Below are 224,168 nucleotides of genomic sequence, written 5' to 3'. Positions count from 1 at the left end.
GCGAGAAGGCGGCTGCGGATCATCAGGAACTCCAGGCGAAGCAGAATGTCTTCCAACCCCTAGCCGTCTGCAATGACGGGTCCAAGACAGTCAGGGCATGAAAAAGGGGGCCGCAGCCCCCTTCGACATCAGATCATCGGCTCGCCGCGCCGGTGCGCGTCCAGCCACTCCTTGAAGAAGGCGCGGGCGATGAAAGCCAGCACGCCCGCGACGATGACGGGCCACATCAGGACATAGGTCGTCAGCCAGAAAGGGGTCATTGCGATCTCCTGTTAGCGGGGTTGGGGGATTTGCGAGCCCGAGCGGGCGGGGGCGGCCGCAGAGGCGGCGGCGGGTTCGGCTTCCTCCACATCGAAGTCGCCGGTCATGCGGGCGATGCGCGAGAAGTCGAAGCCGTCCTGATTGGACAGCGACATGGCGGTGCAGACCACGGTGCTGACGGCATAGGCGATCAGCGACCCGCTGAGCACGGCGTAGTCATGCAGGAAGCCGATGGCGAAGGGCGCCACGGCCACGGCGGCGATGAAGCCGACGATCCGCGCCGCTCTCGCGCCGAAGAAGCCGAAGGTCATCAGGCCCGCGACCACGCCGACGCCGACTACGGCGATCACGTCGAAGACATAGCCGACGGCGCCGTCCATCGGGATCCAGCCGAACCGCACCGGAAAGAAGATCGCCAGCGCCGCCAGCACCGAGACGGTGAAGGCCTTGTTGGTCACCTTCTCCCAATAGAAGCTGGCGATGACGGGGAAGACCAGCGCGCCCCAGATGGCGCCGACCAGGACCAGCAGGTCTAGGATGTTCATCCGCGCCCCGGCGAAATACAGCGCCGCGCCGGTGGCGATGACCATGGTGGCGCGCCCGACGGTCAGCATCAGGCGCGGGTCGGCCTTGCGCTTGCCCGCACGGCCGTAAATGTCGGCCATCATGATCGACGACAGGGCCGACAGATCGGAATCCGCCGTCGAGGCCAGCGAGCCGATGATCATGATGAAGAAGATGCTCAGCAGCACAGGCCCGAAATAGGTCCCGGCCAGTTGCGGGATCAGGTTGTTGAGGTCCCCCTCCATCGGATTGATCCCGGCGTAGAGCGCCACCACGCCCAGCATGCCGATGCCGATGATGGTCGCGCCGTAACCGACCGTGGCGGTGATGAAGGTCGGCCGGATCAGATCCTCGCGCACGGCGAACAGGCGCTGGGCGATGGTCTGGTTGCCGATGGCGTAGGCCAGGACGGCGGCGATATAGGGCGCGCCCTGGTTCAGGAAGGCGTCGGACGAGAAGAAGCTGGTCTGCTGCGGCGTCAGATTGGACGCGCCTTCGATGAAGACCGCCGGGCCGCCCATGGCGAAGAAGATGGCCGGGATGATCACCACCACGGCGCCCAGCATGGCGCAGACCTGGATGAAGTCGGTCAGGACCGAGGCGCGGAAGCCCGACCACAGGGTGTAGAGCAGCACCCCGCCGGCGACGACGACGATGCCCTGGCTGAAGCTGAACGGCGACAGCATGGAGATCAGGGCGCCGCCGGCGATGAAGTTGGACGTCAGGCTGATCACGCTGCCCAGAACGTTGGAGCCCGCCAGCATCAGCTGGCTGGAGCGGCCGTGCCGGGCGTACATGACCTCGGCCAGCGTATGGGCGCGCGGCGCCACGGCGCGGATGCGGCGGCCGTAGGGGTAGATGAACAGGATCATCAGCGCCCCCCACAGCCCATAATGGATCGGCCCCGATATGCCGTAGACGTAGCCCGAGGTGGCGGACGCATACATCGACGCCGCCCAGATCCAGGTCGCCGTCATCGAGGCGGCGGAGACGCCCAGACCGATCCCGTTCCCGGCGGTCATATAGGCGTCGGCGTTTTCCTTGCGTCGGCTGATCCGCAAGGAAATCAGCATGGTCAGGCCAAAGAACAGCACCAGCAGGCCGATCGTCAGCGGCCCGCCCAGTTGTTGAAGTTGTAAGTCGTCCACGCGCGCCTGCGCTCCTGTCTGTTCTACTTCCGGCGAGCCCCCGGCCCGCCCACGCGCAGCCGCAAAGACGCCGCCGCGCCCCAGGCGCAGGCAGACGGGATGTCACGGTTGCGTTCGCACCCGACGAAAACGCCAGGCGCAAGGAAAAGGCGCGTCCGGCGCGCCGCGCGGCTCGCTCCCGCAAGCCACGAGAAGACAGCTTAATACATCAACGGCAAAGCCGAGATAAAGTTTTTGTGCAGCGCAAATGGCTTGACAGAAATCGGGCCATTTCCAGCAAGGCGATAGACAATCAAACCAAGATCATCCAACCCTAACTGTCGGCACAGGAAAATGAACTAAAACCATATTCATCACGCTTTATACTTTACTCGCAACAAATGCCGGTTCAAGGCGAAGAAATCGACCGACACCGAACACTTCATTCATCGACATTGGTTTTCATTCAGCGGGTGAACGCGCCCTGCCAGACCGCTGAGCGCCGCCTTGAAGGGTCGCCTCCCACGCGGCCAAAATGCAAAACGCCTGCGTTCGAGAACGCAGGCGCTTAGTTCTGATCTAGCTGTTCCGTCTGGCGCGAAAAGGCTCAGGCGAGCCGCCGCCTCTGGATGGCGACGGCCGCGCCGCCCGCCAGGCCCAAGGCAAGAATGATCAACGCCCATTCGGACATGGTCGGGACCGCCGCCGCCGGCAAAACCAGGTGGAGAGTGCTCTCCTTCTGGATATTGTAATCAGCAAGCGTGCGCCCGTCTTCCAACTGCACTCCCGCGAAGACCAGGCGCTGCTGGAGAGGAGGGATGCCTTCCTTGTCTTGAATCTTCGCCTTCAAGGCGTCGATCAAATCGCTCGGCTCTACCTCAAGGGCAATGGTCTTGCCGGTCAGGGTCTTGACGAAGATCTGCATCGCACGAGCAGGCTGGGCGAAGCTCATGCTCAGGACGAGCGCAATCAGAAGGGGGAATACTCTTGGCAAGTCACGCCTCCGCCAACGCTGCCGGAAATGCGGCGCAAGGGAGCCCTGTTATCCCACTTGATCGCCCGGGTCACGCCGACGCCTGTACGGGCCAGCCCCTAAAGCCGGCCAGGGGGCGCAACTCGATTAAGCCATTCATGGTGCGAGCGGCGGGAATCGAACCCGCACGACCGAGGTCGAGCGATTTTAAGTCGCTTGCGTCTACCAGTTCCGCCACGCTCGCAGGGCGCGTCTCAGCGCTTGGCCTCCTGTGCCGCACGAGCGGCCCGGAAGTCCACATCTGAATCGGCGATCAGGCGCACCAGAGCCGCCCAGGCGGCGACGTTCTGGGTCATCTGGGCCGGGTCGATCTTGTCCAGCGTATCGTCGGCGGTGTGGTGCAGGTCGAAATAGCGCGTGCCGTCCTGGCGCAGGCCGAAGACCGGGACGCCCGCCTTGGCCAGCGGGCCGATGTCGACCCCGCCATACAGTTCCGGCTCGCCCGGCAGGACGCCCAGCGGCCGCAGAACGCGCTCGGCGACCTTGGCGAAGTCGGTGCCTTGCGACCCGGGCGGCAGACCCAGGGCGTAGACGCGGTCAGCGCCGAAGTCGCTTTCGCCGGCGATGACGTGCTTCTCGACGCCCGCGCCGATGTCGCGGACATAGGCCCCGCCGCCGTTGCCGTGGTCGGTCGGCTGGGCGACCTCTTCGGAGCCGTACAGGACCACGCGGATCGTGCGGGCCGGTCGGCCCTGTTCGGCGATCAGCTTGGCCGCGGCCAGGGTGATGGCGCCGCCGGCGGCGTCGTCGATGGCGCCGGTGCCCAGATCCCAGCTGTCCATGTGCGAACCCAGGACGATGATCTCGTCCGGGCGCGCGGCGCCGACGATGTCGCCGATGACGTTCTGGCTGACCGTCTCATAGGTATGGGCGGTGGATTTCAGGCGCAGGCGCACCGTCTCGCCCATCCCGACCAGGCGCGCGATCTGATCGGCGTCGGGCGCGCTGAGCGCGAAGGACGGCAGCGGCACCTTGCCGTCGACATAGCGGGTGGTGCCGGTGTGCGGCATCCGATGCTCGTCAGACCCGGCCGAGCGCATCACGAAGGCGACCGCGCCGCGCTTGGCCGCCTCGGTCGGGCCGACGCTGCGAATGCGCGAGAGGGAGCCGTACCCCGAGCCGTTCTGCATGCGCACCATCTGGCCGCCGTCGACCACGGCGATCTTGCCCGTCAGCGACCCGGCGGGCGCGGCCGCCAACGCGTCCAGGCCGTCGAAGAAGACGATGTCCGCCTCGACGCCCTCGGCGGGGGTGGCGAGGGAGTGGCCCAGCGCCGCCACGACCAGCTTCTGCGGACGGGCGCCGAGGATCTCGGCGCTTTCCTCGCCCCGCTCCCAACCGATCAGGGGGAAGGTCTCGATGCGGACGTTCTGGAAGCCGTGGGCGCGCATGTAGTCGGCGGCCCAGGCCGAGGCGTCCTGCTCGGCGCGCGAACCCGCCGGGCGCGGGCCGAAGCGGGTGGTGATCTGGGTGACGTAGTCGAGGGCGATATTGCCCTTCAGCGCCTGGTCGCGCACCTGTTCGGCGGCGCGGATGGTCCTGGCGTCCTGGGCCAGGACCGGCGTGGCGATCAGGCCGAGCGCCAAAGCGCTGGCGGCCATCAGACGAGCATTGAACGACAAGTGCGCCTCCCCAACTCTACAATGAGGCGCGGACCCTAGCGGGCGAAGGCTGCGACCGAAAGTCTCAGCTTCGCCGCCAGAGCGGAAATCACTCGCCCTTGATGAAGGGTTCGACCGGGCCTTGCAGCTTGACGGTCAGGGCCTTGCCGCGCCGATCGACGCGGTTGCCCACGGCCAGACGGACCCAGCCTTCCGAGACGCAGTATTCCTCGACGTTGGTCTTTTCCTCGCCCTTGAAGCGGATGCCCACGCCGCGCGCCAGCAGGTCGGCGTCGTGGAAGGGGCTGTCGGGATCGACCGAAAGGCGGTCAGGCAGGGCGTCGGACATGGCAGGTCTCATGAAAAGGCGAAGCGGGCTGAATAGCCGCGCGGGCGGTTCGCGACAACCATTCTCCCCCTCCCCTCAATAGCGGAGGAGCTAGGACGATTACTGCACCGACTGGCGCGCCCCGGCCGGGGCGTCGGCCGCCGCCGCATAGGGGCGCGGACCGGTTTCGGCGGGCGCAGCCGCCTTTCTCGCCGGTTGGGCGGCGGGGCGAGCCGCCGGACGGCGCGGCGTCGTCTGGGCCGCCTGGGCGGGCGCGGGCGCAGGCGCTGCAGGCTGGGCGGCTGGGGTCGGCGCCGGAGCGGTCGCAGCGGGCGCAGCCACGGCGGCGGCGCGGGCGGCGTACTGCTCGGCCTGGAAGCGCTTGGCCAGCTTCTCGGTCAGTTCACGCGCGGCGGCGGGCGGCATCTGGGCCATGATGGCGGCCAGAGTGCGGGGGCGCATGGCCGAGGCGACCGGCAGGCGCACGCTGTCGTCCAGGGTGGCGAAGACCGCCGCCGCCTCCTTGGGCCGCATGGCGGAGTAGACGGCGACCAGACGGTCCTCTTCCGCCTTTTCCTTTTCGTCGACCTGGCCGATCAGGGCGCCGATCTCGCTCTTGAGGGCTTCCAGAGCCTGCAGTTTGGCGTCCAGCTTCTGCTCGGCGGCGACCATCAGCGGCAGGGTGGTGGCGAAGTCGGCGTCGCGCGCGTCCAGCGCGTCGCGGCGTTTGGACAGGGACTGGATGATGCGCAGCTCGGCCGGAGAAATCCCCGCCTGCTGGGCCAGTTGTTCGGGCGTCAGGGCGCAGACGGCCGGGGCGGGTTTGGGCTCAGGCTTGGCCCCCTCGCCTTCCTTGACGACGGCTTCTTGAGCCCAGGCGGTCGCGCCCTGAAACAGATCCGGCGCCACGCCCGCAGCGCGCACGGCCACGACGCCGCCGATGGCGACGGCGATCAGGGGCAGAAGGCGGGGCAGCTTGCTCATCGGTCAAACTCAGGAAAAAAGCGGCGTAACACCATCGCCCCTCAAGTCGTCCGAGGCCGCGCCTCGGACATAGGGGCCAACATCAAGCAGCGAACAGGTCGTCGTCCAGACTACGGCGGGCGCGGTTTAGGCTCTGTTGCGCAGCATGGTTAGCGGCCAGGGCCTGCATCACCGGCGAGGCGCGCTCAGGCGCGGGCGCAGGCTTCGGCGACGGCGCTTTCATGACGGCGCGGGCCCCCTCGATGCGCTCCATCAGGGCGGCCATGCGGCGGGCGCGGGTCTCGTCATCTAGTAGAGGCGAGACCGCAGAGGCGCGGGCCGGTTCGGCCTCGGCGGTCGCCTCGATCTCGGTCAGAGCCCTGGCGGCGGCGCGGCGTTCGTCCTCGCGCGTTTCGATGCGGCTGTCGACCGGGCGTGCCGGGGCGCGGGCGATCAGCACCTCCAGCTCCTGCTTCACCGCGCGGGCCTTGATGATGCGGTCGTGCAGCAGGTCCGTCTCCTGACCCGAGGCGCGCAGGGTGGCCAGGGCCTGTTCGGCGCGTCCGGCGGCGCTGTTCAGCTCGGTCACGGCGGCGGCGAAGGCCAGCTGACCCTCGCGCAGGCTCTTCAGCTTGCGCTCCAGCTTGATGCCGTAGCCGATGGCCGCGACCAGCAGCAGCATGAGGATGGAGTCGAGGATGATGCCGGTCATGTCAGCGGGTCCCTCTGGCGATACGGGCGGCGGCGTCGGTGCTGATGGGGCCTTCGACGCGGACGGCGATGTGCTGGCCCTTGCGGCCCATCTTGCCTGTCGTCAGCGGGATGGATCCCGCCCGCACCGAGACTTCGGACTCAGGCGTGGCGTTCAGCATCAAGGTGTCGCCGACCTTCAGGTCCAGCACCTTGGACAGGGGCATCTGCTGCTCGTCCAGCACGCAGCGCACCTCGGTTTCGGTGGTCCAGAGTTCGGTGGCTAGGTGGCCTTCCCAGATGTTGTCGCGGCCGAACTTCTCGCCCATGAACTGCTGCAGCAGCATCTTGCGGATGGGCTCCAGCGTCGAATAGGGCAGCAGCAGTTCGACCCGGCCGCCGCGATCTTCCATGTCGATGCGCAGCTTGACCAGAATGGCGGCGTTGGCGGGGCGCGCGATGGCGGCGAAGCGAGGGTTGGTCTCCAGCCGGTCCAGATTGAAGTGAACGGGGGTCAGGGGCTCGAACGCCTGCCGCGCATCGTTCAGGATGACCTCGACCATGCGCTGCACCAGCACCCGTTCGATGGTGGTGTAGGGCCGCCCCTCGATCCGCAGGGCCGCCGTGCCGCGGCGCCCGCCCAGCAGGACGTCGACGATGGAGTAGATCAGGTTGGAATCGACCGTCAGCAGGCCGTAGTTGTCCAGTTCCTCCGCCCGGAACACCGCCAGGATGGCCGGCAGCGGGATGGAGTTCAGATAGTCGCCGAAGCGGATGGAGCTGATGGTGTCGAGGCTGACCTCGACGTTGTCGGAGGTGAAGTTGCGAAGGCTGGTCGTCATCAGCCGCACCAGGCGGTCGAAGACGATTTCGAGCATCGGCAGGCGCTCGTAGGAGACCAGGGCCGAGTTGATGATGGCGCGGATGCCGCTGCGCTCATCATCGTCGCCGCCGCCCATGTCGAAGCCCAGCAGGCTGTCGATCTCATCCTGGTTCAGCACGCGCTCGGACAGACCCGCGCCCAGATCGGCGCCCAGGTCGGCGTCGCCGCCGAAGGGATCCAGTTCGTTGTCGGGAGCCAGGGTGTCGCTCATTACTGCACGAGCATTTCTTCGATCAGCACGGCGTCGACCTTGCCGGGCGCCGCGATCAGGTTGACGCGGCGCAGGATCTCGGCGCGCAGCTGATACGACCCGGCCGACCCGGCCAGATCCTCGGGGCGCAGTTCGCGCAGGAAGCCCTGGAACATGTCCTGCATCCGCGGCGCCTCGGCCTGGAGGTGCGAGGCCACCGAGGCGTCCTTCATCTCGAGCGTCAGCCGCAGCTTCAGATAGGTCGGACGCCCGTCCACCGACTGAATGTTCACGATCATGTCCGGCAGGGTGTAGAAGGTCACGCCGTCAGGACCGGCCGCGATCTTGCCTGCGCCGGCGGGCGCCTCGCCCTCCTTGCCGCCGCCGTGACCGCCGCCGTCCTTTTTCTTGTCTTCCTTGGCTGGAGCCGCGTGACCGCCCGCCGCCTCGGCGGACTTGGGCTTCATCAGCATGAAGGCGGTCGCGCCGCCCCCGCCCAGCACCACAAGCGCCGCCGGAATGATGATGAACAGCAGCGGGATCTTCTTCTTGCCCGAGGCCTCGGCGGCGCCGTCGTCGCCCTCAGCGCCGGGCGCGGCCTCGCTTACGGCGGGCAGGTTGGCGTCGTCGCCGACCGGCGCCTCGCTCTTCTTCTTGCCCAGCTTCAGTTTCAGCATGCCCAAGCCGCCCCGATCCTCACATGCCGGGTGTGGCCCTGTTTTGGTTAACGAGGCGTTTACAATCGGCAAATCCTGCCGGGCGCCGCAGGGCTCAGAACCGCTCGAACCCCCATTCTACGGGCGTTAACCCTGTTGGCACGGTCGTTGCGACGGGAAAGGGCGAAAGGAGCCCGCTCGTGGAAAACGCCGCCTATATCGGATTGTCACGCCAGATGACGCTTCGCCGCGAGCTGGACATCGTGGCCAACAACGTCGCCAACGCCGACACGACCGGCTTCAAGGTCGAGCAGCTGATGGTCGGGACCGAGATCGGCGAGCGCGCGCGCAACGACGCCATCCGCCCCTCGGCCAGCTTCGTCCTGGACAAGGGCGTCGGCCGCGACTTCGGCCAGGGCGCGCTGAAGCAGACCGGCCGCGACCTGGACTTCGCCATCGAGGGCGAAGGGGCCTTCTTCACGGTGCAGACGCCGACCGGCCCCGCCTATACCCGCGACGGCTCCTTCGTCACCGATCCCGAGGGGCGGCTGACGACCAAACAGGGCCTGCTGGTCATGGCCGACGGCGCCGAACTGGATCTGGACCCGCAACGCGGCCCCGTCAGCGTCGCCCACGACGGCACGGTCAGCCAGCAGGGCCAGCCGATCGGCCGCCTGACCGTGGTGCGTTTCGACGACCTGTCGGTGCTGCAGAAGTCCGGCGACGGCCTGTACCGGAACACGTCCGGCGCCGAGCCGATGGAGGCGACCGACGCCCAGGTGCGTCAAGGGGCGCTGGAAGGGTCGAACGTCAACACCCTGATGGAAATCACCAACCTCATCGAGATCAACCGCGCCTATGAGCGCGTGACCAAGATGATCGAAAACACCAACGACCTGTCGCGCCGCTCGATCGAGCGGCTGGGCCGGGTTTCGTAAGGGAGAGCTGAGACATGCGCGCGCTTCGCACCGCCGCCACCGGCATGGCCGCCCAACAGCTGAACGTGGAGGTCATCTCCAACAACATCGCCAACATGAACACGGTCGGCTTCAAGCGTCAGCGGGCCGAGTTCCAGGACCTGCTGTATCAGAACGTCGAGCGCATGGGGGCCCAGTCCTCGTCGCAGGGCACCGTGGTGCCGACCGGCATCCAGATCGGTTCGGGCGTCAAGGCGGGCAGCGTCTACCGCATCACCGAACAGGGCAGCCCCAACCGCACCGGCAACACCTACGACGTCGCCATTCAGGGCAAGGGCTATTTCCAGATCACCCTGCCCTCGGGCGAGCTGGCCTATACGCGGGCAGGCAACTTCACCATCAACGGCGAAGGCCAGCTGGTGACGGACGACGGCTATGCGGTCGAGCCCGCCATCGCCATTCCGCAGGACGCGCTGGACGTCACCATCTCCAAGTCGGGCCAGGTCCAGGTGACCACTCAGGGCGAGCCGGAGCCGCAGGTCGTGGGCCAGCTGGAGCTGGCGACCTTCTTCAACGAGGCGGGCCTGGAAGCCATCGGCGACAACCTGCTGCTGGAGACGGCGGCTTCGGGCCCCGCCACGGTCGGGGTGCCCGGCGAGGTCGGCTACGGCAATCTGCTGCAGCACTATACCGAGTCTTCCAACGTCGACGCGGTCAGCGAGATCACGGCGCTGATCGTGGCCCAGCGGGCCTATGAGATGAACTCCAAGGTCATCACCACCGCCGACGACATGCTGGCCGTCACGGCCCAGGTGAAGAGCTAAGCCATGAAGCGCGCCCTGATCCTCGCCCCCGTCCTGGCCGTCGCCCTGGCCGCCCTCGCCGCCCCTGCGCTGGCCGGGCCGGTCAGCCTGCTGCCCGATCCGGTCGACGACGACGGCCGCATCACCCTGGGCGAGCTGTTCGACAACGCGGGCGAGGCGGCCAGTGTCGTGGTCGGCCGCCGCGTCGGCCCCACCGCCGTGCTGGAAGCCTCCCAGGTGCAGATCGCAGCGCGCCGCGCCGGGCTGGAATGGACCAACCCCAACGGCCTGCGTCGCATCGTGGTGCGTGAAGGCGGCGCCGCTGCGGCCGAAGCCTCGGCTCGTCCCGCCATCGCCAGCGTCGGCGCGCCCCCTCGAGCCAGCGCGAGCGTCGAGGTCCTGACCTATGCCCGCAGCCTGGCCGCCGGCGAGGTGGTGCAGCCCGAAGACGTGATCTGGGCCTCGGTCCAGTCGCACCTGGCCCCGGCGGGCGCGCCCCAGGACGCCGAAGTCGTGATCGGGCTGCAGGCCAAGCGCGCCTTGCGCGCCGGTTCGCCCGTGGCCCAGCGCGACCTGGCCTCGCCCCAGGTCATCGCCCGCAACGACATGGTCGAGGTCGCCTATCTGAGCGACGGCGTCGAACTGACCGTCACCGGCAAGGCGACGCGCAACGCCTCGGCGGGCGAGGCCGTGCCGATCCTGAACGTCCAGTCCAACCGCACCATCGACGCCGTGGCCGTGGGCCCCGGCCGGGCCGTCGCCGGCCCCGCCGCCCAGATGGCCCGCCGCAACCCGCAACAGTTCGCCGCCCGTTGAGCGAGAGAGACATCATGCGCCCCCTGCCCCTGATCGCCCTGTCCCTGTCCGCGCTCTCGCTGGCCGCCTGCTCCACCGCCATCGAGGCGGTGAAGGGCCCGGAACTGGCGCCCATCGGCTATCCGGCCGCCCTGGTCCCGGTCGAGCAGGCCTATCTGCCTGAGCCGACCTCGGCCAGCGCCAACAGCCTGTGGCGCACCGGCGCGCGCAGCTTCTTCGGCGACCAGCGCGCGCGCCGCGTCGGCGACATCCTGACCGTCGCCATCGACATCAACGACCGCGCCCAGACCCAGAACTCGACCCAGCGCAACCGCACCAACAGCGCCTCGGGCGGAGTGACCAACTTCTTCGGGCTGGAGAACAGCCTGGGCCGCGCCTTCCCCGGCGGTTTCGACGCCGCCAACATGATCGGCACCGAAGGCGCCGTGAACGCCAACGGCTCCGGCAGCGTCAACCGCTCTGAGAGGGTCAACCTGACGGTGGCCGCTGTCGTCACCGCCGTCATGCCCAACGGCAACCTGGTCATCCAGGGTCGGCAAGAAGTGCGCACCAACCGCGAGGTGCGCGAGCTGACCGTCGCCGGCATCGTCCGGCCCGAGGACATCTCCAGCGCCAACACCATCCGCCACAGCCAGATCGCCGAAGCGCGCATCAGCTACGGCGGGCGCGGCGACATCAGCCGGATGCAGGCGACGCCCGCCGCCCAATCCCTGGTCGAGCGGTTCAGCCCGTTCTGATCCGCGTTCACCGAAACGTGTGATTCCAGCCGCACCCGATCACTGAATCGCGCGCGGCCCAGCGGAGCCGTGAACTCTTAACAAGCGACCCGCGTTTGCTCTGTCGAACGCGGGTGAACTTGTGATGCGTAAGAGCCTTTTTCCAATCCTGAGCGCCGTGGGCCTGGCCGCCTTTGCAGCCCATGCGGCGACCCAAGCGCCTTCGGCGCCGCGCGGCGAAACCGAGCCGGTCGCCGGCTGGCATGTGCTGCGCGAGGGCCCGATGGCGAAACTGGCGTATGGCCTGCCGGATTCGGACCAGCTGGCCCTGATGCTGACCTGTGCGCCGGGCGAGGGCTCGGCCGTGGTCTATGGCGATGTTCAGCCGCGCAGCGCAGGCTTGGTCCTGGCTTCGCACGGGCCGCAGCCCATCGATCCCCTGTCGAACGGCGAGGCCTTTGAGGCGCGCCTGCCGCTGGGCGATGCCGCCCTGACCGGGCTGGCGCGCGGCGGACGGATGACCGTCCAGACTGAGGCCGGCGATCGTCAGCTGACAGCCACCCGCGCCGAGCGGCGCATGGTCCAGGGCTTCCTTAGCTATTGCGCTTCAGGACATGCGTGACCACAGTCCCCCGGTTTTCCTCAGCGGGGGCTGAAACATGACCTCACTGCTCGGCCTGTCCCAGGCCATGCTGTTCGCCCTGGCCGTGCAGACGGCGCCTCAGAGCGGAGCCCAAACGCCGGCCGAACGGCCTCAGGCCGCAACGCCCGCGCGACCGCCGCGCGCCTCCGAAGGTTGGACCTGGACCCTCTACAGCGGCGACGGCCCCCTGGTCCTGGCCAATGAGATCCCGGATACGCCGCGCCTGCGCACCACGCTGGAATGCGCGCCAGGCTCCAGCATCGTGCGGCTGGCCTTCCATGACGCGCCGGGCGCCGACGGGTTCGCGACCATCCGCTCCGGCGCTGCATCGGCCGAGGTCGAGGCCCGGGCGCGACGCGGCCGTCTGGAGGCGGTGCTGCGCGCCGACCATCCGGTCTTCGCCGCCTTCCTGGCGACCGGGCGGCTGACGCTCACCCTGGGCGAACAGGCCCAGACCATAGAGATCGACCGAGCGAATCTGCCCAAGCTGCGCCGCTTCGCCGAACTGTGCACCGGATAGGGATCAGGATGCGCCTCTCTTTCTGGCTGACCGCCGCAGCCGTCGCCGCCGTGTCCGCCGTGGGCGCCTGCGCGCCGACCGTCGCGCCTCTGGCGACCAGCGCCGGCCCCCTGCCGGTCGCCGATTACGACTGGTTCCTAAACGAGGATCCGGACGAGCCGCGCCTGTCCTATGGACTGGCCCAGTCCGACGACGTGCCGCTCAGCCTCATGTGCGCCCCCGGATCGGGCAAGATCGGCCTGTCGCTGGCCGCCGACCGAACGCCGCAGCGCCGTTCCGTAACGGTGGAGTCAGGCGGCGACACCGAGACCTTCTCGGCCCGGATCGAGCCGGCGGACATGCACGACGGCGTCCATCTGGTCGCCACAGCGCCCGCGTCGCATCCGGTTTTCCAGCGTTTCCAGCGCGTCGGCTGGCTGGCCGTGTGGAACGGCGACCAGCGGTCGATAATGGCGGCCCAGCCGGGATCGCAGGATCGCGCCGCCCGCTTCCTGGAGTTGTGCCGCTAAGGGCTTGACCGCAGCGGCGCCGTCCGCTCCCTTCCCCGCCTGCTCGTGGGAGGGCTTCAGTCATGCGTCATCTTCTTCTCATCGCCGGCCTCGGCCTGTCGGGCCTCACGGCCGCAACCGCCCTGCCTGCGCAGGCGGCCGTTGCTCAGAGCCAGTCCAGCGCCGCCGCGCTCGACGCCCTGCTGGTCGAATACGAAGCCTATCTGCGCCAGAACGACCCGATCGGCTCGGGCATGGACGGCGACCGCGCCGCCCTGTCGCGCCTGCCCGACGCCAGCCGTGCGGGCGAACTGGCCCGCCGCGCGCCGCTGAACGCGCTGAAGGCCCGGCTGGACGCCATCGACCCCGCCGCGCTGGATGAATCGCACCGCCTGAACCACGCGTTCGTCGGCTATCTCATCGGCCGCGAGCTGGAGCGGATCGAACTGGACCCGTCGCGTCTGGCCTTCGATTCCGAAGGCGGCCCCGGCCAGATGCTGGCCTATGTGGCGCCCGCCACGCGCATCGCCACGGCCGCCGACGCCGAGGCCTGGCTGAAGCGTCTGGAGGCGGCGCCCGCCTATTACGACGCCGGCATCGCCAACACCCGGCGCGGGCTGGAGACCGGCCTGATCCAGGCCCGTTCAGTCGTCGACAGCGCCCTGGCCCAGGCCGAGCGCGACCTGACGCCGGGCGAGGCGGGCGACGTCCTGCTGCGCCCGTTCAACGCCCTGCCCGCCACCATCCCCGCCGCCCAGCAGGAACAGTTCCGCGCCCGCGCCCGCGCCTTGGTCGAGGGGCCGATCACCGCCCGCCGCACCGCGTGGCGCGACCTGCTGCGCGACGAATATGCGCCGAAGGCCCCGCAGGCGCCGGGCCTGGTCCACCGCCCCGGCGGCCGCGATCTCTACGCCTTCCTGGTCCGCAGCAATACGACCACCGACCTGACGCCCGATCAGGTGCACCAGATCGGCGTTGAGGAAGTCGCCCGCATCCGCGCCCGCATGGAGACGGAGATGCGCGCCGCCGGCTGGACCGGCGACTTCGCCGGCTTCCTGAACTTCCTGCGCACGGACCCGCAGTTCTACGCCCAGACGCGCGAGGAATTGCTTGAGAAGGCGTCCGAGATCGCCAAACGCTCGGACGACCGCCTACCGTCGCTGTTCGCCACCCTGCCGCGCCTGCCGTATGGCGTGCGCCCGGTGCCGGTCGAGATGGAAGAGACCTACACCACCGGCCGCTACAACGCCGGGTCGATGAAGACGGGCGTCGCCGGCGGCTACATCGTCAACACCGGCAAACTGGATCAGCGGCCCCTGTATGAACTGCCCGCCCTGACGGTGCACGAGGCCGTGCCGGGCCACCATCTGCAGATCGCCCTGCAGCAGGAAGCCGCCGACCAGCCCTATTACCGCCGCCGCGCGTCGGTGACGGCCTTCAGCGAGGGCTGGGGCCTGTACTCCGAGTTCCTGGGCGAGGAAATGGGCATCTACCGCACGCCTTACGAGCGGTTCGGCCGCCTGAGCTATGAGATGTGGCGCGCCTGTCGTCTGGTGGCCGACACCGGCCTGCACTGGCTGGGCTGGAGCGAGGAACAGGCCCGCGCCTGCTTCCGCGACAACTCCGCCCTGTCGCCGCACAACATCGAGACCGAACTGCAGCGCTACATCGGCGATCCCGGCCAGGCCACAGCCTATAAGATCGGCGAAATCCGCCTGCGCGAGATCCGCAGCCGGGCCGAGCGCGAGCTGGGCGACCGTTTCGACGTGCGGACCTTCCACGACGCCCTGCTGGTCGACGGCGCCCTGCCGCTGGCCCTGCTGGACGCGCGCATGGACCGCTGGATCGCCGAGCAGAAGACCAGGTAACCGGCGCCTTCCCCTCCCCACATGTGGGGAGGGGGACCACGAAGTGGTGGAGGGGCTCGGCGACAGCGGAACCAAGCGGCCCCTCCGTCTCAGCCGCTTCGCCGCCGATCCACCTCCTCATTACATGGGGAGGAGAAGACCCAACTCTGCCCGGGCCTTCTTCGTCAGCCTGGCGGCGATCAGGGCGTGGGCCGATTTCAGATGGTCGGCAAGCTCGTCGTCCGGCCAGTCGCCCGGATCGGCCAGATGCACCCATTTCGCCCGCGCCAGATAGGGGGCCGGCGCCGCGCGCCCCTCCTCGGTCAGCACCTCATAGGCGATGTCGGAGACCTTGAACGACAGCCCGCCTTCGGCCCCGATCAAGGCGAACATCTTGCCGCCGACCTTATAGGCGTCATGCCCGGGTCCGAACGGGTGATCCATTGTCGCCCCCGGCAAGGCCAGGCAGACCTTGCCGACGCCAGCGCGGTCCATCAGGCGCCCCCGCTCATGCCCCAACGCCCAGGCCGATCGGGCAGACCACGCCCGTCCCGCCGATGCCGCAATAGCCCGCCGGATTCTTGGCCAGATAACCCTGATGGTAATCCTCGGCGAAATAATACGGGCCCGCCGGTTCGATCTCGGTCGTGATGGCCCCGCGCCCCGCCGCGCTGAGCGCCGCCTGATAGGCGTCGCGCGACGTTTCCGCTTCCGCCTGCTGCTCGTCATTCAGCGTATAGATGGCCGAGCGATACTGGGTACCCAGATCATTACCCTGACGCATGCCCTGCGTCGGGTCATGGTTCTCCCAGAAGGCCTTCAGCAAGTCGCCGTAGGTGATCTGGGCCGGATCGAACACCACCTGCACCACCTCGGCGTGGCCGGTCCGGCCCGAGCAGACCTCTTCATAGGTCGGATTGGGCGTGATCCCGCCCGCATAGCCCGCCGATGTGACCCACACGCCCGGCAACTGCCAGAACACCCGTTCCACGCCCCAGAAACAGCCCATGCCGAACACGGCCGTCTGCATCCCCGCGGGGTGCGGCCCCTTCAGCGCATGGCCCAGCACGAAGTGGGTCTCATCGGTCGCCAGCGCCTCGGCCCGCCCCGGCAAAGCCGTCTCAGGCGTGGGCAGTTCATCATTCTTCTTCAACAACATGGCGAGAACTCCGCGAAAACACCGTCAACGCCTATATGGAGGCTTCAAGAGCGCTTGCCCATGGGGTCGTCATGCTCTAATCAGCCCCTCCCGTCGGTCCGCTCCCGACGGCTCCGCCCCGGACGCATCCGGGCTCAGGTGGAATGGACAGGTGGCCGAGTGGTTGAAGGCGCACGCCTGGAACGCGTGTATAGGGGCAACTCTATCGAGGGTTCGAATCCCTCTCTGTCCGCCACCACCCCACTACTCATGACAAAAATCCGGCGGTCTCGCCCGAGGTGATCGACATCCGGCGCATTTCGCCGGGTTTTCGGCTAAGGGGCGGGCATGAGCCTTCCTCTTCTTCCCGATCGGACCTGCGGCGGCTGTGTCGAGTGCTGCCGCGTGATACCGCTGGATCTGCCTGAGCTGGCCAAGCCGACGGGAGAGTTGTGCGGCTATTGCGTCGACGGGGCCGGATGTTCTGTGCACGCCATCCGGCCGCAGACGTGCCGCGTCTGGTTCTGCCTGTGGCGGGCGGTCGAGCTGTCGGACGACTGGCGGCCCGACCGCAGCGGCGTGATCGTGCGGCCCGACGGGGTCGAGGATGGGATGATCACCCTCTATGTCCTGCGGCGCTCGGACTTTCTGGCGGAGATGGACTTCTTCGTCACTGTGGCGGGCTGGATCGCCGAGGGGATCGAAGTGGCCTTGAGCGTCCCCGGTCCGGTCGGGACCTATCCGGCGCGCGCCATCGTCACCGACTGGCTGCGCCCGGCGATCGAGGACGGCGACGCGGAGGATTTCCTCGCCCGCGTTCTGGCCTCCCTGGACCGGCTGGAACAGCACGACTTCCAGCCGGACGGCATCACCGCGCGCTATGCGGTAGCCTGAGCCTTCTCCCCTTGTGGGCAAGGGTGCTCAAGCAGCCGAAGACGTTAGCACTCTCAAATCCTTCTCCCCTTGTGGGAGAAGGTGGCCCGTCAGGGCCGGATGAGGGGTGTCGGCGCGAGGTTTGATCAGAAGCCGCCCGCCCGTGTCCTCGCACCCCTCATCCGTCCGGCTTCGCCGTCCACCTTCTCCCACAAGGGGAGAAGGGATGATGGATTAGCCCGCGATCTGGCCGAAGTCGGCGACGCGGTTCATGACATTGCGCACCTGGCCCAGAAGCTTCAGGCGGTTTTCGCGCTCTTCGGCCACGTCGGAGTTGACCATGACGGCGGTGAAGAAGGCGTCGACCGGAGCGCGCAGGCGCGCCAGGGCCGTCATGGCGGCGGCGAAGTCCTCGGCCTCCAGCGCGGCGTCCACGGCCGAGGCGGCGGCGGCGGCGGCGAAGGCCAGGGCGGTCTCTTCCGCCGGCTGGTTCGGCAGGCCGGTGGCGACGGCGCCTTGCGGCAGCGGCCCCTTCTTCTCCTCGGCCTTGAGCAGCTGGGCGGCGCGCTTGTAGCCGGCCAGTAGGTTGGCTCCGTCGTCCGTCGCCAGGAAGGCGGCCAGCGCCTCCACCCGACGTACGATCCGCACCAGATCGTCGTCGCCCAGCGCAAAGACAGCCGCCACGAGGTCGTGACGCTGGCCCTTGTCGCGCAGCAGGACGGTCAGGCGGTCGGCGAAGAAAGCGAGAAGATCAGCAGTATACTGCGTTTCCCCTGAAAGCTTCTGGCCAGTGACGATCATCTCGCCTGCCGGGTGAATGACCTTGCTCAACGGAGCCCGCACCCCGTTCTCCAGCACCAGCCGGATCACGCCCAGCGCGGCGCGGCGCAGGGCGTAGGGGTCCTTCGACCCCGTGGGCTTTTCGTCGATGGCGAAGAAGCCGACCAGGGTGTCCAGCTTTTCGGCCATGGCGACGGCGACTGTGACCGGGGCGGTCGGGACGGTGTCGCCCGGTCCCTGCGGCTTGTAGTGGTCGCGGATGGCGTCGGCCACGGCGTCGGGCTGGCCGGCCAGACGGGCGTAGTAGCCGCCCATGATCCCCTGCAGTTCCGGGAACTCGCCCACCATGCCCGAGGCCAGGTCGGCCTTTGACAGGCGCGCGGCCTGTTCGGCCTGAGCCGGATCGGCGCCGACCAGCGGGGCGATCTCGCGCGCCAGGGCGGCGATGCGGTCCACCCGCTCGGCCAACGTGCCGAGCTTGGCGTGGAAGGTGACGTCCTTCAGCTTGGCGTTCCAGGCGTCGAAGCCGACCTTCTGATCCTCGGTCCAGAAGAACTCGGCGTCGCTCAGACGCGCCGACAGCACCTTGGCGTTGCCCGCCGCCAGAGCCTGCCCCCCATCGGTCGCCTCGACGTTGGCGACGACGACGAAGTGCGGGGCGAGACCGTCCTTGCCCGGTTCGCGCACGGCGAAATACTTCTGGTGCACCTTCATCGACAGCTGGACCACTTCCGGCGGCAGGGCCAGGAATTGCGGGTCCATGTCGCCCAGGATCGGCGTCGGCCATTCGGCCAGACCCGACACCTCGTCCAGCAGGCCGTCGTCATCGACCAGGGCCAGCCCCTTGGCCGCGCAGACGGCCTTGGCGCCCTCGAGGATACGCAGCTTTCGGTCGGCGGCGTCCAGCAGGACGAAGTTGCGCTCCAGCTTGGTGCGGTAGTCGGCGAAGTCCTTGACCGCGAACGGCTGGCCCGCGCCCATGAAGCGGTGGCCCTCGGTCACGTCGCCGCTCTGGATGCCGTCCACCTCGAACGGGATCACCGCCCCGTCGAACAGGGCCAGGATGCGCTTGATCGGCCGCACCCAGCGCAGGGTGCCCGTGCCCCAGCGCATCGACTTGGGCCAGGGGAAGTGGCGGATGATGTCGTCGACGCTTTCAGCCACGACCTCGGTAGTCGCGCGGCCCTTGCTGCTGATCTGCGCGAACCAGACGCCGTCGCGCTCGACCAGTTGGTCCTGAGTCAGGCTGGTCTTGCGCAGGAAGCCTTCCAGCGCCTGCGCCGGGGCCGAGGTCTTGGGCCCCTTCAGTTCTTCATTGCGGTCGGGCGTGGCGGCGGGCAGGCCATCGATGACCAGCGTCAGGCGGCGCGGCCCGGCATAGGTCGTCAGCGCGTCCCAGGTCAGGCCGGCGGCCTTCAGACGGTCGGAGGCCATGCGCTCCAGGTCGCGCGCGGCGCCGGGCTGCATGCGGGCGGGGATTTCTTCGGAGAAGATTTCGAGGAGAAGCTGGGGCATCAGGCGGTCGCCCGTTCGTGTTCGACTTGAGCGAGGGCGCAGGCTTTGCACAGGTCGCGGATGCGGCCGATGTAGCTCTGGCGTTCGGCGACGGCGATGGCGCCGCGGGCGTCCATCAGGTTGAACAGGTGCGAGGCCTTCAGCACCTGGTCATAGGCGGCCAGCACCAGCGGCTGCCCCTGCGGCCCCTTCATGGTCAGGAAGTGGGCGGCCTCGCGCTCCATGTCCTCAAAGCGGCGCTTCAGCGCGGCGACGTCATAGCCGTGGAAGTTGGCTTCGGACTGCTGGCGCTCGTTCTCGAGGAAGACTTCGCCATAGGTCAGGCCTTCCTTGTTGAACTTCAGATCATAGACGTTGTCGACGCCCTGAACATACATGGCCAGACGCTCCAGCCCGTAGGTCAGCTCGCCCGAGACGACGTCGACCTCGATGCCGCCGACGCCCTGGAAATAGGTGAACTGCGTCACCTCCATGCCGTCGCACCAGACCTCCCAGCCCAGGCCCCAGGCGCCGACGGTGGGGTTTTCCCAGTCGTCCTCGACGAAGCGGATGTCATGCAGGCTGGGGTCGATGCCGATGGCGCGCAGGGAGTTCAGATACAGCTCCTGCAGGTTGTCGGGGTTCGGCTTCAGGATGACCTGATACTGGTAATAGTGCTGCAGCCGGTTGGGGTTCTCGCCATAGCGGCCGTCGCCGGGGCGGCGCGACGGCTGGACATAGGCGGCCTTCCACGGCTTCTTGCCCAGCGCCCGCAGCACGGTGGCCGGGTGCAGGGTGCCGGCGCCGACCTCGATGTCATAGGGCTGCAGAATGGCGCAGCCCTGCTCGCTCCAATAGTGGTGCAGGGTCAGGATCAGGTCCTGAAACGATAGAGGTTCAGCAGCGGCCACGGTCGACATTTCGGTCCGATTTCGGGAGGCGCGGACCATAGGGCCGCCACGCTTCGCCAGCAAGGCAAGCGGACCGAAACCTTCACCCTTCTGCAAGCGCCGATGCGCTAGAAGGCGCCCATGATGCAGCAACGGATCGATCAGATGCGCCGCCGGGCGGCGCGCTATATGGGCGTCAGGCCGGTGACGGTCGCGCCTGCGCGCGGCATTCTCAGCCTCAGCTTCGACGACTTCCCGGCCAGCGCCTGGACCGAGGCGGGGCCGATCCTGGCTGAACACGGCGTTCGGGCGACCTATTACGTCGCGGGCGGCCTGTGCGGCGGCGAGAACATCGGCAAGGCCCAGTTCGAGGTCGAGCATCTGCAGGCCGCGCATGAGGCCGGGCACGAGATCGGCTGCCACACCTTCGACCACGTCAGCGCCCTGCGCCTCAGCCCCGCCGAACTGACGAACCAGCTGGCGCGCAACGCCGAGTGGGTCAGCGATCGGCTGGACGGCCACGTCATGACCACCTTCGCCTGGCCGTTCGGCGACGTCGCCTTAAGCGCCAAGGCGGTGATCGACGGGCGCTTCCTGCTGGGTCGCGGCGTGCGCGACGGGGTCAACGCCGGGCGCGCCGACCGAGCCAACCTTCAGGCCATCGGCCTGGAGTCCCGCCGCCTGCCCCACTACGACCTGGAGGCGCTGGTCGCCCGCGCGGCTGAAGCGCCCGGCTGGCTGATCGCCTATGGCCATGACGTAGAGAGCGACCCCACCCCCTACGGCTGCACGCCCGCAGACCTGGACCGCCTGATCCGCCTGGCCAATGCGGCGGGGCTGGAGATCCTGCCGGTCGGCGAGGCGTGGGAGCGGTTGGGCGGCGGCCTCTAAATTCCGCTCATCCCGGCGAAGGCCGGGATCCAGATTGTATGGCGCAACGGACATTGTCGCGCAGCCCGTTCGCGCCTTGACCTCCTGGCGCCTCGTCACGGCATCTGGATCCCGGCCTTCGCCGGGATGAGCGATTGTTAGTCGGCGACGAAAAACGCCGCCGCCCGTTGAGGGCGACGGCGTCTGTCCGTCAGGATCGCCGGGACCGAAGTCCCGGCGTCCGCACTGATCAGAACCGGAAGCTGACGCGGCCGGTCAGGCGGTGGTCCTTGTAGTCGTCGTTGAAGACGCCCGAGTAGCCGACCTCGATATTGGTCGACTTGTTGGCCTCGATGTTGAAGCCCAGGCCCGCCTGCAGCGCGCCCGAGTTCAGGTCGGCGCCCTCGACGCGGAAGACCGGACCGTCCGCGAAGGCCGCGTTGAACACGGGGCCGTCGCCGCTCAGGTCTTCGGTCCAGGCCAGGTGGCCCACCGCCGACAGCGCCGGACGGCCGTTGCCGCCCGCCAGATAGGTCTCGGTGCGCAGACCCGCCGTCAGCAGGTCCGAGGTCTGGGAGACCTGGCCCGACAGGGCCGCGTCGCCGCCGCGCTCGACCACGTCCGCATCATATTCGACACGGGTGTAGTTCAGGTACGGCTCCAGCACGGTCGAGCCCATGACCGGCTTGCGCCAGGACACCTCGCCATAGGCCTGCCAGGCCTCGCCGTCGTAACGGCCGGTCAGTTGCTCGTTGAAGCGGTTCAGCGAGGCCGTCCGGTCGGTGCGGGTGCGCGAATCCATCCAGGCGCCGCCCAGACGGAAGTCGAAGGCGCCCAGGCTGGCGGCGCCGTAGAGGCCGATGTGCTGGGTCTTGACCTCGCCCGTCGAGCTCAGGCGGTTGGCGCGGATTTCCGACTGGCTTTCGCCGACGGCGACGCCGATGTGGGCGCGGCCGTTCAGCGTCTTCTCGACCCCGGCCAGATAGCCCGAGGTTTCGCTGCGGAAGCCGGCCAGTTCGCCGTTGTCCTGACGCCCGCTGCCGAAGACGCCCGACGCCCAGACGGCGACGCCGCGACCGTCGACCGCCTCGGTCGTGCCGTTGCGGCCGCGCGTCAGCATGGCGTCGCGGATGAAGCGCGAGTCGCCGGTGGCCACGCCGGCCAGGGTCGCGTGGACCTCGCCCGTCAGACTGTTCAGCGCGCCGCGCACATTGTCGAAGCTGCCGTCCAGGATGGCGTCTTCAAGGGCCGTGTTGCGGCCTGCGGGCGCGTCCGGGATGATCGACGCCGTCATGACGTCCAGGGCGCCGCCGACAGCCTTCGTGTTCGGCGTCGTCCCCACCGAGGCGATCGTCACATCGTTGCGGACCAGGGTCAGCTTCACGGTATTGGCGTCATAGGTGAGGATCGGCTTCAGGAAGGCCAGATCGCTCTTGGCGCCGGCGAAGGCGCCGGTCACGCCGCCCGCCGACTGCAAGATGTTCATGCGGGTGCGCAGGTTCCATTCGCCCTGGTCGGCCTTGAGGATGACTTCGCCGCCTTCCAGCGTGGTCGCGCCTTCCACGGCCACGCGCGAATGCTGTGCCCCGTTCACGCTGGAGCGGATCCACAGATAGGAGCCGTCCTTGAACAGCAGGTCGTTGGCGATGGTCAGCGTGCCGAACGGATTGGCGGTATCGCCGGGCGACAGGACGCCGCCCTTCTCGACCACCACATCGGCCAGACGGCCCAGGCCGCCCAGCATCCCCAGCTCCGCCACGGTCGAGGTCGAGTTGATCAGGCTGCCGTTGACGGTCAGCAGGCCGCCTTCGACCCGGGTGGCGCCGGTATAGTCGTTATTGCCCGTCAGGATCAGCTCGCCGCCGCCCTTCTTGACGATGCCGCCGATGTCGTCAGGGAAGGAGGCCAGAACCTCGGCCGAATAGCGGTCGCGCGCATCGCCGATGTCGTTGCTCCACACGTCCACCGTGCCGACGCGGACATCGACGTCCCGAACGTCGCGCAGAGCCGTCGGCCCCTTGAGCGCGACCTCCATCTGCGGCGCCCCCCAGCCGGACCTCAGGTCCACGCCCGGCGCGTCCAGGTCCAGCGAACTGGACACCAGGATGTCGCTGATCAGCGCCGTGTCATACTCGGGGAAGTGCTCCATCAGCAGAGCCGCAAAACCCGAGATGTTGGGCGCCGCCATTGAGGTGCCCGTGTAGGCCGCATAACCCGGCCCGGTGTAGGTGATCAGGCTGTCCAGCCGCTGCATCAGCAGGGCGTTGGCCTGGGTCAGCACGTCAGACGAGAAAGCCGGCGTCAGGATCGCCATGTTGCCGGCCGAGGTCAGCAGGCTGGCGAGTTGCGAGGTGAAGCCGTCCGGGTCGCCCATGCGGCCGCCCGAAATCAGGGTGATGGCGACCGCGTCCTCGGCCACCCGACGACGCGCGGCGGCCTCATCGAACGGCAGGCCCGCAGCCTCGGCGGCGAACTTGGCGTTCAGATAGGCGTTCAGCGTGCCCAGGAAGCGGTTTACAGCCGCGTTCTGCAACGCCGCCACCGTCGTGGGCGTGTAGAGCGAAATGTAATCCGCCGGCCGATACATGGCGACAATGGCGTTGAAGTCGAAGTCAAAGCCCGGCACCGCCGAGATGATCTGATGGCCCGGACCGGCCACGCACCAGGTCGCGGTCTGACCGCAGAAGCTGGTCGAGGGGCTGGGCGTCAGGGCGCCGGTATAGTTGGCGACGGACAGCCAGTTGGAACGCAGGCGCGGATCGAACATGGGCGCGGCGGCGTCGATGCCGGCGTGCGCGCCTCCGCCGTTGCCCGTCGAGAAGACGACCAGGACGTCATTGTCGAGAACCGGCTTGTAGAAGTCGCCGTAGTTGCTGCGCGGACCGAAGGTCTGACGCACCAGCGCCTCGGACGCGTTGAAGGGCAGGCTGTTCGACGAACCCCAGCTGTTGTTGATGATCCGCACCTCGCCGGTGGCGGCCAGGTCGATGATGTTGGTCTGGGGCGTGCTGACGATGTCGCCGTTGATGTAGACGTCGCGGAACCACAGGAAGTCGCCGGCGGCGAAGTTGGTCGTGGCCGAATAGATGTTGGCGCCGAAGGCGTTGCCGAACATCAGCTCGCCTTCCATGCGGCCGCCGCCGATGGTGCCCGCCACGTGGGTGCCGTGACCTTCCCAGCCGCGCCGGGGATTGATGCGGCCGTCGTTGCCGTAGTCGTCGGAGACGACGGTATTCAGGCCCTTGATCTTGCCCGCCCCGCCGAACAGCGGGTGGTCCATGTAGACGCCCGCGTCATTGACGCCGACGGTCAGGCCCTTGCCGGTCAGGCCCAGGACATAGGCGTGCTCCAGGCCCAGATAAGCCTTGGAATAGTCGATCGAGAACTGCGCGTCTTCGCGCCAGGAGGCCAGCGCCGCCTGATAATCGGCGGTGCGCGAGCCGTCCGCCATATAGAAGCCGCCCGCCGGCGGCGCGACCGGCGCCTGGGCGGAGGCGTCGCTGGCCCAGACAAGGGCCGATCCGGCGACTGCAACAAGAAGGCCGACCTTGAACGCGTTAATCATGGTTCCCCGCAATGATGACTGCACAAAAAGGCGCGTCCGTCCCGATAGTCCCCTGACCGTCGATTCCCCGGCGCTCCCTCCACCTGCATTTGAGCCGGAAAGTTCCGACTACTGTCAATCACGGAACGGAGATTCTTCTTCACAACTATGATTTTACGATACGGCAACGCTTCGACGGCTCGAAATTGGAATTTTTCTCCAAACCCGCTTTTCCGAGCGCCGCCGGGAAGGGAGCTTGAGATTCCGCCCCAAGGCCCAGCCGAGAAATCCGGACACGGCGCGCCAAGATGTCGCACCTATAGGTTGAAGGTTTTCAGCCGCCCTGCCCTCAGATGAGGCCTTGCTGCGTCGCCCAGCGGATCAGGGGCCTGCGCGGCCAGCACAGCAGCCAGGAGCAGGCGCGGTATTCGCCTTTTTCGATCATCGCCCGGCGCGTCGGGGATGAGGCCGAAGCCCGCTCGTCATGGATCTCGCCGCCGCCCTGATGGATCATGAAGGCGCCGTTGTTCACGGGCGTTGTCCGCAGATAGGTCAGGCGCGGGCTGATGGTCTCCAGCGGCGGATCGAAGAACCAGCTGGAGCCGATGACGCCTGCCAGTTCCGGCCGCGTCTGCAACAGGGCGGCGGCGGCGGCCCAGTTGCGCTCCCAACCCGCCTCGTTGAAGTCCGACAGGTCGCGCGCCTCGGTGTGGGTCTCCAGCCAGGGCCGCCAGCCTCCCGCCTGCAGCCAAGCGATCAACGGACCAGGACCGCGACCGCCGAGCATATGCCGCACCACGAGACCGGGTCCGACCGGCGAGGACAGGTCCAGCATCTGCGTCTTGCTGCCCGGCACGCTGAGCGCCAGGGCCACGCGCACGTCCTTGGCCCAGAAGTCGGGATCATACGGGTCCGCCCCGCTGTCGAGATAGGCCGCCAGACGGTCCACATAGGTCGGATAGCCGGACAGAACCGCCTGCGGCAGGCGCTCGGCGGCGATGCGGCCGGGCAGCTCCAGCGCCCAGGCGGCGACCAGGCCGCGTCTCTGGTCGTCGTTCGCGCCCTCCCCCAGCAGGCCGTCCACGGCGCGTGCGGCCAGTTCGAAGTCCCAGTGAGGCGCGACCTCGGCGGCGGCGCGGGCCGCAGCGTCCTTGATCTCTGCGACGCGAGCGCGGTCGGCGGGCGACAGGCGCGACAGGGCGCGTTCGAAGGCGGCGGTCTGTTCGGGCGTCAGCTGGGTCATGGCCGCCAGCTTGACCGCAGGGGCTGTAAATCCGGTTAAATTACCGAACGCGGCTCGATATCCGGAGCGCCCAGCACCACCGGACGCGACCACCAGCCCGGCCGATCAAGCGCCAAGGCCGCCTCGATCGCCGCCGCACGATCATCGAACAGGCCGAAGACCGTGGCGCCCGAGCCGGACATCCGCGTCAGGCGACAGCCCGGCGCAGGGCGCATGGCGGCCAGCGCCTGTTCAATCCCCGGCGTGACCGACAGGGCGGGCGCCTCAAGATCGTTCCTCTGAGCCGACAGCCAGTCGATGACCGAGGCGACCGACCAGTCGGCAGGCGGCGCAGGGCGATCCGCCCCGGCGGCGGGCGCGGCGTCATAGGCGCGATAGACGGCGCCCGTCGGCGACGGCAGGCCGGGGTTCAGCAACACGCCGTGCAGGGTCGGCAGGCGCGGTTCGTCCTCCAGAGCCTCTCCGATCCCGCAGGCCCAGGCCGGGCGAGCGCGCAGGCACATGGGGCCGTCCGCCCCGGCGGAAAGGGCGAGGCGTTCCAGTTCGTCTTCCGGCAGATCGAGGCCCAGCAGGCGCGCCGTCAACCGCAGCGCCGCCCCGGCATCCGCAGATCCGCCGCCCAGTCCGGCGGCGATGGGCAGGCGCTTGTCCAGCGTGACCGCCACGGGCGGCGCGCCGATTCCCGCCGCCTCCCCCAGAGCGAGCAGCGCCTTGATGATCAGGTTGTCGCCCTGCCCGTCCAACCCGGCCGCGAACGGCCCTTCGACCGCAAGCGACAGGGCGTCGGCGCGGCGCGCGGTCACTCGGTCGCCGACATCGGCGAAGGCGGCCAGGCTGACCAGGGGATGATAGCCGTCCGGGCGCACCGGGCCGACGTGCAGCAGCAGGTTGATCTTGGCGGGCGCCAGCCCGCTCAGGACGTCATGGGTCGACATGGCTTCAGTCGGCCGCGCCGCCGGCGTTGCCCAGGCCCTTGTCCCCCGTAGGATCCCGACCCAGGCGGTCGCGCAGCTTGGCCTCGACCTCGGCGCGGCGCTTGTCGTCGACCTCCAGCGTCAGCACACGGTTCCACTGGAAGCCCGCCTCGCGCTGACGCCCGACGGCCCAATAGGCGTCGCCCAGGTGGTCGTTGATCTCGGCGTTGGCCGGCTCCTTGTCGACAGCGCCCTCCAGATTGACCACCGCCGCCTCATACTGTCCCTGACGGAACTGGGCCCAGCCGAGCGAGTCCTGGATATTGCCGTCCTTGGGATCGGCGGCGTGGGCGCGGGCGATCATGGCGGCGCCCTCCTCGACCCGCGAGCCCGTATCGACCCACAGATAGCCGAGGTAGTTCAGCAGGGTCGGATTGTCGGGCTGCATCTGCAGGGCGGCCCACAACTCGGCCTCCGCCTCGGTGTCCCGGTCCAGCGATTCATAGGCGGCGCCGCGCAGGAAATGGACCTCGAAGCCCTGATCCGCCGTGTTCAGCAGCGGGCCGTTCAACAGCTCCAGCGCCTCTTCGTGCCGTTCCATCTGCAGCAACTGACTGGCCAGCATATAGGCCACCGCCGCCTCGTCCGGCCGCACGGAGGCCGCGCGCCGCAGTTCAACCAGGGCCTCGTCGTTGCGATCGACCTTGGCCAGGCTGATGGCCATCTGCACCCGGGCGGCGGCGTAGGTCGCCGGCGACGCCTCGCTGACCTCGGCCAGGGCGGCGCGGCCCGCCGGCTCGATGCCGCCCTGGATCAGGGTCTGGCCGATCAGCAGCTGGGTGTTGTCGCTGGGCGCCAGGTTCTGTGCCAGACGCAGATAGACGGCGCCGAACTCATAGGCGCGCTGGGCGACCATCTGGTCCGCGGCGGTGCGCAGCGCCTGGGCCGCGCCCTCACGGTAGTTCACCAAGGCCGGCGGCCGGGCCTTGGACAAGACGCGTTCGCGGCCCTCCATGACCCGACGGTCGGCGGTGCGGGCGGTGACGGCGGCGTCATACTGAACCAGAGCCTCGTCCCGACGGCCGCGCCGCTCCAGGAACTCGCCATAGGGCAGACGGAACAGGGCGCCGGCAAGGGCGTGGCTGGTCAGGTCCCGCCATTCGGCGTCGGCCTCATCATAACGACGGCGCTGCTCCAGCAGGCGGGCGCGATTGCCCCGCGCGACCAGATTGCTGACCGGGTCGAAATCGGCCGGCGGCATGGCCAGGGCGCGATCCCAGTCCCCGGCTGCGGCGGCGATCCAGGCCTGGACATAGAAACCGGCGCGGTCGTGCGGCTCGCCCACAGGGGCGGCGATCAACAGGGCGTTGGCGCGGCGCGCGTCGCCCCCGGCATAGGCCTGCACCGCCTGCACCAGCCGCCCGGCCTGAACGATAACCGGGGAGACCTCGGGATCGGTCGGGGCGATGCGCCCCGCTTCATTCAGGTCGCCCGCCAGAAGGGCGGCGGTAAAGGCTTGCTCGCGCACGCGCGGCTGCTCGGGAGTCAGGGCGTAGACGCGGGCCAGGTAATCGGCGCCGGTCGCGCTCTCGCCGCTGGTCAGGGCGTTGCGGCCCGCCAGGTAAAGGCCGAAGGCGCTGTTTCGATGGGCGTCCAGCGGGATCGGCGACCATTCGGCGGGAATGGGCGTGACCTTGGGTTCTTCGGGCGTTTCCGGCTCATCGGCGATGATGATGTGCGGAACCGGGTCGCCGTTGGGCTCTGTGTGCGTCTCTACGTCCTGCGGCTGGGTTTCAGGCTCCCGCGGCGCCTCCTGCGCTAGGGCGGGCGCGGCCAGAGCGAGCACGAGGGCGGAAGCCGTCAGGAACAGGACAGGGCGAGAAGAGACGAAACGCATGGCCGGACCCTTCACGCTTTCCCCTGCGCCCGCAAGAGTCTGAAAGCGCAAATCCCTCTCCTGTTGGGAGAGGGCTTGAGCCTCCAAGAGCCGAAGGCGATTGGAACAGGCGAAAGGGTGAGGGTTCGCGGGCCAAGTCGGCCGAAGGCCATGGCGTAACGGCTAATGCCGCTGAAACCTTAGCCCCTCACCCTTTCGCGCAAGAACGATCGCTGCGCTCTCGTGCGCTCAAGCCCTCTCCCGCCGGGAGAGGGATGTCAGCTTACATGTTCGGATAATTCGGGCCGCCGCCGCCCTCCGGCGTGGTCCAGACGATGTTCTGCGACGGGTCCTTGATGTCGCAGGTTTTGCAGTGGACGCAGTTCTGGGCGTTGATGACGAAGCGCGGATCGGCGCGGTTCGCCTCGTCCGCATAGACGACTTCGTACACGCCCGCCGGGCAATACAGCCGCGCGGGCTCGCCGTATTTGGGCAGGTTGACGTTGATCGGCACGGACGGGTCCAGCAGCTTCAGGTGGGCGGGCTGGTCCTCGGCGTGGTTGGTGTTGGAGATGAAGACGCTCGACAGCTTGTCGAACGACAGCTTGCCGTCCGGCTTGGGATAGGCGATCGGCTTGTGCATCGCCGCCGGCTCGGTCGAAGCGGCGTCGGTCTTGCCGTGCTTCATCGTGCCGAAGAAGGAGAAGCCGCCGGTCAGGTGGTTGACCCACAGGTCGAACATGCCGACCGCCCCGCCCATCATCGTGCCCAGCTTGGACAGCAGGGGCTTGGCGTTGCGGACGACCTTCAGCTCTTTGTAAACCCACGACGACTTGTAGGCAGCTTCATAGGCCTCGAGCACATCGCCCGAACGGCCGGCGATCACGGCGTCATAGGCGGCGTCGGCGGCCAGCATGCCGGTCTTCATGGCGTTGTGGCTGCCCTTGATGCGCGGCACGTTCACGAAGCCCGCCGAACAGCCGATCAGGGCGCCGCCGGGGAAGGCCAGCTTGGGCACCGACTGGAAGCCGCCCTCGGTGATGGCGCGGGCGCCGTAGGAGATGCGCGTGCCGCCCTCCAGATGCTCGGCGATGGCCGGGTGGTGCTTGAACTGCTGGAACTCGTCGAACGGCGACAGGAAGGGGTTCTTGTAGTTCAGGTGCACGACGAAGCCGACGGACACGTAGCGGTCGCCGAAGTGGTACAGGAACGAGCCGCCGCCGGTCTTGTCGTCCAGCGGCCAGCCGGTCGTGTGCTGGACCAGACCGGGCTGGTGTTTCTCGGCCGGAACCTGCCACAGCTCCTTCAGGCCGATGCCGAACTTCTGCGGATCGGCGGCGTCGCACAGGTTGTGGCGGGCCATGATGGTCTTGGCCAGGGAGCCGCGCACGCCCTCGGCGATGAAGAGGTATTTGCCGTGCAGTTCGAGGCCGGGCTGGAAGTCGCCGGTCGGCTTGCCCTCGCGGTCGATGCCGAAGACGCCCGCGACGACGCCCTTAACCCGGCCGGTCTCTTCGTCCCAGACCACATGGCTGGCGGCCATGCCGGGATAGACTTCGACGCCCAGGGCTTCCGCCTGCTCGGCCAGCCAGCGCGCGACATTGCCCAGCGAGGCGATGTAGCAGCCGTCGTTGTGCATGAAGGGCGGCAGGGCGAACATCGGCAGCGACGCCTGCCCCTGCGGCCCCAGGACCAGGAACTTGTCCTTGGTCACCGGCGTCTCCAGCGGGGCGCCGCGTTCCTTCCAGTCGGGGAAGAGTTCGTTCAGCGCCTTGGGATCAATGACGGCGCCCGACAGGACGTGGCCGCCGATCTCGGCCGACTTCTCCAGCACGGCGACGGAGATCTCCTTGCCGTCCTTCTCGGCCCGCTGCTTCAGACGGATGGCGGCGGACAGGCCGGCGGGGCCGCCGCCGACGATGACGACGTCATACTCCATGACCTCGCGCTCGGCGCCGACCAGGGCCTCCAGCGGGGGCAGGTTGTCGATGACGGCTTCCTGCCATGCGTTCTTGGCGCCGCCTTCGATCATTTCCTTGGCCATGTCCCCTCAATCCTCATTGTCGTCGTGGTTATTCGCCTTATCGGGAGGTGACGCGGGGGCGGTCAAGGCCTATTGCCTAGGGTCCTATGAACGCCTCCTCCCTCGACATGGCCGCCGCAGAGGCCCTGTTCGCCTTCTGGCGCGACGCGGGCGTTGACGCCTGCTTCGAGGACGAGCCGGTCGACCGGACGATCTTTGTCGCCCCGGTCGCGGCCAAGGGGCCCGCCACAATCACGCCCCTGCATGCACCCGGCGCCGCGCCGTCCGTCGACGAAGCCGCAGCCGAGGCCCGCCGTCTGGCGGCGGGCGCGGCGACGCTGGACGAACTGGCTGAAGCCATCGCGGCCTTCGAGGGCTGCCCCCTGCGCGCCATGGGCGCCCGTCAGGCCGTCTTTGCGCGCGGCAATCCGCAAGGGTCGCTGATGATCATCGGCGAAGGGCCCGGCGCCGAGGAGGACGTGCGCGGCCAGCCCTTCGTCGGTCAGGCCGGACAGCTTCTGGACCGCATCCTGACGGCGGCGGAGCTGCTGGACGAGGCCTTCATCACCAACACCGTCTTCTGGAAGACGCCGGGAAACCGCGCGCCGACGCCCCAGGAACAGGCCGCCTGCGCGCCCTTCGTCGAGCGCGCCGCGACCCTGCTGAAGCCCAAGGCGGTGCTGCTGGTCGGGGCGTCGGCGGCCAAGGCCGTGCTGAAGACCGACGACGGCATCATGCGGATCCGCGGCCAGTGGCGCGAATGGCGGCTGTCCGAGGGCGGAATCGCCGCGCCCGCCATCGCCACCCTCCATCCCGCCTTCCTGTTGCGCCAACCCCAGGCTAAGGGTCTGGTTTGGAAGGACATTCTCGATTTGTCCGTCCGTCTGCGAAGCGAAGTGGTTGAGCCGAGCGCCTGATTCAGGCATCCTGCCCTCTTGGAGACCAGTCCGCAGAGCGTCGTAGAATCCCGAATCGAGACGGGGCCGACGCCGACGAAGGGGGCCGCCGCGTCATGTATTCTTTCCGCCGGACGCGTCGCGCGTCTCTGTTCGCCTTCGCCCTGTGCGCCCTAGCTGGGGGCGTCGCCAAGGCCGAGGATGCTGACTCCTCCCGCCCCTATGTGGCGACGGCCGCTATCGCCGAGGCCTCGCCTACGGCGCTGAGCAGCGAGGACCGCCTTAGCTACACCACCGCCTTCGACGCCCTGCGGCGCGGCGATCTGGAGCTGGCCCGCAACTCGGCGCGTCAGGCCAAGGACCGCGTCCTTCTGGGCCAGGTCGAGTTCGAGCGCCTGTTCCACCCCAGCCACGTCGCCGCCTATGAGGAACTGGCGGCCTGGCTGGAGACCTATTCCGACCTGCCGATGGCCGACCGGGTCTATACCCTGGCCATGCGGCGCCTGCCCGACGGCGCGCCCGAGCCCAAGCGTCCGGGCGGCCTGCTGTCCCGCACCTGGGCCAGCCTGACCAGCCCCGGCGACGGCGGGGTGAATGATCCGGCCAAGGCCGCGCGCGTGGCCCTGAACAACGACGACCTGGCCGGCGCCTATGACATGGGCCAGCAGATCGGCGACTGGTGGACGGCCGGGCTGGCCGCCTGGCGGATGGACCGGCACGCCGAGGCCTTCCGCGCCTTTGAACACGTAGCCCAGGACCCGACCGAGGATCCGTGGGTGCGCTCGGGCGGCGCCTTCTGGGCGGCGCGGGCGGCGGCCCAGTCGGGCCGTCAGGAGCGCGTGGTCGAATACCTGCGCCAGGCCGCGCGCTGGCCGGCCACCTTCTACGGCCAGATCGCCCTGCATCAGTTGGGCGAAGAGCCGGTGATCGAGAACTTGGGGCCGCGCTCCTATGAGGCGACGCTGCAGCGCGCCGCCTTGGCGCCCGAGCCGATCGGCGTCGACACGCGCGCGCTCAACGCCTTCATCCAGTCGGACGAGGACGCCCGCCGCACCGTGGCCCTGTACGAAGTCGGGCGACGCAGCGACGCCGAACTGGCCGCCCGCAACGGCCTGCGCGCCGCCAGCGGCGACACCGCGGCGCGCCCGATGTGGGCCGGGCTCTATCGCCTGGTTTCCTCAGGCCGCGCCGCCCAGTCCGAGGCCAGCCGCATCGACGCCCTCCACTACCCGATGCCCGAACTACAGCCGATCGGCGGCTTCACCATCGAGAAGGCCCTCGTCTACGCCATCGCGCGCAAGGAGACGGGCTTTGACGCCAACGCCCGGTCGGGCGCCGGCGCCTATGGGCTGATGCAGGTCATGCCGACCACCGCCGCCCACATGACCGGGGACCAGGGCTATGTCCGCACGCCCCAGCGCCTGCTGGACCCGGCGGTGAACATGAAGCTGGGCCAGGACTATGTGAACCGCCTGTTCCAGATCGAGTCCTTCCAGGGCGACCTGCTGAAGACGGTGGCCTCCTACAACGCCGGGCCAGGACCGATGCTGGCGGCGATCCGCAAACTGGGCGCCGACGCCGATCCCCTGCTGCTGATCGAGAGCATCGACGTGCCTCAGGCCCGCGAATACGTCGAGAAGGTCGTTGCGGCTTATTGGATCTATCAGCGGATGATGGGCGGGCCGGTCAAGACGCTGGAGGCCCTGGCCTCGGGCGCGCGCGCTGTGCCGATCCGCCTCGACTACGTCCCGCCCGCCCCGGCGCCGCTGCAGGTGGCCGAGGCCGTGCTGGGCGGCGGCTCGCGCTAGACGAGCCTGGGGCGCGGCCGCGGGCCGTCACTGGCTGGAGGCGAGCTTCAGCACCACCAGGCCGCTGACGATCAGCACGGCGCCGAGGACGCGCAGGGGCGTGATCGGCTCGCCCAGCACGGCGATGCCGACGACGAAGGCGCCCACAGCGCCGATGCCGGTCCAGATCACATAGGCGGTGCCCAGCGGCAGGGACTTCATCGCCAGCGACAACAGGCCGAAGCTGACGATCATGAAGCCGATGGTGCCAACGGTCGCCCACGGCTTGGTGAAGCCTTCCGACATCTTCATCAGGAAGGCCCAGACGATCTCGAACAGACCGGCGAGCAGAAGGAAAATCCAGGCCATGACAGTCTCCCTTGCATGGCGTGCCGGGTCGTCCCGGCGTCATGCCCATAATGGGAGAGGTCGTCCTCTGAGCGCGCTGTATCTGGGACAGGGCCCCCGCCAGTCAAGACTTCCGCGCCGAGGAATGCCGATCCGCGCGGAAGTGATGCTCAAAAGCCGCCACTTCGGCCCGGCCAACCTTGACTCCCGGCCCCTCGCGAACGACACGACGCGTCCATGATCACGCGCTATTCCCGCCCCGACGCCGTCGCCATCTGGTCGCAAGAGACCAAGTACAAGATCTGGTTCGAGATCGAGGCCCACGCCGCCACGAAGATGGCCGAGCTGGGCGTCATTCCGACCGAGGCCGCGCAGGCCATCTGGGCCAAGGGCAAGGACGCGACCTTCGACGCCGACCGCATCGATGAGATCGAAAGCGTCACCAAGCACGACGTCATCGCCTTCCTGACGCACGTGGCCGAGATCGTCGGCGACGAGGCCCGCTTCCTGCACCAGGGCATGACCTCCTCGGACGTGCTGGACACCTGCTTCGCGGTGCAGCTGGCGCGCTCGACCGACCTGCTGCTGGGCGGCGTCGACCGGGTTCTGGCCGCGCTGGAAAAGCGCGCCAAGGAGCACAAATACACCCCGACCGTGGGCCGTTCGCACGGCATCCACGCCGAGCCTGTGACCTTCGGCCTGAAGCTGGCCGGCTATCACGCCGAGTTCCAGCGCGCCAAGCGCCGCCTGATCACCGCCCGTGAAGAGATCGCCACCTGCGCCATCTCGGGCGCCGTCGGCACCTTCGCCAACGTCGATCCGGCGGTCGAGCAATACGTCGCCGACCAGATGGGCCTCAGCGTCGAGCCGGTCTCGACCCAGGTCATCCCGCGCGATCGCCACGCCGCCTATTTCGCCGCCCTCGGCGTCGTCGCCTCCTCGGTCGAGCGCCTGGCCGTCGAGATCCGCCACCTGCAGCGCACCGAAGTCCTCGAAGCCGAGGAGTTCTTCGACAAGGGCCAGAAGGGCTCGTCGGCCATGCCGCACAAGCGCAACCCGATCCTGACCGAGAACCTGACGGGCCTCGCCCGTCTGGTCCGCTCGGCCGTCACCCCGGCGATGGAGAACGTCGCCCTGTGGCACGAGCGGGACATCAGCCATTCCTCGGTCGAGCGCGGCATCGGCCCGGACGCCACCATCCACCTGGACTTCGCCCTGCACCGTCTGGCGGGCGTGATCGAGCGCCTGAACGTCTACCCTGAGAACATGCAGAAGAACCTCGACCGCCTGGGCGGCCTGGTCTTCTCGCAACGGGTCATGCTGGCCCTGACCCAGGCGGGCGTCTCGCGCGAGGACGCCTATGCGGCGGTTCAGGAGAACGCCATGAAGGTCTGGCGCGGCGAAGGCGTCTTCATCGACTTCCTGAAGGCCGACGCCCGCGTCACCCTGCCCCACGACCAGCTCGAGGCCCTGTTCGACCTCGGCTACCACACCAAGAACGTGGACGTGATCTTCGCTCGGGTGTTCGGCGAGGCCTGAGCCTTTGTATGGAAAGCCAGGGGCCATCACGGCCCTTGGCCCCGGCGCTCCGCCTGCCCTATGAGGGAATATCGGCGCGATCCCACGCCCCGGAGCGCCCGCACGATGTCCCAGCCGACCCTTCGCCTGAACCCCGCCCTCGACGTTCAGAAATATGCGGACGTCTATGCGCGCGACGGGCTGGTGCAGATTCCCGACGTGTTCGAGAAACCGACGGCGGAACTGATCAGCGAGATCATGGAGACCTCCCTGCCCTGGTCCCTGAGCTTCTCGGGCGAGGACGGGCGGCCGGTCAAAATCCTGATGGAGGCCCTGCAAGGCGCGGCGGGGGACCTCAGGGAACAGGTCGCCGCCCTGATCCAGCGCAGCGGCAAGCAGTACGGCTTCATCTATTTCAACTTCGGCATGGTGTCCGCCTACAACAGCGGCGAACCGCGCGCCAACCATCCGATGCACCCGGTGACCGGCTTCCTGATGGGCGAGGAATTCGCCGCCTTCGGCCGTCAGCTGACCGGGTTCCGGCGCGACCGGTGAGCACGGCCCGCCGGGTTGGCTTTGCGCCCGTCGTTGACGAACGCACGCGCGTCCTGATCCTCGGCAGCCTGCCGGGCGACGCCTCGCTGAGCGCGGGTCAATACTACGCTCACCCGCGCAACGCCTTCTGGCGGCTGATAGAGGCCTTGCTCGGCGCGCCGCTGGCCGCCCTGCCCTACCCGGCGCGGCTGGAGGCGCTCCTGGCGCATGGCGTCGGCCTGTGGGACGTGATCGCCTCGGCCGAGCGTCGCGGCAGTCTGGACGCCGCCATCCGCAATCCCGAAACCGCGGATCTGATCGACTTGACGGCGCGTCTTCCGGCCTTGGACGCGGTCGCCTTCAATGGCGGAACGGCGGCGCGCGCGGGGCGGCGCATCCTGGAGGGCGCGACCACGGCCGCCCTGCTCGACCTGCCGTCATCCAGCCCCGCCCACGCGCGGCCCTTCGAGAAAAAACTGGCGCAGTGGTCCATTTTGAGCCCCTATCTGGCCGCCGGGCGCAAATGATCGGCTTGGCCCGTTCACGTGTCGCGCCGGAAAATTTGATCGCCACCGCATCCTTTTGGGGTTTTGAGTCGTAATCCTTCCCGACACGGGCGCCGCCCGTTCATCGAAGGAGAGAAGCCATGATGACCCATCGCACCGCCGCGCTCGCGGCCGTTTCGAGCTTCGCCCTGCTGGCGCTGGCCGCCTGCGGCCAGAACGAAGCCAAGCAGGAGCCAGCCCCCGTCGAGGTGGCGCCGCCGCCCATGACCTCCGCCGCAACCGAGCCGATGGCCGGCGGCGCAGCGATGAACCCGTCAGACAATCTGGTCGCCAACGCCTCCAAGGCGCCGAACCTGACCACCCTGGTCAGCGCGATCCAGGCCGCCGGTCTGGCCGAGCGTCTGCAGGGTCCCGGCCCCTTCACCGTCTTCGCCCCCGACAACGCCGCCTTCGAGAAGATTCCCGCCGCGACACGCGAGGGTCTGATGCAGCCGGCGCAGAAGGCCGCCCTGACCAAGATTCTGACCTACCACGTCGTGCCCGGCCGTCTGACCGCCGCGGACCTCGCCGCCCAGGCTCAGGCCAACGGCGGGACGGCCACCCTGACCACCGTTCAGGGCGAGAAGCTGACGGCCAAGGACATGGGCGGCGGCAAGTGGGAGCTGACCGACGCCAAGGGCGGCAAGGCCATGGTCACCCAGGCCGACATGGCTCAGTCCAACGGCATGGTGCATGTCATCGACACGGTGCTGATGCCGAAATAACCGGCGGGCGCATCGCTCAAAAGCAAAAGGCCGCTGCCGATCGCCGGCAGCGGCCTTATGTTTTGGTCGCCCTCTGAGGATGAGGCCGCCGTTTTGAAGTCCCCATCAGGAACTCAGCCGCCAAGCCCCCCGGCTGATCCAGCGGCTTATTCGCCGGCGCGGATCTGTTCGCGGGCGATCGAGGCCAGTTCGTCCATCTTGGAGCGCAGCTCGCCCTCGGAGACGGTCAGGCCCGAGCCCTTGAAGTCGCCGGCGACCTTGCGGAAGACGTCTTCCTCGCCCGGCTGCTCGAAGTCGGCGCGGACCACGGCGGCGGCGTATTGCTCGGCGCTTTCCGGCGACAGGCCCATCTTCTCGGCCGCCCACAGGCCCAGCATCTTGTTGCGACGCGCGATGGCCTTGAATTCCTGTTCCTGATCGAGGGCGTATTTGGCCTCGAAGGCCTGTTCCCGATCGTCGAAGGTCGTCATGCGCGTCGTAACTCCAGCCGCGGACCAAGTCTTGTCCGCAAACGGCTCTATGGCCCCCGCCGCGACCGAACGCAACTGGGCTTCCGTGGCGACGCTGACGTAAGGGCGCTTCAGGATATTTGTGTCACAGACGCCCTTCGGCTAAAGGGCGCGTGGCTCTGTCATAGCCGCCGTCGATTCAGGACCGCGCCGCCCCGACCTTCGGGCCGCGCGTTTTTCGTTTTGCGGTCATCTGTTTTTCTTCCCGTTCGGGACCCGATGATGAACACCAAGCGCAAGAAGCTCTACGAGGGCAAGGCCAAGATCCTGTACGAGGGACCTGAGCCCGGCACGCTGATCCAATACTTCAAGGACGACGCGACCGCCTTCAACGCCCAGAAGAAGGCGACGCTTGAGGGCAAGGGCGTCATCAACAACCGCATCAGCGAATTCATCATGTCGCGCCTGAACTCGATCGGCGTGACCAACCACTTCATCAAGCGCCTGAACCTGCGCGAGCAGTTGATCCGCGAAGTCGAGATCATTCCGCTGGAAGTCGTCTGCCGCAACGTCGTCGCCGGCTCTCTGGCCCAGCGCCTGGGTCAGGAAGAGGGCACGCCCCTGCCCCGTTCGATCATCGAGTTCTACTACAAGAAGGATGAGCTGAACGACCCGATGGTGACCGAAGAGCACATCACGGCGTTCAACTGGGCCTCGACCCAGGAGCTGGACGACATTCTGGCCATGACGGTGCGGGTGAACGACTATCTGTGCGGCATGTTCGGCGCCGTCGGCATCACCCTGGTGGACTTCAAGATCGAGTTCGGCCGCGTGTGGGAGAACGACTTCAGCCGCGTCATCCTGGCCGACGAGATCAGCCCCGACTCGTGCCGCCTGTGGGATACCACCACGGGCGAGAAGCTGGACAAGGACCGCTTCCGCCGCGACATGGGCGACGTCATCGAAAGCTACACCGAGGTGGCCCGCCGCCTCGGCATCATGAAGGACATGCCGACCGTGATTCAGGGAGGGCTGCATTAATGGCCAAGGTTAAAGTTCACGTCTTCCTCAAGCCCGGCGTTCTGGACGTGCAGGGCAAGGCCGTCGAAGGCGCCCTGCAGGGTCTGGGCTGGAGCGGCGTCGCCAACGCCCGCGTCGGCAAGCTGATCGAGTTCGACCTCGACGACGCCGTCGCCGACAAGGAGGCCGAGGTGAAGCGCATGTGCGACACCCTGCTGGCCAACACGGTCATCGAAAGCTACCGGATCGAAATCGCCTGAGGCGGTAACAGATCAGACGATCAAGGCCGCCCGAAAGGGCGGCCTTTTTCATTTCCTCCCCATGCAATGGGGAGGTGGCGCGGAGGCGCAGCCGACGTGACGGAGGGGCCGCTTGGTTCCGCTGTTGTAAAGCCCCTCCACCGCTACGCGGTCCCCCTCCCCATTGCATGTGGAGGAAAGCTCCCTACCCGCACAGATAATCCCGGCTCAGCGGCACGGCCGTCTGCTTCTTGGACAGCTGCAGCTGGAACACCATGTGGCTCAGTTCGCGGAAGGCGACTTCGCTGCAGGCCAGGTAGAACTCCCACATCCGGCAAAAGCGCTCGTCATACATGGCCAGGGCCTCGCCGCGACGGGCCAGGAACCGCTCGCGCCAATGCCGCAGCGTCTCGGCGTAGTGCAGGCGCAGGATCTCTATATCCGTGACCCACAGGCCCGCCTGCTCGATGGCGGGCAGCACCTCGGACAGGGCCGGGATATAGCCGCCGGGGAAGATGTATTTGCGAATCCACGGCTGGGTGCGGTTGGGCGGCGAGTTGCGGCCGATGGCGTGGATCACCGCCACCCCGTCGTCGACCAGCAGGCGGGCGACGGTGTCGAAATACTCCTGATAGTTCGGCGCCCCGACGTGCTCGAACATGCCGACCGAGATGATGCGATCGAAGGTCTGGTCGAGGTCGCGATAGTCTTGAAGGCGGAAATCGGCCCGATCGGCGACGCCCAGGGCCGCCGCCCGCTCATTGGCCGTGCGGTGCTGTTCGGTGGACAAGGTGACGCCCGTCACGCGCGCGCCGCGCTCGACCATCGACAGGCCCAGCCCGCCCCATCCGGCGCCGATGTCCAGGGCGGCATGGCCCGGCTCCAGCAACAGCTTGTCGATCAGGCGGCGCTTCTTGGCCGCCTGCGCCTCTTCCAGAGTGGCGTCCGGCGTCTCGAAGAAGGCGCAGGAGTATTGCAGGTCCTCGTCCAGAAACAGGCGATAGAAGTCGACCGTCAGATCATAGTGGTGGTGGACGTTGCTGCGCGCGTGCAGGCGGTCGTTGGCCTGCTCCGCCCCGCGACGAATTCGCTGGAGCCAACTCAGTTTCGGCGAGCGCTGCCGCAAGGCTAGTTGCGAACTGGTCAGTCGCAGGAAGTCATAGATGCTCCCGCCCTCGATGCTGAACGTCCCGTCCATGAAGCACTCGCCCAAGGCCAGGTCGGGGTTGGCGGCGATGGCGACCGCCGCCTTCATGTCCGCCAACACGGCCGTGAGCTCCGGTTCGCCCGGCCCCGCCGTCAGCTCTCGGCCGTCCGGAAGCCGCACCCGGATCGCCCGCGTCTGAAAGGTTCGGTCCAACAGGGCTTGCAGCATCCCGTTCCTCCGCTCATCAAGACAGCTTGACTTAAGCTGGGGACAGAATGTCGCGCGGCAACGCCCGTGGCGAGTCTTCCGTTAGCCTAGAGATCGAATCCGCCGCCAAGGGAGAGGGCCGCCATGAGCTTCACCGTCACTTCGACCGATTTTTCCGACGGAGGCGTCCTGCCCGACGCCCAGGTCAAGGCGATCGGAAACACCTCCCCGCAACTGTCGTGGTCGGGCGCGCCGGAAGGGACCAAGAGCTTCGCCGTCACCTGTTACGACCCCGACGCCCCCACCGGCTCGGGTTTCTGGCACTGGACGGTCGCCAACATCCCCGCACACGTCCGTGAGCTGGCCGCCGGCGCGGGCGCCGTGGGCGGCGCCGATCTGCCCAAGGGCGCCGTGCAGGGCCGCACGGATTATGGCGAGGCGGGCTTCGGCGGCGCCGCCCCGCCCCCCGGCCACGGCCCGCACCGCTACATCTTCACCGTCTTCGCGGTCGACGTGGAGCGTCTGGACGTGACCGAGGACAACTCGGGCGCCGTCTTCGGCTTCAACCTGCATTTCCACACCCTGGCCAAGGCGTCGATCACGGCGACCTACGAGAACCGGGGCTAAGGCTCGGCGGCCGACATGCATCAAGCGCGACTTTCGGCCATGCCCGACCTGCTGCGGCGGCTGCTGGACCAGCCCCTGCGCCCCCTGACGCGGGCGCGCCTGCCGGATCGCGACGCTCTCTATTTATTCTATCACGGCGAGGAGCCCGTCCTGGTCGGCAGCCCCCCGCATGTGGACGAGGTCCGCACCCTGGCGCCGTCCGTGCGGCTGGCGCAGACGGTCTCGGCGAGCGGCCTGGGGACGCCCGACGTATCGACGCGCGCCGTCCCGCCGCCGCCCGTGGCCGCGCGATGGCTACGACTGGGCGACGAGGAGGATCGCGTCCTGCTGGAGCTGTACGCCGCGCAGTCCCTGGGCCTGTCGGTGTCTCATCCGCGCATCAAGGCCGGCCTGGCGGGTTGACGACGAACGCGTGACGGGCGTGGGACCGGAGGCGCGCCCTGGGTCTTCGCCGTGTTTGGCCCGGGCATGATGGCGGGCAATCTGGGCGCCTGGGCCGCTGACCGCTTCGGCGTGGTGGTGCTGATCGGCAGGGGCGGCGGTGGGGCTGGACCCTCGACCAGCTGGGTCGGGCGGCGCTGCCGCTGGGCGGTTTTGCGGTCTGGCTCATCGCCTAGCTGACCGGGCGCGGCAGAACATCGTGATCATAACCGCTCATCAAGCGTTGCCATAAGCAATGAAGAGTGCTTTTTCCCAGACTGCGAGAAACCAGCGTTTCTTGCACAGAGGGGAAGGCTCAATCATGAATATTACGCCAGTCGCCGGGCGCGTGCGACGCGTGCTTCTCGGCGCCGTCGTTGCGATGGGGTTGGCCGGTCCGGCGTTTGCTCAGACCTTGTATGTCGCCAACGCCGGCTCCAACACGGTTTCGATCATTCGTCCCAATGAGGGGAACTCGATCCATACCGTCGCCGTCGGGGCCAACCCCCAGGGCATAGCCATCTCGCCCAATGGCGCTCGCGCCTACGCCGCAAACGCCGGCAGCGGCACTGTTTCAGTCATCGACACCGCCAGCCACGCCCTGGTGCACACCATTTCCGTCGAAACCACGCCCTATAGCGTGGCGGTATCGCCCAACGGCGCCCGCGCCTACAGCGCCAACTTCGGCTCGGACACCGTCTCGGTCATCGACACGGCCAGCAATGCCGTCGTCGCCACTGTGACGGTCGAAGACGGCCCCATCAGCGTGGCCGTTTCGCCTGACAACGCCTTTGTCTACGCCGTCAACTTCCGCAGCAGCAGCGTCTCCGTCATCCAGACGAGCGACAACGCCGTGATTAAGACACTGTCGATTCCGTCCGGCGCATTTAAGGCCGCCTACCACGTAGCGTTCTCCAAGGATGGGAACTTCGCCTACGTCGTCGAGGCTCAAGGTCCCACGGTGACGAAGATCAGAACGAGCGATCACACGGTGATGGGCACATATGCGACCGGCTTGACGCCTCACGCCTCGGCGGTGCATCCGAACGGAACTTCCGTCTATGTCGCCAGCTACGGGAGCAGCGGCGTCGTCTACGGCTATGACACGACGACTCTCGCTGAAACAGCCGCCACCAACGTGGGATCGAACCCTCACTCGCTGGCTTTTTCCAGCGATGGATCGCGGCTCTACGTCGCCAACTACGGCGCCCATGGCGGCGGGATTCCCGGAACGGTGTCGGTCATCAATACGGCCACGAACACCGTGGTCGACACCATCACGGTCGGCGTCAATCCTTCCAGCATCGCGGTAGGCCCCACGACCACCACGACCCCCGCCGCCGTCCCGACCCTCACGGAGTGGGCCATGATCCTGCTGGCCACGGCGCTGGCGGGCTTTGCGGCTCTGACGCTGCAGCGCCGTCGTCAGACAGCCTGAACCGGGCGTTCGCTCTGACAGGAAAGGCCGCCCCGCCGGGGGCGGCCTTTTCATTTTGCGGCCCCGCCTGACATTCCTCGCGAAGGGTGCTAGGAGGCCCGGCCATGAGCGCAGCCGTCATTGTTTTCCCCGGTTCCAACTGCGATCGCGACTGCAAGGTCGCCGTCGAACGTTCCACTGGCGAACAGGTCCAGATGGTCTGGCACGCCGAGACCGAACTGCCCAAGGGCCTCGACCTGATCGTGCTGCCGGGCGGGTTCTCCTACGGCGACTATCTGCGCTGCGGCGCGATGGCGGCTCAGGCCCCGATCATGCAGGCGGTCAAGAAGGCCGCCGACGACGGCGTCACCGTGGTCGGCATCTGCAACGGCTTCCAGGTCTTGTGCGAAGCCGGGATGCTGCCGGGCGCCCTGATGCGCAACAGCAGCCTGAAATACATCTGCAAGCCGATCAGCATCACCGTCGCCAACGGCCAGACCCGCTTCACCTCGGGCTATCAGGGCCAGCGCGAAATCGTCATGACCCAGGGCAACGCCGACGGGAACTACTACGCCGACGAAGAGACGCTGAAACGCATCGAGGGCGAGGGCCAGGTCGTCTTCCGCTACGTCGACAACCCCAACGGCTCGGTCGGCGACATCGCCGGCCTGCAGAACGAGCGCGGCAATGTGCTGGGGATGATGCCTCACCCGGACCGTGCGTTCGAAGCCGAACTGGGCAGCGCCGACGGCGCCATCCTGTTCCAGAGCATCTACGCGGCGGTTTAAGGCTCCTTGCGATCCAGGAGGCTGGTGCTGCGGCCAGCGTCGCCGACCTCGACCTCTTCCTCGACCGGTTCGCCGTCCTCATCGGTCGCGCGCTCCAGGGTGCCCTCGGCCCCGGACTCGTGGATGGCGGCCAGTTCGCGGGCGCCGACGCCCAGGCCCTGTTCGAGGGCGCGGTTGGTCTCAACCTCCTCTTCAAGCGTCTGCTCGATGGGTTCTGGCTTGTTTGGGTCAGGCATGACGACCTCCTTCTCAATGACCCAAAAGCAAGGCGGGAAGGCGGGCGGCGGTTCCATCGTAGCCCGATGAACCTTCTGGGCCCCGGCGCGTAGTTAAGGCGAAGCTGAGCCGGAGAGACGCATGATCGCCATCGAACGCCCCACGCCCGCCCAGCGGACACGCCGCCTCGCCGTCCTGGCCGCCGCCGTCTTCGCCGTCATCGTGCCCGTTGTGCAGGCCTTGGGCGGTTTCGGCCTGAGCCAGGCCGAGTTCGCCGCCGACGGCAACCAGACGCTGCGGGTGGCCGGCTACGCCTTCTCGATCTGGAGCCTGCTGTATCTGGGAATCCTGGTTTACGCCGGGCGCCAGGCCCTGCCGCAGACAGGCGAAAGCGTCCTGATCAACCGCATGGGCTGGCCGTCGGCCGTAGCCTTCTTCGGCATCGGTTTCTGGATCGTCATGGCGGCGATGAACCTGAAGGCGGCCAGCGTTCTGGTCATCTTCGCCGCGCTGCTGGCCCTGCTGCTGCCGATGCTGGCCAGTGCGCGAACGATCCGCGCGACCGGGGCGATGGAGCGGGACCGCTGGTTCGTGATTTGGCCGCTGGCGGCGCTGGCCGGGTGGCTGACGGTCGCGGCGCCGCTGAATCTGATCACCGTGGCGACGGCGTTCGAGGCCCTGCCCGCCACCCTGTCGCCGACCGGGTGGGCCGTGTTGGCCGTGGTCGTCACCACCCTGGTCGGGATCGGCGTGACCTGGGCGCTGCGGACCCTGGCCTATCCCCTGCCCATCGCCTGGGGTCTGGTCGGGGCCTTTGTGGCCGAGCAGGAAGTCAAGCCCGTGCTGGCTTTCACGGCCCTGGCGGCGGCGTTCGCGCTGGTGGTGGCGGGAGTCATCATCGTCTTCGGTTTGAGACGCGGCGTCGAACGCCGGTGACGGGCTGACAGACGCCTCGGAGAGGGCTAGAAGGCCCGCCCATGAGCGCGCCCCAAAAAACCATCGCCCAATTGGCCGAAGAGTACGGCCTCGCCCCCAATGAATATCAGGTCCTGCTGGACCGGCTGGGCCGCGAGCCCAACCAGGTCGAGCTGGGCGTCTTCTCGGTCATGTGGTCCGAGCACTGCTCCTACAAGTCGTCGAAGAACCAGCTGATGAAGTTCCCGGTCACCGGACCGCGCGTCATCTGCGGCCCCGGCGAGAACGCCGGCGTGATCGACATCGACGACGGCGACGCCTGCATCTTCAAGATGGAGAGCCACAACCACCCCTCCTACATCGAGCCCTATCAGGGCGCGGCGACGGGCGTGGGCGGCATCATGCGCGACGTCTTCACCATGGGCGCGCGCCCGGTGGCCCTGTTGAACGCCCTGCGCTTCGGCGAGCCCGGCCACGAGAAGACCAAGCGTCTGGTCAAGGGCGTGGTCAGCGGCATCGGCGGTTACGGCAACTGCGTCGGCGTGCCGACGGTCGCGGGCGAGACCAACTTCCACAAGGGCTACAACGGCAACATCCTGGTCAACGCCATGTGCGTGGGCCTGGCTCGCGCCGACGAGATCTATTATTCGGCGGCGCCGGAAGCGGGCCACGACGTGGTCTATTTCGGCTCCAAGACCGGCCGCGACGGCATCCACGGCGCCACCATGTCCTCGGCCGAGTTCGACGATGAGTCGGACGCCAAGCGCCCGACGGTGCAGGTGGGCGACCCCTTCGCCGAAAAGCTGCTGATCGAGGCCACGCTGGAGCTGATGGCCTCGGGCGCCGTGGCCGCGATTCAGGACATGGGCGCGGCGGGCCTGACCTCGTCGTCCGTGGAAATGGCCGGCAAGGGCGGCGTCGGCGTCGAACTGGACCTCGACAAGGTGCCCCAGCGCGAGACCGGCATGACCGCTTATGAGATGATGCTGTCGGAAAGCCAGGAGCGAATGCTGGCGGTCCTGAAGCCGGGCTTCGAGGACGTCGGCTACTGCATCTTCCAGAAGTGGGGCCTGGACTTCGCCGTCATCGGCAAGACCACCGACACCGGCCATCTGGTGCTGAAGCATCACGGCGAGATCGTCTGCGACGTGCCGCTGGCTCCGCTGTTCGACGACGCGCCCCTGTATGACCGCCCTTGGGTCCAGCCCGAGTTGCAACCGCGCCTCGATCCGGGCGAAGTGCCCGCGCCCGAAAGCTGGAACGACGCGGTGCTGAAGGTCATCGCCTGCCCCGACATGGCCTCCAAGCGCTGGATCTGGGAGCAGTACGACCGCCACGTCATGGCCGACACCCTGCAGGACAGCTCGACCGGCGCCGACGCGGGCGTGATCCGCGTCCACGGCACGGAGAAAGGCCTGGCCGTCACCTCGGACTGCACCCCTCGCTATGTCCAGGCCGACCCCTATGAAGGCGGCAAGCAGGCGGTTGCAGAGGCGTGGCGCAACCTGACCGCCGTGGGCAGCCGCCCCATCGCCATCACCGACAACCTCAACTTCGGCAACCCCCAGCGGCCCGAGATCATGGGCCAGATCGTGCGCGCCACCGACGGCATGGCCGAGGCCTGCCGCGAGCTCGACTTCCCCGTCGTGAGCGGCAACGTCAGCCTGTACAATGAGACCAACGGCGTCGCCATTCCGCCGACGCCCACCGTCGGCGCCGTGGGCCTGCTGACCAACTACGACGTGACCACCGGCTTCGCCGGCGCGGCCGAGGGCGACGTGCTGGTCCTGATCGGCCAGACCAACGGCGAACTGGGCGCCTCCATCTACCTGCGCGAAGTTCTGGGCCGCGAGGACGGCGCCCCGCCGCCGGTCGACCTGAAGCTGGAACGCAAGACCGGCGACTTCGTGCGCGGCCTGATCGAGGCGGGCGAACTGACGGTCGTTCACGACCTGTCGGACGGCGGCCTGGTCGGGGCGGCGGCGGACATCGCCCTGGCCTCGGACGTCGGGATCGAGCTGAACGCCTCCAGCGCCGCCCACGCCCACGCCTTCCTGTTCGGCGAGGACCAGGCCCGCTATCTGGTCGCCGTCTCGGACGCGGACGCCCTGATCGCAAAGGCGCAGGCCGCCGGGCTGCACGCCTCGGTCGTAGGCCAGGTCAAGGGGACGGACTTCGCCTCCTCGGGACCGAAGGGGGAGCTGTTCCGCATCCCCGTCGCCCATGTGCGCGAGTTCCACGAAGGCTGGATGCCGAACTGGATCGAAGGCTGATGAGAGCAAAAGCCCGGATTGGCGCCCTCATCCTCGTCGTCGCGGGCGCCGCCCTGCTGTCGGCCTGCGAGTTCGAGGGCGGCGATCCGGTCCAGCACGCCCTGCGCGACGCGGCCGCCGCCCGGCAGGCCGCCGCGCTGAAAACAACCGAGGAAGAAGAGGCGCAGGCGATCCGTCGTGCGACCGCTTCGGGTCCGGCCCTGCATGAGCCGGACGAACTGTCGCGCCTGATCGCCGCCCGTCGTCAGGCGGTGCAGGAGACGCGCGCCGCCCTGGCCGCCATCGCCGATCCGGCGCTCAAGGCCCAGCTGACTGAAGACCTGAAGGCCGAAGAAGCCAGCCTGCGCGCGCTGGAAGCCCGCGCCGCCGCCAGAACCCCCGACTGACCGGACACGCACGGGCATGAGAACCGCCGTCGTCATGCCTGTCGGCGCGCGCTTCGACCTGCACCAGCCGAACTCGATGGAGACGGTGGCGCGCACCATGGCGCGGGCGGACAGCGGCGAGGTTCGCATCTTCTGCTGCGAAGGCGCCCAGGATCACGGCGACGTGCGGACGCAGACCCTGCCCGCGGCAAACCGTCTGAAAGCCCTGCGTCGGGCGCTGGCCGATTATCGCCCCGACGTCATTGAGTTCCATCAGCAGACGCAGCAGGCCGTCGCCCTGACCCGGCATTTCCCGAACGCGGCCATCACCCTGTATCGCCACAACGCAGTGAAACCCCCGCGCCATGTCATCGACCGCTGGCGCTATGAGCGGCGCTATGACCGGATGGACGGGCTGATCTTCGTCAGCGAGGCGGCGCGGCGGGATTTTCTGAAGAACTTCCCTCGGCTGGAGGCCAAGGCCTTCGCTGTGCCCAACCCCATCGACGTGGAGCTGTGGCGCGGCCCGACGGACCAGCGCGAGCCGGCGATCGCCTTCGCCGGTCGCGCCATGCCGGAAAAGGGCGTGGACCTGATCTGCGCCGCCCTGCCCGCCCTGCTGGAGCGGCATCCTGACTGGCGCGCCGTGCTTATGCTGAACGACTGGGACAAACACGCAGCGTGGGCCGCGCCTCACATTGCGTCGCTGGAGCGGTTCGGCGAGCGCGTCCGGGTGCTGAAGTCGGCGCCGCTGGCGCAGGTGCGCGCCGAGATGCAGCGCGCGGCCATCGCCCTGACGCCCTCAGTCTGGGCCGAGCCTCTGGGCCTGACCGCGCTGGAGGCCCATGCGGCCGGCGCGGCGCTGGTCTCATCCGGGCGCGGCGGCCTGCGCGAGGCCAGCGGCCCGCACGCGGTCTATGTGGATGATCTGACGCCGCGAGGCCTGAGCCAGGCCATCGAGAGCCTGATTGTCGCGCCCGAACGGCGTCTGGCCCTGGCCCGCGCGGCCCAGGCCTATGTGAGCGAAACCCACGCCCCTGAACACCGCGCCCGACAGCTGGCCGCCCTGCGCCAGCAGTTGGTGCAGGCCAAACGCGCTTAGGCGCCGTCAGACCTGCGGGATCGCCTGGCTGAGGCGGCCGCCGACGCGGATCGGCTCGACGCGCACAGCCAGGCCGGTGCGGTCATCCGTCTCGACGAAGACGCCGCAGACGGTGGCCGGGCCGCTGGCGGGGACGTAGCGGCCGCCCGACAGCCGGGTGGTGAAGCGGCGCAGCGGCTCTTCCTTGTCGTTGCCGATGACGGAGTCGTAGTCGCAACAACCGCCGGCGTCGGTCTGATAGGCCGTGCCGCCGGGCAGGATCTGGGCGTCCGCCGTCGGAACGTGGGTGTGGGTGCCGACCACCAGGCTGGCGCGGCCGTCGCAGAAGTGGCCCATGCCCATCTTCTCGCTGGTCGCCTCGGCGTGCATGTCGACGATGACGGCGTCGGCGACCACGCCTAGCGGCGCGGCCTCCAACTCGCGCTCCACCGCGCTGAAGGGGTCGTCCATCGGGTCCATGTGGACGCGGCCCAGCACGTTGATGACCAGCACCCGGCGGCCGTCAGCGGTGACGAAGACGTCGGCGCCGCGCCCCGGCGCGTCCATCAGGCGCGGATAGTTGGCCGGGCGGATCAGGCGCGGCTCGCGCACGATATAGGTCAGGGCCTCGCGCTGGTCCCAGCTGTGGTTGCCCAGCGTCAGGACGTCGGCCCCAGCGTTGAAGATGTCGTTGGCGGTGTTCTCGGTGATGCCGAAACCGCCCGCCGCGTTCTCGGCGTTGACCACCACGAAGTCGAGCTTGAGGTCGCGCCTCAGCCCCGGCAGGTGGTCCGAAAGCCCATCGCGCCCGGACTTGCCGACCACGTCACCGAAAAACGCCAATCTCATGGGAAGGCTCTATAGCCGGTCTCGGTCAAAACGCCATGCAGGCGGATGTCATGCGGTTCCAGATCAAGCGGCTCGACCTGCTGCCCCGCATAGGCGAAGCCGATGCGCCGGGCGTCAGCCAGCACCGCAAACGTCCGGTCGTAATAGCCGCCGCCCTGCCCCAGCCGACCGCCGTGAGCATCGAAAGCCAGCAGGGGCGTCAGGATCAGGTCCGGCGTCACGGCGTCAGCGAGCGGCAGAGGCGCCGGGCATCCGGCGGCGTCCAGCTCCAGCGGCTCGCCCGGCGCCCAGGCGCGGAAGATCATGGCCGCGTCGCGCTCCAGCACCACCGGCAGGCATAGACGGCGGCCGGACAGGTGCAGGACATTGGCGAGGGCGTCCGCATCCAGTTCCGACCCCATCGCGCGGTAGAGGGCGACCGTTTCGCCGGGCGGCAGGGCGTCGGCATGGCCCCCCGCGCGCTCGGCCGCCTCGGCGTCGGCCTCGGCCAGACGCTTGCGAAGGGCGCGCATGGCGGCGCGAAGTTCATGCTTGGGGGTCATGGGGCTTCTCTACACGGTCGTGCGTCGTCTTTCCTCCCCACTTTGTGGGGAGGGGGACCGCCTAGCGGTGGAGGGGCAGTCGCGCCCGCGGGAACGGCCCCTCCGTCTCGTCGGCTTCGCCGCCGATCCACCTCCCCATGAAATGGGGAGGAGCAGCGCTCAGCCAGCGAGCCGCCGCGCGGCGAGCGATAGCGCAGAAAACGCGCTCAAGCCGCGAGCGACCGCGTCGCGAGCATAGCGCGCTAAAAAAGAGGCTTGGCGGCGCCGCGTGAGCCGTGAAGAACGTTTAAATCCTCTCGACCTGGGTAGCCAGGTGGGCTCCGTATGCCCAGGCCCTCGAGCCCGGACAGGGACAGATCCCTATGAGTGAATTAAGGTCAGAAGGATATGTTGTCTTCGACGTGAGCCGCAGCAGGACCCGCCGCCGCACAAGATAGGCGTTCGAGCGGGTTTCAACAATGGCGAAGCGCGCGTTTCTCCCTCCCCGTCCCGGGGAGGGTGGTCGCGCAGCGACCGGGTGGGGAGGGCTTGGTGATAGGCCCTCAGCGCCTGAATAGCTTCACCGCCCCCACCCGGCTTCGGCCTGACGGCCTCAGCCACCCTCCCCGGGACGGGGAGGGAGAGGCGTCGGCGTCCTATATCGTCTGGACGATCTTCTCGATCTTTGCGGCCACGGCGTTCAACGCCTCGGCCACGCCTTCACTGTTCGCAGCGGGCGCCGCAACAGCCGCAGCCGCCGCCTTGGCCCGGCCCGAGTTCTGAACCGCCGCCTGACGCTTCGCCTCTGCAAGCTCGTCCGACAGCATCAGGGCGGCCATCAGGAACAGGCGAACGTCGCCGACCTGCCCCACCTGATCAGCCACGCCCTGCACCCGATCATTGAACTGGGCCGCCAGATCGCGCACCCGCGCCTCCTGACCGTCGGCGCATCCCACAGCATAGGGTCGGCCATAGACCTCTACCGTCACTGTCGCCATCAGTTCGTCTCCTCTTGCCCGACCTGCTGCGCCAGCACCTCGCGCACGGCGTCGGCCGCACGGGCCAGGGCCTGAGCGGTTTCCTGGCCGACGTCTTCAAGCTCGGCGATGCGCGCCACGTCGGCCGCGTTCGAAGGACGCGGCGCGAACAGGTCGTCGTCAGGGATGGGCGGGGCCGAGGCGGGCCTCGCCTTCAGCTCCAACACCTTGCGTTCCAGATCGGCCAGCGCTCGATCGATCCGCGCCTTTGCAGCCGTAACCGCGTCCATGGGGGTCCTTTCTTCCAGATTCCGTGTAGAACCTGCCGGCGCGCCGGGGTAAAGCGGCGCCGCCCCCGCTTTATCCTGTTCCTGAGGAAAGGTCTCGCCGTGACCGACGCCCAAGCCGCATTCGCCAAGCCTTCGCCCAAGCAAATGGCCGACGCCATCCGGGTGCTGTCCATGGATGCGGTCGAAAAGGCCAAGAGCGGCCACCCCGGCATGCCGATGGGCATGGCCGACGTCGCCACCGTCCTTTATTCGAAATTCCTGAAGTTCGACGCTTCGCGCCCCGACTGGGCCGACCGCGACCGCTTCATCCTGTCGGCGGGCCACGGGTCGATGCTGATCTACAGCCTGCTGCACCTGACAGGCTATAAGGACGCGACCCGGGAACAGCTGGAAAACTTCCGCCAGTGGGGCTTCAAGACGGCCGGCCACCCGGAATACGGCCACATGGCCGGGATCGAAACGACCACCGGCCCGCTGGGTCAGGGTCTGGCCACCTCGGTCGGCTTCGCCATTGCGGAGCGGCATCTGGCGGCGCGCTTCGGTAAGGATCTGGTCGACCACCGCACCTGGGTCATCGCCGGCGACGGCTGCCTGATGGAAGGCGTGTCGCAGGAGGCCATCGCCCTGGCCGGCCGCCTGAAGCTGAACAAGCTGTGCGTCCTGTGGGACGACAATGAGATCACCATCGACGGCAAGCTGTCGCTGTCCGACGCCACTGACCAGCTGGCCCGCTTCAAGGCCTCGGGCTGGGCGGTCAAGGCCATCGACGGCCACGATTACAAGCAGATCCAGAAGGCGCTGAACTGGGCGACCAAGCAGGACAAGCCGACGCTGATCGCCTGCAAGACCAAGATCGGCAAGGGCGCCGCCACCCTGGAAGGCAGCCACAAGACCCACGGCGCCGCCCTGGGCGCTGTCGAGATCGCCGCCACGCGTCAGGGGCTGAACTGGCCGTTCGAGCCGTTTGAACTGCCCGAAGGCGTCCAGAAGGCCTGGGCCAAGGTCGGCAAACAGGGCGCCAAGGCCCGCAAGGCGTGGGAAGCCCGCTTGCTGAACCACGACCACCGCGACGACTTCACCCGCGCCATGGCCGGCGACCTGCCCACCGGCGCCTTCGAGGCGCTGGACGCCAAGCTGAAGCAGCTGGTCGCCGACCAGCCCGCGATGGCCACGCGCCAGTCCTCGGGCGAGGCGCTGGAGACGGTGTTCGCCGCCATCCCCGAAATGGTCGGCGGCTCGGCGGACCTGACTGGCTCGAACAACACCTTCGTCAAGAACACGCAGATCATGGACGCGCCGGACTACGCCGGGCGCTATCTGAACTACGGCATCCGCGAGTTCGGCATGGCCGCGGCGATGAACGGTCTGGCGCTGCACGGCGGGGTCATCCCCTACGGCGGCACCTTCATGGCGTTCGCAGACTATAGCCGTCCGGCGATCCGTCTGGGCGCCCTGATGGGCGTGCGCGCGATCCACGTGCTGACGCACGACAGCATCGGTCTGGGCGAAGACGGCCCGACGCACCAGCCGGTCGAGCATCTGGCGGCCCTGCGCGCCATCCCCAACTTGCTGACCATGCGCCCCGCCGACACGGTCGAGGCGCTGGAGTGCTGGCAGGTCGCCTTGCAGCACAAGACCACGCCGACCGCCCTGTGCCTGTCGCGCCAGAAGACCCCGGCCGTCCGCGTGACCGACGCGGGCGAGAACCTGTCGCGCAAGGGCGCCTATGAGCTGAAGGCCGCCAGCGGCGAGGCCAAGGTCACCCTGTTCGGCACCGGCACCGAGGTCGCCCTGGCCCTGAAGGCCGCCGAGATGCTGGAAGCCGAAGGCACGCCGACCCGCGTCGTCTCGGTCCCCTGCTTCGCCCTGTTCGAGCAGCAGCCCAAGGCCTATCAGGACGCCGTCATCGGCCGCGGCACGGTCCGCGTCGCCGTCGAGGCCGCGATCAAGCAGGGCTGGGAACGCTTCATCGGCGAGGACGGCGGCTTCGTCGGCATGACCGGCTTCGGCGCCTCCGCCCCGGCTGAAGTCCTCTACCGCGAGTTCGGCATCACCGCCGAGGCCGTGGTGGAACAGGTCAAGGCCCGGCTGTAATCTGCGCTCAAGCAGCCGTAAGGCGATAGCGACCAAGAAGACTCCTTCTCCCCTTGTGGGAGAAGGTGGTCTGCGAAGCAGATCGGATGAGGGGTGTCGGCGCACCCCTCAATGATCTTCGACCGGCGGCATGACATCGGACACCGCGCCGCCGTCACCCCTCATCCGGGTCGCGCTGCGACCCACCTTCTCCCACAAGGGGAGAAGGAAGCGGAGATGATCATGCGTATCGGCACCCCCCTCTCCGACACGGCCACCCGCGTCATGCTGCTCGGCTCGGGCGAACTGGGCAAGGAAGTGGCCATCGAGCTGCAGCGCCTCGGCGCCGAGGTGATCGCGGTCGACCGCTACGCCAACGCCCCGGCCATGCAGGTGGCGCACCGCAGCCACGTCATCCCCATGACCGACGCCCAGGTGCTGAACGGCGTGATCCTGGCAGAGGCGCCGCACATCATCGTGCCCGAGATCGAGGCCATCGCCACCGACGTGCTGGCCGGCATTGAGGAAGCGGGCTTTGCGCGCGTCATCCCGACCGCGCGGGCGACGCAGCTGACCATGAACCGCGAGGGCATCCGCCGTCTGGCCGCCGAGGAGCTGGGCCTGCCGACCAGCCCCTACGCCTTCGCCGCCTCGGCCGAGGAACTGGCGGCGGGCGCGCAGGCCGTCGGCTTCCCCTGCTTCGTCAAGCCGGTGATGTCGTCCTCGGGCAAGGGCCAATCCTATGTCGAGGGGCCTGAGGGCGTGGCCGACGCCTGGGCCTACGCCGAAGCCTCGGGCCGGGTCGCGGGCGGCGTCGTCATCGTCGAGGGCAAGATCGACTTCGACTATGAGATCACCCTGCTGACGGTGCGGTCGTTGCGCGACGGCGCGGTCGCTACGTCCTTCTGCGCCCCCATCGGCCATCGCCAGCAGAAGGGCGACTATGTCGAAAGCTGGCAGCCGCAGGCCATGAGCGAGGCCGCCCTGAAGGCGGCGCAGGCTATCGCGGCCAAGGTGACCGACGCGCTGGGCGGCCTCGGCGTCTTCGGCGTCGAACTGTTCGTCAAAGGCGACGAGGTGTGGTTCTCGGAGGTTTCGCCGCGGCCGCACGACACCGGCTTGGTCACGCTGGCGACGCAGGTGATGAGCGAGTTCGCGCTACACGCCCGCGCCATTCTGGGCCTTCCGGTGGACGTGACCCTGCGCGAACCGGGCGCCAGCGCCGTCATCTACGGCGGCATCGAGGCGCAAGGCGTGGTGTTCGAGGGCGTGGCCGAGGCCCTGTCGGTCCCGACCGCCGACCTGCGCCTGTTCGGCAAGCCCGAGGCCTTCGAAACTCGCCGCATGGGCGTGGCCCTGGCGCGCGGCGCCGACACGGACGAGGCGCGTTCGCGCGCAGGCGAAGCGGCGGGCAAGGTGCGAGTGATCGCTCCGTAATCCTTCTCCCCTTGTGGGAGAAGGTGGCCCGTCAGGGCCGGATGAGGGGTGCTTGCGCGACCTTTCCTCAAGGAAGGCCCCACGTCCGCTCAGAACCTAAACCGCCGCGCCGACCCCCCTCATCCGTCAGGCTCCGCCTGCCACCTTCTCCCACAGGGGGAGAAGGAAGCCGGCCTACGACTTTTGTCGATTGGCGCCGGGCGCGATTAGGGTCCAAAAAAGGCGAAAGGTCGCACCCAGTCGACCCGGAGGACCCTTCGCCATGGGCAAGCTCAGGACCGCGCTGATTTTCGGCGCCATCGCCATATTGGGGGCGGTCGCCCTCGCCGTCATCGCCCTGCATCAGGGCGAAAGCATCAGCGCCGTATGGATCGTGGTGGCGGCGCTGTGCGTCTACGCCATCGCCTACCGCTTCTACGCCCGCTACCTGGCCGGGAAGGTGCTCGGGCTGAACGCCCGGCGGCCCACGCCCGCCGTCAGGCATAACGACGGCCTCGACTACGTGCCGACGCCGCGCAACGTCCTGTTCGGCCATCATTTCGCGGCCATCGCGGGCGCGGGTCCCCTGGTCGGGCCGGTGCTGGCGGCGCAGATGGGCTATCTGCCCGGCGTCCTGTGGATCCTGGTCGGCACCGTGCTGGCGGGGGCGGTGCAGGACATGATCGTCCTGTTCATGTCGACCCGCCGCGACGGCCGGTCGCTGGGCGACATGGTCCGCACCGAGATGGGGCCGATCCCCGGCGTCATCGCCCAGGTCGGGGTGCTGATGATCATGGTCATCATCCTGGCCGTGCTGGCGCTGGTGGTGGTTAAGGCCCTGGCCGAGAGCCCGTGGGGAACGTTCACCGTCGCCGCCACCATTCCCATCGCCGTCTTCATGGGCCTGTACACGCGCTATCTGCGGCCCGGCCGCGTGGGCGAGGTGTCGGTCATCGGCGTGGTGCTGCTGGTCCTGGCCATCATCGGCGGCGGCCATATCGCCGCGGATCCGTTCTGGGGCCCCGCCTTCACCCTGTCGGGCACGACCCTGGCCCTGGCCATGATGGCCTACGGCTTCATCGCCTCGGTCATTCCGGTGTGGCTGCTGCTGGCGCCGCGCGACTACCTGTCCACCTTCCTGAAGATCGGCGCCATCGTCGCCCTGGCCATCGGCATCCTGATCGTGCGCCCGCACATTCAGATGCCCGCCATCACGCCCTTCATCGACGGCAGCGGCCCCGTCTTCTCCGGCGCCCTGTTCCCCTTCCTGTTCATCACCATCGCCTGCGGGGCCGTGTCCGGCTTCCACGCCCTGATCTCGTCCGGCACCACGCCCAAGCTGCTGGAGAACGAGAACCAGATCCCGCTGATCGGCTACGGCGCCATGCTGTGCGAAAGCTTCGTGGCCATCATGGCCCTGATCGCCGCCACCGTGCTGGACCCGGCCGTCTATTTCGCCATGAACAGCCCGGTGGCCGTCATCGGCGACAATGCGGCCTCGGCCGCCGCCGCCGTGGCCCAGTGGGGCTTCCACATCACCCCGGCCGAGCTGGAGCAGCTGGCCAAGGACGTGGGCGAACACTCCATCCTGTCGCGCGCGGGCGGCGCCCCGACCCTGGCCGTGGGCATGGCGCACATCCTGTCGGGCGTCATCGGCGGCAAGGCCATGATGGCCTTCTGGTACCACTTCGCCATCCTGTTCGAGGCCCTGTTCATCCTCACCACGGTCGATGCAGGCACCCGCGTCTGCCGCTTCATGATCCAGGATCTGCTGGGCATGGCCGTGCCGAAGATGCGCCAGACCCAGTCCTGGACCGGCAATGTCGTGGCCACGGCCCTGACGGTCGGGCTGTGGGGCTATTTCCTCTACACCGGCGTGGTCGATCCGCTGGGCGGGATCAACAGCCTGTGGCCCCTGTTCGGCATCGCCAACCAGATGCTGGCGGCGGTCGCCCTGATCCTGGGCACGGTCGTCCTGTTCAAGATGAAGCGGCAGAGGTTCGCCTGGGCCACGGCGGTTCCGGCGGTCTGGCTGCTGATCTGCACCGTGACGGCAGGGCTGCAGAAGCTGTTCCACCCCGACGTGAAGATCGGCTTCCTGGCCCATGCGCGGAAGTATCAGGACGCCATGGCCGCCGGAGAAATCCTGGCCCCGGCCAAGACCATCGGCGACATGCACCGGGTCATCGTCAACGACTACGTCAACTCGGCGCTGACGGCGGGCTTCCTGTTCGTGGTGCTGACGGTCGTGGTCTATGGCGTCGGGGCCTGCCTGAAGGCGCTGAAGTCCGAGCAACCGACCGTGGTGGAGACCCCGGCCGCGCATGAACTGACCCTGGCGGACGAAGCCATGGACATCGCCCGTGCTTAGGCCGTCCGCTTCCTCTACCCCTGGCGGCGCGGACCTGCTCTGCGCCTGTCGGGACACGCTGGTGCGGTGGGGCAAGGACGCCCGCCGCACCGCCGGGTTGATGATCGGCCAGCCGGACTACGACGCCTATGTCGCCCATGCGAAGGCGACCCATCCGGATCAGGCGCCGCTGGACCGCACCGCCTTCTTCCGCCTGCATGAAGCGCGACGGTTCGGCGAAGGGGGCGGCTTCCGCTGCTGCTGAGCGGCTTGACCGCATCCGGACGGTTACAGGCGATCATACCTTGTTACGGCGACGGGGTTGCAACCGCGCGCGCTCCGTCCCACTAAGGCGCCAATCATCACCGCCCCCAGTTTAGGAGACTGCTCCCCATGACCGTTCGCGTCGCCATCAACGGCTTCGGCCGCATCGGCCGCCTCGTCCTTCGCTCGATCGTCGAGCACGGCCGCACGGACATCGAGGTCGTGGCGATCAACGACCTGGGCCCGGTCGAGACCAACGCCCACCTGTTCCGCTATGACTCGGTGCACGGCCGCTTCCCCGGCACGGTCACGACCGGCGAGGACTGGATCGACGTCGGCACGGGCAAGATCAAGGTCACGGCCGAGCGCGACCCGGCCAACCTGCCGCACGCCGAATTGAAGGTGGACATCGCCCTGGAATGCACGGGCATCTTCACCTCCAAGGACAAGGCCTCGGCCCACCTGAAGGCGGGCGCCAAGCGCGTGCTGGTCTCGGCGCCGGCCGACAACGCCGACAAGACCATCGTCTTCAAGGTCAACCATGAGACGCTGACGGCCGACGACATCGTCGTCTCCAACGGCTCGTGCACGACCAACGCCCTGGCCCCGGTGGCCAAGGTGCTGCACGACTTGTTCGGCATCGAGCGCGGCTATATGACCACCATCCACGCCTACACCGGCGACCAGCCGACGCTGGATACGATGCACAAGGATCTGTACCGCGGCCGCGCCGCCGCCCTGTCGATGATCCCGACCTCGACCGGCGCCGCCAAGGCCCTGGGCCTGGTCCTGCCGGAGCTGAAGGGCAAGCTGGACGGCTCGTCGATCCGCGTCCCGACCCCGAACGTCTCGGTCGTCGACCTGAAGGTCGTCGCCGGTCGCGAAGTCACCGCCGAGGAAATCAACGCCGCCCTGCTGGCCGCCGCAAACGGCCCGATGAGCGGCGTCCTGGCCACGACCACCGACCCGCTGGTCTCGGTCGACCTGAACCACGTCGCCGCCTCCTCGACCGCCGCCCTGCCGCAAACGCAGGTCGTCGACGGCAAGCTGGCCCGCGTCCTGACCTGGTACGACAACGAGTGGGGCTTCGCGACCCGCATGGCCGACACCGCCCTGGTGATGGCCAAGTTCCTGTAAACTGGAAATGCTAAGCCCTCTCCCGCTGGGAGAGGGCTTGAGCGCCCAAGAGCCGAAGGCGATTGGCTGCGCGAAAGGGTGAGGGTCGGCGCGATGACATTGAAACGCACCGCCTTCGACCGCTCACTTCGACAAGACGCAGGATTGGCCGAGCAACGGGCTTGGGCCCTGCTAAGAAGCGGCCAAATCGACGGCCATAAGTTCCGCCGTCAGCATCCGATCGGCCGATACGTCGCGGATTTCGCCTGCGATCGCTTGCGGCTGGTGATCGAGATCGACGGCGGGGTCCATGATCGGGACGAGGTCGTGACCAGCGATCATCTGAGACAGATCGATCTGGAGGCCTTGGGCTGGAGCGTTCTGCGCTTCTCCAACGCCCAGGCCTTGAGCGAACCGGAAGTCATCACCGCCGCCGTTCGTGCACACGCCCGCTTGATCGCGCCCTGAGCACGGCTTACGCCGACTGATACCTTCGACCCTCATCCGGCCCTGCGGGCCACCTTCTCCCATAGGGAGAAGGAAGACCTGGAACTTCACAATGACCTTCCGCACCCTCGACGACGTTTCCGACCTTTCGGGCCAGACCGCCTTGGTCCGCGTGGACTTCAACGTGCCGATGGAGGACGGGAACGTGACCGACGACACCCGTCTGAAGGCCGCCCTGCCGACCATTCACCGCCTGCGCGAAGCGGGCGCCAAGGTGGTGCTGCTGGCCCACTTTGATCGGCCCAAGGGCGAGCGCGTGCCGTCGATGAGCCTGCGCCCCGTGGTCGAGCCGCTTGAGCTGCTGCTGCACGGCCCCGTGCGCTTCGCCGACGACTGCGTGGGCGATGAGGCCAAGGCCGCCGTGGCCGATCTGGACGCGGGCGGCGTGCTGCTGCTGGAAAACGTCCGCTTCCACAAGGGCGAGGAAAAGAGCGACCCGGCCTTCGCTGAACAACTGGCGGAACTGGGCGACCTCTACGTCAACGACGCCTTCTCGGCCGCGCACCGCGCCCACGCCTCGACCGAGGGTCTGGCCCGCCTCCTGCCCGCCTATGCCGGTTGCGCGATGGCGCGCGAGCTTGAGGCGCTGGACGCCGCACTGGGCAAGCCGCAGAAGCCGGTCATCGGCATCGTCGGCGGCGCCAAGGTCTCCACCAAGCTGGACCTGCTGAAGAACCTGGTCGCCAAGCTGGACTACCTGGCCATCGGCGGCGGCATGGCCAACACCTTCCTGCACGCCCAGGGCGTCGATGTCGGCGGTTCGCTGTGCGAGAAGGATCTGGCCGACACCGCGCGCGAGATCATCGAGGAAGCCCGTCGCCAGGGCTGCGAACTGCTGCTGCCGGTCGACGTCGTTGTGGCCAAGGGCGTCAAGCCGGGCATCGAGTCGGGCGTGCGCGCCCTGGACCGCATCGCCGCCGACGACCTGATCCTCGACGCCGGGCCCGAAACCGTCGCCCGCCTGATGCGCGCCATGGACCTGTCGAAGACGCTGATCTGGAACGGCCCGCTGGGCGTGTTCGAGGTCCCGCCCTTCGACAAGGCCACCGTGGCCGCCGCCAAACACGCCGCCGAACTGGCCAAGGCCGGCAAGCTGGTCGCGGTGGCCGGCGGCGGCGACACGGTCGCGGCCCTGCACCACGCGGGCACGGCGGACGACATGACCTTCGTCTCCACCGCAGGCGGCGCCTTCCTGGAGTGGATGGAAGGCAAGGTTCTGCCGGGCGTAGAGGCTCTGCGCGCCGCCTAAAAACGTCAAGGCGAGGGCTGTTCGCGGCCCTCGCCCCTGATGCCTGAATGTTTAGTCTTCGCCGTCCATGTCGATGGCGCGCGCGACCAGATCGCGCCACGTCGGATCGGTGTCGTCCACCAAATCGACATCGTCCAGCAGAGCCACCGCCCCGCCGCCATCGGGCAGGATCAGCCCCAACACTTCCATAAGTTCGCCGTCGGGCCCGACATGGGCCTCGGCCTGGACGATTACGGCCGCCTGCTCGCCGTCCTCCTCCCACCAGATGACGGGCTGAGGCAGCTCCATGTCGATGACGCGCGCCTCTTCGGTGTCGCCCAGGGCGAAGACCGCCTTGCCCGCCTGAACGTCGTCCAGCGTCGCCACCGCTCCGGCGAAAGGCGTCAGCCGCGCCCAGTCGTCGACGTCGAAACCGCCGCCGTCTTCAGCCAGCGCATCATTGTTCTGGCTCATCGCCGCTCCTTGGTCAGACGCCCCGCAGGCGCCGGAGCACTTAAGGTCTGCGCGCCCAAAGTCCACCACGCCTAAGCCCTGTCACGGCGGCGTGACTTCCCGCACCCGACCGGCTAAGACCTCGGGCAAAATCACTATCGGTTCAGGAGACTACACATGGCGCGCATTACGCTGCGACAACTGCTCGACCACGCGGCTGAGCATGACTACGGCCTGCCCGCCTACAACATCAACAACATGGAGCAGGGCCTGGCCATCATGGAGGCCGCCGACGCCGTCAACGCGCCGGTCATCATCCAGGCCTCGCGCGGCGCCCGCTCCTACGCCAACGACGTGGTCCTGGCCCGACTGATCGACGCCCTGGTCGAGCTTTATCCGCACATCCCGGTCTGCATGCACCAGGACCACGGCAACGGCCCGGCCACCTGCGCCACCGCCATCCAGTACGGCTTCACCTCGGTGATGATGGACGGCTCGCTGGAAGAAGACGCCAAGACCCCCGCTTCCTACGACTACAACGTGGACGTCACCCGCCGCGTGGTCGAGATGGCCCACTCGTGCGGCGTCTCGGTCGAGGGCGAACTGGGCGTTCTGGGCTCGCTGGAAACCGGCATGGGCGAGGCCGAGGACGGCCACGGCTTCGAAGGCAAGCTGGACCACTCGGCCCTGCTGACCGACCCGGATCAGGCCGTCGACTTCGTCAAGGCCACCAAGGTCGACGCCCTGGCCATCGCCATGGGCACCTCGCACGGCGCCTATAAGTTCACGCGCCAGCCGGACGGCGACGTTCTGGCCATGAACGTGATCGAGGAAATCCACAAACGCCTGCCCAACACCCACCTGGTGATGCACGGCTCCTCGTCGGTGCCGCAGGACCTGCAGGACATCATCAACCAGTACGGCGGCCAGATGCCCCAGACCTGGGGCGTGCCGGTCGAGGAAATCCAGCGCGGCATCAAGCACGGCGTGCGCAAGATCAACATCGACACCGACAACCGCATGGCCATGACCGGCGCCATCCGCAAGGTTCTGGCCGAGAAGCCGGGCGAGTTCGACCCGCGCGCCTATCTGAAACCCGCCAAGGAAGCCATGCGCAAGCTGTGCCAGGAGCGCTATCAGCAGTTCGGCTGCGAAGGCATGGCGTCCAAGATCCAGCCGCTGTCCACCGCCCAGATGGCCAAGCGCTACGCCGCCGGCGACCTGGACCCGCGCATCGGTTGATCGACGCAGAAGCGGGCCTGAACCCCGCTGAGACGATTGAAGGGCGGTCCCGTCGGGCCGCCCTTTTTTCACGGCGTCCGCCACCCGTGCTAAACGCACCTTGTGACCGACATCATGCCCGCGACCGACGACGAATCCGACCTGATAGTCCTGACCGCCCAGGTCGCCCCCGGCGCTGCGCGGCTGGACCGCGCCCTGGCCGACGCCCTTCCCGAACTGTCCCGCGCGCGCATCCAGGCGCTGCTGGACGCGGGCGCGGTCTCCCTGAACGGCGCCGTTGTAGGGGCCAAGGCCAAGCCTGCGCCCGGCGACTACCAGATCATCCTGCCGCCAGGGGCCTCGGCTGAACTGCGCCCCGAAGCCATCCCCCTGACCATCCTGTTCGAGGACGACGACCTGATCGTCATCGACAAGGCGCCGGGCATGGCGGTCCATCCCGCCCCCGGCTGCGAGACCGGCACCCTGGTCCACGCCCTGCTGCACCACTGCGCCGCCCTGTCGACCCTCGGCGATCCGGACCGGCCCGGCATCGTCCACCGCCTGGACAAGGACACCTCCGGCGTCATGGTCGCCGCCAAGTCGGACCGCGCCCACGCGGGGCTGGCCGCCCTGTTCGCCGCCCACGACATCGAGCGCACGTATGTCGCCCTGACGCGCGGCGCGCCCTCGCCCGAGAAGGGCCGCATCCAGACCCAGATCGGCCGCTCCAGCGGCGACCGCAAGAAGATGGCGGTGCTGAAATCCGGCGGGCGAGAGGCCATCACCGACTATGTCGTCCAGCAGACCTTCGGCCGTCCGGCCAAGGCCTCCAACGCCCCGCTCGCCGCCCGCGTCGCCTGCACCCTGCAGACCGGCCGCACCCACCAGATCCGCGTCCACATGGCGTCCAGGGGCTCGCCCCTGCTGGGCGACCCCGTCTATGGCTCGGGCAGCCCTGCCGCCTCCGTCCGCGCCGCGATCGCCGAGGCCGGCCTGAAACGCCAGGCCCTGCACGCCGCCATCCTCGGCTTCGTCCACCCCGTCACCGGCGAGCCGCTGCGCTTTCAGACCGCCCCGCCGCAGGACATACAGCGGCTGCAAACCCTGCTGGCGGCCCTCTAAACGCGGCCCGCTTTATTCGCAACAACATCTGTGCTAGATGATATATAGACGGCGAGGAAGCGTCGCCGTTCAATTGGGACAATCCGCCCCTTTCGTTTCGGGCAACGGATTCCCATCTTGTCAGTTGAGGGGCGAGGTGATGATGCACGTCATGTGGTCAAAGCCGTAGCGCCAGCTCGTGAAGCCGGAGGGACCATATGGCCAATAAAACGCTGACGGTGATGTCGCCTGAACAGGGACTGTCACGGTATCTTACGGAAATCCGTAAGTTTCCGATGCTCACCAAGGACGAGGAGTTCATGCTCGCCAAGCGGTGGAGCGAACACCAGGACACCGAAGCCGCCCACCGTCTCGTGACCTCTCACCTGCGCCTCGTGGCCAAGATCGCCATGGGTTATCGCGGCTACGGCCTGCCGATCGGCGAGGTCATCTCCGAGGGCAACGTCGGCCTGATGCAGGCCGTCAAGAAATTCGATCCCGACAAGGGCTTCCGCCTGGCGACCTACGCCATGTGGTGGATCCGCGCGTCGATCCAGGAATACATCCTGCGCTCCTGGTCGCTCGTGAAGATGGGCACCACGGCGGCCCAGAAGAAGCTGTTCTTCAACCTGCGCAAGGCCAAAAGCCAGATCTCGGCCTTCGAGGAAGGGGACCTGCACCCCGAGCACCTCGCCGCCATCGCCACCAAGCTGGGCGTGTCGGAAGAAGAAGTCACCAACATGAATCGCCGTCTCGGCGGCGACGCCTCGCTGAACGCGCCGCTGCGTTCGGATGGCGAAAGCGAGTGGCAGGACTGGCTGGCCGACGACAACGCCGTCAGCCAGGAGACCGAACTGGCCGAGAGCGAGGAAAAGTCCATCCGCATGGGCCTGCTGCAGGAAGCCATGGAAGAGCTGACCGATCGCGAGAAGCACATCCTGACCGAGCGCCGCCTCAAGGACGATCCGGTCACGCTTGAGGAGCTGGCCGGCCAGTACGGCGTCAGCCGCGAGCGCGTCCGCCAGATCGAGGTCCGCGCCTTCGAAAAGCTGCAAAAGGCCATGCGCGCCGCTGCCGAAGAACGCAATTTGGTCGACGCCTGAGGGCCTGCTGGATCGCCTCAACGGCCGCTCTCCGCCGTCATCCTCGGGCTTGCCCCGAGGATCGAGGGCGGCGGCCCTAACCCGCCCGGGCTAGGCTCTCGGGCGAGGCCAGCTTCAGCACCACCTCAACCGGCGCCGTCAGCCCCGCCTTGGTCGGCGCCCCGGCGGCCAGCGCCGTGTCCAGTCCCGCCGCCGCAATGGCCAGCGGCGCGTCGCCTGTCTTGATGGCCAGGGCCTTCAAGGTCTCAGCCTGCTGCTTGATCGCCCGCACGGCCTGCATCGGATCGCTGTCGAACTGAGCCAAGGCTGACAACAGAATGCGCATCGCCTGATCCTTGACCGCCAGAGCGGCCTCGGCGCTGGAGCGCGGCTTGTCCGCCTTGCGTTTCTGCGGCCCGGCGTAGTCGTCCGAGTTGAAGCGCCGCCGGTCCGGCCCGATATAGCCGACCGCCTCGACCCAATCGCGCGGCTTGGTCGCCAGGTTCTCGATCCGGCGTTGTAGGTCGCCGCTGGTGAAGGGCTTCCTCAGGAACTCGTGCACGCCCGAGTCTCGCGCGCCCTTGATGGCGCTGGCGGTGGCCTCCGCCGTCACCATGATGATCGGCGCGCGGCGGCAGGCCAGGCTCGAACGCCGAATGCGCCGCACCAAGGCCTCGCCGTCCAGCCTAGGACCCGTGCGCTCAGTGAAGATCAGCGCCGGCTCCATTTCACGGGCCAGGTCCAGCACCCGCGCCTCGTCGCCTTCGACCACGATCTCCCGCGATCCGAACCCCTTCAACAGGTCCTGCAACAGGCGCGCGGCGGCGGGGTTGGGATCAACGATGATCACGCGCCGGACCACCGGCGCGATCCGCTGCATCGTCTTGGCGTCTAGGGCGAACACAGGGCGAGCTCCATTTCAGAGCGCCACCCTATGCCCTACCGGTTAAGGCGTCGTTGCCTCGGCTGGAACTGTAAACTCAGCCTTGGAACGGATCGCGCATCAGGATGGTGTCGTCGCGCTCGGGGCTGGTCGACAGCAGGGCCACCGGCGCCCCGATCAGTTCCTCGATCCGACGCACATACTTCAGCGCATGGGCGTTCAGGTCCTTGAAGGTCCGCACGCCTGCGGTGCTCTCGTCCCAGCCTTCCAGTTCCTCGAACACCGGCTCGGCCGAAGCCTGATCCTTCAGGCTGCTGGGCAGATAGTCCAAAACCTCGCCATTGATGCGATAGCCGACGCAGATCTTCAGCGTCTTCAACCCGTCCAGCACGTCCAGCTTGGTCAGGGCGATGCCGTCGATGCCGTTGATCGCCACCGACTGGCGCACCAGCACCGCGTCGAACCAGCCGCAGCGGCGCGACCGGCCCGTGTTCACGCCGATCTCGCGGCCCACCACCGCCAGGTGCTGGCCGACTTCATCGTTCAGTTCGCAGGCGAAGGGGCCTTCGCCGACACGCGTCGTATAAGCCTTCACAATGCCCAGCACATAGCCGACGCCGCGCGGGCCGACGCCCGACCCTGCCGCCGCCTGACCGGCGACGGTGTTGGAGCTGGTCACATAGGGATAGGTGCCGTGGTCCACGTCCAGGAAGGCGCCCTGCGCCCCCTCGAACAGCACCCGCTTGCCCGCCTTCTGCGCCTCGTCCAGCACCCGCCACGCCGGTTTGACGTAGGGCAGGATCTTCGGCGCGATCTCCAGCAGTTGCGCCAGCAGCGCTTCCGGGTCGATCGGCTCCAGCCCCAGACCGGCCCGCAGCGGATCATGGTGCGAGCGCAGGCGGTCGATCTTGATCTTCAGGTCGTCTTCGTTGGCGAGGTCGCAGACGCGGATGGCCCGGCGCCCCACCTTGTCCTCATAGGCCGGGCCGATGCCGCGGCCGGTCGTGCCGATCTTGGCGCCCGGCGCGCTGGCGGCGGCCTCACGCGCCACGTCCAGCGCCGGATGGATCGGCAGGATCAGGCAGGCGTTGTCGGCGATGGTCAGGATGTCGGGCGTGATCGCCACGCCCTGAGCCTGGATCTTCTCGATCTCGCCGACCAGGTGCCAGGGATCGACGACCACGCCGTTGCCGATGATCGAGGGCTTGCCCTGCACCACTCCGCTCGGGAGCAATGCAAGTTTATAGACCTTGCCGTCGACGACCAGGGTGTGGCCCGCGTTGTGACCGCCCTGGAACCGCACCACCATGTCGGCGCGATTGGACAGCCAGTCCACGATCTTGCCCTTGCCCTCGTCGCCCCACTGGGCACCGACCACTGCGACGTTCGCCAAGACCTATACTCCGCAATCCAGAATGCGGTGGGAGCCTATACCCCCTGAATCGTCCGGCGTCGCCCCCAAGGGCGTCTAATAGGCGACAGAATCATCCGTCCGCCGACTGAGCCAGTTCACCGACCGCCGTCTGGAACGCCCATTCCAGCCACGGCGTCGCGGCCACGACATCCGCTGTCTCAATCGTACAGCCGCACCACAGGCGCAGGCCCGGCGGGGCGTTGCGGTGCGGCTCCATGTCATAGACCGCCCCCTCTCCCTCCAGCAGAGTCTTGAACCGCGTCACAAAGGCCTTCTGCCCCGCCTCGTCCAGCGCCGCCACCCGCGGATCGACGAACTTCAGACAGACCGAGGTCGTCGAGCGGATGTCCGGCCGGTCCGGCAGGAAGGCGATCCAGTCGGTCCGCTCCACCCACTCGGCCAGGGCGGCATAGTTGGCGTCTGTGCGCGCGATCAGGGCAGGCAGTCCGCCTTCGGCCTTCGCCCAGTCCAGGGCGTCGATCCAGTCCTCGATGGTCAGGACTGAGAAGGTGTTCATCACCACCCCGTCCGCCAGCGTCCGGTCAAAGCCCGTCTTGTCGGCGATCCGCAGCACCTTGGGCACGGCCCGATCCGGCCGATAGCTGTCCAGTCGCGCCACCGCGCGCGGCGACAGCACCATGACCCCGACGCCCGCCTCGCCGCCTAGCGCCTTCTGGAAGCTGAAGGTCGTCACATCCAGCTTGTCCCAGGGCAGGTCCATCGCGAACGCCGCCGAGGTCGCGTCGCAGATGGTCAGCCCCTCGCGGTCGTCGGCGATCCAGTCGCCGTCGGGCACGCGCACGCCCGAGGTCGTGCCGTTCCACGGAAACACCACGTCCTTCTTGGGATCGACCTTCGACAGGTCCGGCAGCTCGCCCCACGGCGCCAACAGGGCCTCGGGCTCCAGCCCCAGATGCGTCTTTACATCCGCCAGCCAGGTCAGGCCGAAATTCTCATAGGCGATCACCTGCACCGGGCGCTGGCCCAACATGCACCACAGCGCCGCCTCGACCGCCCCGGTGTCCGAACCGGGCGTGTAGAGCATGACATAGTCGTCCGGCGGGCTCAGCACCTCGCGCGTCAGCCGCAGCCCATGCGCGAACCGCTCCACCACCTCCGGCGCGCGGATGCCCCGCCCCATCAGGTTCGTCGGCAGCTTCGCCAGTTCCCAGCCCGGACGCTTGGCCGTCGGCCCGGCCGAGAACCAGGGGCGAGCAGGCTTGGCGGCGGGCTTGGGCGTCATGTCGGTCTCTGAAGTCTCGGGGAGGAGAAGGAAGCGTCAGCCTTAGGCCATCAACGGCCAGGCTTATAGGGCCGGCGCTCACGCCATTCCGTCGCAAACCGGACCAGTTCGTCGTCCGGCGCCTCGGGCAGCGTCACCACCAGCTTGGCCATCAGATCGCCGCGCCTGCCGTTCGCATAGGCGCCGCGCCCCTTCAGCCGCAGCACCTTGCCCGAGTTCGACCCCTTGGGAATGGTCATCATCACCGCGCCCTCGGGCGTCGGCACCTGGATCTTGCCGCCCAGCACCGCGTCCGGAACCGACACCGGCAGGTCCATCGTCAGGTCGGCGCCGTCGCGCTTGAACACCGGATGCGGCTGGATACGCAGTTCGATCAGAGCGTCGCCCGCCTGACCGCCGCGACCCGGCGCGCCCTGCCCCTTCAGCCGGATCGTCTGGCCGTCCGCCGCGCCCTTGGGGATGGCCACGTCCAGCATCCGCCCGTCCGAGAACTGGATGCGCCGCGTCGTCCCGGCGATCGCGTCCTCAAGACTGATGTCGAGGGTGGCCCGCACGTCCTGCCCGCGCCCGCCGCCGAAACCGCGCCCGGCGCTGCGTCCGCCGCCTCCAAAGGCGCCGAAGATTTCTTCCAGGTCGATGTCGTCAAAACTGGCCCGCCCGCCGGGGCCGCCCTCGCCGCGCCCGCCGAAGCCGAAGCCGCCGAAACCGCCGCCGCCCGGCCGCCCGCCCTGAGCGCCGCCAAAGCCTCGGAATTGCTCGCGTCCGTCAGCGTCGATCTCGCCGCGATCATACTTCGCGCGCTTCTCCGCGTCGCCCAGCAGATCGAAGGCCGCGGTGATGCGCTTGAACCGCTCCTCGGCCGCCTTGTCGCCGGGGTTCTTGTCGGGGTGCAGTTCCTTGGCCAGCTTGCGGAACGCCTTCTTGATCTCGTCCGCGCTCGCGCCCTTGGAAACGCCCAGTTCCTGATAGGGATCGCCAGCCAATTTTCGCTCCACTCCGGATCAACACAGACCAGAGCGTCAGTTAAGCCATGCAACCGCCCGCCGAAAGGGGCGAGGATGGTTTCCGCCTACTCGCCCCTGTCACAACAGGAGAGGTGGCCACGTCACAATCCCGCCACCGCCTCCGGGCCCCAGCCATAGCCGTCGCCCCATTGGGCTACAGCGACGTGCGCGTCCGCCCCGAGCCCGCCTGGAAAGTCCGCCGCGACCTCGGCCGCGCCATAGACGGTCGCCAGCCCCTCGACCTCCCAGACCCGCCGCACGACAGCGCCGTCCAGCACCCGCATGCGGAAGCGCCTCGGATCGACTTCGACGGGCTCAGCGTCCCATCCGTCGCCGCCCAAACGCACGCGCGGCGTCCAGCTCAACCGCCATCCGCCGCCCTCCGGCGCAGCCCGCAAATGCGCCGGTCGCCACGGCGCCGCACTCCGGTTGGCCCAGGTGAAGCCGACCTCCGTCGTGCCCGCCCCGCCCGGCGGCGCGCCTGCCGGCCCCGCCCGCCAGATCCGAGGCAGTCCCCGCTCGACCGCATCGACCTCGGCGCGCGCAATGCCGCGCTCCAGCACCACGACCAGCGCCCCCGCGTCCGCCCCATGCGACGCTGCGCTTTCCGTCCCTTGCTGACCGCGCAGCAGGCCGCTCAAGCGCCACACGTCCCCGCCGAGCAGTTCGGCCCGGCGGAACTGCACCAACTCCCATCCATTCGCACTGCGCACGGCCAGCAGATTGGCGCCCGACAATACCGCCTCGGCCGCCCGGCTCTGGGGCGCCTGCCCCTCTATCCGCACGCTCAGCACGGCCGTCTCGTCCCAGCGGCCGACCACGCCGGGCCGCAGGGGCGCCGTCAGCGTCCCCACCGTCGCGGGCGTCTCCACCACCGCCCTTGGCGTCAGACTGTCGACCGACGCGCCGCCATGCAGCGCCATCGGCCTCCACGGCTCGGCCGCCGCCGCGACCACCGACCGCCCATCCGCCTCCTCTCCCGGCAGCGGCGGCAGGTCCAGCAGCATCAGGAACGGCGCCCCCGCCGTCGTCGCCCCGCCCCCATCGCCGCGCCAGTCCTCCGGCGCATCCACGACAACCGCCTCGACCACGGGCGTCAACACCGCCCTGGGCGTCTCGTCCCAGTCCAGCCGCTCGACGCGCCAGTCGCCCGCACGTCCCTCCACCGCGGCCACATCGCCCGGCTCCAGCTTCAGCGCCTCCAGCGGCCCCAGCTTGAGCGTCAGCTGCTCGGCCGCCTCGCCCTGCAACAGCCGCTGCGCCGCCGCCGTCGCCAGCCCGGCCCCGACCACGGCGGGCAGGGCCGCGTCCACGCCGCCGCCCTCGCCGTCGCCGCGCACCGTCACGGCGCCCAGCTGATAGTCCGCCGCCTCATCGATAAACCGCAGCCGCGCCGCGCTAGGCCGAGGCGTCAGCCGCCGCTCCCCCGTCGCGCTCCCGCCCTTGTCGGGCAGGGCCAGCGCCGCCAGATCCAGCGTCATCTCCCGCGCCGTCTCGCCTAGCACGGCCACCCGACCATCCCGCTCAGCCGCCGTCGCCCCCAGCGCCTGCACCAGCGGCGCCAGCGCATCCTTCGTCGCCATCGGCCGGTCGACGACATAGCCCGTCACCGCGCCGTCCACCGCCCCGAGCGTATAGTCCGCCTCGGCCAACCCGCCGCGCTTCAGGATCGCCTCGATCAGGCCGCGCGCATCGCCGCCCATCCGCCCGTTCAGCCAGTGCCCCGTGCGCCAGGCGCCTGCATCCGCCCACACCTCCCCCAGCGCCGGAAACGCCGGATAGGGCCGCGCGTCCCAGCACCAGACGTCCGCCCCCTTCAGCATCGGCCCGCCATAGACGCCCGAGATCGGGTTGTTCGCCGGCTGCGCATAGTGCGTCAGCACCGCCTCGATCAGCCGCCGCTGCATCCGGTCGTCGCGCTCTCCGGTCGAGTACGGCGGCAGGGCGTTCTCGCTGCTCTTCGGATCCTGGAACAGGTTCGGCGCATTGCCCCCGCGATCCACCGCCGCACAGCCGAACTCGGTCAGACGGATCGGCTTCATCTGCGGAACCCAGGCCGTCGGCGCCGCCTGTCTTGCGCCGCCGATGCGCTCATGGTGCGGGTTCGACCACCAGCCCTTCAGGTCCTTGTAGCGGCAGATCCAGGCCTCGCCGTGGGCGCCGTCCTCGATCGCCGTGCGCCGCTGCGCCGCCCGGTCCGCCGCGTTGGCGTAGAACCAGTCATACCCCTCGCCGCCCGCCACCTGCGCCGCCAGATAGGCCGGGTCCGACGGTCCACGGAACGCTTGCGCATCCAGCCCGCCGTCGCCGCCGCGCCAGTCCCCCATCGGCGGGTACCAGTCGATGGCGACGTAATCGATATTCGGATCAGCCCACAAAGGATCGAGGTGAAACCTTACCTCCCCCTCTCTCTGCCAGCCGAAATACTCCGACCAGTCAGCGGCGTAGCTCAGCTTCACTCCCGGCCCGACCACCGCCCGGCATTCGGCCGCCAGCGTCCGCAACTGCGCCACCGCCGGAAAGCCCCCGCCCGCATCGCGCGTCCAGGTCAGCCCGCGCATCTCCGAGCCGATCAGCAGCCCGTCCGCCCCCTCCTCGGCCCCGATCTTCGCATAGTGCAGCGCCAGCCGACGAAGGCCCCAGCCGTCCGCCGTCCCGAACAGGGCCGCGACCTCGGCCGTCGCCCCCGCTCCGTTCGTCCCCTCAATGCGCCCCCGCCACGGATAGCCGGGGCAGTCCATGAAGACGAAGGGATACAGCGTCACCTCCAGCCCGCGCGCCTTCAGCGCCCGGATCGCCTGCCGCACGCTGTCGTCCGAGGGCGTGCCGCCATAGGCCGGACCATCCTCGACCTGAGAGATCAGATGCGCGTCCGCCCGCTCGACCCCGGCCACGCGCCAGACCAGCGGCTCGGTCGGCTTCTGCCGCCGCTCCACCCCCGGCCGGATGCGGCAATGGCTCATGCGTATGTCGTCGCCGAACCAGCCGACCACCAGACTGACGCGTTTCAGCCTCGGCGCCTGGGCCGTCAACTGATCCAGCGAGGCCTCGAGATCCGTCTGCCCCGCCGTCAGATGCACGTTCTCGGGCGTCGATTTCGTCAGCCCCTCTCGTCGCATCACCGGCTCGGTCGCCAGACAGAACTCGCCCGCGCCGGGGATCAGGCAGACGCCTTCCAGTCGGTCCTCCATCTGCGGTTCGGCGCCCTGCGGTCGGCGGAACACCTCAAACGACAGCTGCGGCGCCCGGTCGCCATAGGCGTCCAGCGGCAGGTCCTCGAACACCACATAGGCCGTCCCGCGATAGGCGGGCGCCTGTCCCTCCACCGCCTCGATCAGCGGGTCGGGCATCTGATCCTCGGTCCCGCGATGCAGGCGCATGGTCACGCCGGTCATGTCCATCGGCTGGCCGTCAGCCCAGATGCGCCCCACCCCGTCGATCGGCCCCTCGCACAGGGCCACGGCGAAGCTCAGCGAATAGGCGTAGTCGACCGTCTTTCCCGCCTTTCCCGCCAAGCGCTTTTCCTTGCGCTCCAGAAACCGCGCGGCCCAGATCACCTGTCCCGTCACCCGCGCCCGGCCGAAGACGCAGGCCATCGGCGCCCCCTCGGCGGAGGATTGCAGCTTCAGCCCCTCCAGCCTCGGCCCGACCTGCCGCGCCGGCGACAATCCAGCGACCAGCCGGTCGTCCAGCGCCCGCCCCAGCAGCCCCCCGGCCAGCAGGCCCAGGCTGCTGACGCCCGCCATCCCGCCAAGGCCGCCCAGCAGCACCTGCGCCATCATCTACTCCTTCAAAATCATCCGGGATGCAGGCCAGCGAAAGGCCGCGACCAGCCGCCGTCGCCACCACGGCCCCATCCAGCTCTCCACGACCGAGCGGCCCCAATAGGCGTGGATCATCAGCGGCTCCGGTCCTTCCACCGCGCTCAACATGGCGCAGTGTTTGGCCGGCGCCCCCGCCGCCATGCGGAACAGCAGCACGTCGCCCAGCCCCGCCCGCTCGGGCGATATCTCCACCAGCCAGCGCCGCGCCGCCGCCCACAACGCCTCTTCGCCCCCGACCTCGGCCCAGTCAGGGCGATAGGGCGGCGGCGCCTCCGGCTCCTCGCCCATCACCTCGCGCCAGACCCCGCGCACCAGGCCCAGGCAGTCCGCCCCCTCGCCCTTCAAGCTGCACTGATGCCGATACGGCGTTCCCAGCCAACCGCGCGCCGCCGCCACGACCCCCAAGCGCCGCGCCTCTCCCTCCCCTTCATGGGGAGGGTGGTCGCGCAGCGACCGGGTGGGGAGGGCTTGGTGATCAGGACACGACGCCTGTTCTTGCTTGCCGCCCCCACCCGGCTTCGGCTCCGCCTCAGCCACCCTCCCCATGAAGGGGAGGGAGAATTCTTGAGCGCCCTTCCTCATCGCCTGCGGCTCCCGCCGTCATTGCGCCCGCTTGCCGGCCGCGCCGTCAGGAAGTCCTCGCCCGGCACGTCCGGGAACCCTTGAAAGTTCACCCCATTGCCGAACGCGCCCACGCAGGTCGCCCACCGCTTGTCGCAGCTGCGCCCCGCGACCGCCGCCGCCTCCAGCCCGCAGCGCCCATCGCCCAGCACCGCGTCGCAGCCCCGGCCATAGGTCCGCCCGACGACCCGCTCCAGCGCCGCCATCGGCCCGTCCAGATCGGCGATGAACCGCCCTTCCTCGCGCCGTATCCGCGCCAGCCTCCCCTTCCACAGCCGCACCTTCAGGTCCGGCCGCATCCAGTCCACGCGCCACAGCTCGACCTCGGCCGCGTCATAGCGCCCCGCCGCTATGTCCTCTTCGGTGATCGCCGCGTCATCCAGCCCGCCCGAGGCCGACAGCGTCCCCGCCGCCAGCCCGACCTCGCCCTCGCCCGCCCCGCCGGTCCAGCCGCTGGCCGCCCGGCACGCCACGCCTTCGACCTCCAGATCGCGGTCATGGTCGGTGAAGCCCATCGCCCGCCCGTCCGCCCGCCTCAGCAGCCAGGCATGACACAGCGTCGCCGCCCCGCTCTCGATGCGGGCGGCCAGTTCATCCGGAACATTGCGCATGGCTCAGACCCGCACCTCGATCAGCGGCATGGCGACCATCCGCCCGGCGCCGAAGCTCTCCAGCGTCACCTCCATCCGGTCCGCGTCGAACCGCACCGGCACGTCAAAGGCGAACCCCGCGCTCACCGCCGCCCCCTTCGGCGGCGCCGTCGCCAGCGTCACCCGCCCCGTCGTCGCCTCCAGGCTGAAGGCCGCCGTCTCCACGCCCGCCACGGCCACCCGCAACGATCCCTCGACCGGCTTGGCGATCAGCCGCCGATGATCGCCATAGGCCTTGCACAGCTGAAACGTCCGCGTTTCGCCGTCGCCGGTCCCGATCGCCTGATCCAGCGGCGTCACGGCCGCCCCCGGCGCCCCGCTCCTGAAGTCCGCAAAGTCGCGAAACCGGAACCCATGCAGCCGCCCGCGTCGCGCCTCGAAGAAACTCGTCAGCGCCGCCATGTCGTCCAGCGAGCGCAGGCCCGCCCCGATCAGATAGCGCCTGCGCCCATCGGCCCACGGCGTCGAGCGCCGCTCGAACCCTGACGCCAGCGTCGTGATCTCCGTCCTGCGCTCGACGCCGCCGGTCGAGCCGAACCCCAGCCGCGCCGGCAGGCGCACCTCATGAAAGGCCATGCGCCCCCTCCACATCCTGTCTCAATGTCTGGATTGCGTCCCGGACGGGACCGCTCGCGAACGCGTCGCGAAAAACCTTGCGTAACGTCACGCTTTGGGTTGTCCGCGCCATCGGCGTCGGCCATGCTTTCGCCACACCACGGCAAAGCCGTTCAACGATAGGAGATCCGCGTGCGCGGCGAAATTCTCAGCTATGACGAGGCGACCGGCACAGGGCTGATCAGCGGCGACGACAGCCTCCGTTACGGCTTTGCGCGCACCGCCGTTCAGGGCGAGGGCGCGATGGCCGCCGGCGTGCGCGTCGATTTCGTGCCCGAAGGCATGGAGGCGACCCAGATCATGCTTCTGCCGTCCGCCACCGCCGCCGCAGCCTTCGGCCAGGCCTCAGGCGCCGCCCCCTCGGCCAGCGCCCAGCCCGCCGCCGGCTACGACATCAAGACCGCCCTCTTCTCGTTCAAGGGCCGCCTGCGGCGCCGGGACTTCTGGATCAGCTGGGCCATCCTGTTCGTCGTCGGCCTGATCCTGAACTTCGTGCCCAAGGTCAGCTTCATCCTCGGCCTCGCCGTGATGGTCCTGCACCTGGCGGTCGGCTTCAAACGCTTCCACGACATGGGCAAGCCCGGCTGGCTGGTCGTCATCCCCTGGGCGCTCTGGTACGCCTCGCTCGCCATGCTGGTCAGCGCCTTCGGCCTGTCGATCCTGAGCGACCCCAACGCCGTGCAATCGATGGACCCCGAACTGCTCGTCGCCACCGGCGGCGCCGCCTTCGGCCTGATGTTCCTGGCCGGTCTGGTCAGCTTCGGCTTCTGGATGTGGCTCGGCTTCGGCGGCAGCCAACCCGGCTCCAACAAATACGGCCCCAACCCCAAGGGCGAATAGGGCCCAAAGAGCGCTCTTCGGAGCGCTCTTTTTTGTTGTCGCTACCGCTCGGCGCGCGGCGCCTTGCTGCTTGAGCTGGTTGGTCGTTACCGCTCGGCGCGCGGCGCCTCGCTGCTTGAGCGGGTCAGCGCGCCCCCAGCGCCGTCGCCCGCGCCAGCATCCGTGCGATCTGCGTCTCTGACCGCAACAGGCCCTCGGCGCCGCCGTCCACCGTGACGTTCACCGTCACGCCGCCCCCAGAGCCAGAGTGACCGCCCATCGGCTCGATCGTCCCGGCGCCCGCCGGGCGAAACACCTCCGGCCCGCGCTCGCCGACCAGATAGGCGCCCCCGCCCAGCACCGGCCCGCCGTCCGCCCGCGCGCCGCCGAAGCCGCCCATCGCCGCCGCTATGGCGCCCGACAGTCCCCCGCCGCCGCGCACGCCCGCCGCCGCATTGACAGCGTTCAGCACCGCCCGCGCCAGCTCAGCCAGCGTCACCTGCCCGTCCGCCGCCGCCCGCGCCAGCGAGCGCGTCAGACTGGCCCCCGCCCGCCCGAACGCATCCTCGATCGAGGCCGCCGCCCGCTCGGCCGGCTCCTTCAGCGCCTCGAGCGCCGCCGCCGCCTCCGCCGCCTTCACCGGCACGGCGTCGAGGCCGTCCGGCCTGAAACTATCGCTCATCCGGCCACATCTCCTGCATCCGCTCCAGTTCGCTGCGCCCCAGGGGCGCCGCCCGCGCCGGCCCCGCCGTCAGCATCCGCCACTCCTTGAGCGACAGCCGCCAGAAGCCCTCCGGCCCCACGCCCCTCCGCGCCGCCGCCTGCATCATCTCGCTCCACGGCGTGCTCACGCCGCCGCCGCAAAGGCCTTCGCCACCGCCCCCGCCGCCTCGCGCGGATCAACCGGCGCGCTCGCCAGTCCGTCCGCCAGCGCAACCTCGCCCCCGCCGCGCAACAGCGCCGCCAGGACCACCATCAGATCGCGCGCCGACAGCGAGCGCATCCGCTCCGCCAGCGCCGCCATCCCGGCCACGCCCAGCCCCGTCTCGATCTCGGCCAAGGCGCCCAGCGTCAGGCACAGCGTCCGCTCCGCCCCCGCTAGCCTCGCGACCACCTCGCCCCGCACGCCGTTCGCCATCACAGCGCCTCGAAACGGATCTCGCCCGCGCTGGCCAAACTCAACGCAAAGCTGGCCTCGCCCTCATGCTCGCCCGCATATTCCAGCGCGGCGACCAGGAACGGCCCTTCCAGCACGCCGAAGTCCGGCACGATCAGCCGCCACGTCTTCGCCGCCTGCTCAAAGAAGGCCTCGCGGATCAGGGCGTCCGACGCCGCGTCGCGAAAGATTCCCTGCCCCGACACCGCCGCCGACTTCACGCCCGCGCCCGCCAGCAGTTCGCGCCACCGTCCGGCGCTGTCGCTGTCGGTCGCGTCCACCGTCTTGGCGTTCAGCGAGATCGTCCTCGCCCTCAGCCCCGCCACAGTGATGAAGGCGCCAGCGGCGCCCTCGATCTTCAGCAGGATGTCCTTGCCCCGTTGCGCCGTCATCTTTCCTCGCTTCGTTTTCCAGAACACGCACGCCTTCTCCCTCCCCTTCATGGGGAGGGTGGCCGAGCCGCAGGCGAGGCCGGGTGGGGAGGGCCAGGCCATTTCCACGCCGCGCCCCGATCGCCCCGCGCCCCCACCAGTTCGCTATCGCGACCACCCTCCCCATGAAGGGGAGGGAGAGGCGCCGCGCTAAACCTCTTCCGTCACGGCCCGCAGCCGCATCACCGCCCATGCCCGCTTCAGATCCAGGCTGCGGAACAGGTCCGTGAACGTCACCGCCACGCTGACCGCCGTCACCCCTTCCGCCTCCAGCGGCGCATCGGCCAGCCGCGCCCGCACCGCCGCGGCCACGGCCCGCGCCTCCTCCAGCCCCCTGAAACGACTGGCGCAGGTCAGGGTCAGCCGCTGCTCCACCCCGCCGCCGTCGGCGTTCAGCGGCCGGCTCTCGCACCGCCCGATCACCAGATGCGGAAACTCCGCCCCCTGCGGCGGCTCGTCCCAGATCCGCGCCGGATCGCCCAGCAGCACCTTCAACGCCCCGTCGCCGCCCAGGTGCGCGATCAGCGCCTTCACCAGCGCCCCTTCATGATCCTTCATCGCGCCCGCTCCAGATTCAGCCGCACGCGACCCGCCGCCTTCGGATCGGCCTCGACGCCCACGACGCCCCAGTCTGCCCCGCCAAAGCGCACCACCAGCCCTTCGGCCAGCCGCGGATCGGCCCGTACGGTCGCGCTCAGCGTCTCCACCCCGCGCGTCACCCCCGCGTCCGTCCGCTCGCGCCGCCGCCGCGCCCCCAGGCTCAGCCACAGCGACCCGACCGGCTCATAGCTGACGACGCGCCCGCCATAGGGCGTCTGCGCCTCCACCGGCCGCACCAGCGACGCCACCACCTTCATCGCGCCCGCGCTCACAGCCGCACCACGCGATAGGGCGCGATCCACCCCTCGACCGGCGCCGCGCTTATCTCGCTCTCGCCGCGCTCATAGGCGCGCATCACCAGCATCATCACCGCCAGCCGCAGCGGCGCCGGCGAGGTCGAGGTCAGGCTCAAGCCCACCTCCCCCTCCACCCGCGCCCTGGCCGCCTCGATCAGCGTCTGGATCAGCCCGTCCTCCGCCTCATGCTCGACGCGCAGGAACAGCTTCGCCTCCGTGAGGCTCACGGGTGCGGTCATTTTGGACCTCGCTTTGCTCGGTAGTGGCGAGGGGCGAGTGACGAGGGGCGAGAAACGCCACCCTCAACCCGCCTCGCTCGCCTATTTCACGCCCCTGCCCGTGACGAGCGGCTCTCGCCACTCGCCACACGCCACTCGTCACTCGCTTCCTCAGGAAGCAGCGAACTTCATCAGCTTGATCGCGTCGAAGTTCTGCACCCCGCCGCCCACGCGCTTGGTCGTGTAGAACAGCACATAGGGCTTGGCCGAATAGGGATCGCGCAGCACTCGCACCCCCGCGCGGTCGACGATCAGATAGCCCCGCGAGAAGTCGCCGAACGCGATCGACAGGCTGTTGGCCGCCACATCCGGCATGGTCTCGATCTCGGTGACCGGATAGCCCAGCAAGCTGGCCGTCTCGCCCGGCCGCGTCGCCGGCGACCAGACATAGTTGCCGTCCGCATCCTTGAACTTGCGCACCGCCGAGACCGTGCGTCGGTTCATCACGAAACGCCCGTTCGGCCGATACTGAGCCTTGGGCGCATAGATCAGGTCGATCAGCTTGTCCGCCGGGTTGGTCGAGGCGAAACCGCCCGCCGCCCCCGACGCCACCGTGCCGATCTGCCCCCAGGTCTGCGTGCCTTCGCTCGCCGTCGCATAGGCCAGGAAGCCCTTGGGCTTGTTCACCCCGTCGCCGCTGACGAAGGCCGCCGTCTCCTGCGCCGCGAAGGCGTCCTCGACCTCGGCCGCCAGCCATTCGTCCAGGTCGATCAGGGCGTCGTCCAGCAGGGACTGCGTCGCCGCCGGACAGGCGTAGAGATCGGCCGAAGAAAACTCCAGCAGCGCCAGCGTCGCCGGGTCCGTCTCCGGCCGCGCCGCCGTCTCGGCCACCCAGCCGGCCTGCACGCCCGCCGTCGACACCGGCTTCCTGAACACGCCTGAGCCGACGGTGCGCACCGTGGCGATCTCGCGCATCGGGCTGCCCGCCATCAGGCGTCGCTCGATGGCCCGCTCCGTCTCCGGCGGCACGACATAGCCCGCCGAGTTCGACGCCGACGACAGCCCCGCCTTCAGCTCTAGGCCATGCGACGCGCCCGATTTCATATAGCCGTCCCACGCGCTCTTCTCCTCCCCATGGAATGGAGAGGGGGACCGCGAAGCGGTGGAGGGGCCGCCGGCCTCAAGCACAGGCCTGCGGCTCTCGCTCAGCGCGCGATCCATGCGCGCCTGCGCCTGCGCCACGGCCTGATCGATGCGCGCCACCTTCTCCTCCAGCAGCGCATCGGCCGAAGTCTTCTTCTCGATCTCGTCCAGACGGGCGTCGTTCGCCCCTTTGAACGCCTCGAACGCGGCCATCATTTCATGCATGGCGGCGCGCGCCTCGGGGTTGCCCGAGACGGTCTTGGTCTCTTTCATGGTGTCTCCGATGTTAGAACCGCACGATGCGGTTACGCTGGAGACGCGGTTGCGACGCCGCGTCTCGATCTTGCTTCAGCAGGTCGCGCCACAGCCCTCGTTGCGCCTTCGCGCAGGCGTGTTAGCGTCCTGGCCCATGCAGGAAGGATTGATGCTCAAACTCGTCATAATCGCCCTGTCCGCCGCCTTTCTCCCGTCGTGCGCCACGCCGGAAACAGCCGCCATGCCCCTTCAACAGAACCGTCTCTCCGCCGACGCTTCCCTGCAGGCCCGTCTGTTCGAGACCCTGGGGGCGTGCGAGCGCTTCAATCGCGCCCCTCCGGGCGAACAGGGCTTCGCCGCCCATCTGCGCCGCCACGCCCCGACCGCCGACGAGACAGAACGCCGCGCGCTCCGGGCCGCCTATGACCGCGGCGCCAGCCCCGCCGTCGCCTCGCGCCAGACCCCTGAATCCTGCGCCATCGCCCTGCGCGGCCCCGCCCAGGAGGCCCCCGGCCTGCACGGCCGTCGCGACGACCGCCCGCTGGCCTCGCCCGACTGACGCCGGATCAGCCCGCCGCCCCCCGCGCCTGAAACCGCGCGCCCGGCAGCATCGGAAACGTCACCAGCGACACCTCCCACAGCTCCGCCCGGCTCAGCACCCTGAGCCGCCCGTCGCGTCGCGCCTTCGTCGCCCGAAAGCCGATCGACAGCCCGTCCAGCGCCCCGGCGCGCGTCAGGGCGGCGGCGTAGCGGGCCTCGGCGGACCAGTCCTCGATCCGCCCTTCGACCCACAGGCCCCGCTCGTCCTCGACCATCCGGTCCCAGACGCCGACCACGGCGCGGCTCTCATGCTGGTGCAGCATCCGCACCCCGCCCGCGCCGGTCTTGGCCAGGCTGTCGGCGAAGACGCCGCGCGCCGTCACGTCCCCATTCAGGTCCGCCACGCCCCACAGGGAGGCGTAGCCGGCGATCGCCAGCCCCGCCCTTGTCCGGCTTGTTGCCGCCATCATTTCTCCTCCAGCCGCCGCTCGATCCGCTCGACCGCGGCGCGTGTCGCCTCGCCCTGCGCCTCCAGCCGCGCCAGCCGCTCGGCGACCAGCCTCTGCTCGTCCACGCGCTGCTCCAGGGTGGCGATCCGCGCCGCCGCCCCGCCGGCCCACACCAGTCCGCCGACGGTCTGCACCAGCAAGGCCGCGATCAGGGCGACGGGCATCTTCTTCATCGCCTCCATCACTCCCCCACCCCCGCCATCCGGCGCCGCTCGTCCTCTGTCAGGAAGCTCGCGGCATTCAGCCGCGCCCACAGCGCGTCACGCTCGACCTGAAGGGCCGGAACCGCGTCCAGGTCCGGCTCGATCCGGCAATCCGTGAACCGCCCGCCCAGCCACCCCGTCATCGCGCCGGCCGCCTTCCGCACCAGCGGGATCACCGTCCCGCGCCAGAAGGCGGCGTTGGCCTCGCGATAGTTGGCGTAGGTCGCATCCCCCGGGATCCCCAGCAGTTGCGGCGGCACGCCGAACGCCAGGGCGATCTCCCGCGCCGCCGCGTGCTTGCCGGCGATGAAGTCCATGTCGTGCGGCGTCAGGCTCATCGGCTTCCAGTCCAGCCCGCCTTCCAGCAGCAGCGGCCGCCCGGCGTTGCGCGCCCCGGCGTGGGCCTCGCCCAGCTCCGCCTTCAGCGCCTCGAACTGATCCGCCGTCAGCCGCTCGCCGTCCCTGGCGCCATAGACCAGCGCCCCCGACGGCCGCGCCGCATTGTCCAACAGCGCCTTGTTCCAGGCGCCCGAGGCGTTATGCACGTCGATGGCGAAGGCCGCCGCCTCCAGCGGTGAAAACCCGTAATGATCGTCCGTCGGATGAAACAGCTTCAGATGCATGACCGGCGACCAGCCGTCGCCATGCCGCCCGATCCGCACCGCGCGCCCGCCGACCGCATACTCATAGGCTTCCGGCCAGCCCGCCCGCCCGGGGACCACCTTCACCCGGTCGGGCCGCAGCGCCCATAACTCGTCCGGCGCCCCGTCTCCATCCGCGTCGCCGATCGCCTCGACATAGGCGTTGCCCGCCGTCTGCAGCGCGCCGTACAGCGCCTCCATCAACTCCCCGCCCGACTGCTCGGGATTGGGCTTGTCGATCAGCCGCGCCAGCGGATGATCCGCGCTGCGCACGCCCCCGACCATCACCATCAGCGGCGTCGAGGCCGCCGCCTCCGCGATCATCCGCACGCAGCGATAGGCCACGGCGTTCTTGCCGAACCCCTCGTCCGCCAGGTGCGCATAATCGCGCGGCGTCCACCGCGCCCGGCCCGCCCCCGTCAGCGCGATCAGCGGCCCGGTGCGGCTGTCCTTGATTTCGGGCGCAGCAACGCGCCGCCGACCGAACGGTCGTCGCCAATCCATTGAAATCTCCATCACCGAAATCTCCCTCCCCGTCCCGGGGAGGGTGGTTGAGCCCGTCAGGGCGAAGCCGGGTGGGGGCGACAGGGCTATTCAAGCGCCCCGTCTGAAGTCAGCCAGTCTGAAATCGCCTGGCCCTCCCCACCCGGTCGCTTCGCGACCACCCTCCCCGGGACGGGGAGGGAGAGGCGCCGCGCCTATCCTCACAACGCCCGCAGCCTCGGCTGCGTCTTCCCGGCCAGCAGCAGGTGCGTCAGGCCCCACACCAGGGCGTCCGCCCGGTCCGGGCTCTTGCCCCCCGGCGCCTCCCCGCCCAGCGCCATCATCTCTTCCTCCAGCGCCGGGAACGCCCCGCAGTGGACCACGCGCCCCTGTTCGTAGAGCGCCGCCACGGGCTCGGCTCGCGCCTTCTTGGACCGGCTGGCGTGAACCAGCTTCACCTGCGCCGGACAGTCCGCCTGGCCCAGCAGGGCGCGCACCATCTCCCCGCCCTGATTGGCCTCGGCCAGCACCAGGTCGGCGTCGAACTCTCGCGCGGTCTCGGCCACGCGCCGCGCCCACCCGGCGGGCGACAGGCCGCGCGCCGAACGGTCGGCCAGCACATAGCCCGTCCTGTCCCAGCGTCCCGCCACCACGATCCCGCAGGCGTCGCCGTGGGCGCTGGCGGGCGGATCGACCGCCACCACCACCCGCTCAAACTTCGCCGGACGGCTCCCTCGCGCCCGCGCCAGATCCTCGGCCCGGAACAGGGCGCCGTCGGCCTCGACCACCAGCCCCTCCATCTCCTGCGCCTCCAGCCGCGTCCCGGCGTAGAGGCTCTGCAGATGGCCCAGGAACCCCGGCGCCAGATTGGCTTCGTTGTCCTTCGTCGCCAGCCGGGCCGTCGCCACGCCCGGCTCGGCCAACAGCCGCCTCAGCGCCGGGATCGGCCGGGGCGTCGTCGTGATCGCCAGCTTAGGGTCCGTCCCCAGCCGCAGGCCGAACCTCAGGTTCGACAGCGTCGCCTCGATATTCCTCCAGGCGCAGAACTCGTCCGCCCAGGCGGCGTGAAACTGCGGCCCGCGCAGGCTGTCCGGGTCTTCGGCCGAAAACGCATAGGCCGCCGCGCCCGAGGGCCAGACGAGCCGTCGCCGCCCCGCTTCCCAGCGCGGCCGGTTGTCGGCCGTCGCCTGAGCCTTCAGCCCCGACGGCCCCTCGACCATCACCTCGCGCACGTCGTGCAGCGCCGTCCCGACCAGGGCGAAGGTCATATCCGCGCCCCGCGCCAGCTCGTTCATCCAGAAGCCGCCGGCGAAGGTCTTGCCCGACCCGCGCCCGCCCAGCAGCACCCAGGTGCGCCAGTCCTCAGGCGGCGCGATCTGGTCGTCGTTCAGCCTCGGCGTCGCCTTCACGGCCGCCCTCAGCGCCGCCCCCCGCTGTTCGTGCGGCAGGCTCTCGATCCAGTCCCGCAGCCAGCGACTTGCGCTCGATGGCTGCGACGAGATGATCGACACGGGCGAAGAATTCGGCCTGAAGCCCGGCCAGTTCGGCGTCGCTGAGGTCACGGTCGTCGTCGCTCATTCCATCCTCTTCAGGGCTGCGGCTCTTGCGGATCATGTCGGCTTCCAGCGCCGCCACCGCCTTGGCCGTGCGGGCCAGAACGCCGATGGCGCGCGCCCGCTTCTCGGCCTCGGCCACATCGGCGGGCGGCTCGGCCGCCGTCACCACGGCGATGGCCTCGTCCGTCGCGGCCCTCAGCCGGGCGAAGACCTCGCCCAGCCACGCCGCGGTCGTCCCCGCCGCCCCGCTCTGATCCGCTTTTCCCGCCATGACTGAACCATAGACGAGCAGCGTCCTCAGGCGCGCAAAGGGCGCCCGGATCGCGTCAAACGCAGGGATTTCCCGGCTTTGGCTCGCCCTGTCGCAAAGACCGTCGGCGTCAGGCGCCCGCCCGCGTCTCTTCAGGCGTCGTTTCCGCCTCGTTCAGCCACCGCGACAGGGCGGCCGCCAGTTCCGCGATCTGGATCGGCTTGGCCAGATGGCCGTCCATCCCCGCTTCCAGGCAACGCTTCACCTGGTCCGCCTGCACGTTGGCCGTCAGCGCCAGGATGGGGATCCGCCGCTCGCCCTGGGCCTGCATCCGGCGGATTTCCCGCGTCGCGGTCAGCCCGTCCATGACCGGCATGTGCACGTCCATCAGCACCAGGTCATAGGCGCCTGAATGCGCCGCATGCACCGCCTCGGCGCCGTCGGCGACCGTATCGATCTCCAACCCCAGGTTTCTCAGGATGGCGCTGACCAGCTCGCGGTTGGCGGCCGCGTCGTCGGCCATCAGCACCCGGCCGCGCAGGGCGTCCTTGCGGGCGCGATCCTCCTCGCCTGCCGCCGTAACCTCCTCGGCCGTCGCCGCCGCCAGCGGCGCCTCGAACCAGAAGGTCGAGCCGGCGCCCGGCGCGCTTTCCACCCCGACCTCGCCGCCCATCAGTTCGATCAGCCGCCGCGAGATCGCCAGACCCAGCCCCGTCCCGCCATAGACCCGCGTGGTCGAGGCGTCGGCCTGGGTGAAGCGCCGGAACAGTTCCCCGATCTTCTCGGACGGAATGCCGATGCCGGTGTCGGTCACCTCCACCCGCATCCGCCAGCCGCCGTCCGCCAGCGGCCGCCCGCCGACCTTCAGCGTCACCGCTCCGCGAGCGGTGAACTTGGCCGCATTGGACAGGAAGTTCAGCATCACCTGCCGCAACCGCCCCTTGTCGCCGGTCAGGCGCTCGGGGGTTTCCGCCGCCACCACCACGTTCAGGGTCAGCCCCTTGGCCGAGCACTGGCTCTCGATGATCGCCGCCGCCCCGTCCACCAGGGCCCGCGTATCGAACGGCTCCGGGTCCATCTCGATCGCGTCGGCTTCCAGCTTGGAATAGTCCAGAATGTCGTTGATGACGCCCAGCAGCGCCTCTGACGCCGTGGCGATGCGTTCGACATAGATTCGCTCTTCGGCCGGCAGATGCTCCGAGGCCTGCAACAGTCCGGAAAAGCCGATGACGCTGGTCAGGGGCGTGCGCAGCTCATGGCTCATATTGGCCAGGAACTCGCTCTTGGCCTGGGCGGCCTTCTCGGCCCGCTCCTTGGCCTCGATGACCTCGTCCTCCAGCACCTTGCGCTGGGTCATGTCGCGGATCACCACCACCACGTCGTCGACCTGGCCGTGCTCGTCGGTCAGGGCCTTGAAGGCCGACTCCACCCATACCGTGTGGCCCTGGCGGTGCACCGCCCGATGCTCCAGCCGCGTCGGCTGGCCTGTCTGGACCGCCGCGCTGATCGCCTGGAGCACCTGCAGCCGGTCCTCGGGGTGGACATAGTCGGTCGACTGGCCGCTCATGTCCTCAAAGGTCCAGCCCAGCAACTGCTGGATCGCCGGCGAGATGTATTTGCTCGACCCGTCCATCTTGACGCGAGTGATCACGTCGCCGGTGTTTTCGGCCAGCAGGCGATAGCGCCGCTCATTGGTCTGGGCCGCACGCAGCAAGGCCTCGCGCTCGGTCACGTCCTGCAGCACGCCGAACAGGGCGATCACCCGGCCGGTGGCGTCCTTCTCGGCGGCGCCCTCGGCGGCGACCACCCGCTCGACCCCGTCCACGCCTACCAGCCTCAGCTTGAAGGTATAGCCTTCGCCGCTCTTCAACGCCCGTTCGACCAGCCGCTGGACCTCGCCCCGGTCGTCCGCGTGATAGTGGCCGAACACATCCTCCAGCTTCGGATGGAAGGCGCCCGGCGCCCGCCCGTGGATGCGATAGATCTCGTCCGACCAGGTCACCGCTCCGGTCGCGACCTCATAGCGCCAGCGTCCGACCCCGACCATGTCCTCGGCCAGCCGCAACGTCTCCAGGCGCGCCGCCTCCTGGCGCATCGCCTCGGCGTGCTCCATCAACTGGCCCGCCAGGCCGGCCAGTTCGCGGATCAGGTCCAGCTCGGCCTGCGTCGGCGCCGAACGCGGCTGAACGTCCATCACGCCGATGGCCCCCGCGGGCCGCCCGTCAGCGCCGCACACCGTGGCGCCCAGAAAGAAGCGGACATGGGGCGCCCCGACCACCATCGGATGGCGGCGATAGACGGGATGCTCACGCGCATCCTGGATCACCATCACGGCGTCCGGCCCCATGGCCGCCAGTTGGTGGCTGACGCTGTCGAGGCGCGGCACGCTCACCTCGTCCAGCCCGACCCCGGACAGAAAGACCGCCCGGTCTTCATCCAGCGTCGCGATCATGGCGTGGGGCGTGCGGAACGTCGCGCAGGCGATCGCCGTCAGCCGGTCGAACGCGTCCCGCGCGCCGTTTCCCGAGCCTTTTCCTGCTGCGACAATGTCCATTCCGCCCTCGCCCTGATCACGCCCCTAACCCCCAGGCGCCGAATTATTCGTTAGCGACGCCCCGTTCCGCCATCCATTCGGGCGCTTCGAACTCCAGGGCGTCCTCGGGCTCCTTCAGCGCCGTCTCGCACACGGTCTGGCGACGCACCGACACCCCGGCCGTATGCACCGTCTCCCGGTCGCCCGAGACCAGCGGATGCCACCAGGCCAGCGGCCGCCCTTCATGCAGCCGACGATAGGCGCACGACAGCGGCATCCATTTCAGCCGCTCGATATTGTCGGGCGTCAGCTGCACGCAGTCCGGCACCTCGGCCTGACGATCGGCGTAATCGGTGCAGGTGCAGGCGTTCGTGTCGAACAGCTTGCAATGCACGCGCGTCGGGATGATCCGGCCGGTGTCCTCGTCCTCGAACCGGATGACGCAGCACAGGCCGCAGCCGTCGCACAGGCTTTCCCACTCGGCCGGATTCATCTCGGCGAGCGTCTTGGTCTCCCAGAAGGGCTTGGCGGGCGCGGAACTCATGGGCGCGCCCTATACGCCTCAAAACCCCCGCTGTCGCCTTCTCCCTCCCCTTCATGGGGAGGGCGGTCGAAGCGAAGCGAAGACCGGGTGGCGAAGGCCAGGCGATCCTGGTCTCGGCGTCTCAGCCGCCCCTCCGGCGCGCTTCAGTGCGTCACGCTTTTCGAGAACAGGTTGATCACCACCACCCCGCCGATGATCAGCCCCAGACCGATGATGGCCGGGCCATCCAGTTTCTGCTTGAACAGAACCAGGCCGATCAGCGAGATCAGCAGCACCCCCAGCCCGCTCCAGATCGCATAGGCCAACCCCACCGGCATCTGCTTCAGCGCCAGCGTCAGCAGATAGAAGGCGATGCCGTAACAGACCGCCAGCCCCGCCGTCGGCAGGGGTTTGGTGAACTGCTGCGACTGCTGCAGCAGGGTCGTGCCCATCACTTCAAAGCCGATCGCGCCCAGCAGGGCCAGCCAGGTGGTCGGGCTCATGCGCCGGTCTTCCCATTGGCGCCCGCCTCTGAATAGCCGTCCGTCAGCAGGCTGCCCGGCGTCAGCAGCGACAGCAGGGCCTGGCGCTGTTCCAGCGACACCTCATGCGTGTCGAACAGGTCGCTCATCCACAGGCCGTCGGCGATCAGCCGCAGCATCAGGGCGTCGTCCCGGCCCATCGGATCTTCGGGGTCTCCCACCGTCAGGCTGCGGATCGCCTCGCGCCAGCGCGGGATCAGGCTGGGCTCTATGGCGCAGGCGGCCAGGACGGCGCGGCCGATGCTCACGTCCCGCTCGGTCGCCGGCTCATTGACCACCGTCCTCAGATAGGCCCGCGCATTGCGGCCATAGGGGTTGGGATCGCGCGCGGCCTCGGCCAGCACCGCCGTCGTCATCTCCAGCGCCAGATGGTCCAGCACCCCTTCCAGCAACGCCTGTTTGGTCGGAAAGTGATGCAGCAGGGCGCCCTTGCTGAAGGGCAGACGCCCCACCACGGCGTCCAGCGTCAGCGCCATCGCCCCCTGTTCGGCGGCCAGTTCGATGGCCGCTTCGATAATCTGGCGGCGGGTGTCTTCGGGCGTGCGGCGGTTCGGTTGAGCGTCCATGCGGCCCGACATACCGTCTGGACGGTTTTGTGTAAATCCGGAAATATTGGCCCTTCGCCCCCTCGACGCGCTATAGGCGTCGCCTCCCTTTTCGGACTGGTGTCTATGGCCCCTCGCCCTCCTCTCGTCGCCCTCAAGGACGTCCGCCTGCAGGACGGCCCCCGCCCGCTGTTCGACGGCGTCGACATGGCGATGGAGCCGCGCAGCCGCGCCGCCCTGGTCGGGCGCAACGGGGCGGGCAAGTCCACCCTGATGAAGGTCGTCATGGGCCTGATCGAGCCGGACTCGGGCGACCGCTCGTTCCAGGCCGGCACCCGCTTCGCCTATGTCCCGCAAGAACCCGATCTTTCACCGCCCTCAAGCAGCGAGCGCGAAGTCGCGAGCGGTAGGGCCACTCAAGAATGGACCCTGGCTGACTACGCCGCCTCGGGCGAGGCCGAACGCTGGACCGCCGAAAGCTGGCTCGAGACCTTCGGCCTCAACCCGAACAAGTCGACGCAAGGCCTGTCGGGCGGCGAGATCCGCCGCGCCGCCCTGGCCAAGGCCTTCGCCGAAGAGCCCAACCTGCTGCTGCTGGACGAGCCGACCAACCACCTCGACATCCTGGCCATCGAACTGCTGGAAAACGAACTGATCCAGGCCCGTTTCGCCCTGCTGGTCGTCAGCCACGACCGCGCCTTCCTCAACCGCGTCACCGACACCGTCCACTGGCTGGAAGGCCGCAAGGTCCGCACCCTGAACAAGGGCTTCATCGAGTTCGACGACTGGGCCGCCAAGGTCATGGAGGAGGAGGCCGAGTCCCTGCGCCGCCTGACCAAGCGCATCGAGGCCGAGACCTACACCTTCTACCGCTCCATCACCGCCCAGCGCACCCGCAACGAGGGTCGCGCCCGCGCCCTGCAGCAGATGCGCCTGGACCGGGCCGAACGGGTCAAGGACATCCCGCGCGAACTGAACCTGGGCGTCGATTCCGGCGGCGCCTCGGGCAAGCTGGTCGCCGACATCAAGGGCGTCAGCAAGGCGTTCGGCGACCGCGTCATCTTCAAGAACCTGACCACCCGCATCCTGCGCGGCGACCGGCTGGCCATCGTCGGCCCCAACGGCGCGGGCAAGACCACCCTGGTCAAAGTGCTGCTGGGCGAACTGGCCCCGGACGAGGGCACGGTCCGCATGGGCGCCAACCTCGAACCCCTCTACCTCGACCAGTCGCGCGAGGGGCTGAAGTCGGACATGACCCTGTGGGACGCCCTGACGCCGGGCGGGGGCGACAGCATCCTTGTGCGCGGCCGCTCCATGCACGTCGCCGCCTACGCCAAGGACTTCCTGTTCCAGGAAGCCCAGCTGAAGCAGCCCATCTCCACCCTGTCGGGCGGCGAGCGCAACCGCCTGCTGCTGGCGCGCGCCCTGGCCCAGCCCGCCAATCTGCTGATCCTCGACGAGCCGACCAACGACCTCGACATGGACACGCTGGAGAAGCTGGAAGAGCTGCTCGAATCCTACGACGGCACCCTGATCCTGGTGTCGCACGACCGTGATTTCGTCGACCGCCTGGCCACGTCCACCATCGCCCTGAACGGCCGCGGCGACATGGTCGAGACCCCCGGCGGCTGGCAGGACTTCCTGCGCCAGAACCCCGGCTTCCTCGCCCCGCCCCCCACCCACGCCGAAGCCGCCCCCGGGGCGCGTCGGGTCGAGAAGGCGGAGCCTTCTGACCGCGCCCCCAAGAAGACCGTCAAGCTTTCCTACAAGGACGCCCGCCGTCTGGAAGAGGTCGAAAAGCTGATGGAGACCCTGCCGGTCGAAATCGCCAAACAGGACGCCATCCTGGCCGACCCCGACCTCTACGCGCGCGACCCCGCCGCCTTCGACCGCGCCATGAAGGCGGCCGAAAAGGCCCGCGCTGAACTGGAAATTGCCGAACTCGACTGGCTGGAGCTTGAGGAGAAGAAGGCGGCGCTGGCAGGGTGATCGCCTGCCTCTGCACCCCTCGTTAAGTCAGGACCTCCGCATGAAAGCCGTTCTCTCCGCCCTCGTCCTGGCCCTCGGGGCTCTGGGCGTCTCAACCGTCGCCCTTCCGTCTCAAGCCCAAGCCCAGACAGTCGTCGGCCACGGCGCCTTCACCGCCCTGCCTGATGCGGGCGAACAACCTGACGCCGGGCGCGACTACAAGGTCATCCTCGACGTGGCCCAGGGCGGGCCGGACGACAAGCCGCTCAAGTCGCTCGACCGCGTGGCCCGCCTGACCAATCTGCTCGAAGCCGGCGGCGTGACGGGCGAGCGCCGCAAGATCGTCGCCGTCCTGCACGGAGGCGCCACGCTCGCCACCCTGTCCGACGCCGCCTGGGCCGCGCGCGGCAAGGGGCAGGTCAATCCCAACAGCGCCCTGATCCGCGCCCTCCTCGCCGCCGGGGTTCAGGTGCGCCTGTGCGGTCAGTCGATGGTCGCCAACGGCCTGACCCCCGCCGATCTGGAGCCCGGCGTTCAGGTCGATACCGCCGCCATGATGACCGTCATTCACCACCAGCAGGCCGGCTACGCCCTCATTCTCTAGAGTTCGCGCCCGGCGCGGCGCGGAGCTCCTTTTCCTGTGGACAGCGCAACATCCTGATCCGCCTGCGCGAATTTCGTCCGCCCACAGATATCCACAGACTTGCCCACCGGGCCCGGGATGATTCCGCACAGACGCGCCGGTTTGGGCGCTTGCCCAATAACCGATTTCGCGGGAACGTCAACAGGCCGAAGGGACACGGAGGCGCGGAAATCCGGGGAGACCCGGACATCAAGCGGACCGGTCCGGCTCTCTGACCCAGGGTTCCAAGCCTCCTCGGAGGACGCGGAAACACCGACGCAGGGCCAAGGCTCCCGATCCTTTAGCGTTTCGGCGCAGGGATCACGGAGAACCAGGCCGGGATCGACGGACGGCGCGAGGTTCGCCTTGCGGAACGCCGAAGACCAGGAGCCGATGAAACAGGCGCTGAACGACGCCGGGTTCGCCCGCCGACGCTGAGGCGAAGTTTCGACCCTATTACGGTCAAGTCCAACCCGGACTTGGCGAGGGGACGCGATCCGCGATCTGACCGGCGACGGTCCGGCTCAAAGGATGACGTCCCCTCGCTCAATTCCGGCGCTGGATTGTTGGATTTCCGGTCGGAATTCGGCCTGGCGACGTCCCGCCGCCTTTCCAAGCGCGGCCCGCCCCCCTACACCCTAGACGTGATGACTCGCGCCCGCCTGAACCGACGCGGCCTGATGGCCGGCGCCTTTGGCCTAAGCGCCGTGGGCCTGAGCGCCGTGGGCGCGCTGTCGGCGTGCAGCCGCACGCCAGCGCCGACCGACGAGTCCGGCCGCGTGCGCCTGCGCGTGGCGGCGGGCGGCCCGGCCGACGCCCTGCACGGCGGCTTCTATCAGGCGCTGGCGGTCGGGGCCTATGAGCGGCGCGGCCTCAACGTCGAGATTCTGGCCGGTCCCTCGGGCGCCGACATTCCCGCCCTTCTGGCGGCCAGCGCGGTCGAACTGGCCATCGGCCGCGACAGCTTCCTGCCCCTGCGGCTGATCGCCGAGCGCGCCCCGGTCAAGGCCGTAGCCGCCTTCCTGCAGAAGGACCCGGTCGTCCTTCTGGCCCATCCCGGCCAGCAGCTGGAGGATCTGACCGTCCTGCGCGGCCGCAAGCTGCTGATGGAGCCCAGGGATCAGGACGGCTTCTGGACCTGGCTGCGCGCCCGCTTCGACCTGGCCGCCGACCAGGCCCAACCCGGCGCGGTCGATGACAATCTGAAGGCCTTCCGCGACGATGCGGACAGCGTGCTGATCGCCCGCCTGACCGACGGCGGCCCAGAGGCGGTCGCCCGCGCGGTCGGCTTCCAGCCCCTGATCCTGTCCCCGGCCGAGGACGGCTACCCCTCCTATTCCGGGCTGGTGCTGGCGCCCAACGCCTTCGCCCGCGACAACGCCCAGGCCCTGCGCAACTTCATCGCTGCCTCGGTCGAGGGCTGGCGCGACTATGTCCACGGCGACGGGGCCAAGGGCGACGCCCTGATCCGCCGCGCCCATCCCGACCTGCCCCAGCGCGCGCTGGACGCCGCCCGCGCCGCCCTGCGCGCCCGCGCCATGGTCGACGGCGGCGACGCGGCCCTGTACGGCCTCGGCGCCATGACGCCCGAGCGTTGGCAGGCCTTCGCCGATCAGACGCAGGGCGCCTATCCCGCCGCCCCCGACTGGCGCGAGGCCTTCACCAGCCAGTACCTGCCCTCGCGCGGCTAAATCGCCCGACGTTAGGCGAGGATTAAGCCGCGCCGCCTAGGATGCCCGGCTGAACCTCTGCAGTTTTCACGAGGCGCCGTTGACGCGCACCCTGACCATCGCCGCCCTTCTGCCCGCGCTCGGCGCGGCCACGGCCGCCTGGGCGCAGCCCGTCCCGCCTCAGCAGGCCCCCTATCCAGCGCCGTCCCACGCGCGCCAGCTGTCCTGGCCCGGCCGCCCTGCGGTCCATCCCGCCCCACAGCCTGCGCCGGACTGGACCAGCGCCCCCGCCGACAGCTTCGCCCCGCCGCAACAGGTCGTGGCGGACCGCCCGACCTACGCCGCCCGCCCGCCGATCATCCCGCACGGCGGATACCCCTGGCGTCCCGCCCAGACCTACAGCGAGCCCCAGCAGGCCCCCGCGCCCGAGTTCCGTCCGGTGACCAGCCACCCGGACGCCGTCTGGCGCCCCTATGTGAGCCCTCCGGCAGAGACCCCGGCGCCCGACTTCACGCCGCCCGCGCCCTATCAGCCGTCCTATCAACCCCCGCCGTGGACGCGCCAGCCCACGCAGAGCCAGCCTCAGCCTGCGCCCTATGCGCCTCTGCCCCAGCCGACGCCCGCGCCGATGCCCGAGCCGTTGCGGCCGATGCCGCCGCCAGTTCAGCCCGTCCCGCGCGTCGTCGAACCTGCCCCTCAATCCGCTCCACAGCCGACGCCTGAACCGGTGCGACAGCCGCCGCAGAGCGTTGTCGCCCCGCCCCAGCCTGCGCCGCCCCCGCCGCCGGTCCAGCCCGCCCCCCCGCTCCCGCCCGAGCCTCAGCCCCAAGCTCAGCCAGACCCCGCGCCCGCACCGGCCCAGCCGACCGTCGACCCGTTGGCGCCCCGTCGCGACGCGCTGATCTTCCAGCTGCAACGGAACGCGCCTCAGACGCCTGCCGCATCGGCCGCCGCCACGCCTGAGGCCCCGGCGCAGCAACAACCGCAACCCGCGCCCCAGCCCGCGTCCAGCGACGCCCCGGCTCCGAGCGGCGCCCGCTATTACTCCGTCCACCGTCAGGCGGGCCGCCAGCCGGACGCCACGCCCCTGCCCGCGCCCAACTATCTGGACGCCCTGCCGGTTGAACTGGATCAACCCATCGCCTCGGACGACCTGGCTCAGCCGCCCGAGGCGCCCGCCGTCATGCGCGACGCCCAGGGCCGCCTGCGCGCCGCCCCCCTGACGGACGGTCCCACGACCGACGGTCCCGACCTGCCATGAGCGACGGCGCCGCCCTGCCTCCGCCGGCCAAGACCGGCTCGCGCCTGCCTGAGCTGATCGCCCTGGCGCAGGAAGACTCCAGCCCCAAGCGACGCGCCCTGCTGCGTGAACTGACCGACTGCTTCTTCGGCGCCCCCCAGCGCACTGAGGCGGAAACCGCCCTCTATGGCGCCGTCCTGTCCGACCTCACCGACGCGATGGAGACGGCTGTGCGCGCCGAACTGGCCGAGCGGTTCGCCGAGGCGCCCGACGCCCCGCACCAGCTGATCCGCCGCCTGGCCAATGACGAAGCCGAGACCGTCGCCGCCCCCGTCCTCAGCGCCTCCCCCGTGCTGACCGAGGCGGACCTGATCGGCGTGGTGCGCTCACGCGGTCAGGGGCATATGCGCGCCGTCAGCCGCCGCGCCGCCGTGTCCGAGGCCGTGTCCGACGCCATTGTCGAGCGCGGCGACGACGAGACCCTGGGCGTGCTGCTGGGCAATGAAGGCGCCAGCCTGTCGCGCGCCGCCTCGGAAACCGCCGTTGAACGCGCCCGCGCCAACCCTGCCCTGCACGCGGTGACGGTCGAACGCTCCAGCCTGCCGCCCGACCTGCTGAACGACCTGTATTTCGAGGTCGAGGCCCGATTGCGCCAGCGCATCCTGGAACAGAACGCGCGGATGGACCCGGCCCTGCTGGAAAGCGCCCTGGCCGCCGGGCGCACGCGCGTCGCCGCCGAAGACGGCGCCCTGCCGCCCGACTACGCCGAGAGCCTGGCCTATGTCGAAGAACTGCGCGCCGCCAACCAGCTAACGCCCCAGGTGCTGGCCCGCTTCCTGCGCTCGGGCGGCCAGACCGCCTTCCTGATCGCCCTGTCGCAGCTGGCTGACGTCGACTTCCACACCGCTCGCCAGATCATCGAGCGGCGCGAGCTGGACGCCCTGGCGGTGATCTGCAAGGCGGCCGACCTGGATCGCGCCCTGTTCCTGACCTACGCCGTCGTCCTGCTGAACACCGACGACAACGCCATGGGCAAGGCCCGCGCCTATGCCGGGATGTATCAGGAACTGACCCGAGAGGCGGCCCTGCGGACGATCCGCTTCTGGCGCGCGCGCAAGGCGATGCAGGCGGCCTGACCGCCTCTCCTTGTCCCGGACAGCAAAACGCCCGCCTTTCGCTGGAAAGGCGGGCGTCTGTTTTTGATTGGCGCCGCTTTTACTTGCGGGTCGCGCGGGCGGGTTTGCGGCCGCCCTGGCCCAGACCCATCTGCTTGGCCAGTTCCGAACGCGCCTTGGCGTAGTTCGGGGCGACCATGGGATAGTCTTTCGGCAGACCCCATTTGGCGCGGTATTCTTCCGGGCTCAGATTGTATTTGGTGCGCAGGTGACGCTTCAGCGACTTGAACTTGCGACCGTCTTCCAGGCAGATCAGGAAGTCCGGCGTGATCGACTTGCGAACCGGGACGGCCGGTTCTTGCGGCTCGGGCTCGGCCTCGACCGGCGCTTCCGAAACGCCCGACAGGGCGGCGTGGATCTGCGCGATCAGGGTCGGCACAGTGTCGGCCGATACGGTGTTGTTGCTGACATAGGCCGACACGATGTCCGCCGTCATCTCAAGCAGTTCGGGTTTTTCTTCCATCTGGATCAGCCTTCTGTCGTCCCAAATTCATTCGACTGATCTGAAAGGATCCGCCGCTTGTCGGTTTCATACGGATGTTCGAGTTTGAAAGCAATGCAGCCGTCTTTTGTCGCTTGATAAGCGAGTTCAACTGCCCTGATCAGTAATTAAGACGACGCCGATTTTTTATCGACCAAAGTTCTCCGCAAGGGCCAGCAGGGCTGCACGCTCAGGCGCCGAGTATTCGTCGATCAGCGCCTCCTCCCCCTCGCGGATCGCCCGTAGAAGCGTCGGCGTCAGCGCCGAGGACAGAGACCAGTTCCAGTAACGCAGCACCGTCTGGGCCCGGTCCACCGCCAGCATTTCATAGATGATCTGCACCCGGCGCCAGTCGGGATGCTCGGCGCCGTCCGCCGTGGTCTCGGGGCGCCGCATGGCCCGCCACAGGGCCGCCAGGTCGCGCCGCGCCAACCCCGTCGCCTTGCACAGTATAGCCAGAGGCTCGCCCCCCGCATCGCCCATGATCTTGGCCGAAGTCAAAGGCTTGATCCCCGACAGATAGCCGATCTCGGCGACCAGTTCGCGCGTCAGCCCCCCGGCGCCCGCCGCCGCCACGGCCGCTTCCAGATCGGCGTAAGGGCTCTTGGCCACAGCCGCGCGGTTGCGCTGGCGCCGCTCGATGAACTGCAGCGCCTTGCGCGCGACCGGGTCGCTCCACCCCTCCTCGGCCGCCAGGGCGAAGACGTCCTCGACGCTGCTCTGCATCACCTCGCGCGACACCGCGAAGCGTTGCAGGATGATGCGCCGCTCCTCGGCCCCGCACCACCAGAACATGACATAGGCGCCCGAGGGCCGCAGTTCCGGGCGCCGCAGGATCAGGGCGCACAGCGCCGGCGCGTTGCGGCTCAGGGCGATCACGCTCTCGACGGCGGATTGCGGCAGGCGCGCCGTGTCATTGCGCAGGACGGCGGCGATCACCGCCTCCTCGGCCCAGTTGAACAGGGCCTCGGCCACGACCTCGGACAGGCCGCGCCGCGCCGCCATCATCAGGCGATGCTCCAGCCCCGCATCGCGCGCGCAGCCGATCAGGTCCGCGTCCGACAGGGCCGCGCACTCCTCCAGCAGCGGCCGCGCCACCTCGGGCTCGTCGCGCAGCAGCAGCCGCTTCAGCGCATCGGGCAGTTCGCCCAGCGGGGCCACCCGCTCGGCCACCCGGCGGCGCTCATCCGTCGCGGCCGTCCGCAGCACGTCGACCAGCAGGTCGCCGACCACCGAACGCTCGAAGACGTTGATCCGGCTGGCCGGCAGGCTGACCACATCGGCCAGACGACGCAGCAGGGCGCGGCGCGCCCGCAGCGGCCGCGTCCCTGTCTCTTCCGCCCTGACCCGGGGTTCGCTCATGAGCGCAGCCTAGCGCCGACGCGTTAACCGGCCGTCACAGCCCTTCGAACAGGGCCGTGGACAGATACCGTTCGGCGAAGCTGGGGACGATGGTCACGATGGTCTGACCGGCATAGGCGTCCTGCGCCGCCAGTCGGAAGGCCGCCGTCAGGGCCCCGCCCGAGCTGATGCCGACCGGGACGCCGTCCTCGCGCGCGACGCGGCGGGCCATGGCGAAGGCGTCCTCGTTGGTGACCTGCTCGACCCCGTCGATGACGGCGCGGTCCACCACGGCGGGGATGAAGCCCGCGCCGATGCCCTGGATCTTGTGCGGCCCCGGCGCGCCGCCGGACAGAACGGGAGAGTCGGTCGGCTCGACCGCGATCATCTTCACCGAGGGCTTCTTCGCCTTCAGCGCATGGCCGACGCCGGTGATGGTGCCGCCGGTGCCGACGCCCGCCACCACCACGTCCACGGCGCCCGCCGTGTCGTTCCAGATTTCCTCAGCCGTCGACGCCTCGTGGATGGCGGGGTTGGCCAGGTTCTCGAACTGGGCCGGGCTGACCGAGCCGGGGATTTCGCTCAGCAGCTCCTCGGCGCGCGCGATGGCGCCCTTCATGCCCTTTTCGGCCGGCGTCAGCTCCAGCTTGGCGCCCAGCAGGGCCAACATCTTGCGCCGTTCGATCGACATGCTCTCGGGCATGACCAGGATCAGCTTGTAGCCCTTGGACGCCGCCACGAAGGCCAGGGCGATGCCGGTGTTGCCGCTGGTCGGCTCGATCAGGGTCGCGCCCGGCTTGATCTTGCCCAGTTGCTCCAGCGCCTCGACCATCGCCACGCCGATACGGTCCTTGACCGAGGCGATCGGGTTGAAGAACTCCAGCTTGGCCAGCACCGTGGCCTTGGGCTTCAGCGCCGCCGTCAGATTGGGCAGCCGCACCAGGGGGGTGTCGCCGATGGTGTCGACGATGCTGTCATAGACCCGCCCCCGCCCCGCCTTCCTGTGGCGGCTGGCGTCGTACGCCTGGGTTTGAGCAGTGTCGGACATGGCGAGGTCTCCGTACGTTCGGGGGGCGGCGTAACAGATAAGGCTTATACGCGCGAGGCAAGGCCCCGCTCCGCAGCTTTTCTGTCGCGGTGTTTAGCCGCGCTGGCCGCTCCCGGACGCGACGGGCCTATTCGTCCGGAAAGCTCTTGTGATCCTGCCGGTGCTGGGCCGGCAGATAGGGACCGGCGGGCAGGCCCTGACCCAGCGCATGGGTCGCCGTCAGATTGGCCTGCTGGGTCAGCGGCATATAGTTGGGCTTGGCCTTCTCCAGCGCCGAAACGATGGCCTGGGCCAGCAGATCGGCCAGCGAATTGCCCGAGTTTGACGCCTGCGGATTATGGGTCATCGACTGATGGTCCGACCACAGCACCTGGCCGCTGCGACAGCTTTTCAGCGTGTATTCGAACGCCACATTGGTCGAGGTGGAGATGACGGCGTATTGCGACTCCCACTTCTGGATTTCGACGAACAGCACCGCGTCGCAGCCGAACAGGGGACCAAAGCGCGCGGCGTCGGCCTGATGCACCAGACCGGCGTCCGACAGGCCCTCGTCCTCCAGCACCCCCTTCACCATATAGGCGGGGAAGACATAGTAGCCGCGCTCGGCCACCGGCCGGGAAATGGTCGAGACGAAATAGTCCGCCGCATCCACATTGACGGTCGAGTTCAGCGCCGGAACCACCATGACGCTGCGCGGATTTTCGGCGCGCAGGGCGGCGTAGCTCTTGGGCGCAGGCCCCGTGGCGCAGGCGGCCAGCAGGGCGGCGCAGGCCAGGGCGGCGACAACGAGCGGTCTGCGGATAATCATTGCGCCTCTCCCCCGGCGACGGCGGCCTGACCGCCGAGGCCGACGATCACCCGATCCATGAAGACGGCGGATTCGGGAAAGCGCGCGCGCTCTTCCTTAAACAGCGTCAGGGCCTGCGTCGTCTCGCCCGCCTGCAGGTGCAGATAGCCCAGTTCGGCCAGCAGGCCAGGCGCCACGGCGTCGCGCTTGCGCCCCGCCTCGATGGCGCGCTCCAGCGCGGTGCGATAGGCCTCGCGGTTCTCGGGGTTCTGGGCATAGGCGTAGAGCGCGGGCTCATAGGCGCCCCACTCGAACCGCGTGGCGGGCGCGCAGGCGGCGAGGCCGGTCAGGGTCATCAGGGCGGCCATCATCATCAGACGTTTCACGGCACCACCACCACAGCCTGCGTCCCGGCGGCGACGATCACCGTCTGGGCGTGAAGGATCCGACCGCCCTGACTGACGACGACCTCATGGCGGCCCGGCGTCAGGGCCGCGGCCCCGCCCAGGGCGCCGACCGGCCCCAGATCGCGCCCGTCCACGATGAGGCGGGCGTCGGCCGGGGCGTTGCGCAGCTTCAGCGTGCCCGCGGGCGCGCCCTGCACCGCCTCGCGCGTGGGATAGTTTTGGACGCACCCTCCGGCCGCCAGCGCGGCGCACAGGACGGTCAGCACGACCGCGCTCGTCTTCATGGTCTGATCTCCGTGACCCGCAGGCCGGTTGGATCGGCAGGCAATTCGCCCTCGATGACGCGGGCGGTCGCGCCCTCGGTCTCAGGGCTGTCGCCGAAGAAGCCGGTGATCTCGATCTGCGCCACCCGGCTGCCCGGCAGGGTGATCGGCAGGCCTGACTGGCCGCTGACTACCGTCTCGCCCGGCGTTTCGACGTGGAAGCGGTCGCCGGCGCGCAGACCCTGGCTGGGACCGCCGCTGACATAGACGGTCGGGCCGGACACCCGCAGGATGTCGGTGAACCAGGCCCGCTGCTGCAACTGGTTGACGATATTGGTCATGGCGTCCGCGATGGCCGCCGATATGGCCCGATCGTTCAGCGTCGAGTCATAGCCCGCGCGGCTGCCGAAGCCCGCCACCTCGCCGGTCTCCGTCGTCGCCTCCCCGGCGCCCGAGGCGGTGAAGAAGACGCGGCCCGTGCGCACGTCGACCAGACGGATCTCGACCGTGGCGTTGACCGCCTGACGCCGTTGGGAGTTGAGGAAGCCCTGCTTGCCCTCGTTGCGACGGCCCAGTTGGGTGATCGAGCCCAGCAGCAGGGCGTCGACCCCGCTCAACGCCTGACCATCCGCATCGGACAGCACCCGCTCGGCGTTGAGCGCCGTCAGATCGGATCGCTCGAAGACGAAGAAATGGTCGGAGGCCACCAAAGCGTTGACCAGCATGTCGCCCGCCTGGCTCGCCACCGGGTCGGCCTGCCCCGGCGACAGCAGCAGGCGGCCATAGGGGGTGCTGTTGCTGAAGCGCCCGACCGCCACCCGGCGCTTCAGCCCCGCCCGCGCTGACCCCGGCGGCGCGGTCTCGACCTCAACCGCGCCGGGCGCGGCGAACGCTGCGGCCGGGCAGGCCGACGCACAGACGGCCAGAGCCGCAAAAGCTGCGAAAACCCGCTGGAAAATCATCTGAAACCGCCCCCCGGCCGATCAGCGTTATTCATGACACGCCTTATGCGCTCAGCGCAATCCCTTCGCCAAACCCGCGCCAATTCAACAGAAACATCCGGCGCCGACGCCTTGTCGCCGGTCGCTGCGTCAGGCAATCCAGATGCTGAACCAAGGGAATGACCAGATGACCGACACGCTTGAGCTTTCGCACTGGATCGGCGGCGAGAAGGTCGCCGGAACGCGCCCGGGCGAGAGCCTGAACCCGTCGGACATCCGCGAAGTGGTCGCCCGCACGCCCCAGGGCGGCGCCGCCGAGGTCGATCAGGCGGTCGCCGCCGCCCGCGCCGCCTTCGGTCCCTGGGCCGACGCCTCGCCTGAGGTCCGTTCGGATGTGCTGGATCGCGCCGGGACCCTGCTGATGGAGCGGCGCGAAGTCATCGGCCGCCTGCTGTCGCGCGAAGAGGGCAAGACCCTGGCCGAGGGCATCGGCGAGACGGCCCGCGCCGCCCGCATCCTGAAGTTCTTCGCGGGCGAGGCCCTGCGCCTGCACGGCCAGAACCTGGCCTCGACCCGGCCCGGCGTGGAAATCCAGACCTATCGCCAGCCGGTCGGCGTGTTCGGCCTGATCACGCCGTGGAACTTCCCCATCGCCATTCCGGCCTGGAAGATCGCCCCCGCCATCGCCTTCGGCAACACCGTGATCATCAAGCCCGCCGGCCCGACCCCGGCCACGGCCGAGGCCCTGATCGCCATCCTGCATGAGGCGGGCCTGCCCAAGGGCGTGGTCAACATGGTCATCGGCGACGGCGACGTCGGCCGCGCCATCGTCGCCCACCCGGACGTGGACGGCATCAGCTTCACCGGCTCGCAGAAGGTCGGCGCCGGGGTGGCCGAAGGGGCGATGAAGCGTCAGGCCCGCGTCCAGCTGGAAATGGGCGGCAAGAACCCGCTGATCGTGATGGACGACGCCGATCTCGACCGCGCCGTGAACATCGCCCTGGACGGCAGCTTCTTCGCCACGGGCCAGCGCTGCACCGCCTCCAGCCGCCTGATCGTTCAGGACGGCATCCATGACCGCTTCGTCGCCGCCCTGGCCGAGAAGGTCGCGTCCTTGCGCGTCGGCGACGCCCTTGACCCGTCCACCCAGATGGGCCCCGCCGTGACCGAGGCCCAGCGCGACGTGTCCTACGACTACATCGACATCGCCGCGTCCGGCGGCGGCCGCGTCGTGGCGGGCGGCCAGCGCCTCAGCCTCGACAAGCCGGGCTGGTACGTCCAGCCGACCCTGATCGTCGACACCCTGCCCGACGCCCGCATCAACAACGAAGAAGTGTTCGGCCCCGTCGCCTCGACCATCCGCGTGGCCGATTTCGAGGAGGCCATGACCATCGCCAACGGCGTCGAGTTCGGCCTGTCGGCGGGCATCGTCACCCAGTCGCTGAAGCACGCGCGCGAGTTCCAGCGCCGGGCGCGGGCGGGCATGACCATGGTCAACCTGGCCACCGCCGGGGTCGACTATCACGTCCCGTTCGGCGGCACGAAGAAGTCCAGCTACGGCCCCCGCGAACAGGGTTTCGCCGCCGCCGACTTCTACACCCAGATCAAGACCAGCTACTCGGCCTTTTGAGACCCGCTACCCCTTGAATGCGTCCTTGGCCGCGCGGCGCTGAGCGAAGTCTTCGGCGTCGCGGGCGCGCAGGAAGGGGTTGAAACGGCGCTCGACCCCGACCGTCGTCGGCACGGTGGCCTCGCCCCGTTCGCGCGCGGCGAAGATCGCCTCGGCGTGCGCCTGCAAGGCCTCATCGGCGTCCGGCGACGACAGGGCGAAGCGGGCGTTCGACGCCGTATATTCATGGGCGCAGTACAGCGTCGTCGCCTCGGGCCAGGCGGCGATGCGGTTCAGGCTCTCCCACATCTGCTCAGGCGTTCCCTCGAACAGCCGCCCGCAGCCCAGGGCGAAGATGACGTCGCCGACGAAGGCCAGGCCGTCGTCCGCCGCATGATAGACCACATGGCCCAGCGTATGGCCGGGCGACAGCACCACGTCGAAGGCCGTCCCGCCCAGCCGCACCGCCTCGCCGTCGACCAGCACGTGATCCAGCGGCGCCGCGCGGCGCACCTCCTCCGGCCCGGCGATCTCGCAGCCCGTCTCGGCCTGCAGCCGTTCGTTGCCGCCGGTATGGTCGGGGTGCCAGTGGGTGTTCAGGATCAGGTCCAGCCGCCCCCAGCCTGACGCCTCCAGATCGGCCAGGACGGCCTCGGCGTCCGGCGTGTCGACGGCGGCGACCAGCCCGGTCGCCTCATCGCGGATCAGAAAGCCGTAGTTGTCGGACAGGCAGGGGAACTGGCGGACGGTCAGGGTCATGAGGAGGTCTCCGATCAGGCGTCATCCTAGCAGGCCCATATACAATTTTCCGCTCATCCCGGCGGACGCCGGGATGAGCGGTTTTAAGCAGGAAGGCCGACATCCGCTGCGAAATCCGCCATACTGCTCCCATGCGCCGCAGCATCGACGAGCTCCGCACCTTCTACGGCGAACCGACCGGGGCGCTGGCGCGGCGCATGCTGGCGCGGCGTCTGGACGACGCCTGGGGCGAGGCGAACGGCTGCGACGTGCTGGGGCTGGGCTACGCCACCCCCTGGCTGGACGCCTTCATCGGCGCGCGCCGCGTCATCGCCGCCATGCCGGGCGCACAGGGCGCGGAGCAGTGGACGGCGGGCGGGCGCAACCGCACCGTCCTGATCGACGAGCGCCGCCTGCCTTTCGCCGCCGGAACCTTCGACCGCATCCTGCTGGTCCACGCCCTGGAAGAGGCGGACGACCCCAAGGCCCTGCTGACCGAGGCGGTCCGCGCCCTGGCTCCGTCCGGCCGCGTCATCCTGGCGGCGGCGGCGCGCGGGGGACTGTGGGCCCGCGCCGAGGCCACCCCCTTCGGCCACGGCCGCCCCTTCACCCGCGGCCAGCTGGAGCGGCTGGTGCGCGAGGTCGGCCTGGAGCCGGTCGCCTGGTCCCAGGCCCTGTATGTCCCGCCGTGGCGCCCGCTGCTGGGCCTGGCCGACGGGCTGGAGCAGGTGGGGCCGAAACTGTTTCCCGGCGCGGCGGGCCTGATCATGCTGGAAGCCACGCGCCAGGCCTACGCTCGCGTCCGCCCGCGCGGCCTGGCCCAGACGGTGCTGGCCGGACGGCCCGCCCTGACCCCCTCGCCCGCCGCCCGTGATCACGCGCCTGCGTCGCACCCTATGGGCGCCGCGCGCAAACAGCCTTAAAGCCAGCCTCATGCAAAGACTGATCCTGATGCGTCACGCCAAGGCCGAAGCCTCGGCGCCCGGCGGCGACGTGGACCGCGCCCTGAGCGAGCGCGGCCTGCGCGACGCCGCCGCCATCGGCCGCGCCCTGGCCGCGCGGGGACTGAAGCCGGACATGGCTTTGGTGTCCGGCGCCCGGCGCACGCGCCAGACCTGGGATCAGGTCAGCGACCATTTCGGCGACGTCGAACTGCGCGTGTCCGACAACCTCTACAACGCCTCGGCCGACACTCTGCGCCGCGCCGTCGAGGCGGCCGAGGACGAGGCGGGCTGCCTGCTGCTGATCGCCCATAACCCCGGCGTGCATCAACTGGCGGTCGAATATCTGATCGAGAGCGCCGCCTCCCCGTCGGTGCTGGACAAGATGAGCGGCGGCTTCCCCACCGGTGCGGCGGCTGTCTTCACCGTCGATGTCGCCGGGCGCCCCTCCTATGAGGGCTGGCTGACCCCGGAGACGCTCTAGGCCATGACCGACCTGCCCGACATCGCCTTCAAGATTTTGAGCCGCGCCGACTGGCGCGCGGCCCTGGCCGAGGGCCGCTACGACGGTTCGGCCGTGGACCTGGCCGACGGCTACATCCACCTGTCGGCCGCCGATCAGCTGGAGGCCACGGCGGCCAAGCATTACGCAGGACAGAGCGACTTGATGCTGGTCGAGGTCGACCTGACGGCCCTGGGCGACGCCCTGATCTGGGAGCCGTCGCGCGGCGGCGCCCTGTTCCCCCACATCTACGGCCCCCTGCCCGTCGCCGCGACGCGCGGCGCGCGCGGCCTGTCGGTCAGCGCCGACGGCCGCATGGTCATTGAAGAGACCGCCCGAGCCTGAACATGAGCATGAGCCTGACCGACCTGGGCGCCGTCCTGCTGCGCCAGATGGACCCCGAAACGGCCCACCGCCTGGCCATCCGCGCCCTCCAACTGACGCCCCTGCCCGCGCCCGGCGCCGACGATCCGATCCTCAAGACCACGATCGCCGGGCTGCAGATGTCCAACCCCGTCGGTCTGGCGGCGGGCCTCGATAAGAACGGCGAGGCGCTGGAAGGCCTGTCGCGGCTGGGATTCGGCGCCGTGGAGTGCGGCTCGGTCACCCCGCGCGCGCAAGCGGGCAACCCCAAACCGCGCCTGTTCCGCCTGGCCGAAGACCGGGCGATCATCAACCGCATGGGCTTCAACAACGAGGGGCTGGAGCCCTTCGCCGCACGTCTGGCCCGGCGCCCGACCCGCACCGCCATCGGCGCCAACCTGGGCGCCAACAAGGATACCGAGGACAAGGCCGCCGACTATGTCGCGGGGCTGAAGCGGCTGGCGGGTCTGGCCGACTATTTCACGATCAACATCTCCTCGCCCAATACGCCGGGGCTGCGCGCGCTGCAGGGGCGCGAGGCGCTGGACGACCTGCTGGGCCGCATCCATGAGGCGCGCCCCGCCGACGGCGCCCCGGTCTTCCTGAAGATCGCGCCCGATCTGATCGGCGAAGAGATCGGCATGATCGTCGAGGCTTCCCTCGCCCACCGGATCGACGCCCTGATCGTGTCCAACACCACGCTGGAGCGGCCCGCCTCCCTGCGCTCCGCCTTCGCGGGCGAGAGCGGCGGCCTGTCCGGCGCCCCGCTGAAGCCCTTCGCCCTGAAGGCCCTTGAGGCGGCGGCCGAGGCGGCGGACGGACGCCTGCCGCTGATCGCCGTGGGCGGGATCGCCAGCGGCGAGGACGCCTTCGCCCGCATTCGGGCCGGCGCCTCGGCGGTCCAGGTCTATTCGGCCTTGATCTATGAAGGTCCGCGCCTGATCGGCCGCATCAAGCGCGACCTGGCCGCCCGCCTGCGCGCCGAAGGCTTTTCCAGCATGGCCGAGGCGACCGCCGCCCGCCGTTGACGGAGCATTAGCAACCCTCGGTCGATGATGAACCAATGGGCCCAGCGCCCGTTTGGAACGTCGTATGTCCGACACTATCGCCGACGCCCATATCGGGTGGGCGCCCGCCATTCGCCAACGTCGCAAGGCGACAATGCAGCGCCTTGTCACGGGCGGCGCGACGGCGCTTGTCTTCAGCCCCATTCTGGGACTGGGGCCCGCTATGGGGTGGCTGGCTGTCTATGTCCTGATCCAGGGGGTTGAGGCCTGGCTGGCCCAGCCCGTGCTGCAAGACCGCCAGGAGACGCCAAAGGGCTGGCGCGGACTGGCGATGGACGCCGTGCTGGCGCTGAACGCCGGCTGGCTGGGTTTCCTGTCTGTGCCCCTTTGGCTGATCGGCGGTCCGATGGGCGGTTTCGCCGCTTCCGTCCTGCTCTCGGCAGGCTCGATCAACTCCGTGATCATGTCGGCCGGCAATATGCGGGTGTTCAGCTTCACCGTGCTGCCCCAGCTGGGCTTCATGGCCCTGACGCCCATGTTCATGGCCTTGTGGGGAGCCGAGCGGTCTCTGATCATCGCCGTGGCGATCGGCATCTTCTGTTACGCCCTTTTCTGCTTCAACACGCGCGCGCGCCTGCGCAGCGCCACGCTGGCCGAGCGCCACGCCCTGGCCGAAGCCGAGCGGGAACGCCGCCAGGTCGAGACCGCCATGACGGAGCGCAGCGCCTTCCTGGCCGCCGTCGGCCACGACCTGCGCACGCCCATCAGCGCCATCCTGACTGGCGCAGACTACCTGCGCGCCGCCGCCCCGTCCGCCGCCGCGCGCCAGCAGGTCGCCCTGATCGAGGACGCCGGCCTCATGATGAAGGCCCTGCTGGACGATCTGCTTGATCACGCACGGCTGAACGCAGGCCGGATGCACGTCGAGAGCAATGAGTTCGACCTGCGCCTGTTGCTGGCCCAGACCGCACGGCTGTGGCAGGGCCAGGCCCGCGCCCAGGGTCTGAGGTTACGGCTGGAAGGCGCGCGCGAGACGCCCCGCTGGGTGCGCGGCGACGCCATGCGCCTGCGTCAGGTGCTGAACAATCTGATCTCCAACGCCATGAAGTTCACCGAGGCCGGGACGGTGACGCTGAAGGTCCGTTGCTGGGTGGACGATCAGGGCGCCTGCGCCCTGCTGATCGACATCGCCGATACCGGGCGCGGCATGAGCCCCGCGCAGCTGCAGAGGCTGTTCAACCCGTTCGACCAGACCCAGGACGGCGTCGCCGCCCGCTTCGGCGGTTCTGGCCTGGGGCTGGCGATCAGCCGCGACCTGATCGAACTGATGGGCGGGCGCCTGACGGTGCGCAGCGAACCCGGCTGCGGCTCCCAGTTCACCGTGGCCCTGAGCCTGCCTCAAGGACGGCGCGATGCGGCCGCCGACGACATCCGCGACGAGCCAATCACCCCGCTGGCCGTGTCCGGCCGCCTCGACCCGCTCGCCCCCCCGCCGGACAGCGCTCCGGCGGCCCCGACTTCGCAGCTCCCGCCTTCGCCGCCCCTGCCTTCGCCGTCCCTGCCTTCGCCGCCGGCCTTCGAGAAGGTCGCGCTCGATGACGACGCGGCGGACGCCCGGCCTCTGCGCGTCCTGGTCGTCGACGACCACGCCATCAACCGGCGCGCCATCCAGCTGATCCTGCAGGCCTTCGACTGCGAGATCGTCATGGCGGAAAACGGCCTGGCCGCGCTTCAGGCCTGCGAGGACCAGCTCTTCGACGTCGTTTTCATGGATGTGCGGATGCCCGAACTGGACGGCCGCGAAACGACCCGACGGCTGCGCAGCGGCGGCGGCCCGAACGCCTGCGTTCCCGTCATCGCCGTGACCGCCGACACCGAGCCGGAAGACATGAGCGCCTGCCTGGCCGCCGGCATGAACGCCTTCGTGTCCAAGCCGCTGACCCCGGCCGCCCTGCTGGAGGCCCTATCCCGCACGCTGGACGCCGCAGCCCAAGACGAAGCGGACGCGGCCGCCGCCTAGGCGGTTTCCGGGCGCAGGGCCGCGATCAGGCGCTCTTCCCAGCCCGGCTGTCTGAGGTCGCATTCCCACAGCGTCAGGACGCGCCAGCCCGCCGCCGCCATTTCGTTGGCCACGCGGGCGTCCCGGGCGCGGTTGCGGTCGATCTTGGCGATCCAGTAATCGGCGTTGTCCTTGGGCTGGCGGGCCCCGCGCGGGCAGTCGTGGCCGTGCCAGAAACAGCCGTGGACGAAGACGACCGTCTTGCGCCCCTTCATCACCAGATCCGGCCGCCCCGGCAGGCCGCAGCCGCCGAGGCGATAGCCGATGCCCGCCGCGCGCAGGGCGCGCCGGACCTTCATCTCTGGGCCGGTGTCGCGACCCTTCACGCGCCGCATGACGGCGCTGCGTTGTTCGGGCGTGAAGACGTCGCCCGCCACGGCCTCAGCCCCGCGCGCGGCGGGCCGGCCAGCGGCGGGCGACACCGGCAATCACAGCTGGGCCAGAAGGTGCTCGGCCGAGGACACCTTGAACTCGCCGCCCTGCTCGATGTTCAACTGGTCGATGACGCCGTCCTTGACCAGCATGGAGTAACGCTGCGAGCGCTCGCCCATGCCGAAGCCCTTGGCGTCCAGCGCCAGGCCCACGGCGCGGGTGAAGTCGCCGTTGCCGTCGGCCAGCATGACGATGTCGTCCGTCCCGTTCAGGTCGTTGGCCTGGGCCCAGGCGCCCATGACGAAGGCGTCGTTGACCGAGACGCAGGCCACGGTGTCCACGCCCTTGGCCTTCAGGTCGGCGCGGTGGTCGACATAGCCCGGCAGGTGGCGCGCCGAGCAGGTCGGGGTGAAGGCGCCCGGCACGGCGAACAGGGCGACGGTCTTGCCGCCAAACAGCTCGGCCGTCGTGACAGGCTTGGGGCCCTCGGCGGTCATGGTGGTCAGGGTCGCCTCGGGAATGCGGTCGCCGATCGAAAGGGTCATGTCGGGATCTCCGGATGTCGGCCCGGCCGATCCGGAGCGCGATGACGATCAGATAGAGACCCACGGCCCGAACGCCAAGCGCCCCGGCGCCCGCCGTCTTGCGCCCGAAGGCCGGCGCCCCGATGATAGAGGGATGAAGACCTCCTCCTCCCCGGCGGCCTCCTCCCTGACCGGACGTCTGCTGGTCGCCATGCCCGGCATCGACGACGACCGCTTCCGCCACGCCGTCATCCTGATCTGCGCCCACGACGATGACCACGCCCTGGGCGTGCGCCTGGACCAGCCCGCGCCCGGCGTGTCCCTGGCCGAGGTGCTGGAGACGCTGGATACGCCCAGCCATGACCGCCTGCGCGACCGGCGAGTGCTGATCGGCGGCCCGGTCGAGCGCGAGCGCGGCTTCGTCCTGCACACCGACGACTGGATCAGCAACGAGACCAGCCTCAGCTTCGGCGAGGGGCTGGCCCTGACCGGCACCCGCGACGCCCTCACCGCCATGGCCGACGCCGAAGGCCCGCGCCGGTCGATCCTGCTGCTGGGCTACGCCGGCTGGGGCGAGGGTCAGCTGGAGGAAGAGCTGAACGAAAACGTCTGGCTGACCGCAGAAGCCGACGACGCCCTGATCTTCGACACCGATTACGACACCAAGTGGAGCCGCGCCCTGGCGGGCCTCGGCGTCGACGCCGCCCGCCTGTCCAGCCAGAGCGGCCGGGCCTAGTCTTCTTTCGGACACCTGCGGCGCAGATGTCGGATTCGCGCCGCCGTTACAGGCGGCGTCAGGCTGAGCGCGGCCGAAACAAGCGCCAGACTGGCCCCGACGGCGCCGACCACCACAAGATCGTGCGTGAACAGAAGGGCGACGCCGACGCCCAGAACGGCGGGCGCCGCCGCCGCCGTCATGATCATACGATCCCTCATCACCGGGTCTATCTTCACGCCGAGCGCCCCTTGATTGGGGCGGAACCGTCGGCGAGGGACTCGTTCAGATAGACCTCGGCCTCCTGCGCAGGCAGGGCGGGCGCATAACCGAATCCCTGGCCATAGTGGCAGCCGTCGGCCAACAGAAGCCGGGCCAGGCCGGCGTTCTCGACCCCCTCGGCCACGACTTCCAGCGCCAGGTCGCGGCCCAGGTTGACGACCGATTTGACGATCTTGGCCGAGCCCTCGTCCTTGTCCATCGTCAGCACGAAGTAGCGGTCGATCTTCAGGGTGTCGAACGGCAGCTTGGCCAGGTAGGACAGCGACGAGAAGCCGGTGCCGAAGTCGTCCAGCGCCAGGCTGGCCCCGGCTTCGCGCAGGGCCTTCAGCACCTCGGCGGCGCGGGCGGTGTCGCGCATGATGTCGCCTTCAGTGACCTCCAGCTTGAGGGCGCCGCGCGGCAGGCCCGTCTCCTTGATGATGCGGGCGACATCCTCAACCAGATAAGGGCGTTCGATCTCGCCGACCGACAGGTTGACGCTGCAGAACAGCCGCCCCGCATTGGGGTGGCGGGTCAGCCACTCGTCCAGCTGACGCGCCGCCTGGGTCATCATCAGCAGGCCCAGTTCGTTCATCAGGCCCATTTCATCGGCCAGGGTCAGGAACTCGTCCGGCGGGACCAGACCGCGCCGGGGGTGGCGCCAGCGCGCCAGGGCCTCGAACCCGGCGACGGCGCCGGTGTTCAGATTCACGATCGGCTGGAAGAAGGGCTCGATCTCGCCGCGCACGAAGGCGTTGCGCAGGTCCGCCTCCAGCGCCAGACGCGACAGGCTGTCGCTTTCCAGCGCCCGGCCATAGGCGGCGGCCCCGCCGCGCCCGGCCGTCTTGGCCTGCTCCACCGCCAGCTCGGCGCGGCGCAGGAGTTCGGCCGGGTCCGGGGCGTCGGGGCCGCCCTCGGCCGTCACCGCCCCGATGGACAGGGTGGGATAGATGTCGAAACCGGCCATGCGCAGCGGCTGTTCCAGCGCCTCGCGCATCCGGGCCCCGCCGCTGGTCCCGCCGCGCTTCACCAGGATGGCGAACTCGTCCTCGCCGATCCGGGCGGGGGCGCAGCTTTCGGAAAAGGCCGCCGACAGTCGCGACCCCAAGGCCGACAGCACCAGGTCCGCCCGCTCGTGCCCCAGGGCCTCGTTCAGGCGGCGCAGGCGGTCCAGATCGCCCACAACCAGTTCATACTCGCCGGGCTGCGCCAGGGTTTCGGCGACGCGGACGCGAAAGGTCCGCCGGTCCAGCAGCCCGGTCAGCGTGTCGCGATCCGCCCCGGCGAACTTGGTCTCCAGGGCGACGATGCCCGCCGCCCGCAGGCCGTCTTCCAGCCAGACCCCGCGCCATAGACAGGTCTCGCACCCGCGCATCCGCAGACGCACGGCGATCTCGGTCCCCTCGGCCTGCGGCTTCAGCAGCCGATCGGCCAGGGCGCGGTCCTGCGGCATGGTCAGGGCGGTGAAGGCCGCGCCCGAGCATTGCGGCGCCAGCGGCCCCAGTCCCAGCGGCCGGGTGGCGCCGGTGAAGCGGATCTGATCCTCAGCGGGGGTCCAAATCCAAAGCGCGGCGTCTGCCGCAGCCAAGGCTTCGATGGCCGTGGTGGGGTCCCACGTCAACGCTCTGGATCTTGCACTCAAAGCGTACCCGCTAACATGACTGAGGAAGGGTGGGCGCGAACTCGGTGTTCAAAACGCCGAACAGCAGATGATCTGCCCAGCGGCCGTTAATTTTCAAATAAGCCCGCGCCAGTCCCTCATGACGGAAACCCGCCTTTTCCAGCACCCGGCGCGAGGCGTAGTTGGTCGGCAGGCACGCCGCCTCGACCCGATGCAGCTTCAACGGGCCAAAGGCGTAAGCCAGCATGGCGCGCACCGCCGTGGTGCCGACCCCGCGCCCTGCGTGCGGCTGGCCGACCCAATAGCCCAGCGTCCCGGTCTCGGCGACGCCGCGCCGGATGTTGGACAGGGTGACGGCGCCCAGCAGGGCTTCGTCCTCGCCATCGAAGATGAACAGGGGCCAGGCCGTGCCCAGCTCCATTTCGCGCGCATAGACGCCCAGCCGGCGCCGAAAGGCGGCCCGGGTCAGATCGTCCTCGGGCCAGGCCGGCTCCCACGGCTGCAGATAGGCGCGCGACTCCTCGCGCAGGGAGGCCCACGCCATATAGTCAGAAGGGCGCGGCGGACGCAGCACGACCCCCTGCCCGTTCAGGACCGGTCCGGTCGCCTCGGCCATCCAGTCGAACAGGGCCATGGGATCAGGATAACCCGTCGCAGCCCCGGCGTCAGCCGTCGGCGACAAAGATGACGTCAGCCGCCGGCTGCCAACATGGCGGCGCGGAAGGCGGCGCCCGCCCCGCCCGCCCCGCGCGGCCCCAGCACGGCGCTGGCCGACCGGCCCGTCGCCGCCATCTCACGCCCCACGGCGCGCAGGTCCTCGGCGCTTTGAGCCTCGATGCGGGCCGCCGTCGCCTCGGACGAGACCGGCGCCCCGAACACCAGGGTCTGGCCTGCGTTGCGGCCCGCGCGGCTGGCCGGGCTTTCGTCGGCCATCCACAGGCTGGCGTTCAGCACCGCCTTGGCGCGCGCCAGCTCCTGCGGGGTCGGCCCCCGCTCGGCCAGGTCCAGGATTTCGGCGGCGCACAGCTCGGCCAGCTCGACCGAGCGTTCGGCCGCCGCCCCGGCGTAGACGCCCAGCAGCCCCAGATCGTCATAGGTCTCGTGATAGGCGTCGATGGCGTAGGCCAGGCCGCGATCCTCGCGCGCGCTCTGGAACAGGCGCGAAGCCATCCCCCCGCCCAGGATTTCGGTGAACAGGCGCAGGGCGGGCAGCCGCTCGTCGCGCGCGCCGATGGTCGGCAGCTGGAACACCAGATTGGCCTGTTCGATCTTGCGCGCCAGCCGCGCCTCGCCGCCGACGAAGACGGCCGGCGGCAGCGCCTCGGTCGACGTCGCCGTCTGATGGCCGAACCAGGCCTCCGCCAGCGGCAGAAGCTCGTCTTCGTCCACCCCGCCCGAGACGGCCACGACCATGCGGTCGGGCGAATAGAGACGTCGGCGCCAGTCGCCGATCGTCTCGCGCTCGACCGGCGCCAGGCTGGCGATCGAGCCCAGGATCGGCCGCCCCAGCGCCTGCCCCACGAAGGCGCGGGTCTGGGCCATCTCGAACACATGGTCGTCGGGGGTGTCGAAGGCTTCGGCGATCTCCTGGGCCACCACGTCCTTCTCGCGCTCGATCTCTTCGGGCGCCAGGGTCGGGCGGAACACCAGATCCGACAGCACCTGCATGGCCAGAGGCAGGCTGCCCTTCAGGGCGCGGATGTCGAAACTGGTGCGCTCATAGCCGGTCGCGGCGTTGATGGAGCCGCCCTCGGCCTCGACACGCTCGACGATCTCGCGCGCGCCCATGTCGCCCGCGCCCTTGAAGACCAGATGCTCCAGCAGGTGCGACCAGCCGGACTGCGCCTCGTTCTCCATCCGGGCGCCGCCGTTGACGGCCACCGTCACGGCGATGGTGCGCAGGCCGGGCATGGGGTCGCACACGACGCGAACGCCATTGGACAGGGTGTGAAGGCGAGCAGTCAGATCGATTGTCCTCAGGCAGAACGGTAACGGCGGACCATCACGGCCGCATAGAAGCCGACCAGCACGGCGGCCAGGCCGAACCAGGTCAGGGCGTAGCCCAGGTGATTGTTGCTGAAGGCGGCGGGCGGCGCCACGGGCCGCAGCGCCGTCAGCTCGGGATTGGCCGAGGTGGTCGCATAGACGGTGTAGGGCGACACCGGCCCGGCCACGCCCAGAGCCTTGGCCATCGCCATCTGATCGCGGCCGTAGAAGAGCTGGCCCGAGGGCGGCGGCGTCATGGCGTTCGGCTCAGTCGCCCGGCGCACCACGCCCGCGATCACGACCGGCATGGCCGCATCGGCGCGAACGGCAGGCCGGGCGGCGACTTCGGCAGGCAAGAAGCCGCGATCGACCAGAATGGTCCCCCGCCCCTGGATCGGACAGGCCGAGATCAGCCGCACGCCGGCGTCGCCGTCCTCGATGGTCTGCAGCTCGACGAAAGGCGCCGTGTTCAGGCCGCGACAGGTCACGATCGCCTGACGGAACTCAGGGTCCTCCAGCGCCAGCGCATCCGCAAGAGGAACCGGCGCCTGACGGGCGGCCGCTTCGGATCGGGCGATCAGATCCAGCTTCCATTGCAGCCGCTGCGCCTGCCACACGCCCAGCGTCAGCAGCAGGGCCAGCGCCAGCACCGTCACGACAGTCAGGACATAGGGAAAACGAGGCCGGGCGGCGTCGGTCATCGGGTCTCTCGGGGTGAATCGTCGCTGCGCTGACGCAGCATCTGAAGCGCCGTCATCAACCCCTTTCCCGGCCGCATCAAGGCCAGGGCCAGACCGGCGACCAGCGGCAGCCAGATGATCAGGTGCAGCCAGATCGGCGGGCTGAAGGCGATCTCGACCGCCAGCGCCGAAAACCCGACCAGGAAGCCGACGATCTGCATGATGAAGGTGGCCGCGCCGTCGCCCGTCTCAACCGCGCCCAGATCAAAGCCGCACGCCTCGCAGGACGCACGGCGCTTCAGGAAGCCCTCGAACAGCGGCCCGCGCCCGCAGGCGGGACAGCGCCCCCTCAGCCCTGCGCGCACGGCAGGCCAGACAAGCAAATCGGCGCGGGACCTGGGGCCCCGCGCCGACGAAAGCTCGACTTGTCCGTCGTGTTCGATCAACCGAAGACGACGTACATGAAGACGAACAGGAACAGCCACACCACGTCGACGAAGTGCCAGTACCAGGCGGCGGCTTCGAGGCCGAAGTGCTTCTGCGGCGACATCTGACCGACTTGCAGGCGCAGCAGGCAGACAGCCAGGAAGATGGTGCCGACCGCGACGTGGAAGCCGTGGAAGCCCGTCGTCATGAAGAAGATCGAACCGTACAGCTTGGCCTGGGCCGCGTCTTCGCTGAAGAACAGGTGGCCGTGCAGGATGTGGTAATACTCATAGGCCTGAACGCCGGTGAACAGCAGGCCCAGCAGGACGGTGATCAGCAGGCCCATCTTGGCGGCCTTGCGGTCGCCGGCGATGATGGCGTGGTGCGCCCAGGTGAGGGTCGTGCCCGACAGCAGCAGGATGACCGTGTTCATGAGCGGCAGGCTCCACGGATCCAGCAGCTCGACGCCCGTCGGCGGCCAGGTCTTCCAGGCGGCGGCGGTGTCCATCCAGTTGCCGACTTCCGGGATGATCGCACGCGATTCATTGAAGATCGCCATGTCGAAGAACATCCAGAAGAAGGAGACGAAGAACATCACTTCCGACGCGATGAACAGCACCATGCCGTAACGCAGGCCGATGCCCACGACGGGGGTGTGGTCGCCCTTGCGGCTTTCCTTCACCACGTCCGACCACCACGAGAACATGGTGAACAGGACGCCGGCCAGGCCGACGAAGAACATCCACTTGGTGCCGGCTTCGAGGCCGAACAGCCCCTTCATCCACACGACGGCGCCGATGAACATGACGCAGGCGGAGAAGGAGCCGACCAGCGGCCACGGGCTGGGGTCGACCAGGTGGTAGTCGTGTTGCGGTTTCGCGTGCGCGTCGGCCATTCCTGGAGTCTCTGTAATCAAGGCGAGAATGTTTGAAGAGGGCTATAGCCCTCGCTATCCGGCTTTGCCAACAGCAGAGTCGTTCGCAGCCGCCTGCTGGAAGCCCTTGGTCGGGAAGAAGGTGTAGCTCAGCGTGATCTGGCGGACGCCCTTCACCTCGGCGTCGGTCGCCAGTTCGGGCGCCACGAAGTACTGAATCGGGAAGGAAACCGTCGCGCCCGGCGCGATTTCCTGACCTTCGAAGCAGAAACACTGCAGTTTCTGGAAATAAGGCCCCGCCCGCTCGGGCACGACATTATAGGCCGCCGTGGCGTGCAGGGTCTGGTTCGAAGTGTTGGTCACCTCGAAATAGGCCATGCCGGTCTCGCCGATCCGCACCTTCTGGCTCAGGGTTTCGGCGCGGAAGGTCATCGGCAGGTCGCGCACATTGGTGTCGAACCGAATCAGCACCTCCTGATCCAGGATCTGCGTCGGGGCCGCCTCGGCCCGCTTCACCGTGCCGTCAAAGCCCGTCACCTGACAGAAGATGCGATAGAGGGGCACCGCCGCAAAGGCCGCGCCGGTCATCGTCAGCACCAGAGCCGCGCACAGGATCGCGACCTTGTTCTGCTTGGTCACGGCCGGGCTGCCTCCGAGGACGCGGGCGCGTCCGGCTGAACCGGAGGCGGCAGGGCCGGATCGGCGCGCTCCAGCGTCGCCAGAGCCTCGGCCTCGGCCGCCTTGCGCGCCTCGTTGTTGGCGCTCATCCGCGACAGGGTGACCAGGTAGACCAGGGCGATGAACCCCAGCAGCCCCAGGGCGATGGCCACATTGCGACGCTTGCGCGCGCGGCCCTGCTCATCGGTCAGCTTGATGTATTTGAGTTGGGACACAGGGGTTTAGCCTCCAACGCCGGGCAAATGCTCGACCAGGAGGGCCGAGAACAGCGCCATAAGATACAGAATGGAAAAGGCGAACAGGTTGCGGGCCGGTTTGGCCTCGGCCCGGACGTCATACAATGCGGCCTCTCGTCCCACGGCCTCGGCCTTGTCGGGCTGATCGCCCGCGCGCGAGCGATAGAGCCGCAGCGCCAGGCCCAGGAAGGCCACGCCGCCGACGATCGACACCACCAGATAGATGGGCCCGCCCAGCCTCGTCAGCGCCGGGGCGATCGCCACCGGCACGAAGACCAGGGTGTAGAGTAGGATCTGCAGGCGGGTGGACTTGGCGCCGCGCGCCACCGGCATCATCGGAATGCCGGCCTTGGCATAGTCGCCGGCCGAATAGAGCGCCAGGGCCCAGGTGTGCGGCGGCGTCCAGGTGAAGATGATCAGGAACAGCAGCCAGGCCTGCCACGGGGCGTCGCCCGTCACGGCCGCCCAGCCGATCACCGGCGGAAAGGCGCCCGCCGCCCCGCCGATGACGATGTTCTGGGGCGTGCGGCGCTTCAGCACCAGGGTGTAGAGCCAGGCGTAGTAGACGATGGTCAGGGCCAGCAGTCCGCCCGCCAGCCAGTTGGTGGTCATGCCCAGCAGCATGACCGAGAAGACCGACAACACCATGCCGAAGGCCATGGCGTCGTTCTTGCGCACCCGCCCGGCGGCGACCGGACGGCCGCGCGTGCGGCGCATCAGGGCGTCGGTCTCGCCCTCGATCGCCATGTTGAGCGCGCCGGCGGCCCCCGCCCCCATGGCGATGCACAGGATGGCGACGACGGCGTTGATCCAGTCCAGCCGTCCCGGCGCGACGATCAGTCCGGTGACCGCGGTGAACACCACCAGCGACATGACGCGCGGCTTCAGCAACTGGAAGAAATCTTCCGGCTGGGCGCTGGTGACGAGCGGGGTTTCGCGGGCGGGGTGATCGGTCATGGTCATAAAGAGCAAAGGCCGCCCTTCCGGTTGCGGAAGGGCGGCCTCTCCGGGTCTATCCGATAAGGATCAGTGGTTGTCCGCCTTGACCACCGGCAGTTCGTTGAACTGGTGGTGCGGCGGCGGCGAGGACAGGGTCCACTCCAGGGTGGTGGCGCCTTCGCCCCACGGGTTGGCCTCGGCCTTGCGGCGACGGATGGCCGACTCCAGCAGCATCACCAGGAAGACGCCGACGCCGACGATGGTGATGACGTAGCCCACCGAGGACACGTAGTTCCAGTAGGTGAAGGCTTCCGGATAGTCGACGTAACGACGCGGCATGCCCTGCAGGCCCAGGAAGTGCTGCGGGAAGAAGATCAGGTTCACGCCGATGAACATGATCCAGAAGTGCGCCTGGCCCAGGAACTCGTTGTACTTCACCCCGAACATCTTCTCGTACCAATAGTAGAAGGCGGCGAAGATCGAGAAGATGGCGCCCAGCGACAGCACGTAGTGGAAGTGCGCCACGACGTAGTAGGTGTCGTGCAGGCTGTAGTCGATACCGGCGTTCGACAGGACCACGCCGGTCACGCCGCCGACGGTGAACAGGAAGATGAAGCCCATCGCCCACAGCATGGGCGTCTTGAAGGTGATCGAGCCGCCCCACATGGTGGCGATCCAGCTGAAGATCTTCACGCCCGTGGGCACGGCGATGATCATGGTCGCGGCCACGAAATAGGCGCGCAGGTTCACGCTCATGCCGACCGTATACATGTGGTGCGCCCACACGATGAAGCCGATGAAGCCGATGGCGACCATGGCGTAGGCCATCGCGAGGTAGCCGAAGATCGGCTTCTTCGAGAAGGTCGAGACGATGTGCGAGATCATGCCGAAGCCCGGCAGGATCATGATGTACACTTCGGGGTGGCCGAAGAACCAGAACAGGTGCTGGTACATCACCGGGTCGCCGCCGCCGGCGGGGTCGAAGAACGACGTGCCGAAGTTACGGTCAGACAGCAGCATGGTGATAGCGCCCGCCAGAACCGGCAGCGAGATCAGCAGCAGGAAGGCGGTGATCAGCACGCCCCAGGCGAACAGCGGCATGCGGTGCAGTGTCATGCCCGGCGCGCGCATGTTGAAGATGGTGGTGATGAAGTTGATCGCGCCCAGGATCGACGAGGCGCCGGCGACGTGCAGCGAGAAGATCGCCAGGTCGAACGACGGCCCTGCGTGACCCATGGTCGACAGCGGCGGATAGGAGGTCCAGCCCCCGCCGAACCCGCGCCCCGGCCCGCCGTCGACGAACATCGACAGGATCAGCAGCACGAAGGCGAAGAAGATCAGCCAGAACGAAATGTTGTTCAGACGCGGGAAGGCCATGTCCGGCGCCCCGATCATGATCGGGATGAAGTAGTTGCCGAAGCCGCCCATCGTCGCCGGCATGACGACGAAGAACACCATGATCAGGGCGTGCGCCGTGACGGTGGCGTTGTAGCCGTGCTTGGAAGCCTCAACCAGGCCCAGATACTGGACGAAGGAGCCTTCCTTGAAGATCTGGATGCCCGGCTCCGCCAGCTCCCACCGGATCAGGCCCGACAGGGCGCCGCCGATGAGGCCGGTGAAGATGGCGAACATCAGGTACAGAAGCCCGATGTCCTTATGGTTGGTCGACAGGAACCAGCGGGTGAAGAAACCCGGCTTGTGGTCGTGCGGATCGTGAACAGCTGCGGTGGCCATCGGTCTGGGCTCTCGCGTCTCTCTTACTGAGCAGCCGGCGCGGCGGGCGCGGCGGCGGTTGCGGGGGCCGCAGGCGCGGCGTCGGTCGGGGCGGCGGCGCCGGCAGCCGGAGCGGCGGGCGCTTCGGCGGCGGCGGGCGTGGCCGCAGCAGCGGCTTCGTCAGCCGCCTTGGTCATCGAGCCGCCCTTGGAGGCGACCCATTCGGCGAAGGCCTGCTTGCTGACCACCTTGACGTGGATCGGCATGAAGGCGTGGTCGACGCCGCACAGTTCAGAGCACTGACCGTAGTAGTCGCCTTCCTTCTCGGCGCGGAACCAGGTCTCGTTCATACGGCCCGGAACGGCGTCGACCTTGATGGCGAAGGCCGGAATGGCGACGGCGTGGATCACGTCCGAAGCGGTGATCAGCAGGCGGACGTTCTCGCCGACCGGCACCACCATCGGCTCATCGGCGGCCAGGCGGTACAGTTGCTTGGTCGTCTTGTCTTCCGGCAGCATGTTCGAGATGTACTCGGCCACGCCCTGGTCCGGATATTCATAGCCCCAGTTCCACTGGTTGCCGGTGATCTTCACCGTGACGTCCGCATCCGGATAGTCGTGGTAGGCGAACAGCAGGCGGAACGAGAAGAGGGAGATGCCGACCAGGATCAACACCGGCACCACGGTCCAGATCACTTCGATCAGGGTGTTGTGGCTCCACTTGGCCGGGGTCGGATTGGCGCGCTTGTTGTAGCGGATCGCGATCCACACCAGCAGCACCAGCACCAGCACGCAGATGGCGGTGATGACCGGCATCAGCACGATGTTGTGGAAGAAGTGAGCCTCATGCGCCAGCGGCGCGGCCGCCGTCTGCAGGCCCAGGCCCGCCGGAACCGGCTGACCCAACACATCCTGCGCCATCGCCGGCGCGGCGAAAATGGCGGCAAGGGCGGTCGCGGCGATACCGCCTCCCAACCGCGCCATGGCTCGCATGCCCATCCCCATTAGAGAAGTCCTCATAAACCGTTCAGCAGCAGACGTTTGCGAGCAATTCGCAAGCGTCGCCGGGCCCAGAGGACCTCGGCGTGTCATGGGCCGGTCCTTATCGGCTCGGATCGCCCTTGCCAAGCGATCAAGCGCACCTAGGGCGCCGTCTCGACAAAATGCGGTCGATTAATTCGCTGTCATGTTTGAACAGCTACCTTGCACCACAAGATACCTTGCGATACCTCTTCGTCATCCAGACAGGGATGCCCAAGAGGGAGGCCCGCAGGGAGGCCATGCGCGACACCATCGACATTCAACTGAAGAAAGGCGTGCTGGGGCTGTGTGTCCTGGCGCTGCTCGCCCGGCGCGACAGCTACGCCTATGAGATCGCCAGCCGCCTGTCCGACGCCATCGGCATGGGCGAAGGCACCATCTATCCGCTGATGCGGCGGATGCAGACCGACGGCCTGGTCGAGACCTATATGGTCGAATCATCCAGCGGCCCGTCGCGGAAATATTATCGACTGACCGATGCGGGGCGCCGCGCCCTGGACGGCCAGACCGGCGAGTGGCGGGCCTTCGCCCGCGCCGTCGAGGCCCTGATCGCGGGCGATGAAGGCGAATCCGTCATCGTCGCCCAGGCCCCGGCGGAAACGCCCGCCCTGCTCGACCAGAGCGCCCAAACCGAATCGACCGCCCAAGCTGACAGGGGAGAGGACCAATGAACCGCGCGGAATTTCTGGCGCGCCTGCGCCGCGGCCTGGTGGGCCTGCCCGCCGCCGCCGCCAATGAGATCGTCGCCGACTATGAAGCCCACTTCGCCGACGGCGCCGCCGCCGGGCGCAGCGAGGCCGAGGTGGCCGAGGCCCTGGGCGATCCCGATCGCCTGGCCCGCGAACTGAAGGCCGAGGCCGGCGCCAAGCGCTGGCGTCAGGAGCCGTCGGCGTCGTCCGCCGCCGGGGCCGTGTTCGGCATCCTGGGTCTGGGCGCCATCGACATCCTGATCCTGCTGCCGATCGCCCTGCCCGTCTTCGGCACGGTGCTGTCCCTGCTGCTGGGAGGGGTCGGCGTCTTCATCGCCGGCGGCTTCGTCATGGTGGCGGGCGCCTTCATGGGCCTGCCGGGCGGGGCGCTGGCCGCCGCGCTGCTGGGCGTCGGCCTGATGGGTCTGGGCATCTTCATGGTCGGAACCATGGCCTTGCTGACCAAGTGGCTGATCGACGCCACCGTCTGGTACGCCCGGCTGCACTACCGCGTCATCAAACCCGCCCTGGAACCCCAGGCCTAAGCGACAGAGGGGAGAACACGTCATGATCCGCAATCTGCTCATCATCTCCGGCGCAGGCCTGATCCTGGCCATCGTCGGCTTCGGCGGCGCCTTCGCCGTGGGCGGCCGCGACCTGGCCCGCCACGACTGGACCTGGGTGATCACCGACGACGAGGCCGGCGACAGCGGCTTCACCGTCGAGCGCGGCCAGGTGTCGCCGGACGCCACGCGCACCATCGCATGGACGGGCGACGAGCGTCTGGCCATCAACATCCCCGCCGACGTCGTCTACGACCAGCAGGCCGACGCGCCGGGCATCACCGTCACGGGCGCCGAGACGGTAGTGAACCGCGTCCGCTTCGCCAACGGCCGCCTGACGCTCGAGGAAGCCCCGCGCGGCGACCGCAGCTATGTCCGCTGGACCCGCACCGGCATTCGCGGCTGGAGCGAGACCGACGCCCTGAAGATCATCATCAAGGCGCCCTCGGTGAAGGCCTTCGACCTGTCCGGCCCGACCGAGCTCAAGATCCGCGGCTATGACCAGCCGACGCTGGACCTGACCCTGACCGGCGCGTCGGACGTGCGCGTTCAGGGCCGCACCGGCGCCGTTACGGTCGACGCCTCGGGCTCCAGCGACGCCCGCCTCGACGAACTGATCGTCGAGGACGCCAAGGTCCAGGTCAGCGGCTCGGGCGACGTCCGCGTCGGCCCCAGCGGCAAGGCCGAGGTCGACGTCTCGGGCAGCGGCGAAGTCCGCCTGACCCGCCGCCCCGCCGAACTGCGCCAGTCGGTCAGCGGTTCCGGCGAGGTGTCGCAGGACTGATCCACGCCCACCGACTGACCGCCTGATCGGCCCCTTTCGCACGGCGAGAGGGGCCGATTGCTTTGCGGGCCGTGACGCGGCGCTCCTCAGCCCCTATCTAGCCTCCATGAGCAACGCCGCCTCCCCCTCCCCCATCCTCGACGCCGCGGGCGTAGCCCCGGACGAGGCCCTGTCGATCCTGCAGACCGCCCTGGCGGGCGCCGACGACGGGGAGCTGTTCCTCGAAAAGACCGAGAGCGAATCCCTGGTCTTCGACGACGGTCGGCTGAAGGGCGCCTCCTATGACGCGGTGGAGGGCTTCGGCCTGCGCGTGGTGGCGGGCGAGACGGCCGGTTACGCCCACGCCAATGAGATTTCCGCCGCCGCCATCCGCCGCGCCGCCGACAGCGCGGCGCTCGCCAAGCGCGGCTATGACGGAACCGCCGCCGAGGCGCCGCGCGCCACCAACCAGCGCCTCTATGATCCGGTCGATCCGCTGCTGGCCCCGGCCTTCTCGGACAAGATCGCCCTGCTGGCCGAGATCGACGCCTGGGCCCGCGCCCGCGACCCGCGCGTGGTGCAGGTCTCGGCCTCCCTGGTCGGCGAGCGTCGCGCCATCGACATCCTGCGCGGCGACGGGCGGCTGCTCAGCGACCTGCGCCCGCTGGTGCGGCTGAACGTCTCCGTCACCGTCGAGAAGGACGGCAAACGCGAAAGCGCCTCGTCCGGCGCCGGCGGCCGCGCGGGCTTCGAGGAATGGATCGCCCCCGAACGCTGGCAGGCCCAGGTCGACGAGGCCCTGCGTCAGGCCCTGGTCAATCTGGAGGCCGTCGACTGCCCGGCGGGCGAGATGGACGTGGTTCTGGGCGCGGGCTGGCCCGGCGTCCTGCTGCACGAAGCGGTCGGCCACGGCTTCGAGGGCGACTTCCACCGCAAGGGCTCGTCGGTCTTCACCGGCATGATGGGCAAGCGCGTCGCCGCGCCGGGCGTGACGGTCGTGGATGACGGCTCCATCGCCGGCCGTCGCGGCTCCCTGTCGTTCGACGACGAAGGCACCCCGACCTCGCGCACCGTGCTGATCGAGGACGGCATCATGGTCGGGCTGATGCACGACCGGCTGTCGGCGCGTCAGTTGGGCGCGAACGCCACCGGCAACGGCCGCCGCCAGTCCTTCGCCCACACGCCGATGCCGCGCATGACCAACACCTTCATGGAAGGCGGCAAGGATTCGCAGGCCGACATGATCGCCTCGACCAAGCGCGGCCTTTACGCCGCCAACTTCGGCGGCGGCCAGGTGGACATCACCAACGGCAAATTCGTCTTCCAGTGCACCGAGGCCTATCTGATCGAGGACGGCAAGATCACCGCGCCTGTGCGCGGCGCCACCCTGATCGGCGACGGCGCCACGGCCCTGACCCAGATCCAGATGATCGGCGACGACTTCGCCTTCGACCCCGGCGTCGGCACCTGCGGCAAGGCCGGGCAAGGCGTCCCCGTCGGCATCGGCCAGCCCAGCCTCAAGATCGGCGGCCTGACGGTCGGCGGCACGGCGGTCTGACCGCCCCGGTCTTGCATCAAGGCTGGGGGGCGCGCCAATCGGGACCCAGCGGATCGAGCCCCTCTCGCGCCAGTTGATCCAGCATACCGTTCGGTTCGGCTAGCAGCCTGAGCGGCACTATGGCGACAGTGACCCCCGCCTCGGACAGGGACTGGGCCATGCCTTGACGCCAGACATCACGCAGCCGTTCGCCCTGCCCCATCACCGACCAGTAGGAGCAGGCGTCGACCGCTTGATCCAGCGTCGAGGCCAGGACGTCGGGGACGCGTCGCTGCCGCCAGTCCTCGACCCGCTGGGCGCCGTTTCCCGGCCCGGCCTCGGCCGCCGTCGTCGCGGCCTCCATGCAGTTCAGATACGCTTCGGGCGGCGTGGTCAGCACCTTGTCGATCATCTCGTCGCCGCGATAGACGCCCACCGGCTCAGCCGCCTTCTTGTTGGCGCGGGCGGCGCGGCGCACGATTTCGGAGACGGGGCGCGCCCGGCGGGCGTAGCCGCCGTGCTCCATCAGGTCCGCCGACAGCATCATGAAACTCTTGCGGCTGGGCCCCTCGCCCGTGATCCGCTGGACCCGCGCCTCCAGTTCTGGCGACAGGTAGTCGGCGCTGGTCCGTCCATCCGGCTGGCGCGTCAGGGTGCGGATGCGCCAGACGAGGCGTCCGACATCCGCCAGAGACGCCTGCCCCTGAATGGGAAACAGCACCCGGTCGGCCCGCTCGACCGCCGAGAGCAGGGCGTCGGTGCGCCATTCCATGTCGCGCGGCAGGCCTTCTATGGCCCCGACCAGGAACAGCACGCTGTCGCCGCGCCGGACCTCCCACATCGGCCCCTCGATACGACGGGCGGTGACCACGACGTCCTCGACCGTGTCGGGAGCCGCCGCCTCTTGCGCTTTCGCCGTCCCGACCGACAGGGCGAAAGCCGAAACGAACAACAAGACTAGGGAAGAAGAGCGGCTATGCATTTCAGCGTTATATTCATTCCGCTTTGCTGGTTGTAATGAAATCCCCGTAATGCTGTCCGCGATTTAATCCACCTGTCCAGCTTGTAACTGGAGATCGCAACACGGCCCGTCCACACCTCGGCCGACACCGAGGGAGAGGACAGATGAACACCAAGAGCGCCCTGCTGGCGACCACCGCACTGCTGCTGGCCGCCGCCGCGCCGGCCGCCGCCCTGGCCGCTGATCGGGCCGCTGATCGGGCCGACGCCCCGGCCCGGCAGTCCGCTGTCCCCGGCGACCAGGCTGTGCTGATCTTCACCCCCGACTTCTTCGTCGACGCGCGCCCCAACACGGCGCTGGACATGGTCAACCGGGTGCCTGGCTTCTCGGTCAACGACGGCGACGGCGCGCGCGGCTTTGAAGGCGCGGTCGGCAACGTCCTGATCAACGGCTCGCGCCCGGCCTCCAAGAACGACACCGGCTCCAACGTGCTGAGCCGCACCGTGGCCAACCAGGTCGAGCGTATCGAACTGATCCGCGGCGGGGCGCCGGGCATCGAGATGCAGGGCTATTCCGTCGTCGCCAACGTCATCCTGAAAAACACGGTCAGCCGCGAGCATATCGCCACCTTCAACGCCAATCTGTTCGAGGGCGGCCAGGACCTGTTCGGCGGCTCCTATCAGTTCACCGAGCGCAAGGGCGACCAGACCTGGGGCGTGACCCTGAGCGACGGCATCTCCATGAGCGACTCCAACGGCGCCGGTCCGCTGCGCCGGGTCGGCCCGAACGGAGAGACCCTGCGCGCCGAAGATTACTACAACGACGGCTACGGCGGCGGGAACTCGATCCGGGGCAACTTCTCCAGTCCTTTCCTGGGCGGCAAGGTCGACCTGACGGCGCGTTATGGGATCAACGACTGGCACAACATCAACCGCCAGACCGCGCCCGGCGTGCTGCGCGAAAGCCTGTATGATGAAGACGGTAACAGCGGCGAGTTCGGCGTCGTCTACACCCGCCCTCTGTCGCAGAAGCTGAAGCTGGAAACCCGCTTCATCCATGAGTTCGGCGACTATGACTCGGCCTCGGTCTCACGCGGCCGGGTGGTTGACGTCCAGAGCCCGGAACAACTGTTCAGTTCTGACGGCAAGTCATCCGAAACCATCCTGCGCGGCCTGGTGCGCTATGAGCGGACCCCGGCGATGGATTTCGAGGCGGGCGGCGAAATCGCCTACAACATGATGCAGCGCGACCAGGCCTATTCCATCGACGGCGTCGAGGAGCCCCTGCCCTCCGCCTCGGTCAAGGTCGAGGAAACGCGCGGCGAACTGTTCGGCAAGGCGACCTGGCGCATCAACCCGAAATGGACGCTGGAAAGCGGCCTGCGGCTGGAATCCTCGACCATCAGCCAGTCCGGCGACGCGGATCAGGAAAAGAGCTTCTTCTTCGCCAAGCCGCGCCTGCTGGCCACCTGGACCCCGGCCGCCAACAACCAGCTGCGCCTGCGGCTGGAGCGCACCGTCGGTCAGCTGGACTTCAGCGACTTCGCCGCCTCGGCCGAGTTCGCCGACGGCAATGTCTTCGGCGGCAATGTGAACCTGCATCCCGAATCGCGCTGGGTCGCAGAACTGACCTATGAGAAGCGTTTCTGGGGCGAAGGCGTCGTCAGCATCGGCCTGCGCCATGACGAGATCACCGACGCCATCGACGTCATCCCCCTGGAAGGCGGTTACGCCGCCGTGGGCAATATCGGCGACGGGACGCTGGACCAGCTGGTGCTGAACGTCACCGTCCCGACCGACAAACTGGGCGTCTCGGGCGGCAAGTTCGGCTTCCGCAACACCTGGAACCACACCGAAGTCACCGATCCGACCACCGGCGAGGTCCGCCCCATCTCCGGCGTCCGCGCCAGTCAGGCGACCATCACCTTCCAGCAGGACATCACGCGCTGGAAGATGCAGTGGGGCGGCGCCTGGATCCCCCTGCTGGGCCAGAAGAACTATCGTCCGGACCAGATCTCGGGCTGGCGCGGTCACGACTACTATGAGCTGTGGGGCGAGTATAAGCCGACGCCGACCCTGTCGATCCGCGCCCAGATCAACATCTGGGACGACTTCAACGTCCAGCTCACCCAGTTCGCGGATCGCGAGACGCGGCCGATCGCCTTTGTCGAGAACCGCTTCATCGACCCGCGCACCTTCTATCAGATCCGGCTGCGCAAGACCTTCTGAGGAACTGAAACCACGCGCCCCGGAACCAGCCGGGGCCTTTCCCCGGACAACTGAAAAGGGCGGCGCCTCCTGCGAGACGCCGCCCTTTCTTTTGATGCTCAGCCGGTCCGGCGCGCTGACGCAGGACCGGCTTTTACTCATGGACGCTTAGTGCGGCGCCTTTTCGTGCGACCAGCCCTTGATGAAGAAGCTGAGGACGATGAAGCCGACGCCGATGCCCATGCCCCACACGCCCAGCATGCCGAACACCTCCAGCGAGGTGCGCAGCGCGGCGCCCGGGTCCAGCACCTGGCCGCCGACCGTCTCGGTCCCGGCCAGACCGGCGATCCAGCCGCCGACGTACTGAGCAATCGACGAGGCCAGGAACCACACGGCCATCATGAAGCTGACGACCTTGGCCAGCGACAGCTTGGTGATTTCCGACAGGCCCACCGGCGACAGGAACAGCTCGCCAAGGGTGTGGAACATGTAGAGCAGGCCCAGCAGCAGCACCGGCATCTGGAAGGCCGAATCGGCCAGACCGGCGCCCCACACCACGATCATGAAGCCCAGGCCGACCTGCAGCAGGCCGAGGCCGAACTTCAGCACCGGGTTCGGGTCCATGTTGCGTCGGCCCAGGAAGGCCCACAGGGCCGCCATGATCGGCGCGAAGATCAGGATGAAGCCGGCGTTGAACGACTGGGTCTGCGCCGCCGTCACCGTGGCGTCGATCCAGAAGCCCGTCGGGGTGATGCCCGCCGCCGCCAGTTGGGCCGGGGTGCCGACGGTGACGCCCAGGAACTGAACCGCCGTCGGCGTCAGGCTGAGGTCGACGTTACGGTCGGCGAACAGGTTCAGCGAGGTGCCGGCCTGTTCGAACAGGGTGAAGAAGACCACCGAGCCGAAGATCAGCACCACCGCCAGCATCATGCGTTCGCGCTGGATGCGGTTCTCGCAGACCTTGACGATGATATAGGCGATGAAGGCCAGCGACGCGACGGTGGCGGCGCCCAGCACCCAGCCCACCAGGGCGTTGCGCTGAACCATGAACCACACCACGCCGACGCCCAGCACGCTGAGCAGATAGATCGACCACTCGCGGTTCAACGGGCCCAGGAAGGGCTTGTTGAGCTCGCCTTCGACCGGCGGCTCGCCCTTGCCCTGCAGCAGCGGCTTGCCCAGGACGAAGACGACCCAGCCCAGCGCCATGCCGACCCCGGCCAGGCCGAAGCCCGCCCACCAGCCGACCGTCTGGCCCAGATAGCCGCACAGCACCGCGGCCCAGAAGGCCCCCAGGTTGATGCCGTAGTAGTAGAGGGTGAAGCCCGAATCCCGGCGCGGGTCGCCGTCAGGATACAGTTGCCCCACGATGGTGGAGATGTTCGGCTTCAGATAGCCCACCCCCATGATGATCAGGGCGATGGCCAGGTAGAAGACGTTGATGCCCGCCAGGTCGCGGGTCACGTCGATCTTGTAGTCGCCGGTCGGCAGCACGGCCGGGATCGGCGCGTCCTGCGGCAGGTTCTGGATCGCCAGGCCGTTCTCGACCGGGGCGAAGGCGTATTTCTGGCCGTTGACCATCAGGCCCACGTCGCGCGCGGCGCCGCGGCCTTCGGCCGAGATTTCGTAGGTCGCGCCTTGATAGGTCAGGGTTTCGGTGGCGGGACGGCCCTCAAAGGCCATCATGCCGTGACCGGCCACCAGCAGCAGGGCGCCGAAGGCCACGGCCTTGCGCGTGCCGATGAAGCGGTCCGCCATCATGCCGCCCAGCAGCGGCAGCAGATAGACCAGCGAGGTGTACGAGCCATAGGCCGAGCCGGCCTGGGCGTCGTTGAACAGGAAGTGCTGGGTCAGGAAGAAGATCAGGATGCCGCGCATCCCATAGTAGGAGAAGCGCTCCCACATCTCCGCGAAGAACAGGATGATCAGTCCGCGCGGGTGGTGTTTCAGGATCTGCATCAGCACGGGCACGCCCGTGACCAGGGTGATGATCAGACCGATGGCGATGACGATATTCATGCCTGGGCCCCCGCGCAGATCATGATCGACTTCGCCTTATTCACAGTCACCGTCTGGGCCATCGCCTGGGCGTCGCCCCCTCGAGTGCCGGGCCGGCGCGCAGGTCGCGCGCCCCCTCCGTCCGTCGTGCTCAACGGCAAGCTCCATTGTCTGACGCCCCCGACGGGCGTGGAAGCGTCCAGAAACAGCACGGTCACGGATTGCAAACAAGCGTTAACGGCCAAATCTTGGCCGCCGACGGGCGCCCGATCGTCGCAAAGTTCGCGTTTTGAGGGTGATTAGATCATTCTACACATATTTCGCGCACGCTCCTCGAACGCCGAAACTGGGCTGGGGAGACTCAAACAGACATGTCGTTGCGCCCGTTCAACGAAAGCGATCTCGAGGCCGTCAATCGACTGCACAGCAGCGTGTGGTGGCCGGAACGGTCGGCGGCGGGCTGGCGCTGGTTGATGGCGAACCCGGCCTCGGCCGAGATCGACGCCCCGCACGGCTGGGTGATCGACCACGGCGCCGGGCCTGAAGCCTTCGTCGGCAACTTCATCCAGCGCTTCTGGCGCAACGATCAACGCCTGCACGCCGCGACGGGCTATTCCATCGTCGTGCCTCCGGCGCAGCGGGGCCGCAGCCGGGCCCTGATCAACGCCTTCATCGACCAACCCGCCTGTTTCGCCCGCTACACGCTGAACGCCAACGCCCGCTCCAGTCCGCTGTACCAGCGGCACGGCATGGTTCCCTGGCCGCCCGAAACCCATACGCTGAAGCTGTCCTGGCTGATCGACCCGGCGGCCTGCCTGTATGGACGGGGCCTGCGCGAGGTCGTGGACCGCGCTCCGACGCTGGCGCGCCTGCTGGGCGAGCAGTTGTCCCCCCTGCCCCGCCTCAACGGCGAGCGCCGCCTGCGTCAGGCCGAAAGCCGCCTGCCAGACGGGGTCAGCCTCAGCCCCGACCTGTCGCAGCGCTCGGACTACGCCCGGTTCTGGATCGCCCTGCGCGCCGAGGGGCGGCTGATGGCGGACCGCAGCCCGGACATCATGCGCTGGCGTCTGTCGGACCCCGATCTGACGGTGCCGCCGCTGAGCCTGGCCTATCGCGACGGCGGGCGCCTGACGGGTTTCGCGGTGGCCATGCTGAACAAGCAGACGCCGCTGGAGCCGCCGATCCTGGAGATCATCGACCTGGTCGCGCTGGACAATGATTCGACGGCGATCCAGGCGCTGGTCGAGGGCCTGCGTCGCATGGCGCCGGCGCTGGGCGCCGCCAAGGTGCGGCTGCAGGTGGTGTCGCCCGACCTGCTCGCCGCCCTGGGCCGACTGGGCCAAAAAGCCTGGCGCGAGGGCGGCTGGGGCCACTGTCACATCGCCTTCGACGATGGGATGCAGGACGCGGGCTGGCGGCCCACGCCCTATGACGGCGACTATTCCTTCTGTCTGCGCCCCCTGCCGGCGCGGGCCAGCGCCGCCCTGAGGCTGGCGTCGACGCCCCTGCGCGCTCAAGCGGTGCAAGCGCGGGCATGAAGAGAAACGAGGGCCGCTTGCGGCCCTCGTCCGGCGCCGCCGTTTAGGAGCGCGCCTTCAGCTCGTCGCGGATTTCAGCCAGCAGCGCCTCGGTCGGCGTCGGCGCAGCGGGCGCCTCAGGCTCGGCCGGCTGTTCGCGGCGCAGCTTGTTGACCATCTTGACCATCAGGAAGACCACGAAGGCCACGATCAGGAATTGGATCAGGGTGTTGATGAAGGCGCCGTATTGGATGGCCACCTTCTCGACCGCCTCTGTCGCCGGGTCTTCGGGCACCAGGACCCACTCCAGCTTGGAGAAGTCCACCCGGCCCAGCAGCAGGCCGATCGGCGGCATCACCACCTGATCGACCAGGCTGGTGACGATCTTGCCGAACGAGGCCCCGATGATGACCCCGACCGCCAGGTCGACGACGTTGCCGCGCGCGGCGAATTCCCGAAACTCGGACAGCAGGCTCATTGCATCAGTCTTTCAGATGATATCAGGCGTCGCCGGAGGCGTTCAGCCGCTCGCGCAGCTCCTTGCCGCTCTTGAAGAAGGGCACGGCCTTGGCCGGGACCTCGACCGTTTCGCCGGTGCGGGGGTTTCGCCCCGTCCGCGCCGGTCGGCTGCGCACCGAAAAGGCGCCGAAGCCGCGAAGCTCGACCCGTCCGCCTTCGGACAAGGTGTCAGTCATGCAGCCGAGGATCACATTTACGACCCGCTCCACCTCGGCATGGGTGAGGTGCAGGTTCTCAGCCGCCAACTTCTCGATCAGTTCAGACTTGATCATTCAGGCCCCCGCCATGGTTTCACCGTCCGGGAAGACACCCTAACCGCCTGTCGCCACAGGAAGAAAGGGCAAAACGCATCGTCGTGAAGGTTTCTTGCATTCCAGCGTGGCAGGTTTCGCCGCCGATGGGCCGTGTGAGGAAGAAAATACGTCGCAAAGAGCCAGGGTCGCGGCCAAAGAAAAAGGGCGGCCGGATCGCTCCGGCCGCCCCATTTCCCGATCACCGAGGACGGTTAGTCCTTGGCTGCGTTCTTGAGCGCGGCGCCCAGGATGTCGCCCAGCGAGGCGCCCGAGTCCGACGACCCGAACTGCTCGATGGCTTCCTGTTCGTCCTTCATCTCCAGCGCCTTGATCGAGACGGAGACGCGGCGCGTGGCCTTGTCGACGCCGGTGATCATGGCGTCGACGCGGTCGCCCACGGCGAAGCGCTCGGTGCGCTGCTCGTTGCGGTCGCGCGACAGGTCCGACTTGCGGACGAAGGCCGTGACCGGCGCGTCGTCTTCACCGAACTTGACCTCGATGCCGCCGGTCTCGATCGCCGTCACGGTGACGGTGATCTGCTGGCCGCGCTTGTAGACGTCGCCTTCCATCGGGTCGCCGCCGAGCTGCTTGACGCCCAGGGAGACGCGTTCCTTGTCGATGTCGACGTCCAGGACCTTGGCCTTGATCGTCTCGCCCTTGCGGTAGCGCTGGATGGCTTCTTCGCCCGACACGTTCCAGTCCAGGTCCGACAGGTGGACCATGCCGTCAATGTCGTTGTCCAGGCCGACGAACAGGCCGAACTCGGTGGCGTTCTTGACTTCGCCTTCGACGGTCGAACCGACCGGGTGAGCCTCCAGGAAGGCCTCCCACGGGTTGTTCTGGGCTTGCTTCAGGCCCAGCGAGATACGACGCTTGGCGCTGTCGACGTCCAAGACGACCACGTCCACTTCCTGCGAGGTGGAGACGATCTTGCCCGGGTGGACGTTCTTCTTGGTCCAGGACATTTCCGACACGTGGACCAGGCCTTCAACGCCCGGCTCCAGCTCCACGAAGGCGCCGTAGTCGGTGATGTTGGTGACGCGGCCGGTGTATTTGGCGTTGACCGGGTATTTGGCTTCGACGCCGTCCCACGGATCCGACTGCAGCTGCTTCATGCCGAGCGAGATGCGCTGGGTGTCCGGGTTGATCTTGACGATCTGGACCTTGACGGTGTCGCCGACGGCCAGGACCTGCGACGGGTGCGACACGCGCTTCCACGACATGTCGGTGACGTGCAGCAGGCCGTCGATGCCGCCCAGGTCGACGAACGCGCCGTAGTCGGTGATGTTCTTGACGACGCCTTCGCGGACTTCGCCCTCTTGCAGCTGGCCGACCAGCTCGGTGCGCTGTTCAGCGCGGGCTTCTTCCAGGATGGCGCGACGCGAGACGACGATGTTGCCGCGCGGACGGTCCATCTTCAGGATGGCGAAGGGCTGTTCCTTGCCCATCAGCGGGCCGACGTCGCGGACCGGACGGATGTCGACTTGCGAGCCGGGCAGGAAGGCCGAGGCGCCGCCCAGGTCGACGGTGAAGCCGCCCTTGACGCGGCCGACGATGGCGCCGTTGACCGGCTGGCCTTCGGCGAACACGGCTTCCAGACGGGTCCAAGCTTCTTCGCGGCGCGCCTTGTCGCGGCTGATGACCGCTTCACCCAGGGCGTTTTCGACGCGCTCCAGATAGACTTCGACGTTGTCGCCGACCTTGGGCAGGACAGCGCCGTCGCCCTGGCCGAACTCGCGCATGGCGATGCGGCCTTCGGTCTTCAGACCGACGTCGATGATGACGATGTCTTTTTCAATGCCGACGACGCGGCCGTGAACGACCTGGCCTTCGCCAAGGTCGCGGCCTTGCAGTTGTTCGTCGAGGAGCGCGGCGAAATCGTCGCGAGTGGGGTTGAGGGTTTCGGTCATGGAAACTCTTGAGGTTGATGAAAGCGAAACGCGCACGGCCGGATGGTCGCGCGCGAAGGGGGTGAGAAAGGGGAAGTCAGGTCGTCACGAGGCGAGGCGACACGCGCTGGAAAAGCGCGACGACAGAAAGCCAGAACGCCCGCGGCCGTCGAGGAGATCGGAGCGTTGGATTCGCCCGGCGGGATCAGATCCCGGCCCTGGCTCGCGCCGCCTCGACGATACGGCGGGCCGCATCGAAGGCGGCCTCTATACCTAGATCGGTCGTGTCCAGCAAGACGGCGTTGTCCGCCTGGACCATCGGGGCGTCGTCGCGGCCCGCGTCGCGGGCGTCGCGGCGGCGGATATCGTCCAGCATGTCGTCCAAGGCGATGACCTCGCCGCGCGCGGTCAGCTGCTTCCAGCGGCGCTCGGCCCGCACCTCGGGGCTGGCGGTGATATAGAGCTTGGCCGGAGCGCCCGGCGCGATCACCGTGCCGATGTCGCGCCCGTCCAGCACCGCCCCGCCCGCCTGCGCCGCGAAGTCCTGCTGCAGCTTCAGCAGGGCCGCACGCACGCCCGGATGGCTGGCCACGCGGCTGGCCGCCTCGCCCGCGCCGCGATCGGTCAGGCGGGGGTTGTCGCTCAGGCTGGCCAGATCCAGCGCCCGCGCCGCCTTGGCCGCCGTCTCGGCGTCGCCGAGGTCGCCGCCCGCGTCCAGCACCGCCAGGCCCACGGCGCGATACAGCAGGCCGGTGTCCAGATACGGCAGGCCGTAGTGGGCGGCCAGACGCGCGGCGATGGTGCCCTTGCCCGAGGCGGCGGGGCCGTCGACGGCGATGACAAGGTTCATGCCGCGTCTCCTTGGGCGATCGTCCCGCCCAGCCCGTTCATCATCTCGACAAAGCCGGGGAAGCTGGTGGCGATCATCTCGGGGTCGCGGACCGAGACGGGCTGTTCAGCGGCCAGGCCCAGCACAAGGTGGCTCATGGCGATGCGGTGGTCGTGAGCGGTGTCGACGGTCGCGCCGCCCTTCACCGGGCCGACCCCGACGGCGCCAGTGACGATGAAGCCCTCCGGCTCTTCTGCTACCTGGACCCCGCAGGCCGACAGACCCGACGCCATCAGGGCGATGCGGTCGCTTTCCTTGACGCGCATCTCGCCGATGCCCCGCATGACGGTCGCGCCTTCCGCGAAGGCGGCGGTCACCGCCAGGATCGGATATTCGTCGATCATGGAGGCGGCGCGGTCTTCAGGAACCACGATCCCCTTCAGCGCCGAGTGGCGAGCGGTGACGTCGCCGACCTCTTCGCCCCCGGCCATGCGGCGGTTGGCGATGGTCAGGTCCGCGCCCATGTCGATCCAGGTCTGGAACAGGCCGGTGCGTAAGGGATTCAGCATCACCGCCTCGACCGTCACCTCCGACCCCGGCGTGATCAGGGCCGCCGCCAGCGGAAAGGCGGCCGAGGACGGGTCGCCCGGCACGGCGACGTGCGTTCCCTTGAGCTTCTGGCCGCCCGGCAGGCGGATGCGCCAGCCCTCGCCCTCCTCGGTCACCTCGATCTCGGCGCCGAAGGCGCGCAGCATCCGTTCGGTGTGGTCGCGGCTCTTCTCCGGCTCGACCACGACGGTCTCGCCCGCCGCGTTCAGCCCGGCCAGCAGGATGGCCGACTTCACCTGCGCCGAGGCGACGCTCTGGACGAAGGTCACGCCCTTCAGCCCGCCGCCGTGCAGGGTCAGCGGCACCCGGTCCTCGGCCGCGTTCCAGTCGAAGCGCGCGCCCATGTCGGCCAGCGGCCCGGTGACGCGCTTCATCGGCCGTTTGCGCAAGGAGGCGTCGCCGTCGAACGTCGCGGTCAGTTCATAGCCCGCGACCGCCCCCATCAGCAGGCGCACGCCCGTCCCGGCGTTGCCGCAGTCGATAATGCTGTCCGGCGAGCGCAGCGGCCCGCGCCCCTGCACCCGCCAGCGCCCCGGGCCAAGGCGCTCGACCGACGCGCCGAACGCCTGCATGGCGCGGCTGGTGGCCAGGATGTCGTCGCCCTCCAGGAGCCCCTCGATCTCGGTCACGCCCTCGGCCATGCCGCCGAAGATCAGGGCGCGGTGCGACATCGACTTGTCGCCGGGCGCGCGGACCACGCCCTTGAGCCCTGAATTGACGCCTGAAACGGGGGACGCGGTGAAGGTCTGGGGAGTGCTCACCCTGATGCAGGCTCCGGTTGTCAGGAGGGCCGCGAAACGCGCGGAAAAGAAGGCTTTTGACAGCGGCCCCCGCCAGTGGCAAGGGAGCCGCCCTATTTCCGATTTTTCCCCTTAAACCCGCCGAAGGTCTAATCACGTGGCCAATCCCGAACTGGGCCAAAAGCAGGTCTGCCCGAACTGCCAGGCCAAATTCTACGATCTGAACCGTCGCCCGGCCCGTTGCCCCAAGTGTGACACCGAGTTCGACCCGATGGAAGAAGCCGTCCGCAGCCGCCGCGCGCGTCGCGGCGCCGGCTTCGCCGCTGACGAAGAGGAGGCCGAAGATCAGGTCGCCGACAAGTCCGCCGACGCCGAAGAGGATGAAGAGGACGTCGAAGGCTCCACGCCCGAGATCGACCAGGAAGGCCACGAGCCGATCCTGACGCCGGATGACGACGACGGCGAACCCGGCGCCGACGACGCCGGCATGGGCACGGCCGACGGCGACGACGACGACGACGTTCTTGACGATGACGACGACGATTCCGTGCCCTTCATCGAAGACGAAGACGAAGACGACCTCGAAGAAGAGCTGACCAAGCCGTCGCGCGACGACGACTAAGCGGCAAAGGTCAGAAAAATAAGCGGAAAAAAATGTGTCAGACCCGCTTGATCTTCAAAACGGCCTGACCTAGTTTCCGCGCCTCGCCGGGGGGCGACATTGTCACTCCCCGGCGGGACCGACCGAAAGGTTCGGGGCTTTAGCTCAGTTGGTAGAGCGCTTGCATGGCATGCAAGAGGTCAGCGGTTCGACTCCGCTAAGCTCCACCATCGAAGGCCTCGCGGAACGCCCGCGGGGCCTTCGTCCTTTCCAGACTTTCCGTCTGGAGCGGTCGATCACATAACCCAGCCGATACGGCACGGGGCTTTAGCTCAGTTGGTAGAGCGCTTGCATGGCATGCAAGAGGTCAGCGGTTCGACTCCGCTAAGCTCCACCATCGAAGGCCTCGCGGAGCCCCCGCGAGGCCTTCGTCCTTTCCGGCCCCCCTTTTCGGACATTCAGGCCGGCATGGCCCGTTGCAGCACCGCCCGCTGGTCCACCTCGACCTCATAGGCCCCATAGGCCATGCCGCGCGGGCGCAGGCGAAGGGCGATGAAGGCCTCGGCCGAGGGACTGTCCATTTCCAGCAGGGCCGCCGCCTGGGCCGCCAGCGCCAGCCGCTCGACGGCCAGCCGCGCCCCGGCCTCGTGCGCGGTCACGTCCAGCCCGGCGATGAAGCGGTCGTAGTCGGCGGACTTGCCCGCCTGCGACGCCAGCCAGTCGCGCAGGGCCTGGACGGCCTCTGGCTCGCGCCCCGCCGCGCGCAAGACATCCAGGGCGATGACGTTGCCCGAGCCTTCCCAGATGGCGTTCAGCGGCGACTGGCGGAACAGGCGCGGCATCGGCCCCGTCTCGACGTATCCGGCGCCGCCCAGCGCCTCCATCGCCTCATAGACCAGGTTCGGCGCACGCTTGCAGACCCAGTATTTGGCCACCGGCGTCAGCAGGCGCCCCACGGCGTCGTCGGTATCGAAGGTCGCCGCCAGCCGCATCGACAGAGCCGTCGCCGCCTCGCTTTCGACCGCCAGGTCGGTCAGGACGGCGGCCATCATCGGCTGGTCGATCAGCCGCTTCTGGAAGGCGGTGCGGTGGGCGGCGTGCCACACCGCCTGCGCCAGCGCGCCGCGCATCTGCAGCGCCGAGCCGACCACGCAGTCCAGCCGCGTATGCTGCACCATGCGGATGATGGTGGCGACGCCGCGCCCCTCCTCGCCGAGCCGCTGAGCCAGGGCGCCGTGATACTCCACCTCGGACGAGGCGTTGGAGCGGTCGCCCATCTTGTCCTTCAGCCGCATGACGCGGAACCCCGCGTTGCGCGTCCCGTCCGGCAGCCAGCGCGGCAGGATGAAGCAGGTCAGCCCGCCCGGCGCCTGGGCCAGCGTCAGAAAGGCGTCGCACATCGGCGCCGAACAGAACCATTTGTGCCCGGTCAGCGCATACCAGCCGTCCTCGCCGACCGGCTCGGCCCGAGTGGTGTTGGCGCGCACGTCCGAGCCGCCCTGCTTCTCGGTCATGGCCATGCCGATCGTCACGCCCGCCTTCTCGCCCGCCGGGCGCACGGCCGGGTCGTAACGGCCTGACAGCACGCCTTTGATCCACGGCTCGCCCGCCGCCGGGTCGGCCTGAAGCGCCGCGACCGAGGCGTAGGTCATGGTCATGGGGCAACTGGTCCCCGAATCCGCCTGCCCGGTCAGGAACAGGATCGCCGCGTGCAGCAGATGGCCGTTCGGCGTCCCGTCCCAGGCGCTGGCGGCCAACCCCGCGCCCAGCCCCAGATCCATCAGCTGATGATAGGCCGGATGAAACGTCACCTCGTCGATGCGGCGGCCGTAGCGGTCGTGGGTGTCCAGCACCGGCGGGACCCGATTGGCTTGCACGCCCCAGTCGATCACCTCGGCCGAGCCGCAGCGGCGGCCAAGATCGGTCAGCCGCTCGACATGCCCGGCCCCGCCCCAATGGCGCACGGCGTCGTGCAGGGCCCGGTCGCCGCTGAACAGGTCGACGTCCTCCAGCGGGGGAACCTGATTGATCACCTCATGGGTGTCGAGCCGCTCGACGGGACGCAAGGGGGACATGGCCGGCCTCCGTATTCAGCGAGACGGGGAGGATGGCACGGGCGGGCCACGGCGGCGACCCTCTCCCGATGGGAGAGGGCTTGAGCGCACGAGAGCGCAGCGATCGTTCTTGCGCGACCCGCAGGGCGGCGCGTAGCAGCCAAAGGGTGAGGGTTGGCGGGTGATGCAGTCGCGCCACGGCTTGCGCCGACTGACGGGACAAGCCCCTCACCCTTTCGCCTTAGCCAATCGCCTTTGGCTCTTGGAGGCTCAAGCCCTCTCCCGCGGGGAGAGGGTTGGCTAAGGTCGTCCCCACGTGCGCCACGCCACGGGCGCGGGCGATCTCCACCTGCTTATGCCGTTCGGCGTAGCCTTCGCGCTGAGCCGCATCGCGGTCGTCCCAGCAGCGATCGCAGGCCACGCCCTCGACATAACGCGCAGAGCGTCGCCCCTCGGGGCTGACCGGCATGCGGCAGGCGCGGCACAGGCTGTGCTCGCCCTCGACCAGTCCGTGCCCCACGGCCACCCGCTCGTCGAAGACGAAGCATTCGCCGCGCCACAGGCTTTCCGGCTCGGGCACCGTCTCCAGATATTTGAGGATGCCGCCCTCCAGATGGTGCACGTCGCGCACCCCCTCGGCCTTCAGGAAGGCGGTGGCCTTTTCGCAGCGGATGCCGCCGGTGCAGTACATGGCGACCTTGGGCGGCGTCGGTCGGTCCAGCAGGGCGCGGCCCTCGGTGCGGAACCAGTCGGCGAATTCGCGGAAGGTGCGGGTGTTGGGCTGAACCGCGCCTTCGAAGGCCCCGATCTCGCCCTCGTAATCGTTGCGGGTGTCGATGACGACGGTGTCGGGGTCCGCGATCAGGGCGTTCCAGTCCTGCGGCGAGACATAGGTCCCGACGCCCTCGACCGGGTCGATGTCAGGCTGGCCCATGGTGACGATCTCGGCCTTCACGCGCACCTTCATGCGGTGGAAGGGCATGGCCGAGGCGGTCGAATATTTCAGCTCCAGCCGGTCGAACCCGGGCAAGGCGCGCACGCCCTCGATGACGCGGGCGATAGCGGCCTGCGGCCCCGCAATGGTGCCGTTGATGCCCTCATGCGCCACCAGCAGGGTGCCGCGCACCTGGCTTCCGCACAGGTCGAGCAGGTGCAGGCGCAGGGCCGCCGGGTCGGCGACGGGCGCGAAACGATACAGGGCCGCCACGGCGAAGGGGGCCGAAGGCGGCGGAGAGGGAACGGCTGGGTCGGTCACGGCCTTCCTATAGCGTCCCGTCGCTGCCCCCGCGACGCCAATAATCCGGAACCCCAAGTGACCGCTTACCGGCTTGCTTCCCCCGCCGAAGCCGTGTGGATTGACCGCATGGTCGTCGTTGGTTCTCGCCTGCTCTCTATCGCCCATGCCCCGGTCGCCCATGCCCCGGTCGCCGATGCCCCGGTCGCCGATGCGAGGAGCCGTCAGGCATGAGTTCAACCGCCGACGCATCCTCCTCCGCCCCCCCCTCTGGCCCCGCGCCCGTCCCGCCCGGCCGGCCCTCGGCCTTAGCGCCGCTGCGGCACCCGATCTTCCGGGCGGTGTGGATCACCAGCCTGGTGACCAATTTCGGCGGGCTGATCCAGTCGGTCGGCGCCGCATGGATGATGACCTCCATCGCCTCGGCCCAGATGGTCGCCCTGGTGCAGGCCTCGGTCACCCTGCCGATCATGCTGCTGTCGCTGGCGGCCGGGGCGCTGGCCGACACGGTGGACCGGCGCAAGATCATGCTGGCGGCCCAGACCTTCATGCTGCTGGTCTCGGCGGGGCTGGCGGCGATGACCTGGATGGGCTGGATCACGCCCTGGGTGCTGCTGACCTTCACCTTCCTGATCGGCTGCGGGGTCGCCTTCAACGGCCCGGCGTGGCAGGCGTCGGTCGGCGACATGGTCCCGCGTGAAGACCTGGCCGGGGCCGTGACCATCAACTCCATGGGCTTCAACATGGCCCGCAGCGTCGGCCCGGCGCTGGGCGGCCTGATCGTGGCGGCGGCGGGAGCGGCGGCGGCCTTCGCCGTCAACGCCGTCAGCTACCTGGGCCTGCTGTTCGTGCTGTTCCGCTGGAAGCCCGAGCGGCCCAAGCAGACCCTGCCGCGCGAAGGCCTGCTGGCGGCCATGGCCGGGGGCGTGCGCTACGCCTTCCTGTCGCCGCGCGTGACGGCCGTGCTGCTGCGCGCCGTGGTGTTCGGCGTGGGCGCCAGCGCGGTCCAGGCCCTGATGCCCGTGGTCGCGCGCGAGAACGGCGGCGGTCCGCTGGCCTTCGGCCTGCTGCTGGGTTCGTTCGGCGTGGGCGCGGTCGGCGGCGCCCTGTTCGTCGGCCGGCTGCGCGCCAAATACGAGACGGAGACCATCGTCCGCGTCGCCGCCCTGGTGTTTGCGGCGGCTGCGCTCGGCCTGGGCTACATCCCCTGGCTGGCGGTCACCTTGCCGGCGCTGATGCTGGCCGGGGCGGGCTGGGTGCTGGTGCTGTCCAGCTTCAACGTCACGGTGCAGATGTCGGTGCCGCGCTGGGTCGTGGCGCGAGCGCTGTCGCTCTACCAGATGGCGGCCTTCGGCGGCATGGCCGGCGGCAGCTGGCTGTGGGGGGCGCTGGCCCAGGCCTATGGCGTCGATATCGCCCTGGCGGTCTCGGCCGGGGTGCTGGTGCTCTGCGTGCTGATCGGCCTGAGGGTGCCGCTGCCCTCGACCGCCAACCTGAACATGGACCTGCTGCGCCGCTGGACCGAGCCGCAGACCACCCTGGCGATAGAGCCCCGCAGCGGGCCGATCATCGTCTCCATCGCCTATCGCATCCGCGAGCAGGACATCGACGCCTTCCTCGCGCTGATGGACGAGCGGCGCCGCATCCGCCGCCGCGACGGCGCGCGCCAATGGCGGGTGATGCGCGACCTGGCCGAGCCTGAGATCTGGGTCGAGAAATATCAGACGCCGACCTGGCTGGATTACATCCGGCACAACCAGCGCATCACCCACGCCGACGCCGCGATCAACGAGGGCATCCGCGCCCTGCACCAGGGACCGGACAAGCCCGTCGTGCACCGCATGATCGAGCGCACCACCGTCCCCCTGGCCGCCAATCTGCACGGCGACCGCCACTATGGAGAGCCCCTGACGGACCCGACCCGATCCTCCTGACGCCGACCCGACGCGCTTGCTCAATATGCTGAGCAAATAATCGACAGTGATTGGCCGAACACAGGCAGTCCTTATCAAGCCTGTCGATATTGCGGCGCACACAAACTGCGGCTTGCGCGAAGGGCGCAAAATCTGGTCTAGGGAGCCACGCGTCTGGTTCGCGCAAGGTCAAGACCCATGAAGATCGCAATCCTCGGCGCCGGCGTGATCGGCGTGACGACCGCCCACTACCTGGCCCGCCAGGGGCACGAGGTCACCGTCATCGACCGCCAGAGCGGTCCGGCGCTGGAGACCAGCTTCGCCAACGCCGGCGAGATCTCGCCCGGCTATTCGTCGCCCTGGGCCGCGCCCGGCATTCCCGCCAAGGCGGTGAAGTGGCTGTTCATGCGCCACGCGCCGCTGATCCTGCATCCGCAGATCAACGCCCCGACCGTGCGTTGGCTTCTGGCCCTGCTGCGCAACTGCACCTCGGCCCGCTATGCGCTGAACAAGGCGCGCATGGTGCGTTTGGCCGATTACAGCCAGGTGGTGCAGACGGCGCTGAACGAGGAACTGGACCTTCAGTACGACCATCGCACCCAGGGCACGCTGCAGCTGTTCCGCACGCAGAAGCAGCTGGACGGCATCTACAAGGACACCGAGGTCCTGCGCGAAGGCGGCGTGCCGTTCGAAGTGCTGGACCAGGACGGCTGCATCGCCGCCGAGCCGGGCCTGAAGGCCACGCGCGACCTGTTCGTCGGCGGCCTGCGCCTGCCGCGCGACGAGACGGGCGACTGCTTCAAGTTCACCGTCGCCCTGGCCGACCACGCCGCCGCGACGCAGGGCGTGACCTTCCAGTACGGCACGACCATCCAGGGCCTGATCGCCGAGGGCGGCCGCGTCACTGGGGTCAAGACCGACAAGGGCGTGGTCACGGCCGACGCCTATGTGCTGGCGCTGGGCTCCTATTCGCCGATGATGGTCAAGCCGCTGGGCATGACCCTGCCGGTCTATCCGGTGAAGGGCTATTCGATCACCGCCCCGATCATCAATGAGCCCGCCGCCCCGGTCTCGACCATCATGGACGAGAGCTACAAGGTGGCCATCACCCGCCTGGGCGATCGCATCCGCGTCGGCGGCATGGCCGAGATCGCCGGCTTCTCCGACGCCCTGCCCGAGCGCCGCCGCAATACGCTGGAACACTCGGTCGGCTCGCTCTTCCCCGGCGCGGGCGACCTGAAGGCGGCCAGCTACTGGTCGGGCCTGCGCCCGATGACGCCGGACGGCACGCCGGTCATCGGCAAGACCAAGATCGACAACCTGTTCCTGAACACCGGCCACGGCACGCTGGGCTGGACCATGGCGTGCGGCTCGGCCCGCGTCATCGCCGACCTGATCAGCGGCCAGACGCCCGATATCGAGACGGCCGACCTGGGCATCGCGCGATACGGCCGCTGATTCATTCTGAGGCGATAACACGCACAAATCCTTCTCCCCTTGTGGGAGAAGGTGGGCGCCGCAAGGCGCTCGGATGAGGGGTGCTAGCGCCTCATTATCCGGACAAGGCGTCGGCCTCAGTCAACAATGGCCAGGCTTCGCGTCGACACCCCTCATCCGTCTCGCTCCGCGAGCCACCTTCTCCCACAAGGGGAGAAGGGCCTAGCTTCTTGCCTTCGCCGCCACGGCCTTCAGGCCGTTCAGCAACTGCTGCGTCGCCGCATTGCGTTCGCAGCCGGCGTTGAGGATCAGCCGCAGCGCCTGGACGTGCACCTGCACCGGCGGCCAGTCCCAGGCCGCCGCCGTCGTCATGCGGTCGACTGTATCGGCCAGGCTGTAGCCCGCGTCGAACAGCGGCCCGGTGTCGAAGAAGCCCGCCAGGTCCACCACGCGCGACGCCAGACGATAGACTTCGGCGCCGGACGCCTGCGGCCGTCCTGCGCACAGGCTTTCCAGCCTCGCAACGGCGGCTTCGATCTCGGCCATGACCTCGGCCTTGTGGCGGCCCAGCCGTTCGTCAGCGCGGCGCTGAACATCGCTTAGGGTCCGGCCGCCCGGCTGGGCCATCTGCTGCGCCAGAGAGGTCTTGATCCGGGTGATCACAGGCTCGCTCACAGGGACACCCTCTGCGGTTTCAGCAGCATGTCGATATCGGCCTGATCCATATTCTCTTCGACGGCGTGGCCGACGTGAGCCGACAGGTCGCCCTTGCGGCGCCCGGTCATGCCCACCGGCGGGCCGAAATTACGGACGCGCCGATCGGGACCGACATAGGTCGCGCACTCGACGAACTCGCGCTCATCGCCCGCCAGCCACAGGATGCGCTTCAACAGCACGGCCGGCGTCAGAGGCTTGGTGATGACGAAGCTGACGCCGCAGTCGCGGCCTTCCTGCACCTTGGACTGGGAGGCGTGGCCGGTGACCAGGATGACCGGCGTGTAGCGCATCGGCGCAGGCGTCTCGCGCCGCAGCCAGCGGGTGAAGGCGTAGCCGTCCATCTCCGGGTCGCCGCAGTCGATGACGATCAGATCGACCGGACGCTGTTGCAGGAGCTTCACCGCCTCGACGGCCGAGGGGCGTTTGATCTGCTCCTTGACGCCGAAGCCCTGAAAGATCGAGCCGAGCATGTCCAATGCCTGCGGCGTGTCGTCGACCAGCAGCACCGTCGACTGCTCCAGATTGATGCGGTCGTCGGCCATCGCTCAGAACAGTTGCAGCACGCCCGGCGCCGAGGCGCCGGACGCCGCGTTCGGATCGTCAGCGGGCGCCGCCGAGGGGCGGGCGCGGTGGGCCGTCTCCTGCATCCGCTCGGCCATCTCGGCCAAAGGCAGAGCCGCCAGGGCGGTGTCCATCGGCTGCTCCTCGGCCACGGCCTGAGCCAGTCCGGCCAGGGCCTCGATGCGCTGGGACAGGACGTCGAAGCTCTGGCTGCGCGTCAGATAGCCCAGCCGCGTCTCGGCCGGCAGCTGGCGCAGCACCTCGGACACCAGCCCGCCCGCCGCCTCGATCTCGGCGCGGATGTCCGACAGCTCCGCCGCCATGGCGGCCAGCAGGTCGCGATTGTCTGTTTCAGCCATCAGAACAGCTCCAGATCCCCGGCAGCGACAGGCGTCGGCGGCGGCGTCGCGGGCGGCAGGCTGGCGCCGTCCGTCACCACGCGCTGACGCGCCCGACCGCTGACCGGCCAATAGTGAATACGGCGCCCGCCGGCGCCCCTCAGACTGCGGCTGACGACGGGAATGCCCTCGTCCGCCAGGAATTTCTCGGCGAAGTCGGCGTTGGCCGACCCGATGTCGGTCAGGGCGTCGAACATACGGCCGCCGCCGAACAGCTTGGCCTCCAGCCGGTCGCGGCGACCGCCCGCCTTCAGGACATCGTTGATCAGGACTTCCATCAGATAGGCGCCATAGCGGCGACTGGCTCCCCGGTCGGCCCCAGCGCCTTCTGGCAGCAGGAAGTGGTTCATCCCCCCGACCCCCGCCTGCGGGTCGCGCAGGCACAGGGCTACGCAGCTGCCCAGGACGGTCGTGAGCACGACGTCGGGATCGGACGACACATAGTGATCGCCCTGCCCCACGTGCACGCGCCGCTCGACCGGCTCCTGGACCGCCGCGCCGGTCACGTCAGCGGGCCGAAGACCGCTTCCAGCTTCTCTTTCAGCTGGGCGGTGGTGAAGGGCTTCACCAGATAGTTGTTCACCCCGAACTGGACGGCGCGCTGGACCAGCTCGCGGTCGGCCCGGCCGGTCAGCATGATGAAGGCCGTCTTGGAGAGCGGCGGATGCGCCCGGATGGCGCGCAGCAGGCTCAGCCCGTCCAGATTCGGCATGTTGAAGTCCGAGATCACCAGATGGACCGGCTGCACCAACAGGGAGCGCAGGGCCGCCTCGCCGTCGGGCGCTTCCTCGATGTCGCGCACGCCGATCTGCTGCAGACTGGCGCGGACAAGCGAGCGCATCGTCAGCTGATCATCGACGACGAGGGTGCGGATGGCGGAGGCGGCGGGCATGAACGTCCTTACGCGACAGACTGGGGCGCGGCCGTGCGGGCGGCGCAGGATTCGAGGATGGCGGGGGCCATGCGGGACAGGGGCAGCTGGCGCTCGACGGCGCCCAGTTCGAAGGCCGCGCGCGGCATGCCATAGACGACGCAGGACGCCTCGTCCTGGCCCAGGGTGCGGGCGCCGGCCTGGCGCATGGCCAGCAGGCCCTTGGCTCCGTCCTTGCCCATGCCGGTCAGGATGACGCCGGTCATCGGGCGGCCCAGCTGGGCGACCGAGCCGAACAGCACGTCGACGGAGGGGCGGTGGCCGTTGACCGGATCGGCGGCGATCAGGCGGCAGCGTCCGCCCGAGGCGACCAGGTGGGCGTCCCCGCCCGGCGCGATGTAGACATGGCCCGGCTTCAGCGGCGCGCCGTCCTCGGCCTCGCTGACCGCGGCGGCCGAGGCCTTGTTCAGGCGGGCGGCGAAGCTCTTGGTGAAGCTGGCGGGCATGTGCTGGGTCACCAGCGTCGGCGGGCAGTCGGCGGGGAAGGCCGACAGGATGGTCAGCAGGGCCTCGACCCCGCCGGTGGACGAACCGATGGCCAGCACATGGTTGGGGTCGGCGTGATAGGCGCCCTCATGACCCTGGACCGCGCGGGTCTCCAGAGGACGGACGCGCGAGCGGGCGGCGACCTTCACCTTTTCCGCCAGATCGCCGAAGGCTTCCTGAACCGGCACGCCCGGCGCGGGCTTGGCCACGGCGTCCACCGCCCCGACCTCCAGCGCGGCGAGGGTCACGTCGGTCCCCGCCTGCGTCAGGGTCGAGACCATGACCACCGGCATGGGCCGCAGCCGCATGATCTTCTCCAGGAACTCCAGCCCGTTCATGTTGGGCATCTCGACGTCCAGGGTGATGACGTCGGGGTTCAGCTCCTTGATCTTGGCGCGCGCCTCCAGCGGATCGGCGGCCGTGCCGACCACATTGATCTCAGGATCGCGGCGCAGGACGGCGCTGATCAGGCTGCGCATGGTGGCGCTGTCGTCCACCACCAGGACCGAGACCGCGCTCACGCCCCCGCTCCCTTGACGTAGGTGGTCAGGCCGGCGGGCTGCAGCTGTTGCGCCGCCGGACCCGTCACCCGCTCGGAATGGCCGATGTAGAGGACGCCGCCGGGGTTCAGGATCGGGGTGAACCGGCCCCAGACGCGCTCCTGGGTCGCGTCGTCGAAATAGATGACCACGTTGCGGCAGAAGATGACGTCGAAGCGGCCGCGCATCGGCCAGTCGCCGATCAGGTTCAGCTCCTTGAACGTCACCAGACGGCGCAGGGCCGCATCGGCGCTGAAGCGGCCGGGCGCGCCCGCCACCGGCTCGAAATGCCGCCGCGACGCCGCCGGGACGGGGGCCAGCAGGTCGTCGGAATAGACGCCCGCCGCGCCCTCGGCGACCATGTTGGGGTCGATGTCGGTGGCCAGGATGCGCACGTCCAGATCGGCCGCCTCGGGCAGGACGTCCAGCACCGTCATCGCCATCGAATAGGGCTCCTGCCCGTTCGAGCAGGCGGCGGACCACAGGCGCACGCGCCCGCCCGCGCGCGCCTTGGCGGCTAGGTCCGGCATCACCTTGTCGCGCAGGTGACCGAAGTGGTGCGGCTCGCGGTAGAAGCGGGTGACGTTGGTGGTCAGGGCCGCCATCATCGCCTGGCGCTCGTCCACGCCCTGCGCCCCGTCGATCAGGGCGCAGTAGTCGCGGAAGCTGCGCAGCCCCAGCAGGCGCAGGCGCTTGGCCAGGCGCGAATAGACCAGCGCCGCCTTGCCTTCGCTGAGGGCGATGCCGGCGTGGGCGTGCAGGGTTTGGGCGATGTGGCGGAAATCCTCGGCCGTGAAGACGAACTCGCCTTCGACCAGAGCCCCCCGCCCGGCGACGGTCGTCATGCCGCTTCGGCCTCGCTTTCCGGCAGAACGTGATCCAGGTCGATCAGGCTGATCATGCGGCCGCCCTCGACGGCGAAGATGCCCTTCACGAAGGACTTCACATGATCGCTGGCCACGTCCGGGGTCGGCTGGATGGCCGCGTCCGACAGTTGCACGATGTCCGACACCGCATCGACCAGCAGGCCCACCAGACGCGAGCCCACATGGGCCACCATGATGACGTGACGCTCGGTCGGCTCGCCGGTCTGCAGGCCGAAACGCGCGCCCAGGTCGATGATCGGCAGCACCACCCCGCGCAGGTTGATGACGCCCTTCATATAGGCGGGCGAGCGGGGCAGGGGCGTGGCCGGGGTCCAGCCGCGGATCTCGCGCACGCTCATGATGTCGACGCAGAATTCCTGTTCGCCGATGCGGAAGGCGATCAGTTCGCGATCGGTCCCGGCGACGTTGGGGGGGAGAATGTGGTCAATGTGGGTCATGGTTCAGCTCGCCATTTGCAGGTCGGAACGCGACGGGGTTCGGGAACGCTTGGCGGTCACTAGGGCGTCGATATCGAGGATCAGGGCCACGCGGCCGTCGCCCAAGATGGTGGCGGCGGCCACGCCCTCGACGTGGCGGTAGTTGGATTCCAGGCTCTTGATGACGACCTGGCGCTGGCCGTGGATGGCGTCGACCAGCAGGGCGGCGCGCTGGCCGCTTTCGGTCTCGACGATCATCACCACCCCGCCCTTCAGGACCGTGGGGTCGTCGCGGAAACCCATGGCCAAGCCGACGTCCACCAGCGGCACGAAGGCCTCGCGGAAGCGCAGCACCGGATCGACGCCGCCGACGTAATGGATGTCGGCCTCGTTCGGCGTCAGGCTCTCGACGATGGCGGCCAGGGGCGCGACCAGGGTCTGTTCGGCCGCGCCGACCACCATGCCGTCCAGCACGGCCAGGGTCAGCGGCAGGCTGAGGGTGAAGGTCGAGCCCTTGCCCGGCACGGAGCTGATCGAGATGCGCCCGCCCAGCGACTGGATCGAGCGGCGCACCACGTCCATGCCCACGCCCCGGCCCGACAGGTCCGACACCTCGGTCGCGGTCGAGAAGCCGGGCAGGAAGATCAGATTGTCGATCTCGTCGTCCGACAGGATGGCGTCCTCGGCGATCAGGCCGCGCTCGACGGCGATGCCCCTGACGCGCGGGCGGTTGATGCCCTTGCCGTCGTCGGAAATCTCGATGACGATCCGGCCCGAGCGGTGCAGGGCCGCCAGACGCACCGTCCCCTCGGCCGGCTTGCCCGCCGCCAGACGCTCGTCCGGCCCTTCCAGCCCGTGGTCGATGGCGTTGCGCAGCATGTGGGTGATGGGATCGGACAGGCGTTCGATCACGGTCTTGTCGACCTCGGTGTCCTCGCCGGACGTGACCAGTTTCACCTTCTTGCCGGTGGCCTCGGCCGCCTCGCGCACCAGGCGGGGCATCCGCTGGAACACCGACTTCACCGGCTGGGCGCGGATGGCCATGACGCTGTCCTGAATCTCGCGCGTCAGCAGCTCCAGGTCTTCGAGGCCCAGGCCGATGTCGGACGAACGGGCCAGACCGCTTTCGGTCACGCGCTGGGCCAGCATGGCCTGCTGGATGACCAGTTCCCCGACCGCGTTGATCAGGCGATCGACCCGCTCCAGATCGACGCGGATGGTCACGGGCGCGGCGGCGGCGGGCGTCGCTTGCACAGGCGCCGGAGCGGCCGGCGCAGGCTTGGCGACGACCGGCGACGGCGCGACAGGTTCAGGCGCGGCGATCACAGGCGGGGCGATCACAGGCGGGGCGACGACAGCGGCAGGCGCCTCCGTCGGCGCGGCGCCGACCGAGGCCAGCAGGGCGGCGATATCCAGTTCCGACGACGCCGCGCGGGCCAGGGCCGAGGCGTCGCTTTGCGCCCCAGCAGCCGCAGGCGCAGCCTCGGCGGGGCCCTCGCCCGACAGCGGCGTGATGCTCAGGTCGCAGTCCATCTCCACGAAGTCGAAGACCTCGCGCACCTCGGCCTCGCTGGCGTCGCCGTCCAGTTCGATGGTCCAGATCAAATGGCTGTCGGTCGGCTCCAGCGCGTCCAGCAGCGGCACGCCGCTGTCGTCCAGCTGCACCCGCGTCGGACCCAAACGGGCCAGTTCGCGCAGCAACAGCCCGGTCTCATTGGCGCTGGCGTACAGGCGCGGATGCGGGCGCAAGACGATCCTCCAGCCGCCCGCCGCGGCCGGGGCCGACAGGTCAGGCAGAGGCGCTGGATCAGGCAGGGGCGCCAAGGCCGCCAGATCCGGCAAGGGCGGCAGATCGGCCAGATCCGGCAGGCCCGCCGGCGCTTCGAACGCGCCCAGATCCATGGCCACCGGCGTGAAGCCGAAGTCATCCTCTTCCGGCTCGACGGCCGCGACCGGGGCGGCGCCGCCATAGGTCAGGGCCTCAAGCTCGGCGACCAGTCCGGCCGAACGCGCCGGGTCGACGGGCGCGCCCGCGCCGCGCGCAGCGGCGACGTGGTCGGCCAGCACGTCGGCGGCGCGCAGCAGGGTCTTCACGGTCGCATCGTCGCACGGTTTGCGGCCCGAGCGCAGCTCGTCCATCAGCGTCTCGAAAACGTGGGCGAAACGGACCAGGTCCTCCAGCCCAAAGGCCCCCGCCCCGCCCTTGACCGAGTGAACGGCGCGAAAGACGGCGTTGATGACCTCGATGTCCGTCGAACCGGACTCCAGCGTCAGCAGATTGCCTTCCAGATCGGCGAGCAGCTCCTCGCACTCCTGAAAGAAGGTCGCCTTGATCGCCTCGAACGGATCGTCGCTCATCGCCCCGCGCCCCTTTTTTCTTACGCCGCCACGCGACGCACGGCGTCGACCAGACGCACGGGATCGAACGGCTTGACGATCCAGCCGGTGGCCCCGGCCTCGCGGGCGCGCTGCTTCTTGGCGGCGTCGCTCTCGGTCGTCAGGACCAGCACGGGCACGGCGCTGAACGCCGGGTCCGCCCGCATCCCCTCGATGAAGCCGAAGCCGTCCATGCGCGGCATGTTGATGTCGGTGATGACGATGTCGGGGCTTTCGGCCTGAAGCACCTCCAGGCCATGGACGCCGTCCTCGGCCTGGACCACGCGATAGCCCGCATCCTTGAGCGCCAGCATCAGCATGTCGCGCATGGTGCGTGAATCGTCGACGGTCAGAACGGTTTTGGTCATTGCAGGGCGTCCTGTGTGGAAAGGTCGGAGAGCGAAGCGCCGAAGGCGCTCCATTGGGTCGTCATGGCCTCGGAGGCATTGACGAAGGTCAAAGCCTGGCCGTCGGCGCGCCAGGTGCGGATCGCCGACAACAGCAGCTGAAGGCACAGCCCGCCCAGCCGCTCGACGGCCGAACCGTCCAGCGTCAGGGCCTGACCGCGCGCCGCCAGCAGTTCGCCCTTCAGCGGCTCGGCCGCGCGCAGGTCCAGAACCGGGGCCAGAACGACCACAGCCGCCATCAGAACTCCTCCCAGCCGTCTTCGATGATTTCAGCCTTCAGGGCCGCGCCGCCGCGTCCCATCGTCTTCAGGGCGGCGACCGTCTCGGCCACCGGCTGGGGCGTGCGGGCCGGCGCAACGTCCGCCGCGACCGGCGCCGGCTTCGCCTTGAACGGCGACGACTGGCCTTGCGACGGAGGGGCCGAAACGCGCGCCGGGGCCGCGACCCCGTTGGCGCCCTGAGCGACCTTGAAACGCGCCACCGAGGCGGCCAGGACGTCGGCTTCCTGAGCCAGGGAATGGCTGGCGGCGGTCGATTCCTCGACCATCGCGGCGTTCTGCTGGGTGACCTGATCCATCTGGTTCACGGCGGTATTGACCTGTTGCAGGCCGGTCGCCTGCTCCTGGGCCGAGGCCGAGATTTCCGACATCAGCCCGTCGATCTCGGCGACCTCGGCGACGATGCGGCCCAGGGCCTGGCCGGTCTGGCCGACCAGGGCCACCCCCTGCTCGACCTGGCGGCCCGAGGCGGTGATCAGGGTCTTGATCTCCTTGGCCGCGTCGGCCGAGCGCTGGGCCAGCGCCCGCACCTCCGAAGCCACCACGGCGAAGCCGCGCCCGGCGTCGCCCGCACGCGCCGCCTCGACGCCCGCGTTCAACGCCAGAAGGTTGGTCTGGAAGGCGATTTCGTCGATCACGCCGATGATGGCGCCGATCTGGTTGGAGGACTGTTCGATGGCGGTCATGGCGGCGACGGCGTCGCTGACCACTGCGCCCGACGCCTCGGCCTCATTGCGCGCCGTCTGGACGACGCGGGACGCCTGACGGGCGCCGTCGGCGGTCCGGTTCACCGTGGCGGTAATTTCATCCAGGGCCGCTGCGGTCTCTTCCAGGCTGGCGGCCTGCTGTTCGGTGCGACGCGACAGGTCATCCGACGCCTGGCTGATCTCGCCCGAGCCCGAGCGGATCGCGGCCACGTTGTCGACCACCACGGCCACGGCCTGCTCCAACTGCGAAATGGCCGCGTTGAAGTCAGCCTTCAGCTGTTCCGCCTTCGGCGCGAAGGGAACGTCGATCCGGTAGGTCAGATCGCCTGCCGCCATCGCATTCAGGCCTTCAGCCAGGGCGGTGATAGCGACGCGGTCCTCTTCGGCCGCCCTGGCCTTTTCGGCTTCGACGCGGGCGCGCTCTTCCTCGACCGCGCGGCGCTGGGCGGCGGTCTCGGCTTCGAGAGCGTCCTTGGCGATGGCGGCGTCCTTGAAGGTCTGGACGGCGGCGGCCATCTGGCCGACCTCGTCCTTGCGGCCGGCGGCCGGCACCGGAACGGAGGTGTCGCCCGACGCCAGGCGGCGCATGGCCGTCGTCATCGCCGTCAGCGGCTTGGCCAGGACATTGGTCAGCATCACCGCCATGCCGCCCGCCAGCGCCAGCGCCAGCAGCAGGCCGCCGATCAGCACCATGCGGGCCGTCTTGGCGGCCGCTACCTGCTTCTCGCCATAGAGGCGGCTTTCCTGAACCTTCTTCTCGATCAGGCCATCCAGCGCGCTTTCCGCCGGATCGATGAATTTGTCGGCCTGGCCGTCGCGGCCGACCATGGCGATGGCCTGCATCCAGCCCGCCTGATCGGCGACCATGACCCGGCCGCGCTGAACCACCTGCTTGTTCCACTCGTCCGCCGCCGTGCGGGCCGCGCGCGCCTGCGCCGCGCTGGAGCGGTCCAACTGGACCAGCCGGTCCAGGCTCTGGTTGAAGCTCTTGCGATGCTCTTCGACACGCTGAAGATAATAGGGGTCGCGCGACACTAGAAAGCCGCGATAGCTGGCCTCCTGACGCGCCAGATAGAATTGCGCCGCCTCGGCCTCGCGCTGGACCACGCCCGCGCGCGAACGATCCGTCCGCGCCGCATCAAGCGCATTGATCTGCAAAAACACCGTCAGCCCCATGGCGACGATGGCCAGGATCACGACCGCAAAGGCCGCCATCAGTTTCTTTTCGATCTTCAGGTCGCTCAACATGGCGTCCATCTAACTCTTCCCCCGTGAAGATTCTCTTGAGAGCCGAAACCGGCTTTCGATCAGAAGTTGAAGCTGAGCGCCCCCACCAGGCGCCCGTCGTAGTTCTCGCCCAGGGCGTGGCTGTCGGTGTCGTACCAGCGGGCGTCGATCGCCCATCGCTCGCTCAGGTTGTATTTCACGCCCATGTTCCAGGCGTTGTAGTCGGCCCCGCCGTCGGCCGATCGAACGCCGAAGGCCGCCGAGGCCCGGGCGCGCGGGCCCAGCGGCGCGGCGGCCTGAGCCTCGATCCACCAGGCCTGCCGCGTCGCGGCGAAGCCGTCGGGCGTGTAGTTGACGCGCAGACGTCCGGACACGCGCCCGATCCTGCGCGAGACGTCCGCCTGATATTCCCAATAGTTGGCGTCGACGCCGGCCCGCGTCCCAGGCAGGTCGCGGTTCATCACCGACAGGTCAAAGGCGAAGCCCGCCGCCCTGGGCCGCCAGCCCAGAGCCGCGACGATCTCGGCGTCCGACCCCTGAGACAGGCGGGCGGTCGAGGCGAAGACGCTGCCGTAGAGATCGCCGTACGACGCCTCCAGCGTTCCGTTCAGGCTGGGATCGCCCGCGCTCTTGCCCAATCCCTTGCCGACGTATTCGCTGGCGAGGCCCAGCTGGCCGCTCCAGCGGCCATCGACGGACTGCGCCGTCGCCGGGCCAGCAGCACAGGCGACCGCGACCAGAGCCGCCGTACAAAGCCCGCGCACGCCGTTCTGGCGGGGGGCTGAAACATGAAAGGGCATTCGGACCTCTTTTAAGCGAGACCGTCTTGCCCGGCATTTCCGTATGGAATCGTAAACTGCCGCCTACGTATAAGTCCGCATGTCCCGACAAGGGACGCTGCAACCGCAAGATCGACATCTGCAGACGACATGACGCTCCAGCGTCGAGACTGTAGAGTTAAGCAATAGCGTTAACAAGACGGCTGATATCATCGTTATTTTGAGAAACGGCGGTTTCTATGGTCGCGCTGATCACGGGCGCTGATTGCAACATTCTCAACGAATATTTAGAACGCCCCGACGTCTCGATTCTGACAACGCTGTTATGAAGGATCCCGACCTTGGTCGGGGGGCGCGAGGAGGACTTTCCATTTATTCCGCATTGGACCGCCGCCCCGTCGCCGCGCATCGCAAACCCCACGCCTGGGCTGCGGCTCTGGCGTTCTCGACGCTGACGGGCGCCAGTCTGGTTTTGGCCCTGGCGTTTGCGTGGACCCCGACGCGCCCCGCACTCGTGATCGCGCTGGCCTTAACCCTGCTGTCGATTCTGAGCCTGATCGCCGCCTGGCGTCAGGACCGCGACATGGCGCGCCAGCTGACCGCGCGCGACGCCATGCTGCACGCCGCCTTCCTGTCGACCCCCGCCCTCACCCTCAGCCGGGACGGCCTGATCCAGCGGATGAACGGCGCCGCGGTGGCCCTGTTCGGCCTGCCGCGCGAGGCGGCGATGGGACGCCCCTTTTCCGATCTGACGGCCGAGTTCGACATGGACGCCGTCCACCAAGCCAACGACCAGGCGGGCCAGCTGGAAGCGCGTCGCGGCTACTGGACCGGCCGCCGCGCCGACGGCTCGACCTTTCCGCTCAGCCTGCGCTTCGGCCTGATACCGCCCACCCCCGGCCCCGGCGGATCGGGCGTGGAGCAAGTCGCCCTGGCCCTGACCGACCTGACCCGTTCGCACGCCGCCGAGGCGCAGGCGCGCGAACTGCACGCCCAGCTCAACAAGGTCTGGCGGCTGAACTCCCTGGGCGAGATGGCCGCCACCCTGGCTCACGAGCTGAACCAGCCGCTCAGCGCCGCCACCGCCTATATGCACGCCAGCCAGGCGGAAATGCTCAAGGCCGGCCCCGTCGCCGAGCCCGCCCGGCCCCCGCTGGACCTGGCCAAGGGTCAACTGCTTCGCGCCGGCAAGCTGATCCACCGCATGCGCGAGCTTCTGACCATTGAAACCAGCGTGTTGGGGCGCGAGCGCGTCTCTTCGATGATCGAGGATCTGGCGCCCATTCTGCAGATGATCGGCCAGGACAAGAAGGTCGAGGTCCGCCTCGACGCCGAGGCCGAGGACGACGACGTCCGCGCCGACCGCATCCAGTTCCAGCAGGCTCTGGTCAATCTGGTGCGCAATGCGGTCGAGGCGGCGGCGGAGCGCCCCGACGGCGCGGTCGTCAGCGTCACCGGCCGGGTCGAGGGGCCCGTCTATCGCATCAGCGTCGAGGACAACGGGCCCGGCATCGCTGAGGCGGACGCCGAGCGCATCTTCCAGCCCCTGACCACCACCAAGTCGGCCGGCATGGGGCTGGGGCTATCGGTCACGCGCACCATAGTGGAGCGTCACGGCGGCGCTCTGTCGGCGCGCCGCAGTCCGTCGCTGGGCGGCGCCGCCTTCGCCTTCGCCCTGCGCCGCCACGAGGGAGGTTCGCGATGAGCCGTTCCGTCTTCGTCATCGACGATGATGACGCCGTCCGGGATTCCCTGCTGGCCCTGCTGCGGGCCGACGGCGTGCGGGCGCGCGGCTTCGCCGGAGGCGCCGACTTCTTCGCCGCCCTGCCCGGTGACGCCGCCGCCTGCGTCATCACCGATGTGCGGATGCCCGGCATGGACGGCGCCGAGCTGGTGCGCCGTCTGATCGAGCTGCGCGGCAACGCCTGGCCCATCATCGTCATCACCGGCCACGCCGACGTCACCATGGCGGTGCAGATGATGAAGTCCGGCATCGTCGACTTCATCGAAAAGCCGTTCGACCCTGAGCGCCTGATCGAGACCGTCCGCGCCTGTCTGAACCGGATGGACGATCTGGACCAGCGCCAGCAGGCCCGTCAGGCGGCGCAGATGCGGCTGGGACGGCTGACCCCGCGCGAGCGCCAGGTCTTCGACGCCCTGATCGCGGGCCTGTCCAACAAGGAGATCGCGCTGCAGCTGAAGATCAGCCCGCGCACGGTCGAGGTCTTCCGCGCCAAGGTCATGGCCAAGATGGAGGCCGACAGCCTGTCGGCCCTGGTGCGCATGGGGTTGATGCTCGTCTAGACTTTCGCGCGGGCGTGCAGCCTCGTCCGCGCCGAGGCGTTATGACGGCTCCCCGCCCTCGTTCCTGCGTCTTGCGTCCAAGGAGTTCGCCCCATGTCCGATCCTGCCCGTCTGCTGCGTCATCAGGCCTATGTCGACGGCCGCTGGATCGACGCCGACGGCGGCGGAACCCTCGAAGTGACCAACCCGGCCACGGGCGAGGTTCTGGCCACGGTCCCCGACATGGGCGCATCTGAGACCCGCCGCGCCATCGCCGCCGCCGAGGCCGCCATGAAGCCCTGGGCCGCCAAGACGGCGGGCGAGCGCGCCCGCATCCTGCGCCGCTGGTTCGACATGATGACGATCGAGCAGGACGCGCTGGGCCGTCTGCTGACCCGCGAACAGGGCAAGAGCCTGACCGAGGCCAAGGGCGAGATCGCCTATGCCGCCAGCTTCATCGAATGGTTCGCCGAAGAGGGCAAACGCACCTACGGCGAGGTCATCCCCAGCCATGACGCCTCCAAGCGGCTGGTGACGCTGCGCCAGCCGGTCGGGGTGGTGGGGGCCATCACCCCGTGGAACTTCCCCGCCGCCATGATCACCCGCAAGGTCGGCCCGGCCCTGGCCGCCGGCTGCGCCGTGGTGCTGAAGCCCGCCAGTCAGACGCCGCTGTCGGCCCTGGCTCTGGCCGTGCTGGCGGAAGAAGCGGGCCTGCCGCCTGGCCTGTTCAACGTCGTCACCGGCTCGGCCTCGGCCATCGGCGGCGAGCTGACGTCGAATGAAACGGTGCGCAAGATCAGCTTCACCGGCTCGACCGAGATCGGCCGCCTGCTGATGGAGCAGTCGTCGCAGACCATCAAGAAGATGAGCCTGGAGCTGGGCGGCAACGCCCCCTTCCTGGTCTTCGACGACGCCGACATCGACGCGGCCGTGGCGGGCGCCGTGGCCTCGAAGTACCGCAACGCGGGCCAGACCTGCGTCTGCACCAACCGCTTCTATGTGCAGGCCGCCATCTACGACGAATTCGTCGCCAAGCTGACAAAGGCCACCGAGGCGTTGAAGGTCGGAAACGGCCTGGACGACGGCGTCCAGATCGGCCCCCTGATCGACGAGAAGGCGGTGAAGAAGGTCGAAGAACACGTCGCCGACGCCCTGGCCAAGGGGGCGACCCTTTTGACCGGCGGCGAACGCCACAAGCTGGGGCGCACCTTCTTCCAGCCGACCGTCCTGTCGGGCGTGACCCAGGACATGCAGATGTGCCGCGAGGAGACCTTCGGTCCCGTCTCCGGCGTCGTTCGCTTCGAGACGGAAGAGGAAGGCGTTGCGCTGGCCAACGACACCATCTTCGGCCTGGCAGGCTACTTCTACGCCCGCGGCCTGAGCCGCGTCTGGCGCGTGGCTGAGGCGATGCAGACCGGCATGATCGGCGTCAACACCGGCCTGATCTCCACCGAGGTCGCCCCCTTCGGCGGCATCAAGCAGTCCGGCCTGGGCCGCGAGGGCTCCAGCCACGGCATCGAGGATTACCTGGAGATCAAATACCTCTGCATGGGGATTTGATCTCCCTCTCCCGATGGGAGAGGGCTTGAGCCTCCAAGAGCCGCAGGCGATTGGACTAGGCGAAAGGGTGAGGTTTCGCGGGTGAAGTCGGCCGAAGGCCGTGGCGCAGCCTCTTCATCCTCTCTGGCTTGTCGAATAGAAGGCGATCTGCGGTTGCGCGACGGCTTACGCCGACTGACGCCTTAGCCCCTCACCCTTTCGCTTTGCGGATCGCCTTCGGCTCTCCGAAGCTCAAGCCCTCTCCCGTCGGGAGAGGGAAGCATGATTATTCGACCAAGGTCGGTCTGCGCAAACCGCCGTTCCTGCTGTCACTCTCCCTTCCGACGCCTGGCGCAAAGCACGCCGGGCGCGAGGGAAACGCGCCGCGCATCGCGGCCGCACAGGAAGGGAACTGCCCATGACCGACCGCACCATGGATGCGGCGGAGGGCGCGGAGCACACGGTCGACAAGAACGACCGGCTGGTGATTCTCGCCTCCTCCGTCGGCACCGTCATCGAATGGTACGACTTCTATCTCTACGGCTCTCTGGCCGCGATCATTTCCGCCCAGTTCTTCTCGGGCGTGAACGAGACCACCGGCTTCATCTTCGCCCTGATGGCCTTCGCCGCGGGCTTTGCGGTCCGTCCGTTCGGGGCCATCGTCTTCGGCCGCATGGGCGATCTGTGGGGACGCAAGAACACCTTCCTGGTGACCATGCTGCTGATGGGCGTCTCGACCTTCGTGGTCGGCCTGCTGCCCCCCTACGCCGCCATCGGCATCGCCGCGCCGATCATCCTGGTGCTGATGCGCCTAATCCAGGGCCTGGCGCTGGGCGGGGAATACGGCGGCGCCGCCACCTACGTCGCCGAGCACGCCCCGGAGGGCAAGCGCGGCTTCTACACCTCCTTCATCCAGATCACCGCCACCGTGGGCCTGCTGCTCAGCCTGGCCGTGATCCTTGGCGTCCGCTTCAGCGTCGGCGAAGAGGCCTTCGTCGCATGGGGCTGGCGCATCCCCTTCCTGGTCTCGATCCTGCTGCTGGGCGTGTCCCTGTGGATCCGCCTGAAGCTGTCGGAAAGCCCGGCGTTCAAGCGCATGAAGGCCGAGGGCAAGGGCTCGACCACCCCGCTGAAGGACAGCTTCATGAAGTGGCCGAACCTGAAGCTGGTGCTGATCGCCCTGTTCGGCCTGGCCGCCGGTCAGGCGGTGGTCTGGTACACGGGCCAGTTCTACGCCCTGTTCTTCCTGGAGAAGACGCTGAGGGTCGATCCCACCCTGGCCAACATCCTGATCGCCGCCGCCCTAGCGCTGGCGACGCCCTTCTTCATCATCTTCGGCTGGCTGTCGGACAAGATCGGCCGCAAGCCCATCATCATGGCGGGCTGCCTGCTGGCCGCCGTGACCTACTTCCCGCTGTTCGGCGCCCTGACCGAGGCGGCCAACCCGCGTCTGGCCGCTGCGGCGGCCTCGTCGCCGGTGACCGTCGTCGCCGACCCGGCCGACTGCCACTTCCAGTTCGACCCCGTCGGCAAGACCGTCTTCAACAGCTCGTGCGACGTCGCCAAGACCCATCTGGCCAAGGCGGGCGTCACCTACGTCAATGAGGCCGCCCCGGCCGGAACCGTGGCCCAGGTGCGCATCGGCGACCGGGTGGTCGAAAGCTTCAACGGCAAGACCATGGCCAAGGCCGACTTCGACGCGCAAAAGAAGACCTGGGACGCCGGCCTGACCGCCGCCCTCGCCGAGGCCGGCTATCCGGCCAAGGCCGACAGCGCCCTGGTCAACAAGCCGCTGGTGATCGGCATCCTGTTCCTGCTGGTGCTGTATGTGACCATGGTCTACGGCCCGATCGCCGCCGCCCTGGTCGAGATGTTCCCGACCAAGGTGCGCTACACCTCCATGTCGCTGCCCTATCACATCGGCAACGGCTGGTTCGGCGGCTTCCTGCCGACCACGGCGTTCGCCATGGTCGCGGCCACGGGCAACATCTACTACGGCCTGTGGTACCCCATCGCCATCGCCGTGCTGACCCTGATCATCGGCGTCCTCTTCGTGAAGGAAGGCAAGGACGTGAACATCCACGACTAGGGCTCCTGATGCTCTCCCTCCCCTTTATGGGGAGGGTGGCTGAGCCCGACAGGGCGAAGCCGGGTGGGGGCGGCCAGGCTATCCACGCGCCGAGGCCAGGTTCGCGTCGAGACCAGGATCACCACGCCCTCCCCACCCGGTCTCCGCTTCGCTTCGACCACCCTCCCCATGAAGGGGAGGGAGAAGGGCGCTAGTATTTCGCCAACCTGCGGGCGGTCCGGCTTCGGCCTGACCGCCCTCTTTTTCACTTGCCCGCGTGATCGCGCCCGGCCCAGATGACGCCCATGTTCAGCCTCGCCACCCTGGCCCTGACGGCCTTCTACATGGCCGCCCTGTTCGGCATCGCCTGGTGGTACGAGCGGCCGCAGATCAAGGCGCGGCGCGGGATGCTGGGGCCCTCGCTCTACGCCCTGTCGCTGGCCATCTACTGCACGTCCTGGACCTATTACGGCGCGGTGGGCACCGCGGCGCGCGACGGGTGGGAGTATCTGCCCATCTACGTCGGGCCGATCCTGGGGCTGACCCTGCTGCTGCCGCTGTGGCGGCGCATCGCCTCGGCCGCCCGGCGCGAGAACGTCGGCTCGATGGCCGACTTCATCTCATCCCGCTACGGCAAGAGCCCGGCGCTGGGCGCGGCGGTGGCGGGCGTCGCCATCCTGGGCTCGGTCCCCTACATCGCCCTTCAGCTCAAGTCGCTGTCGATGGCGGGCGAGCTGATCACGGCGGGCACCCCGGTCGCCGGGTCCGAGAGCCTGACCGTTCTGGTCATGGCGGCGGTTCTGGCCGGGTTCGCCATCCTATTCGGCGCACGAAGGCCCGACCTGACCGAGCACAACCGCGGCCTGATCCAGGCCATCGGCATCGAGTCCATCGTCAAGCTGGCCGCCCTGCTGGCGGTGGCCGTCTTCGCCGTCCTTCTGCTGGCCGCCTCGCCGTCGCGACAGGCCGTCGCCGACAGTCTGGGCCAACTGGGAACATGGCCGCACATCGACGCCCGCTTCATGGCCATCACCCTGGTGGCGACCCTGGCCATCTTCTGCCTGCCGCGTCAGTTCCACGTCGCCTTCGTCGAGGGCGGCGATCCGGCCCAGGTGCGCCGCGCGCGCTGGATCTTCCCCCTGTATCTGATCCTGACCACGCTGGCGGTCCTGCCGCTGGTGGCGGCGGGCGGGCTGTTTACGCCGCAGACCAATCCCGACCTGCTGGTGCTGGCCCTGCCGCTGGGCGCGCGGCAGAGCCTGCTGACCGCCGTGGTCTTCGTCGGCGGTTTCTCGGCCGCCACCGCCATGGTCATCGTCGAGGCGGTCGCCCTGTCGGCCATGGTGTCCAACAACCTGGTGCTGCCGTTGATGGCCGCCGGACGACGGCGCGGCGCGGCCCCGCCGGACATGGCCCGGACCCTGCTGAACATCCGCCGCCTGGCCATCGTCGGCCTGCTGCTGCTAGCCTGGCTCTATTATCTGGCGATGGATCGATCCAGCGGTCTGGCGGCCATCGGCCTGGTGTCCTTCGCCGCCCTGGCCCAGCTGGCGCCGTCGCTGTTCGGAGCGGTGCTGTGGCGCGGCGGGCGGGCCAGCGGGGCGCTCGCGGGGCTGGCGGCGGGGATGGCGGTCTGGGCCGTCATGCTGGCCGCGCCGCAGCTGGCGCCCGGCTTCGGCCTGAACGTGCCCGCCATGCTGGGGCTGGAAGATCCGTTCGCCGCGGGCGTCTTCCTCAGCCTGGCGCTGAACCTCGGCGTCTTCGTCCTGGTGTCGCGGGCGCGGCCGCCGCGCCTGATCGACCGGGTCCAGGCCCGCGCCTTTGTCGACCGGCTTGGCCCGGACTGGATGGAGGGGCGCGGCGGCTCGGCCGGGGCCTCGGTCGGCGACCTGCGCGCCCTGGTCGCCCGCTTCATCGGCGACGAGCGGGCCGAGCGCGCCTTCGCCGCCTGGGCGCGAGAGACGGATATCAAGCTGAAGGACGCCGACCCGGCCGACGCGACGCTGGCCCGCGCCGCCGAGCGGATGCTGGCGGGGGCCGTCGGCGCCGCCGCCGCCCGCCGCGTTCTGGCCGCCGCCCTGGCCGCCGGAGGCCGCGCGCCCGAAGACGTGGTGCGGATGCTCGACGAGGCGTCCCAGGCCGTCCAGTTCAACCGCGACCTGTTGCAGACCACGCTGGACAACATCGACCAGGGCGTCAGCGTCGTCGACGAAGACCTGCGCCTGACCGCCTGGAACCGCCGCTATGTGGAGATGTTCGACCTGCCCGCCGGCTTCGTCCACGTCGGCCTGCCCATCGCCGCCGTCTATCGCCTGAACGCCGAGCGCGGCGAGGCGGGCGTGCCGGCTCACGAGATCGACGCCTGGGTCGAGCGGCGGCTGGAGGCCCTGGCCCGCCGCATCCCCCACGACCATGAGCGCGAACAGCCCGACGGCCGCATCCTGCGCTCGTCCGGGGCGCCCATCCCCGGCGGCGGATACGCCACCAGCTATACCGACATCACCGCCCTGCGCCGCGCCGCGCGCGAGCTGGAGGAGGCCAACGAGCGGCTGGAGGCCCGCGTCGCCGACCGCACCGAACGGCTGGAGGAGGCCCGCCGCACGGCCGAGGACGCCACCGCCTCCAAGACCCGCTTCCTGGCCGCCGCCAGCCACGACCTGCTGCAGCCGCTGCACGCCGCGCGTCTGTTCATCGCCGCCCTGAGGGAGGACGCGGATTTGGCCGGATCGCCCGCGCGCGGCCTGGCGACCAACGCCGACCGCGCCATCGACAGCGCCCACCGCCTGCTGACCGCCCTGCTGAACCTGTCCAAGCTGGAGGCGGGCGGAGTCCGGCCCGCCGTGGCGCCGCTGGCCCTGGGCGGCCTGTTCGACGAACTGGCGCGCGAGTTCGCCCCGGTCGCCCGCGCCAAGGGGCTGACCCTGACGGCGGCGCCGTCCAGCCTGTGGATCGCCTCGGACCGCGACCTGCTGCGCTCTATGCTGCAGAACCTGATCGCGAACGCCATCCGCTACACCGACCACGGGCGGGTGCTGATCGGCGCCCGGCGCGACGGCGAGCGGGTGCAGATTCTGGTCAGCGACACCGGGCGCGGCATCGCCGAGGCCGACCGGCAGGCGGTCTTCGGCGAGTTCGTGCGCCTGCCCGGCGCCCCGGTGGACGAGCCCGGCGCGGGCCTGGGCCTGGCCATCGTGCAGAAGCTGTCGGACCTGCTGGGCCACCCGCTGTCGCTGGCCTCGCACGTCGGGCGCGGCACGACCTTCCGCGTCGCCGTGCCGCGCGCCGCGCGCCGGCCCGAGCCGGAGATCACGCCCGACGACCTGCGCCTGCCCTTGATCGGTCTGCGGGTGCTGTGCGTGGACAACGAACCCGCCATCCTCGACGCCCTGACGGCCTTGCTGGATCGTTGGGGCGCGCAGGCCGTGACCGCGCGCTCGGTCGCCGAAGCCCGTGCGGCGGTCGGCCCGTTCGACGCGGCCCTGGTCGATCTGCACCTGGGCGACGACGAGCCGGACGGACTAGCCGCCGTCGATTGGCTGCGCGCGCGGGGAGTCAGGCGGATTGCGCTGGTGACGGCCGACACGCGCGAGGGGCTGAAGGAGAAGGCGGCGGCGGCGGGGGCGGTGCTGCTGCCGAAGCCGGTCAAGCCCGCGGCGTTGAAGGCGTTCCTGCGCAGCTGACCCTTCTCCCCTTGTGGGAGAAGGTGGGCGCCGGAGGCGCTCGGATGAGGGGTGTCGGCGCAGCGCTCAAAAGTCTTTCAGGACGGGCTGCGCCTAATCGGACGCCATGGCGTTCACACCCCTCATCCGTCAGGCTTCGCCTGCCACCTTCTCCCACAAGGGGAGAAGGATTTAGAGGTCCAGCGACTGCGCCAGGATCACCGCCTGGGTCCGGTTCTGCACGCCCAGCTTGCGGAAGACGCTGGTCAGGTGCGCCTTGATCGTCGCCTCGGTGACGCCCAGGTCGAAGGCGATCTGCTTGTTCAGCCGCCCGACCTTCAGCCCCTCCAGAATCCGCAACTGCGACGGCGTCAGGCTGGCGATGCGGGCTTGCAGGTCGGCCTCCTCCTCGCCCGCCGCCTCGACCTCGGGCGCCCAGGTCTCGCCGTCGAGAATAGCCCGGATCGCCTCGACCATTTCAGGCAGGGCCGCCGATTTCGGGATGAAGCCCGCCGCTCCCAGCGCCAGGGCGCGGCGGATGGTCGGCGCCTCTTCGCTGGCCGAGACGACGGCGACCGGCACGGCCGGATGATCGGCGCGGATCAGGGTAAGGCCCGTCATGCCGTCCACGTCCGACAGCTTCAGGTCCAGCAGCAGCAGATCGACCGCCCCCTCGGACAGGGCGGCCTGCGCCTCGGCCAGACTGGCGCATTCGACGATCTGCGCGCCCTCGGACGCCTTTTCGACGGCCGACCTCAAGGCCGCGCGAAACAGGGGATGGTCGTCGGCGACGACGATGCGATCCATGAAGGTCCTTCCCACGCGCGGTTCTTGTTCATCGGGCCGCGTCGCGACGACACCATGCCGCGCCTCGACTTTGGTCGAAACTAGACGAATGGCTAATGGCCGCAAACCCGGAGCGCGCGGAATGCTGCCGTCCTGAGGCCTGCGACAGACGGGCCCGGAACAACGGTCTGGGAGGACCTCGCATGGGAAGCTGCCGTCTGTTCGGCGGCGTGGCTGCGGCCGCGCTGCTGCTCGCGCCCGGCGCCGCACTGGCTCAGGACGCCAGCGCCGCACTGGAAGCCCGTATCGCCCAGCTCGAAGCCGAGCTGAACAGTCTGAAATCCGAAGTCGCCGCTGCCAGAACGCAGCAGGCCTCGCAGGCGCAGGACATCGTCCGCCTCGAAGCGCGCCCTGCGCCCGTCCCGACGCCGACGCCCGTCTCTGACGCCCCGCGCGAGGACGGCTTCCGCATCGGCGACCATACGGTGAAGTTCGGCGGCTTCATCAAGACCGACTTCATGGCGTCGAAATATTCCGGCGGCGACCCGGCCAACGGCGATCCCTTGCGCGACTATCACCTGCCCGGCGCCATTCCGGTCGGCGGCGCGGACGAAGACGTGGCCACCGACTTCAACGCCCGCCAGACCCGCTTCTGGCTGACCACCGACGGCGTGGTCGGCGGCCGCAAGATCGGCACGCGGCTGGAGATGGACTTCCAGACCCTGCCCGGCTCCGGCGACCAGCGCACGACCAGCGGCTCGAACCCCGCCCTGCGCCGCGCCTTCGTCACCATCGACAACTGGCTGATCGGCCAGGAGTGGACCAACTTCCAGAACACCGCCGTCCTGCCGGAATCGGCGGACTTCGTCGGCGCGGCCGAGGGCACGGTCTTCGCCCGCCAGGCCCAGGTCCGCTATACGCGCGGCCCCTTCTCCATCGCGCTGGAGAACCCCGAGACCACCGTCACCCCCTTCGGCGGCGGCGCCCGCATCGTGGCCGACGACAACAGCCTGCCCGACCTGACCGCCCGCTATGGCCTCAGCCGTCCGTGGGGCGACGTGCAGCTGTCCGGCCTGGTGCGCCAGCTGAAGTATCAGAACCCGGCGACCAACGTGGATTCCACCGCTGCGGGCTGGGGCCTGTCGGCCTCGGCCAAGGTCAAGGTCGGGGCGCAGGACGACATCCGCCTGATGCTGACCGGCGGCGAAGGCGTCGGTCGCTATGTCGGGCTGAACTTCTCCAACGACGCCGTGCTTGACGCCTCGGGCGAGCTTGAGGCCATCGGCGTGATCGCTGGCTTCGCCGCCTATCGCCACGTCTGGGCGCCGGGCTGGCGCTCCAGCCTGATCTGGTCGACCCAGAAGGTGGACAACGACGTGCTGCTGACCGGGACCGGCGTCAACCGCTCGGCCCAGAGCCTTCACGCCAATCTGATCTGGTCGCCGGTCACGGCGTTTGATGTCGGGGCCGAGGTGATGTTCGCTGACCGCAAACTCGAGTCAGGGCTGGACGGCGACATGACCCGTCTGATCCTGTTCGCCAAATACGGCTTCTAAGGCCGAAGAAGAAAAAGACTGCTGGAGGAAAATCGCGTGTCTGATCCGGAAATCTATCCCGTCCCCGCTGAACTGGCCGCCCGCGCCCACATGGACCGCGCCGGCTATGAAGCGGCCCGGATGCAGGCGCGTGAGACCCCCGAGGCCTTCTGGGCCACCCAGGCCGAGCGGCTGGACTGGATGACCTTTCCGACCAAGATCAAGGACGTGTCCTTCAACAAGGAAGACTTCCGCATCCGCTGGTTCGAGGACGGAGTGCTGAACGTCTCGGCCAACTGCATCGACCGCCACCTGCCCGCCCGCCGGGACGAAGTCGCCATCATCTGGGAAGGCGACGAGCCGACCGACAGCGAAACCGTCACCTTCGGCCAGCTTCATGAGCGCGTCTGCCGTCTGGCCAATGTGCTGAAGGCCAACGGCGTCCAGAAGGGCGACCGCGTCACCATCTATCTGCCGATGATCCCCGAAGCGGCCTACGCCATGCTGGCCTGCGCCCGCATCGGCGCCGTGCATTCGGTCATCTTCGGCGGCTTCTCGCCCGACAGCATCGCCGGGCGGATCGAGGACTGCGAATCCACCTTCGTCATCACCGCCGACGAGGGTTGTCGCGGCGGCAAGAAGGTCCCGCTCAAGGCCAATGTCGACAAGGCGCTGGAAAAGGTCGCGGGCGTGAAGACCGTCGTCGTCCTGCGCCATACCGGCGCCGACGTTCCCTTCGTCGAAGGCCGCGACCTGGACTGGGGCGTCGAGGCGGACAAGGCCTCGCCCGACTGCGCGCCCGAACCGATGAACGCCGAAGACCCGCTGTTCATCCTCTACACCTCGGGCTCGACCGGAAAGCCCAAGGGCGTGCTGCACACCACCGGCGGCTATCTGTTCTGGGCCAGCTATACGCATGAGCTGGTGTTCGACTATCGCCCCGGCGAGGTCTTCTGGTGCACCGCCGACGTGGGCTGGGTCACGGGCCACACCTATGTGGTCTACGGCGCCCTGGCCAATGCGGCGACGACCCTGATGTTCGAGGGCGTGCCCAACTATCCCACCGTCAGCCGCTTCTGGGAGGTGGTGGACAAGCATCAGGTCAACATCTTCTACACCGCCCCCACGGCCCTGCGCGCCCTGATGCGCGACGGCGACGCCCCGGTGAAGGCGTCCAGCCGCCAATCCTTGCGTCTGCTGGGCACCGTCGGCGAACCGATCAACCCCGAGGCCTGGCGCTGGTATCATGAGGTGGTCGGCGAAGGCCGCCTGCCCATCGTCGACACCTGGTGGCAGACCGAAACGGGCGGCGCCCTGGTCTCGCCACTGCCCGGCGCGACGGACCTGAAACCCGGCTCGGCGACCCGGCCCCTGCCCGGCGTCGAGCTTGAAATCGTGGACGCGGAAGGGGGCGTGCTGGACGGCGCGACGGAGGGCAATCTGTGCATCACCGACAGCTGGCCGGGCCAGATGCGCACCGTCTATGGCGACGACCAACGCTTCTTCGAGACCTATTTCTCGACCTATCCGGGCAAGTATTTCACCGGCGACGGCTGCCGCCGCGACGAAGACGGCTATTACTGGATCACCGGCCGGGTCGATGATGTCATCAACGTCTCGGGCCACCGCATGGGCACGGCCGAGGTCGAGAGCGCGCTGGTGCTGCACGACGACGTGGCCGAGGCCGCCGTCGTCGGCTTCCCTCACGATATCAAGGGTCAGGGCATCTACGCCTATGTCACCCTGAACAAGGGGGTCGAGGCGACCGACGACCTGCGCCGCGCCCTCGTCGCCCAGGTCCGCGAAGAGATCGGCCCCATCGCCGCCCCGGACGTGATCCAGTGGGCGCCGGGCCTGCCCAAGACCCGCTCGGGCAAGATCATGCGGCGTATTTTGAGAAAGATCGCCGAGAACGAACTGGGCGCCCTGGGCGACACCTCGACGCTGGCCGATCCGTCGGTGGTCGATGATCTGGTGAAGAACCGGGCGGCCTAGGTTTCATATCCGCTCATCCCGGCGGATGCCGGGATCCAGTAAGAGCCACGCGCACCCAGGGTCGCACCCTTGGCCAAAGCACTGGGCCCCGGCGTCCGCCGGGGTGAGCGGGTTCATCATTCAGTTCCCCCCGAAGAGGCGGTCCCGGACGGCGCAAGCTGGACGGGGCCGCCCGCCTCGGCTTCAGTGCGGGGCATGAGCGGAACTCTCGACGGCCTGGCCATCATCGAAATCGGCGGCATCGGCCCGGCCCCCTTCTGCGGCATGATGCTGGCCGATCACGGCGCCGAGGTGGTGCTGGTCCACCGGCCCGGCGCGACGCCCGACCCGCGCGATCCCCTGAACCGCAGCCGCGCCCGCCTGGTCGAGGCCGACCTGAAGACGCCGAAGGGCGCCGCCTTGGTCCGCGACCTGGCCCGTAACGCCGACGGCCTGATCGAGGGCTTTCGTCCCGGCGTCATGGAGCGTCTCGGCCTCGGTCCCGACGTGCTGCTGGCCGACAATCCGCGCCTCGTCTACGGCCGCATGACCGGCTGGGGTCAGGACGGGCCGCTGGCCCCGGCGCCGGGCCACGACATCGACTACATCGCCGTCTCAGGCGCGCTTCACGCCTTCGGCCGGGCGGGCGAGAAGCCGACCCCGCCGATCAACATGGTCGGCGACTTCGGCGGCGGCGGCATGCTGCTGGCCTTCGGCATGGTCGCGGGCCTGCTCAAGGCCCAGCGCACCGGGCGCGGCGACGTGATCGACTGCGCCATGACCGACGGCTCCTCCCTGCTGATGAGCATGATCTGGGGCTTCCGCCAGAACCTGCCCGCGCCCCTGCCGCCCAGCCTGGCCTGGCGCGACGAGCGCGGCGTCAACCTGCTGGACACCGGCGCGCCCTTCTATGAGGTTTATGAAACGTCGGACGGCAAATACCTCGCCGTCGGCGCCATCGAACCGGCCTTCTACATCGCCCTGATGCGGCTGACCGGGCTGGGCGGCGATCCCGACTTCGCCATGCCCTTCGACCCGGCCCAGTGGCCGAGGCTGAAGGACAAGCTGGCCGCCGTCTTCCGCACCCGCACCCGCGACGACTGGTGCAGCGATCCCGACGCGCAAGGAGCCTGCGTCGCCCCTGTCCTGTCCCTGACCGAAGCGCCCGACCACCCGCACAACCGCGCCCGCGAGGCCTTCGTCACCGCCCAGGGCGTGGTGCAGCCCGCGCCGGCCCCGCGGTTCCGGGACAGCCCGGCGCGGCGGCCGGAATAGAAGGCCGGTCACGAAATCACCGCTCGCCCCCGGCGGACGCCGGGGCCCAGTGCTTTGGCCTCAAACGCGCGGCATGAATACGCAAGTCCTGTGCGCGCGGCCCTCACTGGATCCCGGCGTCCGCCGGGATGAGCGGGGGTAAGGTCAGCCCCCGTCCGTCCACACCGTCTTGTAGAGATCGAAGCGCCGATCCCGCAGGTTCCGCACCGTCCCCTGCGCCTTGGCCCACGCCAGGTCGGACAGGTCCAGGTCCGCCACCGTCACCGTCTCGACGTTCTCGCTGGCCTCGGCCGCCACCCCGTCGCGCGCGAACGGGAAGTCGCACGGCGTCAGGATGCACGACTGGGCATACTGGATGTCCATGTTCTCGACGTTGGGCAGGTTGCCGACATTGCCCGACAGGACGACGTAGCACTGGTTCTCGATGGCCCGCGCCTGCGAGCAGTAGCGCACGCGCAGATACCCCTGCCGGTTGTCGGTGCAGAAGGGGGTGAACAGGATGCGCGCGCCCTCGTCCGCCAGACGCCGCGCCAGTTCGGGGAACTCGGAATCGTAGCAGATCATCACCCCGATCGGCCCGCAGTCGGTGGGGATGGCGTGGACGCGGTCGCCGCCCTTGATGTTCCACCAGTGGCGTTCGTTCGGGGTTGGGTGGATCTTTTCCTGCTCATGCACCGAGCCGTCGCGCAGGAAGACATAGGCGACATTCTGGATCTCGCCGTCCTCGGTCCGCGTCGGGTGCGAGCCGCCGATGATGTTGACGTTGTAGCCGACCGCCAGCTCGCGCATCGCCTCGACGAAGCGCGGCGTGTAGCGGGTCAGCGCCTCGATCGATTCCGCCGGGGTCAGCTTCTTGGTCGCCAGCGACAGCAGCTGAAGCGTGAACAGCTCGGGAAAGACCACGAAGTCGGCGCGATAGTCGGACACCACGTCGACGAAATATTCGACGTTGTCCATAAACTCCTGGAAGCTGTCGACCTTGCGCATCTGCAGCTGGACCGTGGCGACGCGCACCGTCTCCTTGACCGCAAAGGCCGCCCCCTTGCCCGTCGCCTCGACATAATAGGGGTTGCGCCCGACCCAGCGCGCCGCGTGGCCCAGCGACGCCTTGTCCGACGGCAGATAATTCAGCAGCACCCCCGCCGGCTCGAACCCCGAGCGCTGGTGAAAGGCCATGATCGGGTCCTTCACCTTGCGGTCGCGCACCGCCTCGACATAGGCGTTTGGGTCGGGATAGGCGGAGCGGCGCCGCGCCAGCCCGGGCATCCGGCCGCCGAAGACCACGCCCTTCAGGTTCTGCGCCTCGCACAGGTCGCGGCGCGCGTCATACAGGCGCTGGCCGATGCGCAGGCGGCGTCGGGCGGGGTCGACGCAGACCTCCATGCCGTACAGCCACTCGCCGGCCGGATCGTGCCGGGCGCCATAGCCGCCGCCGGTGATCTGGTCCCAGGTGTGCGGGCCCATGGCGGACTTTTCGTCGATGCGGAAGCTGGCCGCATAGCCGACGATCTCGCCTTCGAACTCGACCACGAACTGGCCGTCCGGATAGGTGGCGATCTGGCCCCGCAGCATCCCCGCGGTATAGGGCGGCATGTCCTTGTAGACCCGCGCCACCAGGGCGCTGATGCCGGGAATGTCGCCCATGCGGGCGTTGCGGATGGTCAGGACGGCGGGTTTGGCCGGTTCGGCGTTCTGGGCGGTTTGAGCGGTCTGAAGATCAGTCATGCGACACCTAACGCTCGACCTTGGCCGTTGGATCATTTGGACCGGCATGAGGATAGGCGCACAATGGCGACATGTCCGGCATGAAGCAGGAAGTTGAACTCAAATTTCGGCTCGGCCCCGGCGCCGCCGCGCGCTTGGACGCCCACCCGGCCCTGGCGGGCGAGGAGAGCGTGCACGCCCTGCGCTCCGTCTATTTCGACACGCCGGATCAGGCGTTGCGGCGCGCGGGCTGGGGCCTGCGGGTGCGCGCGACCGAACGCGGCTTCGTCCAGACGCTGAAGGGCCAGACGGGCGGCGACGTCCTCAACCGCGCCGAATGGGACATGCCGGTCGCCAGCGAGGCCCTGGACTGGGCGGCGCTGAAGACGACGCCCGCCGCCGCCCTGCTGAAGGGCCGCCGCCGCGATGTCGCCCCTCGCTTCGCCAGCACGGTGCGCCGCCGCGTCCGTCTGGTCGCCTTCGAGGGCGCCGTGATCGAGGCCGCCTATGACGAGGGCCAGCTGTCGGCGGGCGACCGCGTCGAGCCCTTGCGCGAACTGGAGCTGGAGCTGAAGGACGGCCCGCCCGAAGCTCTGTTCGCCCTGGCCCGGCGCCTGTCGGCCGACGTGGCCCTGGTCCCCCTGTTCGAGAGCAAGGCCGAGCGCGGCTGGCGCCTGGCCGAGGGGCTGGAGCGCGCGCCCCGCACCGCCCGCGCCGATCCCCTGCCCCGCGCCTTAAGCGCCGAAGCGGCCCTGCGCCGCACGGCCCTGGCCGCCCTGGGTCAGGTCTCGGCCAACGCCGAACTGCTGAGAAGGGTGCGCCGGCCCGAGGCCCTGCATCAGCTGCGCGTGGGCCTGCGTCGGCTGCGCGCCGCCCTGTCCATATTCAGTCCCCTGCTGGGCGAGGACGCCGCTCCCGTCGTCGCAGAGTTGAAATGGCTGGCGCATGAGACCGACGTCGCGCGCGATCTGGACGTCTTCATCCGCGACGTCTTCCACCCCGCCGCGCTGGAGACGCCCGACCCCCGCCTCGCCCCGCTGGGCCTGCGCCTGCTGGCGGCCCGCAGCGGCGCCTATCGCCGGACCATGGCGGCCATCGATTCGCCGCGCTACGCCGCCCTGATGCTCGAGACCCTGGCCTGGATCGAGACCGGCGCCTGGCGCAGCGACCCCGATCCGGTGCGGACCTGGCGGCGGCGGCGGCCCGTCGCCGACTTCGCCGCCGAGGCCCTGGAGCGGCTCAACCGGCGCGTGCGACGCGGCGGCCGTCGCCTCGACCGCCTGGACGCGGCGGGCCGCCACCGGCTGCGCATCCGGGTGAAACGCCTGCGTTACGCGGCCGAGTTCTTCGTCGGCCTGTTCGACCATCCCCGCCGCGAAAGACGCTTCCTCAAGGCGCTGGAGACGACGCAGGACGCGTTCGGCGTCCTCAACGACCTGGCCGTCGCCCGCGACCGCATCCCCGCCGACGCCCGCCTGACCTCGCCCGAGATCGCCTTCGCCGCCGGGCGCCTGATCGGCCGCCGCGAGCAGGGCGCCGCCGTCCTTCACGCCGCCTCAAGCCGCGCCTTCGCCCGCCTGTCGCGCGCCCGGTCCTTCTGGTCCCGCTAAGACAGACACGACAGTATCGGTCGCATCGTGCTCAATGTTCTTGTTCAGTTCACGAGAACATCTTGCGAACAAGAACAAACCGTGTCCATAGTCCGCTTCACCAAGGGAGCGGGTCCGTGGCGGGTCTCTCCCGAAGTCAGATGGGAATCATGGCAAGGGAGAGAAAACCAATGTCACAGGCGGCACTGAAGCTCGTGGGTAAAGAAGACAGCGACAAACAACGCGCTCTAGAGGCGGCGATCGCGCAGATCGATCGCGCCTTCGGCAAGGGCTCGGTCATGAAACTGGGCAAGGCCGGCGTGGTGGCCGAGATCGAGAGCGTCTCGACCGGCTCGCTCGGCCTCGACATGGCGCTCGGCATCGGCGGTCTGCCGGTCGGCCGGGTGATCGAGGTGTTCGGTCCCGAATCCTCGGGCAAGACCACCCTGGCCCTGCACACCGTGGCCGAGGTCCAGAAGAAGGGCGGCGTGGCCGCCTTCGTCGACGCCGAACACGCGCTGGACCCCGTCTATGCGCAAAAGCTGGGCGTCAATCTGGACGACCTGCTGGTGTCGCAGCCCGACACGGGCGAACAGGCGCTGGAGATCGTCGACACCCTGGTGCGTTCCGGCGCCGTGGACATCGTGGTGATCGATTCCGTCGCGGCCCTGACGCCCCGCGCCGAAATCGAAGGCGAGATGGGCGACAGCCTGCCCGGCCTTCAGGCGCGTCTGATGTCGCAGGCCCTGCGCAAGCTGACGGCCTCGATCTCCAAGTCGAAGTGCATCGTCCTGTTCATCAACCAGATCCGTCATAAGATCGGCGTCATGTACGGCTCGCCGGAAACGACGACGGGCGGCAATGCGCTGAAGTTCTACGCCTCGGTGCGCCTGGACATCCGTCGCACCGGCGCGATCAAGAACCGCGACGAGGTGGTCGGCAACACCACCCGCGTCAAGGTGGTGAAGAACAAGGTCGCCCCGCCGTTCCGCGAGGTCATCTTCGACATCATGTACGGGGAGGGCATCTCCAAGATCGGCGAGATCATCGACCTGGGCGTCAAGGCCGGCATCGTCGAGAAGTCCGGCTCCTGGTTCTCCTACGACTCCACCCGCATCGGTCAGGGCCGCGAGAACGCCAAGGAGTTCCTCAAGAACAACCCCGACATGGCCGCCTCGATCGAAAAGGCGGTGCGCCAGTCCACCGCCAAGATCGCCGACGACATGCTGGGCGCCCCCGAACCCGACGAGGGCCAGGACCTGGAGGGCTGATCGGCCCCATCATCCAAACGCTGTCATCCTCGGGCCTGACCTGAGGATGAAGCCTGGAAGCGCCCCCTTCCGTTCCAGCCGGGATCGCGCGGACGATCCAGTCCTCGGGCAAGCCTGAGGATGACGGCGGGACGGGCGTTTCCGACAGAGCTTCTCCGTTCGCCGCCGCGCGACCCGCCTACCGACCCCGCGTGGCCGGTCGGACGGAGATCGGCCCGCCCGACCTGCTTCGGGCGGGCCTTTTTTTTTGCGCCGCCCGCTCTCCCGCTCATCCCGGCGTCCGCTGGGATGAGCGGATGTGGCGAGCCCGCCAACCGCGTTTCTGCGCGCAACGGCCTTGTTTCCCCTCGGCGGCGACGGGCAGAGTCCCCGCGAACCAACGGAGCCCGCCCATGACCTTCGCCACCGCCGACCTCTGCGACGCCCATCCTGACGCGGTGAGGGTCTGCCAGACCCCCTTCCGCAGCTTCGGCCAGGTGGCGGCCTTCCACGGCCCGATCCGCACCCTCAGCGTGCTGGACGACAACGCCCTGGTGCGCCAGACGCTGGAGCGCCCCGGCCAGGGCGCCGTGCTGGTGGTCAACGGCGGCGGTTCGCTCAAACGCGCCCTGGTCGGCGACAATCTGGCCAAGCTGGCCATCGACAACGGCTGGGCCGGCGTCGTCGTCCACGGCGCCGTGCGCGACACAGCCATCATCAACACCCTGCAGGCGGGCGTCAAAGCCCTGGGAACCACCCCCTTGCGCGCCGAGCGCGACGCCGTCGGCGAGATCGACATCCCCACCGCCTTCGGCGGCGTCATCTTCACTCCCGGCGACTGGCTCTACGCCGACGCGGACGGGGTGATCGTCGCGCCGCATCGGCTTCACGACTGAGCGCGTTTCCTCCCCATGCAAATGGGGAGGTGGATCAGCGGCGCAGCCGCTGAGGCGGAGGGGCTTCTTGGTTGCACCGCCAGGCCCTCCACCACTACGTGGTCCCCCTCCCCATTTGCATGGAGAGGAAATCTGAAGTCACGCGTCAGTGATGCACTCAGTGCAAAATCCCTATATGACGCCGGTTCCGCTATTTCCTCCCGCGCGCCCGAGTTCCAGAGCGATACGCCCATGACCAGCCTGAAGCAGATCCGTTCCACCTTCCTCGACTACTTCGCCGCCGACGGCCACGAGAAGGTGCAGTCGGCTCCGCTCGTGCCGCAGAACGACCCGACCCTGCTGTTCGTCAACGCGGGCATGGTGCCGTTCAAGGACTATTTCACCGGCGGCGCCGTCCCGCCCTACAAGCGCGCGACCAGCTCGCAGAAATGCGTGCGCGCCGGCGGCAAGCACAACGACCTGGACAACGTCGGCTATACCGCGCGCCACCACACCTTCTTTGAAATGCTGGGCAATTTCTCGTTCGGCGACTACTTCAAGGACCACGCCATCGAGAGCGCTTGGGGGCTGCTGACTAAGGAATTCGGCCTTGACCCCGCCCGCCTGCTGGTCACCGTCTATCACACCGACGACGAAGCCTTCGACATCTGGAAGAAGGTCACCGGCTTCGCGGACGAGAAGATCATCCGCATCCCGACGGCCGACAACTTCTGGGCCATGGGCGACAGCGGCCCGTGCGGCCCGTGCACCGAGATCTTCTACGATCACGGCGACCACATCTTCGGCGGCCCTCCCGGTTCGCCGGACGACGACGGCGACCGCTTCGTGGAGATCTGGAACAACGTCTTCATGCAGTACGAGAAGGAGAACGATCAGATCGTTCGCGACCTTCCCAAGCCCAGCGTCGACACCGGCATGGGTCTGGAGCGCATCGCCGCCGTGCTGCAGGGCGTCCACTCCAACTATGAAGTCGACCTGTTCAAGAGCCTGATCGGCGCCTCGGAAGAGCTGACCAGCACCAAGGCCGAGGGCGAGCGCGCCCCGTCGCACCGCGTCATCGCCGACCACCTGCGTTCGACCGCCTTCCTGATCGCCGACGGCGTGACCCCGTCAAACGAAGGCCGGGGCTATGTCCTGCGCCGCATCATGCGCCGCGCCATGCGCCACGCCCACCTGCTGGGCGCCCAGGACCCGCTGATGCACCGTCTGGTGCCGACCCTGGTCGAGGAGATGGGCGAAGCCTATCCCGAACTCGGCCGCGCCCAGGCCTTCATCGAGGACACGCTGAAGCAGGAAGAGATCCGCTTCCGCACCACGCTGGGCCGCGGCATGAACCTGTTCGACCAGGCCACGACCGGCTTCAAGGCGGGCGACATGCTGGACGGCCAGACGGCCTTCACCCTCTACGACACCTACGGCTTCCCGCTGGACCTGACGCAGGACGAGGCGCGTCGTCGCGGCTTCAGCGTCAACGTCGACGGCTTCGAGAGCGCCATGGCCGAACAGCGCGATCGTTCGCGCGAGCACTGGAAGGGCTCGGGCCAGACAGCCTCGGCCGGCGCGTGGCTGGCCCTGCGCGACCAGCACGGCGGCACCGAGTTCACCGGCTATGAGTCCGAAACCGGCGAGGGCAAGGTCCTGGCCATCGTCAAGGACGGCGCCGAGGCCCCCTCAGCGGCGGCGGGCGAAACGGTCGAGGTCCTGCTGGACAAGACCCCCTTCTACGGCGAGGGCGGCGGTCAGGCGGGCGACAAGGGCGCCCTGGTCTGGAGCGGCGGCGAAGGCCGCGTCCTGGACACCAAGAAGCACGCGGGCGACCTGCACGTGCATACCGTCGAGGTGACTCAGGGCGCGCTGGCGACCGGCGCGGTCGTGACCGCCACGGTCGAGGAAGGCTCGCGTCCGACCACTCGCGCCAACCACTCGGCCGCCCACCTGGTGCACGCCGCCCTGAAGAACGTGCTGGGCCCCCACGTCGCCCAGAAGGGCCAGATGGTCGACGCCGAGCGCATGCGCTTCGACTTCAGCCACAACGCCCCGCTGACGGACGAGGAGATCGCCCGCATCGAGGACGAGGTTAACGCCGTCATCCGCCAGAACGCGCCGGCCACGACCGAGCTGATGACGCCCGACGCCGCCATCGCGGCGGGCGCCGTGGCCCTGTTCGGCGAGAAATACGGCGACGAGGTCCGCGTCCTCACCCTGGGCCACGCCCTGTCGGGTCCGGGCGCCTATTCGGTCGAGCTGTGCGGCGGCACCCACGTCTATCGCACCGGCGACATCGCCCTGTTCAAGATCGTGTCCGAAGGCGGCGTCGCCGCCGGCGTCCGCCGCATCGAGGCCCTGACCGGCGACGCGGCCCGCCGCTTCCTGCTGGATCAGGCCAACGTCGCCCGCCAGCTGGCCCAGGGCTTCAAGATCCAGCCCGCCGAGGTTCCGGCCCGCGTCGAGGGCCTGCAGGCCTCGGTCAAGACGTTGGAGAAGCAGGTCGCCGAGCTGAAGAAGCAGCTCGCTCTGGGCGGCGGCGCGGGCGCCAATGCGGCGCCTGAGGAGATCGGCGGGATCAAGCTGATCGCCCGCGTTCTGGACGGCGTCGACGGCAAGGGCCTGCGCGGCGTCGCCGAGGACTTCAAGAAGCAGCTCGGCTCGGGCGTCGTCGCCCTGGTCGGCGTCACCGACGGCAAGGCGGCCATCACCGTCGCCGCCACGCCGGACTTGGCCGGCAAGATCAACGCGGCCGATCTGGCCCGCGACGCCGTCATCGCCATGGGCGGCAAGGGCGCCGGCGGCAAGCCCGACTTCGCTCAGGGCGGCGCCCCGGACGGCTCCAAGGCCGAGGACGGCCTGAACGCCATCCGGGCTGCGCTGAAGGGCTGATCGCCTTAACAGGCGGAACGACGAAGGGCGGCGCATCGGTTGCGCCGCCCTTTTTCTTTCCTCCCCATGCAATGGGGAGGGGGACCGCGAAGCGGTGGAGGGGCTTTACGGCAGCGAAACCAAGCCGCCCCTCCGTCTCGCCGGCTGCGCCGGCGATCCACCTCCCCATTGCTTGGGGCGGAGAAGCCTATTCCGGCGCCCCCAGATCGATCGCCGCCAGCTTCCAGCCGAACAGGTTGCGGCGCTTCATCAGCAGGGAGACGTGCTCGTCCGGCTGGTCGTCGCGGGTCAGGGTAACGGCGAAGGTGTCCAGGTCGCGATAGCCCCACGACTGGCGCACGCGCTTGTTCTCGGACTTCGGCTCCTGGGGCGCCGGGCGTTTGATCTCCGGCTTGGGCGCGCGGCCCTCCTGCACCATCAGGGCGATCGCCTGCGGGGTGACGAAGGCGTCGACCGCCCCGCCCACGAGGGCCGGCGCCAACAGCATCCCCAGCCCCGACAGGCCGCTGTCGCCGAGGCGTTTATCCTTGCGCATCTCGACCATCATGCGGGCGTTCAGCTCGTCTTTCAGGCTGGCGCGAAAAGCGGGAAAGTCGACCTGGCGCTCCAACGCCCTTTCGTCGCCGGTCTTGGCCGCCTGGATCAACGACCGCGCCGCCAGCAGGGGCGAGGCGGCGTAGGCGAGCACGAAGACGGCCCCCGCCGCCAATCCTAGACGTATGATCAGTTTGCGGTTCATCGGCCCTCCCCTGCCTTACGAACGCGACGGGACGACGACGAAACGGCGCCAAAATCCCCAGGCGGATTAGGGACATGGATCACAGGCGGGTTCAATGCGTGTTTTCACGGGCTCTCGTTTCCAAGCGAACCTAACGATGGGGTTGAGGCAAACATCGACCACCGCTCATCCCGGCGGACGCCGGGACCCAGTACTTTGGCTTCAAGCATTCCGGATCGGCGGATAGGCGCAGCGTGGCGCTCTCACTGGATCCCGGCGTCCGCCGGGATGAGCGGAATAGGGAAGCGATACCGCCCAGCAAAAAGGCCCGCCGGATCGCTCCGGCGGGCCTTGATATCTTAGCGGCTTCAGGCCGCGTCGGGTCGAGACCCGAAGGGCGGCGCGAAGCAGCCAAGGCGGAGCCTTCTGACCGCGGCCGACTAAAAAGCCTTAGCCGATGCCCGGCAGGGCCTTCTTCAGGTTCTCGGACACCTTGTCCAGGAAGCCTTCGGTCGTCAGCCAGGACTGCTGATCGCCGACCAGCAGAGCCAGGTCCTTGGTCATGAAGCCCGACTCGACGGTCTCGACGACCACGCGCTCCAGCGTATCGGCGAACTCGGCAAGCTCGGTGTTGCCGTCCAGCTTGGCGCGGTGCTTGAAGCCGCGCGTCCAGGCGAAGATCGAGGCGATCGAGTTGGTCGAGGTGGCCTCGCCCTTCTGATGCTGGCGGTAGTGGCGGGTGACGGTGCCGTGGGCGGCTTCCGTTTCCATGACCTTGCCGTCCGGCGTCATCAGCACCGACGTCATCAGGCCCAGCGAGCCGAAGCCTTGGGCGACGATGTCCGACTGCACGTCGCCGTCGTAGTTCTTGCACGCCCAGACGAAGCCGCCCGACCACTTGATCGCGGCCGCGACCATGTCGTCGATCAGGCGGTGCTCATAGGTCAGGCCGCGCTTCTTGAATTCCTCGGCGTAGTCGGCGTCGAAGACTTCCTGGAAGATGTCCTTGAAGCGGCCGTCGTAGGCTTTGAGGATGGTGTTCTTGGTCGACAGATAGACCGGGTAGTTGCGCTGCAGGCCATAGGCGAAGGAGGCGTGGGCGAACTCGCGGATCGAGGCGTCCAGGTTGTACATGCCCATGGCGACGCCGGCGCCCGGCGACTTGTACACTTCGTGCTCGATCACTTCGCCGTCGTCGCCGACGAACTTGATCGTCAGGGTGCCCGGCCCCGGCATCAGGAAGTCGGTGGCCTTGTACTGGTCGCCGAAGGCGTGACGGCCCACGACGATCGGCTGGGTCCAGCCCGGCACCAGACGCGGCACGTTCGAGCAGATGATCGGCTCGCGGAAGACGACGCCGCCCAGGATGTTGCGGATGGTGCCGTTCGGCGACTTCCACATCTTCTTCAGGCCGAATTCGGCGACGCGCGCCTCGTCCGGAGTGATGGTGGCGCACTTCACGCCGACGCCGTGCTTCTGGATGGCGTGGGCTGCGTCGATCGTGATCTGATCGTCGGTGGCGTCACGGCTTTCCATGCCGAGATCGTAATAGTCGAGTTCGAGGTCCAGGTACGGGAAGACCAGCTTGTCCTTGATCATCTGCCAGATGATCCGGGTCATTTCGTCGCCGTCGATGTCCACGATGGGATTGGCGACCTTGATCTTGGCCATGCTTACGCCTCTGTCTCTCAAATCAGGGAAGGAATTCGGTGCAGGGGATATAGCGACCCCCGCGCGCGGGCGCAAAGGGGACGAAAGCCGCACGGCCTGAACGGCGGGCCGGAACGAAACGACGGCTTGGCCGCTTGGCTTCTTCACGGCTACGCTTGACGCCGCCGGTCGGTCAAAACGCATGGAACGCCTGATGACGCCTCGCCTCCGGTTCGCCGCCACCGTCGCCCTGGTCCCTCTGGCGCTGGCCGCCTGCAAGGGACAGGAGGCCGCAAGCGCGCCAGAAGCGCCGACGGCTCAGCCGCCCGCCGAGGCCGCCGTCGCCGCGCCCGCCGTCCAGGGCGGCGCCCATCCGCCCAGCGTGACGCGCGAGTTTCGCGACTGGACGGCGACATGCGACAACACCAACCACTGCGTCGCCTTCGGATCGGCCGAGGAAAACATGGGCTTCGTCATGGTCTCCCTGGCGCCGGGCCCTCAGGCGCGGCCCGTCGTCCACATGGGCGGCTGGGGACTGGAGGACGGACAGGGCGACGTCTACGCCGAGATCGACGGCCGCCGCTATGCCGGCAAGAATTCCAAGATGGATGAGGAAGGCGACGTCATCGCCTTCCAGACGCCCTCGGCCCAGCTTCTGCATGATCTGGGCAATGGCTCCTTCATGGCGCTGAGGCGCGGCGACGAGAAGATGAAGGTCAGCCTGGGCGGGGCCGCCGCCGCCTTCCTGTGGATCGACGAGCGTCAGGGACGACTGGACACGTCCACGGCGCTGATCCGGCGCGGCGACCAGCCCGCGTCCGGCGTGCCCGCCGCCCCCGCCGCGCCGCGCGTGACGCTGGCTCCCGCCGTGGCTCAGAACGGGCTGCCTCAGGATGACCTGTCGCCGGCGGTGCTGGCGCACGCCAGGGTCAAGGAATGCCTGGCCGAAACCCGCCGGGGCGAACGGTTCGAGGCGGAGGTCGAGGTCGCCCGGCTGGCCGCTGACAAGCTGCTGTGGAGCGTGCCGTGCGGCGAGGGCGCCTATAACTTCAGCCAGGCCTATTTCCTCACGACGGCAGACGGGAACGCGCCTCAGCCGGTCGCCTTCCCCACGGCCGCGGGCAGCGAGCAGACCCTGGTCAACAGCCGTTATGATCCCAAAACCCGCACCCTGTTCGCCTTCGCCAAGGGACGCGGCCTAGGCGACTGCGGCCACATGGGAGTCTGGGGCTGGACCGGCGAACGCTTCGCCCTGCTGGAGGAGAAGTCGATGCCGACCTGCACCGCCATGCCTCAGGACCTGTGGCCATCCACCTGGCGCGCGATCAAGGATTAAGTCATGAAATTCATTGCGCTTTCAGGCGCTATGGCCGTGGGATTTCTGCTGATGGCGGGACTGCCCTCCGGCAAGGCCTCAGCCCAGACGCAATGCCCCGTCGGCACGGCGGCCGGTTCGGCGACCTGCGCGCCAGACGCCCCGCAGGGCGTGGACACCAGCACCATGGGCTATCGCGAACGTGTCGAGGGTCTGGGGGCCTTTGCGTTCAACACCGACACGGGCGCGGTCTATGCCTATGTCCTGCAGGGCCGCAACATCGACGCCGCCATGTTCAACGCCATGAGGAAATGCGAGCAGCCCGACCATGCCTGGGGCGTCAGCATGCGCGCGCCGACCGAACCCGACGCCAACTGTGCGCCGGTGGCCTCCTGGCGCAACGCCTGCTCGGCCGTGGCTTCGGGTCAGGTCGACGGCGTGACCCGCTATTTCTCAACGCCTGCGCGCAACGCCCGCTCGGCCCGCGCCGACGCCATTAGCCAGTGCCAGGCCAACGGCGGATCCGATTGCGCAATGGCCCACGACGCCGTCTGCACCTCGCGATCCACCCGCGTGACGCGTTACTGACAAGGCGGCCCACCGCCAAGGAAAAGGGCCGGAGGATAATCCTCCGGCCCTTCTTGTTTCTGGAAGGCGGTTAGCCGCGCATCCGTCCTTCCAGCACCGCCAGCGGCATGGAGCCGTCGCCCAGCACCTTGTCGTGGAAGGCGCGCAGGTCGAAGCCGTCCTTGGCTTGGGCTTCCTCGCGCAGGCGGGCGATGACGGTGTGACCGACCTTGTAGGCGCAGGCCTGGCCCGGCCAGACGCAGTAGCGGTTGATCTCGCTGTTCGAGGCGTCCAGCGGCTTGGCCCCGGAGGCCGCCATGTATTCGACCGCCCGTTCACGGCTCCAGCGCTCGGAGTGGATGCCGGTGTCGACCACCAGACGCACCGCACGGAACAGATAGGACATCAGGAAGCCGACGCGACCCAGCGGATCGGTGGCATAGGCGTCCAGATCATTGGCCGCCACCGCCTCGGCGTACAGCGCCCAGCCCTCGTTGAAGGCCGAGAAGCCGCCCGCGCGGCGCCATTGCGGCAGTTCGCCCGACTCGCGTTGCAGCGCCACCTGCAGGTGGTGACCCGGCGAGGCCTCGTGATAGGTCAGGGTCGGCAGGGCGAACTTCGGCCAGTTCCCGCTGTCGCGCAGGTTGATGTAGTAGGCGCCCGGACGCGAGCCATCCAGCGGCGGCCCCTGATAGTATCCGCCCGGCGCGCCCGACTGGATCGACACCGGCACGCGGCGCACCTCGACGTGGGTCTTGGGCAGGCGGCCGAAGACGGCGGGCAGTTTCGGTTCAAGCGCCGCGACCTGTTCGTTCAGCCACTTCAGCAGCTCTTCCTTGCCCGCATCGGTGTTGGGGAACAGCTGGGCCGGGTCCTTGTTCAGCGCCTGAACCCGTTCGCCGACCGTGCCCTGGGTCATGCCCTGAGACTTCAGGATGGCGTCAATCTCGGCGGTGATCTCGGCCACCTGTTCGACGCCCATGGCGTGGATTTCCTTGGCCGACAGGGTGGTCGTGGTGTTCGACTTCAGCCCGGCGGCGTAGAAGGCCTCGCCGTCCGGCAGGCGCCACACGCCCGCGTCGTGAACGGCCTTGGGACGGACCGCTTCCAGCGCCTCGATCTGGCGGGCCAGGGCCGGTTTGACCTTCTCGTCCACCAGGGCGGCGGCGCGCGCGTCATAGCCCGACAGGTTCAGCGCCCCTGCCTTGCGGACCAGCGACTGGATCATGGCCATGTCGGCGGCGGGCGTGTCGCGCAGGGCGCGGATCTGCGGCAGCATCCGGTCGATGATGAAGTCTGGCGCGATCACGCCCAGACCGGCGTCTTCCTTGATCTTGTCCGTCTCGCCGTCCAGCACGCCCGCAAAGGCCTCCAGCCGCGACAGGAAGGCGTCGGCGCCGGCCGCGTCCTCGATGCGGTGCTGGTTGTCCATGAAGTCGGGCGTCGAGAAATAGGCGCCCGACAGCTGGGTCACGACATAGGGCGACGGACGGCCCGGCCCCGCGCCATAGTCGAAGCGCGCCGTCTGGGCCGACGTCTCGCGCCCGAAGGCGGCGATGGCGTAGTTCAGCGCCCCGGCTTCGGACAGGCCCTTCTGATCGAACGCCTTCAGTTCGTCCCAGCGTTTGATCGCCTTCTCGCGATCCTTGCGGATGGCGTCCGGCCCGGCCTTGCTGAGTTTGGACGACAGGCCCGCGCGGGCGTCCTTGTCCAGACCCAGGTTGGTGGCGCGCTCGGGCGCCTCGTCGATGTCGGCTTCGAACCAGCCGTCCAGCAGGGCGTTCAGGCGCGCATCGGCGTCGCTGGCGGCGGCGGCGGCGCACTGGGCCAGCATGGGCGCTGCGGCGGCGGTCGCAGCGGCGCTCAGCAAGAGATTGCGGCGATTGATCATTCAGGTACTCCCCCCAAAAAGAGCCGCGCCGCGCCGGGCGTTGCTCCACACTCACGCTCAATGAAGGACCGGCGCGTCCGGGAATCAGGCCTTCGTCAGACCGGCGTCCAGGCGTTCATGGTCCGCTCCAGCACCGTCAGCGGCACGCCGCCCAGAGCCAGGCCCGTGTCATGGAAGCCCTTGATGTCGAAGCGCGGTCCCAGGCGCCGTTTGGCGTCTTCGCGCAGCTTGACCCAGGTGGTGTGGCCGACCTTGTAGCTGGACGCCTGCCCCGGCCAGACGCAGTAGCGCTCGACCTCGGTGGCGATGCTGGATTCCTGATCGCCCAGCGTATCGACCATGTAGCGGATGCCCTGTTCGCGGCTCCAGCGCTTGTGGTGCAGACCCGAGTCCACGACCAGACGCGCGGCGCGGAACATCAAGGATTGCAGGTAGCCGATCTGGCCAAAGGGATCGTTCTCATAGGCGCCGATCTCGTCCGCCAACTGCTCCGAATACAGGCCCCAGCCCTCGGAATAGGCCGAGAAGCCCATGACCTTCATCAGCAGCGGGGTGTCCGGCTGCTCCATCTGCAGGGCGATCTGGAAGTGATGGCCCGGCACGGCCTCGTGATAGGTCAGGGTCGGCAAGGTCCACTTGGGCCACTCCGCCGTGTCGCGCAGATTGATGTAGTAGGCGCCCGGCCGCGACCCATCCAGCGCCGGCGCCATGTAGTAGCCGCCCGGCGCCCCGGCCTCGATGGCCTTGGGCACGCGACGGATGTCGCAGGGCGACTTGGGCAGGCGGCCGAAATAGTCCGGCATGCGGGCCTGCATGGCCGCCATCTGGACGTTCAACTCCTTCAGCAACTCTTCCTTGGCCTCGTCCGTGTTCGGATAGACGAAGCGCGGATCCTTGCCGAGGGCGGCGATGCGCTGGCCGACCGTGCCTTGCGTCAACCCTTGCGCCTTCAACAGGCCGTCGGCGCGGGCCGAGATCTCGGCCACCTGGTCCAGCCCCATCTGATGCACCTCGTCCGGCGTCATCGAGGAAGTGGTGTAGTTCTTCAGCCCATAGCGATAGTAGGCCTCGCCGTCCGGCAGACGCCACACGCCGCCGTCGTGCGTCGCGCCCGCGCGCACCGCCTTCAGGGCGTCGGCCTGGCGTTGGATGGCCGGATAGACCTCTCGCGTCAGGATCGTCTGCGCCCGTGCGGCCCAGTCGCCGGGGATGTTCTTCTCGGCCGTACGGCGCGCGATCGACTGGCTCATGACCGAGTCGGCCACGGCCGTGCCGGTGATGGCGCCCATCTGCGTCAGGGTGCGGTCGATGACGAAGTCCGGCGGCACGGCCCCGGCGGCGTAGTCGATCTGCATCCGCTCGCGCTCGTCATCCAGACTGCGGGCGAAGTCCGACAGGCGCGACAGATAGGCCTCGGCGTCATCCGCCGCCTCGATGCGGTGCTGGCTGTCGAGGAAGTCCGGGATCTGCTGGTACGAGCCGCCCAGCTGGCTGACCGTATAGGGCGAGGGGTACATCCCGCCGCCATAGGGGAAGGCGTAGCCTTCCATCACCGTCTCGCCGAAGAAGGTCAGGGAGTCGTGATAGATCTGCTCCTTGGCCGGCAGGGCGTTGCGGTCGATGGCCGCCATGTCCTTCATGGCGGCGACGAACTTGACCTTGTCGGCCTCGACCTTGGCCTGGCTGCGGTCGCTCAGCTTGAAGCGGGCGTCGGCGTGTTCGCCCCGGTCCATGCCCAGCATGGTCAGGGATTCCGGATCCGTCAGGAGCATCTCCTGCGCGATCCGGTTCATCAGGGCGTTGAAGTCGGCCGAAGCGGTCTGCGCCGCAGCGCCATGGGCAAGGGCGCGAACCGGGCCGACAGCGGCCAGCGCTCCCCCCGCGGCGACCGACATCAGCAGGCGGCGGCGATCCATCATGAGCTTCCTCCCAAAAGCGATGGGCCGGGATGCTAGCGAAGCGATGGCCGCCCGCAAGGTTTGATCGTCGCCTCGCGGGTTAAGTCTGCGTCATTCGTCGTGCAAAAGCGCGCTCAGCGCGTCACGTGGGCCTTGATGCAGTCGCGCACGGCGCGCTTCAGGTCGCCCGGCGCGTTCGGCTCGTCCACGCCCTCGGCGGCGAAGACGGCGCGCACGGCGGCGTCCAGCCCCTTGGGCAGGGCGGCGATCACCTTCTTCTGCCCCTTTTCATGCAGGCAGAAGCCGACCTGATTGCACAGGTCCGCGAACATGGAATCGAAATCGGGGGCGGCGTCGGTCATTTTACTCAGGCTTTCAGCCGCTTGGCGTGGAAGGCCACATGGTCGTCCACGAAGCTGGCCATGAAGAAGTAGGAGTGGTCATAGCCCGGCTGCATCCGCAGGGTCAGCCCCTGACCGGCCTTTTGCGCCGCCGCCGTCAGCAGCTCCGGCTTCAACTGATCGGTCAGGAAGGTATCGGCGTCGCCCTGGTCCACCAGGATGTCGTCGAACACGCGCTTTCCATCTGCACCTTGGGCCGCCCCGCCCTCGATCAGCAGGGCCGCGTCATGCTTGGCCCATTGCGTCCGATCCTCGCCCAGATAGGCGGTAAAGGCCTTCTCGCCCCAGGGGCAGCGCGTCGGCGACGAGATCGGCGCAAAGGCCGACACCGACGTGAACAGTTCCGGATGACGCAGCGCCAGCGTCAGCGCCCCGTGCCCGCCCATCGAATGGCCGAAGATCGAGCGCGTCTTCGTCGTCGGGAACTGGGCGTCGATCAGCTCGATCAGCTCGCCCGTGACATAGCTTTCCATGCGGAAATGCGGCGCCCACGGCGCTTGCGTCGCATCGACATAGAAGCCTGCGCCCTGCCCCAGGTCATAGGCGGCGTCGTCGGCCACGCCTTCGCCGCGCGGCGAAGTGTCGGGCGCGACGATGATGACGCCGTGTTCGGCGGCGGCCTTATAGGCGCCCGCCTTGGTGGTGAAGTTGTCCTCGGTGCAGGTCAGCCCCGACAGCCAGATCAGGACCGGGAACGGCCCCTCGCCAGCAGGCACAAAGACCGACAGCGTCATGGGCGTGCCCGTCGTCGCGCTGTCGTGCTTCAGATAGCGCAGCGTCCCGCCGTGAACGACGTGGCTCTTGACCGTTTCCATAAGCTCTACTCCTGAAGATCAGTCCGGCCAGACCTTGGCCATGAAGTCGTCGTCGAGGACGCCGCCGTCCTCGGAGAAATGCGCGTACCAGTCGCGCGGGATCGGGGCGACCGCGCCTTCGGGCGGGGCGCCGCCGCCCCAGGCGTCGAACTGCAGACCCACCAGGATCGGCCCTTGGCGCACGGGCGGCGCCTTCACGGCCTCGGCCGCGGCCGTCAGAGCCGCGACGACCTCCGGCTGCATCGGCGGCTCGCCGGTGACGACCCAGGCCCTGGAGCGTTCGCCCGGTTTGATCATCAGCAGCATCATGCCCGAGGCGCCCGTTTGCGTCGGCTGGGCCGTGGCGGCGGCGCTGACCGCCTCCTCAACGCGCAGAAGATAGGGCGAGAGGTCGGAAACCTCGATCCGCGCCTTCATCAGGCGGTCGGGCAGATAGAGCACCACCTGCTTGCGGACCCAGGCCGGCGCGGACGCTTCGGCCGGGGGCGGCGTCTCGCCCCCGCGCGGCGTGCAGGCGGCCAGCGCCGCGATCGCCGCAACGCTCATGATCGACGCGATAGCCGCCCTGGTCTTCATCGCTTCAGCCCTCAGCCCGGCCGGTGAACGGCGCAGATCTTGTTGCCCGCCGGATCGCGCAGATAGGCCAGGTGCAGCACGCCGAAGGGGCTGTTGCGCGGGCCGGCCGGATCCTCGATCGCCACGCCGCCCGCCGCCACTCCGGCCTCGGCGAAGGCGACGACCGCCTCGGGACTGGCCGCCGCAAAGCCGATGGTGCCGCCGTTGGCGTGACAGGCCGCCTGACCGTCGCGCGGCTTGACCACGCCCAGCATTCCGCGCGGCGTCATATACCAGACGCCCGGCATCGGCGCTTCGCTCAGCGTGCCCGGCGGGTGGCCCAAGGCGCCCAGCACGGCGTCATAAAACTTGTGCGAAGCCTCGAGATCGTTGGCCCCCAGGGTGACGTGCGTGAACATGGTCTTCTCCCGATTGTGCTCCCGGCCGGCTGACCGGGAGCCGCAAGCTAGGCGGCCTTAGTTTCGTTTGGCAACGCTCTTTTAGAAGACGATGACCGAACGGATGCTCTTACCTTCGTGCATCAGGTCGAAGGCCTTGTTGATGTCTTCCAGGGCGAAGGTGTGGGTGATCATCGGGTCGATCTCGATCTTGCCGTCCATGTACCAGTCGACGATCTTGGGCGTGTCGGTGCGGCCGCGCGCGCCGCCGAAGGCCGAGCCCTTCCAGACGCGGCCGGTGACCAGCTGGAACGGACGGGTCGCGATCTCCTTGCCCGCCTCGGCCACGCCAATGATGATGCTCTCGCCCCAGCCGCGGTGGCAGGATTCCAGCGCCTGGCGCATGACGTCGGTGTTGCCGGTGCAGTCGAAGGTGTAGTCGGCGCCGCCGTCGGTCAGGCGCACCACCTCGGCCACCACGTCGGAGACGTTCTTCGGATTGATGAAGTCCGTCATGCCGAAGCGACGGCCCCACTCTTCCTTGTCGTTATTGATGTCCACGCCGATGATCTTGTCGGCGCCGACCATCTTCAGACCCTGGATGACGTTCAGGCCGATGCCGCCCAGGCCGAAAACCACGCAGTTGGAGCCCGGCGTCACCTTGGCGGTGTTGGTCACGGCGCCCACGCCCGTGGTCACGCCGCAGCCGACGTAGCAGGCCTTATCGAACGGCGCGTCCTTGCGGATCTTGGCCAGAGCGATTTCCGGCAGCACCGTATAGTTCGAGAAGGTCGAGCAGCCCATGTAGTGCGCGATCGACTGGCCCTTGTAGCTGAAGCGGCTGGTGCCGTCGGGCATCAGGCCCTTGCCCTGGGTGGCGCGGATCGAGGTGCACAGGTTGGTCTTGCGCGACAGGCACGACTTACACTGGCGGCATTCCGGCGTGTACAGCGGGATCACGTGATCGCCGACCTCGACCGAGGTCACGCCTGCGCCCACCTCCACCACCACGCCCGCGCCCTCGTGGCCGAGGATCGACGGGAAGATGCCCTCGGAATCCAGGCCGTCCAGCGTATAGGCGTCGGTGTGGCAGACGCCCGTCGCCTTGATCTCGACCAGCACCTCGCCGGCGCGCGGACCTTCCAGGTCGACCTCGACGATCTCGAGCGGGCGTTTGGCTTCGAAGGCGACGGCGGCGCGGGTTTTCATGATGTTGGGTCCTTCGGACGTCCCTATCGCTCGCGACGCGGTCGCTCGCTGCTTCAGGGACTAAGGCGGGAGAGGTGACGATTGACGACCTTACTACGCCCGTTGCGGCTGGGTCGAAACGGCGACAACGGCAAAACATTATTGCTGTTGAGCAACAATCCTGATCCAACATCCCCATGAGCCGCTGGGACGGGATCGACGAATTCACCGCTGTCGCCGAACAGGCCAGCTTCTCGGCCGCGGCCCGGCGTCTTAGCCTGTCGACCTCGGCCGTCAGCCGCGAGATCGCGCGGCTGGAGGATCGGCTGCAGACGCGCCTGCTTCACCGCACCACCCGCCGGGTCGAGCTGACCGACGCAGGCCGCGACTTCCTGGCCCGCTGCCGCCGCCTGATCGACGAACGCGACGAGGCCCTGGCCGCCGTCCAGCCCGACGATCAGGCCCCGCGCGGCCTGCTGCGCATGACCTGTTCGGTCTCCTATGGCGAGCGGTTCATCGCCCCCGCCGTCAACGCCTTCGCACGCCAGAACCCGGAACTGCGCATCGAGCTGGATCTGGACAACCGCCTGCGCGACCTGGTCGGCGACGGCTATGATCTGGCGGTGCGCTTCGGCCACCTGACCGACTCCCGGCTGATGGCGCGGCGGCTGGCCTCGCGGCGGCTGATCCTGTGCGCCAGCCCCGACTATCTGGCGCGGCGCGGCGCCCCGCGCGACCTGTCCGAGATCGCCAGCCACGACGGCCTGATCGGCTCGGCCGAGCACTGGCGCTTCACCGAGGCCGGACGCGAGGTCAGCCTTCGCCCCACCGGCCGCTGGCGCTGCAACTCCGGCGCGGCGGTGCTGGACGCGGCGCTGCAAGGGCTGGGCCTGTGCCAGCTGCCCGACTTCTACGTCGCCGAGGCTTTGGCGTCGGGCGCCCTCTTCTCCCTGCTGGACGAAGCCCGCCCGCCCGACGAAGGCGTCTGGGCCGTCCACCCCCACCCCCGCCACGTCCCGCCCAAGGTCCGCGCCATGATCGACTGGCTGCACGAAAGTCTCGCCCAAAGGAGCCCCGCATGAACCTTGTCGTCCTGACCGGCGCCGGCGTCTCGGCCGAGAGCGGCGTGCCGACCTTCCGCGCCTCGGACGGCCTGTGGGAGGGGCATCGCGTCGAGGCGGTGGCGACGCCCGAGGGCTTCGCCGCGGACCCGGCCCTGGTGCAGGACTTCTACAACCAGCGCCGGCGCCAGCTGGCGAGCGTGCAGCCCAACGCCGCGCACCGGGCCCTGGCCGATCTGGCGGCGCGGTGGGCGGGCGACTTCCTGCTGGTGACGCAGAATGTCGACGACCTGCACGACCGCGCGCATGCCGAGACGCCGCCGGCAGCAGGCTTCGAGCTGATCCACATGCACGGCGAGCTGAAGAAGGCGCGCTGCACGGCGTCCGGCGTCGTCTGCGACTGGGCCGGCGATCTGGAGCCCGCCCACGCCTCGCCCCATCACCCGCGCGGCACCTTGCGCCCGCACATTGTCTGGTTCGGCGAAATCCCGCTGGAGATGGAGCGGATCGAGCGGGCGCTGGCGCGCTGCGACCTGTTCGTCTCCATCGGCACCTCGGGCGCGGTCTATCCGGCGGCGGGCTTTGTCCAGCTGGCGCGCATGGCCGGAGCGCGGACGGTGGAGATCAATCTGGAGCCGACGCAAGGCGCGCGCCTGTTCGATGAGGGCGTCTATGGCCCCGCCAGCGAGACCGTGCCCGCCTTCTTCGACGCGCTCTAAGCCCTCGGCCCGAACAGGATGACTGCGGCGCCGAACAGGCAGACCGCGCCGCCGATGAGGTCCCAGCGGTCCGGCGTCGTCTTCTCGACCAGCGCCATCCACGCCAGCGACGCCACTATATAGACCCCGCCATAGGCCGCGAACGCCCGCCCCGCCGCCTCGGCCGGCACAAGCGTCAGCAGCCAGGCGAAGGCGATCAGGCTGAGCACGCCCGGCGCCAGCCACCACGGCGAGCGATCCAGCTTCAGCCAGACCCAGAAGGCGAAGCAGCCGCCGATCTCGGCCAGGGCCGCCAGGGGATAGACGAGGGCGAGCTTCACTCCCCCTTCTTCGCCTCCGCCGCCTTCTCCGCCGCCAGCTTGGCCAGCACCCGGCCGCGTCCCTTGGCCAGGGCGTGGATGGCGCCGCGCATGGTGGCGACCTCCTGTTCGGTGAAGGCGGCGCGGCCCAGCATGACGCGCAGGTTCTGGCTCATCGAGCGCTTCTTCTCGGGCGGATAGAAGAAGCCGCCGTTGTCCAGCTCCGCCTCCAGATGCTCGTACATCCCCAGCAGCAGGTCGTTCGACGCGGGCGGCTCGCCCTCGCGGAAACGCGGCGGCGGGGCGTCCAGGATCAGGGTGCGCCACTCATAGGCGTTGATCGCCACCGCCTGCGCCAGGTTCAGCGAGTGGTGCTTCGGGTCGATCGGAATCGTCGTGATCCCGGCGCACAGGGCGATGTCGCCCGTCTCCAGCCCCGCCCGCTCGCCGCCGAACAGCAGGCCGGTCTTCAGGCCCGAGGCCGTGTCGTCATACAGGATGCGGGCGCTCTCACGCGGGGTGCGCACCGGCTGGCGCGTCTCGCGCGGGCGGGCGGTGGTGGCGAAGACGGTGTGCAGATCGGCGATGGCCTCAGCCACGCTGTCGAACACCTTGACCCCGTCCAGCACCCAGTCGGCGCCGGACGCCGTGGCCCAGGCGCGCTCCTGGGGCCAGCCGTCGCGCGGGCTGACCAGGCGCAGCTCGGACAGGCCGAAATTGGCCATGACGCGGGCGACCGCGCCGATATTGTCGGCCATCTGGGACTTGTCGAGGACGACGACGGGAGGGGTGAGTTCGCTCATGCGCGCTGTGTAATCCTTCTGCCCCGGCGCGAGAAGCGCGCTTGCCTCCTTCTTCGCCGCGCCCATATCCCCGGCGACACCTCCTGTTTCCGAAAGCCGCCGCCATGACCGCGCCCGCCCCCAAGCCGCTGAAGATCGACTTCGTCTCCGACGTCATGTGCCCCTGGTGCGCCGTGGGGCTGGGCGGGCTCGAACAGGCTTTGGAGCGTCTGGAGGGCGAAGGGATCGCCGCCGACATCGCCTTCCAGCCGTTCGAGCTGAACCCCGACATCGCCCCCGAGGGCGAGAACATGGGCGAGCATCTGGCCCGCAAATACGGCTCCACCCCCGAACAGTCGGCCGCCAACCGCGCCGCCATCACCGCCCGCGCCGCCGAGGTCGGGGTCGAGATGAACTTCCGCGACGACAGCCGCATGTGGAACACCTTCGACGCCCACCGCCTGCTGCACTGGGCCGGTCTGACCGCGCCGGACAAGCAGGCGGCGCTGAAACACGCCCTGTTCGCCGCCCACTTCACGCAAGGCCGCAACGTCTCGGACGCCGGCGTCCTGACCGAGGCCGCCGAGGCCGCCGGGCTGGACCGCGCCGAGGCCGCCGAGGTGCTGGCCTCCGGCCGCTACATGCAGGAGGTCCGCAACAGTCAGGCCCTGTGGCGCGCGCGGGGCATCACCTCCGTCCCCGCCGTGGTGGTGGAGGACAAATATCTGATCTCCGGCGGCCAGCCGACGCAGGTGTTCGTCAACGCCCTGCGCGAGATCGCGGGCAAGGCCTAAGGCCCTTCTCCCCTTGAGGGAGAAGGTGGCAGGCGGAGCCGGACGGATGAGGGGTGTGAGCGCCCCGTTTTCCAATGAGCCCGAGGGAGAGAAGGCGCGTCATGTCGCGCCGACACCCCTCATCCGGCCCTTACGGGCCACCTTCTCCCTCAAGGGGAGAAGGGTTGGAAAAAACAGAGTCCAATTCGTCTGAATCCTCTGCAATCGCCGCCCTCTCTTCCCGCGCGAGGCGGGCGCTGAGGACGGCGAGGCGGGCCTCGACGGCGCGGCGGCCGAGCAGGTCGTCGGGGGCCAGGCGGGCGGCGTCGCGGGCGACGGCGGCGACCGCCTTCATGTCGGCTTCCAGCGTGTCGAGCGGGTCCGGTTCGGGCGCAGGCGGCGGGCTTTCCGGCTCGGCGGCGGCCAGCAGGGCCGGGTCGGTCAGCGCCCGCCAGGTGCGCAGCCACGACGCCGCCTCGGCCGCCCGGCCGCGCCGCACCGCCCGGTTCAGCCGCATCAGGGCCTGAGCCGCCATCGCCGCCAGATCGGGGGCGTCCGCCGCCTCCTCGACCGGATCATCGTCGTCAGGCCAGGGATCGGGGTCGCCCGCATCGCAGCGGCGCCAGCCCTCGCGCGCAGCGCGGGACCGCAGCGTCCCCAGCTTCAGCCCGTAGCGGTCGCAGACGGCCTCGGCCGTATCACCGGCCAGATAGTCGCGCCGCGCCGCCGCCCAGGTCGCCTCGGAGCGGACGCGATAGCCGTCCCGCGGCGCCGGGTCTTCGTCGTCATGGCCGCGCGGGGCGTCATCGTCGTTTGGCGGGGGCGCCTCGGCCCGCTCGGCGGTCGAGGGCCGCACATGGTCGGGGATGTAGGTGGTGTCGCCGTACTCGTCCTGCTCCCACCGGCCGGAGGCGATGATGCGCGGCGCCTCCTCATGCCAATCCTTCTCGGGCCAATCCTTCTCGGGCCAGACCTTCTCCCGCCCGCCCGAAGCCTGATCGTCCATGGCGCCGCCTCCTGCCTGAAAGGCGGAGGATGAAGGACGGGTGCGTCAGGATCGGACGGGATGTCCGAATTACTATCGACTTGGTGCGTTGGACAACCTCACTGAACACGTCCTATGACTACATCAGATTGACAATGTTCTTGTTTTGTTCCACGGTGACGACGCTATGAAAAAGAAGGTGCCACCGGTCGGATTCTGGATAGGCATGGCGTTTCTTTGCCTTTCGGCAGGACTCGTCGGTGGCGCAATGTCCCGTGGGCTCGGCGCTAGCAGTTACACGATTTCTTATGCCGATTTTATATCGGTAATGCTGACTGCTATTTCTCTTATTATGGCGCTACTAGCGTTTTTTATTGCGATTTTGGCCTACATTGGCTGGAATTCAATAAATGGTAAGGTCGCTACTGAGGTTAAGTCTATTCTTACGGATGGATTCCGGGAAGGTCAGCCTCTGCACCAAATGTTCGTTGAGCAAAAAGATCGCGCAATGTTTGAAGGTGTTATGAGGATCGATACAGATTTTGAAGCTGACGCCGACGCCGAAAAAAAGGAGGACGGTGAATGAATAATGATCTGTGGTCGAGAATTTCACCTGACGAAGCAGAGGCGGTACGCAACGCTATCTCAGAGCACCCCGTTAAAGTAGGTAAGTTGGCTCAAAATTTGGGGATCGAAGTTTTTCGATCTCCTCTGCCTCCAAAGATTTCCGGGATGATACAGCCCTCTCAGTCTGGCGGCGGGGGGTATGAAATTAGGGTCAACAAGTACGAAGTACCCGAGAGGCAGCGCTTTACGTTAGCTCACGAGATCGCGCATTTTCTGCTCCATAAATCGGATATCCGATCAGGAGTGGTGGATAGTGTGATGTATCGTTCCGCGCTTACCTCCAGAAAGGAAGCGGAAGCCAATCGGCTAGCGGCAGATATAGTTATGCCTATGGACGCAGTTAGAAAAGAACTGGCTGCATTGGGAGGCATTGCAGACGAAGAGACTGCTAAGCAGCTTGCTTATATATTCAAGGTATCTCTTCCTGCTATGAGAGTGCGACTCGGGCTGTCGTAACGGAAATTCTGGATGCTGGCTGGAAAGACCTACTGTCCAATCCTCCATGCGCGCGTGGCGGAAATTAAAGCGCTTGAGCGACTGCCTGAGCCGACAAAGGACTTGCTGTTCCCACTTGTTGTGGGGCGACCTTGGCCGAACGCGAAACATCTCTCGAAAACGTGGGAGAAGGTTTCTGCAGCTTTTGGAACGCGACGATTTGCGCTCGATATCGACCCATTCAAAAGAAATTCCAGCTCGGAGAAACCAGCAGCCGCCGAATTTGACAGCCTTTTCGACTCGTCGGACGGGTATGCGAATTACTATGCAGAGGTCGAGGGAGTTGAGGCTGCAATTCCTGTGCTTCAACTGACCGACGGGTTTTTGCCCGACCTCGCCCGTCAGCTTGAACATGTGGAGCGCCTTGATCGCGGCGTAGTGTTGCGTGTTCAACGTGATTTCTGCGCTCAACCAACGCTGTTAGTGCCTCACGTTCTTGAGGCTTATAAGGATGCCGTAATTTTTGTGGATTTAGGTTGGTCCACCGACCTTCTCGGACATGAGCTTTGGGCTAGCGGAATTCTCGAAACCCTCGCAGAGGGCGATCCCGAGGTCGAGATCGTTGTAGCGGGTTCTAGCTTTCCGGAAGCCTTCAAGAAGAAGGCGAGGGACGAAATCTCCGCATACGAACGGATGGTGTTCGACAGCCTGGTTCGTCGCCACAACTCCGTCGTCATTACCTACGGGGATTGGGGAAGCACTAGGCCGCCACGATTGCCGACACCTATGGGCACAATCCCCCCACGGATTGACGTTCCTATGACTCGGGAATGGATTAGTTTCCGAAGCGAAGATGGCGAGGACTTCGACGACGTGGCGAGGCGTGCCGTCTCCGACGGCATGTGGCCTTCCGGATTGAACATCTGGGGGACATATATGATCGAAGGGACTGCTCATGGCGTGCCCGATGCCATTCGCGGTCAGGCATCATCGGCTGCCGCGCGAATAAACATCCACCTTCATCGTCAAGCCCACTTCGGAGTGGCCGGATCCTTTGGTGATCGCGACGAGCCGTATACCGACTGACGGATCAGGCCTTGCCAAGGCTGTTGTGCAGGGGATCGAACGCGAGGCTACAGAAGCCGCCTCGCGTCCAAAGTCCTGATCTCGGCCTGCGCCGAGCTGGGCCGAGCGGTTAAACCTTCACCTCGATCTCCCCGCCCCCGGCCCGGAACTTCGCGCTCATCTCGGCCATGCCCGCCTCGGCATCCGTCAGGCTGGCGCCCGCGTCGTTCTGGGCCTTGGCGGCGTCGCGGATGTCCTGGCTGATCTTCATGCTGCAGAATTTGGGGCCGCACATGGAGCAGAAGTGGGCGGTCTTGTGGGCCTCCTTGGGCAGGGTCTCGTCGTGGAATTTGCGGGCGGTCTCGGGGTCCAGGGAGAGGTTGAACTGGTCTTCCCAGCGGAACTCGAAGCGGGCTCTGGAGAGGGCGTCGTCGTGGGCGCGGGCGCCGGGGTGGCCCTTGGCCAGGTCGGCGGCGTGGGCGGCGATCTTGTAGGTGATGACGCCGTCCTTGACGTCCTGACGGTCGGGCAGGCCCAGGTGCTCCTTGGGCGTGACGTAGCAGAGCATGGCCGTGCCGAACCAGCCGATCATGGCCGCGCCGATGGCCGAGGTGATGTGGTCATAGCCGGGGGCGATGTCGGTGGTCAGCGGGCCCAAGGTATAGAAGGGCGCCTCGTGGCAGTGCTTGAGCTGCTCATCCATGTTGGCCTTGATCTTGTGCATCGGCACGTGGCCGGGGCCTTCGATCATGACCTGGCAGCCCTTGGCCCAGGCGATCTTGGTCAGTTCGCCCAGGGTGCGCAGCTCGGCGAACTGGGCCTCGTCATTGGCGTCGGCGATGGAGCCGGGGCGCAGGCCGTCGCCCAGCGAGAAGCTGACATCATAGGCGCGCATGATGTCGCAGATGTCCTCGAAGTGCTCGTAGAGGAAGCTCTCCTTGTGGTGGGCCAGGCACCACTTGGCCATGATGGAGCCGCCGCGCGAAACGATGCCCGTCACGCGCTTGGCCGTCATCGGCACAAAGGGCAGGCGCACGCCCGCGTGGATGGTGAAGTAGTCCACGCCCTGTTCCGCCTGTTCGATCAGGGTGTCGCGGAACACCTCCCACGTCAGATCCTCGGCGACGCCGTTCACCTTCTCTAGCGCCTGATAGATGGGCACGGTGCCGATGGGCACGGACGAGTTGCGGATGATCCAGTCGCGGATGTTGTGGATGTTGCGGCCGGTCGACAGGTCCATGACGTTGTCGGCGCCCCAGCGGGTGGCCCAGACCAGCTTGTCCACCTCGTCGTCGACGGAGGAGAGGACGGCCGAGTTGCCGATGTTGGCGTTGATCTTCACCAAGAAGTTGCGGCCGATGATCATCGGCTCGACTTCGGGGTGGTTGATATTGTGCGGGATGATGGCGCGGCCGCGGGCGATCTCCTGACGCACGAACTCGGGCGTGACGAAGTCGGGGATCGAGGCGCCGAAGTCTTCGCCGTCGCGGATGCAAGGCGCGTTCTGCTCGCGGCGCAGGTTCTCGCGGATGGCGACGTATTCCATCTCGGGCGTGATGATGCCGGCCTTGGCGTATTCGTATTGGGTGACGGGGCGGCCCTCGACGCCCTTGAACACCTGATGGTTGGAGGTGTCGAAGCGGGGGGCCAGGTGCTTGCCCGACGCGTGGCCGTTGTCCTCGGGTTTGACCTCGCGCGGGTTGGCGACGGGGGCGATGTCGCCGCGATCCAGCTGCCAGCTGGATTTGACCTTGGGCAGGCCCTTATTGATGTCGATGGTCACGGCCGGGTCGGTGTAGGGGCCGGATGAGTCATACATCGTCACCGGCGGCTCATTGGCGGACGGGTGGACGGCGACCTCGCGGAAGGGGACGCGGATGTCGGGGAAGAGCTCGCCCGCGACATAGACCTTGCGGCCGCCCGCGCGGGGGCCGGTGGGGATGGTGCCGTGCTCGGCGGCGACTTGTTGGCGCGCTTCGCTGAGAGGGAGGCTATCGCTCGCGACGCGGTCGCTTGCTGCTTGAGCCTCGGTCGGCGTTTGGGTGTCGGTGACGTGGATATTCATTGTGGCGGCCTCCTGCGAGAAGAGGTCCGCCGGCGCGGTATGAGCGCCTTCGGGCGCCGGACTTCGGGCGTCGAAAGCGGTGAACTCGTCCCTTCGCCGGCATGACCCGGATCAGGTTCGACGGGTCAGGCGCCTACGCCAATCTCAGCCGCTCGATCGCGACCCCCCGGAGAACATGCGCAGGTTAGCCTGCCCCAACGGCGAGGGCAACCAGTGGGAATTCTTACGCGGCCTGACGGCCGCGGTGCAGGTGCAGGGCCGCTCCGCCCGCCAAAAGACTGCCGAACAGGATCAGCGCCCATTCGGTCAGGGTGGGGACTGCGGCAGGGGCGCCGACAATGATGTCGGTGTCAGTGGCCGCGTTGTCGGCAGGGTTGGGATCAGGCGTGTCCGAAGACACCGTCACGGTATTGGACACCGTACCGGTCGCCGAACCGGACAGGAGGGTTTCAAATCTGAAGTAGGCTGTTTGCCCAGCCGCTAAGGTGGGTATGTTGCAGACGATTGTCTCGCCTGGAACGTTATACGCGCCTGCAGAACAGGTCCCGTACGCGGGCGAGTCTAAATTCAGCCGCGCTAGGGTGCTCGGCAGGGCGTTGGTCAGGACGACATTGCTCGCGGCATCAGGGCCCAAATTGCTGACTGTGATGCTGTAGTCCGAGAATCCGCCGCTTAATCTCTGGCTTCGGAAATCGGTTATGGTGACGGCCAGATCAGCGCTCTGGGCGGCGGCGGTCGTCGCAGCCACAGAAAGCAGGCCCGCAAAAAGCAGTCCAGAACAACGCATACGCCCCACCCAACAACAACGCCGAACGGGTCTCATGCAGGTGCAGCGGGGTCAACGGCCAAGCTAGGTTCGGCGACAAGAAAAATGACGAACGCTGAGTTTTCGGTGTCGCGCGGTGAGGCGGCCTGAAGGCGGCGAAGCAGCGGCAAGGGGAAGAGAGGGGGCGGCCCGGCTTCTCAGTCGGGGGGGCGTTAAGGCCGGGCCGCCGCAGACTGCGTCGGGGTTGGGGGGGCGTCCGACGGGTCCGATTGCTGAACCCCCGACCGCGAGGTTGGTTCCGCCGCCGGTCGCCTGTTAACGCGCTTTATCGAACAATAATCATTTTTGTGGGCCCGCCGCTTCAGACGGCGCGTCGGCGGCGCTCCAGTTGCAGCACAGCGCCGCCCGCCAAGAGGCCGCCCAGCAGGATCATGGCCCATTCGGTCAGGGTCGGAACGGGCGCAGGCGGGGGGACTACGGCGCCGATTGTCCTGGTCAAAGACGCCGAGTTGTTGACTGGATTAGAATCTGGCGTATCGGAGGTCACTGACGCGACGTCGACAATATCGTCGCCAAGCGACGCGCTCGACGACAGCGACGTAACGACGGTGTAGGTGACCTGACTCCCAGGCGAAAGCGCCCCCGAACACTGAATGATGGAGCCGGACTGGTGTCCCACGCACCCGCCGGTGGCGCTTACCCAGATCAGATGAGGCGACAGCGTATGGGTAGTCACCACATTCGCAGCTGCAGCCGGGCCGTAATTGGTGACGGCGATCGTATAGGTGATCCGGTCGCCCGGCTCGGGCGACGCCGGACTGGAAGAGATCCCGATCGCCAGGTCCGCCTGGGGGGCCGCGACGGCAGTCGTAGCCAGGGACAGCAAGAGCCCGAAGGCGAGACCGGCAAGGAACTTCATCGCACTTGACCTTCGACAGATAGCGCCACGTCGAACAATGTAATCATCGGTTAGTCAATAGAGATCGATGATTCTTTAGAGCTGTCCGGCGCAGCCGGGCTTTACCTTGCACGCCTTCCGCTCGCATGAGAGCCGCGTGGAGGCGGACGCGCCGCCGGGAGATCGACATGAGCAAGGTTCTGGGGGTGCTGGGGGGCATGGGGCCGGCCGCGACGGTGGCCTTTCTGGCGCGGGTTCAGGCGCTGACGCCGGCCAGCGTCGATGAAGACCACATCCGCGTCATCGCCGACATCAATCCGCAGGTCCCGAACCGTCACACCCAGCCCGAGGCGGCGGGGCGGGCGCTGGGCGAAATGGCGCAGGCGCTGAAGACGGCGGGGGCGCAGGTGCTGGCCATGCCGTGCAATACGGCCCACGCCCATGCGGGCGCCATCCGCGCGGCGGGCCTGCCCTTCATCGACATGGTGGCGGAAACGGCCAGGGCGGCGGCCGGGACCGGGACGCGGCGGGTCGGGGTGCTGGCCACGCCGGGCGGGATGCGGCTCTATGCCGAGGCTTTGGCCGCCGAGGGGCTGGCGATGGTCGCCCCCTCCCCCGCCGAGGGCGAACGGTTCATGCAGGTGGTGTTCGCGGTGAAGGCGGGCGAGGTCGGCCCCGATCAGCGCGCGGCCATGCGCGATCTGGCGCAGGCCCTGATCGCGGCAGGCGCCGAGGCTGTGATCGGCGGCTGCACCGAGGTGCCGCTGCTGCTGGATCAGGCCGATGTCAGCGCGCCGCTGATCGATTCCGCCGAGGTGCTGGCGCGGGCCTGCGTCGCGGCCTGTCGATAGGCGGCCTGGCCGCCAGCCCGGGCTGTTCGGGACCGCCGCACGCTCTGACGGCGGCGCTTGGGGCGGTCCCGGCTCGCCGGGATGACGGCGTCTTCGGCAGGATCAGGTCTCCGACTTTTTGCCCATCAGGGGCGACAGCAGGCTGTTGACCTCGTCCATCTGGCCGTGGCCCTGGGCGGCGCGATGCTCAAGCTCGGCGGCGCGGCGCTCCAGCTCACGGGCGCGTTCGGCGCGGGGGTCGTCCTCGGCCACGGCGTGAAGGGCGGGGCGGCGCGCCTCCAGTTCGGCGATCAGTTCGTCGAACCGCGCCTGATTCATGTTTTCGCCTTGTTCAAACAGGGCGATGGCCTCTTCCAGAGCGACTTCAAAGGCGTCTTGATCGGGCATGGACTCATCCTCTTATGCTTACGCTTATCAATGGCCGGGGCCGTGCGCGGGTTCCGCCTTGGCCGAGGATCACGCAGGGTTTACGGGTGAGCCATGCGCATTCCCTTCGCCTTAGCCGCCCTGACGCTCCTGCTGGGCGCCTGCACCGTCTCGACCGGAGCCGAGCCTGAACCGACCCAGGTCGCGGGCGCCGTCTGCGACGTGCCGGACGACCTGCGCCCGGCGCGCCCCTATCGCATTCCGCAGGACGAGGTCGCCGCCGACGTGGCGGTCGCCTTCAACATGCTGGCGGTCAGCTGGTCGCCGCAGGCCTGCCGCAGCGGCAAGGACTATCCCGACGCCCGCTATCAATGCGCGGCCAATCAGTTCGGCCTGACCCTGCACGGCCTGTGGCCCAATGGGGCGGACAACAAGCACCCGCGCTATTGCGCCGCGCCCGGCCCGGCCATTGCGGTCGAGACGGTGCGGCGGCATTTCTGCATGATCCCCTCGCCCAGCCTGCAACAGCATGAGTGGGCGGCGCACGGCACCTGCGGCTGGGACAGCCCCGAGGCCTATTTCGCGCAGGCCGCGAAGATGTGGGACGGGCTGAACAAGCCGGACCTGGAGGCCATTCCGGCCCAGCGCCTGACCGCCGGGGCCATCCGCGACGCCTTTGTCGCGGCCAATCCGGGCTTCCCGCGCGACGGGGTCTTCATCGCCACCACCGACGGCTGGTTCCGCGAGGCGCGGCTCTGCTATTCCAAGGACTATCGGCCGATGCGCTGCCCGCGCGGTCTGGGCGCGCCGGACCGCGAGCGGCTGAAGCTGGCCCCCAGGGGCGTTCAGCAGGACGCGCAACGGGGCGTGCAAACGACCGGTTAACCAAAACGGGGTCAGGCTGCGGATCGCTGTTTCGTCCGAGGCCGTCATGTCGACCATGCTGACCCAGTCCCGCCGCCGTTCCAGCGACCACTTCTTGCCCGAGGACATGGAGCCGCAGGAGCAACGCCGCCTGCGCGGCCTGCTGGATCAGATCGACTACGCCGCCTATGTCGCCAACCGCGAACTGATCGGCCATGCTTTGAGCCAGGTCGACGTCGCCGCCTTTCAGAAGCTGGCCGTGCTGACGGCCCAGGCGCGGGCGCGGTGGGGGGCCGAGGCCGTGCGCCTGGCGGAATCCGGCGCCCCGGCGACGCCCGATCAGGTCGCCCGCCTGACCGCCGCCCGCACCGCCTATGACGAACTGAGCGAGGCCTATGACGGCCTGCGCCGCATGGTGGAACGCGGGTATCTGCCCTTGCGCCAAGCGTGACCGTTCCCCTTATCGAGGGGCATGAAACGCCTGATCCCCCTGGCAGCGGCGGCGCTGCTTCTGTCCGGTTGCGGTCCTGAGGGTCGCGCTGAGGATCCGCCAGCGGTCCGGGCCGACAATCCGGCCCTGACCGCCCTGTTCGACGCCGATCAGAAGGCGCGTCAGGACCATCATCTCGACCTGCTTGAGGGCATGGCCGACGCCGAACGTCTGGCCGAGACCCGAGCCATGCTGGAACGCGGCGAGATCCGGTCGGGCGCCGACTACTATCGCGCGGCCTTCATCTTCCACCACAGCCGCGAGGCGGACGACATCCTGAAGGCCCATGTGCTGGCGACCGCCGCCCTGGCGCAAGGTCATCAGGACGCCGCCTGGATCGCGGCGGCCAGCCTGGACCGCTATCTGCAGCGCATCGGACGGCCGCAGATCTATGGCACCCAGTACATTCACATAGGCGCTGAGACGCCGCGCGGCGCCTTTGATCCCGACTTCATGCCCGACAGCGTGCGGCGCGACACCCGCGTGCCGCCGCTGGCCGAGCAGACGGCGCCGCCGCTGGCGCGCTGATCAGTCCAGCTTTTGGGGCCGGGTGACGATCGGGGCGTTGGGGTCGGTCTGGGCCGGGCGGGCCTGGGTCGGCGGCGGGCCCTCTGACCGGACCGGAGCGTCCGGCTGCGCCGCAGACGGCGCAGGCGCGGCGGATGGCGCCGGCGCGGCAGATGGCGCTGGCGCGGCAGGCGGCGTCACCACGATCGGCGCAGGCGTAGCGGCGGGCGGCTGAGCCGTGGGCGCAGGGATGGCCGGCGACGGGGCAGAGGGCGCGGGCGCCCTTGTCGTCGGGCGAGCCGGGACCAGCGCCGGGCGCGCGGACGCGGGGCTGACGTTGCGTGAAGGCGCGGGAGCGGCCGCAACGGCGGCGGGCGCCTCGGCGACGGTCGGCGCGGGCGCAGGCGTTTCAACCGGCGCGGCGGGGGTTTCGACCACCGGGGCTGGCGCGGCGGCGGGCGCCTCGACGGCGGCGTCCTGCGCGCCGGAGCGGGCCAGCAGCCAGACCGCCACGGGAACCAGAACGGCCGCCGCCGCGACGCCGACATAGAGCGGCCAGCGCGAGCGGGGCTTGGTTGAAGACGAGGCCAGCGGCGCAGCGACCGGCTCGACCGGTTGGGGCGCGCGCGTTGCGGGCTGCGGCGCGGAAGACGGCGCAGCAGCAGACATCGGGGCGGCGGGCGTCGGTTGAGCGAACGCCTCAGCCGCCGGACGCGGCGCGGGCGGCGGGGCCGGCCGGGCGGCGACGCTCGGCCGGGACACGGCGGGTTGGGGCGCGGCCGGTCGAGGCGCGCTCGGTTGAGGAGCGGCAGGCTGGGGAGCGCCGGCCGGGGCGGGCTGGCGACGCGGCACCATCGACCCGCTGAAGACGCCCGAGGGACGGGGCGCGGACACTGGGGGCGTCGGCTTTGCGGGCTGAGGCTGGGCACGCTGGGGCTGGGCAGGCTTTGGCTGCGCCGGTTTGGGATGCGGCGGCATGGCGGTCAGGCGGGCCAGGCCTTCGTCGCGCGGCAGGGGGCCGACGTGGAAGGGGGCCTGGGGCGGGCGGCCCCAGGTGATCTGGCCCCGCCGGAACGGGGCTGAAGCGCGCGGCGCGGCGTCCGGCGCCGGGTTGTCGGTCGATGGGGTCTTGTCGTCGGCGTCGGACATTCGGTCTCCGGCGCTCAGGCGAGCGCGCATCAGGTCGAAAAGGCGTTTGAGGGCCAGGACGGTGAGCGCCGAGTTCGGCGCTTTCGTGGCCTTCAGTTCTTCAGACGATAGCCGGTCTTGAAGATCCAGCCCACCGCCGCCAGACAGGCGAAGAAGAAGCCCAGCGTGGCCAGAAGGCTGGCCTGAACGCTGACGTCGCCCACGCCGTAGAAGGCCCAGCGGAAGCCCGAGATCAGATAGACCACCGGATTGAACAGGGCGACCGTGCGCCAGCCCTCCGGCAGCATCTCAATCGAATAGAAGGCGCCGCCCAGGAAGGTCAGGGGCGTGACGATCAGCATGGGCACGAGCTGCAGCTGCTCGAAATTCTGCGCCCAGACGCCGATGATGAAGCCGAACAGGGCGAAGGTGGTCGAGATCAGGATCAGGAAAGCCAGCATCCAGAAGGGGTGCAGGATGTGCAGCGGCACGAACAGCGCCGCCGTGGCCAGGATGATCAGCCCCAGGACGGCCGACTTGGTCGCCGCCGCCCCGACATAGGCCAGCACGATCTCGAGCGACGACACCGGGGCGGACAGGATCTCGTAGATGGTGCCGGTGAACTTCGGAAAATAGATGCCGAAGCTGGCGTTGAAGATCGACTGGGTGAACAGGCTGAGCATGATCAGCCCCGGCACGATGAAGGCGCCGTAGGGGACGCCGTCCACCTCGGTCATGCGGCTGCCGATGGCGCCGCCGAAGACGACGAAATAGAGCGAGGTCGTGATGACCGGCGTCACCAGCGACTGCCACAGGGTGCGCAGCGACCGGGCCATCTCGAAGCGGTAGATGGCCCAGACTCCGTGGCCGTTGAAACGCATCACGCCGCCTCCTCCTCGCGATCGCGGTGGACCAGGCTGACGAAGATGTCCTCCAGCGACCTCTGGCGGGTGTTCAGGTCCTTGAAGCCGACGCCGAGGTCCGACAGGCGGCGCAGCAGGGAGGGCACGCCCGTCTTCTCGGCGTGGGAATCGAAGACGTATTCCAGTTCGCAGCCGCCGTTCTTCAGCTCCAGCGGCCACTCGGCCAGCTCGGCCGGCAGGGCGGCCAGCGGCTCCTGCAGGTTCAGGGTCAGGGTCTTGCGGCCCAGCTTTCGCATCAGGTCGGCGGTCGTCTCGACCAGGATCAGCTCCCCCTCGAGGATGACGCCGACGCGGTCGGCCATCTCCTCAGCCTCCTCGATGTAGTGGGTGGTCAGGATGATGGTCACGCCGCGATCGCGCAGCCGACGCACCAGGGCCCACATGTCGCGGCGCAGCTCGACGTCGACGCCCGCCGTGGGCTCGTCCAGAAACAGGATGTCGGGCTCGTGGCTCAGGGCCTTGGCGATCATGACGCGGCGCTTCATCCCGCCGGACAGGGTCATGATCTTGGCGTCCTTCTTGTCCCACAGGCTGAGGTCGCGAAGGATGCGCTCGATGTGGGCCGGGTTCGGCGGCTTGCCGAACAGGCCGCGGCTGAAGGTGACGGTGGCCCAGACGGTCTCGAAGGCGTCGGTCGTCAGCTCTTGCGGCACCAGGCCGATCTTGGCCCGGGCGGCGCGATAGTCGGACTGGATGTCATGGCCGTCGGCCAGGATGGTCCCGCTGGTCGGGGTGACGATGCCGCAGACGATGGAGATCATCGTCGTCTTGCCCGCCCCGTTCGGCCCCAGCAGGGCGAAGATCTCGCCCTTGCGGATTTCGAGGTCCAGCTGCTTCAGCGCCTGGCGCCCGGTCTTATAGGTCTTGGTCAGGCCCTGGATGGCGATGACTGGCGGCATGGAACCTCCCTGGGCGTGGTTTCGCAGATAGGCGTGACCCGCGAGGCGCTCAAGGCCCTCCCCACTATCGCGCCGAGCGTAAGTCATCCGCCATGGAACCGCGCGCGTAAACCTGTGTTCGTTCCACGGAGACAGCCATGCCCCTCGCCGCCCCGATTTCCCGCCGTCTCGCCGTCGCGACGCCCCTGATCGCCCTGGCCGCAAGCCTGGCCGCGTGCGTCACGGCCCCGCCGATGAGCGCGGTGCGCGCGCCTCAGCCGCTCAAGACCATCGACGCGGAGCGCCTTTGGTCGGGACGTTGGCATGAGGTGGCGCGTCTGCCGATGAAGATCACCGACGGCTGCGTCGCCGGCGCCAGCGCCTATGTCTTTTCGCCGCCCGCCCGGGTCGCGGTGCGCGACACGTGCCAGGTGGACACGCCGGAAGGCCCGGAGAAGGCCATCGAAGGGCGCGGCCAAATCCTGGACCCGGGCGTGAACGCCAAGCTGCGGGTCAGATACTTCTGGGGCTTCGTCACCTGGGATTACTGGGTGCTGGATCGCGCCGAAGACTACAGCTGGTTCATCTCGGCCGATCCGACGTTCGATCGGCTCTTCATCTATACGCGGGAGGTCCCGACCGCCGACCAGCTCGCCCGCCTGACGCGGCGGGCCGGCGAACTGGGCTATGACGTCAGTCGACTCGAGTATCCCGCCCTACCTGCACGCTGAGGATCGTTCCATGGGTCGCCGCCGCCTCTTGATACTGCCCCTGATGATGGTGCTTGCGGCATGCGGCACCGAAAGCGTGCTGCCCGAAACCGACGGGTTCGGCGCGGCGCCCAACCTGCCCGCGCCCAAGCCCCAAGGCGTGCCAATGGTGAAGATCGCCCCGGCCGTCGGCTGGCCGCAAGGCCGCGCGCCCGTTGCGGCGGCGGGGCTGGCGGCCAACGCCTTCGCCACGGGGCTGGATCATCCGCGCTGGCTCTATGTCCTGTCCAACGGCGACGTGCTGGTCGCCGAGTCCCAGGGACCGGCCAAGCCGAAGGAGAAGAAGGGCGGCCTGCGCGGCTGGATCGAGGGACTGGTGATGGCGCGCGCCGGCTCGGGCGACCGGCCCAGCGCCGACCGCATCAGCCTGTTGCGCGACGCCGACGGCGACGGGACCGCCGAGACGAAAACCGTCTTCCTCAGCGGCCTGACCTCGCCCTTCGGCATGGCTCTGGTCGCAGAGACGCTCTACGTCGCCAACGCCGACGCCCTGGTCAAAGTCCCCTATCGGACGGGACAGACGCGCATCGAGGCGGCGCCGGTCAAGGTCGCGGACCTGCCGGCCGGGCGCAATCACCACTGGACCAAGAGCCTGGTCGCCTCGGCCGACGGGACAAAGCTGTATGTCGGGGTCGGCTCCAACTCCAACATCGGCGAAAACGGGCTGGATGAGGAGGTCGACCGCGCCGCCATCCTGGAGATCGACGCGGCGACGGGGGCGCGGCGGGTCTTCGCCTCGGGTCTGAGAAACCCGGTCGGTCTGGCCTGGAACCCGCAGGACGGGCGGTTGTGGACCTCGGTCAATGAGCGCGACGCCCTGGGGAACGATCTGGTTCCCGATTACATGACCTCGGTCACGGCGGGGGGCTTCTACGGCTGGCCGTGGAGCTATTACGGACAAAACGTCGACGAGCGGGTGCAGCCCGCCCGGCCCGAGATGGTCGCCACGGCGATCCGGCCCGACTACGCCCTGGGGTCGCACACGGCCTCGCTGGGCCTGACCTTCTATACGGGCGACCTGCTGCCGCAGTGGCGCAACGGGGCGATCATCGGGCAGCACGGCTCGTGGAACCGCAATCCGCCGTCCGGGTACAAGGTCATCTTCGTGCCCTTCCGCGATGGGCGCCCGGACGGGCCGCCCCAGGACGTGCTGACCGGCTTCCGCAATGAAAAGGGCGAGGCGATGGGACGGCCGGTCGGGGTCGCCGTGGACCGGCGCGGCGCCCTGCTGGTCGCCGATGACGTGGGCGACGCGGTCTGGCGCGTGGCGCCCGCCGCGCGCTGAGAGGCCAGGCTTGACGCTACGTCATTGAAAACGGCGCGGAAGCTCGCCTTTTCGTCCGGCGGCTCCGCCTGCGTCCCCGCCCCCGGTTGACCCGCCGCTCCGCGCCGTTCATCACCCTTGGTAAAGGCAAATCGGGAAGAGGCGGCGCACCCATGGGACTGGCGGCAAACATCCGGCGTGACATCAAGTTCGCGAGCGGGCTGTTCCGGCTTCTGAAGCGCATCAAGCCCATCACCCTCGACGGCGACGTCCTGGCCTGTGACGACATCGAGGAGGCGGTCGACAGGTTCGGCCCCAACATCGCCGTCGAGGACGAGACCCGCAAACTGACCTATCGCGAGTTCGAGGCCCTGGCGAACCGCTACGCCAACTGGGCCAAGAGCCGCAATCTGAAGCGCAGCGACGTCATCGCCCTGGTGATGCATAACCGCGTGGAATACGTGGCGGCCTGGTTCGGTTTCTCCAAGGTCGGGGTGGCCACCGCCCTGATCAACAACAATCTGACCGGCGCGGCCCTGGCCCACTGCCTGACCATTTCGACCGCCTTCAACGTGGTGACGGACGAGGACTGCTGGCAGGCGGTCGAGGACGCGCGCGGCCTGGTCGACCGCAATCTGATGATCTGGGTCCACGGCCTGGGCGAGGAGAACGAGACGAACGGCCGCCGCGACCTGGACAACGCCGTGCGCAGCGCCTCCTCGGTGCGGCCCGACCGCGCGCTGCGCCAGGGCATGACCAACCGCGACACCGCCCTCTATATCTACACCTCGGGCACCACGGGCCTGCCCAAGGCGGCGCGGATGCCGCATTCGCGGGTGCGGACCTATATGCGCGCCTTCGCCGGGGCCACGGCCTCGACGCCCAAGGACGTGCTGTTCAACGTCCTGCCGCTGTATCACTCGACCGGCGGGCTGGTCGGCGTCGGTTCGGTGCTGTTGAACGGCGGGCGGATGGTGACGCGGCGGCGCTTCTCGGCCACCCATTTCTGGCCCGACGTGAAGGCGACGGGCGCGACGATGTTCGTCTATATCGGCGAGCTGTGCCGCTATCTGGTCAACAGCCCGGCGCATCCGGACGAGAAGGCCCACAAGCTGCGGCTGGCCTTCGGCAACGGCCTGCGCCCCGACGTCTGGCCCGAGTTCCAGAGCCGGTTCCGCATCAAGGACATTCTGGAGTTCTACGGCTCGACCGAGGGCAACGTCTCCCTGTTCAACTTCGACGGCAAGGCGGGCGCCATCGGCCGGGTGCCCAGCTATCTGAAGTCGCAGATCAACATCCGCCTGATCGCCCTGGACCCCGAGACGGGCGAGCCCCTGCGCGGCCCCAACGGCCAGTGCGTGCCCGTGGCCGTCGGCGAGACCGGCGAGGCCATCGGCCAGATCGGCAGCGACATCCGCCACGACTTCTCGGGCTATGCCGACAAGAAGGCGTCGCAGAAGAAGATCCTGACCGACGTGTTCAAGAAGGGCGACCGCTGGTTCCGCACCGGCGACCTGATGCGCCAGGACCGGCAGGGCTATTTCTACTTCATGGACCGGCTGGGCGACACCTTCCGCTGGAAGGGCGAGAACGTCTCGACCGCCGAGGTCGAGCAGCGCCTGTCCGAGGCGCCCGGCGTGCAGGAGGTCATCGCCTATGGCGTCGCCGTGCCGGGCCAGGAGGGCAAGGCGGGCATGGTCGGCCTGGTGATGGACGGCGTGTTCGACCCCGCCGCCTTCGCCGCCTGGACCGATGAGCAACTGCCGTCCTATGCGCGGCCGGTGTTCGTGCGGATGCTGAAGTCGGCCGACACCACCGGCACTTTCAAATACCGCAAGGTCGACCTGGTCGCCGACGGCTTCGACCCGGCCAAGGTCGACGGCCCCGTCTGGGTGCGCGGCGGCGAGGCTGGATATCAGGTGCTGACCGCCCAGGCGCGCGAGGCGATCCTGAGCGGCGAGACGCGGCTTTAGAACAAACACCCTCTCCCGATGGGAGAGGGCTTGAGCGCACGAGAGCGCAGCGATCGTTCTTGCGCTAAAGGGTGAGGGGTTTGTCCCGTCAGTCGGCGTCAGCCGTGGCGCGGCGGCTCACGCCGACTTGAACCGCGAACCCCTCACCCTTTCGCCTTGGCCAATCGCCTTCGGCTCTTGGAGGCTCAAGCCCTCTCCCATCGGGAGAGGGTCTTCTTCTTTTTGTGCCGAACCGGGATTCGCGAAACGCGCCCTTAAGCATTAACGGCGATAAGGCGTCTGACCCTTCGGCTGCAGGACGCCCGCTCGCCCCATGTTCCAGATCATCGGCATCGTCATGCTGTTCGCCATGGTGTTCGGCAGCTTCCTGCTGCACGGCGGCAAGATGGCGACCATCCTCTATTCGCTGCCCTATGAGCTGATGGCGATCTTCGGGGCGGGGATCGCGGCCTTCCTGATCTCCAACAGCCTGCCGGTGATCAAGGCCACCCTGGGCGGGCTGGGCAAATGCTTCGCCGGGCCGAAGTGGAAGAAGCAGGACTACAAGGACCTGCTGAGCCTGCTGTTCCAGCTGACCAAGACGATGAAGTCCAAGGGCGTCATCGCCCTGGAAAGCCACATCGAAAAGCCGGCCGAAAGCACCATCTTCCAGAAGTATCCCAAGGTGCTGAAGGACCACTTCGCCACCGACTTCATCTGCGACACCCTGCGGATGATGACCATGAACCTCGAGGATCCGCACCAGATCGAGGACGCCATGGAAAAGCAGTTGGAGAAGCACCACCACGAGGCCCTGGCCCCGGCCCACGCGCTGCAGACCCTGGCCGACGGCCTGCCGGCGCTGGGCATCGTCGCGGCGGTGCTGGGCATCATCAAGACCATGGGCTCGATCACCGAACCGCCCGAGGTGCTGGGCGGCATGATCGGCGGCGCCCTGGTCGGCACCTTCCTGGGCGTCTTCCTGGCCTATGGGCTGGTCGGGCCGTTCGCCTCGCGCCTGAACGCCATCGTCGAAGAGGAAGGCGCCTACTACAAGATCATCCAGTCGGTGCTGGTGGCCCACCTGCACGGCAATGCGGCCCAGATCTCGGTCGAGATCGGGCGCGGCGACATCCCTTCGACCGCCCAGCCGTCCTTCACCGAAATGGAAGAAGCCCTGGCCGCCGCGCCGATGGACGCCTGACGGGCGCTTCATGCGACTTTCGGAACACGGAGCGTTCACGACGGTTCTCTGAAGATCACGGCCGCGTGCGCGGCCGTTTCTGAAAGGAGCTGTCCGATGCGACCGTCCTCAAGATCCCTTCTGCCGAGCCTGACCGCCGTGGGCGCCGTTCTGCTGTTGTCCGCGTGCAGCGAACGCGCGCCGCAGCGGGCGGACGGCGTGACCGCCCCGGCCGCCCAACCCTCGAGCACGCCGGATTCGAGGGCTGCGCCCGGGGCCATGACGCCCGCCAACCCGCCGCCGGGCGACGCCGTTCCGGCGCCGACCCCGCCGCCCCTTCCGCCGGACCCGGATTCGCCGCCGACGCCGCTGCCGGCCGATCCGACCGACCCGGCCACGCCGCCGATTCCGCCCCACTAGAGGCGCGGCGAGGCGCGTCGGCGCATCGACAAACGAGATGCGCTCGCGGCGTCTTCACGAACGCGTGAGAAATCGCTTGCGCTTGTGCTCACGAAGCCGTTATCACTCCCTCAGCGAGGTTCATGGTCTCGCATTTACCTTCTGAAGGAAGAAAACTATGCGCATCACCGCTCTGATCGCCGCTTCGGCCGCCGCTCTGGCCCTGGCTGCTTGCCAACCCGCCGCCACCGACAAGGCTGAAGACGCCGCTGCCGACGCCACCGCCGCCGCCGACACCGCTGCCGACGCCGCTGCTACGGCCGACGCCGCCGCCACCGACGCCGCCGCCGCTGCTGGCGAAGCCGCTGGCGAAGCCGCCAAGGCTGACGCCGCTGCTCCGGCCGCCGACGCCGCCGCCGCTCCGGCTGCTGCTCCGGCCGCCCCGGCTGCCTAAGACTTCACAGTCTTAAATCGCGGTCTCCGGACCGTGATGGAGAAAGGGATCGTCTTCGGACGGTCCCTTTTTTCTTGCCCATAGTTCCAGCCAGCTTTCGTCCGGTCGCCCAGGTCGATAGACCGGCCGTCATGACCCATCCCGCCGACATCGCGCCTGACGACGCCTCTCCGCTTCTGGTGTGGGCCGAGGACGGCTCGCCGCGCTCGGGCCGATTCGGCGACGTCTACTTCTCCAAGGACGACGGCCTGGCCGAGACGCGGGCGGTCTTCCTGCAGGGCTGCGGCCTGCCGGAGGCGTGGAGCGGGCGATCCGCCTTCAGCGTGGGCGAGCTGGGCTTCGGCACCGGGCTGAACATCGTCGCCCTGCTGGACCTGTGGCGACGGACGCGGCCCGAGAACGGGCGGCTCAAGGTCTTCTCCATCGAAGGCTTCCCCCTGACGCGCGAAGAGGCGGCGCGGGCGCTGGCCGCCTGGCCCGAGCTGGCCGAGACGGCCGCGGGGCTGCTGGCGGTCTGGCCCGCCGGGACGCCGGGGTTTCACCGGCTGGACCTGCCGCAGTGGGGGGCGACGATCGACCTGGCCGTCGGCGATGCGCGATGGGCGCTGGAGCAGTGGTCGGGCGCGGCCGACGCCTGGTTTCTGGATGGATTTTCGCCGGCGCTGAACCCCGGCATGTGGTCGCCCGAGATTATGGCGCTGGTCGCGGCGCGCTCGGCGCCCGGCGCCCGGCTGGCCACCTTCACCGTCGCGGGGGCCGTGCGCCGGGGTCTGGCCGAGCACGGCTTTACGGTCGAGAAAAAGCCCGGCCACGGGTGCAAGCGCGAACGGCTGGAAGCGCGGATGGCCGGCGAGCCGCGGCCGGAGCGGCCGGTCCACGTCGCCGTCGTCGGCGCCGGGATCGCCGGGGCGGCCCTGGCGCGGGCCCTGATCGCCGAGGGCGCGCGCGTCGCCGTCATCGAGGCCGAGCGGCCGGGCGCGGGGGCCTCGGGCTTTCCCGCGTCGCTGGTCACGCCCCGGCTGGATGCGGGCGACGCCCTGATCGCCGGTCTTCACGCCCAGGCGCTGGAGCGGGCGGGCGACCTCTATCGCACCCTGCCCGGCGCCGTGGTCGCCGAGGGCGTGCTGCAACTGGAGCAGGCGCCGCGTGACGCCGCCCGTTTCGACAAGATCGCCGCTCAGGAGCTGTGGGCCGAAGGGGCGATGCAGCGTCTGGACGCGGCGGCCTGCTCGATGCGTCTGGGCGAGGCGACCACGCGCGGCGGACTGATGATGGCGCAGGCGCTGGCGGTGCGCTCCGACGCCATACTGGAGCCCTGGCTGACCGGCGCAGAACGGGTGACAGGGCGCGTGGCGCGGCTGGAGCCGATGACGGACGGCTGGCGCATTCGGGGCGAGGACGACGCCGTGCTGATCGAGGCGGACGCCGTGGTGCTGGCGGCGGGCTGGGGGACGGGGCGGCTGGCGCCCGACCTGCCGCTGTCGCCCGTAGCCGGACAGGCGGACTGGATCGAGGACGAAGCGGCGCCCGGCCCGAGCGTCCCGGCGGCCTGGGGCGGCTATGCGGCGCCGACCGGGCGGGGGATGCTCTACGGCGCCACCCACGACCGGGGCGTCGAAACGCCCGAGGCGTCCGACGAGGCCAGCGCCCGCAACCGGGCGACCCTCGGCGCCGCCCTGCCCCAGTTCGCCGCGCGCGTCGAGGCCGCGCCTGCTCAGGCGCGGGGGCGCCGCGCGGCCGTGCGCGCCACGACGCCTGACCGCCTGCCCCTGTGCGGCCGATGGCGCCCCGGCCTGTTCGTGCTGACCGGTCTGGGCTCGCGCGGCTTCTGCGTCGCGCCCCTGCTGGGCGAGCATCTGGCGGCCCTGGCCATGGGGCGGCCCTCGCCGCTGAGCGCCGAGGCGGCGCGCCGGCTGTCGGCGACCCGTTGGCTGACCGAAGGCGATAACGCCGTTTAAGCGAAACCAGCGCGCGCGCCCGGCGTTGTCGTGCATAACGCCACCGGCGTGGTTCAGACCGGGCGCACCGCCATGATCGACGTCAACCGAGGCAGCGTCATGACCCTTCGTCTCGCTATGGCTCCGGCTCTTCTGGCCGCGACCTTCACCATCGCCGCGTGCGCGCCGGTCAACGGCGGCGCCAATGGCGGCAGCGGCGGCCAGACCGCCGCGAATACGACGGCGCGCCAGTGCATCTTCCAGCGCGACATTCGCAATTTCCGCGTCTCGAACGACGGGCGCAACGTCTATGTGCGCACGGGGACGAAGTCGGTCTATCAGTTGGAGACCCTGGGCGTCTGTCCGGACCTGGAAAATGCGCTAGCCATCGGCTTCAAGCCGAACGGCGGGCTTACCCGCCTGTGCGTGGGCGACTGGACCCGCATCGTCTCGGCGCCTCGGGACTTTGACAACACGCCGTGCAGCGTTCGTATGGTCAAAGGCCTGACCGACGCCGAAGTCGCCGCCCTGCCGGCGCGGGATCGGCCCTGACCCCTGTCGCCTATTTGAAGCGTCTCTCGACGGCCCGCCCGCAGATTACTTCTCTGTAATTGCGATCGAGTCGTTTGAGCGGGGATCGCCGAAGGGTTAAACAGCGTTGCTATGCCCGCGCCGTCGGACAGAAGGTTGGCGCGCGCCTGACTGAATGCTCAACCTCCCAGGATATCCGCACGTGGCGACCTCTCGACGCTTTTCGGCCCCACTGACCGGCGCCCTGGCCGCGGCGCTGTGCGCGAGCCTGACCCTGGCCGCCTGCGGCGGACACGGCGAGGCCCCCAAGGAAAAGGAAGCCGGCGCCTCGCGCCAGACCGTCAGCGCGGCGACGGCCACGACGGTCGCCCTGCCCCGCACGGTGGTCGCCTCGGGCACCGTCACCGCCTGGGAAGAGGTGCCGGTCGGCGCCGAGACCGGCGGGCTGACGGCGACGACCGTCTATGTCGATGAAGGCTCTTACGTCCGACAGGGCCAGCCGCTGGTGCAGATGAACGACGTGCTGCTGCGGGCCCAGGTGCGCCAGCAGCAGGCGGCAGTGCAGACGGCCGAGGCCAACGCCGCGCGCGACGACGCCGCCCTGGCCCGCGCGCAGGAGCTGAAGGAGCGCGGCTTCCTCAGCCAGGCGGCGCTGGATACGGCCCTGGCCAACCAGCGCGCCTCGACGGCCAATCTGGCTGCGGCGCGCGCCTCGCTGTCCGAGACCCAGACACGCCTGTCGCAGGCCACCATCCGCGCGCCGGTCAGCGGGCTGATCATCAGCCGCAGCGTCACCAAGGGCCAGATCATCGACGCCGGGACCGAACTGTTCCGCATGGTGCGCGACGGCCGCCTGGAGCTGGACGCCCAGGTGCCCGAGACCGAACTGCCGCTGATCCAGGCCGGGCAGAGCGCGGCCATAACCTCCAGCCAGGCCGGATCGACGACCGGCACGGTCCGCATCGTCACGCCTGAGGTCAATCCTCAGACCCGCCTGGGGCTGGCGCGCATCAGCCTGTCGCCCGGCAGCGCGCTGAAGCCGGGCATGTTCGCCCGCGCCGCCATCGAGGCGGGCGCCCGTCCGGCCACGGTGGTGCCGACCGACGCGGTCCTGTACCGCAGCAACAAGTCCGGCGTCTTCGTGCTGAACGCCGACTCCTCGGTGCGCTTCGCCCCGGTGACGGTGCTGTCGCGCAACGACGACCAGACCTCGGTCGAGGGGGTGGAGGCCGGGGTGCGGGTCGTGGTGGCCGGCGCCGGCTTCCTGAACGACGGCGACAAGGTGACGGTGGCGGCGCCCAAGGCGCCGGCGCCCGCCAAGAAGTAAGGCCCGGCCATGAACCAGATTTCCGCCTGGGCGATCAAGAACCCCATCCCCGTCATCCTGCTGTTCCTGCTGCTGACGCTGGGCGGGGTGACCGGCTTCGCCGGGATGCGGATCAACAACAACCCCGACATCGACTTCCCCCTGGTGGCGGTCACGGCCGCGCGCCCCGGCGCCGCCCCGACCGAGATGGAGGTGCAGGTCACGCGGGTGATCGAGGATTCGATCGCCGGCCTGTCGGGCGTGCGCCACATCTATTCCAACGTTTCGGACGGGGTGTCTTCGACCACCATCGAGTTCGAGCTGGGCACCGACACCGAGCGCGCCACCAACGACGTCCGCAACGCCATGAGCGGCGTGCGCGCCAGCCTGCCGCAGGACATGCAGGAACCGACGGTCCAGCGCATCGACATCACCGGCGACGCCCTGATCACCTATGTGGTGCGCTCGGAAACGATGACGCCGGAACAGATCAGCTGGTTCATCGACAATGAGGTCAGCCGCGCCCTGCTGGCGCTGGGCGGCGTCGGCGAGGTCAACCGTTCGGGCGGGGTGGACCGCGAGATCCGCGTCGAGCTGGATCCGCAGCGTCTGAGCGCCTACGGCGTCACGGCGGCGCAGGTCAGCCAGGCCCTGACCAACGTCAACAACAACCTGCCGGGCGGGCGCGTCACCATCGCCGGGTCGGAGCGCGCGGTGCGCACGCTGGGCGCCGCCGGTTCGGTCGAACAGCTGCGCGAGACCCTGGTGCCGGTCGGCGACGGCAAGAACGTGCGCCTGGGCGATCTGGGCGTGGTGGTCGACAAATGGAGCGAGCCGCGCCGTCTGGCCCGCTACAACGGCCAGGAGGCCGTGACCTTCAACTTCCTGCGCTCGCGCGAGGCCAGCGAGGTCAAGGTCTCCGAAAAGGTGCGCGCCGAGGTCGAGAAGATCGACGAGCGCCACCCGGACCTGACCATCGAACAGGTCACCTCCAGCGTGAAATACATCGAGGAATCCTACCTCGCCTCGCTGGAGGCGCTGATCCTGGGCGCGGTCCTGGCCGTCATCGTGGTGTGGATCTTCCTGCGCGACTGGCGCGCGACCCTGATCGCGGCGACGGCCATGCCGATGTCGCTGATCCCGACCTTCGCCATTCTGGGACCGATGGACCAGTCGCTGAACGTGGTGACGCTGCTGGCCCTGTCGCTGACGATCGGCATCCTGGTCGACGACGCCATCGTCGAGATCGAGAACATCGTGCGCCACATGCGCGACGGCAAGCCGCCCTATGACGCCGCCTTCGAGGCCGCCGACGAGATCGGCCTGGCCGTGGTGGCGACGACCGGCACCATCATCGCCGTGTTCGCGCCCGTCGGCTTCATGCCTGGCATCATCGGCCAGTTCTTCAAGGCCTTTGCGCTGGCCGCCTGCATCAGCGTCTTCTTCTCCCTGGTGGTGGCGCGTCTGCTGACGCCGCTGATGGCGGCCTACATGCTCAAGCACACCCACCATGAGGACAAGGATCCCTTCTGGATGGCGGGCTATCTGCGGGCGCTGAAGTGGTGCCTGCGCCATCGCTGGATCGTCTTCGTCATGGGGGCGGCCTTCCTGTTCGGCTCGATCGGCCTGTCCGTGGTCGCCAAGATGTCGTTCGAGTTCATGTCGCCCGCCGACGAGGGCCGCGCGGCCTTCCAGATCGAGCTGCCGCCGGGCGCCACCCTGCGCCAGACCGACGCCGTGGTGCGGCAGGTGACCCAGACGCTGAACGCCCGGCCCGAGGTCACCTCGGTCTACGCCGCCGTCGGCGGCCAGGCGGTCAACCAGGCCAATGTCTACGCCGACATGGTGCCCAAGGGTCAGCGCGAGCTGAGCCAGCAGGCCTTCGCCCGCGTCATGGTCGATGAGTTGAAGCAGATCCCCGGCGCCCGCATCCGCGCCGGCATCGCCCAGCAGGGCGGCGGCCCCGGCGACGGCACCAGCTACACCTTCTCCATCCTGGGCGACGACCCGGCGACGCTGGAAGCGGCCGCCCGCAAGGTGGAAGACGAGATGCGCGGCGTGCCGGGCCTGGCCAATGTGGTCAATACGGCCGCCATCGCCCGCCCGGAAATCCTGGTCACGCCGCGCCCGGACGAGGCGGCGCTGCTGGGCGTCTCGGCGGGGGCCATCTCGCAGGCGGTGCGCGTCGCCACCATCGGCGACGTCGACCAGAACCTGCCGAAATATAATCTGGGCGACCGTCAGATCCCCATTCGCCTGCAGCTGACCGAGGCGGCGCGCGAGGACCTGAACGTGCTGGAAAGCCTGCGCGTGCCGACCGCCTCGGGCGCCTCGGTGCCGCTGAGCGCGGTGGCCGACATCGAGTTCGGCGCCGGACCGGCCACGGTCAGCCGTCAGGACCGCTCGCGCATCGCCTCGATCACGGCCGAGCTGGACGGCATCACCACCGGCGCCGCCGGTCAGGCGGTGAACCGCCTGCCCTCGGTCAAGAGCCTGCCCAACGGCGTGCGCCAGGTCCCGGCCGGGGACGCCGAGTTCATCCAGGAGATGCTGATCGGCTTCGGCATCGCCTTCCTGTCGGGCATCCTGCTGATGTATGCGGTGCTGACCCTGCTGTTCAAAAGCTTCGCCTATCCGGTCACCATCATGGCGGCCCTGCCCCTGGCCATCGGCGGCGCCTTCATCGCCCTGGTGATCGCCGGCAAGAGCTTCTCGATGTCGGCCCTGATCGGGGTGCTGATGCTGATGGGGATCGCGGCCAAGAACTCCATCCTGCTGGTCGACTACATCATCATGGCCGAGAAGAGCGGTCTGAGCCGGTTCGACGCCATCATGGACGCCGCCCACAAGCGGGCGCGGCCGATCCTGATGACGACCTTCGCCATGGGGGCGGGCATGGTGCCCATCGCCATCGGCTGGGGCGCCGACGTGGAGTTCCGCTCGCCGATGGCCGTGGCGGTGCTGGGCGGGCTGATCTCCTCGACCTTCCTGTCGCTGCTCTACATCCCGGCGGTGTTCACCATCATCGACGACATCGCCGGCTTCGGACGGCGGACGCTGAACCGGATGTTCGCCGGGCAGAGGCGGATGGCCGGAGAGAGCCACACGCCTGCGGAGTGAGGCGAAGCTCAAGAGGAAAGCCCCCGGTCGCATGGCCGGGGGCTTTTTCCTATGAGTGGCGAAAGGGCGAGACCGCCTCTCCCTCCCCGTCCCGGGGAGGGTGGCTGAGGCCGACAGGCCGAAGTCGGGTGGGGGCGGCGAAGCTATTCAGGCGCTGAACCCTAATCGCCCGGCCCTCCCCACCCGGTCGCTTCGCGACCACCCTCCCCGGGACGGGGAGGGAGAGGGGTGCGCTTCATACAAAAAGGCGGGCCGGATCGCTCCGGCCCGCCTCTTGTCTTCAGACGCTCCGCTGAGATCAGTAGCGGACGCGCAGGGTCACGCCGTAGGTGCGCGGCTGGCCCATGAAGGCGTTGTAGGTCTGGGTGTCCAGCGCCGGGTTGTAGTAGGTGCCGTTCGGCTGGACCGTGGTCTGGAAGGCCGAGCCTTGCAGCGGGGCGTTGATGGCGACCTGCTTGTACTCCTCGTCCGTCAGGTTCTGGGCCCACAGGTCCAGCGCCCAGCGGTCGTCTTCCGAACCCAGGGTGACGCGGCCGTTCAGCAGGGTCATGGCGTCCTGCATCTTGTACGGCAGCAGGTCCGAGCCGGTGTTGAACTCGGTCGAATACTTCGCCGACAGGTTCAGACCCACCTTCATGCCCGAGCCGATCGAGCGGTCGAACGACATGGCCGCCGTGGCCGACCATTCCGGCGCGAAGGAGGCGCGGGCGCCCGGCAGCAGCGACAGCTGCGGGAAGTTGCCGGGGTTGGCCAGGTCGGCGGCGGTGAAGTCGCCGTATTTGGTGTCCGTGTAGGTCACGCCGCCCGAGAACGACAGGCCCTCGACCGGGGTGAACCAGACGAAGTCGGCGTCGACGCCCTCGGACGTCAGCTCAGGAATGGATTCGACCACGAAGGCCGTGCCCAGGAAGGTGTTGAGCTGGAAGTCCTCGAACTTCTGGTTGAAGTAGGTGATGTTGAACAGCACCGAACGGTTGAACAGGGTGTTCTTCAGCCCGATTTCATAGCTGTCGACCGTCTCGGACGGGAACAGCAGGGAGCTGCTGGGGTTGACCGGCAGCGGATTGATCGCCGTCGGCCCCTGCACCCGGTCCATGTTGTAGCCGAACGACTTGTAGCCGCGCGCGTAGGAGGCGTAGGCCATCACGCTGTCGTTGAAGCGATAGCTGCCCTTGAGGGTGCCGCTCAGCTCGCCGTTGTCGTGATTTTCCGAAATGCGACGGTTGTCGAACAGCGGGTTGGCCCACGGCAGGCAGAGGTTGGACGCCAGGCGCCCGGCGGTGGTCTGGGCGGCGGCCGCAGGCAGGCCCGCGCCCATCAGCGCTCCGGTCATCGCCGCGACATTGCCCAGGGCGCCGCCGCAGGCCGCGCCATTGGTTCCCAGATTGTCCTGGACGCCGAGCAGGCGTTTGTCGTCCAGGGTGTAACGCAGCCCCAGGGTGACGTCGAACTTGTCAGTCAGATGCAGGGTGTTGTTGGTGAAGAAGGCGATGGATTCGGTCGTCTGGCTGTAGTGATCCTGGACGCCATGACCCGTGCCGAACCCGGGGCCGGTGGGCGCCGTCGGGCCCGAGGGCGCCATGCCGCCGGTGGCCAGACAACCGGCCAGGAACTGCGCCGTCGTCCCCGGACGGGTTATGCAGCCGATGATATTCGGGCTGATCGGGATGGCGCTCGAACCGGCGTTCAACTGGCTGGAGATCAGCAGCGACAGGAAGGGCGTGTAGCCCGCCCCGTACCAGTAGCTGTCGGCGCGGTCGATGTTTTCGCGGGTCATGAAGGCGCCGACCAGCCAGTCGAGGCGGTCGGTGGCGCCGGCCAGCCGGAACTCCTGGGTCAGGTTCTCGAGCTCGAAGCCGTAGCCGCCGTCATCCACGCGATAGAGCAGGTCGGCGGTGGTGTAGTCGAGGTCCATGCCGTTGACGCCCGACCAGTTCCGCCAGGAGCTGAGCGAGGTGAAGGTGGCGTTCCACGACGGAATGTCGATGTTGGCCTCGGCCGAGAAGCCCATGTCTTCCATGGTCTGGCCGGTGCCGCGGTTGGCGTAGGCCGTGCGCGAGAAGGGCAGTTCGCCGAAGCCCGGCGCCGGGGCGGCCTGTTGACCGCCGACCGCGTTGATGAAGGCGACCGTGGGGCCGGTGCGGATCTGGGTCGAGACGCAGCAGTATTCGTCGCGCTTGGAATAGTCGGCGATCAGCCGGATCGAGACGTCGTCCGAGGGCAGGATCAGCAGCTGGCCGCGCGCGGTCCAGAAGTTCTGGTTCTGGTCGTCGGTCTCCTGACGCGGACCGGCGCCGGTGACGACGTCATAGAAGCCGTCGCGCTCGCGCTTGGCCATGTAGAGGCGGCCGGCGACCTTTTCGCTGAGCGGGCCGGTGACCGAGCCGGCGATGCCCCAGGCGCCGAAGTTGCCGTAGGTGGCCTCGGCCTCGAAGCCCGGCGTGAAGGACGGCGCCTCGGAGATGATGTTGATGACGCCGGCGGAGGTGTTCTTGCCGAACAGGGTGCCCTGCGGCCCCTTCAGCACTTCGATGCGGCTCAGTTCGCCCAGGTCGCCGAAGCCGACGCCGTTGCGCGAGCGGTAGACGCCGTCGATGACCACGCCGACCGAACTTTCTAGACCGGGGTTGTCGCCCACGGTGCCGACGCCGCGGATGCGGGCGGTGGTCGAGGTCTCGGACTGGGTCGAGGTGACGGTCATGCCTGGCGTCAGGATCTGCAGATCCTTGATGTCGCGCACCCCGGCGCCTTCCAGCGCCGCCTGCGACAGGGTGGTGACCACGATCGGCACGTCCTGCAGGCTCTGTTCGCGCTTCTGGGCGGTGACGATGATGTCGTCGACCGTGGTGGGCCCCTCCTGGGCCGCGGCGTCGCCTGCGAAGCCGAAGGCCGCGACGCCGACGACGGCGACCGAAGCGGTGCAGCGAAGGATGTGGTTCAAACGCATAAGGCGGCTCCCCGACTCTGTGGGCCCGGCCGCATTTCGCGGCCGCGCGCGATTCCTGTCCCTGATGATCCGCGCTCATTGGACGGCGCGGGTTCTCAGCACAAAGGGGTAGTCCATGCCCCAGTCACCGACAAGCAAAGGCCACGTGAGGGACGATAAATTCCCTCGCCCCCGCCTCACCTGTGGCGATAAAGCGACAAATATACTGACGTTAGGTCAATGTTATCGGCGATCACTCAGCCGAAGCGACTGATTTCAAATGGCGTCTTTTCTTTTGCGCCGCGTCGGCGAGGGACAGAATCACGGCCGCAGCCAGACCCGACAGCAGGGAGCCGCCGATGACGCCCAGCTTGACCTCGATCTGCTCGACGGAGTCCACGGCGCCGGGGAAGGCCAGGACGCCGATGAACAGGCTCATGGTGAAGCCGATTCCGCACAGCAGGCTGACGCCGTAAAGCTGCATCCAGCCAGCGCCCGACGGCTTGTCGCCCAGCCCCAGCTTGACCGCCAGCCAGGCCACGCCGAAGACGCCGATCTGCTTGCCGATGAACAGGCCCAGGGCGATGGCGACGACGAGCGGGGCGAAGGCCTGCTCCAGCGACAGGCCGGCGAAGGAGACGCCCGCCTTGGCGAAGGCGAACAGCGGCAGGACCAGATAGGCCACATAGGGGTGCAGGTCGTGCATGGCGTCCTTGAGCGGGCTCTGCGACGTCTCGCGACGCGGATCGACCGGCACGATCAGGGCGAAGGCCACGGCCGTCAGCGACGTCGACAGGCCGGACAGCACCGTCAGATACCAGACGGCGGCGAAGCCCAGCACCCAGAAGGCGGCGGCCATCCGGCGACGGCCCAGCACGGCGAAGACGGCGATCACGCCCAGCGCCGCCAGCAGCGGAACCCACTGCACGCCCTGGCTGAACAGGATGGCGATCAGGGCGATGGCGCCCAGGTCGTCGACAATGGCCAGGGTCAGCAGGAAGACGCGCAGCGACCCGGGCAGACTGCGCCCCACCATGGCGAAAACGGCCAGGGCGAAGGCGATGTCGGTCGCCAGCGGAATGGGCCATCCCTGCGTGGGGCCGCCCAGCGTTCCGGCGACGGCCAGATAGACCAGGCCCGGAACCGCCATGCCGCCCAGCGCCGCCAGAATGGGCAGGGCCAGCTTCTTGGGATTGCTGAGTTCGCCCTTCAGGACCTCATATTTGATCTCAAGGCCGACGATCAGGAAGAAGACCGCCATCAGGCCTTCCTTGATCCAGTCGGAGATCGTCTCCTCCAGCCGCAGGGGGCCGATCTGAACGGCGTGAACGCTCTTGAGCCAGGCGAAATAATCCGCCGACCAGGGCGAGTTGGCGACGATCAGCGCCGCCAGGGCGGCGAAGCCCAGGACGGCGCCGGAACCGGCCTCGGTCTTGAGAAAGGCGAGCGTATGTTTTCTGGCCACGAAGGTCTCCGAAACAGCGAGAGGGTCTGTCGTGGCGTCAGGTTATCGACGGACGCCGGACCGGATTCGCGCGCGAGGCGGCGCCGGCCTGACCCCTGGGCGATGCCGCGCGGGGCCTGATCTCTGCCGGTGAAAATACGGATCGGGCCGCAAGGTTCAACCCCGCCGCGCCGGATCCGCCTCGCGGTTGCGAAATGCGCTGCGAAGGGGCATCTGCCGCCCATGCCCGTCTCCCCCGCCTATCGCCCCGACCCCCGCTTTTTTGAACTGGGCGCCGAATACGGCGACGCCGTGAAGCCGGCCGACTTCCCGCAGACGATCTTGCGCCTGCGCAACGACCGGGCGGCGGCGACGGTGGGGCTGGAGACGCTGAACGACGCCGAATGGGTCGCGCATTTCGGCCGGTTCGAGCCCCTGCCCGGCCAGCCCGGCCCCGTGGCCATGCGCTACCACGGCCACCAGTTCCGCGTGTACAATCCCGAGATCGGCGACGGGCGCGGCTTTCTGGCGGCGCAGATGCGAGAAGTCCCTGAAGCAGCCTTGCCCCGCGAGCAAGGCGATAGGGACACTCAAAATCCCCGCCTTCTCGACTTGGGCACCAAAGGCTCGGGCCAGACGCCGTGGTCGCGTCATGCGGACGGGCGGCTGACGCTGAAGGGCGGGGTGCGCGAGGCCCTGGCGGCGGCCATGCTGGAGAGCCTGGGCGTGCCGACCTGCCGCATCCTGTCGCTGATCGAGACGGGCGAGGATCTGGAGCGGCACGACGAGCCGTCGCCGACGCGATCAGCCGTCATAGTGCGGCTGTCGCACAGCCATATCCGCTTCGGGACCTTCCAGCGCGCCGCCTACTACGGGCGCAAGGACCAGATCGAGGCGCTGATGGAGCACGCGCGCAGCCTGTATCATCCGGCGGTCGCGCCCGGCGACGCGCCCGGCTTCCTGGCGGCGGTGGTCGAGGCCTCGGCGGTGCTGACGGCCCAATGGATCGCGGCGGGTTTCGTCCACGGCGTGCTGAACACCGACAATCTGAACGTCGCGGGCGAGAGCTTCGACTACGGCCCGTGGCGCTTCCTGCCGCACTATGAGCCGGGCTTCACCGCCGCCTATTTCGACCAGAACGGCCTCTACGCCTTTGCGCGCCAGCCCGAGGCGGTGTTCTGGAACCTGACCCAGCTGGCGGGGTGTCTGAAGCTGATCGCCGAGTCGGAGCCGCAAGTCGCGGACTTGGCGGCGGCGCTGAACGGTTTCGGCCCGGCCTATATACGCCACCTGCGCGCGGCCTTCCTGAACCGGCTGGGCGTCAAGAGCCTGGGCGAGGCGGCGGACCAGCGGCTGCTGGACGCGACGCTGGCGCTGGCGCGCGAGAAGAAGGAGGCGCTGCGCTGGGAGCCGATCTTCTTCGACTGGTTCGGCGGGTTCAGCTCGGCGGCGCGGGCGCTGGGCGGGGTGCGCGGCAAGACCTATCAGGGCGAGGCCTTCGACGCCTTCCGCTTCGCCCTGATGGAGCATGAGCCCGACCGGCCCGAGCGGCTGGAGCATCCGATGTTCGCCGCGCCCGAGCCCGAAGAGCTGCTGATCGACGAGGTCGAGGCCCTGTGGAGCGCCATCGACGCGGCCGACGACTGGGCGCCGCTGAAGGCCAAACTGGCCCGGCTGGAGACGGCGAAAGCGGCCTGGAGCCTCTAAGTCATCAATTGATGTCATCGCGCGTTGACTCGAAATACGGCTCGGCTTAGAGGCGGATGATCTCGGCTGGGTTACGGGGAATTGTGGTTTCAGCCTCGCTGTCGCCACGACCTTCCGCCAGCCTGATCACAGATTGTTTCAGCCGCTTGCAAGTCAGCACACAGCAACTGATGTTGTAGCTGTTGCGAATTAACGGTTACGGCCATGACGACGACCACCTTGACGCCCCATCAGGCGCGCGCCCGCGCCGATTATCTGAACATCACGCTTTGGACCTTCCAGGGCTGGATCGCCATGTTCTTCCTCGCCGCCGGCTACGCCAAGCTGTCCGAGCCGATGCAGAACCTCATCGTGCTGATGCAGTGGCCGGCCCTCGTCAGCGAGACCTTTGTGCGCGGCGTCGGCGTCGCCGAGATGGCGCTGGCCATGATGGTGCTGACGCCGCTGATCTCATGGCGGTTCGGCCGTCCGCTGCTGCTGACGGCGACAGCGGGCCTGCTGATCCTCGAGGTCGTGGCCCTGGGCGTCCACGCCTTCAACCTCGACATGGGCCTGAGCCTGACCAACGTCGTCCTGATCGCCATCACGGCGCCGGTGCTGTGGCTGCGTCGCCGCTGAGCCGACGCCCCTTCCCGATCCGATTTGCAGGCCCGCTTCTCCCCCTCCCCCAGAGGGCCTGCGAATACGAAGGCCGCGACCCAACCCCGGTCGCGGCCTTTTCTTTTGAGCCGTTCACAACTTCGTAGCCGGGCGCGCCGAAAGCTTCCCTTTACGTCCGCGTCAAGTTATCAAGGCGGCATGTCGATCGCAGACGAACATCGCACCTATTCCATACGGCAGCTATGCCGTGAGTTCGGCGCGACCGCGCGCGCCCTTCGCTTCTATGAGGACAAGGGCCTGCTGACGCCGTCGCGTAAAGGGCAGACGCGGGTCTATGGGCCGCGCGACCGGGCTCGGCTGAAGCTGATCATGCGCGGCCGGCGCATCGGCTTCACCCTGGTCGAGATCCAGGAGATGCTGGATCTGTATGATCAGAAAGACCACAACGTCCATCAGATGGCCATCGCCCTGCCGCGCCATCGCGCCCGCATCGAGGCGCTGAAGCAGCAGCTGGAAGACATCGAAGGCGCCATCGAGACGGCCGAGGCCGCCTGCGCCTGGATGGAAAAGACCCTGGGCGAACACCGACCCGACCTTCTGCCGGGCGCCGAGGCCTACGCCAGCCTGCTGAGCGAGCGGCTCAACGACCCCGACGACCACTTCCTGACCTTCAAAGCGAGAGCGTGATCCCATGACCTATAAGGCGCCCGTCCGCGACCTGTCCTTCGTCCTGCATGACGTTCTGCAGGTCGAGACCTACGGCAACCAGCTGCCCGACGCCGATCTGTCGCGCGACCTGATCGACCAGATCATCGAGGAAGGCGGCAAGTTCGCCGAGGAGGTCATCGCCCCGATCAACCGTCCCGGCGATCTGGAAGGCTGCCGCATCGAGGGCGACGTGGTGACCACGCCCAAGGGTTGGAAGGAAGCCTATCATCAGATGGTCGAGGCGGGCTGGCCCTCGTTGGGCTTCAGCACCGAGTTCGGCGGTCAGGGTATGCCCTCGGTGGTGTCCAGCGCGGTGGGCCAGTTCACCGCCGCCGCCAGCGCCGCCTTCTCCATGTATCCGGGCCTGACCAGCGGCGCCTTCCACGGCATCGAGGCCAGCGCCTCGGACGAGATCAAGCAGAAGTATCTGCCCAAGATGGCGTCGGGCGAATGGACCGGCACCATGAACCTAACCGAGCCCCAGTGCGGCACGGACCTGGGCATGGTCCGCACCAAGGCGGTCAAGAACGACGACGGCTCCTATTCGATCACCGGCCAGAAGATCTGGATCTCGGCGGGCGAGCACGACTTCGCCGACAACATCATCCACACGGTGCTGGCCCGCGTCGAAGGCGCGGTTCCGGGCATCAAGGGCCTGAGCCTGTTCGTCGTGCCCAAGTTCCTGGTGAACGAAGACGGCTCGCTGGGCGAGCGCAACGGCGTGTCCTGCGCCGGCCTCGAGCACAAGATGGGCATCCACGGCAACGCCACCTGCGTCATGGCCTATGAGAACGCCAAGGGCTGGCTGATCGGCGAAGAAGGCCGGGGCATGAACAATATGTTCGTGGTCATGAACGAGGCGCGCCTGGGCACCGGCCTGCAAGGGCTGGCCATCGGCGACGCCGCCTATCAGGCCGCCGTCGAGTTCGCCAACGACCGCCTGCAGGGCCGCAGCCTGACCGGACCGAAGAACCCGGACGGCCCGGCCGACCCGATCATGGTCCACCCGGACGTGCGCCGCATGCTGCTGGAGGCCAAGGCCTTCGTCGAAGGCGGCCGCGCCTTCATCCTGTGGACCGCCCTGCAGGCCGACCTGCAGAAGGCCGCCGACG

General features: G+C 68.6%; 216 protein-coding genes, 4 tRNA genes, 1 other RNA gene, 1 pseudogene and 1 riboswitch (2 of these 223 running past the window's edge). Of the genes and pseudogenes, 100 read left to right on the top strand and 122 right to left on the bottom strand.

All coding sequences use genetic code 11. The features are described from left to right. The 11 genes from ACLBV5_RS11025 to ACLBV5_RS10975 form a co-directional block, all read right to left on the bottom strand. On the bottom strand, positions 1–23 hold the 5' portion of the coding sequence (locus ACLBV5_RS11025) for an alkaline phosphatase family protein (protein ID WP_447605710.1). The gene continues 1,678 nt to the left of window position 1, outside the view; 23 of the gene's 1,701 nt are visible here — the first part of the coding sequence; it begins with the start codon at positions 21–23; the stop codon falls past the left edge of the window. Between the two features lie 105 nt (positions 24–128). Further along, positions 129–260 carry a putative transporter small subunit gene (locus ACLBV5_RS11020; protein WP_025977786.1) on the bottom strand — a complete coding sequence of 44 codons (132 nt, stop codon included), beginning with the start codon at positions 258–260 and terminating at the stop codon, positions 129–131. A 12-nt stretch (positions 261–272) separates the two neighbouring features. Continuing rightward, positions 273–1,973: a sodium:solute symporter family protein gene (locus ACLBV5_RS11015; protein ID WP_447605709.1), complete on the bottom strand. Its 1,701-nt coding sequence runs from the start codon at positions 1,971–1,973 to the stop codon at positions 273–275. Positions 1,974–2,559: 586 nt separating this feature from the next. Further along, positions 2,560–2,904, bottom strand: coding sequence for an IPTL-CTERM sorting domain-containing protein (locus tag ACLBV5_RS11010; RefSeq protein WP_447605708.1), 345 nt, complete (start codon positions 2,902–2,904; stop codon positions 2,560–2,562). Positions 2,905–3,084: 180 nt separating this feature from the next. Beyond that, positions 3,085–3,169: transfer RNA gene (locus tag ACLBV5_RS11005), tRNA-Leu, on the bottom strand. Positions 3,170–3,179: 10 nt separating this feature from the next. Beyond that, on the bottom strand, positions 3,180–4,586 hold the full coding sequence (locus ACLBV5_RS11000) for a M20/M25/M40 family metallo-hydrolase (RefSeq protein ID WP_447605767.1): 1,407 nt from the start codon (positions 4,584–4,586) through the stop codon (positions 3,180–3,182). Between the two features lie 109 nt (positions 4,587–4,695). Continuing rightward, positions 4,696–4,935, bottom strand: a complete 240-nt coding sequence (locus ACLBV5_RS10995) for a DUF3297 family protein (protein ID WP_003169732.1) — start codon at positions 4,933–4,935, stop codon at positions 4,696–4,698. A gap of 99 nt (positions 4,936–5,034) precedes the next feature. Continuing rightward, positions 5,035–5,898 (bottom strand): magnesium transporter MgtE N-terminal domain-containing protein, encoded by an 864-nt coding sequence (locus ACLBV5_RS10990; RefSeq protein WP_313633453.1) that lies wholly within the window; start codon positions 5,896–5,898, stop codon positions 5,035–5,037. Between the two features lie 82 nt (positions 5,899–5,980). After that, a complete protein-coding gene (locus ACLBV5_RS10985; RefSeq protein WP_447605707.1) occupies positions 5,981–6,589 on the bottom strand; it encodes a DUF6468 domain-containing protein in 609 nt (202 codons plus the stop codon). A 1-nt stretch (position 6,590) separates the two neighbouring features. After that, positions 6,591–7,661 carry a flagellar motor switch protein FliM gene (fliM, locus tag ACLBV5_RS10980; protein WP_278069609.1) on the bottom strand — a complete coding sequence of 357 codons (1,071 nt, stop codon included), beginning with the start codon at positions 7,659–7,661 and terminating at the stop codon, positions 6,591–6,593. Then, positions 7,661–8,317 (bottom strand): flagellar basal body-associated FliL family protein, encoded by a 657-nt coding sequence (locus ACLBV5_RS10975; protein WP_134581479.1) that lies wholly within the window; start codon positions 8,315–8,317, stop codon positions 7,661–7,663. Before ACLBV5_RS10975 ends, fliM begins: the two co-directional genes overlap by 1 nt. 179 nt (positions 8,318–8,496) lie before the next feature. Here ACLBV5_RS10975 and flgF point away from each other — a divergent pair, with 179 nt between their 5' ends. The 8 genes from flgF (at position 8,497) to ACLBV5_RS10935 (ending at position 15,067) form a co-directional block, all read left to right on the top strand. Continuing rightward, positions 8,497–9,234, top strand: coding sequence for a flagellar basal-body rod protein FlgF (gene flgF / locus ACLBV5_RS10970; RefSeq protein ID WP_447605706.1), 738 nt, complete (start codon positions 8,497–8,499; stop codon positions 9,232–9,234). A gap of 14 nt (positions 9,235–9,248) precedes the next feature. Continuing rightward, a complete protein-coding gene (flgG, locus tag ACLBV5_RS10965) occupies positions 9,249–10,037 on the top strand; it encodes a flagellar basal-body rod protein FlgG (RefSeq protein WP_025977794.1) in 789 nt (262 codons plus the stop codon). Positions 10,038–10,040: 3 nt separating this feature from the next. Next, positions 10,041–10,832 (top strand): flagellar basal body P-ring formation chaperone FlgA, encoded by a 792-nt coding sequence (flgA, locus tag ACLBV5_RS10960; RefSeq protein WP_447605705.1) that lies wholly within the window; start codon positions 10,041–10,043, stop codon positions 10,830–10,832. Positions 10,833–10,846: 14 nt separating this feature from the next. Next, the gene (gene flgH, locus ACLBV5_RS10955) at positions 10,847–11,569 is read left to right on the top strand and encodes a flagellar basal body L-ring protein FlgH (RefSeq protein WP_025977796.1); all 723 of its coding nucleotides are present in this window, start codon (positions 10,847–10,849) and stop codon (positions 11,567–11,569) included. 124 nt (positions 11,570–11,693) lie between these two features. After that, a complete protein-coding gene (locus ACLBV5_RS10950) occupies positions 11,694–12,170 on the top strand; it encodes a hypothetical protein (RefSeq protein WP_134581482.1) in 477 nt (158 codons plus the stop codon). A 37-nt stretch (positions 12,171–12,207) separates the two neighbouring features. After that, on the top strand, positions 12,208–12,711 hold the full coding sequence (locus tag ACLBV5_RS10945) for a hypothetical protein (protein WP_447605704.1): 504 nt from the start codon (positions 12,208–12,210) through the stop codon (positions 12,709–12,711). Positions 12,712–12,719: 8 nt separating this feature from the next. Beyond that, a complete protein-coding gene (locus ACLBV5_RS10940; protein ID WP_447605703.1) occupies positions 12,720–13,220 on the top strand; it encodes a hypothetical protein in 501 nt (166 codons plus the stop codon). Positions 13,221–13,282: 62 nt separating this feature from the next. After that, positions 13,283–15,067: a DUF885 domain-containing protein gene (locus tag ACLBV5_RS10935; protein WP_447605702.1), complete on the top strand. Its 1,785-nt coding sequence runs from the start codon at positions 13,283–13,285 to the stop codon at positions 15,065–15,067. A gap of 120 nt (positions 15,068–15,187) precedes the next feature. Here the strand turns inward: ACLBV5_RS10935 and ACLBV5_RS10930 are convergent, their stop codons facing one another. After that, the gene (locus ACLBV5_RS10930) at positions 15,188–15,541 is read right to left on the bottom strand and encodes an MmcQ/YjbR family DNA-binding protein (RefSeq protein WP_447605701.1); all 354 of its coding nucleotides are present in this window, start codon (positions 15,539–15,541) and stop codon (positions 15,188–15,190) included. Positions 15,542–15,554: 13 nt separating this feature from the next. Next, the gene (gene msrA / locus ACLBV5_RS10925) at positions 15,555–16,205 is read right to left on the bottom strand and encodes a peptide-methionine (S)-S-oxide reductase MsrA (protein ID WP_447605700.1); all 651 of its coding nucleotides are present in this window, start codon (positions 16,203–16,205) and stop codon (positions 15,555–15,557) included. A 145-nt stretch (positions 16,206–16,350) separates the two neighbouring features. Between msrA and ACLBV5_RS10920 the strand changes: the two genes are divergently transcribed. Together ACLBV5_RS10920 and ACLBV5_RS10915 are read left to right on the top strand one after the other, a co-directional pair. After that, positions 16,351–16,440 (top strand) — tRNA-Ser (locus ACLBV5_RS10920). 92 nt (positions 16,441–16,532) lie between these two features. Continuing rightward, the gene (locus tag ACLBV5_RS10915; RefSeq protein WP_447605699.1) at positions 16,533–17,078 is read left to right on the top strand and encodes a hypothetical protein; all 546 of its coding nucleotides are present in this window, start codon (positions 16,533–16,535) and stop codon (positions 17,076–17,078) included. Positions 17,079–17,291: 213 nt separating this feature from the next. On the opposite strand, the gene glyS is transcribed toward ACLBV5_RS10915, so the two are convergent. Together glyS and ACLBV5_RS10905 are read right to left on the bottom strand one after the other, a co-directional pair. Further along, entirely contained in the window at positions 17,292–19,352 is a 2,061-nt protein-coding gene (gene glyS, locus ACLBV5_RS10910) for a glycine--tRNA ligase subunit beta (protein WP_447605698.1), read from the bottom strand. Next, positions 19,352–20,251 carry a glycine--tRNA ligase subunit alpha gene (locus tag ACLBV5_RS10905; RefSeq protein ID WP_003165881.1) on the bottom strand — a complete coding sequence of 300 codons (900 nt, stop codon included), beginning with the start codon at positions 20,249–20,251 and terminating at the stop codon, positions 19,352–19,354. Before ACLBV5_RS10905 ends, glyS begins: the two co-directional genes overlap by 1 nt. A 111-nt stretch (positions 20,252–20,362) precedes the next feature. Between ACLBV5_RS10905 and ACLBV5_RS10900 the strand changes: the two genes are divergently transcribed. Beyond that, on the top strand, positions 20,363–21,112 hold the full coding sequence (locus ACLBV5_RS10900) for a polysaccharide deacetylase family protein (protein ID WP_447605697.1): 750 nt from the start codon (positions 20,363–20,365) through the stop codon (positions 21,110–21,112). 229 nt (positions 21,113–21,341) lie between these two features. On the opposite strand, the gene ACLBV5_RS10895 is transcribed toward ACLBV5_RS10900, so the two are convergent. The 5 genes from ACLBV5_RS10895 to ACLBV5_RS10875 all read right to left on the bottom strand — a co-directional run bounded on the left by ACLBV5_RS10895 (position 21,342) and on the right by ACLBV5_RS10875 (position 30,607). After that, the gene (locus ACLBV5_RS10895) at positions 21,342–24,656 is read right to left on the bottom strand and encodes an autotransporter domain-containing protein (RefSeq protein ID WP_447605696.1); all 3,315 of its coding nucleotides are present in this window, start codon (positions 24,654–24,656) and stop codon (positions 21,342–21,344) included. A gap of 328 nt (positions 24,657–24,984) precedes the next feature. After that, positions 24,985–25,878, bottom strand: coding sequence for a hypothetical protein (locus tag ACLBV5_RS10890; protein ID WP_447605695.1), 894 nt, complete (start codon positions 25,876–25,878; stop codon positions 24,985–24,987). Between the two features lie 35 nt (positions 25,879–25,913). After that, positions 25,914–26,813, bottom strand: a complete 900-nt coding sequence (locus tag ACLBV5_RS10885; RefSeq protein ID WP_447605694.1) for a 4-(cytidine 5'-diphospho)-2-C-methyl-D-erythritol kinase — start codon at positions 26,811–26,813, stop codon at positions 25,914–25,916. A gap of 4 nt (positions 26,814–26,817) precedes the next feature. Further along, positions 26,818–28,689, bottom strand: coding sequence for a tetratricopeptide repeat protein (locus ACLBV5_RS10880; protein ID WP_447605693.1), 1,872 nt, complete (start codon positions 28,687–28,689; stop codon positions 26,818–26,820). A gap of 262 nt (positions 28,690–28,951) precedes the next feature. Beyond that, the gene (locus ACLBV5_RS10875) at positions 28,952–30,607 is read right to left on the bottom strand and encodes an electron transfer flavoprotein-ubiquinone oxidoreductase (RefSeq protein ID WP_253120735.1); all 1,656 of its coding nucleotides are present in this window, start codon (positions 30,605–30,607) and stop codon (positions 28,952–28,954) included. 191 nt (positions 30,608–30,798) lie between these two features. Between ACLBV5_RS10875 and ACLBV5_RS10870 the strand changes: the two genes are divergently transcribed. Both ACLBV5_RS10870 and ACLBV5_RS10865 read left to right on the top strand, forming a co-directional pair. Next, positions 30,799–31,608 carry a uracil-DNA glycosylase gene (locus ACLBV5_RS10870; RefSeq protein ID WP_447605692.1) on the top strand — a complete coding sequence of 270 codons (810 nt, stop codon included), beginning with the start codon at positions 30,799–30,801 and terminating at the stop codon, positions 31,606–31,608. Between the two features lie 95 nt (positions 31,609–31,703). After that, positions 31,704–33,395, top strand: coding sequence for a lytic transglycosylase domain-containing protein (locus tag ACLBV5_RS10865; RefSeq protein ID WP_447605691.1), 1,692 nt, complete (start codon positions 31,704–31,706; stop codon positions 33,393–33,395). 27 nt (positions 33,396–33,422) lie between these two features. Here ACLBV5_RS10865 and ACLBV5_RS10860 read toward each other — a convergent pair whose 3' ends face one another. After that, a complete protein-coding gene (locus tag ACLBV5_RS10860) occupies positions 33,423–33,743 on the bottom strand; it encodes a DMT family transporter (RefSeq protein ID WP_253120627.1) in 321 nt (106 codons plus the stop codon). A 216-nt stretch (positions 33,744–33,959) separates the two neighbouring features. On the opposite strand from ACLBV5_RS10860, the gene purB reads away from it, so the two are divergent. The 4 genes from purB to ACLBV5_RS10840 all read left to right on the top strand — a co-directional run bounded on the left by purB (position 33,960) and on the right by ACLBV5_RS10840 (position 37,044). Continuing rightward, positions 33,960–35,261, top strand: a complete 1,302-nt coding sequence (purB, locus tag ACLBV5_RS10855; RefSeq protein ID WP_447605690.1) for an adenylosuccinate lyase — start codon at positions 33,960–33,962, stop codon at positions 35,259–35,261. Between the two features lie 105 nt (positions 35,262–35,366). Further along, the gene (locus ACLBV5_RS10850; RefSeq protein WP_447605689.1) at positions 35,367–35,795 is read left to right on the top strand and encodes a hypothetical protein; all 429 of its coding nucleotides are present in this window, start codon (positions 35,367–35,369) and stop codon (positions 35,793–35,795) included. Next, entirely contained in the window at positions 35,792–36,301 is a 510-nt protein-coding gene (locus ACLBV5_RS10845) for a DNA-deoxyinosine glycosylase (RefSeq protein WP_447605688.1), read from the top strand. The genes ACLBV5_RS10850 and ACLBV5_RS10845 overlap by 4 nt, the downstream gene beginning before the upstream one ends. Before the next feature lie 119 nt (positions 36,302–36,420). Further along, positions 36,421–37,044: a fasciclin domain-containing protein gene (locus ACLBV5_RS10840; protein ID WP_253120631.1), complete on the top strand. Its 624-nt coding sequence runs from the start codon at positions 36,421–36,423 to the stop codon at positions 37,042–37,044. A 146-nt stretch (positions 37,045–37,190) separates the two neighbouring features. Here the strand turns inward: ACLBV5_RS10840 and ACLBV5_RS10835 are convergent, their stop codons facing one another. Next, the gene (locus ACLBV5_RS10835) at positions 37,191–37,514 is read right to left on the bottom strand and encodes a DUF1476 domain-containing protein (RefSeq protein ID WP_025977837.1); all 324 of its coding nucleotides are present in this window, start codon (positions 37,512–37,514) and stop codon (positions 37,191–37,193) included. Between the two features lie 261 nt (positions 37,515–37,775). Here ACLBV5_RS10835 and purC point away from each other — a divergent pair, with 261 nt between their 5' ends. Next, on the top strand, positions 37,776–38,534 hold the full coding sequence (gene purC / locus ACLBV5_RS10830) for a phosphoribosylaminoimidazolesuccinocarboxamide synthase (RefSeq protein WP_025977838.1): 759 nt from the start codon (positions 37,776–37,778) through the stop codon (positions 38,532–38,534). Further along, complete coding sequence (gene purS, locus ACLBV5_RS10825; RefSeq protein ID WP_025977839.1) at positions 38,534–38,773, top strand: phosphoribosylformylglycinamidine synthase subunit PurS; 240 nt, start codon at positions 38,534–38,536, stop codon at positions 38,771–38,773. Before purC ends, purS begins: the two co-directional genes overlap by 1 nt. Before the next feature lie 184 nt (positions 38,774–38,957). On the opposite strand, the gene ACLBV5_RS10820 is transcribed toward purS, so the two are convergent. Then, on the bottom strand, positions 38,958–40,127 hold the full coding sequence (locus ACLBV5_RS10820; protein ID WP_447605687.1) for a class I SAM-dependent methyltransferase: 1,170 nt from the start codon (positions 40,125–40,127) through the stop codon (positions 38,958–38,960). A 123-nt stretch (positions 40,128–40,250) separates the two neighbouring features. Here ACLBV5_RS10820 and ACLBV5_RS10815 point away from each other — a divergent pair, with 123 nt between their 5' ends. The 4 genes from ACLBV5_RS10815 (at position 40,251) to purQ (ending at position 43,358) form a co-directional block, all read left to right on the top strand. Next, positions 40,251–40,733 carry a YbhB/YbcL family Raf kinase inhibitor-like protein gene (locus tag ACLBV5_RS10815; RefSeq protein ID WP_025977841.1) on the top strand — a complete coding sequence of 161 codons (483 nt, stop codon included), beginning with the start codon at positions 40,251–40,253 and terminating at the stop codon, positions 40,731–40,733. 15 nt (positions 40,734–40,748) lie between these two features. Then, positions 40,749–41,135, top strand: a complete 387-nt coding sequence (locus tag ACLBV5_RS10810) for a hypothetical protein (RefSeq protein WP_447605686.1) — start codon at positions 40,749–40,751, stop codon at positions 41,133–41,135. A gap of 340 nt (positions 41,136–41,475) precedes the next feature. Further along, positions 41,476–42,591 (top strand): IPTL-CTERM sorting domain-containing protein, encoded by a 1,116-nt coding sequence (locus ACLBV5_RS10805; RefSeq protein WP_447605685.1) that lies wholly within the window; start codon positions 41,476–41,478, stop codon positions 42,589–42,591. Between the two features lie 104 nt (positions 42,592–42,695). Continuing rightward, positions 42,696–43,358, top strand: coding sequence for a phosphoribosylformylglycinamidine synthase subunit PurQ (gene purQ / locus ACLBV5_RS10800; RefSeq protein ID WP_025977844.1), 663 nt, complete (start codon positions 42,696–42,698; stop codon positions 43,356–43,358). Here purQ and ACLBV5_RS10795 read toward each other — a convergent pair. Beyond that, positions 43,355–43,594 (bottom strand): hypothetical protein, encoded by a 240-nt coding sequence (locus ACLBV5_RS10795; protein WP_447605684.1) that lies wholly within the window; start codon positions 43,592–43,594, stop codon positions 43,355–43,357. The two genes, purQ and ACLBV5_RS10795, sit on opposite strands and share 4 nt — an antisense overlap. Positions 43,595–43,715: 121 nt before the next feature. Between ACLBV5_RS10795 and ACLBV5_RS10790 the strand changes: the two genes are divergently transcribed. From ACLBV5_RS10790 to ACLBV5_RS10775, 4 genes are read left to right on the top strand one after another with little or no spacing between them, the layout of a single operon-like run. Then, positions 43,716–44,510, top strand: a complete 795-nt coding sequence (locus ACLBV5_RS10790; protein ID WP_447605683.1) for a hypothetical protein — start codon at positions 43,716–43,718, stop codon at positions 44,508–44,510. Positions 44,511–44,551: 41 nt separating this feature from the next. Continuing rightward, a complete protein-coding gene (gene purL, locus ACLBV5_RS10785) occupies positions 44,552–46,762 on the top strand; it encodes a phosphoribosylformylglycinamidine synthase subunit PurL (protein ID WP_447605682.1) in 2,211 nt (736 codons plus the stop codon). Further along, a complete protein-coding gene (locus tag ACLBV5_RS10780) occupies positions 46,762–47,148 on the top strand; it encodes an indole-3-glycerol-phosphate synthase (protein WP_447605681.1) in 387 nt (128 codons plus the stop codon). The genes purL and ACLBV5_RS10780 overlap by 1 nt, the downstream gene beginning before the upstream one ends. Before the next feature lie 16 nt (positions 47,149–47,164). Further along, positions 47,165–48,229: a glycosyltransferase family 4 protein gene (locus ACLBV5_RS10775; protein ID WP_447605680.1), complete on the top strand. Its 1,065-nt coding sequence runs from the start codon at positions 47,165–47,167 to the stop codon at positions 48,227–48,229. Between the two features lie 6 nt (positions 48,230–48,235). On the opposite strand, the gene ACLBV5_RS10770 is transcribed toward ACLBV5_RS10775, so the two are convergent. From ACLBV5_RS10770 to ACLBV5_RS10750, 5 genes are all read right to left on the bottom strand, one after another. Then, positions 48,236–49,057 carry a TIGR00282 family metallophosphoesterase gene (locus ACLBV5_RS10770; RefSeq protein ID WP_134581505.1) on the bottom strand — a complete coding sequence of 274 codons (822 nt, stop codon included), beginning with the start codon at positions 49,055–49,057 and terminating at the stop codon, positions 48,236–48,238. Beyond that, entirely contained in the window at positions 49,054–49,599 is a 546-nt protein-coding gene (locus tag ACLBV5_RS10765; RefSeq protein WP_447605679.1) for a 5-formyltetrahydrofolate cyclo-ligase, read from the bottom strand. The genes ACLBV5_RS10770 and ACLBV5_RS10765 overlap by 4 nt, the downstream gene beginning before the upstream one ends. Before the next feature lie 257 nt (positions 49,600–49,856). Beyond that, positions 49,857–50,017: non-coding RNA, 6S RNA (gene ssrS / locus ACLBV5_RS10760), on the bottom strand. Positions 50,018–50,234: 217 nt separating this feature from the next. Further along, positions 50,235–50,576, bottom strand: coding sequence for a cell division protein ZapA (locus tag ACLBV5_RS10755; RefSeq protein ID WP_025977852.1), 342 nt, complete (start codon positions 50,574–50,576; stop codon positions 50,235–50,237). After that, the gene (locus ACLBV5_RS10750) at positions 50,576–50,845 is read right to left on the bottom strand and encodes a hypothetical protein (RefSeq protein WP_025977853.1); all 270 of its coding nucleotides are present in this window, start codon (positions 50,843–50,845) and stop codon (positions 50,576–50,578) included. The genes ACLBV5_RS10755 and ACLBV5_RS10750 overlap by 1 nt, the downstream gene beginning before the upstream one ends. Positions 50,846–50,989: 144 nt before the next feature. Here ACLBV5_RS10750 and tkt point away from each other — a divergent pair, with 144 nt between their 5' ends. From tkt to ACLBV5_RS10715, 7 genes are all read left to right on the top strand, one after another. Further along, positions 50,990–52,939 carry a transketolase gene (gene tkt, locus ACLBV5_RS10745; protein WP_278070997.1) on the top strand — a complete coding sequence of 650 codons (1,950 nt, stop codon included), beginning with the start codon at positions 50,990–50,992 and terminating at the stop codon, positions 52,937–52,939. A 222-nt stretch (positions 52,940–53,161) separates the two neighbouring features. Further along, the gene (gene purT / locus ACLBV5_RS10740) at positions 53,162–54,355 is read left to right on the top strand and encodes a formate-dependent phosphoribosylglycinamide formyltransferase (RefSeq protein WP_447605678.1); all 1,194 of its coding nucleotides are present in this window, start codon (positions 53,162–53,164) and stop codon (positions 54,353–54,355) included. A 262-nt stretch (positions 54,356–54,617) separates the two neighbouring features. Next, positions 54,618–56,705: a carbon starvation CstA family protein gene (locus ACLBV5_RS10735; protein WP_447605677.1), complete on the top strand. Its 2,088-nt coding sequence runs from the start codon at positions 54,618–54,620 to the stop codon at positions 56,703–56,705. 61 nt (positions 56,706–56,766) lie between these two features. Further along, a complete protein-coding gene (locus ACLBV5_RS10730; protein WP_024354672.1) occupies positions 56,767–56,949 on the top strand; it encodes a YbdD/YjiX family protein in 183 nt (60 codons plus the stop codon). A 128-nt stretch (positions 56,950–57,077) separates the two neighbouring features. Next, entirely contained in the window at positions 57,078–58,085 is a 1,008-nt protein-coding gene (gene gap / locus ACLBV5_RS10725) for a type I glyceraldehyde-3-phosphate dehydrogenase (RefSeq protein WP_447605676.1), read from the top strand. 93 nt (positions 58,086–58,178) lie between these two features. Further along, entirely contained in the window at positions 58,179–58,532 is a 354-nt protein-coding gene (locus ACLBV5_RS10720) for an endonuclease domain-containing protein (RefSeq protein WP_447605675.1), read from the top strand. A gap of 91 nt (positions 58,533–58,623) precedes the next feature. After that, positions 58,624–59,820, top strand: a complete 1,197-nt coding sequence (locus ACLBV5_RS10715) for a phosphoglycerate kinase (protein WP_447605674.1) — start codon at positions 58,624–58,626, stop codon at positions 59,818–59,820. Between the two features lie 51 nt (positions 59,821–59,871). Here the strand turns inward: ACLBV5_RS10715 and ACLBV5_RS10710 are convergent, their stop codons facing one another. After that, positions 59,872–60,273: a hypothetical protein gene (locus ACLBV5_RS10710; protein ID WP_447605673.1), complete on the bottom strand. Its 402-nt coding sequence runs from the start codon at positions 60,271–60,273 to the stop codon at positions 59,872–59,874. Positions 60,274–60,429: 156 nt separating this feature from the next. Here ACLBV5_RS10710 and fba point away from each other — a divergent pair, with 156 nt between their 5' ends. The 3 genes from fba (at position 60,430) to rpoH (ending at position 63,677) form a co-directional block, all read left to right on the top strand. Then, complete coding sequence (fba, locus tag ACLBV5_RS10705) at positions 60,430–61,494, top strand: class II fructose-bisphosphate aldolase (RefSeq protein ID WP_447605672.1); 1,065 nt, start codon at positions 60,430–60,432, stop codon at positions 61,492–61,494. 114 nt (positions 61,495–61,608) lie between these two features. Continuing rightward, on the top strand, positions 61,609–62,595 hold the full coding sequence (locus ACLBV5_RS10700) for an RluA family pseudouridine synthase (protein ID WP_447605671.1): 987 nt from the start codon (positions 61,609–61,611) through the stop codon (positions 62,593–62,595). A gap of 197 nt (positions 62,596–62,792) precedes the next feature. Next, complete coding sequence (gene rpoH / locus ACLBV5_RS10695; protein WP_025977864.1) at positions 62,793–63,677, top strand: RNA polymerase sigma factor RpoH; 885 nt, start codon at positions 62,793–62,795, stop codon at positions 63,675–63,677. Between the two features lie 76 nt (positions 63,678–63,753). Here the strand turns inward: rpoH and ACLBV5_RS10690 are convergent, their stop codons facing one another. From ACLBV5_RS10690 to ACLBV5_RS10655, 8 genes are all read right to left on the bottom strand, one after another. After that, a complete protein-coding gene (locus ACLBV5_RS10690; protein WP_447605670.1) occupies positions 63,754–64,560 on the bottom strand; it encodes a response regulator in 807 nt (268 codons plus the stop codon). 76 nt (positions 64,561–64,636) lie between these two features. Then, a complete protein-coding gene (locus ACLBV5_RS10685; RefSeq protein ID WP_025977866.1) occupies positions 64,637–65,932 on the bottom strand; it encodes an adenylosuccinate synthase in 1,296 nt (431 codons plus the stop codon). Between the two features lie 91 nt (positions 65,933–66,023). Then, positions 66,024–67,196, bottom strand: a complete 1,173-nt coding sequence (locus tag ACLBV5_RS10680; protein ID WP_447605669.1) for a phosphoserine transaminase — start codon at positions 67,194–67,196, stop codon at positions 66,024–66,026. Positions 67,197–67,246: 50 nt separating this feature from the next. After that, positions 67,247–68,179 (bottom strand): J domain-containing protein, encoded by a 933-nt coding sequence (locus tag ACLBV5_RS10675; protein ID WP_312449013.1) that lies wholly within the window; start codon positions 68,177–68,179, stop codon positions 67,247–67,249. Positions 68,180–68,301: 122 nt separating this feature from the next. Further along, complete coding sequence (locus tag ACLBV5_RS10670; protein WP_447605668.1) at positions 68,302–71,979, bottom strand: baseplate multidomain protein megatron; 3,678 nt, start codon at positions 71,977–71,979, stop codon at positions 68,302–68,304. A 3-nt stretch (positions 71,980–71,982) separates the two neighbouring features. After that, positions 71,983–72,420, bottom strand: a complete 438-nt coding sequence (locus ACLBV5_RS10665; protein WP_447605766.1) for a peptidase P60 — start codon at positions 72,418–72,420, stop codon at positions 71,983–71,985. 182 nt (positions 72,421–72,602) lie between these two features. Further along, positions 72,603–73,256: a DUF2163 domain-containing protein gene (locus ACLBV5_RS10660; protein WP_447605667.1), complete on the bottom strand. Its 654-nt coding sequence runs from the start codon at positions 73,254–73,256 to the stop codon at positions 72,603–72,605. Positions 73,257–73,259: 3 nt separating this feature from the next. Next, positions 73,260–73,871 (bottom strand): phage distal tail protein, Rcc01695 family, encoded by a 612-nt coding sequence (locus ACLBV5_RS10655; protein ID WP_447605666.1) that lies wholly within the window; start codon positions 73,869–73,871, stop codon positions 73,260–73,262. Positions 73,872–74,042: 171 nt separating this feature from the next. Between ACLBV5_RS10655 and ACLBV5_RS10650 the strand changes: the two genes are divergently transcribed. Beyond that, positions 74,043–74,750: a DUF805 domain-containing protein gene (locus ACLBV5_RS10650; RefSeq protein WP_447605665.1), complete on the top strand. Its 708-nt coding sequence runs from the start codon at positions 74,043–74,045 to the stop codon at positions 74,748–74,750. Positions 74,751–74,874: 124 nt separating this feature from the next. Here ACLBV5_RS10650 and ACLBV5_RS10645 read toward each other — a convergent pair whose 3' ends face one another. The 8 genes from ACLBV5_RS10645 to ACLBV5_RS10610 all read right to left on the bottom strand — a co-directional run bounded on the left by ACLBV5_RS10645 (position 74,875) and on the right by ACLBV5_RS10610 (position 78,846). Then, complete coding sequence (locus ACLBV5_RS10645) at positions 74,875–75,411, bottom strand: phage tail tape measure protein (RefSeq protein ID WP_447605664.1); 537 nt, start codon at positions 75,409–75,411, stop codon at positions 74,875–74,877. Continuing rightward, positions 75,401–75,580, bottom strand: coding sequence for a phage tail assembly chaperone (locus ACLBV5_RS10640; protein WP_447605663.1), 180 nt, complete (start codon positions 75,578–75,580; stop codon positions 75,401–75,403). The genes ACLBV5_RS10645 and ACLBV5_RS10640 overlap by 11 nt, the downstream gene beginning before the upstream one ends. Continuing rightward, positions 75,577–75,867 carry a GTA-gp10 family protein gene (locus tag ACLBV5_RS10635; RefSeq protein WP_447605662.1) on the bottom strand — a complete coding sequence of 97 codons (291 nt, stop codon included), beginning with the start codon at positions 75,865–75,867 and terminating at the stop codon, positions 75,577–75,579. The genes ACLBV5_RS10640 and ACLBV5_RS10635 overlap by 4 nt, the downstream gene beginning before the upstream one ends. Beyond that, on the bottom strand, positions 75,867–76,277 hold the full coding sequence (locus ACLBV5_RS10630) for a phage major tail protein, TP901-1 family (RefSeq protein ID WP_025977876.1): 411 nt from the start codon (positions 76,275–76,277) through the stop codon (positions 75,867–75,869). The genes ACLBV5_RS10635 and ACLBV5_RS10630 overlap by 1 nt, the downstream gene beginning before the upstream one ends. Before the next feature lie 189 nt (positions 76,278–76,466). Beyond that, on the bottom strand, positions 76,467–76,874 hold the full coding sequence (locus ACLBV5_RS10625) for a DUF3168 domain-containing protein (RefSeq protein ID WP_447605661.1): 408 nt from the start codon (positions 76,872–76,874) through the stop codon (positions 76,467–76,469). After that, positions 76,871–77,173, bottom strand: coding sequence for a phage head completion protein (locus ACLBV5_RS10620; protein ID WP_447605660.1), 303 nt, complete (start codon positions 77,171–77,173; stop codon positions 76,871–76,873). Before ACLBV5_RS10620 ends, ACLBV5_RS10625 begins: the two co-directional genes overlap by 4 nt. An 11-nt stretch (positions 77,174–77,184) precedes the next feature. Continuing rightward, on the bottom strand, positions 77,185–77,451 hold the full coding sequence (locus ACLBV5_RS10615) for a head-tail connector protein (RefSeq protein WP_447605659.1): 267 nt from the start codon (positions 77,449–77,451) through the stop codon (positions 77,185–77,187). Positions 77,452–77,601: 150 nt separating this feature from the next. After that, positions 77,602–78,846, bottom strand: coding sequence for a phage major capsid protein (locus ACLBV5_RS10610; RefSeq protein ID WP_447605658.1), 1,245 nt, complete (start codon positions 78,844–78,846; stop codon positions 77,602–77,604). A gap of 151 nt (positions 78,847–78,997) precedes the next feature. On the opposite strand from ACLBV5_RS10610, the gene ACLBV5_RS10605 reads away from it, so the two are divergent. Further along, positions 78,998–79,387 (top strand): hypothetical protein, encoded by a 390-nt coding sequence (locus ACLBV5_RS10605; protein ID WP_447605657.1) that lies wholly within the window; start codon positions 78,998–79,000, stop codon positions 79,385–79,387. 7 nt (positions 79,388–79,394) lie between these two features. On the opposite strand, the gene ACLBV5_RS10600 is transcribed toward ACLBV5_RS10605, so the two are convergent. The 9 genes from ACLBV5_RS10600 to ACLBV5_RS10560 all read right to left on the bottom strand — a co-directional run bounded on the left by ACLBV5_RS10600 (position 79,395) and on the right by ACLBV5_RS10560 (position 87,174). Next, positions 79,395–79,838 (bottom strand): HK97 family phage prohead protease, encoded by a 444-nt coding sequence (locus ACLBV5_RS10600; RefSeq protein ID WP_447605656.1) that lies wholly within the window; start codon positions 79,836–79,838, stop codon positions 79,395–79,397. After that, complete coding sequence (locus ACLBV5_RS10595) at positions 79,835–80,050, bottom strand: hypothetical protein (RefSeq protein ID WP_419177558.1); 216 nt, start codon at positions 80,048–80,050, stop codon at positions 79,835–79,837. Before ACLBV5_RS10595 ends, ACLBV5_RS10600 begins: the two co-directional genes overlap by 4 nt. A gap of 8 nt (positions 80,051–80,058) precedes the next feature. After that, positions 80,059–81,237: a phage portal protein gene (locus ACLBV5_RS10590; RefSeq protein WP_447605655.1), complete on the bottom strand. Its 1,179-nt coding sequence runs from the start codon at positions 81,235–81,237 to the stop codon at positions 80,059–80,061. A 188-nt stretch (positions 81,238–81,425) separates the two neighbouring features. Next, a complete protein-coding gene (locus ACLBV5_RS10585; RefSeq protein ID WP_447605654.1) occupies positions 81,426–82,613 on the bottom strand; it encodes a DNA-packaging protein in 1,188 nt (395 codons plus the stop codon). Beyond that, positions 82,567–83,031 (bottom strand): hypothetical protein, encoded by a 465-nt coding sequence (locus ACLBV5_RS10580; RefSeq protein WP_313633389.1) that lies wholly within the window; start codon positions 83,029–83,031, stop codon positions 82,567–82,569. The genes ACLBV5_RS10585 and ACLBV5_RS10580 overlap by 47 nt, the downstream gene beginning before the upstream one ends. 109 nt (positions 83,032–83,140) lie before the next feature. Then, a complete protein-coding gene (locus ACLBV5_RS10575; protein WP_447605653.1) occupies positions 83,141–85,564 on the bottom strand; it encodes a PAS domain-containing protein in 2,424 nt (807 codons plus the stop codon). Positions 85,565–85,607: 43 nt separating this feature from the next. Then, the gene (locus ACLBV5_RS10570; RefSeq protein ID WP_003169096.1) at positions 85,608–86,087 is read right to left on the bottom strand and encodes a YcgN family cysteine cluster protein; all 480 of its coding nucleotides are present in this window, start codon (positions 86,085–86,087) and stop codon (positions 85,608–85,610) included. A 143-nt stretch (positions 86,088–86,230) separates the two neighbouring features. After that, positions 86,231–86,569 (bottom strand): multidrug efflux SMR transporter, encoded by a 339-nt coding sequence (locus ACLBV5_RS10565; RefSeq protein WP_312446660.1) that lies wholly within the window; start codon positions 86,567–86,569, stop codon positions 86,231–86,233. Continuing rightward, positions 86,566–87,174 (bottom strand): TetR/AcrR family transcriptional regulator, encoded by a 609-nt coding sequence (locus ACLBV5_RS10560; protein ID WP_447605652.1) that lies wholly within the window; start codon positions 87,172–87,174, stop codon positions 86,566–86,568. Before ACLBV5_RS10560 ends, ACLBV5_RS10565 begins: the two co-directional genes overlap by 4 nt. Positions 87,175–87,273: 99 nt before the next feature. On the opposite strand from ACLBV5_RS10560, the gene ACLBV5_RS10555 reads away from it, so the two are divergent. From ACLBV5_RS10555 to ACLBV5_RS10535, 5 genes are all read left to right on the top strand, one after another. Then, positions 87,274–89,142, top strand: a complete 1,869-nt coding sequence (locus ACLBV5_RS10555; RefSeq protein ID WP_447605651.1) for an ABC-F family ATP-binding cassette domain-containing protein — start codon at positions 87,274–87,276, stop codon at positions 89,140–89,142. A 40-nt stretch (positions 89,143–89,182) separates the two neighbouring features. After that, positions 89,183–89,725, top strand: a complete 543-nt coding sequence (locus tag ACLBV5_RS10550; protein ID WP_278069695.1) for a DsrE family protein — start codon at positions 89,183–89,185, stop codon at positions 89,723–89,725. A 665-nt stretch (positions 89,726–90,390) separates the two neighbouring features. Further along, positions 90,391–91,434, top strand: a complete 1,044-nt coding sequence (locus ACLBV5_RS10545) for an ABC transporter substrate-binding protein (protein WP_447605650.1) — start codon at positions 90,391–90,393, stop codon at positions 91,432–91,434. A gap of 79 nt (positions 91,435–91,513) precedes the next feature. Continuing rightward, a complete protein-coding gene (locus ACLBV5_RS10540) occupies positions 91,514–92,674 on the top strand; it encodes a hypothetical protein (RefSeq protein WP_447605649.1) in 1,161 nt (386 codons plus the stop codon). After that, positions 92,671–93,789: a DUF2336 domain-containing protein gene (locus ACLBV5_RS10535; RefSeq protein WP_227157787.1), complete on the top strand. Its 1,119-nt coding sequence runs from the start codon at positions 92,671–92,673 to the stop codon at positions 93,787–93,789. Before ACLBV5_RS10540 ends, ACLBV5_RS10535 begins: the two co-directional genes overlap by 4 nt. A 79-nt stretch (positions 93,790–93,868) precedes the next feature. On the opposite strand, the gene ACLBV5_RS10530 is transcribed toward ACLBV5_RS10535, so the two are convergent. From ACLBV5_RS10530 to ACLBV5_RS10500, 7 genes are all read right to left on the bottom strand, one after another. After that, positions 93,869–94,291, bottom strand: a complete 423-nt coding sequence (locus ACLBV5_RS10530) for a MucR family transcriptional regulator (RefSeq protein ID WP_025977896.1) — start codon at positions 94,289–94,291, stop codon at positions 93,869–93,871. A gap of 165 nt (positions 94,292–94,456) precedes the next feature. Further along, complete coding sequence (locus ACLBV5_RS10525) at positions 94,457–95,671, bottom strand: DUF2336 domain-containing protein (RefSeq protein WP_447605648.1); 1,215 nt, start codon at positions 95,669–95,671, stop codon at positions 94,457–94,459. 34 nt (positions 95,672–95,705) lie between these two features. Then, positions 95,706–96,698, bottom strand: a complete 993-nt coding sequence (gene cysK, locus ACLBV5_RS10520) for a cysteine synthase A (RefSeq protein ID WP_447605647.1) — start codon at positions 96,696–96,698, stop codon at positions 95,706–95,708. Positions 96,699–96,825: 127 nt separating this feature from the next. After that, positions 96,826–97,506 (bottom strand): GNA1162 family protein, encoded by a 681-nt coding sequence (locus ACLBV5_RS10515; protein WP_447605646.1) that lies wholly within the window; start codon positions 97,504–97,506, stop codon positions 96,826–96,828. Continuing rightward, on the bottom strand, positions 97,503–97,871 hold the full coding sequence (locus tag ACLBV5_RS10510; protein WP_447605645.1) for a DUF4810 domain-containing protein: 369 nt from the start codon (positions 97,869–97,871) through the stop codon (positions 97,503–97,505). Before ACLBV5_RS10510 ends, ACLBV5_RS10515 begins: the two co-directional genes overlap by 4 nt. Continuing rightward, complete coding sequence (locus ACLBV5_RS10505; protein WP_447605644.1) at positions 97,868–98,176, bottom strand: hypothetical protein; 309 nt, start codon at positions 98,174–98,176, stop codon at positions 97,868–97,870. The genes ACLBV5_RS10510 and ACLBV5_RS10505 overlap by 4 nt, the downstream gene beginning before the upstream one ends. Continuing rightward, the gene (locus tag ACLBV5_RS10500) at positions 98,173–99,117 is read right to left on the bottom strand and encodes a CsgG/HfaB family protein (RefSeq protein ID WP_447605643.1); all 945 of its coding nucleotides are present in this window, start codon (positions 99,115–99,117) and stop codon (positions 98,173–98,175) included. The genes ACLBV5_RS10505 and ACLBV5_RS10500 overlap by 4 nt, the downstream gene beginning before the upstream one ends. A gap of 166 nt (positions 99,118–99,283) precedes the next feature. On the opposite strand from ACLBV5_RS10500, the gene ACLBV5_RS10495 reads away from it, so the two are divergent. After that, positions 99,284–100,726: an aldehyde dehydrogenase family protein gene (locus ACLBV5_RS10495; RefSeq protein WP_447605642.1), complete on the top strand. Its 1,443-nt coding sequence runs from the start codon at positions 99,284–99,286 to the stop codon at positions 100,724–100,726. Between the two features lie 6 nt (positions 100,727–100,732). Here the strand turns inward: ACLBV5_RS10495 and gloB are convergent, their stop codons facing one another. Beyond that, a complete protein-coding gene (gene gloB / locus ACLBV5_RS10490; RefSeq protein ID WP_253120701.1) occupies positions 100,733–101,464 on the bottom strand; it encodes a hydroxyacylglutathione hydrolase in 732 nt (243 codons plus the stop codon). Positions 101,465–101,595: 131 nt separating this feature from the next. On the opposite strand from gloB, the gene ACLBV5_RS10485 reads away from it, so the two are divergent. The 5 genes from ACLBV5_RS10485 (at position 101,596) to ACLBV5_RS10465 (ending at position 106,276) form a co-directional block, all read left to right on the top strand. Then, a complete protein-coding gene (locus ACLBV5_RS10485) occupies positions 101,596–102,366 on the top strand; it encodes a class I SAM-dependent methyltransferase (protein ID WP_025977905.1) in 771 nt (256 codons plus the stop codon). A 10-nt stretch (positions 102,367–102,376) separates the two neighbouring features. Continuing rightward, on the top strand, positions 102,377–102,868 hold the full coding sequence (locus tag ACLBV5_RS10480; RefSeq protein ID WP_392354322.1) for a SixA phosphatase family protein: 492 nt from the start codon (positions 102,377–102,379) through the stop codon (positions 102,866–102,868). Between the two features lie 3 nt (positions 102,869–102,871). Further along, complete coding sequence (locus ACLBV5_RS10475) at positions 102,872–103,231, top strand: DUF952 domain-containing protein (protein ID WP_278069705.1); 360 nt, start codon at positions 102,872–102,874, stop codon at positions 103,229–103,231. Positions 103,232–103,239: 8 nt separating this feature from the next. Further along, a complete protein-coding gene (locus ACLBV5_RS10470; RefSeq protein ID WP_447605641.1) occupies positions 103,240–104,277 on the top strand; it encodes a quinone-dependent dihydroorotate dehydrogenase in 1,038 nt (345 codons plus the stop codon). A gap of 64 nt (positions 104,278–104,341) precedes the next feature. After that, complete coding sequence (locus tag ACLBV5_RS10465; RefSeq protein WP_447605640.1) at positions 104,342–106,276, top strand: ATP-binding protein; 1,935 nt, start codon at positions 104,342–104,344, stop codon at positions 106,274–106,276. On the opposite strand, the gene ACLBV5_RS10460 is transcribed toward ACLBV5_RS10465, so the two are convergent. Together ACLBV5_RS10460 and ACLBV5_RS10455 are read right to left on the bottom strand one after the other, a co-directional pair. Further along, positions 106,273–106,737, bottom strand: a complete 465-nt coding sequence (locus ACLBV5_RS10460) for a very short patch repair endonuclease (RefSeq protein WP_447605639.1) — start codon at positions 106,735–106,737, stop codon at positions 106,273–106,275. The two genes, ACLBV5_RS10465 and ACLBV5_RS10460, sit on opposite strands and share 4 nt — an antisense overlap. Positions 106,738–106,743: 6 nt before the next feature. Then, on the bottom strand, positions 106,744–107,232 hold the full coding sequence (locus ACLBV5_RS10455) for a peroxiredoxin (protein ID WP_025977911.1): 489 nt from the start codon (positions 107,230–107,232) through the stop codon (positions 106,744–106,746). 133 nt (positions 107,233–107,365) lie between these two features. Between ACLBV5_RS10455 and ACLBV5_RS10450 the strand changes: the two genes are divergently transcribed. Further along, positions 107,366–107,947, top strand: coding sequence for a YqgE/AlgH family protein (locus ACLBV5_RS10450; protein WP_447605765.1), 582 nt, complete (start codon positions 107,366–107,368; stop codon positions 107,945–107,947). Here the strand turns inward: ACLBV5_RS10450 and ACLBV5_RS10445 are convergent. The 12 genes from ACLBV5_RS10445 to coxB form a co-directional block, all read right to left on the bottom strand. Further along, entirely contained in the window at positions 107,944–108,147 is a 204-nt protein-coding gene (locus ACLBV5_RS10445) for a hypothetical protein (RefSeq protein ID WP_253120706.1), read from the bottom strand. The two genes, ACLBV5_RS10450 and ACLBV5_RS10445, sit on opposite strands and share 4 nt — an antisense overlap. Before the next feature lie 14 nt (positions 108,148–108,161). Continuing rightward, positions 108,162–109,829: a putative bifunctional diguanylate cyclase/phosphodiesterase gene (locus tag ACLBV5_RS10440; protein WP_253120707.1), complete on the bottom strand. Its 1,668-nt coding sequence runs from the start codon at positions 109,827–109,829 to the stop codon at positions 108,162–108,164. A gap of 10 nt (positions 109,830–109,839) precedes the next feature. Next, complete coding sequence (locus ACLBV5_RS10435) at positions 109,840–110,442, bottom strand: GNAT family N-acetyltransferase (RefSeq protein ID WP_025977915.1); 603 nt, start codon at positions 110,440–110,442, stop codon at positions 109,840–109,842. 56 nt (positions 110,443–110,498) lie between these two features. Further along, the gene (locus ACLBV5_RS10430; RefSeq protein WP_313633513.1) at positions 110,499–111,719 is read right to left on the bottom strand and encodes a pitrilysin family protein; all 1,221 of its coding nucleotides are present in this window, start codon (positions 111,717–111,719) and stop codon (positions 110,499–110,501) included. A 65-nt stretch (positions 111,720–111,784) separates the two neighbouring features. Beyond that, on the bottom strand, positions 111,785–112,495 hold the full coding sequence (locus tag ACLBV5_RS10425; protein ID WP_447605638.1) for an SURF1 family protein: 711 nt from the start codon (positions 112,493–112,495) through the stop codon (positions 111,785–111,787). Then, positions 112,492–112,857, bottom strand: a complete 366-nt coding sequence (locus tag ACLBV5_RS10420; protein WP_447605637.1) for a DUF983 domain-containing protein — start codon at positions 112,855–112,857, stop codon at positions 112,492–112,494. Before ACLBV5_RS10420 ends, ACLBV5_RS10425 begins: the two co-directional genes overlap by 4 nt. A gap of 59 nt (positions 112,858–112,916) precedes the next feature. Continuing rightward, positions 112,917–113,795, bottom strand: a complete 879-nt coding sequence (locus ACLBV5_RS10415; protein ID WP_134581551.1) for a cytochrome c oxidase subunit 3 — start codon at positions 113,793–113,795, stop codon at positions 112,917–112,919. 54 nt (positions 113,796–113,849) lie between these two features. Next, entirely contained in the window at positions 113,850–114,413 is a 564-nt protein-coding gene (locus ACLBV5_RS10410) for a cytochrome c oxidase assembly protein (protein ID WP_025977920.1), read from the bottom strand. Further along, a complete protein-coding gene (locus ACLBV5_RS10405; protein WP_447605636.1) occupies positions 114,410–114,667 on the bottom strand; it encodes a hypothetical protein in 258 nt (85 codons plus the stop codon). The genes ACLBV5_RS10410 and ACLBV5_RS10405 overlap by 4 nt, the downstream gene beginning before the upstream one ends. 6 nt (positions 114,668–114,673) lie before the next feature. Further along, the gene (cyoE, locus tag ACLBV5_RS10400) at positions 114,674–115,651 is read right to left on the bottom strand and encodes a heme o synthase (RefSeq protein WP_447605635.1); all 978 of its coding nucleotides are present in this window, start codon (positions 115,649–115,651) and stop codon (positions 114,674–114,676) included. 63 nt (positions 115,652–115,714) lie between these two features. Then, a complete protein-coding gene (gene ctaD / locus ACLBV5_RS10395) occupies positions 115,715–117,361 on the bottom strand; it encodes a cytochrome c oxidase subunit I (RefSeq protein ID WP_025977923.1) in 1,647 nt (548 codons plus the stop codon). A gap of 23 nt (positions 117,362–117,384) precedes the next feature. Then, positions 117,385–118,344, bottom strand: a complete 960-nt coding sequence (gene coxB, locus ACLBV5_RS10390) for a cytochrome c oxidase subunit II (RefSeq protein WP_447605634.1) — start codon at positions 118,342–118,344, stop codon at positions 117,385–117,387. A gap of 275 nt (positions 118,345–118,619) precedes the next feature. Between coxB and ACLBV5_RS10385 the strand changes: the two are divergent. The 4 genes and pseudogenes from ACLBV5_RS10385 to tldD all read left to right on the top strand — a co-directional run. Beyond that, positions 118,620–118,931 (top strand): annotated as a pseudogene (locus ACLBV5_RS10385) (PadR family transcriptional regulator); the annotation flags it as partial. A gap of 116 nt (positions 118,932–119,047) precedes the next feature. Then, complete coding sequence (locus tag ACLBV5_RS10380) at positions 119,048–119,614, top strand: DUF1700 domain-containing protein (protein ID WP_278069713.1); 567 nt, start codon at positions 119,048–119,050, stop codon at positions 119,612–119,614. Positions 119,615–119,636: 22 nt separating this feature from the next. After that, on the top strand, positions 119,637–120,416 hold the full coding sequence (locus ACLBV5_RS10375) for a GIN domain-containing protein (protein ID WP_134581554.1): 780 nt from the start codon (positions 119,637–119,639) through the stop codon (positions 120,414–120,416). Between the two features lie 106 nt (positions 120,417–120,522). Next, a complete protein-coding gene (gene tldD, locus ACLBV5_RS10370) occupies positions 120,523–121,953 on the top strand; it encodes a metalloprotease TldD (RefSeq protein ID WP_025977928.1) in 1,431 nt (476 codons plus the stop codon). 16 nt (positions 121,954–121,969) lie between these two features. Here the strand turns inward: tldD and ACLBV5_RS10365 are convergent, their stop codons facing one another. Then, positions 121,970–122,884 carry a TraB/GumN family protein gene (locus ACLBV5_RS10365; protein ID WP_303698008.1) on the bottom strand — a complete coding sequence of 305 codons (915 nt, stop codon included), beginning with the start codon at positions 122,882–122,884 and terminating at the stop codon, positions 121,970–121,972. Between the two features lie 173 nt (positions 122,885–123,057). On the opposite strand from ACLBV5_RS10365, the gene ACLBV5_RS10360 reads away from it, so the two are divergent. Continuing rightward, on the top strand, positions 123,058–125,121 hold the full coding sequence (locus ACLBV5_RS10360) for a TonB-dependent receptor plug domain-containing protein (protein ID WP_447605633.1): 2,064 nt from the start codon (positions 123,058–123,060) through the stop codon (positions 125,119–125,121). A gap of 147 nt (positions 125,122–125,268) precedes the next feature. Here ACLBV5_RS10360 and ACLBV5_RS10355 read toward each other — a convergent pair whose 3' ends face one another. Next, positions 125,269–127,119: a peptide MFS transporter gene (locus ACLBV5_RS10355; RefSeq protein WP_447605632.1), complete on the bottom strand. Its 1,851-nt coding sequence runs from the start codon at positions 127,117–127,119 to the stop codon at positions 125,269–125,271. 350 nt (positions 127,120–127,469) lie between these two features. Between ACLBV5_RS10355 and ACLBV5_RS10350 the strand changes: the two genes are divergently transcribed. After that, positions 127,470–128,636 (top strand): N-acetyltransferase, encoded by a 1,167-nt coding sequence (locus tag ACLBV5_RS10350; RefSeq protein WP_447605631.1) that lies wholly within the window; start codon positions 127,470–127,472, stop codon positions 128,634–128,636. Between the two features lie 43 nt (positions 128,637–128,679). Here the strand turns inward: ACLBV5_RS10350 and mscL are convergent, their stop codons facing one another. The 5 genes from mscL to aroA all read right to left on the bottom strand — a co-directional run bounded on the left by mscL (position 128,680) and on the right by aroA (position 133,515). Continuing rightward, entirely contained in the window at positions 128,680–129,093 is a 414-nt protein-coding gene (mscL, locus tag ACLBV5_RS10345; RefSeq protein WP_003169155.1) for a large-conductance mechanosensitive channel protein MscL, read from the bottom strand. A 22-nt stretch (positions 129,094–129,115) separates the two neighbouring features. Next, a complete protein-coding gene (locus tag ACLBV5_RS10340) occupies positions 129,116–129,406 on the bottom strand; it encodes an integration host factor subunit beta (protein WP_025977934.1) in 291 nt (96 codons plus the stop codon). Between the two features lie 233 nt (positions 129,407–129,639). Further along, positions 129,640–131,337 (bottom strand): 30S ribosomal protein S1, encoded by a 1,698-nt coding sequence (gene rpsA / locus ACLBV5_RS10335; RefSeq protein ID WP_025977935.1) that lies wholly within the window; start codon positions 131,335–131,337, stop codon positions 129,640–129,642. Between the two features lie 184 nt (positions 131,338–131,521). Then, positions 131,522–132,166 (bottom strand): (d)CMP kinase, encoded by a 645-nt coding sequence (gene cmk, locus ACLBV5_RS10330; RefSeq protein WP_303705643.1) that lies wholly within the window; start codon positions 132,164–132,166, stop codon positions 131,522–131,524. Beyond that, positions 132,163–133,515 carry a 3-phosphoshikimate 1-carboxyvinyltransferase gene (gene aroA, locus ACLBV5_RS10325; RefSeq protein WP_317236574.1) on the bottom strand — a complete coding sequence of 451 codons (1,353 nt, stop codon included), beginning with the start codon at positions 133,513–133,515 and terminating at the stop codon, positions 132,163–132,165. Before aroA ends, cmk begins: the two co-directional genes overlap by 4 nt. A 136-nt stretch (positions 133,516–133,651) precedes the next feature. Between aroA and ACLBV5_RS10320 the strand changes: the two genes are divergently transcribed. From ACLBV5_RS10320 to ACLBV5_RS10310, 3 genes are all read left to right on the top strand, one after another. Continuing rightward, positions 133,652–134,116 (top strand): TIGR02300 family protein, encoded by a 465-nt coding sequence (locus ACLBV5_RS10320; RefSeq protein ID WP_025977938.1) that lies wholly within the window; start codon positions 133,652–133,654, stop codon positions 134,114–134,116. A 133-nt stretch (positions 134,117–134,249) separates the two neighbouring features. Beyond that, positions 134,250–134,325: transfer RNA gene (locus ACLBV5_RS10315), tRNA-Ala, on the top strand. Positions 134,326–134,416: 91 nt separating this feature from the next. Continuing rightward, a tRNA-Ala gene (locus tag ACLBV5_RS10310) sits at positions 134,417–134,492 on the top strand. A gap of 61 nt (positions 134,493–134,553) precedes the next feature. Here ACLBV5_RS10310 and ACLBV5_RS10305 read toward each other — a convergent pair. Beyond that, positions 134,554–136,170 carry an acyl-CoA dehydrogenase family protein gene (locus ACLBV5_RS10305; protein ID WP_447605630.1) on the bottom strand — a complete coding sequence of 539 codons (1,617 nt, stop codon included), beginning with the start codon at positions 136,168–136,170 and terminating at the stop codon, positions 134,554–134,556. A 220-nt stretch (positions 136,171–136,390) separates the two neighbouring features. Next, a complete protein-coding gene (gene trhO, locus ACLBV5_RS10300) occupies positions 136,391–137,404 on the bottom strand; it encodes an oxygen-dependent tRNA uridine(34) hydroxylase TrhO (protein ID WP_447605629.1) in 1,014 nt (337 codons plus the stop codon). 209 nt (positions 137,405–137,613) lie between these two features. Here trhO and ACLBV5_RS10295 point away from each other — a divergent pair, with 209 nt between their 5' ends. Together ACLBV5_RS10295 and ACLBV5_RS10290 are read left to right on the top strand one after the other, a co-directional pair. Next, positions 137,614–139,317, top strand: a complete 1,704-nt coding sequence (locus tag ACLBV5_RS10295; protein WP_025977941.1) for an MFS transporter — start codon at positions 137,614–137,616, stop codon at positions 139,315–139,317. Between the two features lie 153 nt (positions 139,318–139,470). Further along, a complete protein-coding gene (locus ACLBV5_RS10290; protein ID WP_447605764.1) occupies positions 139,471–140,754 on the top strand; it encodes a D-amino acid dehydrogenase in 1,284 nt (427 codons plus the stop codon). Positions 140,755–140,955: 201 nt separating this feature from the next. On the opposite strand, the gene ACLBV5_RS10285 is transcribed toward ACLBV5_RS10290, so the two are convergent. From ACLBV5_RS10285 to ACLBV5_RS10225, 13 genes are read right to left on the bottom strand one after another with little or no spacing between them, the layout of a single operon-like run. Then, positions 140,956–141,408: a chemotaxis protein CheE gene (locus ACLBV5_RS10285; protein WP_447605628.1), complete on the bottom strand. Its 453-nt coding sequence runs from the start codon at positions 141,406–141,408 to the stop codon at positions 140,956–140,958. Next, the gene (locus ACLBV5_RS10280) at positions 141,405–141,992 is read right to left on the bottom strand and encodes a response regulator (protein ID WP_025977944.1); all 588 of its coding nucleotides are present in this window, start codon (positions 141,990–141,992) and stop codon (positions 141,405–141,407) included. The genes ACLBV5_RS10285 and ACLBV5_RS10280 overlap by 4 nt, the downstream gene beginning before the upstream one ends. A gap of 3 nt (positions 141,993–141,995) precedes the next feature. Next, on the bottom strand, positions 141,996–142,370 hold the full coding sequence (locus ACLBV5_RS10275) for a hypothetical protein (protein ID WP_447605627.1): 375 nt from the start codon (positions 142,368–142,370) through the stop codon (positions 141,996–141,998). Further along, positions 142,370–142,915, bottom strand: a complete 546-nt coding sequence (locus ACLBV5_RS10270; protein ID WP_025977946.1) for a chemotaxis protein CheD — start codon at positions 142,913–142,915, stop codon at positions 142,370–142,372. The genes ACLBV5_RS10275 and ACLBV5_RS10270 overlap by 1 nt, the downstream gene beginning before the upstream one ends. Beyond that, positions 142,912–143,301, bottom strand: coding sequence for a response regulator (locus ACLBV5_RS10265; RefSeq protein WP_025977947.1), 390 nt, complete (start codon positions 143,299–143,301; stop codon positions 142,912–142,914). Before ACLBV5_RS10265 ends, ACLBV5_RS10270 begins: the two co-directional genes overlap by 4 nt. 8 nt (positions 143,302–143,309) lie before the next feature. Further along, positions 143,310–144,347, bottom strand: coding sequence for a protein-glutamate methylesterase/protein-glutamine glutaminase (locus tag ACLBV5_RS10260; RefSeq protein WP_253123298.1), 1,038 nt, complete (start codon positions 144,345–144,347; stop codon positions 143,310–143,312). Then, positions 144,344–145,210 (bottom strand): CheR family methyltransferase, encoded by an 867-nt coding sequence (locus ACLBV5_RS10255; protein WP_447605626.1) that lies wholly within the window; start codon positions 145,208–145,210, stop codon positions 144,344–144,346. Before ACLBV5_RS10255 ends, ACLBV5_RS10260 begins: the two co-directional genes overlap by 4 nt. Then, the gene (locus tag ACLBV5_RS10250) at positions 145,207–145,689 is read right to left on the bottom strand and encodes a chemotaxis protein CheW (RefSeq protein ID WP_447605625.1); all 483 of its coding nucleotides are present in this window, start codon (positions 145,687–145,689) and stop codon (positions 145,207–145,209) included. The genes ACLBV5_RS10255 and ACLBV5_RS10250 overlap by 4 nt, the downstream gene beginning before the upstream one ends. A gap of 3 nt (positions 145,690–145,692) precedes the next feature. Further along, complete coding sequence (locus ACLBV5_RS10245) at positions 145,693–148,026, bottom strand: chemotaxis protein CheA (RefSeq protein WP_447605624.1); 2,334 nt, start codon at positions 148,024–148,026, stop codon at positions 145,693–145,695. Positions 148,027–148,046: 20 nt separating this feature from the next. After that, positions 148,047–148,412, bottom strand: a complete 366-nt coding sequence (locus tag ACLBV5_RS10240) for a response regulator (protein WP_003169188.1) — start codon at positions 148,410–148,412, stop codon at positions 148,047–148,049. Continuing rightward, positions 148,409–148,690: an STAS domain-containing protein gene (locus ACLBV5_RS10235; RefSeq protein ID WP_025977951.1), complete on the bottom strand. Its 282-nt coding sequence runs from the start codon at positions 148,688–148,690 to the stop codon at positions 148,409–148,411. Before ACLBV5_RS10235 ends, ACLBV5_RS10240 begins: the two co-directional genes overlap by 4 nt. Continuing rightward, the gene (locus tag ACLBV5_RS10230) at positions 148,690–150,693 is read right to left on the bottom strand and encodes a methyl-accepting chemotaxis protein (protein WP_134581572.1); all 2,004 of its coding nucleotides are present in this window, start codon (positions 150,691–150,693) and stop codon (positions 148,690–148,692) included. Before ACLBV5_RS10230 ends, ACLBV5_RS10235 begins: the two co-directional genes overlap by 1 nt. Before the next feature lie 50 nt (positions 150,694–150,743). Continuing rightward, positions 150,744–151,463 (bottom strand): TorF family putative porin, encoded by a 720-nt coding sequence (locus tag ACLBV5_RS10225; protein ID WP_447605623.1) that lies wholly within the window; start codon positions 151,461–151,463, stop codon positions 150,744–150,746. 361 nt (positions 151,464–151,824) lie between these two features. Here ACLBV5_RS10225 and ACLBV5_RS10220 point away from each other — a divergent pair, with 361 nt between their 5' ends. The 5 genes from ACLBV5_RS10220 (at position 151,825) to ACLBV5_RS10200 (ending at position 161,012) form a co-directional block, all read left to right on the top strand. Beyond that, the gene (locus tag ACLBV5_RS10220) at positions 151,825–153,147 is read left to right on the top strand and encodes a two-component system sensor histidine kinase NtrB (RefSeq protein WP_447605622.1); all 1,323 of its coding nucleotides are present in this window, start codon (positions 151,825–151,827) and stop codon (positions 153,145–153,147) included. Further along, a complete protein-coding gene (locus ACLBV5_RS10215; RefSeq protein WP_025977955.1) occupies positions 153,144–153,746 on the top strand; it encodes a response regulator transcription factor in 603 nt (200 codons plus the stop codon). The genes ACLBV5_RS10220 and ACLBV5_RS10215 overlap by 4 nt, the downstream gene beginning before the upstream one ends. Positions 153,747–153,839: 93 nt before the next feature. Further along, the gene (locus ACLBV5_RS10210; RefSeq protein WP_447605621.1) at positions 153,840–155,285 is read left to right on the top strand and encodes an NAD-dependent succinate-semialdehyde dehydrogenase; all 1,446 of its coding nucleotides are present in this window, start codon (positions 153,840–153,842) and stop codon (positions 155,283–155,285) included. Between the two features lie 412 nt (positions 155,286–155,697). Continuing rightward, positions 155,698–157,353 (top strand): MFS transporter, encoded by a 1,656-nt coding sequence (locus ACLBV5_RS10205; RefSeq protein ID WP_447605763.1) that lies wholly within the window; start codon positions 155,698–155,700, stop codon positions 157,351–157,353. Between the two features lie 284 nt (positions 157,354–157,637). Next, positions 157,638–161,012, top strand: a complete 3,375-nt coding sequence (locus ACLBV5_RS10200) for a hybrid sensor histidine kinase/response regulator (protein WP_447605620.1) — start codon at positions 157,638–157,640, stop codon at positions 161,010–161,012. Between the two features lie 171 nt (positions 161,013–161,183). On the opposite strand, the gene ACLBV5_RS10195 is transcribed toward ACLBV5_RS10200, so the two are convergent. Next, positions 161,184–161,798 (bottom strand): response regulator transcription factor, encoded by a 615-nt coding sequence (locus ACLBV5_RS10195; RefSeq protein ID WP_447605619.1) that lies wholly within the window; start codon positions 161,796–161,798, stop codon positions 161,184–161,186. A gap of 182 nt (positions 161,799–161,980) precedes the next feature. On the opposite strand from ACLBV5_RS10195, the gene ACLBV5_RS10190 reads away from it, so the two are divergent. The 3 genes from ACLBV5_RS10190 (at position 161,981) to ACLBV5_RS10180 (ending at position 166,561) form a co-directional block, all read left to right on the top strand. Then, complete coding sequence (locus tag ACLBV5_RS10190) at positions 161,981–163,333, top strand: DcaP family trimeric outer membrane transporter (RefSeq protein ID WP_447605618.1); 1,353 nt, start codon at positions 161,981–161,983, stop codon at positions 163,331–163,333. 36 nt (positions 163,334–163,369) lie between these two features. Further along, positions 163,370–165,307 carry an acetate--CoA ligase gene (gene acs / locus ACLBV5_RS10185; RefSeq protein ID WP_447605617.1) on the top strand — a complete coding sequence of 646 codons (1,938 nt, stop codon included), beginning with the start codon at positions 163,370–163,372 and terminating at the stop codon, positions 165,305–165,307. Between the two features lie 195 nt (positions 165,308–165,502). Next, positions 165,503–166,561, top strand: coding sequence for a CaiB/BaiF CoA transferase family protein (locus tag ACLBV5_RS10180; protein ID WP_447605616.1), 1,059 nt, complete (start codon positions 165,503–165,505; stop codon positions 166,559–166,561). A gap of 144 nt (positions 166,562–166,705) precedes the next feature. Here the strand turns inward: ACLBV5_RS10180 and ACLBV5_RS10175 are convergent, their stop codons facing one another. Beyond that, positions 166,706–168,286 carry a GNAT family N-acetyltransferase gene (locus tag ACLBV5_RS10175; protein WP_447605615.1) on the bottom strand — a complete coding sequence of 527 codons (1,581 nt, stop codon included), beginning with the start codon at positions 168,284–168,286 and terminating at the stop codon, positions 166,706–166,708. 71 nt (positions 168,287–168,357) lie between these two features. Here ACLBV5_RS10175 and ACLBV5_RS10170 point away from each other — a divergent pair, with 71 nt between their 5' ends. The 4 genes from ACLBV5_RS10170 (at position 168,358) to alaS (ending at position 174,877) form a co-directional block, all read left to right on the top strand. Further along, positions 168,358–169,875: a CYTH and CHAD domain-containing protein gene (locus tag ACLBV5_RS10170; protein ID WP_447605614.1), complete on the top strand. Its 1,518-nt coding sequence runs from the start codon at positions 168,358–168,360 to the stop codon at positions 169,873–169,875. 170 nt (positions 169,876–170,045) lie between these two features. Further along, a complete protein-coding gene (gene recA, locus ACLBV5_RS10165; protein ID WP_025977964.1) occupies positions 170,046–171,125 on the top strand; it encodes a recombinase RecA in 1,080 nt (359 codons plus the stop codon). 392 nt (positions 171,126–171,517) lie between these two features. Continuing rightward, entirely contained in the window at positions 171,518–172,000 is a 483-nt protein-coding gene (gene rraA, locus ACLBV5_RS10160; protein WP_447605613.1) for a ribonuclease E activity regulator RraA, read from the top strand. Between the two features lie 231 nt (positions 172,001–172,231). Further along, positions 172,232–174,877 carry an alanine--tRNA ligase gene (gene alaS / locus ACLBV5_RS10155; RefSeq protein WP_447605612.1) on the top strand — a complete coding sequence of 882 codons (2,646 nt, stop codon included), beginning with the start codon at positions 172,232–172,234 and terminating at the stop codon, positions 174,875–174,877. A 187-nt stretch (positions 174,878–175,064) separates the two neighbouring features. On the opposite strand, the gene ACLBV5_RS10150 is transcribed toward alaS, so the two are convergent. Both ACLBV5_RS10150 and ACLBV5_RS10145 read right to left on the bottom strand, forming a co-directional pair. Then, positions 175,065–175,616, bottom strand: coding sequence for a DUF2939 domain-containing protein (locus ACLBV5_RS10150; protein WP_447605611.1), 552 nt, complete (start codon positions 175,614–175,616; stop codon positions 175,065–175,067). Between the two features lie 429 nt (positions 175,617–176,045). Next, positions 176,046–177,266 (bottom strand): NADP-dependent isocitrate dehydrogenase, encoded by a 1,221-nt coding sequence (locus ACLBV5_RS10145; RefSeq protein ID WP_447605610.1) that lies wholly within the window; start codon positions 177,264–177,266, stop codon positions 176,046–176,048. Positions 177,267–177,459: 193 nt separating this feature from the next. Here ACLBV5_RS10145 and ACLBV5_RS10140 point away from each other — a divergent pair, with 193 nt between their 5' ends. Both ACLBV5_RS10140 and ACLBV5_RS10135 read left to right on the top strand, forming a co-directional pair. Then, the gene (locus tag ACLBV5_RS10140) at positions 177,460–178,581 is read left to right on the top strand and encodes a DUF1176 domain-containing protein (RefSeq protein ID WP_447605609.1); all 1,122 of its coding nucleotides are present in this window, start codon (positions 177,460–177,462) and stop codon (positions 178,579–178,581) included. 3 nt (positions 178,582–178,584) lie between these two features. Beyond that, entirely contained in the window at positions 178,585–179,148 is a 564-nt protein-coding gene (locus ACLBV5_RS10135; RefSeq protein WP_253123482.1) for a DUF4189 domain-containing protein, read from the top strand. Positions 179,149–179,218: 70 nt separating this feature from the next. Here the strand turns inward: ACLBV5_RS10135 and ACLBV5_RS10130 are convergent, their stop codons facing one another. The 7 genes from ACLBV5_RS10130 to ACLBV5_RS10100 all read right to left on the bottom strand — a co-directional run bounded on the left by ACLBV5_RS10130 (position 179,219) and on the right by ACLBV5_RS10100 (position 186,294). Continuing rightward, on the bottom strand, positions 179,219–181,018 hold the full coding sequence (locus ACLBV5_RS10130) for a DUF885 domain-containing protein (protein WP_447605608.1): 1,800 nt from the start codon (positions 181,016–181,018) through the stop codon (positions 179,219–179,221). Positions 181,019–181,113: 95 nt separating this feature from the next. After that, positions 181,114–182,937 (bottom strand): DUF885 domain-containing protein, encoded by a 1,824-nt coding sequence (locus tag ACLBV5_RS10125; protein ID WP_303705614.1) that lies wholly within the window; start codon positions 182,935–182,937, stop codon positions 181,114–181,116. A 113-nt stretch (positions 182,938–183,050) separates the two neighbouring features. Then, complete coding sequence (locus ACLBV5_RS10120) at positions 183,051–183,278, bottom strand: hypothetical protein (protein ID WP_025977973.1); 228 nt, start codon at positions 183,276–183,278, stop codon at positions 183,051–183,053. A gap of 5 nt (positions 183,279–183,283) precedes the next feature. Next, positions 183,284–184,132: an S-formylglutathione hydrolase gene (gene fghA, locus ACLBV5_RS10115; protein ID WP_447605607.1), complete on the bottom strand. Its 849-nt coding sequence runs from the start codon at positions 184,130–184,132 to the stop codon at positions 183,284–183,286. Positions 184,133–184,150: 18 nt separating this feature from the next. Then, positions 184,151–184,708, bottom strand: a complete 558-nt coding sequence (locus ACLBV5_RS10110; RefSeq protein WP_447605606.1) for a hypothetical protein — start codon at positions 184,706–184,708, stop codon at positions 184,151–184,153. A gap of 11 nt (positions 184,709–184,719) precedes the next feature. Continuing rightward, positions 184,720–185,106: a VOC family protein gene (locus tag ACLBV5_RS10105; protein ID WP_025977976.1), complete on the bottom strand. Its 387-nt coding sequence runs from the start codon at positions 185,104–185,106 to the stop codon at positions 184,720–184,722. 81 nt (positions 185,107–185,187) lie between these two features. Then, on the bottom strand, positions 185,188–186,294 hold the full coding sequence (locus tag ACLBV5_RS10100; RefSeq protein WP_447605605.1) for an S-(hydroxymethyl)glutathione dehydrogenase/class III alcohol dehydrogenase: 1,107 nt from the start codon (positions 186,292–186,294) through the stop codon (positions 185,188–185,190). A 176-nt stretch (positions 186,295–186,470) separates the two neighbouring features. On the opposite strand from ACLBV5_RS10100, the gene ACLBV5_RS10095 reads away from it, so the two are divergent. Together ACLBV5_RS10095 and ACLBV5_RS10090 are read left to right on the top strand one after the other, a co-directional pair. Continuing rightward, the gene (locus tag ACLBV5_RS10095) at positions 186,471–187,355 is read left to right on the top strand and encodes a LysR family transcriptional regulator (protein ID WP_447605604.1); all 885 of its coding nucleotides are present in this window, start codon (positions 186,471–186,473) and stop codon (positions 187,353–187,355) included. Continuing rightward, positions 187,352–188,053: an NAD-dependent deacylase gene (locus ACLBV5_RS10090; RefSeq protein ID WP_447605603.1), complete on the top strand. Its 702-nt coding sequence runs from the start codon at positions 187,352–187,354 to the stop codon at positions 188,051–188,053. Before ACLBV5_RS10095 ends, ACLBV5_RS10090 begins: the two co-directional genes overlap by 4 nt. On the opposite strand, the gene ACLBV5_RS10085 is transcribed toward ACLBV5_RS10090, so the two are convergent. After that, positions 188,050–188,373 (bottom strand): YnfA family protein, encoded by a 324-nt coding sequence (locus tag ACLBV5_RS10085; RefSeq protein WP_447605602.1) that lies wholly within the window; start codon positions 188,371–188,373, stop codon positions 188,050–188,052. The two genes, ACLBV5_RS10090 and ACLBV5_RS10085, sit on opposite strands and share 4 nt — an antisense overlap. Continuing rightward, complete coding sequence (locus ACLBV5_RS10080; protein WP_134581593.1) at positions 188,370–189,155, bottom strand: RNA methyltransferase; 786 nt, start codon at positions 189,153–189,155, stop codon at positions 188,370–188,372. Before ACLBV5_RS10080 ends, ACLBV5_RS10085 begins: the two co-directional genes overlap by 4 nt. 104 nt (positions 189,156–189,259) lie before the next feature. On the opposite strand from ACLBV5_RS10080, the gene ACLBV5_RS10075 reads away from it, so the two are divergent. Next, entirely contained in the window at positions 189,260–189,928 is a 669-nt protein-coding gene (locus tag ACLBV5_RS10075) for a DsbA family oxidoreductase (protein WP_447605601.1), read from the top strand. 130 nt (positions 189,929–190,058) lie between these two features. Here the strand turns inward: ACLBV5_RS10075 and ACLBV5_RS10070 are convergent, their stop codons facing one another. Next, complete coding sequence (locus ACLBV5_RS10070) at positions 190,059–190,913, bottom strand: hypothetical protein (protein WP_447605600.1); 855 nt, start codon at positions 190,911–190,913, stop codon at positions 190,059–190,061. A gap of 166 nt (positions 190,914–191,079) precedes the next feature. On the opposite strand from ACLBV5_RS10070, the gene ACLBV5_RS10065 reads away from it, so the two are divergent. Genes ACLBV5_RS10065 through ACLBV5_RS10055 form a run of 3 tightly spaced genes read left to right on the top strand, consistent with a single transcriptional unit; the run spans position 191,080 to position 193,040 of the window. Then, positions 191,080–191,478 (top strand): hypothetical protein, encoded by a 399-nt coding sequence (locus ACLBV5_RS10065; RefSeq protein WP_447605599.1) that lies wholly within the window; start codon positions 191,080–191,082, stop codon positions 191,476–191,478. After that, complete coding sequence (locus ACLBV5_RS10060) at positions 191,475–191,975, top strand: ImmA/IrrE family metallo-endopeptidase (protein WP_447605598.1); 501 nt, start codon at positions 191,475–191,477, stop codon at positions 191,973–191,975. Before ACLBV5_RS10065 ends, ACLBV5_RS10060 begins: the two co-directional genes overlap by 4 nt. Positions 191,976–191,987: 12 nt before the next feature. Further along, complete coding sequence (locus ACLBV5_RS10055; protein ID WP_447605597.1) at positions 191,988–193,040, top strand: beta family protein; 1,053 nt, start codon at positions 191,988–191,990, stop codon at positions 193,038–193,040. Between the two features lie 109 nt (positions 193,041–193,149). Here ACLBV5_RS10055 and thiC read toward each other — a convergent pair whose 3' ends face one another. The 3 genes from thiC to ACLBV5_RS10040 form a co-directional block, all read right to left on the bottom strand. Next, positions 193,150–195,084, bottom strand: coding sequence for a phosphomethylpyrimidine synthase ThiC (thiC, locus tag ACLBV5_RS10050; protein WP_447605596.1), 1,935 nt, complete (start codon positions 195,082–195,084; stop codon positions 193,150–193,152). A gap of 70 nt (positions 195,085–195,154) precedes the next feature. After that, positions 195,155–195,263, bottom strand: a riboswitch (TPP riboswitch). A 44-nt stretch (positions 195,264–195,307) separates the two neighbouring features. Next, positions 195,308–195,871 carry an IPTL-CTERM sorting domain-containing protein gene (locus ACLBV5_RS10045; RefSeq protein ID WP_447605595.1) on the bottom strand — a complete coding sequence of 188 codons (564 nt, stop codon included), beginning with the start codon at positions 195,869–195,871 and terminating at the stop codon, positions 195,308–195,310. Positions 195,872–196,211: 340 nt separating this feature from the next. Then, positions 196,212–196,769: a DUF11 domain-containing protein gene (locus ACLBV5_RS10040; RefSeq protein WP_447605594.1), complete on the bottom strand. Its 558-nt coding sequence runs from the start codon at positions 196,767–196,769 to the stop codon at positions 196,212–196,214. A gap of 167 nt (positions 196,770–196,936) precedes the next feature. Between ACLBV5_RS10040 and ACLBV5_RS10035 the strand changes: the two genes are divergently transcribed. Next, positions 196,937–197,599, top strand: a complete 663-nt coding sequence (locus ACLBV5_RS10035; protein WP_447605593.1) for an aspartate/glutamate racemase family protein — start codon at positions 196,937–196,939, stop codon at positions 197,597–197,599. Positions 197,600–197,701: 102 nt separating this feature from the next. Here the strand turns inward: ACLBV5_RS10035 and ACLBV5_RS10030 are convergent, their stop codons facing one another. Beyond that, complete coding sequence (locus ACLBV5_RS10030; protein ID WP_025976860.1) at positions 197,702–197,986, bottom strand: hypothetical protein; 285 nt, start codon at positions 197,984–197,986, stop codon at positions 197,702–197,704. 93 nt (positions 197,987–198,079) lie between these two features. Here ACLBV5_RS10030 and ACLBV5_RS10025 point away from each other — a divergent pair, with 93 nt between their 5' ends. Genes ACLBV5_RS10025 through ACLBV5_RS10015 form a run of 3 tightly spaced genes read left to right on the top strand, consistent with a single transcriptional unit; the run spans position 198,080 to position 199,847 of the window. Continuing rightward, complete coding sequence (locus tag ACLBV5_RS10025; RefSeq protein ID WP_447605592.1) at positions 198,080–198,850, top strand: ribonuclease T2 family protein; 771 nt, start codon at positions 198,080–198,082, stop codon at positions 198,848–198,850. Positions 198,851–198,896: 46 nt separating this feature from the next. After that, positions 198,897–199,280, top strand: a complete 384-nt coding sequence (locus ACLBV5_RS10020) for a hypothetical protein (RefSeq protein ID WP_447605591.1) — start codon at positions 198,897–198,899, stop codon at positions 199,278–199,280. Between the two features lie 21 nt (positions 199,281–199,301). Further along, positions 199,302–199,847 carry a hypothetical protein gene (locus ACLBV5_RS10015; RefSeq protein ID WP_447605590.1) on the top strand — a complete coding sequence of 182 codons (546 nt, stop codon included), beginning with the start codon at positions 199,302–199,304 and terminating at the stop codon, positions 199,845–199,847. On the opposite strand, the gene ACLBV5_RS10010 is transcribed toward ACLBV5_RS10015, so the two are convergent. The 3 genes from ACLBV5_RS10010 to ACLBV5_RS10000 form a co-directional block, all read right to left on the bottom strand. Further along, positions 199,848–200,975 carry a hypothetical protein gene (locus ACLBV5_RS10010; RefSeq protein WP_447605589.1) on the bottom strand — a complete coding sequence of 376 codons (1,128 nt, stop codon included), beginning with the start codon at positions 200,973–200,975 and terminating at the stop codon, positions 199,848–199,850. Positions 200,976–201,067: 92 nt separating this feature from the next. Beyond that, on the bottom strand, positions 201,068–201,835 hold the full coding sequence (locus ACLBV5_RS10005; protein ID WP_025977718.1) for an ABC transporter permease: 768 nt from the start codon (positions 201,833–201,835) through the stop codon (positions 201,068–201,070). Continuing rightward, positions 201,835–202,776, bottom strand: coding sequence for an ABC transporter ATP-binding protein (locus tag ACLBV5_RS10000; RefSeq protein ID WP_025977719.1), 942 nt, complete (start codon positions 202,774–202,776; stop codon positions 201,835–201,837). The genes ACLBV5_RS10005 and ACLBV5_RS10000 overlap by 1 nt, the downstream gene beginning before the upstream one ends. Positions 202,777–202,913: 137 nt before the next feature. On the opposite strand from ACLBV5_RS10000, the gene ACLBV5_RS09995 reads away from it, so the two are divergent. The 10 genes from ACLBV5_RS09995 (at position 202,914) to ACLBV5_RS09950 (ending at position 215,671) form a co-directional block, all read left to right on the top strand. Beyond that, positions 202,914–203,486, top strand: coding sequence for a lipocalin family protein (locus ACLBV5_RS09995; protein WP_447605588.1), 573 nt, complete (start codon positions 202,914–202,916; stop codon positions 203,484–203,486). Positions 203,487–203,496: 10 nt separating this feature from the next. After that, positions 203,497–204,810: a PQQ-dependent sugar dehydrogenase gene (locus tag ACLBV5_RS09990; protein WP_447605587.1), complete on the top strand. Its 1,314-nt coding sequence runs from the start codon at positions 203,497–203,499 to the stop codon at positions 204,808–204,810. 152 nt (positions 204,811–204,962) lie between these two features. After that, on the top strand, positions 204,963–206,762 hold the full coding sequence (locus tag ACLBV5_RS09985; protein WP_447605586.1) for a long-chain-acyl-CoA synthetase: 1,800 nt from the start codon (positions 204,963–204,965) through the stop codon (positions 206,760–206,762). Between the two features lie 313 nt (positions 206,763–207,075). Beyond that, entirely contained in the window at positions 207,076–207,945 is an 870-nt protein-coding gene (motA, locus tag ACLBV5_RS09980; protein ID WP_003170169.1) for a flagellar motor stator protein MotA, read from the top strand. Between the two features lie 96 nt (positions 207,946–208,041). After that, complete coding sequence (locus ACLBV5_RS09975; RefSeq protein ID WP_447605585.1) at positions 208,042–208,344, top strand: hypothetical protein; 303 nt, start codon at positions 208,042–208,044, stop codon at positions 208,342–208,344. Positions 208,345–208,501: 157 nt separating this feature from the next. Next, positions 208,502–208,777, top strand: a complete 276-nt coding sequence (locus ACLBV5_RS09970; protein WP_025977723.1) for a hypothetical protein — start codon at positions 208,502–208,504, stop codon at positions 208,775–208,777. Positions 208,778–208,908: 131 nt separating this feature from the next. Continuing rightward, positions 208,909–210,735 carry an FAD-dependent 5-carboxymethylaminomethyl-2-thiouridine(34) oxidoreductase MnmC gene (gene mnmC / locus ACLBV5_RS09965; RefSeq protein WP_447605584.1) on the top strand — a complete coding sequence of 609 codons (1,827 nt, stop codon included), beginning with the start codon at positions 208,909–208,911 and terminating at the stop codon, positions 210,733–210,735. Positions 210,736–210,765: 30 nt separating this feature from the next. Continuing rightward, positions 210,766–211,266, top strand: coding sequence for a DUF6491 family protein (locus ACLBV5_RS09960; RefSeq protein WP_447605583.1), 501 nt, complete (start codon positions 210,766–210,768; stop codon positions 211,264–211,266). A 181-nt stretch (positions 211,267–211,447) separates the two neighbouring features. Beyond that, complete coding sequence (locus ACLBV5_RS09955) at positions 211,448–212,572, top strand: efflux RND transporter periplasmic adaptor subunit (RefSeq protein ID WP_447605582.1); 1,125 nt, start codon at positions 211,448–211,450, stop codon at positions 212,570–212,572. A 9-nt stretch (positions 212,573–212,581) separates the two neighbouring features. Then, positions 212,582–215,671: an efflux RND transporter permease subunit gene (locus ACLBV5_RS09950; RefSeq protein ID WP_447605581.1), complete on the top strand. Its 3,090-nt coding sequence runs from the start codon at positions 212,582–212,584 to the stop codon at positions 215,669–215,671. 298 nt (positions 215,672–215,969) lie between these two features. On the opposite strand, the gene ACLBV5_RS09945 is transcribed toward ACLBV5_RS09950, so the two are convergent. Next, complete coding sequence (locus ACLBV5_RS09945) at positions 215,970–218,618, bottom strand: TonB-dependent receptor (RefSeq protein ID WP_447605580.1); 2,649 nt, start codon at positions 218,616–218,618, stop codon at positions 215,970–215,972. A 232-nt stretch (positions 218,619–218,850) separates the two neighbouring features. Continuing rightward, positions 218,851–220,062 carry a Na+/H+ antiporter NhaA gene (gene nhaA, locus ACLBV5_RS09940; RefSeq protein WP_447605579.1) on the bottom strand — a complete coding sequence of 404 codons (1,212 nt, stop codon included), beginning with the start codon at positions 220,060–220,062 and terminating at the stop codon, positions 218,851–218,853. A 222-nt stretch (positions 220,063–220,284) separates the two neighbouring features. Between nhaA and ACLBV5_RS09935 the strand changes: the two genes are divergently transcribed. The 4 genes from ACLBV5_RS09935 to ACLBV5_RS09920 form a co-directional block, all read left to right on the top strand. Further along, complete coding sequence (locus tag ACLBV5_RS09935) at positions 220,285–221,748, top strand: protein adenylyltransferase SelO family protein (RefSeq protein WP_447605578.1); 1,464 nt, start codon at positions 220,285–220,287, stop codon at positions 221,746–221,748. 204 nt (positions 221,749–221,952) lie between these two features. Continuing rightward, entirely contained in the window at positions 221,953–222,366 is a 414-nt protein-coding gene (locus ACLBV5_RS09930) for a DoxX family protein (RefSeq protein WP_447605577.1), read from the top strand. Between the two features lie 180 nt (positions 222,367–222,546). Then, entirely contained in the window at positions 222,547–223,035 is a 489-nt protein-coding gene (locus tag ACLBV5_RS09925) for a MerR family transcriptional regulator (protein WP_025977732.1), read from the top strand. A gap of 4 nt (positions 223,036–223,039) precedes the next feature. Further along, positions 223,040–224,168: the 5' portion of an acyl-CoA dehydrogenase C-terminal domain-containing protein gene (locus tag ACLBV5_RS09920; RefSeq protein ID WP_447605576.1), read on the top strand. 653 nt of this gene lie beyond the right edge of the window; 1,129 of the gene's 1,782 nt are visible here — the first part of the coding sequence; it begins with the start codon at positions 223,040–223,042; its stop codon lies off the right edge, out of view.

The sequence above is a fragment of the Brevundimonas sp. M1A4_2e genome (genome assembly GCF_053345555.1).
Note: the sequence above shows the minus strand (reverse complement) of the source record. Positions and strands in the feature narration are given on the sequence as shown.

Coding starts and splice junctions, on each gene's coding strand:
- ACLBV5_RS10945 (WP_447605704.1), top strand. CDS start 12,208: ATGACCTCACTGCTCGGCCTGTCCCAGGCCATGCTGTTCGCCCTGGCC.
- ACLBV5_RS10835 (WP_025977837.1), bottom strand. CDS start 37,514: ATGACGACCTTCGACGATCGGGAACAGGCCTTCGAGGCCAAATACGCC.
- ACLBV5_RS10475 (WP_278069705.1), top strand. CDS start 102,872: ATGACCGACCTGCCCGACATCGCCTTCAAGATTTTGAGCCGCGCCGAC.
- ACLBV5_RS10025 (WP_447605592.1), top strand. CDS start 198,080: ATGCGCATTCCCTTCGCCTTAGCCGCCCTGACGCTCCTGCTGGGCGCC.
- ACLBV5_RS10485 (WP_025977905.1), top strand. CDS start 101,596: ATGCGCCGCAGCATCGACGAGCTCCGCACCTTCTACGGCGAACCGACC.
- ACLBV5_RS10630 (WP_025977876.1), bottom strand. CDS start 76,277: ATGACGGCGCAACGGGGCAAGGACATCCTGCTGAAGATCGAGGGCGCC.
- ACLBV5_RS10580 (WP_313633389.1), bottom strand. CDS start 83,031: ATGGCGGGAAAAGCGGATCAGAGCGGGGCGGCGGGGACGACCGCGGCG.
- ACLBV5_RS10950 (WP_134581482.1), top strand. CDS start 11,694: ATGCGTAAGAGCCTTTTTCCAATCCTGAGCGCCGTGGGCCTGGCCGCC.
- ACLBV5_RS10275 (WP_447605627.1), bottom strand. CDS start 142,370: ATGGCTGAAACAGACAATCGCGACCTGCTGGCCGCCATGGCGGCGGAG.
- ACLBV5_RS10990 (WP_313633453.1), bottom strand. CDS start 5,898: ATGAGCAAGCTGCCCCGCCTTCTGCCCCTGATCGCCGTCGCCATCGGC.
- ACLBV5_RS10280 (WP_025977944.1), bottom strand. CDS start 141,992: ATGGCCGACGACCGCATCAATCTGGAGCAGTCGACGGTGCTGCTGGTC.
- tldD (WP_025977928.1), top strand. CDS start 120,523: ATGAGCAACGCCGCCTCCCCCTCCCCCATCCTCGACGCCGCGGGCGTA.
- ACLBV5_RS10060 (WP_447605598.1), top strand. CDS start 191,475: ATGAATAATGATCTGTGGTCGAGAATTTCACCTGACGAAGCAGAGGCG.
- ACLBV5_RS10355 (WP_447605632.1), bottom strand. CDS start 127,119: ATGAATATCGTCATCGCCATCGGTCTGATCATCACCCTGGTCACGGGC.
- recA (WP_025977964.1), top strand. CDS start 170,046: ATGTCACAGGCGGCACTGAAGCTCGTGGGTAAAGAAGACAGCGACAAA.
- ACLBV5_RS10295 (WP_025977941.1), top strand. CDS start 137,614: ATGAGTTCAACCGCCGACGCATCCTCCTCCGCCCCCCCCTCTGGCCCC.
- ACLBV5_RS10125 (WP_303705614.1), bottom strand. CDS start 182,937: ATGATGGATCGCCGCCGCCTGCTGATGTCGGTCGCCGCGGGGGGAGCG.
- ACLBV5_RS10815 (WP_025977841.1), top strand. CDS start 40,251: ATGAGCTTCACCGTCACTTCGACCGATTTTTCCGACGGAGGCGTCCTG.
- ACLBV5_RS10915 (WP_447605699.1), top strand. CDS start 16,533: ATGAGCCTTCCTCTTCTTCCCGATCGGACCTGCGGCGGCTGTGTCGAG.
- ACLBV5_RS10375 (WP_134581554.1), top strand. CDS start 119,637: ATGATCCGCAATCTGCTCATCATCTCCGGCGCAGGCCTGATCCTGGCC.
- rraA (WP_447605613.1), top strand. CDS start 171,518: ATGACCTTCGCCACCGCCGACCTCTGCGACGCCCATCCTGACGCGGTG.
- ACLBV5_RS10175 (WP_447605615.1), bottom strand. CDS start 168,286: ATGACTGATCTTCAGACCGCTCAAACCGCCCAGAACGCCGAACCGGCC.
- ACLBV5_RS10305 (WP_447605630.1), bottom strand. CDS start 136,170: ATGTCCCCCTTGCGTCCCGTCGAGCGGCTCGACACCCATGAGGTGATC.
- motA (WP_003170169.1), top strand. CDS start 207,076: ATGTTCCAGATCATCGGCATCGTCATGCTGTTCGCCATGGTGTTCGGC.
- ACLBV5_RS10245 (WP_447605624.1), bottom strand. CDS start 148,026: ATGAGCGACGATCCGTTCGAGGCGATCAAGGCGACCTTCTTTCAGGAG.
- flgA (WP_447605705.1), top strand. CDS start 10,041: ATGAAGCGCGCCCTGATCCTCGCCCCCGTCCTGGCCGTCGCCCTGGCC.
- ACLBV5_RS10635 (WP_447605662.1), bottom strand. CDS start 75,867: ATGGCGAACGGCGTGCGGGGCGAGGTGGTCGCGAGGCTAGCGGGGGCG.
- ACLBV5_RS10645 (WP_447605664.1), bottom strand. CDS start 75,411: ATGAGCGATAGTTTCAGGCCGGACGGCCTCGACGCCGTGCCGGTGAAG.
- ACLBV5_RS10930 (WP_447605701.1), bottom strand. CDS start 15,541: ATGGACCGCGCTGGCGTCGGCAAGGTCTGCCTGGCCTTGCCGGGGGCG.
- ACLBV5_RS09945 (WP_447605580.1), bottom strand. CDS start 218,618: ATGCGTTTGAACCACATCCTTCGCTGCACCGCTTCGGTCGCCGTCGTC.
- ACLBV5_RS10350 (WP_447605631.1), top strand. CDS start 127,470: ATGTCGTTGCGCCCGTTCAACGAAAGCGATCTCGAGGCCGTCAATCGA.
- flgH (WP_025977796.1), top strand. CDS start 10,847: ATGCGCCCCCTGCCCCTGATCGCCCTGTCCCTGTCCGCGCTCTCGCTG.
- purC (WP_025977838.1), top strand. CDS start 37,776: ATGAACACCAAGCGCAAGAAGCTCTACGAGGGCAAGGCCAAGATCCTG.
- ACLBV5_RS10755 (WP_025977852.1), bottom strand. CDS start 50,576: ATGGCGACAGTGACGGTAGAGGTCTATGGCCGACCCTATGCTGTGGGA.
- ACLBV5_RS10135 (WP_253123482.1), top strand. CDS start 178,585: ATGAAATTCATTGCGCTTTCAGGCGCTATGGCCGTGGGATTTCTGCTG.
- ACLBV5_RS10195 (WP_447605619.1), bottom strand. CDS start 161,798: ATGGATCGCATCGTCGTCGCCGACGACCATCCCCTGTTTCGCGCGGCC.
- ACLBV5_RS10075 (WP_447605601.1), top strand. CDS start 189,260: ATGACCGCGCCCGCCCCCAAGCCGCTGAAGATCGACTTCGTCTCCGAC.
- ACLBV5_RS10090 (WP_447605603.1), top strand. CDS start 187,352: ATGAACCTTGTCGTCCTGACCGGCGCCGGCGTCTCGGCCGAGAGCGGC.
- ACLBV5_RS10790 (WP_447605683.1), top strand. CDS start 43,716: ATGATCGCCATCGAACGCCCCACGCCCGCCCAGCGGACACGCCGCCTC.
- ACLBV5_RS09970 (WP_025977723.1), top strand. CDS start 208,502: ATGCGCATCACCGCTCTGATCGCCGCTTCGGCCGCCGCTCTGGCCCTG.
- ACLBV5_RS10225 (WP_447605623.1), bottom strand. CDS start 151,463: ATGCCCTTTCATGTTTCAGCCCCCCGCCAGAACGGCGTGCGCGGGCTT.
- ACLBV5_RS10780 (WP_447605681.1), top strand. CDS start 46,762: ATGAGAGCAAAAGCCCGGATTGGCGCCCTCATCCTCGTCGTCGCGGGC.
- ACLBV5_RS10775 (WP_447605680.1), top strand. CDS start 47,165: ATGAGAACCGCCGTCGTCATGCCTGTCGGCGCGCGCTTCGACCTGCAC.
- ACLBV5_RS10900 (WP_447605697.1), top strand. CDS start 20,363: ATGATGCAGCAACGGATCGATCAGATGCGCCGCCGGGCGGCGCGCTAT.
- ACLBV5_RS10620 (WP_447605660.1), bottom strand. CDS start 77,173: ATGAAGGTGGTGGCGTCGCTGGTGCGGCCGGTGGAGGCGCAGACGCCC.
- ACLBV5_RS10820 (WP_447605687.1), bottom strand. CDS start 40,127: ATGCTGCAAGCCCTGTTGGACCGAACCTTTCAGACGCGGGCGATCCGG.
- ACLBV5_RS10480 (WP_392354322.1), top strand. CDS start 102,377: ATGCAAAGACTGATCCTGATGCGTCACGCCAAGGCCGAAGCCTCGGCG.
- ACLBV5_RS10710 (WP_447605673.1), bottom strand. CDS start 60,273: ATGAGCCAGAACAATGATGCGCTGGCTGAAGACGGCGGCGGTTTCGAC.
- ACLBV5_RS10905 (WP_003165881.1), bottom strand. CDS start 20,251: ATGTCGACCGTGGCCGCTGCTGAACCTCTATCGTTTCAGGACCTGATC.
- ACLBV5_RS10545 (WP_447605650.1), top strand. CDS start 90,391: ATGACTCGCGCCCGCCTGAACCGACGCGGCCTGATGGCCGGCGCCTTT.
- ACLBV5_RS10700 (WP_447605671.1), top strand. CDS start 61,609: ATGCCCGCGACCGACGACGAATCCGACCTGATAGTCCTGACCGCCCAG.
- ACLBV5_RS10415 (WP_134581551.1), bottom strand. CDS start 113,795: ATGGCCGACGCGCACGCGAAACCGCAACACGACTACCACCTGGTCGAC.
- ACLBV5_RS10975 (WP_134581479.1), bottom strand. CDS start 8,317: ATGCTGAAACTGAAGCTGGGCAAGAAGAAGAGCGAGGCGCCGGTCGGC.
- ACLBV5_RS09930 (WP_447605577.1), top strand. CDS start 221,953: ATGACGACGACCACCTTGACGCCCCATCAGGCGCGCGCCCGCGCCGAT.
- ACLBV5_RS09935 (WP_447605578.1), top strand. CDS start 220,285: ATGCCCGTCTCCCCCGCCTATCGCCCCGACCCCCGCTTTTTTGAACTG.
- ACLBV5_RS10600 (WP_447605656.1), bottom strand. CDS start 79,838: ATGATGGCGGCAACAAGCCGGACAAGGGCGGGGCTGGCGATCGCCGGC.
- ACLBV5_RS10205 (WP_447605763.1), top strand. CDS start 155,698: ATGGATGCGGCGGAGGGCGCGGAGCACACGGTCGACAAGAACGACCGG.
- ACLBV5_RS10445 (WP_253120706.1), bottom strand. CDS start 108,147: ATGAGGGATCGTATGATCATGACGGCGGCGGCGGCGCCCGCCGTTCTG.
- ACLBV5_RS10030 (WP_025976860.1), bottom strand. CDS start 197,986: ATGCCCGATCAAGACGCCTTTGAAGTCGCTCTGGAAGAGGCCATCGCC.
- ACLBV5_RS10935 (WP_447605702.1), top strand. CDS start 13,283: ATGCGTCATCTTCTTCTCATCGCCGGCCTCGGCCTGTCGGGCCTCACG.
- fliM (WP_278069609.1), bottom strand. CDS start 7,661: ATGAGCGACACCCTGGCTCCCGACAACGAACTGGATCCCTTCGGCGGC.
- ACLBV5_RS10940 (WP_447605703.1), top strand. CDS start 12,720: ATGCGCCTCTCTTTCTGGCTGACCGCCGCAGCCGTCGCCGCCGTGTCC.
- ACLBV5_RS10095 (WP_447605604.1), top strand. CDS start 186,471: ATGAGCCGCTGGGACGGGATCGACGAATTCACCGCTGTCGCCGAACAG.
- ACLBV5_RS10065 (WP_447605599.1), top strand. CDS start 191,080: ATGAAAAAGAAGGTGCCACCGGTCGGATTCTGGATAGGCATGGCGTTT.
- purT (WP_447605678.1), top strand. CDS start 53,162: ATGCGTATCGGCACCCCCCTCTCCGACACGGCCACCCGCGTCATGCTG.
- ACLBV5_RS10250 (WP_447605625.1), bottom strand. CDS start 145,689: ATGACCCACATTGACCACATTCTCCCCCCCAACGTCGCCGGGACCGAT.
- rpsA (WP_025977935.1), bottom strand. CDS start 131,337: ATGACCGAAACCCTCAACCCCACTCGCGACGATTTCGCCGCGCTCCTC.
- ACLBV5_RS10200 (WP_447605620.1), top strand. CDS start 157,638: ATGTTCAGCCTCGCCACCCTGGCCCTGACGGCCTTCTACATGGCCGCC.
- ACLBV5_RS10655 (WP_447605666.1), bottom strand. CDS start 73,871: ATGGCCTTTCATGAGGTGCGCCTGCCGGCGCGGCTGGGGTTCGGCTCG.
- ACLBV5_RS11020 (WP_025977786.1), bottom strand. CDS start 260: ATGACCCCTTTCTGGCTGACGACCTATGTCCTGATGTGGCCCGTCATC.
- ACLBV5_RS10020 (WP_447605591.1), top strand. CDS start 198,897: ATGTCGACCATGCTGACCCAGTCCCGCCGCCGTTCCAGCGACCACTTC.
- fghA (WP_447605607.1), bottom strand. CDS start 184,132: ATGGAAACGGTCAAGAGCCACGTCGTTCACGGCGGGACGCTGCGCTAT.
- fba (WP_447605672.1), top strand. CDS start 60,430: ATGGCGCGCATTACGCTGCGACAACTGCTCGACCACGCGGCTGAGCAT.
- ACLBV5_RS10890 (WP_447605695.1), bottom strand. CDS start 25,878: ATGACCCAGCTGACGCCCGAACAGACCGCCGCCTTCGAACGCGCCCTG.
- msrA (WP_447605700.1), bottom strand. CDS start 16,205: ATGTTGTTGAAGAAGAATGATGAACTGCCCACGCCTGAGACGGCTTTG.
- ACLBV5_RS10550 (WP_278069695.1), top strand. CDS start 89,183: ATGAAAGCCGTTCTCTCCGCCCTCGTCCTGGCCCTCGGGGCTCTGGGC.
- ACLBV5_RS10805 (WP_447605685.1), top strand. CDS start 41,476: ATGAATATTACGCCAGTCGCCGGGCGCGTGCGACGCGTGCTTCTCGGC.
- ACLBV5_RS10575 (WP_447605653.1), bottom strand. CDS start 85,564: ATGGACATTGTCGCAGCAGGAAAAGGCTCGGGAAACGGCGCGCGGGAC.
- ACLBV5_RS10680 (WP_447605669.1), bottom strand. CDS start 67,196: ATGACGCCCAAGCCCGCCGCCAAGCCTGCTCGCCCCTGGTTCTCGGCC.
- ACLBV5_RS10765 (WP_447605679.1), bottom strand. CDS start 49,599: ATGACCCCCAAGCATGAACTTCGCGCCGCCATGCGCGCCCTTCGCAAG.
- ACLBV5_RS10750 (WP_025977853.1), bottom strand. CDS start 50,845: ATGGACGCGGTTACGGCTGCAAAGGCGCGGATCGATCGAGCGCTGGCC.
- purQ (WP_025977844.1), top strand. CDS start 42,696: ATGAGCGCAGCCGTCATTGTTTTCCCCGGTTCCAACTGCGATCGCGAC.
- ACLBV5_RS10070 (WP_447605600.1), bottom strand. CDS start 190,913: ATGGACGATCAGGCTTCGGGCGGGCGGGAGAAGGTCTGGCCCGAGAAG.
- ACLBV5_RS10875 (WP_253120735.1), bottom strand. CDS start 30,607: ATGGAGTATGACGTCGTCATCGTCGGCGGCGGCCCCGCCGGCCTGTCC.
- ACLBV5_RS10210 (WP_447605621.1), top strand. CDS start 153,840: ATGTCCGATCCTGCCCGTCTGCTGCGTCATCAGGCCTATGTCGACGGC.
- ACLBV5_RS10795 (WP_447605684.1), bottom strand. CDS start 43,594: ATGCCTGACCCAAACAAGCCAGAACCCATCGAGCAGACGCTTGAAGAG.
- ACLBV5_RS10010 (WP_447605589.1), bottom strand. CDS start 200,975: ATGTCCGACGCCGACGACAAGACCCCATCGACCGACAACCCGGCGCCG.
- ACLBV5_RS10885 (WP_447605694.1), bottom strand. CDS start 26,813: ATGTCGACCCATGACGTCCTGAGCGGGCTGGCGCCCGCCAAGATCAAC.
- ACLBV5_RS10145 (WP_447605610.1), bottom strand. CDS start 177,266: ATGGCCAAGATCAAGGTCGCCAATCCCATCGTGGACATCGACGGCGAC.
- ACLBV5_RS10565 (WP_312446660.1), bottom strand. CDS start 86,569: ATGAGCCCGACCACCTGGCTGGCCCTGCTGGGCGCGATCGGCTTTGAA.
- ACLBV5_RS10495 (WP_447605642.1), top strand. CDS start 99,284: ATGACCGACACGCTTGAGCTTTCGCACTGGATCGGCGGCGAGAAGGTC.
- ACLBV5_RS10670 (WP_447605668.1), bottom strand. CDS start 71,979: ATGGCGCAGGTGCTGCTGGGCGGCCTTGGCGGGATGGCGGGCGTCAGC.
- ACLBV5_RS10430 (WP_313633513.1), bottom strand. CDS start 111,719: ATGCCCGGCCTGCGCACCATCGCCGTGACGGTGGCCGTCAACGGCGGC.
- coxB (WP_447605634.1), bottom strand. CDS start 118,344: ATGGGGATGGGCATGCGAGCCATGGCGCGGTTGGGAGGCGGTATCGCC.
- ACLBV5_RS11010 (WP_447605708.1), bottom strand. CDS start 2,904: ATGAGCTTCGCCCAGCCTGCTCGTGCGATGCAGATCTTCGTCAAGACC.
- ACLBV5_RS10605 (WP_447605657.1), top strand. CDS start 78,998: ATGCTCAAACTCGTCATAATCGCCCTGTCCGCCGCCTTTCTCCCGTCG.
- ACLBV5_RS10215 (WP_025977955.1), top strand. CDS start 153,144: ATGAGCCGTTCCGTCTTCGTCATCGACGATGATGACGCCGTCCGGGAT.
- ACLBV5_RS10715 (WP_447605674.1), top strand. CDS start 58,624: ATGACCTTCCGCACCCTCGACGACGTTTCCGACCTTTCGGGCCAGACC.
- ACLBV5_RS10995 (WP_003169732.1), bottom strand. CDS start 4,935: ATGTCCGACGCCCTGCCTGACCGCCTTTCGGTCGATCCCGACAGCCCC.
- rpoH (WP_025977864.1), top strand. CDS start 62,793: ATGGCCAATAAAACGCTGACGGTGATGTCGCCTGAACAGGGACTGTCA.
- cysK (WP_447605647.1), bottom strand. CDS start 96,698: ATGTCCGACACTGCTCAAACCCAGGCGTACGACGCCAGCCGCCACAGG.
- flgG (WP_025977794.1), top strand. CDS start 9,249: ATGCGCGCGCTTCGCACCGCCGCCACCGGCATGGCCGCCCAACAGCTG.
- ACLBV5_RS10610 (WP_447605658.1), bottom strand. CDS start 78,846: ATGAAAGAGACCAAGACCGTCTCGGGCAACCCCGAGGCGCGCGCCGCC.
- ACLBV5_RS10180 (WP_447605616.1), top strand. CDS start 165,503: ATGAGCGGAACTCTCGACGGCCTGGCCATCATCGAAATCGGCGGCATC.
- ACLBV5_RS10880 (WP_447605693.1), bottom strand. CDS start 28,689: ATGCGTTTCGTCTCTTCTCGCCCTGTCCTGTTCCTGACGGCTTCCGCC.
- ACLBV5_RS10525 (WP_447605648.1), bottom strand. CDS start 95,671: ATGAGCGAACCCCGGGTCAGGGCGGAAGAGACAGGGACGCGGCCGCTG.
- ACLBV5_RS10810 (WP_447605686.1), top strand. CDS start 40,749: ATGCATCAAGCGCGACTTTCGGCCATGCCCGACCTGCTGCGGCGGCTG.
- gap (WP_447605676.1), top strand. CDS start 57,078: ATGACCGTTCGCGTCGCCATCAACGGCTTCGGCCGCATCGGCCGCCTC.
- ACLBV5_RS10130 (WP_447605608.1), bottom strand. CDS start 181,018: ATGATCAATCGCCGCAATCTCTTGCTGAGCGCCGCTGCGACCGCCGCC.
- ACLBV5_RS10660 (WP_447605667.1), bottom strand. CDS start 73,256: ATGCGCAATGTTCCGGATGAACTGGCCGCCCGCATCGAGAGCGGGGCG.
- glyS (WP_447605698.1), bottom strand. CDS start 19,352: ATGCCCCAGCTTCTCCTCGAAATCTTCTCCGAAGAAATCCCCGCCCGC.
- ACLBV5_RS10735 (WP_447605677.1), top strand. CDS start 54,618: ATGGGCAAGCTCAGGACCGCGCTGATTTTCGGCGCCATCGCCATATTG.
- ACLBV5_RS10255 (WP_447605626.1), bottom strand. CDS start 145,210: ATGACGACCGTCGCCGGGCGGGGGGCTCTGGTCGAAGGCGAGTTCGTC.
- mnmC (WP_447605584.1), top strand. CDS start 208,909: ATGACCCATCCCGCCGACATCGCGCCTGACGACGCCTCTCCGCTTCTG.
- ACLBV5_RS10535 (WP_227157787.1), top strand. CDS start 92,671: ATGAGCGACGGCGCCGCCCTGCCTCCGCCGGCCAAGACCGGCTCGCGC.
- alaS (WP_447605612.1), top strand. CDS start 172,232: ATGACCAGCCTGAAGCAGATCCGTTCCACCTTCCTCGACTACTTCGCC.
- ACLBV5_RS10595 (WP_419177558.1), bottom strand. CDS start 80,050: ATGAAGAAGATGCCCGTCGCCCTGATCGCGGCCTTGCTGGTGCAGACC.
- purB (WP_447605690.1), top strand. CDS start 33,960: ATGATCACGCGCTATTCCCGCCCCGACGCCGTCGCCATCTGGTCGCAA.
- ACLBV5_RS10425 (WP_447605638.1), bottom strand. CDS start 112,495: ATGACCGACGCCGCCCGGCCTCGTTTTCCCTATGTCCTGACTGTCGTG.
- ACLBV5_RS10625 (WP_447605661.1), bottom strand. CDS start 76,874: ATGAAGGATCATGAAGGGGCGCTGGTGAAGGCGCTGATCGCGCACCTG.
- ACLBV5_RS10985 (WP_447605707.1), bottom strand. CDS start 6,589: ATGACCGGCATCATCCTCGACTCCATCCTCATGCTGCTGCTGGTCGCG.
- ACLBV5_RS10340 (WP_025977934.1), bottom strand. CDS start 129,406: ATGATCAAGTCTGAACTGATCGAGAAGTTGGCGGCTGAGAACCTGCAC.
- ACLBV5_RS10615 (WP_447605659.1), bottom strand. CDS start 77,451: ATGACCGCACCCGTGAGCCTCACGGAGGCGAAGCTGTTCCTGCGCGTC.
- ACLBV5_RS10505 (WP_447605644.1), bottom strand. CDS start 98,176: ATGAAGACGAGCGCGGTCGTGCTGACCGTCCTGTGCGCCGCGCTGGCG.
- thiC (WP_447605596.1), bottom strand. CDS start 195,084: ATGAATATCCACGTCACCGACACCCAAACGCCGACCGAGGCTCAAGCA.
- ACLBV5_RS10860 (WP_253120627.1), bottom strand. CDS start 33,743: ATGGCCTGGATTTTCCTTCTGCTCGCCGGTCTGTTCGAGATCGTCTGG.
- ACLBV5_RS10045 (WP_447605595.1), bottom strand. CDS start 195,871: ATGCGTTGTTCTGGACTGCTTTTTGCGGGCCTGCTTTCTGTGGCTGCG.
- ACLBV5_RS10560 (WP_447605652.1), bottom strand. CDS start 87,174: ATGGACGCTCAACCGAACCGCCGCACGCCCGAAGACACCCGCCGCCAG.
- ACLBV5_RS11000 (WP_447605767.1), bottom strand. CDS start 4,586: ATGGCCGCCAGCGCTTTGGCGCTCGGCCTGATCGCCACGCCGGTCCTG.
- ACLBV5_RS10080 (WP_134581593.1), bottom strand. CDS start 189,155: ATGAGCGAACTCACCCCTCCCGTCGTCGTCCTCGACAAGTCCCAGATG.
- ACLBV5_RS10450 (WP_447605765.1), top strand. CDS start 107,366: ATGAAGACCTCCTCCTCCCCGGCGGCCTCCTCCCTGACCGGACGTCTG.
- ACLBV5_RS10110 (WP_447605606.1), bottom strand. CDS start 184,708: ATGAAGACCAGGGCGGCTATCGCGTCGATCATGAGCGTTGCGGCGATC.
- ACLBV5_RS10590 (WP_447605655.1), bottom strand. CDS start 81,237: ATGGAGATTTCAATGGATTGGCGACGACCGTTCGGTCGGCGGCGCGTT.
- ACLBV5_RS10100 (WP_447605605.1), bottom strand. CDS start 186,294: ATGAAAACCCGCGCCGCCGTCGCCTTCGAAGCCAAACGCCCGCTCGAG.
- ACLBV5_RS10005 (WP_025977718.1), bottom strand. CDS start 201,835: ATGCGTTTCAACGGCCACGGAGTCTGGGCCATCTACCGCTTCGAGATG.
- ACLBV5_RS10015 (WP_447605590.1), top strand. CDS start 199,302: ATGAAACGCCTGATCCCCCTGGCAGCGGCGGCGCTGCTTCTGTCCGGT.
- ACLBV5_RS10105 (WP_025977976.1), bottom strand. CDS start 185,106: ATGTTCACGCACGTCACCCTGGGGGCCAACGATCTCGAGGCTTCGCAC.
- ACLBV5_RS10865 (WP_447605691.1), top strand. CDS start 31,704: ATGTATTCTTTCCGCCGGACGCGTCGCGCGTCTCTGTTCGCCTTCGCC.
- ACLBV5_RS10035 (WP_447605593.1), top strand. CDS start 196,937: ATGAGCAAGGTTCTGGGGGTGCTGGGGGGCATGGGGCCGGCCGCGACG.
- ACLBV5_RS10770 (WP_134581505.1), bottom strand. CDS start 49,057: ATGAGATTGGCGTTTTTCGGTGACGTGGTCGGCAAGTCCGGGCGCGAT.
- ACLBV5_RS10840 (WP_253120631.1), top strand. CDS start 36,421: ATGATGACCCATCGCACCGCCGCGCTCGCGGCCGTTTCGAGCTTCGCC.
- ACLBV5_RS10435 (WP_025977915.1), bottom strand. CDS start 110,442: ATGGCCCTGTTCGACTGGATGGCCGAGGCGACCGGACCGGTCCTGAAC.
- ACLBV5_RS09950 (WP_447605581.1), top strand. CDS start 212,582: ATGAACCAGATTTCCGCCTGGGCGATCAAGAACCCCATCCCCGTCATC.
- ACLBV5_RS10120 (WP_025977973.1), bottom strand. CDS start 183,278: ATGACCGACGCCGCCCCCGATTTCGATTCCATGTTCGCGGACCTGTGC.
- ACLBV5_RS10235 (WP_025977951.1), bottom strand. CDS start 148,690: ATGGCGGCTGTGGTCGTTCTGGCCCCGGTTCTGGACCTGCGCGCGGCC.
- purL (WP_447605682.1), top strand. CDS start 44,552: ATGAGCGCGCCCCAAAAAACCATCGCCCAATTGGCCGAAGAGTACGGC.
- ACLBV5_RS10230 (WP_134581572.1), bottom strand. CDS start 150,693: ATGGACGCCATGTTGAGCGACCTGAAGATCGAAAAGAAACTGATGGCG.
- ACLBV5_RS10720 (WP_447605675.1), top strand. CDS start 58,179: ATGACATTGAAACGCACCGCCTTCGACCGCTCACTTCGACAAGACGCA.
- ACLBV5_RS10265 (WP_025977947.1), bottom strand. CDS start 143,301: ATGCCCGCCGCCTCCGCCATCCGCACCCTCGTCGTCGATGATCAGCTG.
- ACLBV5_RS10240 (WP_003169188.1), bottom strand. CDS start 148,412: ATGACCAAAACCGTTCTGACCGTCGACGATTCACGCACCATGCGCGAC.
- ACLBV5_RS10360 (WP_447605633.1), top strand. CDS start 123,058: ATGAACACCAAGAGCGCCCTGCTGGCGACCACCGCACTGCTGCTGGCC.
- ACLBV5_RS10140 (WP_447605609.1), top strand. CDS start 177,460: ATGACGCCTCGCCTCCGGTTCGCCGCCACCGTCGCCCTGGTCCCTCTG.
- ACLBV5_RS09985 (WP_447605586.1), top strand. CDS start 204,963: ATGGGACTGGCGGCAAACATCCGGCGTGACATCAAGTTCGCGAGCGGG.
- ACLBV5_RS10040 (WP_447605594.1), bottom strand. CDS start 196,769: ATGAAGTTCCTTGCCGGTCTCGCCTTCGGGCTCTTGCTGTCCCTGGCT.
- purS (WP_025977839.1), top strand. CDS start 38,534: ATGGCCAAGGTTAAAGTTCACGTCTTCCTCAAGCCCGGCGTTCTGGAC.
- ACLBV5_RS10570 (WP_003169096.1), bottom strand. CDS start 86,087: ATGAGTTCCGCGCCCGCCAAGCCCTTCTGGGAGACCAAGACGCTCGCC.
- ACLBV5_RS10530 (WP_025977896.1), bottom strand. CDS start 94,291: ATGGAAGAAAAACCCGAACTGCTTGAGATGACGGCGGACATCGTGTCG.
- ACLBV5_RS10515 (WP_447605646.1), bottom strand. CDS start 97,506: ATGATTATCCGCAGACCGCTCGTTGTCGCCGCCCTGGCCTGCGCCGCC.
- gloB (WP_253120701.1), bottom strand. CDS start 101,464: ATGACCCTGACCGTCCGCCAGTTCCCCTGCCTGTCCGACAACTACGGC.
- ACLBV5_RS10470 (WP_447605641.1), top strand. CDS start 103,240: ATGAGCCTGACCGACCTGGGCGCCGTCCTGCTGCGCCAGATGGACCCC.
- ACLBV5_RS09995 (WP_447605588.1), top strand. CDS start 202,914: ATGCCCCTCGCCGCCCCGATTTCCCGCCGTCTCGCCGTCGCGACGCCC.
- ACLBV5_RS09990 (WP_447605587.1), top strand. CDS start 203,497: ATGGGTCGCCGCCGCCTCTTGATACTGCCCCTGATGATGGTGCTTGCG.
- ACLBV5_RS10380 (WP_278069713.1), top strand. CDS start 119,048: ATGAACCGCGCGGAATTTCTGGCGCGCCTGCGCCGCGGCCTGGTGGGC.
- mscL (WP_003169155.1), bottom strand. CDS start 129,093: ATGAGCCTGCTGTCCGAGTTTCGGGAATTCGCCGCGCGCGGCAACGTC.
- tkt (WP_278070997.1), top strand. CDS start 50,990: ATGGCCGACGCCATCCGGGTGCTGTCCATGGATGCGGTCGAAAAGGCC.
- ACLBV5_RS10465 (WP_447605640.1), top strand. CDS start 104,342: ATGTCCGACACTATCGCCGACGCCCATATCGGGTGGGCGCCCGCCATT.
- ACLBV5_RS10455 (WP_025977911.1), bottom strand. CDS start 107,232: ATGACCCTTTCGATCGGCGACCGCATTCCCGAGGCGACCCTGACCACC.
- ACLBV5_RS10500 (WP_447605643.1), bottom strand. CDS start 99,117: ATGATTTTCCAGCGGGTTTTCGCAGCTTTTGCGGCTCTGGCCGTCTGT.
- ACLBV5_RS10170 (WP_447605614.1), top strand. CDS start 168,358: ATGTCCGGCATGAAGCAGGAAGTTGAACTCAAATTTCGGCTCGGCCCC.
- ctaD (WP_025977923.1), bottom strand. CDS start 117,361: ATGGCCACCGCAGCTGTTCACGATCCGCACGACCACAAGCCGGGTTTC.
- cmk (WP_303705643.1), bottom strand. CDS start 132,166: ATGAACCTTGTCATCGCCGTCGACGGCCCCGCCGCCTCGGGCAAGGGC.
- ACLBV5_RS10895 (WP_447605696.1), bottom strand. CDS start 24,656: ATGATTAACGCGTTCAAGGTCGGCCTTCTTGTTGCAGTCGCCGGATCG.
- ACLBV5_RS09925 (WP_025977732.1), top strand. CDS start 222,547: ATGTCGATCGCAGACGAACATCGCACCTATTCCATACGGCAGCTATGC.
- cyoE (WP_447605635.1), bottom strand. CDS start 115,651: ATGACCATGACCGATCACCCCGCCCGCGAAACCCCGCTCGTCACCAGC.
- ACLBV5_RS10055 (WP_447605597.1), top strand. CDS start 191,988: ATGCTGGCTGGAAAGACCTACTGTCCAATCCTCCATGCGCGCGTGGCG.
- ACLBV5_RS10000 (WP_025977719.1), bottom strand. CDS start 202,776: ATGCCGCCAGTCATCGCCATCCAGGGCCTGACCAAGACCTATAAGACC.
- ACLBV5_RS10850 (WP_447605689.1), top strand. CDS start 35,367: ATGTCCCAGCCGACCCTTCGCCTGAACCCCGCCCTCGACGTTCAGAAA.
- ACLBV5_RS10190 (WP_447605618.1), top strand. CDS start 161,981: ATGGGAAGCTGCCGTCTGTTCGGCGGCGTGGCTGCGGCCGCGCTGCTG.
- ACLBV5_RS10870 (WP_447605692.1), top strand. CDS start 30,799: ATGAACGCCTCCTCCCTCGACATGGCCGCCGCAGAGGCCCTGTTCGCC.
- ACLBV5_RS10150 (WP_447605611.1), bottom strand. CDS start 175,616: ATGAACCGCAAACTGATCATACGTCTAGGATTGGCGGCGGGGGCCGTC.
- ACLBV5_RS09975 (WP_447605585.1), top strand. CDS start 208,042: ATGCGACCGTCCTCAAGATCCCTTCTGCCGAGCCTGACCGCCGTGGGC.